The 228,698-nt window shown below is 63.3% G+C and carries 217 protein-coding genes, 1 tRNA gene, 2 pseudogenes and 1 other annotated feature (2 of these 221 cut by a window edge); of the genes and pseudogenes, 74 read left to right on the top strand and 146 right to left on the bottom strand.

Annotated features, from left to right (window positions below):
• The 4 genes from tilS to cysS all read right to left on the bottom strand — a co-directional run.
• A protein-coding gene (tilS, locus tag K6G35_RS05565) for a tRNA lysidine(34) synthetase TilS (RefSeq protein WP_495676176.1) crosses the window boundary here: on the bottom strand, positions 1-1,405 show its 5' portion. Its footprint begins 95 nt before the window's first position; only the first 1,405 of its 1,500 coding nucleotides appear in the window; its start codon is at positions 1,403-1,405; the stop codon falls past the left edge of the window.
• Entirely contained in the window at positions 1,371-2,342 is a 972-nt protein-coding gene (locus tag K6G35_RS05560) for an acetyl-CoA carboxylase carboxyltransferase subunit alpha (protein ID WP_008644552.1), read from the bottom strand. Before K6G35_RS05560 ends, tilS begins: the two co-directional genes overlap by 35 nt.
• Before the next feature lie 147 nt (positions 2,343-2,489).
• Positions 2,490-3,275: a DNA-3-methyladenine glycosylase family protein gene (locus K6G35_RS05555; protein WP_035881810.1), complete on the bottom strand. Its 786-nt coding sequence runs from the start codon at positions 3,273-3,275 to the stop codon at positions 2,490-2,492.
• Complete coding sequence (cysS, locus tag K6G35_RS05550; RefSeq protein ID WP_024569174.1) at positions 3,272-4,660, bottom strand: cysteine--tRNA ligase; 1,389 nt, start codon at positions 4,658-4,660, stop codon at positions 3,272-3,274. Before cysS ends, K6G35_RS05555 begins: the two co-directional genes overlap by 4 nt.
• 211 nt (positions 4,661-4,871) lie before the next feature.
• Here cysS and K6G35_RS05545 point away from each other — a divergent pair, with 211 nt between their 5' ends.
• The 4 genes from K6G35_RS05545 to K6G35_RS05530 all read left to right on the top strand — a co-directional run bounded on the left by K6G35_RS05545 (position 4,872) and on the right by K6G35_RS05530 (position 7,708).
• Positions 4,872-5,603: a tetratricopeptide repeat protein gene (locus K6G35_RS05545; protein WP_286880218.1), complete on the top strand. Its 732-nt coding sequence runs from the start codon at positions 4,872-4,874 to the stop codon at positions 5,601-5,603.
• A gap of 81 nt (positions 5,604-5,684) precedes the next feature.
• Entirely contained in the window at positions 5,685-6,293 is a 609-nt protein-coding gene (locus tag K6G35_RS05540; RefSeq protein ID WP_186425259.1) for a peptidylprolyl isomerase, read from the top strand.
• Between the two features lie 54 nt (positions 6,294-6,347).
• On the top strand, positions 6,348-6,848 hold the full coding sequence (locus K6G35_RS05535) for a peptidylprolyl isomerase (protein WP_008647781.1): 501 nt from the start codon (positions 6,348-6,350) through the stop codon (positions 6,846-6,848).
• A 68-nt stretch (positions 6,849-6,916) separates the two neighbouring features.
• Entirely contained in the window at positions 6,917-7,708 is a 792-nt protein-coding gene (locus tag K6G35_RS05530; RefSeq protein ID WP_035881806.1) for a UDP-2,3-diacylglucosamine diphosphatase, read from the top strand.
• A 48-nt stretch (positions 7,709-7,756) separates the two neighbouring features.
• Here the strand turns inward: K6G35_RS05530 and cysE are convergent, their stop codons facing one another.
• Both cysE and K6G35_RS05520 read right to left on the bottom strand, forming a co-directional pair.
• On the bottom strand, positions 7,757-8,500 hold the full coding sequence (cysE, locus tag K6G35_RS05525) for a serine O-acetyltransferase (protein ID WP_008647777.1): 744 nt from the start codon (positions 8,498-8,500) through the stop codon (positions 7,757-7,759).
• Between the two features lie 333 nt (positions 8,501-8,833).
• Positions 8,834-9,679 carry an RNA methyltransferase gene (locus K6G35_RS05520; protein ID WP_234706953.1) on the bottom strand — a complete coding sequence of 282 codons (846 nt, stop codon included), beginning with the start codon at positions 9,677-9,679 and terminating at the stop codon, positions 8,834-8,836.
• A gap of 251 nt (positions 9,680-9,930) precedes the next feature.
• Between K6G35_RS05520 and K6G35_RS05515 the strand changes: the two genes are divergently transcribed.
• From K6G35_RS05515 to K6G35_RS05495, 5 genes are all read left to right on the top strand, one after another.
• Positions 9,931-10,752 (top strand): inositol monophosphatase family protein, encoded by an 822-nt coding sequence (locus K6G35_RS05515; protein ID WP_008647768.1) that lies wholly within the window; start codon positions 9,931-9,933, stop codon positions 10,750-10,752.
• Between the two features lie 202 nt (positions 10,753-10,954).
• Positions 10,955-11,134: a type II toxin-antitoxin system HicA family toxin gene (locus K6G35_RS05510; RefSeq protein WP_008647766.1), complete on the top strand. Its 180-nt coding sequence runs from the start codon at positions 10,955-10,957 to the stop codon at positions 11,132-11,134.
• 29 nt (positions 11,135-11,163) lie between these two features.
• The gene (locus tag K6G35_RS05505) at positions 11,164-11,568 is read left to right on the top strand and encodes a type II toxin-antitoxin system HicB family antitoxin (protein ID WP_008647764.1); all 405 of its coding nucleotides are present in this window, start codon (positions 11,164-11,166) and stop codon (positions 11,566-11,568) included.
• A gap of 326 nt (positions 11,569-11,894) precedes the next feature.
• Positions 11,895-14,507, top strand: coding sequence for a DNA mismatch repair protein MutS (gene mutS, locus K6G35_RS05500; protein ID WP_035881901.1), 2,613 nt, complete (start codon positions 11,895-11,897; stop codon positions 14,505-14,507).
• Positions 14,504-15,556 (top strand): hypothetical protein, encoded by a 1,053-nt coding sequence (locus tag K6G35_RS05495; RefSeq protein ID WP_495676175.1) that lies wholly within the window; start codon positions 14,504-14,506, stop codon positions 15,554-15,556. The genes mutS and K6G35_RS05495 overlap by 4 nt, the downstream gene beginning before the upstream one ends.
• Positions 15,557-15,650: 94 nt before the next feature.
• On the opposite strand, the gene K6G35_RS05490 is transcribed toward K6G35_RS05495, so the two are convergent.
• A complete protein-coding gene (locus K6G35_RS05490; RefSeq protein ID WP_008650061.1) occupies positions 15,651-16,184 on the bottom strand; it encodes an FKBP-type peptidyl-prolyl cis-trans isomerase in 534 nt (177 codons plus the stop codon).
• Positions 16,185-16,195: 11 nt separating this feature from the next.
• Here K6G35_RS05490 and K6G35_RS05485 point away from each other — a divergent pair, with 11 nt between their 5' ends.
• A complete protein-coding gene (locus K6G35_RS05485) occupies positions 16,196-17,404 on the top strand; it encodes a cupin domain-containing protein (RefSeq protein ID WP_008650066.1) in 1,209 nt (402 codons plus the stop codon).
• A 197-nt stretch (positions 17,405-17,601) separates the two neighbouring features.
• Entirely contained in the window at positions 17,602-17,841 is a 240-nt protein-coding gene (locus K6G35_RS05480; protein ID WP_080672714.1) for a hypothetical protein, read from the top strand.
• Positions 17,842-17,938: 97 nt separating this feature from the next.
• Here the strand turns inward: K6G35_RS05480 and K6G35_RS05475 are convergent, their stop codons facing one another.
• The 7 genes from K6G35_RS05475 to K6G35_RS05445 form a co-directional block, all read right to left on the bottom strand.
• Positions 17,939-18,727: an MBL fold metallo-hydrolase gene (locus K6G35_RS05475; protein ID WP_008650068.1), complete on the bottom strand. Its 789-nt coding sequence runs from the start codon at positions 18,725-18,727 to the stop codon at positions 17,939-17,941.
• 70 nt (positions 18,728-18,797) lie between these two features.
• Positions 18,798-20,039, bottom strand: coding sequence for an NlpB/DapX family lipoprotein (gene bamC / locus K6G35_RS05470; RefSeq protein WP_008650072.1), 1,242 nt, complete (start codon positions 20,037-20,039; stop codon positions 18,798-18,800).
• A gap of 57 nt (positions 20,040-20,096) precedes the next feature.
• On the bottom strand, positions 20,097-20,981 hold the full coding sequence (dapA, locus tag K6G35_RS05465; RefSeq protein ID WP_008650073.1) for a 4-hydroxy-tetrahydrodipicolinate synthase: 885 nt from the start codon (positions 20,979-20,981) through the stop codon (positions 20,097-20,099).
• A 137-nt stretch (positions 20,982-21,118) separates the two neighbouring features.
• Positions 21,119-21,694, bottom strand: a complete 576-nt coding sequence (locus tag K6G35_RS05460) for a class I SAM-dependent methyltransferase (RefSeq protein ID WP_186425252.1) — start codon at positions 21,692-21,694, stop codon at positions 21,119-21,121.
• 40 nt (positions 21,695-21,734) lie between these two features.
• Positions 21,735-22,400, bottom strand: coding sequence for a site-2 protease family protein (locus tag K6G35_RS05455; protein ID WP_008650076.1), 666 nt, complete (start codon positions 22,398-22,400; stop codon positions 21,735-21,737).
• 48 nt (positions 22,401-22,448) lie between these two features.
• Positions 22,449-23,096: an L-threonylcarbamoyladenylate synthase gene (locus tag K6G35_RS05450; RefSeq protein ID WP_011515853.1), complete on the bottom strand. Its 648-nt coding sequence runs from the start codon at positions 23,094-23,096 to the stop codon at positions 22,449-22,451.
• Positions 23,097-23,117: 21 nt separating this feature from the next.
• Positions 23,118-23,963 (bottom strand): 3',5'-nucleoside bisphosphate phosphatase, encoded by an 846-nt coding sequence (locus K6G35_RS05445; RefSeq protein WP_080709686.1) that lies wholly within the window; start codon positions 23,961-23,963, stop codon positions 23,118-23,120.
• A gap of 121 nt (positions 23,964-24,084) precedes the next feature.
• Between K6G35_RS05445 and K6G35_RS05440 the strand changes: the two genes are divergently transcribed.
• On the top strand, positions 24,085-25,146 hold the full coding sequence (locus K6G35_RS05440; protein WP_035881804.1) for an NAD(P)/FAD-dependent oxidoreductase: 1,062 nt from the start codon (positions 24,085-24,087) through the stop codon (positions 25,144-25,146).
• A gap of 44 nt (positions 25,147-25,190) precedes the next feature.
• Here K6G35_RS05440 and K6G35_RS05435 read toward each other — a convergent pair whose 3' ends face one another.
• Entirely contained in the window at positions 25,191-26,084 is an 894-nt protein-coding gene (locus K6G35_RS05435) for an alpha/beta fold hydrolase (RefSeq protein ID WP_008650084.1), read from the bottom strand.
• Between the two features lie 145 nt (positions 26,085-26,229).
• Here K6G35_RS05435 and K6G35_RS05430 point away from each other — a divergent pair, with 145 nt between their 5' ends.
• Entirely contained in the window at positions 26,230-27,957 is a 1,728-nt protein-coding gene (locus K6G35_RS05430; protein WP_495676174.1) for an acetate--CoA ligase, read from the top strand.
• Here the strand turns inward: K6G35_RS05430 and K6G35_RS05425 are convergent.
• Complete coding sequence (locus tag K6G35_RS05425) at positions 27,954-28,805, bottom strand: ferritin-like domain-containing protein (protein ID WP_008650086.1); 852 nt, start codon at positions 28,803-28,805, stop codon at positions 27,954-27,956. The genes K6G35_RS05430 and K6G35_RS05425 overlap by 4 nt on opposite strands.
• A 125-nt stretch (positions 28,806-28,930) precedes the next feature.
• Between K6G35_RS05425 and K6G35_RS05420 the strand changes: the two genes are divergently transcribed.
• From K6G35_RS05420 to K6G35_RS05410, 3 genes are all read left to right on the top strand, one after another.
• Positions 28,931-29,455: a gamma carbonic anhydrase family protein gene (locus K6G35_RS05420; protein ID WP_008650087.1), complete on the top strand. Its 525-nt coding sequence runs from the start codon at positions 28,931-28,933 to the stop codon at positions 29,453-29,455.
• Positions 29,456-29,504: 49 nt separating this feature from the next.
• Complete coding sequence (hslO, locus tag K6G35_RS05415) at positions 29,505-30,509, top strand: Hsp33 family molecular chaperone HslO (protein WP_008650088.1); 1,005 nt, start codon at positions 29,505-29,507, stop codon at positions 30,507-30,509.
• Between the two features lie 144 nt (positions 30,510-30,653).
• Positions 30,654-31,049, top strand: coding sequence for a hypothetical protein (locus K6G35_RS05410; RefSeq protein WP_008650089.1), 396 nt, complete (start codon positions 30,654-30,656; stop codon positions 31,047-31,049).
• A 98-nt stretch (positions 31,050-31,147) separates the two neighbouring features.
• On the opposite strand, the gene ftsB is transcribed toward K6G35_RS05410, so the two are convergent.
• The 12 genes from ftsB to edd form a co-directional block, all read right to left on the bottom strand.
• On the bottom strand, positions 31,148-31,489 hold the full coding sequence (gene ftsB, locus K6G35_RS05405) for a cell division protein FtsB (RefSeq protein ID WP_008650101.1): 342 nt from the start codon (positions 31,487-31,489) through the stop codon (positions 31,148-31,150).
• A gap of 201 nt (positions 31,490-31,690) precedes the next feature.
• Positions 31,691-32,980 (bottom strand): phosphopyruvate hydratase, encoded by a 1,290-nt coding sequence (eno, locus tag K6G35_RS05400; RefSeq protein ID WP_008650102.1) that lies wholly within the window; start codon positions 32,978-32,980, stop codon positions 31,691-31,693.
• Between the two features lie 64 nt (positions 32,981-33,044).
• Complete coding sequence (locus K6G35_RS05395; protein WP_186425250.1) at positions 33,045-33,335, bottom strand: DUF1330 domain-containing protein; 291 nt, start codon at positions 33,333-33,335, stop codon at positions 33,045-33,047.
• Positions 33,336-33,463: 128 nt separating this feature from the next.
• Positions 33,464-34,333: a 3-deoxy-8-phosphooctulonate synthase gene (kdsA, locus tag K6G35_RS05390; RefSeq protein WP_008650105.1), complete on the bottom strand. Its 870-nt coding sequence runs from the start codon at positions 34,331-34,333 to the stop codon at positions 33,464-33,466.
• 25 nt (positions 34,334-34,358) lie between these two features.
• Positions 34,359-36,008, bottom strand: a complete 1,650-nt coding sequence (gene pyrG, locus K6G35_RS05385) for a CTP synthase (RefSeq protein ID WP_035881799.1) — start codon at positions 36,006-36,008, stop codon at positions 34,359-34,361.
• Positions 36,009-36,183: 175 nt separating this feature from the next.
• Positions 36,184-37,005 carry an alpha/beta hydrolase gene (locus tag K6G35_RS05380; protein WP_008650108.1) on the bottom strand — a complete coding sequence of 274 codons (822 nt, stop codon included), beginning with the start codon at positions 37,003-37,005 and terminating at the stop codon, positions 36,184-36,186.
• 47 nt (positions 37,006-37,052) lie between these two features.
• Complete coding sequence (locus K6G35_RS05375) at positions 37,053-37,859, bottom strand: proteasome-type protease (RefSeq protein ID WP_062794212.1); 807 nt, start codon at positions 37,857-37,859, stop codon at positions 37,053-37,055.
• A gap of 126 nt (positions 37,860-37,985) precedes the next feature.
• A complete protein-coding gene (locus tag K6G35_RS05370; protein WP_187192280.1) occupies positions 37,986-38,843 on the bottom strand; it encodes a transglutaminase family protein in 858 nt (285 codons plus the stop codon).
• An 84-nt stretch (positions 38,844-38,927) separates the two neighbouring features.
• Complete coding sequence (locus K6G35_RS05365) at positions 38,928-39,881, bottom strand: alpha-E domain-containing protein (RefSeq protein ID WP_008650125.1); 954 nt, start codon at positions 39,879-39,881, stop codon at positions 38,928-38,930.
• Between the two features lie 131 nt (positions 39,882-40,012).
• The gene (locus K6G35_RS05360) at positions 40,013-41,488 is read right to left on the bottom strand and encodes a circularly permuted type 2 ATP-grasp protein (RefSeq protein ID WP_008650127.1); all 1,476 of its coding nucleotides are present in this window, start codon (positions 41,486-41,488) and stop codon (positions 40,013-40,015) included.
• Between the two features lie 225 nt (positions 41,489-41,713).
• Complete coding sequence (locus K6G35_RS05355) at positions 41,714-42,229, bottom strand: gluconokinase (protein WP_035881898.1); 516 nt, start codon at positions 42,227-42,229, stop codon at positions 41,714-41,716.
• Between the two features lie 171 nt (positions 42,230-42,400).
• Positions 42,401-44,290 (bottom strand): phosphogluconate dehydratase, encoded by a 1,890-nt coding sequence (edd, locus tag K6G35_RS05350; protein WP_495676173.1) that lies wholly within the window; start codon positions 44,288-44,290, stop codon positions 42,401-42,403.
• 301 nt (positions 44,291-44,591) lie between these two features.
• Between edd and K6G35_RS05345 the strand changes: the two genes are divergently transcribed.
• Positions 44,592-45,608, top strand: a complete 1,017-nt coding sequence (locus tag K6G35_RS05345; protein WP_495676172.1) for a MurR/RpiR family transcriptional regulator — start codon at positions 44,592-44,594, stop codon at positions 45,606-45,608.
• Here K6G35_RS05345 and K6G35_RS05340 read toward each other — a convergent pair.
• The 4 genes from K6G35_RS05340 to K6G35_RS05325 form a co-directional block, all read right to left on the bottom strand.
• Complete coding sequence (locus K6G35_RS05340) at positions 45,575-48,118, bottom strand: DNA internalization-related competence protein ComEC/Rec2 (protein ID WP_040011213.1); 2,544 nt, start codon at positions 48,116-48,118, stop codon at positions 45,575-45,577. The genes K6G35_RS05345 and K6G35_RS05340 overlap by 34 nt on opposite strands.
• A gap of 130 nt (positions 48,119-48,248) precedes the next feature.
• On the bottom strand, positions 48,249-49,076 hold the full coding sequence (locus tag K6G35_RS05335; RefSeq protein ID WP_035881795.1) for a TatD family hydrolase: 828 nt from the start codon (positions 49,074-49,076) through the stop codon (positions 48,249-48,251).
• A 51-nt stretch (positions 49,077-49,127) separates the two neighbouring features.
• Entirely contained in the window at positions 49,128-49,877 is a 750-nt protein-coding gene (locus tag K6G35_RS05330) for an ABC transporter ATP-binding protein (protein WP_017514052.1), read from the bottom strand.
• Complete coding sequence (locus K6G35_RS05325; protein WP_035881794.1) at positions 49,870-51,120, bottom strand: lipoprotein-releasing ABC transporter permease subunit; 1,251 nt, start codon at positions 51,118-51,120, stop codon at positions 49,870-49,872. The genes K6G35_RS05330 and K6G35_RS05325 overlap by 8 nt, the downstream gene beginning before the upstream one ends.
• A gap of 103 nt (positions 51,121-51,223) precedes the next feature.
• Between K6G35_RS05325 and K6G35_RS05320 the strand changes: the two genes are divergently transcribed.
• Entirely contained in the window at positions 51,224-52,342 is a 1,119-nt protein-coding gene (locus K6G35_RS05320) for a hypothetical protein (protein ID WP_495676171.1), read from the top strand.
• 46 nt (positions 52,343-52,388) lie between these two features.
• On the top strand, positions 52,389-54,089 hold the full coding sequence (gene recJ, locus K6G35_RS05315; protein ID WP_008649268.1) for a single-stranded-DNA-specific exonuclease RecJ: 1,701 nt from the start codon (positions 52,389-52,391) through the stop codon (positions 54,087-54,089).
• A gap of 74 nt (positions 54,090-54,163) precedes the next feature.
• Here recJ and K6G35_RS05310 read toward each other — a convergent pair whose 3' ends face one another.
• Entirely contained in the window at positions 54,164-54,883 is a 720-nt protein-coding gene (locus K6G35_RS05310) for a peptidoglycan DD-metalloendopeptidase family protein (protein WP_495676170.1), read from the bottom strand.
• Positions 54,884-55,087: 204 nt separating this feature from the next.
• Here K6G35_RS05310 and prfB point away from each other — a divergent pair.
• The 5 genes from prfB (at position 55,088) to K6G35_RS05285 (ending at position 60,833) form a co-directional block, all read left to right on the top strand.
• Positions 55,088-56,192 (top strand): peptide chain release factor 2 gene (prfB, locus tag K6G35_RS05305; RefSeq protein ID WP_104669723.1). Its coding sequence is split into 2 segments (ribosomal slippage): positions 55,088-55,168 and positions 55,170-56,192, totalling 1,104 coding nucleotides; the frame shifts between segments, so codons are not numbered across the junction.
• Positions 56,193-56,327: 135 nt separating this feature from the next.
• Complete coding sequence (locus K6G35_RS05300; protein ID WP_035881790.1) at positions 56,328-57,098, top strand: SDR family oxidoreductase; 771 nt, start codon at positions 56,328-56,330, stop codon at positions 57,096-57,098.
• A gap of 59 nt (positions 57,099-57,157) precedes the next feature.
• A complete protein-coding gene (gene lysS / locus K6G35_RS05295; protein ID WP_011515826.1) occupies positions 57,158-58,705 on the top strand; it encodes a lysine--tRNA ligase in 1,548 nt (515 codons plus the stop codon).
• Between the two features lie 277 nt (positions 58,706-58,982).
• Positions 58,983-59,699, top strand: a complete 717-nt coding sequence (locus tag K6G35_RS05290) for a glycine zipper 2TM domain-containing protein (RefSeq protein ID WP_495676169.1) — start codon at positions 58,983-58,985, stop codon at positions 59,697-59,699.
• Positions 59,700-59,861: 162 nt separating this feature from the next.
• On the top strand, positions 59,862-60,833 hold the full coding sequence (locus K6G35_RS05285; protein WP_234818973.1) for a hypothetical protein: 972 nt from the start codon (positions 59,862-59,864) through the stop codon (positions 60,831-60,833).
• 61 nt (positions 60,834-60,894) lie between these two features.
• On the opposite strand, the gene iscX is transcribed toward K6G35_RS05285, so the two are convergent.
• The 13 genes from iscX to uvrB form a co-directional block, all read right to left on the bottom strand.
• Positions 60,895-61,089 (bottom strand): Fe-S cluster assembly protein IscX, encoded by a 195-nt coding sequence (gene iscX / locus K6G35_RS05280; protein ID WP_008649279.1) that lies wholly within the window; start codon positions 61,087-61,089, stop codon positions 60,895-60,897.
• A gap of 22 nt (positions 61,090-61,111) precedes the next feature.
• Positions 61,112-61,450 (bottom strand): ISC system 2Fe-2S type ferredoxin, encoded by a 339-nt coding sequence (gene fdx, locus K6G35_RS05275; RefSeq protein ID WP_008649280.1) that lies wholly within the window; start codon positions 61,448-61,450, stop codon positions 61,112-61,114.
• A 41-nt stretch (positions 61,451-61,491) separates the two neighbouring features.
• Complete coding sequence (gene hscA / locus K6G35_RS05270) at positions 61,492-63,357, bottom strand: Fe-S protein assembly chaperone HscA (RefSeq protein WP_008649285.1); 1,866 nt, start codon at positions 63,355-63,357, stop codon at positions 61,492-61,494.
• 9 nt (positions 63,358-63,366) lie between these two features.
• The gene (gene hscB / locus K6G35_RS05265; RefSeq protein WP_008649287.1) at positions 63,367-63,885 is read right to left on the bottom strand and encodes a Fe-S protein assembly co-chaperone HscB; all 519 of its coding nucleotides are present in this window, start codon (positions 63,883-63,885) and stop codon (positions 63,367-63,369) included.
• A gap of 64 nt (positions 63,886-63,949) precedes the next feature.
• On the bottom strand, positions 63,950-64,270 hold the full coding sequence (iscA, locus tag K6G35_RS05260; RefSeq protein WP_008649296.1) for an iron-sulfur cluster assembly protein IscA: 321 nt from the start codon (positions 64,268-64,270) through the stop codon (positions 63,950-63,952).
• 71 nt (positions 64,271-64,341) lie between these two features.
• Positions 64,342-64,743 (bottom strand): Fe-S cluster assembly scaffold IscU, encoded by a 402-nt coding sequence (gene iscU, locus K6G35_RS05255; protein WP_008649297.1) that lies wholly within the window; start codon positions 64,741-64,743, stop codon positions 64,342-64,344.
• A gap of 56 nt (positions 64,744-64,799) precedes the next feature.
• A complete protein-coding gene (locus K6G35_RS05250) occupies positions 64,800-66,020 on the bottom strand; it encodes an IscS subfamily cysteine desulfurase (RefSeq protein ID WP_008649298.1) in 1,221 nt (406 codons plus the stop codon).
• Between the two features lie 75 nt (positions 66,021-66,095).
• The gene (gene iscR, locus K6G35_RS05245; RefSeq protein WP_024569151.1) at positions 66,096-66,650 is read right to left on the bottom strand and encodes a Fe-S cluster assembly transcriptional regulator IscR; all 555 of its coding nucleotides are present in this window, start codon (positions 66,648-66,650) and stop codon (positions 66,096-66,098) included.
• 97 nt (positions 66,651-66,747) lie between these two features.
• A complete protein-coding gene (locus K6G35_RS05240; protein ID WP_035881781.1) occupies positions 66,748-68,844 on the bottom strand; it encodes a site-specific recombinase in 2,097 nt (698 codons plus the stop codon).
• On the bottom strand, positions 68,844-69,323 hold the full coding sequence (locus K6G35_RS05235) for a low molecular weight protein-tyrosine-phosphatase (RefSeq protein WP_008649301.1): 480 nt from the start codon (positions 69,321-69,323) through the stop codon (positions 68,844-68,846). Before K6G35_RS05235 ends, K6G35_RS05240 begins: the two co-directional genes overlap by 1 nt.
• 49 nt (positions 69,324-69,372) lie before the next feature.
• A complete protein-coding gene (locus K6G35_RS05230) occupies positions 69,373-69,612 on the bottom strand; it encodes a hypothetical protein (RefSeq protein WP_008649302.1) in 240 nt (79 codons plus the stop codon).
• A 50-nt stretch (positions 69,613-69,662) separates the two neighbouring features.
• On the bottom strand, positions 69,663-69,884 hold the full coding sequence (locus tag K6G35_RS05225; protein ID WP_008649303.1) for a hypothetical protein: 222 nt from the start codon (positions 69,882-69,884) through the stop codon (positions 69,663-69,665).
• A 94-nt stretch (positions 69,885-69,978) separates the two neighbouring features.
• Positions 69,979-72,072 (bottom strand): excinuclease ABC subunit UvrB, encoded by a 2,094-nt coding sequence (gene uvrB, locus K6G35_RS05220; RefSeq protein WP_008649304.1) that lies wholly within the window; start codon positions 72,070-72,072, stop codon positions 69,979-69,981.
• A gap of 197 nt (positions 72,073-72,269) precedes the next feature.
• Between uvrB and K6G35_RS05215 the strand changes: the two genes are divergently transcribed.
• The gene (locus K6G35_RS05215; protein WP_008649306.1) at positions 72,270-73,466 is read left to right on the top strand and encodes an amino acid aminotransferase; all 1,197 of its coding nucleotides are present in this window, start codon (positions 72,270-72,272) and stop codon (positions 73,464-73,466) included.
• A gap of 252 nt (positions 73,467-73,718) precedes the next feature.
• The gene (locus tag K6G35_RS05210; protein WP_008649308.1) at positions 73,719-74,963 is read left to right on the top strand and encodes a polyhydroxyalkanoate depolymerase; all 1,245 of its coding nucleotides are present in this window, start codon (positions 73,719-73,721) and stop codon (positions 74,961-74,963) included.
• A 78-nt stretch (positions 74,964-75,041) separates the two neighbouring features.
• Here K6G35_RS05210 and K6G35_RS05205 read toward each other — a convergent pair whose 3' ends face one another.
• Complete coding sequence (locus tag K6G35_RS05205) at positions 75,042-75,674, bottom strand: TetR/AcrR family transcriptional regulator (RefSeq protein ID WP_008649310.1); 633 nt, start codon at positions 75,672-75,674, stop codon at positions 75,042-75,044.
• A gap of 194 nt (positions 75,675-75,868) precedes the next feature.
• On the opposite strand from K6G35_RS05205, the gene rsxB reads away from it, so the two are divergent.
• Positions 75,869-76,708: an electron transport complex subunit RsxB gene (gene rsxB / locus K6G35_RS05200; RefSeq protein WP_495676168.1), complete on the top strand. Its 840-nt coding sequence runs from the start codon at positions 75,869-75,871 to the stop codon at positions 76,706-76,708.
• Positions 76,705-77,349 (top strand): endonuclease III, encoded by a 645-nt coding sequence (nth, locus tag K6G35_RS05195; protein WP_017515297.1) that lies wholly within the window; start codon positions 76,705-76,707, stop codon positions 77,347-77,349. The genes rsxB and nth overlap by 4 nt, the downstream gene beginning before the upstream one ends.
• 19 nt (positions 77,350-77,368) lie before the next feature.
• Here nth and K6G35_RS05190 read toward each other — a convergent pair whose 3' ends face one another.
• Positions 77,369-77,998 carry a TetR/AcrR family transcriptional regulator gene (locus K6G35_RS05190; RefSeq protein ID WP_495676167.1) on the bottom strand — a complete coding sequence of 210 codons (630 nt, stop codon included), beginning with the start codon at positions 77,996-77,998 and terminating at the stop codon, positions 77,369-77,371.
• Positions 77,999-78,072: 74 nt separating this feature from the next.
• On the opposite strand from K6G35_RS05190, the gene K6G35_RS05185 reads away from it, so the two are divergent.
• The 3 genes from K6G35_RS05185 to K6G35_RS05175 are packed head-to-tail and all read left to right on the top strand — an operon-like array spanning position 78,073 to position 81,310.
• Positions 78,073-79,590, top strand: coding sequence for a flavin-containing monooxygenase (locus K6G35_RS05185; RefSeq protein ID WP_495676166.1), 1,518 nt, complete (start codon positions 78,073-78,075; stop codon positions 79,588-79,590).
• Complete coding sequence (locus K6G35_RS05180; protein WP_495676165.1) at positions 79,587-80,555, top strand: alpha/beta fold hydrolase; 969 nt, start codon at positions 79,587-79,589, stop codon at positions 80,553-80,555. Before K6G35_RS05185 ends, K6G35_RS05180 begins: the two co-directional genes overlap by 4 nt.
• Before the next feature lie 29 nt (positions 80,556-80,584).
• Positions 80,585-81,310 (top strand): Coq4 family protein, encoded by a 726-nt coding sequence (locus tag K6G35_RS05175; RefSeq protein WP_008649320.1) that lies wholly within the window; start codon positions 80,585-80,587, stop codon positions 81,308-81,310.
• A gap of 81 nt (positions 81,311-81,391) precedes the next feature.
• On the opposite strand, the gene K6G35_RS05170 is transcribed toward K6G35_RS05175, so the two are convergent.
• Positions 81,392-81,979 (bottom strand): malonic semialdehyde reductase, encoded by a 588-nt coding sequence (locus tag K6G35_RS05170; RefSeq protein WP_008649321.1) that lies wholly within the window; start codon positions 81,977-81,979, stop codon positions 81,392-81,394.
• An 87-nt stretch (positions 81,980-82,066) separates the two neighbouring features.
• A complete protein-coding gene (locus tag K6G35_RS05165) occupies positions 82,067-83,005 on the bottom strand; it encodes a DMT family transporter (RefSeq protein ID WP_495676164.1) in 939 nt (312 codons plus the stop codon).
• A gap of 150 nt (positions 83,006-83,155) precedes the next feature.
• Here K6G35_RS05165 and K6G35_RS05160 point away from each other — a divergent pair, with 150 nt between their 5' ends.
• On the top strand, positions 83,156-83,587 hold the full coding sequence (locus K6G35_RS05160) for a DUF1841 family protein (protein ID WP_008649323.1): 432 nt from the start codon (positions 83,156-83,158) through the stop codon (positions 83,585-83,587).
• A gap of 156 nt (positions 83,588-83,743) precedes the next feature.
• Positions 83,744-85,045 carry a phospholipase A gene (locus K6G35_RS05155; RefSeq protein WP_495676163.1) on the top strand — a complete coding sequence of 434 codons (1,302 nt, stop codon included), beginning with the start codon at positions 83,744-83,746 and terminating at the stop codon, positions 85,043-85,045.
• Here K6G35_RS05155 and K6G35_RS05150 read toward each other — a convergent pair.
• Both K6G35_RS05150 and grpE read right to left on the bottom strand, forming a co-directional pair.
• Complete coding sequence (locus K6G35_RS05150; protein ID WP_008649325.1) at positions 85,034-85,438, bottom strand: thioredoxin family protein; 405 nt, start codon at positions 85,436-85,438, stop codon at positions 85,034-85,036. The genes K6G35_RS05155 and K6G35_RS05150 overlap by 12 nt on opposite strands.
• Positions 85,439-85,516: 78 nt before the next feature.
• Positions 85,517-86,059, bottom strand: coding sequence for a nucleotide exchange factor GrpE (gene grpE / locus K6G35_RS05145; RefSeq protein WP_008649326.1), 543 nt, complete (start codon positions 86,057-86,059; stop codon positions 85,517-85,519).
• Between the two features lie 284 nt (positions 86,060-86,343).
• Between grpE and K6G35_RS05140 the strand changes: the two genes are divergently transcribed.
• Positions 86,344-86,499: a hypothetical protein gene (locus K6G35_RS05140; RefSeq protein WP_008649327.1), complete on the top strand. Its 156-nt coding sequence runs from the start codon at positions 86,344-86,346 to the stop codon at positions 86,497-86,499.
• Between the two features lie 52 nt (positions 86,500-86,551).
• Here the strand turns inward: K6G35_RS05140 and K6G35_RS05135 are convergent, their stop codons facing one another.
• The 3 genes from K6G35_RS05135 to hrcA all read right to left on the bottom strand — a co-directional run bounded on the left by K6G35_RS05135 (position 86,552) and on the right by hrcA (position 89,259).
• Positions 86,552-86,947, bottom strand: a complete 396-nt coding sequence (locus K6G35_RS05135) for an RNA-binding S4 domain-containing protein (RefSeq protein WP_008649328.1) — start codon at positions 86,945-86,947, stop codon at positions 86,552-86,554.
• A 39-nt stretch (positions 86,948-86,986) separates the two neighbouring features.
• Positions 86,987-88,102, bottom strand: coding sequence for a ferrochelatase (gene hemH / locus K6G35_RS05130; protein WP_008649329.1), 1,116 nt, complete (start codon positions 88,100-88,102; stop codon positions 86,987-86,989).
• Between the two features lie 110 nt (positions 88,103-88,212).
• Positions 88,213-89,259 carry a heat-inducible transcriptional repressor HrcA gene (gene hrcA, locus K6G35_RS05125; RefSeq protein WP_008649330.1) on the bottom strand — a complete coding sequence of 349 codons (1,047 nt, stop codon included), beginning with the start codon at positions 89,257-89,259 and terminating at the stop codon, positions 88,213-88,215.
• Between the two features lie 100 nt (positions 89,260-89,359).
• Here hrcA and K6G35_RS05120 point away from each other — a divergent pair, with 100 nt between their 5' ends.
• The 4 genes from K6G35_RS05120 to mprA all read left to right on the top strand — a co-directional run bounded on the left by K6G35_RS05120 (position 89,360) and on the right by mprA (position 94,347).
• Complete coding sequence (locus K6G35_RS05120; RefSeq protein WP_008649331.1) at positions 89,360-90,277, top strand: NAD kinase; 918 nt, start codon at positions 89,360-89,362, stop codon at positions 90,275-90,277.
• A gap of 98 nt (positions 90,278-90,375) precedes the next feature.
• The gene (gene recN / locus K6G35_RS05115) at positions 90,376-92,145 is read left to right on the top strand and encodes a DNA repair protein RecN (RefSeq protein ID WP_286879983.1); all 1,770 of its coding nucleotides are present in this window, start codon (positions 90,376-90,378) and stop codon (positions 92,143-92,145) included.
• A 36-nt stretch (positions 92,146-92,181) separates the two neighbouring features.
• Positions 92,182-92,607, top strand: coding sequence for a hypothetical protein (locus K6G35_RS05110; RefSeq protein WP_008649333.1), 426 nt, complete (start codon positions 92,182-92,184; stop codon positions 92,605-92,607).
• Positions 92,608-92,706: 99 nt separating this feature from the next.
• Positions 92,707-94,347, top strand: coding sequence for an MprA protease, GlyGly-CTERM protein-sorting domain-containing form (gene mprA / locus K6G35_RS05105; protein WP_035881769.1), 1,641 nt, complete (start codon positions 92,707-92,709; stop codon positions 94,345-94,347).
• A 145-nt stretch (positions 94,348-94,492) separates the two neighbouring features.
• Here mprA and rrtA read toward each other — a convergent pair whose 3' ends face one another.
• Both rrtA and glnE read right to left on the bottom strand, forming a co-directional pair.
• A complete protein-coding gene (rrtA, locus tag K6G35_RS05100; RefSeq protein WP_051705333.1) occupies positions 94,493-95,068 on the bottom strand; it encodes a rhombosortase in 576 nt (191 codons plus the stop codon).
• A 25-nt stretch (positions 95,069-95,093) separates the two neighbouring features.
• Positions 95,094-97,949 (bottom strand): bifunctional [glutamate--ammonia ligase]-adenylyl-L-tyrosine phosphorylase/[glutamate--ammonia-ligase] adenylyltransferase, encoded by a 2,856-nt coding sequence (gene glnE / locus K6G35_RS05095; protein WP_035881895.1) that lies wholly within the window; start codon positions 97,947-97,949, stop codon positions 95,094-95,096.
• Between the two features lie 330 nt (positions 97,950-98,279).
• On the opposite strand from glnE, the gene K6G35_RS05090 reads away from it, so the two are divergent.
• The 3 genes from K6G35_RS05090 (at position 98,280) to tldD (ending at position 104,853) form a co-directional block, all read left to right on the top strand.
• Positions 98,280-102,476, top strand: a complete 4,197-nt coding sequence (locus K6G35_RS05090; RefSeq protein ID WP_495676162.1) for a YhdP family protein — start codon at positions 98,280-98,282, stop codon at positions 102,474-102,476.
• A gap of 28 nt (positions 102,477-102,504) precedes the next feature.
• The gene (locus K6G35_RS05085) at positions 102,505-103,326 is read left to right on the top strand and encodes a carbon-nitrogen hydrolase family protein (RefSeq protein WP_008641747.1); all 822 of its coding nucleotides are present in this window, start codon (positions 102,505-102,507) and stop codon (positions 103,324-103,326) included.
• A gap of 66 nt (positions 103,327-103,392) precedes the next feature.
• Complete coding sequence (gene tldD, locus K6G35_RS05080) at positions 103,393-104,853, top strand: metalloprotease TldD (RefSeq protein ID WP_008641746.1); 1,461 nt, start codon at positions 103,393-103,395, stop codon at positions 104,851-104,853.
• A gap of 52 nt (positions 104,854-104,905) precedes the next feature.
• Here the strand turns inward: tldD and K6G35_RS05075 are convergent, their stop codons facing one another.
• On the bottom strand, positions 104,906-105,961 hold the full coding sequence (locus tag K6G35_RS05075) for a class I SAM-dependent methyltransferase (protein WP_495676161.1): 1,056 nt from the start codon (positions 105,959-105,961) through the stop codon (positions 104,906-104,908).
• Between the two features lie 455 nt (positions 105,962-106,416).
• Here K6G35_RS05075 and aroG point away from each other — a divergent pair, with 455 nt between their 5' ends.
• Positions 106,417-107,496, top strand: coding sequence for a 3-deoxy-7-phosphoheptulonate synthase AroG (gene aroG, locus K6G35_RS05070; RefSeq protein ID WP_008641744.1), 1,080 nt, complete (start codon positions 106,417-106,419; stop codon positions 107,494-107,496).
• A gap of 93 nt (positions 107,497-107,589) precedes the next feature.
• On the opposite strand, the gene K6G35_RS05065 is transcribed toward aroG, so the two are convergent.
• Positions 107,590-107,988 (bottom strand): c-type cytochrome, encoded by a 399-nt coding sequence (locus K6G35_RS05065; RefSeq protein ID WP_008641743.1) that lies wholly within the window; start codon positions 107,986-107,988, stop codon positions 107,590-107,592.
• Positions 107,989-108,001: 13 nt separating this feature from the next.
• Positions 108,002-108,346, bottom strand: a complete 345-nt coding sequence (locus tag K6G35_RS05060) for a c-type cytochrome (RefSeq protein ID WP_008641741.1) — start codon at positions 108,344-108,346, stop codon at positions 108,002-108,004.
• A 441-nt stretch (positions 108,347-108,787) separates the two neighbouring features.
• Here K6G35_RS05060 and K6G35_RS05055 point away from each other — a divergent pair, with 441 nt between their 5' ends.
• Genes K6G35_RS05055 through K6G35_RS05045 form a run of 3 tightly spaced genes read left to right on the top strand, consistent with a single transcriptional unit; the run spans position 108,788 to position 111,462 of the window.
• Positions 108,788-109,666, top strand: a complete 879-nt coding sequence (locus K6G35_RS05055; protein ID WP_008641739.1) for an AAA family ATPase — start codon at positions 108,788-108,790, stop codon at positions 109,664-109,666.
• 10 nt (positions 109,667-109,676) lie between these two features.
• Positions 109,677-110,270 (top strand): GNAT family N-acetyltransferase, encoded by a 594-nt coding sequence (locus tag K6G35_RS05050; protein ID WP_008641736.1) that lies wholly within the window; start codon positions 109,677-109,679, stop codon positions 110,268-110,270.
• A 16-nt stretch (positions 110,271-110,286) separates the two neighbouring features.
• Complete coding sequence (locus K6G35_RS05045) at positions 110,287-111,462, top strand: vWA domain-containing protein (RefSeq protein ID WP_286879970.1); 1,176 nt, start codon at positions 110,287-110,289, stop codon at positions 111,460-111,462.
• Positions 111,463-111,556: 94 nt separating this feature from the next.
• On the opposite strand, the gene K6G35_RS05040 is transcribed toward K6G35_RS05045, so the two are convergent.
• Positions 111,557-112,459 (bottom strand): LysR family transcriptional regulator, encoded by a 903-nt coding sequence (locus K6G35_RS05040; protein ID WP_008641724.1) that lies wholly within the window; start codon positions 112,457-112,459, stop codon positions 111,557-111,559.
• Between the two features lie 148 nt (positions 112,460-112,607).
• On the opposite strand from K6G35_RS05040, the gene K6G35_RS05035 reads away from it, so the two are divergent.
• The 3 genes from K6G35_RS05035 to K6G35_RS05025 all read left to right on the top strand — a co-directional run bounded on the left by K6G35_RS05035 (position 112,608) and on the right by K6G35_RS05025 (position 115,533).
• A complete protein-coding gene (locus tag K6G35_RS05035) occupies positions 112,608-113,594 on the top strand; it encodes a Bug family tripartite tricarboxylate transporter substrate binding protein (protein WP_008641723.1) in 987 nt (328 codons plus the stop codon).
• A gap of 20 nt (positions 113,595-113,614) precedes the next feature.
• The gene (locus K6G35_RS05030) at positions 113,615-114,487 is read left to right on the top strand and encodes an N-formylglutamate amidohydrolase (RefSeq protein WP_008641721.1); all 873 of its coding nucleotides are present in this window, start codon (positions 113,615-113,617) and stop codon (positions 114,485-114,487) included.
• Positions 114,488-114,738: 251 nt separating this feature from the next.
• The gene (locus tag K6G35_RS05025) at positions 114,739-115,533 is read left to right on the top strand and encodes a BspC domain-containing protein (RefSeq protein WP_495676160.1); all 795 of its coding nucleotides are present in this window, start codon (positions 114,739-114,741) and stop codon (positions 115,531-115,533) included.
• Positions 115,534-115,628: 95 nt separating this feature from the next.
• On the opposite strand, the gene K6G35_RS05020 is transcribed toward K6G35_RS05025, so the two are convergent.
• Complete coding sequence (locus K6G35_RS05020; RefSeq protein WP_035881752.1) at positions 115,629-116,771, bottom strand: M14 family metallopeptidase; 1,143 nt, start codon at positions 116,769-116,771, stop codon at positions 115,629-115,631.
• An 18-nt stretch (positions 116,772-116,789) separates the two neighbouring features.
• Entirely contained in the window at positions 116,790-117,575 is a 786-nt protein-coding gene (gene yaaA / locus K6G35_RS05015) for a peroxide stress protein YaaA (RefSeq protein WP_008643440.1), read from the bottom strand.
• Between the two features lie 40 nt (positions 117,576-117,615).
• On the opposite strand from yaaA, the gene K6G35_RS05010 reads away from it, so the two are divergent.
• On the top strand, positions 117,616-118,155 hold the full coding sequence (locus tag K6G35_RS05010) for a putative toxin-antitoxin system toxin component, PIN family (RefSeq protein ID WP_008643439.1): 540 nt from the start codon (positions 117,616-117,618) through the stop codon (positions 118,153-118,155).
• A gap of 48 nt (positions 118,156-118,203) precedes the next feature.
• Complete coding sequence (locus tag K6G35_RS05005; protein WP_008643437.1) at positions 118,204-119,373, top strand: pyridoxal phosphate-dependent aminotransferase; 1,170 nt, start codon at positions 118,204-118,206, stop codon at positions 119,371-119,373.
• Positions 119,374-119,433: 60 nt separating this feature from the next.
• Here the strand turns inward: K6G35_RS05005 and K6G35_RS05000 are convergent, their stop codons facing one another.
• Positions 119,434-120,075, bottom strand: coding sequence for a glutathione S-transferase (locus K6G35_RS05000; protein WP_008643435.1), 642 nt, complete (start codon positions 120,073-120,075; stop codon positions 119,434-119,436).
• Between the two features lie 176 nt (positions 120,076-120,251).
• Between K6G35_RS05000 and K6G35_RS04995 the strand changes: the two genes are divergently transcribed.
• The 4 genes from K6G35_RS04995 to K6G35_RS04980 all read left to right on the top strand — a co-directional run bounded on the left by K6G35_RS04995 (position 120,252) and on the right by K6G35_RS04980 (position 125,034).
• On the top strand, positions 120,252-121,775 hold the full coding sequence (locus K6G35_RS04995; protein ID WP_008643434.1) for a 3-hydroxyacyl-CoA dehydrogenase: 1,524 nt from the start codon (positions 120,252-120,254) through the stop codon (positions 121,773-121,775).
• 66 nt (positions 121,776-121,841) lie between these two features.
• A complete protein-coding gene (locus K6G35_RS04990; RefSeq protein ID WP_008643432.1) occupies positions 121,842-122,621 on the top strand; it encodes an oxepin-CoA hydrolase, alternative type in 780 nt (259 codons plus the stop codon).
• A gap of 42 nt (positions 122,622-122,663) precedes the next feature.
• Positions 122,664-123,740, top strand: a complete 1,077-nt coding sequence (locus K6G35_RS04985) for a phosphotransferase (protein WP_008643430.1) — start codon at positions 122,664-122,666, stop codon at positions 123,738-123,740.
• 292 nt (positions 123,741-124,032) lie between these two features.
• Positions 124,033-125,034, top strand: a complete 1,002-nt coding sequence (locus K6G35_RS04980; protein WP_008643428.1) for a Bug family tripartite tricarboxylate transporter substrate binding protein — start codon at positions 124,033-124,035, stop codon at positions 125,032-125,034.
• 143 nt (positions 125,035-125,177) lie between these two features.
• Here K6G35_RS04980 and ggt read toward each other — a convergent pair whose 3' ends face one another.
• Both ggt and K6G35_RS04970 read right to left on the bottom strand, forming a co-directional pair.
• Positions 125,178-127,145: a gamma-glutamyltransferase gene (gene ggt, locus K6G35_RS04975; RefSeq protein ID WP_495676159.1), complete on the bottom strand. Its 1,968-nt coding sequence runs from the start codon at positions 127,143-127,145 to the stop codon at positions 125,178-125,180.
• An 89-nt stretch (positions 127,146-127,234) separates the two neighbouring features.
• Entirely contained in the window at positions 127,235-128,176 is a 942-nt protein-coding gene (locus K6G35_RS04970) for a LysR family transcriptional regulator (RefSeq protein ID WP_008643425.1), read from the bottom strand.
• Positions 128,177-128,425: 249 nt separating this feature from the next.
• On the opposite strand from K6G35_RS04970, the gene K6G35_RS04965 reads away from it, so the two are divergent.
• Together K6G35_RS04965 and K6G35_RS04960 are read left to right on the top strand one after the other, a co-directional pair.
• The gene (locus K6G35_RS04965) at positions 128,426-129,688 is read left to right on the top strand and encodes an acyl-CoA dehydrogenase family protein (protein ID WP_017515677.1); all 1,263 of its coding nucleotides are present in this window, start codon (positions 128,426-128,428) and stop codon (positions 129,686-129,688) included.
• Between the two features lie 165 nt (positions 129,689-129,853).
• Positions 129,854-130,546 carry a glutathione binding-like protein gene (locus K6G35_RS04960; RefSeq protein WP_495676158.1) on the top strand — a complete coding sequence of 231 codons (693 nt, stop codon included), beginning with the start codon at positions 129,854-129,856 and terminating at the stop codon, positions 130,544-130,546.
• 8 nt (positions 130,547-130,554) lie between these two features.
• Here the strand turns inward: K6G35_RS04960 and K6G35_RS04955 are convergent, their stop codons facing one another.
• Positions 130,555-131,232: a hypothetical protein gene (locus tag K6G35_RS04955; protein ID WP_495676157.1), complete on the bottom strand. Its 678-nt coding sequence runs from the start codon at positions 131,230-131,232 to the stop codon at positions 130,555-130,557.
• Between the two features lie 270 nt (positions 131,233-131,502).
• On the opposite strand from K6G35_RS04955, the gene K6G35_RS04950 reads away from it, so the two are divergent.
• Positions 131,503-131,898: a helix-turn-helix domain-containing protein gene (locus K6G35_RS04950; RefSeq protein WP_008643418.1), complete on the top strand. Its 396-nt coding sequence runs from the start codon at positions 131,503-131,505 to the stop codon at positions 131,896-131,898.
• 75 nt (positions 131,899-131,973) lie between these two features.
• On the opposite strand, the gene ureG is transcribed toward K6G35_RS04950, so the two are convergent.
• The 45 genes from ureG to K6G35_RS04725 form a co-directional block, all read right to left on the bottom strand.
• Positions 131,974-132,597 (bottom strand): urease accessory protein UreG, encoded by a 624-nt coding sequence (gene ureG / locus K6G35_RS04945; protein ID WP_035881742.1) that lies wholly within the window; start codon positions 132,595-132,597, stop codon positions 131,974-131,976.
• Between the two features lie 9 nt (positions 132,598-132,606).
• Positions 132,607-133,299, bottom strand: coding sequence for an urease accessory protein UreF (locus K6G35_RS04940; RefSeq protein WP_495676156.1), 693 nt, complete (start codon positions 133,297-133,299; stop codon positions 132,607-132,609).
• 33 nt (positions 133,300-133,332) lie between these two features.
• On the bottom strand, positions 133,333-133,965 hold the full coding sequence (gene ureE, locus K6G35_RS04935; RefSeq protein WP_495676155.1) for an urease accessory protein UreE: 633 nt from the start codon (positions 133,963-133,965) through the stop codon (positions 133,333-133,335).
• A gap of 3 nt (positions 133,966-133,968) precedes the next feature.
• The gene (gene ureC, locus K6G35_RS04930) at positions 133,969-135,687 is read right to left on the bottom strand and encodes an urease subunit alpha (protein WP_008643414.1); all 1,719 of its coding nucleotides are present in this window, start codon (positions 135,685-135,687) and stop codon (positions 133,969-133,971) included.
• Entirely contained in the window at positions 135,687-135,992 is a 306-nt protein-coding gene (locus K6G35_RS04925) for an urease subunit beta (RefSeq protein WP_495676154.1), read from the bottom strand. Before K6G35_RS04925 ends, ureC begins: the two co-directional genes overlap by 1 nt.
• Before the next feature lie 24 nt (positions 135,993-136,016).
• Complete coding sequence (locus tag K6G35_RS04920) at positions 136,017-136,652, bottom strand: HupE/UreJ family protein (protein ID WP_495676153.1); 636 nt, start codon at positions 136,650-136,652, stop codon at positions 136,017-136,019.
• Positions 136,653-136,696: 44 nt separating this feature from the next.
• Positions 136,697-136,999: an urease subunit gamma gene (locus K6G35_RS04915; RefSeq protein ID WP_011515766.1), complete on the bottom strand. Its 303-nt coding sequence runs from the start codon at positions 136,997-136,999 to the stop codon at positions 136,697-136,699.
• A 34-nt stretch (positions 137,000-137,033) separates the two neighbouring features.
• A complete protein-coding gene (locus K6G35_RS04910; protein WP_040010917.1) occupies positions 137,034-137,915 on the bottom strand; it encodes an urease accessory protein UreD in 882 nt (293 codons plus the stop codon).
• 108 nt (positions 137,916-138,023) lie between these two features.
• Complete coding sequence (gene urtE, locus K6G35_RS04905) at positions 138,024-138,716, bottom strand: urea ABC transporter ATP-binding subunit UrtE (RefSeq protein ID WP_008643406.1); 693 nt, start codon at positions 138,714-138,716, stop codon at positions 138,024-138,026.
• Positions 138,717-138,718: 2 nt separating this feature from the next.
• On the bottom strand, positions 138,719-139,567 hold the full coding sequence (gene urtD / locus K6G35_RS04900) for an urea ABC transporter ATP-binding protein UrtD (protein ID WP_495676152.1): 849 nt from the start codon (positions 139,565-139,567) through the stop codon (positions 138,719-138,721).
• A complete protein-coding gene (gene urtC / locus K6G35_RS04895) occupies positions 139,564-140,775 on the bottom strand; it encodes an urea ABC transporter permease subunit UrtC (protein ID WP_495676151.1) in 1,212 nt (403 codons plus the stop codon). Before urtC ends, urtD begins: the two co-directional genes overlap by 4 nt.
• A gap of 1 nt (position 140,776) precedes the next feature.
• Positions 140,777-142,414 (bottom strand): urea ABC transporter permease subunit UrtB, encoded by a 1,638-nt coding sequence (urtB, locus tag K6G35_RS04890; RefSeq protein ID WP_495676150.1) that lies wholly within the window; start codon positions 142,412-142,414, stop codon positions 140,777-140,779.
• A 100-nt stretch (positions 142,415-142,514) separates the two neighbouring features.
• Positions 142,515-143,774, bottom strand: a complete 1,260-nt coding sequence (urtA, locus tag K6G35_RS04885) for an urea ABC transporter substrate-binding protein (protein WP_008643399.1) — start codon at positions 143,772-143,774, stop codon at positions 142,515-142,517.
• 317 nt (positions 143,775-144,091) lie between these two features.
• Positions 144,092-144,442 carry a cytochrome o ubiquinol oxidase subunit IV gene (gene cyoD, locus K6G35_RS04880; RefSeq protein WP_008643397.1) on the bottom strand — a complete coding sequence of 117 codons (351 nt, stop codon included), beginning with the start codon at positions 144,440-144,442 and terminating at the stop codon, positions 144,092-144,094.
• Positions 144,443-145,087: a cytochrome o ubiquinol oxidase subunit III gene (gene cyoC, locus K6G35_RS04875; protein WP_008643394.1), complete on the bottom strand. Its 645-nt coding sequence runs from the start codon at positions 145,085-145,087 to the stop codon at positions 144,443-144,445.
• A 5-nt stretch (positions 145,088-145,092) separates the two neighbouring features.
• The gene (cyoB, locus tag K6G35_RS04870) at positions 145,093-147,066 is read right to left on the bottom strand and encodes a cytochrome o ubiquinol oxidase subunit I (protein WP_008643392.1); all 1,974 of its coding nucleotides are present in this window, start codon (positions 147,064-147,066) and stop codon (positions 145,093-145,095) included.
• Positions 147,067-147,074: 8 nt separating this feature from the next.
• Positions 147,075-148,043, bottom strand: coding sequence for a ubiquinol oxidase subunit II (cyoA, locus tag K6G35_RS04865; RefSeq protein ID WP_011515759.1), 969 nt, complete (start codon positions 148,041-148,043; stop codon positions 147,075-147,077).
• 602 nt (positions 148,044-148,645) lie between these two features.
• Entirely contained in the window at positions 148,646-149,119 is a 474-nt protein-coding gene (locus K6G35_RS04860) for a MaoC family dehydratase (RefSeq protein ID WP_011515758.1), read from the bottom strand.
• A gap of 85 nt (positions 149,120-149,204) precedes the next feature.
• A complete protein-coding gene (locus K6G35_RS04855; protein ID WP_008643386.1) occupies positions 149,205-149,654 on the bottom strand; it encodes a MaoC family dehydratase in 450 nt (149 codons plus the stop codon).
• A gap of 64 nt (positions 149,655-149,718) precedes the next feature.
• Complete coding sequence (locus tag K6G35_RS04850; protein ID WP_011515756.1) at positions 149,719-150,837, bottom strand: acyl-CoA dehydrogenase family protein; 1,119 nt, start codon at positions 150,835-150,837, stop codon at positions 149,719-149,721.
• Positions 150,838-150,850: 13 nt separating this feature from the next.
• Positions 150,851-152,053 (bottom strand): acyl-CoA dehydrogenase family protein, encoded by a 1,203-nt coding sequence (locus K6G35_RS04845; protein ID WP_186426412.1) that lies wholly within the window; start codon positions 152,051-152,053, stop codon positions 150,851-150,853.
• Positions 152,054-152,144: 91 nt separating this feature from the next.
• On the bottom strand, positions 152,145-152,612 hold the full coding sequence (locus K6G35_RS04840) for a DUF1178 family protein (RefSeq protein ID WP_008643370.1): 468 nt from the start codon (positions 152,610-152,612) through the stop codon (positions 152,145-152,147).
• A 206-nt stretch (positions 152,613-152,818) separates the two neighbouring features.
• A complete protein-coding gene (locus tag K6G35_RS04835; protein WP_035881727.1) occupies positions 152,819-153,454 on the bottom strand; it encodes an NUDIX domain-containing protein in 636 nt (211 codons plus the stop codon).
• A gap of 49 nt (positions 153,455-153,503) precedes the next feature.
• Entirely contained in the window at positions 153,504-153,812 is a 309-nt protein-coding gene (locus tag K6G35_RS04830; protein ID WP_008643366.1) for a DUF2818 family protein, read from the bottom strand.
• A 21-nt stretch (positions 153,813-153,833) separates the two neighbouring features.
• Positions 153,834-155,309 carry an NADH-quinone oxidoreductase subunit NuoN gene (nuoN, locus tag K6G35_RS04825; protein WP_008643364.1) on the bottom strand — a complete coding sequence of 492 codons (1,476 nt, stop codon included), beginning with the start codon at positions 155,307-155,309 and terminating at the stop codon, positions 153,834-153,836.
• A 19-nt stretch (positions 155,310-155,328) separates the two neighbouring features.
• Positions 155,329-156,795, bottom strand: a complete 1,467-nt coding sequence (locus K6G35_RS04820; protein WP_008643361.1) for an NADH-quinone oxidoreductase subunit M — start codon at positions 156,793-156,795, stop codon at positions 155,329-155,331.
• Positions 156,796-156,823: 28 nt separating this feature from the next.
• Positions 156,824-158,902 carry an NADH-quinone oxidoreductase subunit L gene (gene nuoL / locus K6G35_RS04815; RefSeq protein WP_495676149.1) on the bottom strand — a complete coding sequence of 693 codons (2,079 nt, stop codon included), beginning with the start codon at positions 158,900-158,902 and terminating at the stop codon, positions 156,824-156,826.
• A gap of 61 nt (positions 158,903-158,963) precedes the next feature.
• Entirely contained in the window at positions 158,964-159,269 is a 306-nt protein-coding gene (nuoK, locus tag K6G35_RS04810; protein ID WP_008643358.1) for an NADH-quinone oxidoreductase subunit NuoK, read from the bottom strand.
• 17 nt (positions 159,270-159,286) lie between these two features.
• Positions 159,287-159,928: an NADH-quinone oxidoreductase subunit J gene (locus tag K6G35_RS04805; RefSeq protein ID WP_008643357.1), complete on the bottom strand. Its 642-nt coding sequence runs from the start codon at positions 159,926-159,928 to the stop codon at positions 159,287-159,289.
• Positions 159,929-160,091: 163 nt separating this feature from the next.
• The gene (nuoI, locus tag K6G35_RS04800; protein WP_008643353.1) at positions 160,092-160,583 is read right to left on the bottom strand and encodes an NADH-quinone oxidoreductase subunit NuoI; all 492 of its coding nucleotides are present in this window, start codon (positions 160,581-160,583) and stop codon (positions 160,092-160,094) included.
• A 71-nt stretch (positions 160,584-160,654) separates the two neighbouring features.
• Positions 160,655-161,719 carry an NADH-quinone oxidoreductase subunit NuoH gene (gene nuoH, locus K6G35_RS04795; protein WP_495676148.1) on the bottom strand — a complete coding sequence of 355 codons (1,065 nt, stop codon included), beginning with the start codon at positions 161,717-161,719 and terminating at the stop codon, positions 160,655-160,657.
• An 18-nt stretch (positions 161,720-161,737) separates the two neighbouring features.
• Positions 161,738-164,110, bottom strand: coding sequence for an NADH-quinone oxidoreductase subunit NuoG (gene nuoG / locus K6G35_RS04790; RefSeq protein WP_008643349.1), 2,373 nt, complete (start codon positions 164,108-164,110; stop codon positions 161,738-161,740).
• Between the two features lie 13 nt (positions 164,111-164,123).
• Positions 164,124-165,419 carry an NADH-quinone oxidoreductase subunit NuoF gene (gene nuoF, locus K6G35_RS04785; RefSeq protein ID WP_008643347.1) on the bottom strand — a complete coding sequence of 432 codons (1,296 nt, stop codon included), beginning with the start codon at positions 165,417-165,419 and terminating at the stop codon, positions 164,124-164,126.
• 1 nt (position 165,420) lies between these two features.
• Positions 165,421-165,921, bottom strand: coding sequence for an NADH-quinone oxidoreductase subunit NuoE (gene nuoE, locus K6G35_RS04780; protein WP_008643345.1), 501 nt, complete (start codon positions 165,919-165,921; stop codon positions 165,421-165,423).
• A 211-nt stretch (positions 165,922-166,132) separates the two neighbouring features.
• A complete protein-coding gene (locus tag K6G35_RS04775; protein ID WP_008643344.1) occupies positions 166,133-167,386 on the bottom strand; it encodes an NADH-quinone oxidoreductase subunit D in 1,254 nt (417 codons plus the stop codon).
• 9 nt (positions 167,387-167,395) lie between these two features.
• Positions 167,396-167,995 (bottom strand): NADH-quinone oxidoreductase subunit C, encoded by a 600-nt coding sequence (locus K6G35_RS04770; protein WP_008643343.1) that lies wholly within the window; start codon positions 167,993-167,995, stop codon positions 167,396-167,398.
• A 1-nt stretch (position 167,996) separates the two neighbouring features.
• Positions 167,997-168,479: a NuoB/complex I 20 kDa subunit family protein gene (locus K6G35_RS04765; RefSeq protein WP_008643342.1), complete on the bottom strand. Its 483-nt coding sequence runs from the start codon at positions 168,477-168,479 to the stop codon at positions 167,997-167,999.
• Between the two features lie 6 nt (positions 168,480-168,485).
• Positions 168,486-168,845 carry an NADH-quinone oxidoreductase subunit A gene (locus K6G35_RS04760; protein ID WP_008643341.1) on the bottom strand — a complete coding sequence of 120 codons (360 nt, stop codon included), beginning with the start codon at positions 168,843-168,845 and terminating at the stop codon, positions 168,486-168,488.
• Between the two features lie 167 nt (positions 168,846-169,012).
• Positions 169,013-169,097: transfer RNA gene (locus K6G35_RS04755), tRNA-Leu, on the bottom strand.
• Between the two features lie 197 nt (positions 169,098-169,294).
• Positions 169,295-169,663, bottom strand: coding sequence for a preprotein translocase subunit SecG (gene secG, locus K6G35_RS04750; protein ID WP_008643340.1), 369 nt, complete (start codon positions 169,661-169,663; stop codon positions 169,295-169,297).
• Positions 169,664-169,713: 50 nt separating this feature from the next.
• Positions 169,714-170,418: a triose-phosphate isomerase gene (tpiA, locus tag K6G35_RS04745; RefSeq protein WP_052018064.1), complete on the bottom strand. Its 705-nt coding sequence runs from the start codon at positions 170,416-170,418 to the stop codon at positions 169,714-169,716.
• A 159-nt stretch (positions 170,419-170,577) separates the two neighbouring features.
• Positions 170,578-171,582, bottom strand: coding sequence for an NAD(P)H-quinone oxidoreductase (locus K6G35_RS04740; protein WP_008643338.1), 1,005 nt, complete (start codon positions 171,580-171,582; stop codon positions 170,578-170,580).
• 168 nt (positions 171,583-171,750) lie between these two features.
• Complete coding sequence (gene pnp / locus K6G35_RS04735; RefSeq protein ID WP_011515744.1) at positions 171,751-173,928, bottom strand: polyribonucleotide nucleotidyltransferase; 2,178 nt, start codon at positions 173,926-173,928, stop codon at positions 171,751-171,753.
• A gap of 465 nt (positions 173,929-174,393) precedes the next feature.
• Positions 174,394-174,663: a 30S ribosomal protein S15 gene (gene rpsO / locus K6G35_RS04730; protein WP_017516000.1), complete on the bottom strand. Its 270-nt coding sequence runs from the start codon at positions 174,661-174,663 to the stop codon at positions 174,394-174,396.
• Between the two features lie 165 nt (positions 174,664-174,828).
• On the bottom strand, positions 174,829-176,106 hold the full coding sequence (locus K6G35_RS04725; RefSeq protein WP_495676147.1) for a branched-chain amino acid ABC transporter substrate-binding protein: 1,278 nt from the start codon (positions 176,104-176,106) through the stop codon (positions 174,829-174,831).
• Positions 176,107-176,319: 213 nt separating this feature from the next.
• On the opposite strand from K6G35_RS04725, the gene K6G35_RS04720 reads away from it, so the two are divergent.
• On the top strand, positions 176,320-176,853 hold the full coding sequence (locus K6G35_RS04720; RefSeq protein WP_008643334.1) for a hypothetical protein: 534 nt from the start codon (positions 176,320-176,322) through the stop codon (positions 176,851-176,853).
• Positions 176,854-176,949: 96 nt separating this feature from the next.
• On the opposite strand, the gene K6G35_RS04715 is transcribed toward K6G35_RS04720, so the two are convergent.
• From K6G35_RS04715 to K6G35_RS04685, 7 genes are all read right to left on the bottom strand, one after another.
• Positions 176,950-178,491, bottom strand: a complete 1,542-nt coding sequence (locus K6G35_RS04715) for a 2-isopropylmalate synthase (protein WP_008643333.1) — start codon at positions 178,489-178,491, stop codon at positions 176,950-176,952.
• Positions 178,492-178,800: 309 nt separating this feature from the next.
• Entirely contained in the window at positions 178,801-179,301 is a 501-nt protein-coding gene (lysM, locus tag K6G35_RS04710; RefSeq protein WP_008643332.1) for a peptidoglycan-binding protein LysM, read from the bottom strand.
• Between the two features lie 88 nt (positions 179,302-179,389).
• Positions 179,390-180,283 carry a CDP-diacylglycerol--serine O-phosphatidyltransferase gene (gene pssA / locus K6G35_RS04705; protein ID WP_008643331.1) on the bottom strand — a complete coding sequence of 298 codons (894 nt, stop codon included), beginning with the start codon at positions 180,281-180,283 and terminating at the stop codon, positions 179,390-179,392.
• 25 nt (positions 180,284-180,308) lie between these two features.
• On the bottom strand, positions 180,309-180,962 hold the full coding sequence (locus tag K6G35_RS04700) for a phosphatidylserine decarboxylase (protein WP_008643330.1): 654 nt from the start codon (positions 180,960-180,962) through the stop codon (positions 180,309-180,311).
• A gap of 212 nt (positions 180,963-181,174) precedes the next feature.
• Positions 181,175-182,191 carry a ketol-acid reductoisomerase gene (gene ilvC / locus K6G35_RS04695; protein ID WP_008643329.1) on the bottom strand — a complete coding sequence of 339 codons (1,017 nt, stop codon included), beginning with the start codon at positions 182,189-182,191 and terminating at the stop codon, positions 181,175-181,177.
• 137 nt (positions 182,192-182,328) lie between these two features.
• On the bottom strand, positions 182,329-182,820 hold the full coding sequence (ilvN, locus tag K6G35_RS04690) for an acetolactate synthase small subunit (RefSeq protein ID WP_008643328.1): 492 nt from the start codon (positions 182,818-182,820) through the stop codon (positions 182,329-182,331).
• Complete coding sequence (locus K6G35_RS04685; protein ID WP_008643327.1) at positions 182,820-184,583, bottom strand: acetolactate synthase 3 catalytic subunit; 1,764 nt, start codon at positions 184,581-184,583, stop codon at positions 182,820-182,822. Before K6G35_RS04685 ends, ilvN begins: the two co-directional genes overlap by 1 nt.
• 378 nt (positions 184,584-184,961) lie before the next feature.
• On the opposite strand from K6G35_RS04685, the gene K6G35_RS04680 reads away from it, so the two are divergent.
• The 8 genes from K6G35_RS04680 (at position 184,962) to K6G35_RS04645 (ending at position 191,205) form a co-directional block, all read left to right on the top strand.
• Positions 184,962-185,528: an RNA polymerase sigma factor gene (locus K6G35_RS04680; protein WP_008643326.1), complete on the top strand. Its 567-nt coding sequence runs from the start codon at positions 184,962-184,964 to the stop codon at positions 185,526-185,528.
• Positions 185,525-185,962, top strand: coding sequence for a DUF3619 family protein (locus tag K6G35_RS04675; RefSeq protein ID WP_495676146.1), 438 nt, complete (start codon positions 185,525-185,527; stop codon positions 185,960-185,962). The genes K6G35_RS04680 and K6G35_RS04675 overlap by 4 nt, the downstream gene beginning before the upstream one ends.
• 3 nt (positions 185,963-185,965) lie before the next feature.
• Complete coding sequence (locus K6G35_RS04670; protein ID WP_495676145.1) at positions 185,966-186,772, top strand: DUF3106 domain-containing protein; 807 nt, start codon at positions 185,966-185,968, stop codon at positions 186,770-186,772.
• A gap of 95 nt (positions 186,773-186,867) precedes the next feature.
• Complete coding sequence (locus K6G35_RS04665) at positions 186,868-187,413, top strand: RDD family protein (protein ID WP_035881718.1); 546 nt, start codon at positions 186,868-186,870, stop codon at positions 187,411-187,413.
• Positions 187,410-188,444, top strand: coding sequence for an esterase/lipase family protein (locus K6G35_RS04660; RefSeq protein WP_495676144.1), 1,035 nt, complete (start codon positions 187,410-187,412; stop codon positions 188,442-188,444). Before K6G35_RS04665 ends, K6G35_RS04660 begins: the two co-directional genes overlap by 4 nt.
• Before the next feature lie 27 nt (positions 188,445-188,471).
• Positions 188,472-189,563, top strand: coding sequence for a UDP-2,3-diacylglucosamine diphosphatase (locus tag K6G35_RS04655; RefSeq protein WP_495676143.1), 1,092 nt, complete (start codon positions 188,472-188,474; stop codon positions 189,561-189,563).
• Between the two features lie 99 nt (positions 189,564-189,662).
• Positions 189,663-190,781, top strand: a complete 1,119-nt coding sequence (locus K6G35_RS04650; protein WP_008649794.1) for a glycosyltransferase family 4 protein — start codon at positions 189,663-189,665, stop codon at positions 190,779-190,781.
• Positions 190,708-191,205 (top strand): diacylglycerol kinase, encoded by a 498-nt coding sequence (locus tag K6G35_RS04645; RefSeq protein ID WP_495676142.1) that lies wholly within the window; start codon positions 190,708-190,710, stop codon positions 191,203-191,205. Before K6G35_RS04650 ends, K6G35_RS04645 begins: the two co-directional genes overlap by 74 nt.
• 51 nt (positions 191,206-191,256) lie before the next feature.
• Here the strand turns inward: K6G35_RS04645 and K6G35_RS04640 are convergent, their stop codons facing one another.
• The 9 genes from K6G35_RS04640 to K6G35_RS04600 form a co-directional block, all read right to left on the bottom strand.
• Positions 191,257-191,841 (bottom strand): LOG family protein, encoded by a 585-nt coding sequence (locus K6G35_RS04640; RefSeq protein ID WP_495676141.1) that lies wholly within the window; start codon positions 191,839-191,841, stop codon positions 191,257-191,259.
• Positions 191,838-192,548 carry a TetR/AcrR family transcriptional regulator gene (locus tag K6G35_RS04635; protein WP_008649790.1) on the bottom strand — a complete coding sequence of 237 codons (711 nt, stop codon included), beginning with the start codon at positions 192,546-192,548 and terminating at the stop codon, positions 191,838-191,840. Before K6G35_RS04635 ends, K6G35_RS04640 begins: the two co-directional genes overlap by 4 nt.
• 101 nt (positions 192,549-192,649) lie before the next feature.
• Positions 192,650-193,252, bottom strand: coding sequence for a DUF924 family protein (locus K6G35_RS04630; protein WP_286879862.1), 603 nt, complete (start codon positions 193,250-193,252; stop codon positions 192,650-192,652).
• Positions 193,253-193,358: 106 nt separating this feature from the next.
• Positions 193,359-193,715 carry a TetR family transcriptional regulator gene (locus tag K6G35_RS04625; protein ID WP_152564854.1) on the bottom strand — a complete coding sequence of 119 codons (357 nt, stop codon included), beginning with the start codon at positions 193,713-193,715 and terminating at the stop codon, positions 193,359-193,361.
• Between the two features lie 50 nt (positions 193,716-193,765).
• Positions 193,766-195,754, bottom strand: coding sequence for an integrase (locus K6G35_RS04620; protein WP_234706948.1), 1,989 nt, complete (start codon positions 195,752-195,754; stop codon positions 193,766-193,768).
• A gap of 3 nt (positions 195,755-195,757) precedes the next feature.
• Complete coding sequence (locus K6G35_RS04615) at positions 195,758-197,566, bottom strand: site-specific integrase (protein WP_495676140.1); 1,809 nt, start codon at positions 197,564-197,566, stop codon at positions 195,758-195,760.
• 8 nt (positions 197,567-197,574) lie between these two features.
• Entirely contained in the window at positions 197,575-198,696 is a 1,122-nt protein-coding gene (locus K6G35_RS04610) for a tyrosine-type recombinase/integrase (protein WP_234706947.1), read from the bottom strand.
• 280 nt (positions 198,697-198,976) lie between these two features.
• A complete protein-coding gene (locus K6G35_RS04605; protein WP_152564850.1) occupies positions 198,977-199,246 on the bottom strand; it encodes a hypothetical protein in 270 nt (89 codons plus the stop codon).
• 1,316 nt (positions 199,247-200,562) lie between these two features.
• Positions 200,563-201,788 (bottom strand): IS3 family transposase gene (locus tag K6G35_RS04600; RefSeq protein ID WP_152564849.1). Its coding sequence is split into 2 segments (ribosomal slippage): positions 200,563-201,500 and positions 201,500-201,788, totalling 1,227 coding nucleotides; the frame shifts between segments, so codons are not numbered across the junction.
• Positions 201,394-201,510: a sequence feature (AL1L pseudoknot), on the bottom strand. (Overlaps the previous gene by 117 nt.)
• Positions 201,789-202,225: 437 nt before the next feature.
• On the opposite strand from K6G35_RS04600, the gene K6G35_RS04595 reads away from it, so the two are divergent.
• The 3 genes from K6G35_RS04595 (at position 202,226) to K6G35_RS04585 (ending at position 206,721) form a co-directional block, all read left to right on the top strand.
• Positions 202,226-202,513 carry an H-NS family nucleoid-associated regulatory protein gene (locus tag K6G35_RS04595; RefSeq protein ID WP_080709674.1) on the top strand — a complete coding sequence of 96 codons (288 nt, stop codon included), beginning with the start codon at positions 202,226-202,228 and terminating at the stop codon, positions 202,511-202,513.
• Positions 202,514-202,939: 426 nt separating this feature from the next.
• A complete protein-coding gene (locus K6G35_RS04590; protein WP_035881680.1) occupies positions 202,940-203,737 on the top strand; it encodes a Hachiman antiphage defense system protein HamA in 798 nt (265 codons plus the stop codon).
• A 5-nt stretch (positions 203,738-203,742) separates the two neighbouring features.
• On the top strand, positions 203,743-206,721 hold the full coding sequence (locus tag K6G35_RS04585) for a DEAD/DEAH box helicase (protein WP_495676139.1): 2,979 nt from the start codon (positions 203,743-203,745) through the stop codon (positions 206,719-206,721).
• 104 nt (positions 206,722-206,825) lie between these two features.
• Here K6G35_RS04585 and K6G35_RS04580 read toward each other — a convergent pair whose 3' ends face one another.
• The 10 genes and pseudogenes from K6G35_RS04580 to K6G35_RS04535 all read right to left on the bottom strand — a co-directional run bounded on the left by K6G35_RS04580 (position 206,826) and on the right by K6G35_RS04535 (position 217,610).
• Entirely contained in the window at positions 206,826-207,683 is an 858-nt protein-coding gene (locus K6G35_RS04580) for a hypothetical protein (RefSeq protein ID WP_035881706.1), read from the bottom strand.
• A gap of 666 nt (positions 207,684-208,349) precedes the next feature.
• Positions 208,350-209,066 (bottom strand): annotated as a pseudogene (locus tag K6G35_RS04575) (transposase); the annotation flags it as partial.
• Positions 209,029-209,769 (bottom strand): hypothetical protein, encoded by a 741-nt coding sequence (locus tag K6G35_RS04570; RefSeq protein WP_152564848.1) that lies wholly within the window; start codon positions 209,767-209,769, stop codon positions 209,029-209,031. The gene K6G35_RS04570 and the pseudogene K6G35_RS04575, both read right to left, overlap by 38 nt.
• 523 nt (positions 209,770-210,292) lie before the next feature.
• Positions 210,293-210,901: an HXXEE domain-containing protein gene (locus K6G35_RS04565; RefSeq protein ID WP_160172184.1), complete on the bottom strand. Its 609-nt coding sequence runs from the start codon at positions 210,899-210,901 to the stop codon at positions 210,293-210,295.
• 113 nt (positions 210,902-211,014) lie between these two features.
• Entirely contained in the window at positions 211,015-212,553 is a 1,539-nt protein-coding gene (locus tag K6G35_RS04560; protein WP_035881676.1) for an efflux transporter outer membrane subunit, read from the bottom strand.
• Positions 212,554-212,574: 21 nt separating this feature from the next.
• Positions 212,575-213,687, bottom strand: a complete 1,113-nt coding sequence (locus K6G35_RS04555) for an ABC transporter permease (protein ID WP_035881675.1) — start codon at positions 213,685-213,687, stop codon at positions 212,575-212,577.
• A 4-nt stretch (positions 213,688-213,691) separates the two neighbouring features.
• Entirely contained in the window at positions 213,692-214,825 is a 1,134-nt protein-coding gene (locus tag K6G35_RS04550) for an ABC transporter permease (protein WP_035881673.1), read from the bottom strand.
• A complete protein-coding gene (locus K6G35_RS04545) occupies positions 214,822-215,691 on the bottom strand; it encodes an ABC transporter ATP-binding protein (RefSeq protein WP_411431787.1) in 870 nt (289 codons plus the stop codon). The genes K6G35_RS04550 and K6G35_RS04545 overlap by 4 nt, the downstream gene beginning before the upstream one ends.
• 468 nt (positions 215,692-216,159) lie before the next feature.
• A pseudogene (locus tag K6G35_RS04540) lies at positions 216,160-216,519 on the bottom strand (ATP-binding cassette domain-containing protein); the annotation flags it as partial.
• Between the two features lie 95 nt (positions 216,520-216,614).
• Entirely contained in the window at positions 216,615-217,610 is a 996-nt protein-coding gene (locus K6G35_RS04535; protein WP_035881671.1) for an HlyD family secretion protein, read from the bottom strand.
• Between the two features lie 106 nt (positions 217,611-217,716).
• Between K6G35_RS04535 and K6G35_RS04530 the strand changes: the two genes are divergently transcribed.
• Positions 217,717-218,391 carry a TetR/AcrR family transcriptional regulator gene (locus K6G35_RS04530; protein WP_035881670.1) on the top strand — a complete coding sequence of 225 codons (675 nt, stop codon included), beginning with the start codon at positions 217,717-217,719 and terminating at the stop codon, positions 218,389-218,391.
• A gap of 371 nt (positions 218,392-218,762) precedes the next feature.
• On the opposite strand, the gene K6G35_RS04525 is transcribed toward K6G35_RS04530, so the two are convergent.
• Entirely contained in the window at positions 218,763-219,683 is a 921-nt protein-coding gene (locus K6G35_RS04525) for a LysR family transcriptional regulator (RefSeq protein ID WP_035881669.1), read from the bottom strand.
• Positions 219,684-219,824: 141 nt separating this feature from the next.
• On the opposite strand from K6G35_RS04525, the gene K6G35_RS04520 reads away from it, so the two are divergent.
• The 3 genes from K6G35_RS04520 (at position 219,825) to K6G35_RS04510 (ending at position 222,726) form a co-directional block, all read left to right on the top strand.
• Positions 219,825-220,562: an SDR family oxidoreductase gene (locus K6G35_RS04520; protein ID WP_495676332.1), complete on the top strand. Its 738-nt coding sequence runs from the start codon at positions 219,825-219,827 to the stop codon at positions 220,560-220,562.
• A gap of 71 nt (positions 220,563-220,633) precedes the next feature.
• The gene (locus tag K6G35_RS04515; RefSeq protein ID WP_035881667.1) at positions 220,634-221,638 is read left to right on the top strand and encodes a zinc-dependent alcohol dehydrogenase family protein; all 1,005 of its coding nucleotides are present in this window, start codon (positions 220,634-220,636) and stop codon (positions 221,636-221,638) included.
• A gap of 74 nt (positions 221,639-221,712) precedes the next feature.
• The gene (locus tag K6G35_RS04510) at positions 221,713-222,726 is read left to right on the top strand and encodes a zinc-dependent alcohol dehydrogenase family protein (protein ID WP_234706945.1); all 1,014 of its coding nucleotides are present in this window, start codon (positions 221,713-221,715) and stop codon (positions 222,724-222,726) included.
• 599 nt (positions 222,727-223,325) lie between these two features.
• Here K6G35_RS04510 and K6G35_RS04505 read toward each other — a convergent pair.
• From K6G35_RS04505 to K6G35_RS04485, 5 genes are all read right to left on the bottom strand, one after another.
• On the bottom strand, positions 223,326-223,592 hold the full coding sequence (locus K6G35_RS04505) for a hypothetical protein (protein ID WP_035881666.1): 267 nt from the start codon (positions 223,590-223,592) through the stop codon (positions 223,326-223,328).
• A gap of 115 nt (positions 223,593-223,707) precedes the next feature.
• On the bottom strand, positions 223,708-223,833 hold the full coding sequence (locus K6G35_RS04500; RefSeq protein ID WP_495676138.1) for a hypothetical protein: 126 nt from the start codon (positions 223,831-223,833) through the stop codon (positions 223,708-223,710).
• 737 nt (positions 223,834-224,570) lie between these two features.
• Positions 224,571-225,047, bottom strand: coding sequence for a hypothetical protein (locus K6G35_RS04495; RefSeq protein ID WP_495676137.1), 477 nt, complete (start codon positions 225,045-225,047; stop codon positions 224,571-224,573).
• Between the two features lie 67 nt (positions 225,048-225,114).
• Entirely contained in the window at positions 225,115-225,441 is a 327-nt protein-coding gene (locus K6G35_RS04490) for a hypothetical protein (protein WP_035881662.1), read from the bottom strand.
• Between the two features lie 63 nt (positions 225,442-225,504).
• Positions 225,505-225,963, bottom strand: a complete 459-nt coding sequence (locus tag K6G35_RS04485) for a hypothetical protein (RefSeq protein WP_324608883.1) — start codon at positions 225,961-225,963, stop codon at positions 225,505-225,507.
• A 350-nt stretch (positions 225,964-226,313) separates the two neighbouring features.
• Here K6G35_RS04485 and K6G35_RS04480 point away from each other — a divergent pair, with 350 nt between their 5' ends.
• Positions 226,314-226,553 (top strand): helix-turn-helix domain-containing protein, encoded by a 240-nt coding sequence (locus tag K6G35_RS04480; RefSeq protein ID WP_080709673.1) that lies wholly within the window; start codon positions 226,314-226,316, stop codon positions 226,551-226,553.
• Positions 226,554-227,421: 868 nt separating this feature from the next.
• On the opposite strand, the gene K6G35_RS04475 is transcribed toward K6G35_RS04480, so the two are convergent.
• Together K6G35_RS04475 and K6G35_RS04470 are read right to left on the bottom strand one after the other, a co-directional pair.
• Positions 227,422-227,883, bottom strand: coding sequence for a group II truncated hemoglobin (locus tag K6G35_RS04475; protein WP_495676136.1), 462 nt, complete (start codon positions 227,881-227,883; stop codon positions 227,422-227,424).
• Positions 227,884-227,898: 15 nt separating this feature from the next.
• A protein-coding gene (locus tag K6G35_RS04470) for an ABC transporter permease (RefSeq protein ID WP_040011197.1) crosses the window boundary here: on the bottom strand, positions 227,899-228,698 show its 3' portion. The gene runs 1,756 nt beyond the window's last position; only the last 800 of its 2,556 coding nucleotides appear in the window; its start codon lies off the right edge, out of view — the gene reads right to left on this strand; its stop codon occupies positions 227,899-227,901.

Genomic DNA, 228,698 nt, shown 5'->3' with positions numbered 1-228,698 from the left:
CCGCCAGGACCAGCACATCGGCACTCCATAGCAGCGGCAGATGCGCTCGCCGCCATGCGGGAATATCCGCCTCCTGATAGGCCTGTTTCAGCGCTCGCGCCGGGCCGCCCGGACGCAGGACGATGCGCTCGCCCCCCGCCCTGCCAGCCAACCTCAACGGCACGCGCAGCACGGACTCGGGCACGCCAAAGGTGTCATCACGCTCGAAGCGCAGTTCGCCACGCCATGCCGGCACGACAATGCGCGATTCGCCGCGCCACTCGAACGCAAACGGCGCCGGCATTCCAGCGGGCACGGCTGGGCAGGCCAGCAGCCGGTCACGGAAACGTCGTAGCACCAGGCCATCGTGCGCGATGGCCGGCTCGCCACCTTGATGCTGGATGAGTTGGGCCCGCATCGCGGCCAGGCGCGCCGTCGACGGCGGCTGGGTGCCGAGATCGCGCAGCCAGTGGCGAAGCACGGCATCCGCGTGCTCGGATGGCAAGGCGCGCAGGCCCGCGAGATCAAGTTCTGAAATGGTGTCGGCATCGCGCCCCGCGCAGACCAGCGAAGCCAGCGATTGCGCGGCCAGCGCATCGAGCATGCCGGCGGCCTGTGCGAAATGCGTGGCGGCCTGGGCCACGTTCTCATAGAGGGCCGGAAACGCCTGTAATAGTGCAGGCAATTGCGCGCGCAGCGCATTGCGCGCGAAACGCGTGTCCGCGTTCGAAGGATCGTCGATCCAGCGCAACCCCTGCCGCGCGCAGTAATCATCGATCTCGGCGCGTGTCACACCGAGCCATGGGCGCACCAGTTGAATGTCGCCCCGTTCATCGAGCGGGCGTCGCGTGGGCATTCCAGCCATGCCGGCCACACCCGTTCCACGGAACAGCCGCAGCAGCACGGTTTCCACCTGATCGTCACGATGATGCGCGAACAGCAGCAGCCGCGCGCCCTGCTCGCGACACATGCGACCCAGCGCCTCATGGCGAGCGCGCCGCGCCGCAGCCTCTATGCCCTCGCCCGTCGCCGCCTGCACCGTCACGCGCGCGCTGACCAAGGGCACTTGCAGATCACCGCACAGCGCGGCGCAGAATCGGTCCCAGTCATCGGCCTGCGCCTGCAGGCCATGGTGCACGTGCAGCGCCACCAGACGCGCAAGCGGCCACGTGGCGGCCAGGGCTTCTCGCGTGGCATGGAGCAGCGCCACGGAGTCGCGGCCACCTGACAGCGCCACCGCGACGGTCACGGGCTGCCTGTCGGCGGCCAGTTGGCCACCAGTCTCCAACCGCCTCTCGCCAGAAACAACAAAGGCCGCACTGGCCTGTAGAGCCTGTGCGACCTTGTCGGTCAGACGCGCGATCAGTTGCGTCGAATTCCCTGCGCTCACATCACTCCTGGGCGCCGGTTTCCTTGAACTTGCCATAGGCCATCAGTCGCTCGTGACGACGCGCCTGCAGTTCCTTGACGCTCATGCCCTGGAACTGGCGCAGCGATTCGGCCAGTGAGCGCTTGAGCATCGTCGCCATGCCCTTCGCATCGCGATGCGCGCCACCCAGCGGCTCGCTCACGATCTTGTCGATCAGGCCCAGCGCCTTCAGTCGGTGAGCAGTCAGACCCAGTGCCTCGGCAGCTTCAGGCGCCTTCTCGGCAGTCTTCCAGAGAATCGACGCGCAGCCTTCCGGCGAAATCACTGCGTAGGTTGCGAACTGGAGCATCTGCACCACGTCGCCGACGGCGATCGCCAGTGCGCCACCCGAACCGCCTTCGCCGATGATCGTCGCAATCAGGGGCACCTTCAGGCCAGCCATGACATAAAGGTTGTGGCCGATGGCCTCGGACTGGCCACGCTCTTCGGCATCGATGCCCGGGAATGCGCCCGGCGTGTCGACGAACGTGAAGATCGGCAGGCCGAACTTGTCGGCCAGTTCCATCAGGCGCTTGGCCTTGCGGTAACCCTCGGGCTTGGACATGCCGAAGTTGCGCAGCGCGCGTTCCTTCGTGTCACGGCCCTTCTGATGACCGATCACCATGCAAGCCTGGCCGTTGAAGCGCGCCAGACCGCCCACGATCGACAGATCGTCGGCAAACGCACGGTCGCCGTGCAGTTCATGGAAGTCGGTGAAGATCTCGCGCACATAGTCCAGCGTGTACGGACGCTGCGGATGGCGCGCGATCTGTGCCACCTGCCACGGGGTCAGGTTGGCGTAGATGTCCTTGGTCAGCTGCTGGCTCTTGCCGGCCAGCCGGGAAATCTCTTCGGAAATATCGACAGCCGAGTCGTCCTGCACAAAACGCAGTTCTTCGATCTTTGCCTCGAGCTCGGCAATCGGCTGCTCGAAATCCAGGAAGGTGGTTTTCATAAAAACGCGGACCTGTCTGTGAAGGGGCGCATTCTACCGGAAAAAATACCGTTTCCGACCGCCCAGGAAGTTGATTTCTACGCACAAAACGCAGAAATTAACGCCGTTTTTGCTCCAAATTTACCCTACCGCACTCCTGCCGTATTCCTAATACGTCACTGGCAGGGGGTCCAGACTGCGCCACATGTACCACGTCGCCACCGTTCGCCACGGCTCCCAGTTGGCGGCCACCTCGCGTGCCTCACTACGTGTCACCGGTTCGCCGCTGAAGTAGTTGGTGGAGATCGCGTTGATCAGCCCGACATCGTCGAGCGGCAGCACGTTGGGTCGCATCAGATTGAACATCAGGAACATCTCCGCCGTCCAGCGTCCGATGCCGCGGATCTGGGTCAACTCGGCGATCACCGCCTCGTCGTCCATCGCCACCCATTCCTTGACGTGCACGCGCCCCGCCTTGAAGTGGTCGGCCAGATCAATGATGTACTCCGCCTTGCGCTTCGACAACCCGCAGCCAGCCAACTCCTCGGGCCCGGATTTCAGGAACTGCGCCGGTGTCAGACGCGGGCACATGGCGGCGAGCCGCTCCCAGACCGATTGCGCGGCCTTCACCGATATCTGCTGGCCGACGATCGAGCGCGCCAGCGTGACGAACGGATCGCCACGCGACACCAGATGTGCCGGACCATAGGTAGGAATCATCTTGCGCAGGATGCGGTCGCGCTTCATCAGGTCGGCACACGCCTCATCCCAATAAGCGGGCCGCACGGCGTCGACGACGGTTTCGACCGGCAGCGGTACCGCATCCACCTCGGGCAGGTTCGATTTGCGGGGCTTGCCGCCGGCCTTTGGCGCGACCTTGGCGGCGGCCTTCCCCGCCACCGGCTTCGGCTGGGCAGGTGCAACCGCCTTCGGCTTGCGCGCGGCAGCGTTCAAGCACGCCTCCACTCGGTGGCACCACCTGGCTTGTCTTCCAGCACCACGCCGGCTTCGAGCAATTCGGCGCGAATGCGGTCGGCCTCGGCGAAATTGCGTGCGGCCTTGGCGGCACGGCGGGCCGCGATTTGCGCTTCGATCTGCTCGCCGCTCAGGCTGCCGGCGACATGACCACCTTGCAGGAACGTGTGCGGATCGCGCTCAAGCAGACCCAGCGTGCCGCCGAGCGCCTTGAGTTGATGCGCCGCGGCCACGGAACCTGTGCGATTGACCTCGCTGGCCAGGTCGAACAGCACCGACATGGCGATTGGCGTGTTGAAGTCATCGTTCATCGCTTCGGCAAAGCGCTTCGCGTGAGACTCTTCCCAATCCACCGCGCAACCGCCGGGCTGCGTTTCCTTGAGCGCCGTATACAGGCGCGTCAGTGCGTGGCGTGCGTCATCAAGGTGGGCATCGCTATAGTTCAGCGGGCTCCGATAGTGCGCACGCAGGATGAAGAAACGCACCACTTCGGCGTCGTACTCCTTGAGCACGTCACGGATCGTGAAGAAGTTGCCGAGCGATTTCGACATCTTTTCGTCATTCACACGTACGAAACCGTTGTGCATCCACATATTGACGAACGGCCTGCCGGAAGCTCCTTCCGATTGCGCGATCTCGTTCTCGTGGTGCGGGAACTGCAGGTCGGCGCCGCCGCCGTGAATATCGAAATGCTCGCCGAGCAGCGTGCAGCTCATGGCCGAGCATTCGATATGCCAGCCCGGACGGCCGCTGCCCCACTTCGAGTCCCACTTGCTTTCGGGCGGCTCGGTTGCCTTGGCCGACTTCCACAGTACGAAGTCGAGCGGATCCTGCTTGGCATCGTTGGCATTGACACGCTCGCCGGCGCGCAGGTCTTCCAGCGACTTGCCCGACAGCTTGCCGTAGCCCGGGAACTTGCGCACCGAGTAGTTCACGTCGCCGTCCGTCGCCTGGTAGGCCAGGCCTTTGGCTTCGAGTTTCTCGATGATATTGAGCATCTGCGGCACGTATTCGGTCGCGCGCGGCTCATAGTCGGGACGGATCACGCCCAGCGCCGTGGCATCCTCGTGCATGTACTGGATGAAACGCGTGGTGAGCTGACCGATCGTCTCGCCGTTCTCCGCGGCGCGACGAATGATCTTGTCATCGATATCCGTGATGTTCTGGACGTACGTCACGTCGTACCCGGCGGCGCGCAGCCAGCGGTGCACCATATCGAACACCACCATCACCCGCGCATGGCCAACGTGACAGTAGTCGTACACGGTCATGCCGCACACATACATGCGGACCTTGCCGGGTTCGATGGGCACGAAAGGCTGCTTTTCACGCGCGAGCGTGTTGTAGATGTTCAATTGCTGCATGAAGCGGATGTGAGTGGATACGGCGTCGATGACATCGAGCGAGGCTGTCGCGCGCTGACAAGCATGTCGATGGCGCGCGAGCCCCATATCTTACCGGAAGCCATCAACGGCGGCCGGACGCGCTGCCGACAATGTCACGCGAACTTGCGGCCTGTGCTCCACGCCCCGCCGCTTTGTTAGAATGCCGCGGAGTATAACGGACCGCCCTTACATGAGCCTGCCTCTGCCCATCCAGACCATTGCTTCGCCCCGCCGTGGCGGACCCCTTTCCGCGCTGGCAAGCGCGCTGGCGATGGCCGCCGCGCTGAGCGCCGCGCCAGCGTTCGCGCAGAACGGGCCGCTTTCGCTGACGCCGCCACCGGCCGCGCCGACCGGGCCCCAATCGGCGGACCCCGGCATGAAGCCCGCGCAGAAGGCGGCCAATGAGAAGCGCTATGACGACGCCATCGCCGGGTTCGACCGCGTGCTGGCCGACAACCCGCGCAATGCGCAGGCTCGATTCCAGCGTGCATGGGCAATGGCCAAGGCCGGCCGCGAGGACGATGCGATCAAGGCCTTTGCCGAAATGGCGCAGGATTTCCCCGAACTGCCGGAGCCGCACAATAACCTGGCGCTGCTGTACGCGAAACGCGGCGACCTGAAGCGTGCGGAGGCCGAACTGCTGCTGGCCATCGAGGCCCGGCCCGACTACGCGCTCTCCTATAGCAACCTGGGCGATGTCTATCGGGCCCTGGCCGTCCAGGCCTATGGCGACGCAACGCGCCGCAACCCCGGCGACAAGCGCGCGGCCGCGAGCCTGCGCGAACTGCAGCCGGCCGCCGCATCCGCGCCATCCGCCATGCCCGCCCCGGCATCGGGCGCCTCGGCGATCAAGGGCATGGGCAAGGCAAAGCCACCCGTGTCGCCGGTTACCCCGCCCGCCAGCGCGCCCGACGCACGCTGAACTCGCACAGTATTCAACGCCTCATCCGGCGACGTCCAAGTGACGTTGCCGACTGCCAGACCTGCAACCCGGAGTCCAGACATGACCCTTTCCCGCCGCATCGTCCTGACCGGCCTGATGGCCGCCGCCACTGCCCTGTCTCCGCTGGCCGCAATGGCCCAGGGCGCCAGCCCCGCCACCGCCGCGCCGAAGACCGAGCGCGTGCAGTTCGTGACGAGCGCCGGCAAGTTCACTATCGAGTTGTACCCCGATGCCGCCCCGAAGACCGTGGCCAATTTCATGGGCTACGTAAAAAGCGGCTTTTATGCCGGCACGATCTTCCATCGCGTGATCAACGGTTTCATGGTCCAGGGCGGCGGCTTCGACCGGGACATGAAGGAAAAACCAACGCTGGCGCCGATCCCGCTGGAATCGCAGAACGGCCTGAAGAACAAGGCCGGGACCGTCGCCATGGCTCGCACGTCGAACCCGAACTCGGCAGCCGCCCAGTTCTTCGTCAATGTGGTGGATAATCCGAACCTCGACTACCCGCAGCCGGACGGCAATGGATACGCCGTCTTTGGCAAGGTGGTAGAGGGCATGGACACGATCGACAAGATCAAGACCACACCGACCACCGCGTATGGCGCCATGCGCAACGTGCCTGCCGCGCCGATCGTGATCGAGTCGGCCACCGTGGTCACCAAGTGACCCCAGGCAACCCCGAATACAATCGTCATCGCATCATCGAACAGAGGTAACCCCATGAGCAAGGTACAACTCCAAACCACGCAAGGCGCCATCGTCATCGAACTGGACGCCGAGAAGGCCCCGAAGACGGTCGAGAACTTCCTGTCGTACGTGCGCAAGGGCCACTATGACAACACGGTCTTCCACCGCGTCATCAAGAACTTCATGATCCAGGGCGGCGGTTTCGAGCCGGGCATGAAGCAAAAGGATACCGATGCGCCGATCGAGAACGAAGCCGGCAACGGCCTGAAGAACGACCGCTACACGGTTGCCATGGCCCGCACCAACGCGCCGCACTCGGCCACGGCCCAGTTCTTCATCAACGTGGTGGACAACGACTTCCTGAACTTCAGCTCGCCCACGCCGCAAGGCTTCGGCTATGCCGTGTTCGGCAAGGTCGTGGAAGGCACCGACGTGATCGACGCCATCAAGGGCGTGCGCACCGGCAGCTCGGGCTTCCATCAGGACGTGCCGCTCGAGGACGTCGTGATCGAGAAGGCCACGATTGTCGAGTAATCGCGTTTAACGTCGATTCGAACGACAGGCGGCATGCCGCTCGTGGTGAATACAGACATCCGGACCGCATGACCGCTCCCACCCGCACGCCGGTGGCCGCCCCGATCGAGGTGCAGGCGCCGGCGTGGTTCATTTCCGATCTCCACCTGACGGCGGACATGCCGCGCACGCTGGCGGCCTTCCACCGCGTGCTCGCTCGTGCGGCGCAGGATGCGCGCGCGCTGTTCATCCTGGGGGACTTTTTCGAGTTCTGGGTAGGGGACGAGGAAACCGACTCGCCGTTCGCGGCCGAGGTTGCCGCCGCGCTGCGCCGGCTTGCAGATGCCGGCGTGCCGGTCTATCTGATGCACGGCAATCGTGATTTCCTGCTTGGCCGTCGATTCGCGGCCAGGGCGGGCGCGACGCTGCTGCCGGACCCATCGGTGATCGCCTGTGCTGGCCATCGCGTGGCGCTCAGCCACGGTGACATGCTGTGCACGGACGACGAGCGCTACATGCGCTTTCGCCACTGGACACGCAAGGGCTGGGTACAGCGGCTGTTCCTGCTGCTGCCGCTCGGCACGCGGCTGTCGATCGCCCGACGCCTTCGTTCGGACAGCGAGGCCGGGCGCACGCGCCAGGACATCGACGCGGTGCCGGTCACCTATGGCGATGCAGCACCGGACGCCGTCAACGCACTGCTCGCCTCGAGCGGGGCCGGCACGCTGGTGCACGGCCACACGCACCGTCCCGCACGCCACACACACGAAGCCGGCGAGCGCTGGGTGCTGACGGATTGGGACCTCGACGGCCGCCATCCACGGGCCGCCGTGCTCCAGCTCGACGACACCGGCTTCCGCGTGCTGCCGCAGGTCGACTGACGATGCCGGGCTCGCGCCGACCGCCACGCCGACCGGCGTGTGCCTCCACTACTTCATCAGCTTGCGCAGCTCGCTCGCGTCGAAGCGGCCGTTTGGCGTGTTCTCGAGATGCTCGCCGAGCCGGTCGAGCGCGGCCAGCACGGCCTCGATGCGGTCATGTTGCCTGGCCGCGTTGTCGATCAGGCTCTTGAGCGCCAGCGACACGGGATCGTCCGCGTTCGGCGTGATGCCGTAGGCCGAGAACTCCTGCTTCGCGCCCTGCTGCGTGGAAGGCGCATCGGGCATGATGATGCGAGCCGGAATCCCCACCGCCGTCGCACCAGGCGGCACAGGCTTCAGCACCACGGCATTCGACCCAACGCGCGCGCCCGCGCCCACCTCGAAGCCGCCGAGCACCTTGGCGCCTGCGCTCACCACCACGCCGACGCCCAGCGTCGGATGGCGTTTCTGGCCCTTGTACAGCGACGTGCCGCCCAACGTCACACCCTGGTAAATCGTGCAATCGTCGCCAATTTCGGCGGTTTCGCCGATCACCACGCCCATGCCATGATCGATGAACACGCGACGGCCCAGCTTGACCGCCGGGTGGATCTCGATCCCGGTCAGGAAGCGGGACCAGTGCGAGATCCAGCGCCCCAGCCAGTGAAATCCACCCCGCCAGCACGCATTGGCCACGCGGTGAAACATTACGGCGTGCAGCCCGGGATAGCAGGTCAGGACTTCCAGACGGCTGCGCGCGGCGGGGTCGCGCAGCATGATCGTGTCGATATCTTCCTTCAGGCGAGTGAACATCTTCTTCGTGTCGTGTTGCCGCAGCGTGCGCCGTTCATGGAACTGGTCGCCGCCGAGGTCATTGGCCGGTACTGAGCAGTCGGTGTGTGTGGGGGGACGGCTCTGGCGCGAGACAGCGAGTGTAAGAGATTTGCGCGCCTGCCGCCCCGCCCTGACGACGTCAGGGCTTCTTGGAAAGCCGCCTCAGAACGAGTCTGAAACGACGTCCCGGGTCAGCACCAGGCTCAACATCGTTCCGGCAAATGCGCGCACGCACGCCCCACCACCGGGCGACCAGACGCCGCGCCACGGATGAGGCCTTGCATGATGTACGCCGGGAAAATCGCCACGGAACTAGTCTTCCTTGTTGTCGTCGTGCTTTGCATCGCCCGTCAGCAGCATGCGCTTGGCGATGCCACGCAGGATGTTCACTTCCTCGCGCTCCAGGCCGGTCCGCGCGAACAACCGGCGCAGGCGCGGCATCAGCTTGCGCGGATTCGCCGGGTCCAGAAAGCCGATCGCCGCCAGCCCGGCCTGAAGGTGGCCAAACATCGCCTCGATCTGCTCGGTGTTGGCGGGGTCACCAGCATAGCCGATATCGCCAGCGACGTCCGGGAGCCCGCCGGCCGTTTCCTGCGCCTCTAGCAAGGCCAGCCGCATCTCATAGGCGATGAGCTGCACGGCCTGGGCCAGGTTGAGAGAGGCGTAAGCCGGATTGGCAGGGATATGCGTCACGGCCGAACAGCGCAATACCGCGTCGTTCGGCAAGCCGAAGCGCTCATTACCGAATACGAAGGCGACCGTGGTAGCGGGGTCCGCCTCCAGCACCGACCGCGCCTTGGCCACGGCGGCGCGCGGTAACAGCCTCGGCGGCCCGAATTCGCGCTGCCGGGCGGTCATGGCGACGGTAAAGGCCGTACCAGCCAGCGCGGCCTCGATGCTGTCGACGATCGTGGCGCTGGCCAGCACATCATCGGCACCACTGGCCATCGCGACGGCATCGGGATGCGACACGACTCCCTGCTCGCGCGGCGAGACCAGCACCAGGCTCCCCGGCACGTGCCCGAAGCCCATCGTCTTGATCGCCCGCGCGACCGAGCCCACGTTGCCGGGGTGACTGGTTTCCACCAGCACCACACGCACATGCGCGAAAATGTCTGAAAGATCACTTGCGGCGGCGCCGTTCGGGATCGGATCCATCTGAGAGTTCAAGACTTCGGTCATCCGGAGCGTCCCGCCCGTCTCGATCGAGGTTGTCGACTCGTGCGAGAGGCCAGGTTCCTATACAATGCTGCCTTCCAATTGCGGTGCGGCGCCTCACATGGCGACGCACCCCGTTCTTCTACAATTCGTTGTGTTGTCTGGCGGCCCCGGCAGCCCGCGCGATTCGCCCTTGTTTCTGTGGCGTCCCATGTCGCGTCGTGGCGCGGTTGCCCCGCCTGGAGAAATTCATGCATCCGATGCTCAATATCGCCGTCAAGGCGGCCCGCAAGGCGGGGTCCATCATCAATCGCGCGTCGATCGACGTCGACTTGGTGCGCGTTTCGCGCAAACAACACAACGATTTCGTCACTGAAGTCGATCGCGCGGCCGAAGCGGCCATCATCGAGATCATCCGCACCGCCTACCCCGAGCACGCCATTCTAGCGGAAGAGTCCGGTCAGTCCTGGGCCGACGGCGAAGAACAGAGCGAATTCACCTGGGTCATCGACCCGCTGGACGGCACCACGAACTTCATCCACGGCTTTCCGCAATACGCGGTCTCGATCGGCCTGCTGCACAAGGGCGTGCCGTCGCAAGCCGTGGTCTATGACCCGACCCGCGACGAACTGTTCACCGCAAGCAAGGGCGCGGGCGCATTCCTGAACAACCGCCGCATCCGCGTCACGCGCCGCGACAAGCTGGCCGATTGCCTGATCGGCACCGGCTTCCCGTTCCGCGATCTGGAAGGCATGGACGAATACCTGGAAATGTTCGCGCTGATGACGCGTAGCTGCGCCGGTCTGCGCCGTCCGGGTGCCGCCGCCCTGGACTTGGCCTACGTCGCCTGCGGCCGTCTGGATGGTTTCTTCGAGCGCGGCCTCAAGCCGTGGGACATGGCTGCCGGCATGCTGCTGATTACTGAGGCTGGCGGTCTGGTCGGCAACTACGCCGGAGAATCGCGCCAGATGGAACAGGGTGAAGTGCTGGCCGGCAACCCGAAGGCCTTCGCGCAGATGGTTCGCCTGCTGGCCCCCTTCTCGCTCGACAACGCGAAGCCCACCGCAGTCTGATCCTTAGCTAGCCCCCAGGCTGCCTCCAAACAGGCGCCATCGGAGAGATCCGACGGCGCCTGTTTCGTTTTGCGCACTTTCTTTCAGAATCTCGCCCGGGATTTTCCGATTCACCCGCCATAAAGTTACTCGCGACACACAAGTTTACTTGCGCCCCCAACACCGTGTGTAGACTTACACACGGATCACCCAGGGCTCGAAATTGCACTCGTCCACGTTGATCCGATTGCTCGAACAGAAGGGGTGGAAGCTGGTGCGCACGCATGGCAGTCATTTCACCTTCAAACATCCGCAGCACATGCTGATTGGGACCGTGCCCCATCCAAAGAAGGATCTGCCGACAGGCACGGTCCGAAACATTCTGAGGACGGCCGGACTATAAGCGGCGCGCCGTGTACAAAGAGGAACGACATGGACTTTCCCATTGCCATTCACAAGGATGCGAATTCGGTCTACGGTGTGACGGTGCCCGATGTGGCGGGCTGTTACTCCGCCGGCGAATCCATCGAGGAAGCGGTCCGCAATGCACGCGAGGCCATCACGACTCACGTGGTGGCACTGCTCTCCCTTGGCGAGGAGGTTGTTCTGAAAGCGACGCCGATCGGCACGCTGATGGCCCAACCGGAGTACGCAGGCGCGATCTGGGCACTGGCCGACATCGACATGAGCAAGCTCGACGCGCGCCCTGAGCGAATCAATATCAGCCTGCCTCGCTTCGTATTGCACAAGATCGACATGTTCGTGGAACGTCGCCACGAAACCCGGAGCGGGTTCCTCGCGCGCGTCGCGCTGGACGCCATCGCGGGCAGCGTCTGAGTCCAGAACGGAAAATCCCAGCAAAAATGAGAATCCGGCACGAAGCCGAGGTGTGGGGTCGCAGTAAAATGCACCTTTGCGCCGTGCACGGGGTGGGCCTGTAATCCAGACGCCACCAGACCGCCGGCAACCGATACACCGGCGGCCCGGCACCTGCGCCGCTTGCCGCCCGAGAGGAATGCATGTCAGAAGCCCTATCCGTACCTGCCGCTGAAGGCGAGAACACCGTGACCGCGAGTGAATCGCCCGACCTTGCCGCGACTTCCGCCAGGGCCGAGAAAGTCGGCAAACAGGAAAAGCCAGAGAAAGCCGAGAAGCAGTCGCCCATGATGCAGCAGTACCACCGCATCAAGGCCGACCACCCGGACACGCTCCTTTTCTACCGGATGGGTGACTTCTATGAGCTATTCCATGACGACGCCGAGAAGGCCGCGCGATTGCTCGACATCACGCTGACCGCGCGCGGCCAGTCTGGCGGTGTGCCAATCCGCATGGCCGGGATCCCATTCCATTCGGCAGACCAGTATCTGGCGCGCCTGGTAAAGCTTGGCGAATCCGTGGCTATCTGCGAACAGATTGGTGACCCAGCGACCAGCAAGGGCCCGGTCGAGCGCAAAGTGGTGCGCATCGTTACGCCCGGCACGCTGACCGATGCCGCCCTGCTGCCGGACAAGTCCGACACGTTCCTGCTGGCCGTGCACCAGCAGACCACACGCCGCGGCGTCGGCAAGACGGGCCTGGCATGGCTGAACCTGGCCAGTGGCGAACTGCGACTCATGGAGTGCGACGCCGCGCAGTTGTCCCGCGAACTCGAGCGTATCCGCCCCGCGGAGGTGCTGTACACCGACGGCATGGACCTGCCGGCGCTGACATGCGCGCGCACCCGGTTGCCGGAATGGCACTTTGACCAGGAAGCCGGTACTCGCCGCCTGCGCGAACAGATCGGCGTGGCCAGCCTGGAGCCGTTCGGCTGCTCGGGCCTGGGAGCCGCCCTCGGCGCTGCCGGCGCGCTGCTCAACTATGCGGCCACTACGCAAGGCCAGTCTCTGCGGCACGTGCAGGGCGTCACCGTCGAGCGGGAATCCGAATTTGTCGGCCTCGATTCGGCTACACGCCGCAACCTCGAACTGACCGAGACGCTGCGTGGCACCGAATCGCCAACGCTCTTCTCGCTGCTCGACACATGCGCGACGACGATGGGCAGCCGCGCGCTGCGCCACTGGCTGCATCATCCGTTGCGCGACCCGGCCCTGCCGCGAGCGCGTCAGCAGGCCATTGGGGCACTGATCACACAAGGGCCGGACGGCTTGCGTACCGTGCTGCGCAAGCTTGCCGACGTCGAGCGGATCACCGCGCGACTCGCGTTGCTGTCGGCACGTCCGCGCGATCTGTCCTCGCTGCGCGACACCCTGCGTGCCCTGCCCGATGTGCAGGCCGCCACGGTCAGTTCAGAGGATGCGCCGCTGCTGGCGCAGACCCTTGAGGAAATCGACATTCCACAGGACTGCCTGGAACTGCTGATCCGCGCCGTGGCGGATGAACCCTCAACGGTGATTCGCGACGGCGGCGTCATCGCGCGCGGCTACGACGGTGAGCTCGACGAACTGCGCGATATCTCGGAAAACTGCGGTCAATTCCTGATCGACCTCGAAACCCGGGAGCGCGAGCGCACAGGCATCACGAACCTGCGTGTCGAATACAACCGTGTTCATGGCTTCTATATCGAAGTCACCAACGGGCAGGCCGACAAGGTGCCCGACGACTATCGACGCCGGCAGACCCTCAAGAACGCCGAACGCTACATCACACCCGAACTGAAAGCGTTCGAGGACAAGGCGCTCTCGGCGCAGGATCGCGCGCTGGCTCGCGAGAAGCAGCTCTACGACGGTCTGCTGCAGGCCCTGCTGCCGCATATCGGCAGTCTGCGCCGCGTAGCCGGCGCGCTCGCCCGCCTCGACGTGCTTGCCACACTGGCCGAACGGGCGAAAACACTCGACTGGGTCCAGCCGGAGCGCGTCCACGAGAACGTCATCGACATCTCGCAGGGCCGCCATCCCGTCGTGGAAGGTCAACTGGCCGCGGAATCGATCGCGTTCATCGCAAACGACTGTCAGTTGAACGAGGCCCGCAAGCTGCTGCTGATCACCGGCCCGAACATGGGCGGTAAATCGACGTTCATGCGCCAGACCGCATTGATCGTTCTGCTGGCCTGCGTCGGCGCCTGGGTGCCGGCACGCCGTGCCGTGATCGGCCCGGTGGACCGCATCTTCACGCGTATTGGAGCCGCCGACGATCTGGCGGGCGGACGTTCGACCTTCATGGTCGAAATGACCGAGGCCGCAGCCATCCTGCACAACGCCACGCCATCCAGCCTTGTGCTGATGGATGAGATCGGCCGCGGTACTTCGACCTTCGACGGCCTCGCCCTCGCGTGGGCCATCGCGCGTCATCTGCTGTCCCACAACCGCAGCCACACACTGTTTGCCACCCATTATTTCGAGCTGACGCAACTGCCGGTCGAGTTCCCGCAGGCCGCCAACGTGCACCTGTCAGCCGTGGAGCATGGCGATGGCATCGTATTCCTGCACGCGGTGCAGGACGGTCCGGCCAGCCAGAGCTACGGGCTGCAGGTGGCCCAATTGGCGGGTGTTCCGCAACCGGTCATTCGCGCAGCACGCAAGCATCTCGCGTGGCTGGAAGAACAATCGGCGGACGCCACGCCCACGCCGCAGATGGATCTGTTCTCGGCGCAGTCTTCACCGTCCGCGGACGATGAAGATGAAGATCACAAATCGACGAGCCAATCCGCCGTGCCGCCCGCGCAGGCTGCCACGCTGGAAGCGCTGGCCGATCTCGACCCGGACAGCCTCTCGCCGCGAGAAGCGCTCGAGGCGCTGTACCGACTCAAGTCCATCTCGGAGACCGCGCGAACGGTATGACGGCACGCTTCCGGGGTCGAAGCTCGGCGGCCACTTGCCTGGCGGCCATTGCCTGCGCGTTGCTCGCGGTGCCGGCGCTCGCGCACGCTGCGCGGACGGGCAACGTTGCGCCGCCGCCAATGCCGACCGTGCAGATGACCCGGATTGCCCTGATTGCCGACACCCCGCAATGGCCAGCCGCGGAAGCGGACACCACTGCGCTGTTCGACATGATGAACGCGCAGCAGGTAGCGATGATCGTCCATGCTGGCGGCATCAAGGGTGATTCCGAATCCTGTGGTGACACCCTTCTCAACGCGCGGCTGCAGGTGCTCGACGATTCGCCCACACCGCTGCTCTACGTACCGGGCGAGACCGACTGGGCTGAGTGCCAGAAACCCTCAAACGGGAAGTTCGATGCCGTCGAGCGGCTCAACCGATTGCGGGAGCTGTTTTTCCCGCTCGACACCACGCTTGGGCGACGCACGTTGCCAGTGGTGCGTCAGTCGGACCAGGCGCTGTTCCGCAGCTATCGGGAAAACGTGCGGCTCGTCACCGGTGGCGTGATGCTGGTGGGCCTGAACCTGCCCGGCGATAACAACCACTATCGCATCGAGGGCGGGCGCAATGGCGAATTCGAGGATCGGCGCGAAGCCAACCGGCAATGGCTGGCCAGGGCATTCTCGGTTGCCGAGCAGCGCGATCTGCCCGGCATCGTGGTCATCGCGCACGCCGATCCGCTATTCGGGAACGGCTGGGAAAAACGGGGCAAGCCAAGCCTGCTGGACGCGTTCGTGCGCCACGGGGCACGCGACGGCTATCTTGAGTTCAAGCGTCAGCTTCGCGACCTGTCCTCGAAGTTCTCTGGCCAGGTGCTGCTGGTCCATGCAAGCGATAACGGCTTCAGCGTCGACAAGCCTTTACGCGACACGTCAGGGAAGATCGTTGCCAACTTCACGCGAGTCGCACTGCCCATTGGCGCTCCTTCGCGATGGACGGAGCTGACGATCACGCCAGGCACACGTTCGGTATTCCAGGTCCAGCTACAGGATGGGCCCAAGGGCAATTGATGCTCATCAACAAGAGGACAAAATGAAAAAGCCGGCAAATGCCGGCTTTTTCATTTTCGCGATGACCTATCGCGGATCGCTCGTGTTGTGAGACTCAGTGCAGCGTGCGAGGTGCCTCGCCTTCGCCGTCCTCGTCTTCGTCCACCACTTCAATGCCCGAAGCGCCGTGCGCGTGACCGTGCTCGACTTCCTCGCTCGTCGCCTCGCGGACTTCCGACACCTTCAGCCAGAAGCGCAGCGCCATGCCGGCCAGCGGGTGATTACCGTCGAGCACGACCTTGTCCTCGGCGACATCGGTCACCGTGTAGATGATCGAATCTTCGTCGTCACCGTCCTCGGGCACGCCCTCGAACTGCATGCCCACTTCGAGCGGCTCCGGGAAACGATCACGCGGCTCCACCTTCACGAGTTCGGCGTCGTAGTCGCCAAACGCCTCGTCCGGTTCCAACTGCAGCTCGGTCTCGAAGCCGGCGTCGTGGCCGTCCAGCGCTTCCTCGATCTTGGGGAACGTGCCATCATACCCGCCGTGCAAATAGACCATGGGCTCATCCGACTCTTCGATCAGATTGCCCTGCGCGTCCGACAGCTTATACACCACGGACACCACCGTATTCTTAGCGATTTTCAATTCTTGACTCCATGAGCGATTCCGCATTATACGCGCACGCCTTGCCTCCGGAACCTGTCGATCCCGACGCGCCGCTCACCCTGCTCGGCGGCATGACGCCCACAGCCTTCATGCGTGATATCTGGCACCGCAAGCCGCTGCTGATTCGACAGGCCGTGCCGGAAATCGTGCCCCCAGTGTCGCGCGAGGCGCTTTTCGAGCTTGCCGATCGCGACGACGTGGAATCACGTCTGGTGTCGTTCTTTCGCAACCGCTGGAAGCTCGAACACGGACCGTTCTCCGAGGACAACCTGCCCTCGCGCAAGACCGGCAAGTGGTCGTTGCTGGTCCAGGGCGTCAACCTGCACGATCGTGCGGCAGCCGAGCTCATGAGCCAGTTCCGCTTCGTTCCCGATGCCCGGCTCGACGACGTGATGATCAGCTATGCCACCGATGGCGGCGGCGTGGGACCTCACTTCGACTCCTACGATGTGTTCCTGCTGCAAGTATCGGGCCGGCGCCGCTGGCGCATTTCGTCACAGACGAAGCTCGACCTGATCCCCGACCTGCCCCTCAAGATCCTTTCGGATTTCAGCGCCGAGCAGGAATGGGTACTCGAGCCCGGCGACATGCTCTACCTGCCACCTCAGTACGCGCACGATGGCGTGGCCGAAGGCGAATGCATGACGGCCTCGATTGGTTTCCGCGCCCCCGCCTATCGTGAGCTCGCAGGTCATTTCCTGGCCTGGCTTTCGGAGACCGTTGCCGACAACGAAGGCCTCGACGGACGTTACGCCGATGCAGGCGAATCGGCGACCTCGACGCCCGCGCAACTGCCGGCAAACCTGGCACGGGCGGTGGCGGAACGCCTTCAGGCGCTCAAATGGAATGCGGGCATGGTGTCGGAATTCCTTGGTACGCATCTGTCCGAGCCGAAGCCGTCCGTGCAATTCGACGAAATCGAGGAAATTCCGCTGCGTCAGTTCACGAAGCTGGCGCGCGCGCATGGTGTTGTTTTGGCGCCCGCTTCCGTTGCGCTCTATGACCGCACGCACTTCTTCCTGAACGGCGAAGCCTACGAGCCGCCAGCATCGCTGACCAAGTGGCTGCGACGTCTGGCTGACCGTCGTCAGCTCACCGCGAGCGAGGTCGAGGCATGTGTTGCGCTGCCCGACTTGATGGATACCTTCCACGACTGGGCAATGGAAGGATGGCTCCAGATTGCACCGAAACGCGTGTAATAATGCGTAACAAATCAAACCTGCAAATCTTGACTGTACACAAGCAGGGGAAACGCGGATATAATCGCCCGCTGGCTAGTACTGTGGACCACTGCACTGTCGGCACCCGGGAGAGCCACAAATTCGCAGTTCAAGAGCGATAATTACCGGTAATTATTCATCGCCTGTTTTCGTTATTAAAAGTTAAAGGACGAACAATGAAGAAGTCTCTCCTGATCGCATCCCTGCTGGCTGCTGTTGCTCTGGCCGCTTGCGGTAAGAAAGAAGAAGCTGCTGCTCCCGCCGCTGACACGGCTGCTCCGGCTGCTGCTGCTCCGGCTGAAGCTTCGGCTCCGGCTGCTGCTCCGGCTGCTGACGCTTCGGCTCCGGCCGCTGCTCCGGCTGCTGACGCTTCGGCTCCGGCTGCTGACGCTTCGGCTCCGGCTGCCAAGCAATAATCGGATTCGTCCGATAAAAAAGCCGACCTTCGGGTCGGCTTTTTTTATTTCTCGGATTTTTCTCACCCCTCATTCGCGGGGAAGATGAATGCCGAGATTATGGGCGCACCGTCTGCCAGCCCAATCCCTCTTCCTGATCCGCGATCAGGATATCCCCCGGCGATGTGCCAAGCACCGAGGCCAGCGCACCTGCCGCCAGTTCGCACGTATTGTTCTGCTTGCTCAGATGCGCGGCAACCACGCGCGACATCTGCCCATGCATGACCTGAGACAGAATACTCGCGGCAATGTCATTCGCCAGATGCCCAAAATCGCCACCAATGCGCTGCTTGAGCGAATACGGATAGACCGACTTACGCAACATCTCCCGGTCGTGATTGCATTCGAGCACCAGTGAATGCACGCCCGCCAGCCGAGCGGTCACATACGGCGTCTCCATCCCTGCATCGGTCAGCACACCGAGCCGCGCATCGCCATCAGTCAGCACGAACTGCAATGGCTCACGTGCATCATGCGGCACCGTATAGGGATGGATCTGCAAGCCACCGACCGAGAATGAATGATCGGCACAGCACACGCGCACATCCGCCACATCCGCGCCTCGCATATGTGACGTCGCCAGCCACGTGCCGTGGCTCGTGTGGACCGGTAGCTTGTGGCGCGCCGCGAACGCATAGGCCGAGCCGACATGGTCGCCATGCTCGTGTGTGACCAGCACCGCGTCGAGCTGCTCCGGCACGACGCCGAGCCGCTCCAGCCGGCGAGCGGTCTCCTTGATGCCGAAACCGCAATCCAGCAGGACGCGCGTCACGCTCGCACCATCGCCCGCCTCGATCAGCAGCGAGTTGCCCTCGCTGCCGCTGCCCAAAAAAGCAAAGCGCATCATGGATGCGCTCGCTCGGGTTGGCACTCGACGGCTCGCGCCGTCGGTGCCACTTGACTGCCTGGGACGATCATCAGTGAAGCTGTTCGTCGAGCAGGGTCAGGATCTTCTTGCCGATCTCGGAGTTCTCGGGCTGGCCAGCATCGTTCAGGACGGTCACGGTGGTGCCGGTACCGTTGCCCTTCAGCGCCACGCGATACTTCTTCGCGGTCTTGCCATCATTGGGCTTGGTGAAGAGCTTGCCAAAGAATCCGCGATCATCAACGGTGGTCTTCGGATCGACGTAGCGCACGTAGTACAGGCCCTGAGCGCGATCACGATCTTCCACGGTGAAGTTCACACGATCCAGCGACAGACCAACCGAGCGCCAGGCGCGATCGAACGGCTCCGGCAACTGCAGCGCGGGCGAGCCATTCACCTGCGCCAGGAACGACTTGTTGCTAGATGCCGCGGCTGCCGTGGCCGCGCCAGTAGCGGCGGCGGCACCAACGCCTGCTGCAGCAGCCGACGGCTGGGCCGTACCGATACCGGCCGGCGTCGGGTTCTTGGCCATCTTGTCGGCCTGCTCCTTCTGCACGCCCAGGCGTTGCGCCAGACGCGAGAGGAATTCGGCCTCCAGCTCCGGATCAGCCGGACGCGGCGTCCAGACCGTCTGCGACTTGTCCACGCCGGTCAGTTGTTCCTGCGCACCACGGTGGCTGATGAACACCTCGAGCTGGCCGTTCTGCGAACGCTCGACGCGCGTGCGGAACTTGTCGCGCTCCGACGTCGAATACAGGCCATCGAACACCTTGCCGATCGTGTTGCGGATGATGTCCTGCGGAATCTTGGCGCGGTTCTCGGCCCAGTCCGTTTCCATGATGCCGGTCTCAGGAGAGTCCTGCGTCAGCAGGAAGCCGTTCTCCTGCCAGAAGCCACGCAGCGACTCCCAGAGCTTGTCAGGGGGCATGCCGTTGTTGATCACGAGCCAACGCTGGTTGCCGTCGCGCTCCATGCGGATGCCGTCCGTGCTCGGCAGCACGTTGTCGGTCGGCGAGGCTTCGCGGGTCTTGTTGGCCTGGCTGTAGTTCGACAGCGTCGACGTACCGGCGGCATCAGGCACCGTGTAGCGGCGATCGCCCTCGAGCTTGGTCAGGTCCGGCGGGATATCCAGCGATGCGGTCTTCTTGCCCTGGGACTTATAGTCGATCTTGTCGGGCTGCATGGCCTCGTTGATGCTGCTGCAGCCTGCAATCAGCGACAGCGCCAGCACCGGCGCAACCACAGCGACACGGCGGACTTGCGTCGCGCCGCGACGGTTAAGCTTCTGTTTCATTGACACGTAATCCTGGTTTCAAGAGTCGGCACATCGCCGCATGTGGGCCGGTAAGTCTTAGCCAAGCAGGCCGGCGGCGGCGAGCGCGCGGCGCACGGTTTCATGCTGACCTTCGGCCAGCGGGGTCAGCGGCAGGCGGATACCACCTTCCATCTTGCCCATTTGCTGGAGCGCCCATTTCACGGGGATCGGATTGGCCTCCACGAACATTGCGCGATTGAGGTCAATCAGCTCCATATGCAGACGACGTGCCGTCACCACATCGCCCTTGAGCGCGGCAACACACATCTCATGCATCTTGCGCGGCGCCACGTTCGCGGTCACCGAGATATTTCCATGGCCGCCCAGCAGGATCAGCGCCACGGCCGTGGGATCGTCGCCACTGTAGATGGCGAAGCCTTCCGGCGCGCCATTGATCAGTTGCGCGGCACGGTCGATATTACCAGTCGCTTCCTTTACGCCGACGATACCGGGTACCTGCGCCAGGCGCAGGATCGTATCGTTGTTCATGTCCGCCACGGTACGGCCGGGTACGTTGTAGAGCACCACCGGCAGATCCACCGCTTCCGCGATCGTGCGGAAATGGCGGTACATGCCTTCTTGCGTCGGCTTGTTGTAGTAGGGCACGACCTGCAGCGATGCGTTGGCACCCACCTTCTTGGCGAAGGCGGTCAGCTCGATCGCCTCGCTGGTGGAGTTGCCGCCCGTGCCCGCGATGATCGGTACACGGCCCGCGGATTGCTCGACGGCCACGCGAATCAGTTCGCAGTGCTCGTCGACGTTGACGGTCGGCGATTCGCCCGTGGTACCCACGATCACGATGCCATCGGTACCTTCTGCCGCGTGCCAGTCAATGAGGGCGCGCAGCGCGGGAAAGTCCAGGCTGCCATCCTCGTGCATCGGGGTGACGATGGCCACGATGCTGCCGGTAATCTGTGTCATAGCTCAGGAATTCGGAAATTCGAACATCCGCGATTGTACCGGAACCGTCAGGCCCTCCGGACACCTACGGAATGAGGGAAAACGTTAGCGGGCGTAACGTGTGAAGGCGCCGCCGCGCTGACACCTGCGCCCACGTTTCAGGTGGGCAATCGGTAACGCGGCGGCGCAGTGCCATCCACGCCACCCGGCGCTTCGCGCACCGCACATATGCGCTGCACGAACGCCGTACGGGGCACTTCAAGCGTGCCATCTTCGTAACCGACCACGCGCAGCGCGTCATGCGCCACTTCAAGCAATTCGCCCGGACGCAGCAAAAAATCTGGGCGGGAAGGCTTGCCCACGGTCTCGTTACCGGCCGCGAACGTCTCATAGATCAGCACGCCACGGGGCGCCAGCACTTCAATCAGGTGCGGCCACAGCGGGCGGTGCAGGTAGTTCGTGACCACCACGGCGTCGAACCGGCCGGCATCGGCCAGCGGCCAGGCGCCCTGCTCCAGGTCCACCGTGCGGCGCTCGATGCCCGACGGCAGCGCCGCGATGGCCTCGGCATCGCGATCCACCGCCAACACGGCAAATCCCTGCGCCGCCAGCCATGCCGAATGGCGTCCGCTGCCGCAGGCAAGGTCGAGCACGCGGCCGCCAGGTCGAATCAGATGCGCCCAACGGGTCAGCCAGGGCGATGGCGCCGCGAGCGGCGGGTGTGTCAGGGTCATGCGTGGGGCAGGCAAGGATTCAGGAATACGAAGACTGGCGTCACTGGAGCAGCCACATGACCGGGCGCAGCATCAACTCGACGATCGACAGCAGCCCGTTCATGACCGGACGCATCCAGATCTTGGTGATCACACCCGCCGCCACCAGCGCGAGAACGACAAAAATGCCATAGGGTTCGATGCGCGCCATGACGCCGGCAAGCCGCTGCGGCAGCAGCGCAGTCAGTACCCGCCCGCCATCGAGTGGTGGAATCGGAAACAGGTTGAACGCCGCCACCACCGTGTTGACCAGTACGCCAGCGCGGGCCATTTCGCTCCAGAACGGCTCCTGGATATGCGCCACCGCCAGACCAATGGCCACCAGCGCCCACGCGAACGCCTGGACGATATTGCTGGCCGGGCCGGCCAGCGCCACCCACATGCCATGCCAGCGCGGATTGCGCAGGCGATCGAACGCCACCGGCACAGGCTTGGCGAAGCCGAAGACGAACTGGCCGGCAGTCAGGAAGTACAGGAGCAGGGGTACCGCCACCGTGCCGATCGGATCAATGTGCCGTACCGGGTTCAGGCTTACCCGGCCAAGCAGGTAGGCGGTGTTATCGCCGAAATGCTTGGCCACATAGCCATGCGCGGCCTCGTGCAGCGTGATGGCGAACAGAACAGGCAGGGCGTAGACCGCGAAGGTCTGAATCAGGGAGGAATCCATGCGGACTATTCTATCGGGCAACCTGCCCACGGAGGCATCGAATGTGTGTCAGGTCGTGGCGAAGTCCGACGCATTCAGGCCGAAGCGCTCCACGTCGCCCCTGCCCGCCCGCACCAGTACCGGCTCGCCGCTGGTCAGATCAATGACCGTGGTCGGCTGAGCCGGCGCCGGACCACCGTCGATCACCAGGTCGAGGCGCTTTTCCAGGCGCGCGCGGATCTCTGCCGGGTCGTTCATCGGCGCATCGTCGCCCGGCAACTGCAGCGTGGCGGAAATCAGCGGCTGACCCAATTCGGCCACCAGCGCCAATGGAATCGGATGCTCGGGCACGCGCACGCCGATGGTCTTGCGCGCCGGGTGCGACAGCCTGCGCGGCACTTCCTTCGTCGCCTCCAGGATGAACACATACGGTCCGGGCGTCGCGCCCTTGATCCAGCGGTACTGGCGGTTGTCCACCCGGGCGAAATTGCCAAGTTCGGACAAATCGCTGCACATCAGCGTCAGGTGATGCTTCTCGTCGATCTCGCGCAGACGGCGCAACTGCTCCACGGCGGCCTTATCGTCGATCTGGCAAGCCAGCGCGTAACTCGAGTCAGTCGGGAGCGCGATCAGGCCGCCCTGGCGCACGATCTGCGCGGCCTGCTTGACCAGTCGCGCCTGCGGATTGTCGGGATGAATCTCGAAGTATTGGGACATGTAGGCTGGCTATGAGGGCGCTTACCAGTCGTACCAGACCGGCGTGACATCGGCCGGCAGCGGGGGCAACGCGCCGAGTTCCACACGGCCCTCGCCGGGCCCGTGGAAATCCGAACCGCGCGACGCCAGCAAGCCATAGTGGCGTGCCACGTTGGCATAGCGGCGGAACTGATCGGGCGTGTGGCTGCCAGTCACCACCTCGACGGCTCGGCCGCCAAGCTGCGTGAACTCGTCGAACAGCGCATCGTGCTGCATATCGGTGTAGTTGTAGCGACCCGGATGCGCCATCACTGGAATACCACCAGCGGTCCGAATCCAGCCTACAGCCTCGGCCAGCGTGGCCCAGCGATGCGGCACGAAACCGGGACGCCCTTCGGAGAGATACTCGGCGAAGACATCGCCAATCGTCGCGCAACGTCCTTCGTCGACCAGCCAGCGCGCGAAGTGCGTACGAGAAATCAGGTCGGGATTGCCGACGTAGCGCAGCGCGCCATCGTAGGCGCCGGAAATGCCGACTTTCGCCAGCGCTTCACCAATATCCTGCGCCCGGCGCGCGCGGCCATCGCGCGTTTTCGCCAGACCATCGATCAGTTCGGGATGAAAGGGGTCGATCTGCAGGCCGACGATGTGGACGGTCTGCCCGGCCCACGTCACCGATATCTCCACACCCGGCACATATTGCATGCCAAGCGCTTCGGCGGCGCGGCGCGCCTCGATCTGTCCGCCTACCTCGTCATGATCCGTCAGCGACCAGAACGCGACGCCACCGGCGTGCGCCCGGGCCGCCACGTCGGACGGCGACAACAGCCCGTCGGACACGGTGGAATGACAATGCAGATCGGCGTTGATGGCGTGAGCATTTTGCATGGCAACCATTCTACTCCCGGCAGGGTTTTTTAGCCCTGCCGGCAAAGGTGGCGTGCCCGGATTGCCGACGACCGCAAGGTATGATGGAACCGTTACGAAACCGATACCTTCCTCGTCCGCCATGTCCACGACACCCACCTCCGCGCCAGAAACCACCCAGACCGATGTGCTGATCGTCGGCGCAGGCCCGGTGGGGCTGTTCGCGGCGTTTCAGGCCGGCGTGCTAGGGCTGAAATGCGAGATCGTGGATGTGCTCGACCGCGCCGGCGGCCAGTGCACGGAGCTGTACCCCGAAAAGCCAATCTACGACATTCCGGCCGTCCCGGGCTGCCTTGCCCAGGACTTGGTCGACCGCCTGCTGGAGCAATGCGCGCCTTTTGCGTTTCCGATGCACTTCAGCCAGCGCGCCGAATCGGTCAGCGACACCACTTGCACAAACGGCCATCCGCGCCTGCTGGTGACCACCGACGCAGGCAAGCGCTTCGACGTGGCTGCGGTGCTGATCTGCGCCGGTGCCGGCGCCTTCGCGCCGCAACGTGTGTCGCTGCCAGAGGCGGCAGCGCTGGAAGACCGTCACGTCCACTACGCCGTGCGCGATCTATCGCGCTTCGCCGGCAAGCGTGTGATCGTGGCCGGCGGCGGCGATTCGGCTCTGGATTGGGCGATGGCGTTGCGCAAGACCGCGGCGCGCGTGACGCTACTGCATCGGCGCGAAGGATTCCGCGCGGCCGACCACACGGTCAATGCGATGCGTGACGCGGTAGCCGCTGGCGAGATGGATTTCGTGGTCGGCATGCTTGGCGGGCTCCAGACCAATGCGGATGGCGCGCTGACCGGCGCGGTGGTCAAGTCGCGCGACGGCGAGCAGACGATCCCCGCCGACGACCTTGTCGCGTTGTATGGTCTGGTGTCCGAGCCGGGCCCGATCGCACAGTGGGACATGGATATGCGCGCGGGCCGTATCGCGGTTGATACCACGACGTATGAAAGCTCCCGCCGGGGCATCTTTGCGGCCGGCGACATCGCGTTCTATCCGAACAAACAGAAACTGATCCTGTCGGGCTTCCACGAGGCCGCGCTGGCGCTGCGCAAGGCCTATCACTACGCATTCCCCGAGAAGTCGCTGGTGCACGTGCATACGAGCAACAACGCGGCGCTCAAGGAGAGGCTCACGCACGGGTGATGTCGCTGCCCCCTTCCACTCGTGGAAGAGGGAGACAGCCGGCCTCAGCTCAGAAAATCCTCGATCAGTTTGGCCACCACCGCCGGCTGGTCGTGATGCAGCATGTGCCCCGCATCGTCGACGGTGGCTTCGCGGAAGTCGGAGAACGCCCGGAAGCGTTCCCTGAACTCCTCGATGGTCTGCTTGTGCGCGATGTGCTTGAGCGTGGCGGAATCGCGTGCCTCCACGTGCAGCACCGGCGCCGTGACCTTGGCCCAGATCGCCATGATTTCGTCGATGCGATACAGCATCGGGTTGGTCATCTTGTGGGCGGCATCGCCAAGAATTTCCCACCTGCCATCGGCATTGCGACGCGACCAGTGCGCGGCGAGGAAGGCGGCCCGGTCATCGGGCAAGCGCGGATTGGTCTTCTGCAGACGCGCCGCGACCGCTGCCTCGCTCTCGTAGGTCTTCAACTCGGGCGGGTCGCGTAGCTCGTCGAGCCAACGCGCCATGCGGCCCGGTGCCTGCTCGGGGCGCGTGCGCGTCATCCCGAACCCCTCCAGGTCCACGACGCGCCGCACACGTTCCGGACGCACGCCGGCGTAGATGCACACCACATTGGCACCCATGCTGTGCCCCACCAGATCCACCTGCCCGTCGGGCTGGTAGTGGTCGATCAGTCCCTCGAGATCGGCAACATAATCAGGAAACCAGTACGACGCGGTACCCGGATAGCGCGTCGGATGATCGGTCTCGCCGAAGCCGCGCCAGTCCATGGCGATCACGTGCCAGTCGCGCTGGAACGCATCGACCAGGAACTGGAAGGAAGCGGCCACGTCCATCCAGCCATGCAGCATGAACAGCTTGGGCGCGCCAGGATCTCCCCATTGGCGCACGTGCGTGCGGAGCCCCCGCAGCGTGATAAATTCGGAACGCGAGGTTTCCGTGATGGTCATTGTTTCTGTCTCCGTGTCCGGGTCTTCTGGCACGCGCGGCTCAAACCCACGCGGCAGCCCGAATAAAAATAGAACGATCGTTCGCTTGCCGGATTATAGCCATTTCGCGAGATCCGGGCGCGGCCGACAACCTGGAGACAACCGGATGACCGCCTTGCCGGCCACGCGGCGCGACGACTATCGCGCACTGCACGATTCCTTTCACTGGGACGTGCCCGAGATATTCAACCTGGCCGAAGTCTGCTGCGGCCGCTGGGCACGCGACCCGGCCACGATGCACCGCATCGCGGTCTACACGGAGCACGAGGACGGCCGACGCGCGTCGCACACCTACGCGCATATCCAGGCCGAGGCAAACCGTCTTTCGCGCGCGCTGCGCGAACTCGGCGTGCAGCGTGGCGACCGCGTGGCCATCGTCATGCCCCAGCGCATCGAGACCGTGATCGCCGGCATGGCTGTCTACCAGCTCGGCGCGGTAGCCATGCCACTGTCGATGCTGTTCGGCCCCGAGGCCCTGTCCTACCGTATCGACCACAGCGAGACCTGCGTGGCCATCGCCGACGAGACCTCGATCGACAACATGCTCGCCGCCCGCCCCGACTGCCCGACGCTGCGGACAGTCATTGGCGTGGGCGACGCCACCGGCCGCGGCGATCTGGACTGGGACACGCTGCTGGCCGCGCAGATCCCCGAGTTCACCGCCGAGCAGACCAAGGCCGAGGAAGCCGCGGTGCTGATCTACACCAGCGGCACCACTGGCCCTCCGAAGGGCGCGGTCATCCCGCATCGCGCGCTGATCGGCAATCTGACCGGCTTCGTGTGTTCGCAGAACTGGTATCCACAGGACGACGACGTGTTCTGGAGCCCGGCGGACTGGGCCTGGACAGGTGGCTTGTGGGATGCACTGATGCCGGCGCTCTACTTCGGCCGTCCGATCGTCGGATATCAGGGGCGATTTTCGGCGGAGCGCGCGTTCGAACTGCTCGAACGCTACGGTGTCACCAACACGTTCCTGTTCCCGACCGCGCTCAAGCAGATGATGAAGGCCTGTCCGACCCCATCGGATCACTACCAGCTCAAGCTGCGGGCGATCATGAGCGCCGGCGAGGCCGTCGGCGAAACGGTCTTCACCTGGTGCCGCGACGCGCTTGGCGTGATCATCAACGAGATGTTCGGCCAGACCGAAATCAACTACATCGTCGGCAACTGCACCGCGCAGTACGACGAAAGCCGCCTTGGCTGGCCCGCGCGACCTGGGTCGATGGGACGCCCCTACCCCGGCCATCGCGTGGCCGTGATCGACGAGGACGGCCGCCCCTGCCCGCCGGGCGAGGATGGCGAAGTCGCAGTCTGCGCGACCGATATCCACGGCCATCCCGATCCGGTGTTCTTCCTGGGCTACTGGAAGAACGAAGCGGCCACCGCGGCCAAGTATTCGGAATATGACGGCCTGCGCTGGTGTCGCACCGGTGACCTCGCGCGAATCGACGCGGATGGCTACCTCTGGTACCAGGGCCGCGCGGACGACGTGTTCAAGTCATCGGGCTACCGCATCGGGCCGAGCGAGATCGAAAACTGCCTGCTCAAGCATCCGGCGGTGTCGAACTGCGCCGTGGTGCCGTCGCCGGACCCCGAGCGTGGGGCGATCGTCAAGGCGTTCATCGTGCTGACGCCGTCGGTGACGCGTTCGTTCGATAACGACGCGGCACTGATCGCCGAGCTTCAGCAGCATGTGCGAGGCCAGCTTGCGCCGTACGAGTACCCGAAAGCGATCGAATTCATCGACCAGTTGCCGATGACCACCACCGGCAAGATCCAGCGCCGCGTGTTGCGGCTGCAGGAACAGGAGCGCGCCGAAAAGCCAGCCGGCTAGCCGGCCGAGGCCTCGAGCCAGGCCAGTTCGTCCTCGTCGAAACCGGCCGCGCGGCGAGCGTCGAGATTGAACGGGCCGCGCAGCTTCGGCGCGCGGTACTGTTCGGCAAGCCGCGCGTAGGTGGAGATCGGGTCCAGCCCTCGCTGGGCGCAGAGCCAGCGGTACCAGTGATTGCCAATGGCCACGTGCCCGACTTCGTCGCGCAGGATGATGTCGATGATCTCCGCGGCCGCGGTATCGCCCACCTCGGCCAGCTTGGCACGCACTGGCGGCGAGGCGTCGAGCCCACGCGCCTCCAACGTGCGTGGCACCAGCGCCATGCGCGCCAGCACATCGCCCGAGGTGCGATCGGTCATCTCCCAGAGCGAGTTATGTGCCGGATAGTCACCATAGGTCGCCCCAAGCGTGGCCAGATGGTCGGCCAGCAGCGTGAAATGGAGTGCCTCCTCGTCAGCCACGCGAAGCCAGTCGCGGTAGTACGCCTCCGGCATCCCGGCAAAACGCCAGACCGCATCGAGCGCCAGATTGATCGCATTGAATTCGATATGGCACAGCGCATGGATCATCACCGCGCGGCCGGCCAGGGTGTGTAGCGAGCGCCTGCGGTCCACCTGCTGCGGGGGCACCAGCTCGGGACGCGCCGGGCGCCCCGGGATCGCCGCCGAGGCATCGGCCACCAAAACTTCATCCACATCCGTTACCGTGCCCCCGTGCGCCAGCAGATCGGCATGGAGCGCACGCGCAGCGGCCGCCTTGGCCCTGGCGTCGGTGATACACAGCACCGCCAGCGCCCGGCGGCGCGTGGCAAGTGGCGAATCGGCGATTTCGGCGGGTGCGATGTCTGGCATAGGCGTAAAATCCGGGAAGCCGTCATTGTAGAGCCTCGCCGGTGCCACGCCGGCCCGCGGGAACCGGCTCTTTTAATCGCGACGGCCACCCCCAATTACTTACATTGCTTCAGGCAGGAGACCCCATGGCGCTTTACCAGCTCGGCGAGATCGCCCCGACCATTCACGACGATGCCTACGTGGCCGCGGAAGCCACCATTATCGGCAATGTGACGCTAAAGGCGCGTGCGAGCGCCTGGCCCGGCGTCGTGATCCGTGGCGACAACGAACCGATCGTGGTGGGCGAGGATACGAACATCCAGGAAGGCTCGGTGCTGCACACCGACCCGGGCCGCCCCCTGACGCTGGGCGACAAGGTCTCGATCGGCCACCAGGCCATGCTGCATGGCTGCACGGTCGGCGAAGGCTCGCTGATCGGTATCCAGGCCGTGGTGCTGAATGGCGCAGTAATCGGCAAGGAATGCCTGGTCGGCGCCGGCGCCGTCGTGACCGAGAACAAGGTGTTTCCTGACCGCTCGCTGATCCTGGGCGCGCCCGCCAAGGTGGTGCGCGAACTGACCGATGCTGACGTGGCCAACCTCTATCGCAATGCGGAGACGTATGCGAAGCGGCAAGCCACTTACAAGACCGATTTGAAGCGTATCGGTTGATACCGATACGCCGGATTGACATTGCTTTACGTGAAAGACTGATAGAACCGTGACCGCTACATCGAATCCCGACACACTCCAGAAATTCCTGTTCGACGCTGCCCCCGTGCGCGGCGAGCTGGTCCGCATGGAGGCCACCTGGCAAGAAGTGCTGAACCGCCATGCCTACCCGGCACCGGTGCGGCGCCTGCTGGGCGAGATGATGGCGGCCGCGGCGCTGCTATCGGCCAACCTCAAGTTCAACGGCGCGCTGGTGATGCAACTGCACGGCGACGGCCCGGTGCGGATGCTCGTGGTGGAGTGCCTGTCCGACCTGTCGATGCGCGCCACGGCCAAGATTGCCGAGGACGCCACGATTACCGACGATGCCACGCTGACGACGCTCGTCAACGCGCATGGTCATGGCCGCTTCGCCATCACGCTCGACCCGCAAGACAAGCTGCCGGGCCAGCAACCGTACCAGGGTATCGTGCCGCTTTCCGACGAGAACGGCCCGCTCGAATCGATGGCCTCAGTGCTCGAACACTACATGCAGGCGTCCGAGCAGCTCGACACCCGCCTGTGGCTTGCCTCGAATGAGCAGGTCGCCGCGGGCATGTTGCTGCAGAAGCTGCCGTCTTATGGCGGCACCATGGAAGCACAGGTTGGCGAAACCGGTTCGCCGCTCTCCGGTGATGTGCAGGCGCAGGACCTGGATACCTGGGATCGCGCGTGCCAGTTGGGCGCCACGCTCAAGCAGGACGAACTGCTGGCCGAGTCGCCTGAGACCCTGCTTCGCCGCCTGTTCTGGGAAGAACTGCAGAATGCCGGCCTGCGCGTCTTCGAGCCAATGACGCCGCATTTCCAGTGCTCGTGCTCGCGCGCCAAGGTCGCCGGCATGTTGCAGTCGCTGGGCCAGGCCGAAATCGAAAGCATCATTGCCGAACGCGGCGACGTTGAAATCCATTGCGACTTCTGCGGCCAGCGCTACGTGTTCGACCCGGTGGATGCCGCGCAGCTCTTCACGGTACCCGTGGCAACGGGCGCAGGCGAAGGCGCGCAGCAGCAGCACTGAGCATCCGTCCGCTCCCCTGCCTCATCAGGGAGAAGGGGAAAAGACCACGGGTATGTCAAAGGTTCCGGATCTGCGCGGAACCACATACCCGCGCTCGCGGGTCCAATGACATTCCCGAACCCCAGTTGCCGGACGGAGGCCGACATGATCAAGACGTATCGTTCCCGCGCACTGTCCGGGCTGGTCATTGCCATGGCTGTGATGATCGCCGGCTGCGCAGCGCCCGTTCCACGCGATATGTACGGCAGCCCTGCCACCGCGCGCCTGGAGCCCGGTTCGACTCCCCCCGCCCCCCTTACTGACGAAGAAAGGCAGCACCTCACGGCGCTGAACCAGCAAGTGCTGCGCGAGCAGGAGCAGGCGATCGCCAGCCAGCAACAGGCCGAAGCCTGGGCGCGGGCGGCTTACGCCTACCCGACTACAAACTGGAATCTGTACTACGGCGGATGGGGCGGCGGCCACTGGGGTGGCGGCGTAGGAATCAGCTCGCCTGGCTGGGGCTGGGGTGGTTACCCGTACGGCTCCCCGTACTGGTGGTAATTCAGAAGAAATCGAAACCGGGCCGCAGGGATACGCAAACGCGACAGACCGAACGGTCAAGGTCGCACCTCGGCATCGGAATAGTCCTAGTAAGCCGGTTAATGTCCGCCGCGTCCCGCGACGGAATTGGGTGGCGGCGGCAGCGGAGGCGTGGCGCTGACCTTCGGAGCCGGCGCCACGAACTGGACGAAGACTTCCCCGTCCTTGACCATGCCCAGCTCATAGCGGGCACGCTCCTCGATGGCACCCGTGCCATCCTGCAAATCCTTCACTTCCCCTTCCAGCTTGGCATTGCGCAGCTTGAGCGCCTGGTTGTGCACGGTCTGCTCATTGACCTGGCGATTCAGATCCCATACGCGTAGCCAGCCGCCCTTGCCCAGCCATAGCGGGTACTGGATTGCGAGCAGCAGCACGAACAACAGCAGGGAAATCAGGCGCATCAGGGCGAAAAGGCGCTAGGAAAAGGATGATTTGGCTATTTCTGCGGGACCAATGATCCACCAAGCCGCCAAAGATTGCAAAACAAAAGACGATACAAAGCGAAACAACGGCGCAACAGGCATCCGGTTGACAAAAAAAAGCGCCGCCCCAGTGCTCTGGGGCGGCGCTTTTTCTGGGACTCAGAACACTAACCGGCGATATCAGCGCAGGTTGTAGAACGTGCTCTTGCCCGGGTACGTGGCGATGTCGCCCAGGTCTTCCTCGATACGCAGCAGCTGGTTGTACTTCGAAATGCGGTCCGAGCGCGACAGCGAACCGGTCTTGATCTGGCCGGCGTTCGTGCCGACGGCGATGTCGGCGATCGTGCTGTCTTCGGTCTCACCCGAACGGTGCGAGATCACGGCGGTGTAGCCGGCGCGCTTGGCCATCTCGATAGCGGCGAACGTCTCGGTCAGCGTGCCGATCTGGTTGATCTTGATGAGGATCGAGTTGCCGATGCCCTTCTCGATGCCTTCCTTCAGGATCTTCGTGTTGGTCACGAACAGGTCGTCACCCACCAGCTGGACGCGCTTGCCCAGCTTGTCGGTCAGCGTCTTCCAGCCTTCCCAGTCACCTTCGGCCATGCCGTCCTCGATCGACACGATCGGGAACTTGTCGCACAGGTTGGCCAGGTAGTCGGCGAACTGGGTCGACGTCAGCTTCAGGCCTTCGCCTTCCAGCGAGTACACGCCTTCGGCTTCGTGGTAGAACTCGCTGGCGGCGCAGTCCAGCGCCAGCAGCACGTCCTCGCCAGCCTTGTAGCCAGCCTTTTCGATGGCCTGCACGACCGTGTTCAGGCACTCCTCGTTCGACGAGAAGTTCGGGGCGAAGCCGCCCTCGTCGCCCACGGCGGTGGACATGCCCTTGTCGGACAGGATCTTCTTCAGCGCGTGGAACACTTCGGCGCCGCAACGCAGGGCTTCACGGAAGCTGGTCTGCGACACGGGCATGATCATGAATTCCTGGATGTCCAGGCTGTTGTTGGCGTGCGCGCCACCGTTGACGATGTTCATCATCGGTACCGGCATCTGCATCGCGCCCGAGCCGCCGAAGTAGCGGTACAGCGGCAGGCCGGCTTCCTCGGCAGCTGCCTTGGCCACGGCCATCGACACGGCCAGCATGGCGTTGGCGCCCAGGCGGCCCTTGTTCTCGGTGCCGTCCAGTTCGATCAGCGTGCGGTCCAGGAAAGCCTGCTCGGAGGCATCCAGGCCCATGATCGCTTCGGAGATCTCGGTGTTGATGTGCTCGACAGCCTTCAACACGCCCTTGCCCAGGTAGCGCGACTTGTCGCCATCACGCAGTTCGATGGCTTCGCGCGAACCGGTCGATGCACCCGACGGCACGGCAGCACGGCCCATCACGCCCGACTCCAGCAGCACGTCGCACTCGACGGTGGGATTGCCGCGCGAGTCGAGAACCTCACGACCGATGATATCTACGATTGCACTCATATTTCCTCTCTGGACTGTTGAATCTGGTGAATCTTATTACCGCGCAGGATGCCCGACGAATATGTCAGATGCCTTCCACGACGATCATGTTCATCTTCGCCGCATGCTCGCGGGACTTGCGCGCCGTCAGGTATTCCTCGCTGGCGTGGAACGCGCGGGCGGCTTCGTAGCTCTGGAACTTCAGGACCACGACGCGCGTGGGGCCCCAATCACCCTCGAGCCGTTCGGTCTGGCCGCCGCGCACCAGCACTTCCGCGCCGTGCGCCTGCATGGCTTTCGTGGAAAGCACCTTGTACTGCTCGTACTGCTGGGGATCTGTCACATCGACGTACGCGATGATATAACCGGCGGCCATGCGCTATCTCCGAATCTTTTGTATTGTCTTTCGATACCGTTTCGTCAGCATTGAAGCCGGAGGTCCGGCAGCGGCACCAGAAACAGCACCGCCCGCGTCAGGCGCGGGCGGCAGTTGCCAAGGCAGGCTCAGGCGCAGGCCGGCCAGCCGAAGTTGTCTTCCAGGAAGCCGGCACGCTTGACCATGCTGTCGAGATCGCGCAGCACAGTCAGCAGTTCCTTCATGCGCGACAGCGGCACGGCGTTGGGGCCGTCCGACATCGCCTTGCTCGGATCGGGGTGGGTCTCCATGAACAGACCCGCCACGCCCGTAGCCACCGCGGCGCGCGAGAGCACCGGCACGAATTCGCGCTGGCCGCCCGAGCTGGTGCCCTGGCCACCCGGCAACTGCACCGAGTGGGTGGCATCGAACACCACGGGGGCGCCCGTCTCGCGCATGATCGCCAGGGAGCGCATGTCGGAGACGAGATTGTTGTAGCCGAAGGAAACGCCACGCTCGCAGGCCATGAAGACGTCATCAGGCAGACCCGCCTCACGGGCAGCGTCACGTGCCTTGTCGATCACGTTCTTCATGTCGTGCGGCGCCAGGAACTGGCCCTTCTTGATGTTCACCGGCTTGCCACTCTGGGCGCAGGCACGGATGAAATCAGTCTGGCGGCACAGGAAGGCCGGTGTCTGCAGCACATCCACCACGGCCGCGACGGGCTTGATCTCGTCGATCTCGTGGATGTCGGTGAGCACCGGCACACCGATCTGACGCTTTACCGTGGCCAGGATCTCAAGACCCTTTTCCATACCGAGGCCGCGGAACGACTTGCCCGACGACCGGTTGGCCTTGTCGAACGACGACTTGTAGATAAACGGAATGCCCAGTTCACCCGTGATCGCCTTCAGCTCGCCGGCCGTATCGAGCGCCATCTGCTCGGACTCGATCACGCACGGGCCAGCGATCAGGAAAAACGGCTTGTCGAGGCCGACGTCGAATCCACACAGTTTCATGGCAGTTTCCTTCCCCACCAGCGCCTCAGGCGCCTTGGCGTTGCGCGGCGAGCGCGGCTTCCACGTAGGCCTTGAACAGCGGGTGGCCATCACGCGGCGTCGAGGTGAATTCCGGGTGGAACTGAACGCCGACGAACCACGGGTGCATCGATTCCGGCAGTTCCATCATCTCCGGCAGGTTCTCGGTCGGCGTGCGCGCCGAAATCACCATGCCAGCCTTTTCCAGCTCCGGCACGTAGTGGTTGTTGACTTCGTAGCGGTGACGATGACGCTCGTTGACTTCGGCGCCATAGATCTGCGAGGCCTTGGTGCCGGTCTTGATAGGTACGCGCTGGGCGCCCAGACGCATCGTGCCGCCGAGGTCGGAGTCCGCCGAACGCTGTTCCACCTTGCCGTCGCGATCGACCCACTCGGTGATCAGCGCGACCACCGGGTGTTCCGTGTCGAGGTTGAATTCGGTCGAATTGGCGTCGCCCATGCTGGCAACGTGACGCGCGAATTCGATCACGGCGAGCTGCATACCCAGGCAGATGCCCAGGTACGGCACCTTGTTCTCGCGGGCATACTGGATCGCGCGGATCTTGCCTTCGGTGCCGCGCTTGCCGAAACCGCCCGGCACCAGGATGGCATCCAACGGCTTCAGCACTTCGAGGTGACCCGACTCGAGCTCTTCCGAATCGATGTACTCGATGTTCACGCGCGTGGCGGTATGCATGCCGGCGTGGCGCAGCGCCTCGATCAGTGACTTGTACGACTCGGTCAGGTCGACGTACTTGCCAACCATGCCGATCGTGATTTCATGCTCGGGGTTTTCCTGCGCGTTGACCAGCTTCTGCCACATCGACAGGTCAGCCGGTTTCGGGTCCAGACGCAGTTCCTCGCAGATCAGGCGGTCGAGGCCCTGCTCGTTGAGCATCTGCGGAATCTTGTAGATGCTGTCGGCATCCCAGACCGAGATCACGGCTTCCTGCGGGATGTTGGCGAACAGCGAAATCTTGGCGCGCTCGTCGTCCGGAATCGGGCGGTCGGCGCGGCACAGCAGCGCGGTCGGCGAAATGCCGATTTCGCGGAGCTTCTGCACCGAGTGCTGGGTCGGCTTGGTCTTGAGCTCGCCGGCGCTGGCGATGAACGGCACCAGTGTCAGGTGCACGAACGCGCAGTGATTGCGGCCCAAGCGCAGGCTCATCTGGCGCGCGGCTTCCAGGAACGGCAGCGACTCGATGTCACCCACCGTGCCGCCGATCTCCACCAGTGCCACGTCGGCCTTGCCGTCGTGCGACGCGGCAGCGCCACGCTCGACGAAAGCCTGGATTTCGTTCGTGATATGGGGAATGACCTGAACGGTCTTGCCGAGGTACTCGCCGCGGCGTTCCTTGCGGATCACCGATTCGTAGATCTGGCCAGTCGTGAAGTTGTTCGACTTCCGCATCTTGGCCGACACGAAGCGCTCGTAGTGACCCAGATCGAGGTCGGTTTCCGCGCCATCTTCGGTCACGAACACCTCGCCATGCTGGAAGGGGCTCATCGTGCCGGGATCGACGTTGATGTAGGGATCGAGCTTGAGGAGGGTGACTTTGAGGCCGCGCGACTCGAGAATAGCCGCGAGCGAAGCAGCAGCGATGCCCTTGCCGAGAGAAGAGACGACGCCACCGGTGACGAAGACGAATTTGGTCATAAACCGAGCTTGCCGGGGAAATCGGGATTATACATGAGAGCCCGATCCCCGCCGACGCCGAATTTGTGAAATCGGGGTGTCGGCCCGGCACGCAAAGGCGGCCTGCGGCGCATACGCCGCACTGCAAGCCGTACCGCAAGCCGAGCCGGCGCCGCGCGCGCCGGCTTCCCGGACTTCAGCGCCCGGACTTGCGCATTTCCTCGATCAGGTCCCGCACCAGACCGGCGGTCTCGAGGGGCCGCTCCATTGGATACAGGTGGCCGCCTTCGATATAGCGCAGCCGGTCGCCCACGAGCTTGCGGGTTGCGCCGAGCCCCGCCTGCCTAACCTCGCGCGAGCGGGTGCCGGCAACGAAGCTGACCGGGATCGGCGCGCCACGCGCCACCTTGCGGCCCAGGCTGGTCGGCAGCGTCCGGTAGATCCAGTATTCGACCTCGCGATCGAAGCGCAGCTTGCGTTCGTTGGCCACACCAGTGGGCTCGGTGCCATGCTCGGCGTAGTCGCGCAGGACCTCGGGATCCCACACTTTGAAATTGCGCTTGGACTGAAAATGACTCCAGACCGCGTCGGTATCGGGCCAATGGGTGCGCCGGTTCTTGGTGACGGCTGCGGGGCCCGGTTTCTCGTCGAGCCCCAGCATCTGGGACGCGCGCACCAGTGACGCCTTCCAGCCGGCGATGATCGGTGAATCCAGCATCACCACGCCCCGCACCCGCTGCGGCCGACGCAGCGCGGCCATCAGCGACAGGAAACCGCCCAGCGAATGGCCAACCAGCCAGACCTTGGGCGCGTCGGCACCGCTCCGCCCCGGGCGATCCAGCTCGCCAAGCAGTTCGTCGACCAGATGCGGCCACTCGCGCGTGACCGGAAACTTGGGATTGTGGCCGTAACGTTCGACGGCGCGGATGTCGAAGGTGTCGTCTAGCGCGCCGAACAGCTTGCGATAGATCGGCACCGGAAAACCGTTGGCGTGGGAAAAGAGCAGGATGTCGCGCATGGCGGCAAGTCGATGGAATGAGTCGGAAAAACCTGGGATGAAAGGGATCAGCTTCGGTCGCGGCGGGCCCGTACCGGCTGGCCCCAGCGATCGGCTTCGTCGCGCGCGAGCGGGAATTCGGCCGGCTGGCTCGCATCCCATTCGGGATTGGCGATTTCGCCGAAAACCTGGCGCAGGCGCTGGCCCCAGGTGTCGCGGATCATGCGGAAGTATGCGTTCTTCTCGTCGATGCTGACGAAGCGCGTCACGCGGAGCGAATCGGCCTCGTAGACCAGCAGGTCGAGCGGCAAACCGACCGAGATATTCGACTTCAGCGTGGAATCCATCGAGACCAGCGCGCACTTGGCCGCCTCGCCCAGCGGCACCGACGGCGTGATGACACGGTCGACGATCGGCTTGCCATATTTGGCCTCGCCAATCTGGAAGTAGCAGTTCTCGGGCGTGGCCTCGATGAAGTTGCCCGCCGCGTAGACATGGAACAGGCGCGTGCGCTCGCCCCGGATCTGCCCGCCGAAAATCAGGTTGACGCTGAATTCGATGCCAGCCTCGCGCAACGCATGGGCATCGCGCTTGTGCACGGCGCGCACCGCCTCGCCGACGATGGTGACCGCCTCGAACATGTCGCGCGCGGTCCACAGCGAGCGCTTCTCGTCGCGCGCCTCGGCCAGGCATTGGCGCACAGACTGGCTGATCGCGAGATTGCCGGAGGTAAGCAGCACCATGACGCGGTCGCCCGGCTCCTCGAATACGGTCATCTTGCGCGCGGTGGAAATGGCATCCACACCGGCGTTGGTACGGGAATCAGACAGGAATACCAGACCGGCATCCAGCCGCATGGCTACACAGTACGTCATGGGTTCGGGTTGACAGAGGCGCGACGGCAACGCCTCATTCTAGCCGCACGGCAGGCGCAACGGCGGTGTATGAATACCGAAGGATTACTCTGCCGCCGCACTTCGAACCAACCTGGCTTCGCCATTTCAGGCCAGCGGCGTGATCTCGATGTCGACTTCCATTGTTTCCCCGGCCCCGCCTTCGAGGATGCCCCGGATTGGTGCGGCCGAGGCATAGTCACGCCCCACGGCAAGGCGGACGTGGCGCCCATTTGTGATGCAGCGATGCGTGACATCGATGCTGCACCAGAGCCCGCGGTCCGCATCCAGGCAGATGTCGGCCCAGGCATGACTGGCTAGCGAGGCTGCGGCCGCATCGTAGAAGTAGCCACTGACATAGCGGGCCGGAATGCCGAACGCGCGACATGCCGCCACCATAACCTGCGCCTGATCCTGGCAGACCCCGCTGCCCAGCCGGAAAGCCTCGACGGCGGACGTGCCGACATCGGTCGTATTGGCCCGATACTGGACCCGGTCGGCGATGCCATCGGCCAATGCCAGCAGGGCCGGCACCTCGTGGCCAGCGGCCAGGTATGGGGCTGCGAACGCCCGCATGTCCGTCGGCGCCTGGGTCAGCGGCGTGCCCGATAGAAAATAGAGCGGCGACACGCGCGACTCACCAGCTTCGGGCAGGTCCTGGAAAGCGCCATGGCCACCCTCCCCGGCCTCGGCGCCCGCCTGGCCCGTTGGGGCTGGATCGATCCTGACCTCGACCTCGCCGGTAGCGACGATCGCAATCGTACGAGCGGGGCCGGCCATGGTGAAGTTGTGGACGATATTACCGAAACCGTCACGCGCTTCGGACAAGTTGCCCGGCGCGGAAAGCGTCCAGTACTGCACGGACTGCAGTGGGCCACTGCGGGGCGCCAGACGCAGCTCATGCACGCTGCGACGCACCGGCTCGGTGTAGCGGTAGATGGTCTTATGATGGATCTTGTATTTCACGGGTATATCTCGCGCCACATGCATGCCGGCCCCAGTCGGGGATGCCGCACACCCGGCGCATGACGCCGGGCGCTCCTGCAACGGTCAGGCAGCTAGCAGCGGCACGAGGAAATCCCGGCTGATGCCATTGCCGAGGTCGCCGATGCGCTCCAGGAAGCTGGTCAGGTAGGCATGCAGGCCGACGGCGAAAATGTCGTCGATGCGCGCGTACTTTAGGTCTGCGTGAAGTTTACCAGCCTGCCTTTCGGTCTCCGCCGACTGCTGGTTCGACACCAGCGCCAGAATCGCGACCACTTCGTCCATGCTGGAAACCAGCGAACGCGGCATGTCGGGCCGCAGGACCAGCAGTTCCGCCACGCGCTGCGGCGTGATCACGGCACGGTAGATCTTGCGATAGACCTCGAAGCCGGAGACCGACCGCAACACGGCCGCCCAATGATAGAAATCGTTCTGCTCGCGGTTCGGATCGCTGTCGTCGCGGCCCGAGGCCTGGAACTTGACGTCGAGAATCCGCGCGGTGTTGTCGGCCCGCTCCAGGAAGGTGCCAAGCCGCATAAAGTGGAACGCATCGTCCTTGAGCATGGTGCCGAACTGGACGCCACGGGCCAGATGCGAGCGGAACTTTACCCACTCGAAGAAGCGCGACGGATCTTCGTGCAGCTCGCCATCGGCGATCATGCGCTGGACGTCGAGCCAGGTGGTGTTGATGGTCTCCCAGACCTCGGTCGTCAGCGATCCACGCACCGCGCGCGCATTCTCGCGGGCCGCGCGCAGGCAGCTCATGATCGACGAGACATTGGTCATGTCGCGCACCATGAAGTCAATCACGTCGTCACGGTGCAGCAGGCCGTACTTGTGGTCGTAGGCCTGGGTCAATTCGGAGATATCGAGCATCGCCCACCAACCCTGCTCGGCCACTTCGGCCGATTGCGGCAGCAGCGAAGTCTGGTAGTTGACGTCGAGCATGCGCGCGGTATTCTCCGCGCGTTCGGTATAGCGGGCCATCCAGAACAGGTGGTCGGCGGTACGGCTCAGCATGGTGAAATCTCCCGGCAAACAGCGCCTATGGACTTAGAAGCCGTTGCAGATTGAAGCGAAGCGGTTCTGGCCAGGGTGAAGCGGTACGGCAAGGCCGCGCAACCACGCCAGAATCATTCTGAAACGGTTTCCTAGCGTTCCAGCACCCAGGTGTCCTTGGTGCCGCCGCCCTGGGACGAATTGACCACGAGCGAGCCTTCTCTCAACGCCACCCGCGTCAGCCCACCCGGCACCATGCGCACCTCCTTGCCCGACAGCACGAACGGACGAAGGTCGATATGGCGCGGCGCGATGCCCGCATCGACATAGGTCGGGCAAGTCGACAACGCCAGCGTCGGCTGCGCGATGTACTGCTCGGGGCGCGATTTCACGACCTCCCGGAACTGGTCGATCTCCGCGCGCGTCGCGGCCGGCCCCACGAGCATGCCGTAGCCGCCGGCGCCATGCGTTTCCTTGACCACAAGATCCTGCATATGGTCGAGCACGTACTGCAGGTCGTCCGGACGCCGGCACATGTAGGTCGGCACGTTCGACAGGATGGGTTCCTCGCCGAGATAGAAGCGGATCATGTCGGGCACGTACGGGTAGATCGACTTGTCGTCGGCCACGCCCGTTCCGATCGCATTGCTGATCGTCACGTTGCCGGCACGGTAGACCGAGAGCAGCCCGGCCGCACCCAGCGCGGAATCGTGGCGAAAAACGAGCGGGTCGAGGAAATCGTCGTCCACGCGCCGGTAGATCACGTCGATACGCTGCGGCCCCTGCGTGGTGCGCATATAGAGGTGGTCGTCCTCGACGAACAGGTCATTGCCTTCCACCAGTTCGACGCCCATCTGCTGGGCCAGGAACGCGTGCTCGAAGTAGGCCGAGTTATACATGCCCGGCGTGAGCACGACGACGGTCGGATCGGCGATATTCTGCGGCGACACGCTGCGCAGCATGTCCAGCAGCAGATCGGGATAGTGCGCCACCGGGGCCACGCGGTTACGGGCGAACAGGTCGGGGAACAGCCGCATCATCATCTTGCGGTTTTCGAGCATGTACGACACGCCCGATGGCACCCGCAGGTTGTCTTCGAGAACGTAGAACTCGCCCTCCCCCGCGCGCACGACGTCGATGCCGGCAACGTGCGCATAGATGTCACGAGGCACGTCGATGCCCAGCATCTCGGGGCGGTACTGCGCATTGTTGTAGATCTGGTCCGGCGGAATCACGCCGGCACGGATGATGTCCTGCCCGTGGTAGATGTCGTGGATGAAGCGGTTTAGCGCCGCGACGCGTTGCCGCAGGCCGCGCTCGAGCGTGGCCCACTCGCTGGCCGGGAAAATGCGCGGAATCACGTCGAACGGAATGGTCCGCTCGGTTCCGCTGTTGGACTCATCCTTGTCGCCGTAGACGGCAAAGGTGATACCCACACGCCGGAAGATCAGATCCGCTTCCGCGCGCTTGTTGCTCATCGTCGCCGCAGACTGCCGCCCCAGCCATTCGGCAAAGTTCCGGTAGTGGGGCCTGACCGCCCCCGACGGCAGCGCCCGCCCGGCCTCGATGGCCTCGGTTGCTCCGTCCTCTCGCCCTTCCAGCATCTCGTCGAAAAACCGCGCCGCCATGATGGCCGCTCCTTCGTGAAATTGGGCGCCTTGCCGCGGTTGTCCTCCGGTGGTTGTCTCCCGGTTACTGCCTGATACCAACCGCCGCCGCCCGTTTATCGATGCCTTGTCGAGTCGACTCCTTCAGCATATCCGTACCGGCTGAACCCGCAAGGGGTTGCACACAAGTGACACGCGCCGGCACACAGAAACGATTTAGCAAGATGCTTGCCAGCCACAGGTGATTCAGGGCGCCTTCCCGGAACAGGAGGCCGATGCCGGCGGGCACTTTTCCAGAATGTCCTCGACCAGTGCCTCGGGGGTGCGGCGAATATCGAGCACGAGCGCGTCGCAAGGCTCCTCCAGGGTCTCGAACTGGCTCTGGAGCAGCGCGGGATTGAAGAAATGGTCCGTGCGCGCGGACAGGCGGCTGCCGATGGTCGAGGCGTCGCCTTTCATGAACACGAAGGTCACGCCGCCGTCCGACGGCAGCAGGCGGTCCCGATAGACCTGGCGCAGCGCCGAACATGTGAATACGTGGGTGCGGCCCTCGGCGCGGGCGGTGTCGATGGCGGCCCGCATTGCGTCCAGCCAGGGCCAGCGGTCGTCATCGGTCAATGGGATGCCGGCGTGCATCTTGGCCTTGTTGGCGTCGCTGTGAAAGCTGTCCGCGTCGTGGAAGCCGCAATGAAGCCGGTCCGCCAGCATCTGGCCGACCGTGCTCTTGCCGCTGCCGGAAACGCCCATCAGGATATAGATCATGTCTGCTCCATCGATCATGTGTCGGATGGTGTTGCCATCCTTGTCGGTAGCCTTCGGCCACGTCGATGTGGCGCGAAGGTGCTTCCGGGGTGCAGCGCGTGCTGCCGGGCACCCCGGAAGAATACGCAAGAGAAACGGAATGATTGGCGCGAGCGCCGCCTGACGGCCCGCCTATTGTGCGACGGCGGACGCCGTTTGGACAGCGGGCGCCAGCGCATCGGCTTCGGACAGGTCCAGCGCGCTGCCCCCCTCCTCGGCGGTCCGCGCATGGCGGCGGAACAGGCCGAACAGGCCCCGGCCCATGCTGAAACGGGCGAATTCGTCGGCTGGCGCCGCTGCCGGCACTCGCCCGGCAAAGTTAGCCTGGGTGGCAGCATCGCCCACCAGATCGAGTGTGCCCGCCAATGCGTCCACGCGAATGACATCGCCGTCGCGCACCCGAGCCAGCGGCCCGCCTGCCAGCGCCTCCGGCCCGACATGGATTACGGCGGGCACCTTGCCCGACGCACCCGACATGCGGCCATCGGTTACCAGCGCGACCTTGCGTCCGGCATCCTGCAACGCGCCAAGCGCGGGGGTAAGCCGGTGCAACTCGGGCATGCCATTGGCATTCGGGCCCTGGAAGCGCACCACGGCCACCACGTCACGATCAAGCTCGCCCGCCTCGAAGGCGGCCTGCAGCGCTTCCTGCGAATCGAAAACTCGCGCCGGCGCCTCCACCACCCGGTGCTCGTCGGCCACGGCCGAGACCTTGATCACCCCGCGCCCCAGGTTGCCCGCCATCAGCCGCAGCCCCCCCTCGGGCGAGAACGGCGCCGACGCTGGCGCCAGCACCGACTCATCCCCGCTCGTGGCCGGGCCAGCCCGCCAGCGCAGCACGCCATCGGTCATGACCGGCTCCTCGGTGTAGCGCTTCAGGCCGGGGCCCGCCACGGTCTGCACGTCCTCGTGCAGCAGACCGGCGTCGAGCAGTTGGGCAATCACATAGGCCACGCCGCCCGCTGCGTGAAAATGGTTCACATCGGCCGAGCCATTCGGATACACACGCGCCAGCAATGGCGTGATGGCTGACAGGCCGTTGAAATCGTTCCAGTCGATCAGGATGCCGGCGGCACGTGCCATCGCCACCAGGTGAATCGTGTGGTTGGTCGAGCCACCAGTGGCCAGCAGGCCAACCATCGCGTTGACGATCGCCCGTTCATCGACAATCTTCGCCAGCGGGGTATAGGCGTCACCGCGAGCGATCAGCGCCAGCGCCCGCTGGGCTGCCGCGGCGGTCAGCGGGTCACGCAGGCCGCTGTCCGGGTGCACGAACGCCGAGCCGGGCATGTGCAGGCCCATGATCTCCATCAGGAACTGGTTGCTATTGGCGGTGCCATAGAAGGTGCAGGTACCCGCGCCGTGATAGGCGGCGCATTCGGCCTCCAGCAACGCATCGCGCCCGACCTGCCCGGTGGCATACAGCTGGCGCACACGCGCCTTTTCCTTGTTCGACAGGCCCGTTGCCATCGGCCCGGCCGGGACGAACACGATCGGCAAATGGCCAAACTGCAGCGCCCCCATCAGCAAACCCGGCACGATCTTGTCGCACACGCCCAGCATTAGCGCCGCGTCGAATGTGTTGTGCGACAGCGCGACAGCCGTGCCCATCGCGATCGCATCGCGGGAGAACAGCGACAACTCCATGCCGGCGTTGCCCTGGGTAATCCCGTCACACATGGCCGGCACGCCACCCGCCACCTGCGCCACGCCACCCACGGCGCGCGCGGCCTCGCGAATCACGGCCGGGTAACGCTCATAGGGCTGGTGGGCGGACAGCATGTCGTTGTAGGCGGTCACGATGCCGAGATTCGGGGCATGCTCGACCCGCAGCTTGAGCTTGTCGTCCGAAGGCAGTGCGGCGTAGCCGTGGGCAAGGTTCGCGCAGGACATGCCGCGCAAGGGCCCGAGTTCCTGCTGGGCGCGCTCGCACCTGGCCAGATAGGCTGCCCGGCTGGCGCGACTGCGGTCGACGATACGTTGCGTGACGGCCAGTACCTCGGCATGAACGGGTTGGGACATGTTGGAGTTCTTCCTGGTGGGGAAGCCGAGGCATTCATCTGACGCCACGGCATGTAGAATTTCTACATTATATCCATGGGACTCACGCTACCGGAAGACAGGAGTCTCAGGTCAAGCGGCAGTTTTATGGGAAATCCGGGTAAATCCCGAGCACAACACCCCGCGCAAACCCTTCCGAGAAACCTCTCTATTTGTGTAGAATCTCTACATTACCGAGGCCGCACTGAAGCCAGCCCAAGGGCACCGGCACAACCGGCGCCCCACCCCAATACCCTTACGCACGATCCCGCACTCCTTCACCATGCGCGACAGAATCCTTGCCGTCTACGACTCGCTACGCCCGTCCGAACGCCGCTTGGCTGACTACGTGGCCCGACACGGTGCGAGCGTCATCCGGCTGACCATGCCGGAACTGGCAGACCGGGCCGGTGTCTCGCAGCCGACGATCGCGCGCTTCTGCGCCGCGCTTGGCTACGACGGCTTCAAGGAGTTCAAGCTTCAGTTCGCACAGAATGTGGGGGGTGGCACGCCCTTCGTTCACCAGGACGTGGAAGCCGACGATCGGCCCGCCGATATCGCCGGCAAGGTGTTCGATCGCACCATCGCCACGCTGATGTCCGTGCGCAACGCGCTGTCCGCCGACCAGATCGAGCACGGTATCCGGCTACTGGCCGGGGCGCGCCGCATCGAGTTTTATGGCTGCGGCAACTCGGGCATCGTTGCGCTCGATATCCAGCACAAGTTCTTCCGCCTGGGCATTCCCACCACGGCCTATTCGGACCCGCACGTGTTCAGCATGTCCGCAGCGCTGCTGCGCCCGGGCGATGTCGCCGTGCTGGTGTCCAACAGCGGCCGCACATGGGACATGCTCACCGCCGCCACGCTGGCGCGCAGCAGCGGCGCTAGCGTGCTGGCGCTGACCCATAGCGGATCACCGCTCGCCCGCCTTGCGGACGTCTGCGTCTTCTCCGACGTCGAAGAGGACAGCGAGGTCTATACGCCCATGACTTCGCGCATCTGCCATCTCGTGCTCGGCGACGTGCTGGCCGCAGGCGTGGCACTGGATCGCGCCGACTCGGTCGCCGCAGGCCTGCAGCGAGCCAAGGCACATCTGCGCGAGCGCCGGATTGCGGGGGCCGATCCGACGCCGCTAGGCAAGACTCCGGCATCGACCTCGGCCACGACCGCATCCGAGGCGACATCACAAGCATCCAAACCGAGCCGTGCAGCGCGTCGTCCGACAAAGTCTGACAGCCCTGCCAGCAAGACGACCAAGCCCGCCGCTCACCGTGGCGCGGGCGGCGCGTCCCGCCAATAACGGCGCTGTTGCTGGCGGAACGACGTCACCACGTAGTCGCCGCCGCCAGTAACGATCGACACCGCGCCGGTTTCATCGGTGCGATACCGCGCCGCCCCTGCACGCGCGTACCGCTGCCAGACATCTTCACGCGGATGCCTGTGCCGGTTTGCGAAACCGAGCTGAAACACCGCCACTTCGGGCCCTACAGCCCGCAGGAATGCCGCATGCGAAGACGTGCCACTGCCGTGATGCGGCACCAGCAGGAAATCCGCGCGCAATCGCTCACCTAGTTCGCTATCGATCAGCCGCCGCTCCTCCGATACACCAATATCGCCGGTCAGCAGCACGCTGCGCTGCGCCGTTGCCACGCGGAGCACGCAACTCCGGGCGTTGGCCGACAGGCGCCGCTGCGCCAGATCCTCTTCCGTCGGGTGCAGGACCTCGAACTCCACACCATCCCAACGCCACGCAACGCCAGCCAGACACGGCTGCCACGCGCGCCCCTCCGGCAAGCGTGGCAGTGGCTTGTTCCCAGGCCCTTCGGCGGTCAGCCCCCGCGCTACCGGCACGGCCTGCAGCACAGCTTCAACGCCGCCCGCGTGGTCGTCGTGCTCATGGCTGACCATCAGCATGTCCAGATGCCGCACCCCGGTCGCGCGGAGATAGGGCACGATCACCTGACCACCTGCGCTGGCACCCGACACATACGAAGGCCCTGTGTCGTAGAGCAGCGCGTGGCGGCGCGTTTCCACGAGCACGGCTTCACCCTGCCCGACGTCGAGCGCCGTCACGCGCATTTCCCCTTCCTCCACCGGCTCGCGCCCGGCCGAGAGCATCGGCGCCATCAGCAGCGCGCCCAACCAGCGCGGCACGATCCGCACTCGCCTGGCGCCTTTCGCATCGGACGGACGGGGGATGAGCAGGACGTAGACACCAGCCAATGCCAGCCCGGTCGCCACCGTCCCCGGATGCGCGGCCTCCCATACCGCCCACGCAGGCGCGGCCAGCCACGCGAGCCCCCCGACCAACCACTCCAGCGCTTTGTGGGCAATCCACAGCAACGGCGCAGCCCAGTCAGGCGGCAACACCGCGCCAGCCAGCGCCAGCGGCGTAACAAGCAGACTGACCACCGGAATCGCCACGGCATTGGCGAACACGGATACCACCGATACCTGCCCGAACAGCAGAAGCGTCAACGGTACGAGCCCAATAGTCACCGACCATTGCGTGCGCGCCGCCTCGGCAACCACGCCCCCAATCCGGCTCATCCAGCGGCTCACCCAGCTTCTCGGATCCGCCTGCCGTTCCTCCACCGTCTCCCCATCCCCACTGCCGTCGCCCCGCGCGCCCAGGAAGATCACCGCCACCGCGCCAAATGACAGCCAGAAGCCCGGTGACATCACCGCCCATGGATCGATGGCCACCGAGATCCCCGCCGCCCAGGCGAGCACTACCGTCGGCGGTGGTGTCCGCCCGCTCCACAGCGCCACGGCAGCGACCATCAGCATCGATACCGTGCGCAGTGCCGGAATCTGCATGCCCGCAATCAGCCCGTAGCCGAGCGCCGCCTGCACCGCTACCACCATCGCCACCTTCTGCGCGGGCCAGATCAGCGGCAGCGGCCGCCGGAGCCAGCGCCCGATGCCGAACGAATGGCGCCAAAGCAGGCCCGCCAGCGCCGCAGCCACCCCCGATATCATCGTGATGTGCAGCCCGGAGATGCTGACCAGATGGGAGATGCCGGTACGTCGGAACACATCCCAGTCCGCCTGCCCAATGCCCCGCTGATCACCGATCACCAGCGCGACGAGCACTGCCCGGTATTGCGCATCGGACGGCAACGCCGCCCACAAGCGGTCACGCAATCCGGCCCGCCACTGCGTGATCCGGATCGACAACGGCATCGCGACATCACGATCCAGCAACTGACCGTGGCGTACATAGCCCGTCGCCCCGATGCCTTCGGCAAGTAGCCAGTAGCCATAGTCGAAACCATGCGGATTCGCGAGACCGCGCGGCCTGCGCAGACGGACCGTCAACCGATGGCGCTGGCCGGGCTGCAGCACCTCCGGCGGATCTCGCCACGTCAGCAATACCCTGTGCGGTAATGGCGCTATTGACAGTGGCGCCACCCCTTCGTGGCGATCTCCCATCGCCACGCCACCCGACGCCCCGCTCTCCACCGTGAACAGGAACCGCGTGCCGTGCGGGGCCGCGTCCGGCAATCCGCTGACAACACCATCGATGATCTGGTCACGCCCTGCCAGCGACGGGTCCAGCCACGCGCCGAGCCGCACGTCCGCCCGCCACGCCGACCAACCCAGCCCCACGAGTGCCGCGATCGACAAGCTCACCAACCATCGAACCCAGATTACCCATCGCGCCCCACGCCCACGCAACCCCCAGACCCCAAGCTGTCCAACCAGCGCAAAACACCCACAACCGACCCAATCCCATGGCCCCGGCAATGCTGCCTGCTGCTGCAACCACCAGCAGCCCACCACGAACGCGAGCAGCACTGCACGCATAGCAAGGCACGCCCCCGCATCTGATTGCTGAAGGGCTTATTTGTACTGCGATTGACAGCTGGGAAACGTGACCGAGCGATACGTCGGTGTGTCAGAAGGTTAAATCTGCGCGCGGAGCGCTGAGGGCCGCCTAGCGAGGGGCCATGACATCCGCGAACGCCGCCAGTCTTGGCAGCGCGGCCACGGAATTGCGCCACATGGTATCGGCGAGCTCTCGTTCCGAGACGCCGCGCAGCTCGGCCATGACGCGCGCCACGCCCACCACTTCCGCAGGCGTATTACGGGCCTTGTGCTGCTCGCCGAACTGATCGTCGGAAAGCCAGGCGGGCGCGATATCGGGCGCGTCCGTTTCCAGCACGATCGACTCGATCGGCAATTCGGCGGCCAGGCGGCGGATCTGCCGCGCTCGGGAAAACGTCACGTTGCCGCCGAATCCGAGCTTCATGCCGTGGGTCACGTAGTGGTGCGCCTGATCGTGACTGCCGTTGAACGCATGGGCGATACCCTGCCGCACGCCCGCGCGACGCAGCTGCGCCAGGATCTGGTCCTGCGACTTGCGCACGTGCAGCAGCACGGGCAGGTCGAAGTCGCGCGCGATCTTCAACTGCTCCGCGTACAGCCAGGTTTGATGGGCGGCGTCGAGCCCAGGCACGAAGAAGTCGAGCCCGATTTCGCCAATGGCAACGAGGCGCGGATCGTCGATCGACGCCGTCACCTGGCGGCGCAGTTCATCGAGATCGGCCTGCCCGGCGGCCCGCGAGTACAGCGGGTGGATGCCGAGCGCATAGACGCAGCGTGGGTCGGCATGCGCCAGCCCACGCACCACGTCGAAGTTCGCCACTGCGACGGCCGGCAACACAATGCCGGTCACACCGGCTGCCGCAGCCGCATCCGTGACATCAGCCCGGTCGGCATCGAACTCGCTGGCGTCGAGGTGGCAGTGCGTATCGATCCACATGGCGGGGGCTGAGTGAAAGCGAAGGGAAGACTGTGGGTTGGCTACCGGCGCTCAACGCTCTTGATGCAGATGACCGTCGCGCAGCCGCAGCACGCGGTCGCAACGGCCAGCCAGATCAAGGTCGTGGGTGACGATCACGAAGCTCGTGCCCAGCGTGCGTGACAGTTCCAGCATCAGGTCGTACACGCCGCCTGCCGTGTGGTCGTCGAGGTTGCCGGTCGGCTCATCGGCCAGTACGCAGGCCGGCTTTCCGACCAGCGCGCGGGCAATTGCCACGCGCTGGCGCTCGCCGCCCGAGAGTTCGCCGGGGCGGTGTTTCGAGCGGCCGCCGAGCCCCACGCGCTCAAGCACGGCCTGCGCCTCGGCACGCGCGGCGGGCTCGCTCAGGCCGCGGATGCGCATTGGCATCGCCACGTTGTCGAGCGCGGTGAACTCCGGCAGCAGATGGTGAAACTGATAGACGAAGCCCAGCGAGCGGTTGCGCACGATATTGCGTTCCTTCTCGCGTAGCGCCGTGAACGGCTTGCCCAGCAGCGCCACGCGGCCGGCGTCGGGGTTGTCGAGCCCGCCCAGCACGTGCAGCAGTGTCGATTTGCCCGAACCGGAAGCACCGACGATGGCCACCTTCTCGCCAGCGTCGACGCGCACATCCACGCCGCGCAGGACTTCGACGTCCAGGCCGCCCTGTTTGAAACGCTTGGTCAGGCCCTCGCCCAGCAGGACCGGCGTGCCGGTTGGCGTGCCAGCGCCGTGGGTGCCGGCCTGGAATGAGGCTTCGGGGAGCAGCGTCGTATCACTCATAGCGCAGCGCCTCCGCCGGGTTCACGCGCGAGGCGCGCCAGCTCGGGTAGATCGTTGCCAGCGAGGCCAGCACGAAGGAAATGATACCGATGGTAGCGATGTCGTTCACGCGAGGATCCGAAGGCAATTCGCTGATGAAATAGATGTCCTTGGGCAGGAACTGCACATGGAGGATCCGCTCGATGAAAGGCACGATCACGTCGATATTTGTGGCGATCAGTGTGCCGCCCAATACGCCAAGCAAGGTGCCGATGAAGCCGATGGCCACGCCCTGAACGATGAAGATCTTCATGATCGAGCGCGGCTGGGCGCCCATCGTGCGCAGGATCGCGATGTCGGCCTGCTTGTCAGTCACGGTCATGACCAGCGTGGACACCAGGTTGAATGCGGCCACGGCGATAATCAGCGTCAGGATGATGAACATCATGCGCTTTTCGGTCTGCACGGCGGCGAACCAGTTGCGGTTCTGCTTCGACCAGTCGCGCAGGTAGAGGTCGCCACTCATGGTGCCCGCCAGTTCCTGGGCCACCTGCGGCGCGCGCTGCATGTCCTGCAGCTTCAGGCGCACGCCCGTGGGTCCGTTCTGGCGGAACAGCGTTTCCGCATCAACGATGTCGATCAACGCCAGCGCGCTGTCGAACTCGTAGTGACCCGACGAGAACACGCCGACCACGGTGAACTGCTTGAGACGCGGCAGCATTCCGGCCGGCGTGATCGTGCCTTGCGGCACCACCAGCATCACCTTGTCGCCCACGCGCACGCCCAGCGCATTGGCCAGTTCGCTGCCGAGTGCGATGCCGAAGCCGCCCGGCGCCAGCGCGTTCATGCTGCCGGCGCGGAACTGGTTGGCGATATCCGACACCTTGGGCTCTTCGGCGGGGTCCACGCCGCGCAGCAGCACGCCGCGCACTGCGTCCTCCCGCGTCATCATGGCCTGGGCCGCCACGTACGGCGCGGCGCCCACCACTTCCTTGTTGCGCAGGGCCTCGGCGGCCGTCTTCTGCCAGTCCGTCAGCGGCGCGGCGCCGATGACTTCGATGTGCGACAGCACCGACAGCATCCGATCGCGCACTTCCTTCTGGAAGCCGTTCATGACCGAGAGCACGACGATCAGGGCGGCCACGCCAAGCGCGATGCCCATCATCGAAATCATCGAAATGAATGAAATGAACGTATTGCGGCTGGCGCGCTTGCTCGCGCGGGTGTAGCGCCAGCCGATCTGCCATTCGTAAGGAAAGTTCAAGAGGAGTCCTGTTATTCGAGGAAAAGCGCCGACGGCAGTTTATCGGTTATCCGGTAACGGGAAACTGGCGCCGGCCAGCCGGGAGTTTACAATCTCGCCAACCATGATGACGCACCTGACCCTGATTGTGCCTTTTTCCGTCCCGCCCGGTGCCGGCGACGACGCCTCAGACGATGTCGTGCCCGGTGCGCTGTTGCGGCAGTTGGAGTTGCCGGCGCTCGGAAAGTTGCTGACGCGCGCCACCCCCGGCCCTCGCGAGATGCACGACGATCCCTACCTGCGCACACTGCCGCAGGAGCGCTGGCTGGCCGGACGGGCCGGACTGGATACCACGCGAGTGCCGACTGCGCCCTTCATGCGGCTGGCGGATCACCGCGGCATCGCCCCGCACCCCACGCAAGCAGCCGGGGAAGGCGGCTGGGCCTGCCTGCAGCCGGTCCACATCCATGCCGCGCGCGATCACCTGGTGCTGATGCACCCGGACCAGCTCGACATCCGCCCCGACGAGACAGCCGCCCTGCACGCCGCCATCGCCGGGCTGCTGGACGAGGCAGGCATCACGATCGATACCCCCCACCCAGCCCGCTGGTACATCCCCGATGGCATGTTCGGGGACCTGACCGCGACCACGCCGGTGCGCGCCACGGGCCGCAATATCGATATCTGGATGCAGGCTGGCCCGAAAGCGCGCGACTGGCGCCGCCTGCAGAACGAGATCCAGATGACCTGGCACGGGCACCCGGTGAACGAGGCGCGCGAGGCCGAAGGACGGCTGACCGTCAATTCCGTGTGGCTGCACGGCGGCGGCAGTGCCAACGCGGCGCGCAAGCTGGCTGACACGGTGCTGACCGACGACCCGTTCCTGGCCGGGCTCGGCCTGGCCGGTGGCAGCCGCCTGGGGCCGCAGCCGGCCCGCTTCGCCGACATCGCTGATACCGATGGCTCGGTCATGACGCTGCTCGACAGTGCCACCGAAGCCCATATCGCTGCGGACTGGGGGCTGTGGCTGGAGCGAATGCACACGCTCGACGCCGAATGGTTCGCGCCGGTGCTGGCCGCGCTCGGCGAGGGCCGGATTCAGGCCGTGACGCTGGTGCTCGGCGGCGAAAACCACTTTGCCGAGTTCACCGTCACACGAGCCGACCTGCGCAAATTCTGGCGCGGGCTGGGCTCGCGCGGAGACTGGCGCGCCCTGCTGTCCGACCTGGCCATGGTCTCCTGACCCGGCGGCCTGACATCACATTGACGAATTCGAACGCGAACGCCACATGACCCGGATTGCCATCCGCTCCTTTTCCGACGAACACGCAAAGGCCCTGGCGGCCTCGGGTCTGCATCCGACGCTGGCGCGCATCCTGTCCGCGCGTGGCGTAGCCCAACCCTCCGAACTGGCCACGGACCTGCCCGAACTGGCGCCGCCGGCCAGCATGAAAGGTATCGGCCATGCGGCCGAGTACCTGGCCGACGCGATTGCCGCGAATCGCAAGCTGCTGATCGTGGCTGACTACGACTGCGATGGCGCTACGGCCTGCGCGGTGGGCGTGCGCGGGCTGCGCATGCTGGGCGCGCGCGTGGACTACATCGTGCCGAACCGCTTCGAGTACGGCTACGGGCTGACGCCGGAGATCGTCGAACTGGCAGCCCGGCAACATCCTGACGTGATCGTCACGGTCGACAACGGCATCGCCAGCGTCGACGGTGTGGCAGCCGCCAACGCACGCGGCATCGACGTCGTGGTGACCGACCACCACCTGCCCGGCGAGACACTGCCCGACGCGGCGGTGATCGTGAACCCGAATCAGCCGGGATGCGAGTTCCCGAGCAAGAATCTGGCGGGTGTCGGGGTGATGTTCTACGTGCTGCTGGCCCTGCGCGCTGAACTGCGCCGCCGCGGCGTGTACACCCAGGCCACCCAGCCGCCGCTGCAAACCCTGCTGGATCTCGTGGCGCTTGGCACGGTAGCCGACGTGGTCAAACTGGACACGAACAACCGGATTCTGGTGGCCCAGGGGCTCAAGCGCATGCGCGCAGGACGGATGCATCCCGGCGTGGCGGCACTGTTCCGTGCCGCCGGCCGCGAAGCCGCGCGCGCCAACACGTTCGACCTCGGCTTCGGCCTGGGCCCGCGCCTGAATGCGGCGGGCCGGCTGGCTGATATGTCGCTCGGCATCGAGTGCCTGCTGACCGACGATGCCAATCGCGCCTGGGAAATCGCCCAGGAACTGGATGGCATGAACCGCGAGCGGCGCGATATCGAGGCCGGGATGCAGCAGGAAGCACTTCAAATCCTCGAACAGCCGCTGGCCGGGCTGGACCCGACATCGCGCCACACCGTCAGCGTGTTCCATGACACGTGGCACCAGGGCGTGATCGGCATCGTCGCATCGCGACTCAAGGAAAAATTCCACCGCCCGACCATCACGTTCGCCCCCGGCGACGAGGAGCACATCAAGGGTTCAGGGCGATCGATCCCCGGTTTCCACCTGCGCGACGCGCTGGATCTGGTGTCGAAGCGCCACCCGGGCCTGCTGGTCAAGTTCGGCGGACACGCGATGGCGGCCGGTTTGACCGTGCGCGCCAAGGACTTCGACACCTTTGTAAGCGCGTTTGAGGAAGTTGGCCGCGAATGGCTGACCGATGACCAACTGGCGCGCGTGATCGAGACCGACGGCGATATCGAGGACGCGTGCTTCAGCCCGGAATTCGTCACCCTGCTCGAAGGCCAGGTCTGGGGCCAGGGTTTCCCGGCACCGACGTTCTGCGGCGAGTTCGACGTATTGCGCCAGACCGTGCTCAAGGGCAAGCACCTGAAACTCCAGCTCGGTCGGGGCAGCCAGCGCTTCGATGCCATCTGGTTCAACCATGCCGATGCGCTTGATGGCGCCAGCGCAATGGTGGCTTACCGGCTCGACAACAACACGTTCAACGGAATGACCCGGGTGCAACTGGTCATCGAGCACGCGCAGTAAGGGCAACCGTTTGTTTTCTCCTCTCCCGCCTGCGGGAGAGGGGGGCGAACCGTCTGACAGGCGGCTCCTACCCCCTACCCCCGAGAAGGCAGATAATTCGCCGGATTCAGCGGCCGACCGTTGCCGCGCACCTCGAAATGCAGTTCGGCGGCCTGCGCCATGCTGCCAATCTCCTGGCCTGCGGTAACGCGATCGCCCTCCTTGACCAGCGGCTTGTCCAGGTTGCCGTAGACGGTCAGCCAGTCGTCGTTGTGCTTGACGATGACCAACATGCCGTAGCCACGCAGCGTGCCGACGTGAATCGCCCAGCCCGGCGCGGCCGCGCGGACTTTGCCGCCAGCCGGTACCTCGATGCGCATCCCCTTCTCCGCCGGCGGCGCGAAACGGCCCGAGACACGGCCATCGGCTGGCCATTGCAGGCTGATCGAACTGGCGGGCGGCTTGGCGGACGGCGTGTCCTGGACGGGACGCGCGGGCTTGTCGGACTGCGGCGCCGCCGCCGATGTGGAGGCGCCGCCGGGAGGACGGACGCGAATCAGTTGCCCAACCTCGATCTGGTTGGTGTTCGACATATTGTTCCAGCGTGCCAGTTCGGACACCGAGCGCTTGTTCCGGCGCGCGATCGAATACAGCGTGTCGCCACGCTCGACGCGGTAGAAACCGTCCGGAGCCGGCTCGGTCGGCGTGGTGCCGCAAGCCGCCAGCAGGGCGGACAGGGAAATCGCGGCGAGGCTGCCGAGTGCGCCCAGGGCACGGCGGCGGGTCTGCAGATTGGCGTGGTGCGTTCGATTCATGCGCCGGAATCACTCCTGAAAAATGGCGCCGGGGTGGGCGCGGTTCGGGCGTTATTGTCGCCGAAGCGGCGAGAAGGCTCCGCGAATAGACCGTTCGCTGCGCGAACGGTTCGCATTTTCGTCGCGAGATCTGTCCGCCCTACCCCGGATTTGCCCCGTCAATCCGCTATAATTCCCGGTTTTGAAGCGCAAGAACACTACAACATGGAAGCAGAACGCCTGAACGCCATCTCCGGTGCAATCTCCGATCTCCGTTCCCGGACGGAAGATCTACGGGGGTATCTTTGACTACGATGTCAAAGTAAACCGGCTGGATGAAGTCAACGGGTTGCTCGAAGACCCCGACGTCTGGAACAACCCCAAGCGAGCCCAGGACCTGGGCAAGGAAAAGAAGGCGCTGGAAGGCGTCGTGCAGGTACTCGGCAAGCTGACCGACGACCTCAACGGCACGGACGAGCTATTCGAGCTTGCCCGCGAGGAAGGCGACGACGAGACACTCGAATCCATCGAGGCCGACGTCTCTGGCTTCGAGGCCCTGGTGGCGGACATGGAGTTCCGCCGCATGTTCTCGGGCGAGATGGACCAGGCCAACGCGTTCATCGACATCCAGGCGGGCGCCGGCGGTACCGAGGCCTGCGACTGGGCGTCGATGCTGCTGCGCCAGTACCTGAAGTACTGCGAGCGCAAGGGTTTCAAGGCCGAAGTGCTGGAAGAATCCGAAGGCGACGTGGCCGGCATCAAGAGCGCGACGATCAAGGTCGAGGGCGAATATGCGTTTGGCTACCTGCGCACGGAAACCGGTGTGCATCGCCTGGTGCGGAAGTCGCCGTTCGATTCGTCGGGCGGGCGCCATACGTCGTTCTCGTCGGTCTTCGTCTACCCCGAGGTGGACGATTCGTTCGAGGTGGAGGTCAACCCGGCCGATCTGCGCGTGGATACCTACCGCGCGTCGGGTGCCGGTGGTCAGCACATCAACAAGACCGACTCCGCCGTGCGGATCACGCACATGCCCACCGGCATCGTCGTGCAGTGCCAGAACGACCGTTCGCAGCACCGCAACCGCGCCGAGGCCATGTCCATGCTGAAGTCGCGCCTGTACGAGCATGAAATGCGCAAGCGTCAGGCGGAAGCCGACAAGCTCGAAGCCGGCAAGACGGACGTGGGCTGGGGCCACCAGATCCGCTCGTACGTACTGGACCAGAGCCGTATCAAGGACCTGCGCACCAACGTGGAAATGTCCAACACCCAGAAGGTGCTGGATGGTGACCTCGACCCGTTCATCGAGGCCAGCCTGAAACAGGGGTTGTAATCCAGACGCCTGATACTCAGGTCCTGGCAATTTCTGCCGAAGATTGCAGATAGACGTCGCCGCGCAATGTCCCCAAACAAACTCGGGGCCTGCGCGGTGATTCCAATGCCATCTCACTGAACAAGGTCCACTCACATGACCACCGGAACGCCCCGCTCCACTCATCTCTACATCGTCACCGGCGCCTCGCGCGGCCTGGGGGCCGCCCTGGTTCGCGCGCTGCTGGTACCCGGCAACCGCGTAATCGGCGTGGCGCGCAGCCGCAACCCCGAGCTCGAGGCCGAGGCTACGGCCAGTGGCGTGCGCGTGGCCTGGCATCTGCAGGATCTGTCGCAGCCTGGCCCGTCGGCCGGCTGGCTGGCGAGCGTGCTCGATGCCGTGGAAGAGGCGCCCGCCAGCATCACCCTGATCCTGAACGCCGGGATCGTCGAGCCAATCGGTCCGATCACGCAACTACATGACAGCACACTGGTGCCGCATCTGCAGACCAACTTGGTCACGCCGATGACCATGACCGGTGCGTTCATCGAACATACCGTGCGCTTCGATTGCCCGCGCAAGGTGCTGGCAATCTCGTCGGGCGCCGCGCGCAACCCCGTACCGGGGTGGTCTGCCTACTGCGCCGGCAAGGCTGGCCTGGACATGTTCATCCGCTCGGTGAACACCGAGTATGCGAGCGTGCCCGAGCCGCGCACCTTGCGCGCCGTGGCGCTGGCGCCGGGCGTGGTGGATACCGGAATGCAGGAAACCATCCGCGGCGCGGATTTCGCCCAGGTGCAACGCTTCCGCGACCTCAAGGACAACGAACAGCTCGCCTCGCCTGACGATACCGCCCGGCGCATCGTGGCCTATCTGGCCCGTCCCGATTTCGGCACCACCGAACTCGACGACATCCGCAAATACTGAACCGAAACATTGAACCGAACCCGCGCGACGCTCCGCGCCGCGCGATCGAACCTCACATCATGACCGAACCGACCCGCGCCCAAGCCGCCACGCCCACCACCGAAGGGCTTGCCGTAGATGAGAACAAGATCATCGCCGAGCGGCGCGAGAAACTGCAGGCCCTGCGCCAGCAAGGCGTGGCCTTCCCCAACGATTTCCAGCCGACGCACCAGGCCGGCGCGCTGCACGCGCAGTATGGCGAAACGGACCAGGCCACGCTGGAAGCCAGCCCGGTGGAAGTGTCCATCGCCGGACGCATGATGCTCAAGCGCGTGATGGGCAAGGCCAGCTTCGCCACGGTCCAGGACGGCAGCGGCCAGATCCAGTTCTACATCACGCGCGACAAGGTCGGTGAAGACGTCTATGCCGCGTTCAAGCACTGGGACCTCGGCGACATCATCAGCGCGCGCGGAGAGCTGTTCCGCACGAACAAGGGCGAGTTGTCGGTGCAAGTGCGCGAACTGCGCCTGCTGTCGAAGGCGCTGCGTCCCCTGCCGGACAAGTTCCATGGCCTGGCAGACCAGGAAACCAAATACCGCCAGCGCTATGTGGACCTGATCGTCTCGCCGGAAACGCGCAGCACGTTCCGCGCCCGCACCCAGGCCATCTCGTCGATCCGCCGCCATATGGCCGACGCCGGCTTCATGGAAGTGGAAACGCCGATGCTGCACCCGATTCCGGGCGGCGCGGCAGCCAAGCCGTTCATCACGCACCACAACGCACTGGACATGCAGATGTTCATGCGCATCGCGCCCGAGCTCTATCTGAAGCGCCTGATCGTCGGTGGCTTCGAGCGCGTGTTCGAAATCAACCGCAACTTCCGTAACGAAGGGGTGAGCCCGCGCCACAACCCCGAGTTCACGATGATGGAGTTCTACGCGGCCTACACGGATTACCGTTGGCTGATGGACTTCACCGAGAACCTGATCCGCCAGGCTGCGATTGACGCGCGTGGCAGCGCCACGGTGACGTACCAGGGCCGCGAACTTGATCTGTCCAAGCCGTTCCACCGCCTGACGATCTGCGGGGCGATCCAGAAGTACGCGCCGGAATACACCGACGCGCAACTTGCCGATGCCGACTTCCTGCGCGCCGAGCTCAAGAACAAGTTCAAGATCAACACCAGCGCGCCGCAGTTCCTGAACGCCGGCCTGGGCACGCTGCAACTGGTGCTCTTCGAGGAAACCGCCGAAGCGCAACTCTGGGAACCGACCTATATCGTCGACTACCCGGTCGAGGTATCGCCGCTGGCGCGCGGCTCGGACACGCAGCCGGGCATTACCGAACGCTTCGAACTGTTCATCACGGGCCGCGAGATCGCCAACGGCTTCTCCGAGCTTAACGACCCGGAAGACCAGGCCGAGCGTTTCCGCAAGCAGGTCGAGCAGAAGGATGCGGGCGACGAGGAAGCGATGTACTTCGACGCCGACTACATTCGCGCGCTCGAGTACGGCATGCCTCCGACAGGCGGCTGCGGTATCGGCATCGACCGTCTGGTGATGCTGCTGACCGACAGCCCGAACATCCGCGACGTGATCCTGTTCCCGCACCTGCGCCGCGAGGACTGATTCTCACGGCCGAACCCACCGGCCAGTGAGAATATGACCCTGACCAAGAGCCCCGCCCACGCGGGGCTTTTGCTTTGTTGGGGTGCCCGGCAACTGCACATCGCGTGCCCGATTGTTACAACGTCATTGTCAACGATGATCGAGCACAGATATAAGCCATTGATTGCCAAGCATTTTTTGGACTACAGATACTTACAAAAACGAACGGTAATGCGCTCTGGTATCGGCCAAACTTGAAACTATCCACTGCGCATGCGGTGACCTGGAGAACAAGCAAATGTCTGGTCCGGAAACCCTCCCCTCCTTGCCGACCCAACGCCGCCTGAATCCGCTGATTGGCGCGGCGGCTGTGTCGATCGTCGTTGCCAGCCTCGCGGCCGTGGCAGCGATCACGGGTGTGCTGCCGATCAGCAAGGCCAACCAGGGTGGCACCGAGCCCACCGCGGCACAGTACAACGCGCAACCCGCCACGCAAGCGGAGACGCAAGCAGAGACACAAACGTCTGCGCCCGGCTCGACCACACGCCCGCCGGCCTATGACAGGCAGTACGCCCAAAACGCAATGCCACAAGCGCCTGCCCAGCAACAGCAACAGCAACAGCCACAGCAACAACAGCAGCAACAACCGTCGCAGACCGAGCCGAATACCGCCGCACGGCCCAGCCATACGGCTGGCCACGTAACCGGCGTGCAAGTAGTGGAATCTGAAAAGCCAACCTCCGGTCTTGGCGCGGTGGGTGGTGCGGTAGTGGGTGGCCTGCTGGGCAACCAGATCGGCAGCGGCAATGGCCGCATTCTGGGGACTGTCGCTGGCGCGGCAGCCGGCGGCTTCGGCGGCAACTATGCCGAGAAGAAGCTGAACACGAACAAGTCCTACCGCGTCAGCGTGCAGATGGACGACGGCTCGCGCCGTACGTTCACCTACCAGAACCCTCCGGGTGTGGAAGCTGGACAGCGCGTGCACCTCGAGCGTGGAGTGCTGGTGACGGGCTGACAGCAGCGCGTTCAAGCCAATCAGCAAGACTCTGATCTGGCGCAACCTTGAACCGGGGGCTGGCTTTTTGCCGGCCCTGATTGTTAAGATGGCCCGATTTCTTTGCTGGCCACTGTAATGTTGTTGTCTGAAGTTCTGTCTTTTCTGTCGCGCCGTCTGCGCATGTCAGTCTTGTTGTTGAGCGCCACCGCGTGGATGGCGCCTGTCCATGGACAGGAGGTGCTTGTACTGGGCGGCTTGCAGCGCTCTGACCAGGGTGGTGAATCCAGCTACGGCTACACCTACAGCTACCAGCACAATCTGTCCGAGAACTGGTACGCATCGTTCTCCTATCTGAACGAAGGCCATATCCCCGACCACCATCGCGATGGTCACAGCGTTCAGCTCTGGTGGCGCTATCCATTTGCCGACCGGAATCTCAACGTCGCCGTCGGCATTGGCCCCTATCGCTATTTCGACACCACCAGCCGAAGCTCAGGCAATGGCTCCGACAACGACCACGGCTGGGGCGCATTGGCCAGCTTGTCCGCCACCTGGTATGTCAACGGCGGCCCGTGGATGGTGCAGGCGCGATACAACCGCGCGCAGACGCGGTCGAGCATCAAGACCAATACGCTGCTGCTCGGCGTGGGCTACCAGCTCGATCGTGGCGATCGCGGCGGACCCGTGGTGCCGCCGCCGTCTCGCACGAATAACGTCACGCAGAATGAATTCACCGTGTTCCTGGGCGGGACCATTGTGAACACGTTCAATTCGGAAACGTCGTTCGCCAAGGCGATCGAATACCGGCGCGGCCTGAGCCGCTACCTGTCAGGCACGGTGAGCTATATCAATGAAGGCCAGAACGCCGCATTGCGCCGCAATGGCGTGGCCGCGCAGCTGTGGGTGGAGCGCGCATTCTTCAATGACAAGCTGACGCTGGGCGTTGGCGCCGGGCCCTACTACGCGATCGACCTGAGCAATCACGGCCAGGCCGCACCCGAGACACCGTCGCGGTGGTCGGGGCTGATGACGATGTCGGCCAGTTACCGGATCAACCAGCAATGGTCTGCACGCCTGTCGTGGAACCGGACGGTGACCGGCTATGACCGGGACACGGACATCATCATGGGCGGTATCGGCTACCGCTTCTGACGCGGAAAACAAAAAAGCACGGCATGATCGCCGTGCTTTTTTTCTCAAAGGTCACGCAGGCTTACTGCGCTTCCTCGATCCACGCTGCCTGAATTGCCTCCAGGATCTTCTCGCCCGAACGCTCGGGCAGATCGCTAAAGTCGTCGAGTTCGAGCACCCACTGGCGCAGTTGCGTGAAGCGCACCGTCAGCGGATCGACCTCCGGAAACTTGTCATAGAGCGCGGCGGCGATATCGTAGGTATCAGTCCATTTCATGAGGAAACTCCGGGCGTCAGGCTCAGTGGCCTTCCTTGGCATGGTTGATCGTGTACTTCGGAATCTCGACGGTCAGGTCGTCGTCCGCCACCAGCGCCTGGCACGACAGGCGCGAATTCGGCTCCAGTCCCCATGCCTTGTCGAGCAGGTCTTCTTCCTTTTCCTCGGCGTCTTCGAGCGAATTGAATCCCTCGCGCACGATCACGTGGCAAGTGGTGCAAGCGCACGACTTCTCGCACGCATGTTCGATCTCGATGCCATTGGCAAGCAACGCGTCGCAGACGCTCGTGCCGGTCTTGGCTTCGAAGACAGCCCCTTCGGGACACAACTCGACGTGGGGCAAAACGATGATCTGTGGCATTTCTATCCTGTTGTCTTTCCGCGGCGCGGGCAGCGCCGCCTTCAGCCGATTTCCTGAACCTTCTTGCCGGCCAGCGCGCTCTTGATCGAGCGGTCCATGCGGCGTGCGGCAAACTCGTCGGTGCCTTGCGAGAGGCGTTCGACCGCCGCCTTGATCGCGCGATGGTCCTCGCCCTTGGCGATTTCGCTCACATTGGCAATCAGCGCGTCGACTGCGGCACGCTCGTCGGCGGACAGAAGGTTGCCGTCGGTTTCGAGCGCACGCGTAGTGGCTTCCACCAGACGGGCAGCGTCCACGCGTTCCTCGGCGAGCGCGCGGTTCTTCATGTCGTGCTCGGCTTCCTGGAAGCTCTCCTGCAACATGCGGGCGATATCGTCATCGGCCAGGCCATACGAAGGCTTGACCGTCACAGATGCTTCCACCCCGGAACCGATCTCGCGGGCCGACACCGACAGCAGGCCGTCGGCATCCACCTGGTAGGTCACGCGGATACGCGCCGCGCCGGCCACCATCGGCGGAATGCCACGCAGCTCGAAGCGCGCCAGCGAACGGCAGTCGCTGGCCAGCTCGCGCTCGCCTTGCAGCACGTGAATCGCCATTGCGGTCTGGCCGTCCTTGAACGTGGTGAACTCCTGCGCGCGCGCCACGGGAATCGTGCTGTTGCGCGGGACGATCTTCTCGACCAGCCCACCCATCGTTTCCACCCCCAGCGAGAGCGGGATCACGTCGAGCAGCAGCCAATCCTCACCCGGCGCATGGTTGCCGGCCAGCAGGTTCGCCTGCATGGCTGCGCCCAGCGCCACAACCCGGTCCGGATCGAGGTTGGTCAGCGGCTGCTGGCCAAAGTAGTCGCCCACCGCCTTGCGGATCGCCGGCATTCTCGTGGCGCCACCCACCAGGACCACGCCCTTCACGTCCTCGGGACCGACACCGGCGTCACGCAACGCCTTGCGCACCGGCGTCAGCGTCTTCTGCACCAGGTTGGCGGTGATCTGTATGAAGGTATCGGCATCCAGCGTGAGATGCACGATCTCGCCGCTCGTCAGCACGGCGTCAATCACCGTGCTGTCACTGGACGACAGCGCTTCCTTCGCCGCGCGGGCGCGCACCATCAGCAGACGCGAGTCTTCGGCGGACAGCGGTTGCAGACCGACCTGCTCGACGATCCAGCACAGCAGGCGCTGGTCGAAGTCGTCACCACCGAGCGCCGAATCGCCGCCCGTCGACATCACTTCGAACACACCCTTGGTCAGCTTGAGCACCGAGATATCGAAGGTGCCGCCGCCCAGGTCATAGACGGCGTAGATGCCTTCCGCGGCGTTGTCGAGACCGTAGGCAATCGCGGCGGCGGTCGGCTCATTGAGCAGGCGCAGCACCTCGAGGCCCGCCAGTTGAGCCGCATCCTTGGTGGCCTGACGCTGCGCATCGTCGAAGTACGCCGGCACCGTGATCACGGCACCGACCAGTTCATCACCAAGCGAGTCTTCCGCGCGTTGGCGCAGCGTGGCCAGGATCTCGGCCGAGACTTCCACCGGGCTCTTGATGCCGGCAGCGGTCTTCAACTGGACCATGCCCGGCGCATCGACGAAGTCGTACAGGCTGTGCTCGATATTGGCCACGTCGCGCACGCCACGGCCCATGAAGCGCTTGACCGAAATGATCGTGTTCTTGGGATCGCGCACGGCCTCGTCCTGGGCCTTGTAGCCGATATGCGCATTGCCGTTCGGCAAATAACGCACCACGGACGGCAGCAGCGCGCGGCCGTGCTCGTCGGGCAGGACTTCGGGAATGCTGTTGCGCACGGCGGCCACCAGCGAGTTGGTGGTGCCAAGGTCGATACCCACGGCCAATCGGCGCTGATGGGGCGCCGGCGACATGCCGGGTTCGGAAATCTGGAGCAGTGCCATGGTATTTCTTCAATCCTCGAGACGATCGATCGCCTCGCTCGCGTCGTGTTCGATCTTCTCGATAAACATTAGCTGTCGTGCCGCCTCGCCAGCGGCGCCGTTATCGTCTGCATCAAGCAGCGCGCCGAGCGCCGCGTGGCGTTCGAGCTTTTCCTGACGCAGATCGCGCAGCAGGCGATCCAGTTGATCCACCGCGCGGCTGTCGACCGCATCCTGCAGCGCCTCACGCCATTCCATCTGCTGCATCAGGAATTCGGGTGCCATGGCCGTATTGCTCTCGGCCTGGATATCGACGCCCCGCAGATGCAGAAGATAGATCGCGCGCTTGAGCGGCTGGCGCAGCGTCCGGTATGCCTCGTTGGCATGCGCGGCCCACTGCATGGCCACGCGCCGCTCGGCATCGCCCGCATTGGCGAAACGGTCCGGGTGTGCCTGCGACTGGACCGTGCGATAGGCCGCGTCCAGCGCGGCCTCGTCCACTTCATAACGGGCAGGCAGCCCGAACAGCGCAAAAAAATCGTCTTTCAAGAGCTTCCCCAACAAAAAGGAGCGGCTATGCCGCCCCCTGTTGCATGCCTTGCGGCAAAAGCCGTCAGACCCGGAAGGACTCGCCGCAACCGCACTCGTCCTTGACGTTGGGGTTATTGAACTTGAAGCCTTCGTTCAACCCTTCGCGTGCGAAATCCAGCTCGGTGCCGTCGATGTACGGCAGGCTCTTCGGGTCCACGATCACCTTGATGCCGTGCGTTTCGAACACCTGGTCTTCGGGCAGCACTTCATCGACGTACTCAAGCTTGTACGCCAGACCCGAACAGCCGGTCGTCTTCACGCCCACGCGCAGGCCCACGCCCTTGCCGCGGCGTTCCAGGTATCGGGCGACGTGCTTGGCCGCCTTTTCGGTCATTGAGATCATCTTTGCCTTGCTGTCGAACACCGCGCGCGACCCATTTGCCACGCGCGGCCATGCAAACCGTCTACGCCGGATCAGGCAGCCTTCTGCTCGGCGCCCGGGTGCTTCTTCTTGTAATCATCGACGGCCGCCTTGATGGCGTCCTCGGCGAGGATCGAGCAGTGGATCTTCACCGGCGGCAGGGCCAGTTCCTCGGCGATCTGGGTGTTCTTGATCTCCAGCGCCTGGTCCACGGTCTTGCCCTTGACCCACTCGGTCACCAGCGACGACGAGGCGATCGCCGAGCCACAACCATAGGTCTTGAACTTGGCGTCTTCGATCACGCCAGCCTCGTTCACCTTGATCTGCAGCTTCATCACGTCGCCGCAGGCCGGGGCGCCGACCATGCCGGTACCCACCGCGTCGTCGTTCTTGTCGAACGAACCGACGTTACGCGGATTTTCATAGTGGTCGAGAACCTTGTTGCTGTAAGACATTTTGGCTACCTCTAATCAATCTTTTAATGGGGTTGTTCTTTTTACGTGTGCCGCAATCAGTGCGCGGCCCACTGGATCGAATTCAGGTCGACGCCGTCCTTGAACATTTCCCACAGCGGCGACAGGTCGCGCAGCTTGCCGATCTTGTTCTTGAGCAGTTCGACGGTGTAGTCGATTTCGGCTTCGGTCGTGAAGCGGCCCACGGTGAAACGGATCGAGCTGTGCGCCAGCTCATCATTGCGCCCCAGGGCGCGCAGCACGTACGACGGCTCCAGCGAAGCCGACGTGCAGGCCGAACCCGACGACACGGCCACGTCCTTGATCGCCATGATCAGCGACTCACCCTCGACGAAGTTGAAGCTGACGTTGAGGTTGTGCGGCACGCGGTGTTCCATCGAGCCGTTCAGGTACACCTCTTCCATGCTCGACAGGCCATTCCACAGGCGGTCGCGCAGCATCCGGATACGTTCGTTTTCCGTGGCCATTTCCTCGCGGGCCAGACGGAATGCCTCGCCCATGCCAACGATCTGGTGCGGAGCCAGCGTGCCCGAGCGCATGCCGCGCTCGTGACCGCCGCCGTGCATTTGCGCTTCGATGCGCACGCGCGGCTTGCGGCGGACATACAGCGCTCCGATGCCCTTCGGGCCATAGGTCTTGTGGGCCGAGAACGACATCAGGTCGCACTTCAGCGTGCTCAGGTCGATGGTCACCTTGCCGGTCGCCTGCGCGGCGTCGCAATGGAAGATGATGCCCTTCTCGCGGCAGATCTCACCGATCTGCTCGACGTCCTGGATCACACCAATCTCGTTGTTCACCAGCATCACCGACACCAGGATCGTGTCCGGGCGAATCGCCTGCTTGAACACATCCATGTCGATCAAGCCGTCATCCTTGACGTCGAGGTACGTCACCTCGAAGCCCTGACGCTCCAGTTCACGCGTGGTATCGAGCACGGCCTTGTGCTCGGTCTTCACGGTGATGATGTGCTTGCCCTTGCCCGAGTAGAAATTCGCCGCGCCCTTGATGGCGAGGTTGTCCGACTCGGTCGCGCCCGACGTCCAGACGATTTCGCGCGGATCGGCGCCGACCAGCGCGGCCACCTGCTCGCGCGCCTCTTCCACAGCGCGCTCGGCGTCCCAGCCATACGCGTGGCTACGCGACGCCGGATTACCGAACTGCTCGCGCAGGTACGGAATCATCTTGTCGGCCACGCGCGGGTCCACCGGCGTCGTGGCCGAGTAATCCATGTAGATCGGGAAATGTGGGGTGGTGCTCATCGTTATGACTGCCTTATAGGTACAGCTAATCGCTTAATGTCTACCGATAGTTTACTGCAGCCGCGAAATCCCTGCTCAGGACTGCGCGAGGCTGAAAACCGAATTGACCACGCGGGGGCGTGCCGGCTTTTCCTGCTTGTCCGCCTTGCCACGGGTCACGGCGACCGGCTGCTGCGCGGCGTCTTCGCGCATGTCGTGCAGCACCGCCGGCTGGCGGGCGCGCTGCTGGTCGACCAGATTCTTCAGGGAGACGGAGTCGAGATACTCAACCATCTTCTGGTTCAGCGTGGCCCACAGTTCGTGAGTCATGCAGCGTCCGCTGCCGTCATCCCCGTTACAATTGCCCTTCCCCCCGCACTGCGTCGCATCGAGCGGTTCGTCCACGGCGATGATGATGTCCGCCACCGTGACGTCCTCGGCCTTGCGGGCGAGACTGTACCCGCCGCCCGGACCACGCACGCTCTCCACGATTTCGTGGCGGCGCAGCTTGCCGAACAGCTGTTCCAGGTACGACAGGGAGATCTTCTGACGTTGACTGATGCCTGCCAGGGTGACAGGACCCTGATCCTGGCGCATGGCCAAGTCGATCATGGCGGTTACCGCGAAACGGCCTTTGGTGGTCAGTCTCATGATGCTCGGGGTGGAATACTTGAGGATTTCGGTCGAGTATAAGATTTTCCGACTAAATCAGTCAAGTACCCCTTGCTGCAATGCAGTGTTCCACTCGCTATAACGACGGGCTTCCCTCGGGCGCCGAATCCGGCGCTTTACGCGGCGGAATCAGCAAGGAAAGCGGGTGCCGGAGAATGCGCTGACGCACCGCCCGCACCACTTCCCGCCGATCGACCCGACGCAGGTTGCGCGAGCGCAGGGCCATGTTGAAAGCCAGCGCGAAGCTCACCGCCACGTTCAATACCCCCATCAGCGCGATCCCCGCCACCGCTAGCCACAGGGCGGGCATGCGCAGCGCATCGAGCCCAAGCACGCCAATGGCTGCGCCGATCGAACCCGTTGAAAGCGTCACATGGCGCACTTCCATGTGCGGGCCGAAGAAGCTCAGGATCTCTGGCCCCAGCCCAAGCAGAAAGCCCAGCGACACGTTGGCCGTGATGCCCGAGAGATTGCGTTTCCAGAAATCGGCCAGGCGCATCGCGCCGCGTTGACCGAGTACATAGCGCAAGCGCCGGTTGTAGGCCATGACGTCGTGCACGCGATGCAGCGCGAACCAGTTGTCGGCCCATCCCGCGATCAGGCTCGACAGCCAGAGCAGCACGCCCGTGAAGATCGCATAGAGCGGTGTGGGGCCCAGGATCGAGAACGATTCGATCGTCGCGATCGCCTTCGCGGGCGTCAGCAGGTGGGCGCCGAACGCCTTGCCCGCGCCCCACTCGATCGCCAGCGCCACCGGAAACACCACGGACAGGTTGCCGAAGATCGCGGCCGCATTTGACCGGATCATGGCGATCGTGTCGTCGACGAAAATCTCGCGCCCTTCCGGCCGCCCCGCGCCGTCGAGCCGGTGCGCCAGCGCCGGCCCGGTCATGGCCGGCTGCTTGGTGGCCAGCGTGAAATGCGCGAAATGGATCGCGAGGAAGCTGCCCGCGTAGTTCAGCGAGGCCAGGAAGCCTTCGATGAACTTGTCCAGGTGAAGCCCGTAGATCAGGAACTTCAGGTAGACGGTGAGGACGGTAACCAGACCACCGCCCATCGCGGCGCGCATCAGTTCGGCATACTCCTTGCGATCGCGCGTGATGTAGTGCTCGCCGCTCTCGGCCGAACGCTCGACGACCTTGCGCGCGAGTTGCGCGAACGACGAACTCATCAGATGCCCGACGCTGCGCCGCGCCTGCGTCGATCGGATCAACTCGGCAATCAGGTGCGCGTGCCGCCCATGGTGCGAGGGATCGACCCATGCGGTGAGGAGCAGATCGATGCGTGCCAGGCGAGCCTTCATCCGCTCGATCTGGAACACCACCTCCACGGAGACACCGTTTTCCTCGAGATCCTCGTAGACCTGGCGCGCGGCTGCGTGGCAACCGTCGAGCAGGCCACGGAAATAATTGAGCCGATGGACGAATGCATCATCGTGCGCCAGTCCTTCCTCGCACAATGCCGCGACAGCGCGGTCCAGGCGGAAGAACGGTGTCTCGTCCACACGCCCACGCAGGCGGCTGCGGATCGCCTGACTCAGCCCCGTCGCCTTCACCTGGCTCACCAGAACCTGGATGCTGGCCGTCAGCGTTGCCTCGCGCGCCTTGCGCAGGCGCTTGACGCCATCCCCTTCTTCCGCCCCGCCCTCGGCGCCCACCAGCAACGCCTGGGCAAGCCGCTCGACCAGTTCGTCGTCGAGTGTCTCGACCCAGTCAGCGTCGTTCTCATCGACAAACAACAGCGCGAACAGGCCCGCCATATCGCTGCGATTCGGGGGCGGCGGCAGGAAGCGCGCCTGGAGCCGGTCCGCCATCTCGCTCCAGATCCCAGGGTGGGAGGCCACGCCGGTATCGCAGAACAGCGAGGTCGGATCGTTGTCGCGCACGATCGAGCGGACCGTGCGGGCGAAGCTGTCGGCCCAGTCGGGATGCCGGGCCAGCACCTGCAGCAGGTAACGCAGACGAACATGGACCGGAAAACTGCGGCTGCCGGCCCCGCCCGCCTCCGCGCCGGCATCGAGATTGCCGTCCCGGCGCAGCCAGTAGGCGAGTTCGATCAGCCATTGATTTCGGTCGGCGAGCAGCGCATCGGGGTCGGCCGCGGCCAGGATGGCATCCAGTTGCAGGCTGGCATTGCGTGACTCGCGCCACTTTCGAAACAGGGAACGCAGCATCAGATCAGCCGCTTCCGCAACATCTCGATCACGCCGTCACAGGCATCCTCGATATAGTCCAGCACGCGCTCGAAACCATCGCCCTCGCCGTAGTACGGGTCGGGCACTTCCTCGGCGTTGTGCTGCGTGGCAAAGCTCATCAGCAGGCGTAGCCTGTCGGCGCCAGCATCGGCATGGAGCGCGCGCAGCGCCGAAAGGTTGGCCTGGTCCATCGCCAGCACCAGGTCGAAGCGACTGAAGTCCGCCACGACCACCTGCCGGGCACGCAGTGCGGACAAGTCGTAGCCGCGTCGCAGCGCATGGCGCTGGCTGCGCGCGTCGGGCGCCCTGCCCACGTGATAGTCATGCGTGCCGGCCGAATCGAGTTCGACCAGATCGGCAAGGCCGGCGGCCTCGAGCTTGGCGCGCAGGACACCCTCCGCCGTCGGGGAACGGCAGATATTGCCCATGCAACACATCAGAATGGCGTACTTTTTCATCGGCGCGATTCTACCGCCTGCCGACTGACGCCGAAACGACTTCGCCCGGTCAGAGCTGCTCGGCGATCGCCTTGCCACGCGCGAATCCGGCCGCCTCGGCTTCTTCGGGCGTTCCGTACCGCTCGGAGGGTGGCGCTGTTTCCACCATCGTGCTGGCAGCGCGGATATTCGTGCCCTTGCGGCACACCCGCACCGTGTATTCCCATGCGATCGGTGAACGGGGTTTCACCAGCACCTGAATCTCGTGCGTCTCGAAAACCCTCTTCTTCCACTCACTGCTATAGGCCATTACCTGTCTCCTGCGTCCTGCGCTTCCGGATGCTGCGCGTTGCCGGCCCGTCAGTTCACTTCACCGGCGTCGATCGTACGCATGGCCTCGGCTTCCGCCAGGGCAAGCGCAGCCTCGGGCGAATGCGCCGTGCCGGTTTCCGTCTCGAAAGTCGGGCCGCCGGGCTCGCCGAACGCGTCGGCAATCGTCAATACCCCGGCAAACCCACCGCCCGCGTGCGGGACTGCACGGGCCACTACCGCATAACCACCATATTCGAACTGACTCACCATGGCGTGCTCCTTGTCCGTGATCCGGCGTCTCCGCCCCAACCACTATAGGATGCCGGCGATACGCCGTGGCTCGGGGTGATCCCCGATCGACCTCTTACGCGGACGGCGGCAGGAGATGATCGCCTTCGGCCCCAGCCCCGAACACCTGCGTCCGCAGCTTCGCGAGTTGATCGCGCACCTGGGCCGCCTTTTCGAACTCCAGGTTCTTGGCGTGGTCGAGCATCTGCTTCTCCAGCCGCTTGATCTCCTTGGCCACCTGCTTTTCGCTCATGTCTTCGTACCTGGCCCGCTCGGCGGCGGCCGTCAGTTCGGCCTTGACATCGTCGGCGTTGTAGACCCCGTCGATGATGTCCTTGATGCGCTTGACCACGCCTCGCGGCGTGATGCCGTTGGCTTCGTTGAAGGCCATCTGCTTCTCGCGGCGACGCTCGGTTTCCCGGATCGCCACCTTCATCGAGTCGGTCATGCGGTCGCCATACAGGATGGCCGTGCCATTGACGTTACGCGCGGCCCGCCCGATGGTCTGGATCAGAGAACGCTCGGCGCGCAGGAAACCCTCCTTGTCCGCATCGAGGATCGCCACCAGCGACACCTCGGGGATGTCGAGCCCCTCGCGCAGCAGGTTGATGCCCACGAGCACATCGAACGTGCCAAGCCGCAGGTCGCGAATGATTTCCACGCGTTCGACGGTATCGATGTCCGAATGCAGGTAGCGGACCTTCACGCCATTTTCCGAAAGGAACTCGGTCAGTTGCTCCGCCATGCGCTTGGTCAGCGTCGTCACCAGCACACGTTCGTTGACCTTGACCCGCTGATGGATTTCCCCAAGCAGGTCGTCCACCTGCGTCGTGGCGGGCCGCACCTCGATCACCGGATCGACCAGACCCGTCGGCCGCACCACCTGCTCGACCACCTGCCCCGCGTGCTCCTTCTCGTAGTTCGCCGGAGTGGCTGTCACAAACACCGCCTGGCGCATCTTTCGCTCGTACTCGTCGAACTTGAGCGGCCGGTTGTCCAGCGCCGAGGGCAAGCGGAAGCCGTACTCGACCAGCGTGGTCTTGCGCGCGCGGTCGCCGTTGTACATGCCGTTCAACTGGCCGATCAGCACGTGGGACTCGTCCAGGAACATCAGCGCGTCTGGCGGCAGATAGTCAACCAGCGTCGGCGGTGGCTCGCCCGGCTTCGCGCCCGACAGATGGCGCGAATAGTTCTCGATGCCCTTGCAGAAGCCCAGTTCGGTGAGCATCTCCAGATCGAACCGCGTACGCTGCTCGAGCCGCTGCGCCTCCACGAGGCGGTTCTCCTTGTAGAAGAAATCCAGCCGCTCGCGCAGCTCCACCTTGATGTCCTCGATCGCACGCAGCACCGTTTCACGCGGCGTCACATAGTGGCTCGAGGGATAGACCGTGAAGCGCGGAATCTTCTGGCGCACGCGGCCGGTCAGCGGATCGAAGAACTGCAGCGAATCCACCTCGTCGTCGAACAGTTCGACGCGCACCGCCATCTCGGCGTGCTCGGCCGGGAAGATGTCGAGCGTGTCGCCGCGCACGCGGAACGTGCCGCGCTGGAAGTCAGTCTCGTTGCGCGTGTACTGCATCGCGATCAGGCGGGCGATGACATCGCGCTGGCTGATCTTGTCGCCAGTACGCAGCGTCAGGATCATCTGGTGGTATTCGCTCGGATTGCCGATACCGTAGATCGCCGACACCGTGGCGACGATGATCGTGTCGCGTCGTTCCAGCAGGCTCTTGGTCGCCGACAGCCGCATCTGCTCGATATGCTCGTTGATCGACGAGTCCTTCTCGATGAACAGGTCGCGCTGCGGCACGTAGGCCTCGGGCTGGTAGTAATCGTAGTAGCTGACGAAATACTCGACCGCGTTGCGCGGGAAGAACTCCCGGAACTCGGAATACAGCTGCGCCGCCAGTGTCTTGTTTGGCGCGAAGACAATGGCCGGCCGGCCCATCCGGGCGATCACGTTGGCCATCGTGAAGGTCTTGCCGGAGCCGGTCACGCCCAGCAGCGTCTGGTACGACAGGCCGTCCTCCACGCCCTCCACCAGTTGGCGGATCGCCTCCGGCTGGTCGCCCGCCGGCGAATACGGCTGATAAAGCTGGAATGGAGACCCCGGAAACGTGACGAATTTGTCTTCATCCAGGGCGGGGGCGGCTTCAGCAAGGTTCGTCATAAACGTAGGGAAATACCTGAGGAAAACTGGCGGATACGCTAGAATCTTGGGGTTGCGCGGCTTGGTTCAAGCACAGTCTGCCCGACGCTGCTGTCAGGTTCTGTCAGGAGTGTGTTCCAGGTTCCGCTGCAGCCACTGCGCAGTCGAAGCGATTCTACGCCCTCCGTTTTGTTACACAGCTGACCACGAGATTCCAAATGAGTTTGTTTTCTGCCGTCGAGATGGCCCCGCGCGACCCGATCCTGGGCCTGAATGAAGCGTTCAATGCTGATACCCGCGCCACCAAGGTGAACCTGGGCGTTGGCGTGTACTTCACCGACGAAGGGAAAATTCCGCTGCTGCGCGCCGTGCAGGAGGCCGAAAAGGCCCGCCTGACGACCGCCACGCCGCGTGGCTACCTGCCGATCGAAGGCATCGCCGCCTATGACCAGGCCGTGCAAACCCTGCTGTTCGGCAAGGAATCGGCCCTGATCTCCGAAGGCCGCGTGGTGACGGCTCAGGCACTCGGCGGCACCGGCGCCCTGAAGATCGGCGCCGACTTCCTGAAGCGCCTGTACCCGAACGCATCGGTCGCAATCAGCGATCCGAGCTGGGAAAACCACCGCGCGCTGTTCGAAGCCGCCGGTTTCCCCGTGATCAACTATGCCTACTACGACGCTGCCAGCCACGGCCTGAACTTCGCCGGCATGGTGGAATCGCTGAAGTCGTACCCGGCCAACACGATCGTCGTGCTGCACGCCTGCTGCCACAACCCGACCGGCGTGGATCTGGACGAAGCCCAGTGGAAGCAGGTCGTGGAACTGGTCAAGGAACGTAACCTGATCCCGTTCCTGGACATGGCCTACCAGGGCTTTGCCGAGGGTATCGAGCCGGACGGCGCCGCTGTGCGCCTGTTCGCGGAGTCGGGCCTGCCGTTCTTCGTTTCCAGCTCGTTCTCGAAGAGCTTCTCGCTGTACGGCGAGCGCGTAGGCGCCCTGTCGATCGTGACCACGGGCAAGGAAGAAGCCCAGCGCGTGATGTCGCAGATCAAGCGCGTCATCCGCACGAACTACTCGAACCCGCCGACCCACGGCGGCACCGTGGTGGCCACCGTACTGAACAGCCCGGAACTGCGCGCCATGTGGGAGCAGGAACTGGCCGAAATGCGCGACCGCATCAAGCTGATGCGCCATGCGCTGGTCGACAAGCTGGCCGCCAAGGGCGTGCCGGGCGACTTCTCGTTCGTGAAGGCCCAGCGCGGCATGTTCTCGTACTCGGGCCTGACCTCGGCCCAGGTGGACCGCCTGCGCAACGAACACGGCATCTACGCCGTGAGCACGGGCCGCATCTGCGTGGCAGCGTTGAACAGCCGCAACATCGACGCCGTGGTGAACGCGATCGCCGCCGTCTACTAAACCGGCGACATCGGACGGGCGCCGCACCAAAATGCGGCATCCGGCAGCGAAAGGCGACCTGGAGGCCACTCCGGTCGCCTTTTTCTTTGGGCGCTCGGAAATGTCATCTGGAATATAGGCAAATGCCCTATTGTCTTCCCCACTTGCAGGTACAACGATGAGGTTTATGCTGCAAAGCACGATCGTTCTATTCCGTGCATAATCGGTTGCACGACATCCGTTGGCGACAAGAAAGGCTAGACAGGTACCCCCATGCTTTATCAACTGCATGAATTCCAGCGCACGATGCTGAACCCGCTTACCGCGTGGGCCCAAGCGACTGCAAAGACATTTACGAACCCCCTCAGCCCTCTTTCACTGGTCCCCGGCGCTCCTCGGCTGGCAGCAGGCTACGAATTGCTGTACCGATTGGGAAAAGCCTACGAAAAGCCGGAATTCAACATCAAATCCGTCCGTTCGAATGGCCGCGACATTCCGATCGTCGAACAAACCATCCTGGACAAGCCGTTCTGCAAGCTGGTGCGCTTCAAGCGCTATGCGGACGATCCGGACACCATCAAGCTGCTCAAGGACGAGCCGGTCGTGCTGGTCTGCGCGCCGTTGTCCGGCCACCACTCCACGCTGCTGCGCGATACCGTGCGCACTTTGCTGCAGGACCACAAAGTTTATGTGACCGACTGGGTGGACGCCCGCATGGTGCCGGTGGAGCACGGCGAGTTCCATCTGTCCGACTACATCCGTTACATCCAGGAGTTCATCCGCCACATTGGCGCGGAGAACCTGAATGTGATCTCCGTGTGCCAGCCGACCGTGCCGGTACTTGCCGCGATCTCGCTGATGGCGTCGGCAGGTGAGAAGACCCCGCGCACCATGACGATGATGGGTGGCCCGATCGACGCGCGAAAGAGCGCAACGGCGGTCAACTCGCTCGCCACCAACAAGTCCTACGAGTGGTTCGAGAACAACGTCATCTACACGGTGCCGGCCAACTACCCGGGCCACGGCCGCCGCGTCTATCCGGGCTTCCTGCAGCACGCCGGCTTCGTGGCGATGAACCCGGACCGCCATGTGTCGTCGCACTATGACTACTACCTGAGCCTGGTCCAGGGCGGGTCCGACGACGCCGAGGCGCACGTCAAGTTCTATGACGAGTACAACGCCGTCCTCGATATGGCGGCCGAGTACTACCTCGAGACGATTCGCACGGTGTTCCAGGAATTCCGCCTGGCCAATGGCACGTGGGTTGTCGACGGCGAGCCGGTGCGTCCGCAGGACATCAAGAGCACTGCCCTGCTGACGATCGAAGGCGAGCTCGACGATATTTCGGGCGCCGGCCAGACCGCCGCCGCGCACGACTTGTGCACCGGCATCGCGAAGACCCGCAAGCAACACCTGACCGCCGAGAAATGCGGCCACTACGGGATTTTCTCGGGCCGCCGCTGGCGCGATAGCGTCTACCCGGAACTGCGCGATTTCATCCGCAAGTACCGCGCCTGACCGTCGCGCGTCGCATCAAAGTCAAACGCCCGCGAAGACTCGCGGGCGTTTTTTTATTTGCCGATGCCGGCGCCAGCTTCAGCGCTTCAGATACGACAGCAGCATCTTGGTATGCAGATCGGCAAAGCGCTCGTGCTCCTCCTCCGAGGCCACGTCGCGGCCGATCACGGCACTGATCGTGTAACGATTCGACAGCACGTAATAGCCGAGCGCCGAGATGGTCAGGTAGAACTGCGGCACGTCGATGTCATCGCGGAACAGGCCCTGCTTCTGTCCTCGCTTGATGATGTCGGCCAGCACGTCGACCACCGGGTTGACGAGCTGATGCAATTGCGCGGACTTCTTCAGGTGCCGCGCCTCGTGCAGGTTCTCGCTGTTCACCAGCCGGATGAACTCCGGATGCTGGTAATACCAGTCCCAGACGAAGCGAGCCAGCGTGCGGACGGCGGCAACCGGGTCTTCGTCGGTGATGTGGAGGCGCTCTTCGTCCGCGCGAAACTCCGCATACTGCTTTTCGAGCACCGCAAGGAACAAGCCCTCCTTGCTGCCGTAGTAGTAATAGAGCATCCGCTCGTTGGTCTCGGCGCGGCGCGCGATCTGGTCGACGCGCGCGCCGGCCAGCCCGCCCTTGGCAAACTCTTCCGTGGCCGCAGCCAGAATGCGCCGGCGCGTGCCCTCGGGGTCCCGCTTGGTTCTTGGCTCGTTTGACATGAATTCCTGGTCTGTGAGTTGCGCGGATTATGGCACACAGCAATGTCGCATCGCCCTGTTCCTCCCCGAACGGGTGACGCAGCGCATCATCGCTTTTTCTGGCCCGCGACGAAATCGGGGATAATCCTTGCCGCGCACACGCTCGCCAGAAGCGTGCCAGATTTCAGCCGTCCCTCGATATACGTTTCGCAGTCGTGACTACCACCCCCTCAGCCGCCGCCAGCCTGGCGGATCGCCTTGAAGCCCTGCTGCCACAAACCCAATGCACCAAGTGCGGGTTCGATGGCTGCCGCCCCTACGCCGAAGCCATGGCGCGCGGTGAAGCGGCAAGCAACCGTTGCCCCCCGGGCGGCGCCGAAGGCATCGTGCGGCTGTCAGCGGCGCTCGGCGTCGCGCCACAGCCGCTCGACCCGGAACGCGGCGTGGAGCAACCCCGCGCGGTCGCCCGGATCGAAGAATCGCTCTGTATCGGCTGCACGCTGTGTATCCAGGCCTGCCCAGTCGATGCCATCGTCGGTGCGCCCAAGCAGATGCACACCGTTCTGCCAGACTGGTGCACGGGCTGCGACTTGTGCGTGGCGCCCTGCCCGGTCGACTGCATCGAGATGATTCCGGTCACCGGCGAGCAAACGGGATGGGCTGCGTGGTCACAGGAGCAGGCCGACGCGGCACACGCGCGCTACGCCGCGCGCGGCGTGCGACTGGTGCGGGAGCGCGAGGAAAACGATGCGCGGCTGGCTGCCAAGGCTGCCGCCAAACTCGAGGCGCTGCAGGCCGAGCCCGTCGCCAACACCGCGGAACAGGAAGCCCAGGCACGCAAGAAGGCGATCATCCAGGCGGCCATTGAACGCGCGCGACAGAAGCAGGCTGCGGCCCGGCCGCTCAACACCGAGAACGTTTCGCCGGCCGTCCAGGCGCAGATCGACGCTGCCGAAGCACGGCGGGCAAAGCTTGGCATGACAACGCACGAACCGGCCGGCGAGCAGGGCAATAAACAGGAAAACAAGCAGGACAACAACAACCCTTCGACATGAACTCCGCCAAGTGCCGCGCCATCTTCGAAACCCTGCGTGAGGTCAATCCGACGCCGACCACGGAGCTGGAGTACAGCTCGCCGTTCGAATTGCTGATCGCGGTGCTGCTCTCCGCGCAGGCCACCGATGTCGGCGTCAACAAGGCCACGCGCCTGCTGTTCCCGGTCGCGCATTCGCCGCAGCAGATCCTGGCGCTTGGCGAGGCGGGCCTGATCGACTACATCAAGACGATCGGCCTCTACAAGACCAAGGCCAAGCACGTAATGGAAACGTGCCGCATTCTTGTGGAGAAGTACGACGGCAAGGTGCCGCCGGTGCGCGAGGCGCTGGAATCGCTGCCCGGCGTCGGCCGCAAGACGGCAAACGTGGTGCTGAACGTTGCGTTCGGCCAGCCGACGATCGCCGTGGACACGCACATTTTCCGCGTATCGAACCGTATTGGCCTGGCGCCCGGCAAGAATCCCGATGCAGTGGAGCAGAAGCTGCTGAAGGTCGTGCCGAAAGAATTCCTGCACGATGCGCACCACTGGCTGATCCTGCATGGTCGCTACGTGTGCAAGGCGCGCAAGCCCGAGTGCTGGCACTGCGCGATCGAACCCCTCTGCGAGTTCAAGGAAAAAACGCCCGCGCCGAAGCAGTAGCCGGTTCAGTCGCCGGTCGTCAGGAACGCTGACGATCCTTCAACACCAGCGCCAGTTGCAGCGCCGTCGCCGCAACGGTATCGACATCGGGCGCATAGCCGTGACGGATCCAGTGCAGTGCCACATGAATGATGCCGCCAGCCACACCGGCCAGCAGCATCGGATCCGGCTCCTTGCCTTCCGGCATCAGCACACGCGCCAGCAGCCCGCCGAAATCGCGCAGCGAGAGGCCGAGCGCCTCATCCACCAGTTTGCTGACACCCCGGATCTCCACCAGGAAGACCCGCGCCGAGCGGGGTTCGCACTGCAGCGTGCCGAAGTAGGCACGCAGTATCGCCAATGCGCGATGCTCGCCGTCACCGCCGGCCGCTTCGCCGGCCAGTTCGATCTTCTGCAGCAACAGGTCCGTGACTGTTTGAAACGAAGCCAGCAGCAAGGCCTCGCTGTTGGCGAATGACTCGTAGAAGTACCGCTCGGTAAGACCGGCTGCCTCGCAAACGGCCTTGACTGTCGCGTTCTGGTAGCCGCGCTCGCCATAGACATGTACTGCCGCGGCAATAAGTTGCCCGCGGCGCTGGGCGCGTCGTTCTTCGGCTTCGGCGCCACGGTAGCGGCGCGCGGGAGAGAGCTCGGTAGTCATGGGCGCCATTATGACATTCCCTATTGTCAGATTGCTTCTGACAACCTATGTTGTCAGAAATGCCACTGATCCGGGTTCCCGTCATGACCGCCCCTACTCCTGATGACGCAGTCCTTGATGTTCTGATCGTCGGCGCCGGCCTGTCCGGTATCGGCGCCGCCCGACAATTGCAGGACCGCTGCCCCGGCAAGCGCTACGCCATCCTGGAAGCCCGGCAGGCCATGGGCGGTACCTGGGATCTGTTCCGCTACCCGGGCATCCGCTCCGACTCGGACATGTACACCCTGGGGTACCGCTTCAAGCCCTGGAGAGGCGCCAAGGCAATTGCCGATGGCCCGTCGATCCTGTCGTACATTCGCGAGACCGCCGACGAGGCGGGCATCACAAAGCACATCCGCTACGGGCACAAGGTGGTCAGCGCGGCCTGGGATAGCCGCTCAGCCTGCTGGACGATCGAGGCCGAGCGCACCGCCGATGGCAGCCGGGTCCGCCTGCGCACACATTTCCTTTATGTCTGCGCCGGCTACTACAGCTACGCGGAGGGACACCGGCCAACGTTTCCCGGCGAGGAGAACTTCCGTGGCCGCATGGTGCATCCACAGTTTTGGGACCCGTCGATCGACTATGCCGGCAAACGCGTGGTGGTAATCGGCAGCGGCGCTACGGCCGTCACGCTGGTACCGTCCATGTCACAAGCCGCGGCCCACGTGACGATGCTGCAGCGGTCGCCCACGTATATCGTCACGCGTCCCGGCCAGGATGCGATCGCTCACAAGCTGCGCCGGATGCTGCCCGAAGGGCTGGCCTATGCGGCCACGCGCTGGAAGAACGTGCTGCTGGGGATGTTCTTCTTCCAGCTTGCCCGCCGCAAACCCGAGAAGGTCAAGGCCCGGATGATCGGCATGGCGGCCGAGCAGCTTGCGCCCGGCTATGACGTCGACACCCATTTCACGCCGCGCTACAAGCCGTGGGACCAGCGCGTCTGTCTGGTGCCCGACGGCGACCTGTTCCGCGAGATCCGCGAGGGCCGCGCCTCGATCGTGACCGACACCATCGAGCGTTTCACCGAGGACGGCATCGTGCTGGCCTCGGGCCAGACCCTGCCGGCCGACATCGTGGTGGTGGCCACCGGCCTGAAGCTGAATATGCTGGGCGACATCGTCGTCACCGTGGATGGCGCGCCGCGCCGCCCGGCCGAGGCGATGGCCTACAAGGGCATGATGCTCAGCGACGTACCCAATCTCGTGCTGGCCTTCGGCTACACCAATGCATCGTGGACGCTGAAGGCGGACCTGACCGCCGAGTACGTCTGCCGGCTGCTGCGTTACATGGATCGCCACGGCTACCGCTCCGCCGCGCCGCACGTGGATCCAACCGTGCAGACCATGCCATTTCTGAACTTCTCTTCGGGCTACGTGCAACGCGCCGCCAGTGTGCTGCCCCGGCAGGGCGACCGCCGGCCGTGGCGCGTCTACCAGAACTACTTCATGGATATGATGACCATTCGCCATGGCCGCATCGCGGATGGCGTGCTGCAGTTTGATAGGCAAGGCACCGCGACCTTGCCGCAGGAAGATGCCCTGGCGGAGGTACAGCCGTGAACGTCCTGCTCTCCGTCATCGTCGCCGTCGTTGGGCTGCTGGTACTGATCGGCCTTGCGCTGTTCCTGTTCACGTGGCGCACCACCCGGAAGATCGAAGCCGCCTTGCCGCCGACCGGGCGTTTCATTGACGTCCCTGGCGCGCAGTTGCATGTCGTCGAGCGCGGCACCGGCCCCGCTGTACTGCTGGTGCATGGCCTGTCCGGCCAGCTCGGCAACTTCGACTACGGGATGATCGAACCGCTTGCGCGCGACTTCCGGGTGGTGGCCATCGACCGGCCTGCCGCCGGATACTCGACGCGCGCGCCCGGCGCCGCTGCCGACCTGCCGGCGCAGGCCGACACGCTGGCTGCCCTGATCGACAAGATGGGCCTCGACAAGCCACTGGTGGTCGGCCACTCGCTGGGTGGCGCGATTGCGCTGACCCTGGCGAGTCGCCACCCCGAGCGTGTGGGCGGCCTGGCCCTGATCGCCCCGCTGACGCATCCGCCCGAGCATATCTCGCCCGTGTTCGAGGCAATGACGATCCCGAGCGCATGGAAGAGAAAGCTGCTGGCGTGGACGCTGCTGATCCCGATGTCGATCAGGAATCGCGAGCAGGTCATGGACATTGTCTTCGGCCCCGACCGCGCGCCCGACGACTTCCCCACGCGCGGCGGCGGCCTGCTGGCATTGCGACCGAGTCATTTCCTTGGCGCCTCGGAAGACCTGATCGGCGCAGCCGCGAGCCTGCCTGCCGTGGTGCCGCACTATGGCACGCTGCGGATGCCGATCCACGTCCTTTACGGCCGCGAGGACCGCATCCTCGACTACAAGCTGAACGGCGAGGCATTCGCCGCGAAGGTCCCTGGCGCCAGGCTGACATTGGTAAGCGGAGGGCATATGCTGCCAGTTACCGCGATCGATACCAGCGTGGATTTTGTCCGAAACGCGGCACTGCAACTGCACGAGCCAGTGTCCGCCTGATCCGCCCGCCCGAAAATAGGAGCCCAACGATGGCCGCTTCGACCGGTTTCAACCCTTACAAGCGGGACTTGCCCACCGCCTTCGATGCCATCCGCAAACTGCTGGCGGACGGCCACGACACAGAGCAGGTCTTCCGCATCATGCGGGCGCTCAATGGCCCGAGCATGCCGAAGAACTACAGCCGGCTGCTGAGCACGCCGGAAGGCCGCCGCCTTGCTTACCTGCGCGAAGAACTGGCCGAGCGACTCTGCGATCCCGCATACATCGCCAGCTTTGCCCCGGGAACGGTCGGCGCAGCGTACCGTGGTTTTCTCGAAAAGACCGGCTATAGCGCGGATGGGTTGGCGAAGGTCTCGAACCTGAACCAGGAACCGGTGGTCGAGGACGCGTATATGTGGTTCGGCCGGCGCACACGCGACATCCACGATATCTGGCACGTGCTGACCGGCTACCGTGCCGACGAAAGTCTCGGCGAGGCGGCACTGGTCGCGTTCAGCTATGCGCAGACCGGCGGCAAGGGTTGGGCCTTCATCGCGGTCGCCGCTGCCCTGAAGAGCTGGCGGCTGACCGGCAGCCTCGCGTTCGCGCGCGCAGTGCTCGAAGGCTACCGCCTGGGCAAGCGGGCGAAGTGGCTGCTGGCCGAAGACTACGATGCGCTGCTGAACGAGCCGATCGACGCGGCCCGGGAGCGGCTTGGCATCTCGGAAGCAAAGCAATACCTCGCCTGCAATCCGATGGAGGAATGGTCGGCCTGAGCCCTGAGCCCCTGAGCCGTCCACGCGCCAACAAAAAAGCGACCTCGATGGGTCGCTTTTTTGTTTCGGGTCAGCGGCGCATCAGACGATGCGGCAGGCTTCGTCGAACGTCAGGCGCGGACCACGCGGGAACAGCTTGTCAGCCTCGCCATAGCCCAGATTCACCAGGAAGTTGACCGCCCACTTGCCGTCGGGGAAGAACGTGGCGTTGAGCTTGTCGGCATCGAAACCGGCCATCGGGCCGCAGTCCAGGCCCAGTGCGCGGGCGGCCAGGATGAAGTAGCCACCTTGCAGCGAGCTGTTCATCAGCGCGTCGCGGGCAATCTTCTCGTCGTTGCCGGCATACCACGAGCGCGCATCGGCGTGGGGGAACAGCTTCGGCAGTTGGTCGTGGAAGTTGCGGTCGAACGCGATGATCGCGGTCACCGGCGCCGAGCGGGTCTTGTCGGCATTGCCAGCCGATACGCACTCGACCAGGCGGGCCTTCTCGGCCGCCGACTTCACGAACACGATGCGTGCCGGCGAGCCATTTGCGGCGGTCGGACCGAATTTCATCGCTTCGTAGATCTGCTTCAGCAGCGCATCATCCACATGCTTGTCTTGCCACACGTTGTGGGTGCGGGCTTCAGTGAACAATTGTGCAAGGACTGCCTGATCGACGGATTTCATTGCGCGTTTTCCGGGTTTTGGGATGAAAGAAAGCGCGATTGTACCCAAGCGTCCGCCGTGCGCCCACAAGCGCTTTGACGAACCCGTTCAATTCCGTTCGTCGGAGGTCTTCAGTGGGGGCGTACCGCTGGCCCGGCGTGTCAGCCAGAGCACTCCGGCGAGGATCAACCCGCCCCCGACGGCCTGGGTCCGGCCGATGTGTTCGCCAAGCAACACGGCGGCCAGCACTACGGTCACCACAGGCTCCAGCGTCGACAGCATCGATGCCTTGGAGGCCCCAAGCCGCTGCAGTCCGGCGAAGAACGTCAGGATCGCGAGCACGGTGGATACCAGCGCGATGGCCACCAACGCCAGCCAGCCACCTGCGCTGGCCGGAAACTGCGGCGGCACGCCAGCCCCCGCGCGCAAGAACCCGAGCGTCACATAGACCAGTGCCGCCGCCGTACAGATCACCGTGGTCGTGGCGATGGCATTGACGCCGGCAGTCACGCGCGCACCCACCACGATATAGATCGAATAGATCACCGCCGCGGCCACCCCAAGGGCGATGCCTAGCGAACTGCCCTCGCCTCCCCCCACGGTCAAACCCGCGCCCACCGAGCAGAGCACCAGCGCGATCACCGTGGAAGTGGTCAGGTGCTCCTTCAGGAAGACGGCGGCAAGGATCGTCACGAACAGCGGATAGAGATACAGCAGCAGCGCCACCAGGCTGGCCTGCGCGTAGTTCAACGCCGTGAAAAAACAGTACGACTGGCTGACATAACCGATGCCACCCATCGCCGCCAGCGCCAGCACGCGGCGCCACGGCGGCAGGCTGATCCCCCTGGCACGCATCACAAAGCCCATCGCAATCGCGGCCAGCAGGAAGCGCACGGCCAGCAGGCCATAGACGTCCGCCCCCGCTGCATAGGCAAAGCGCGCGAAGATGGCCATGGCGCCGAAGGCGCTGGCGGAGAGCGCGATCAGCAACACGCCCGCGAGCTTGTCGCGGGCGTGGCCCATGGTGCCGGTGGCGGATGCAGTCATCGGTGGCGAATCTGAAAAATGGCAGTGGCTGAGGTTTGTTCGCGATAGTTTGTCAGCGTACTGAACGACGGCGAACAAACTTCCGCATTCTACTAATGCGCGGGGCGCCGTCGGCAGAGCCGCGACCGCTGCACTACAATAGCGGCCATCATGTTCAATCCCTCAAGAGAAGAAGTCCGCCGGTTCTTCTGCGAAGCCTGGCAGAAGCGCGTCGCGGGCAACGTCCTCACGCCGCTTGAAGCGATCGCGGTCGACTGGATCGACCAGCATCCCGAGTACCAGTCTCTGCTGACCGATACCGAAGCCGCGCTAGCGCGCGACTACACACCGGAAGGCGGCCAGACCAACCCGTTCCTGCACTTGGCGATGCATCTGTCGATCTCCGAACAGGTCTCGATCGACCAGCCGCCCGGCATCCGCGCCGCCTACGAGGCATTGAGCCGCCGGCTCGATTCGCCGCACGAGGCCCAGCACCAGATCATGGAAGCGCTCGGCCAGATGCTCTGGAACGCGCAGCGCAATGGCATGCCGCCGGACGGGCAGGCCTACGTGGACGATATCCGACGCCGGGCCGCCGGCTGATCCGCACCCACCCGGTTTGGCCACGCCCCGTGGCTAACCATTCGTCACATGCCGCACGCGCCACACATGGTACGCTTGCGGGCATCGCAACTCTTGTCGCGTCCACGTCACCGGAGTGCTGTCGATATCCCGCCGGTGCGGCGCTCATTGCTCCCGATGCCACGTTACGTGTCAGGCCGTGTTGCACTTCCACGCACGGCCTTCCGCCTGCTGTTGCCTACGCTGGCCTCGTCGGCCGTCCTGTTCCACGCCACGCCAGCCGATGCCGCGGTATCCGTGTTGCAGCCACCGCGTGTCGTTGATGCCACTCAGCCGCTCACCCTGACCCTGCTGATCACCGGGGATCGGGACACGCGCCGCTATGCCGTGCCCGACACCCTCGAGGTGTCAGCCTCGGGAGACCTTGTGGCGCCGGCACCCATCACGCTCAGGCGTATCGGCAAGGGGCCAACCATCCTGAATCTGCGGCAAGGCGAGCACCAGACCGTCAGCTTCCGTGGGGAATGGCCTGCGACATTGCGTGGAGTGGTCCGCCTGGACATCTCCGGGATCGACGCCGCGCCGGTCCTGATCACGCTGAACCAGGCGCCGGGCGCAAACCCGGCCACCGTTACTGCGCCAGTGGTCGCCGGCACACCGGCCGAACCCAAAGCGGCCGGCGCGCCTGTCAGCGTCGGCCAGGTCACCCCGGTCGTATCGGCCGAGAATGTCCCCGCATCCACTCCGGCGCCAGCCGATCTGCGTGATGCGCAACGGCTTTCCTTCAACGAGCCGATGTACATCATGTTCGGCGCGCACGACGGGGCCAACGCCAAGTTCCAGCTCAGCTTCAAATTCCGGATCTACGAGGGCAAGGACCCGGCGTCGAAGCGCTTCATCGACAACCTCTACTTCGCCTACACGCAGTTCTCGCTATGGGACCTGCACAGCGCCTCGAAGCCGTTCGAGGACACCAACTATCGCCCTAGCCTGTATTACTACCTGTCCGACACGGGCGTGAAGAACAGCGTGATCAGCCGGCTGTCGATCGCTTCGGGCTTCGAGCACGAGTCGAATGGCCGGGCCGGCGCCGATTCACGCAGCATCAACACGCTGTTCCTCAAGCCGACGATGTACTTTGGCGACCAGAACGACTGGCACTGGCGCGTGGCGCCCAAGGTCTATGCGTACCTGGAGAAAAGCGAGAATGAGGACATCGCGCACTATCGCGGCTACATGGACCTGAACCTGGCCTATGGGAAGCCCGATTCGTGGGAATTCGCCGCCACGCTGCGCAAGGGCACGCGGCAGATGTACGGCAGCGTCGACGCGCAGGCCTCGTACCCGCTCTCTCGCCTGATTCCGGGCACGGCTGGCTACCTGATGCTGGGCTACTTCTATGGCTATGGCGAAAGCCTGCTCAACTACAACCAGAAGACGCCCTGGCAGATCCGCCTGGGTTACGCGCTATCCCGCTAGCGGCTTGCCGCTGGCCTTGAGCCGCGCATTGCCCACGGCCGCCGAGAACTGCCCATGGCCGTGCCAGCCCGTGGCGCGGCCGAGCTTCTTACCCTTGTGGAAGAACATGAACACGGGGATACCATGCAGGCCGAAGCGCCGCCCCAGCTCGGGATGGGCATAGACATTGGCATGCAGCCAGTGCAGGTCGAGCGCGCGAATCGGTTCGGGATTGGCCAGGATCGCCTTCTTGGCCATCTCGCAGTTGAAGCAGTCCACACCCCAGAAGAACACGCAGACCAGATCGTCGCCAGCATTGGCGATCGCCGCGTCGATGTTCTCGCCATCGACTTCGGCCATATCGAGCGCCTCGAACGCGCGGTGATCGAGGTGCGGCTCGTTTCCTTCGGACATTTCGATCCCTCCTGAAACGACAACGCCCGGTGCCAATGGCCCGGGCGTTTCGTACTGCCGTATGCCGACGACTCGCGCTCAGCGCGGCGCCGAGACGGTCACCAGCGCCGGGCGCAGCACGCGGTCGGCAATCATGTAGCCGCGTTGCAGCACGTTGACCACGGTGTTCGGTTCCTGCTCGGACGGCACCATCGAGATGGCCTGGTGGCGATGCGGGTCGAACTTCTCGCCCACCGGGTTCACTTCGACAATGCGGCCACGTTCGAACGCGGCGGTCAGTTGGCGCGCGGTCAGTTCCACACCTTCGCGCAGCTTGCCGAGGTCACCGGTACCGTCGGCCAGCGCGGCCTGCAGGCTGTCCATCACGGGCACGAGGTTATCGGCAAAGCTCTCGATGGCGAACTTGTGAGCCTTGGCCACTTCGTCCTGCGAACGGCGGCGGATATTCTCGCCCTCCGCCGTGGCGCGCAGGAACATGTCGTAGTGTTCCTTGGCCTTGGCTTCCAGTTCGGCCACCTGTTGCGTCAGGCGGACCACCTCGTCGGCACCGGCTTCCGGCGTGCGGGCGGCGTCCTCGGCTGCCTGCGTATTGGGGGTTGGCGTCTGGTTCTGTTCTTCCATGTCGATTCGTATCAAAACAAAAGCACGGCCCGCTCTGGCGGCAGGCCATCGGGTGAGTCGGGTGTCAAACCGGCAAGTCTAGCTGCACTTGGTGTCAGTCCCCGATTTTTCAAGTGTGGAGGTTCAGAGACGCGGAAATACGTCGTTACAAAGCCTTGCTCGATGAAATCGAGCCGTCATTGCTTTGCTGCATCGCACACACTAAGATTCACTTAATAAAAAATGTCAAAAATAACGGGAGCAGAGAGGTGGATCATTTTGGTGCATCCTTCGGAAGGTTCGCCATGCACAAGCTGCCAGTCGTTGCCCTTTGCCTGATTGCCGCGCTCTCGGCCATGACGGTCTTCATCTGCCTGTCCGACACGGTTGCCCCGCGCGACACCGAGTATGGCAGCGGCAAGGCCGTATTCAAGCATTACCTCGTCCAGTACGTCCGCTAACCCGCTACATTACGGCCAGCCGGAGTGCCCCGCCCCCGGCTGGCTGCAACCGTCACCCCTTGAAGTCGTCGATTCTGCGCCGGTCGCGCTTCGTCGGTCGCCCGTGCATCTGCGCCGCCGGCTCGTGCTGGAAGCGCCGCCGTTCCGCGTCTGTCTGTCGCCCGGCCTGACTTTCCTCGGTCTCCGCATAGAGCGTCTGGGCGATCGGCGCCGGCCCGCGTGACGCGGCCACGCCCTTGACCACCACTTCCCAGCGCTGCTGATGCGCCTCCAGTATCACGGTGTCGCCCGGCTTGACCTCGCGCGAGTTCTTGCAGGGCTGCCCGTTGACACTCACGCGCCCCCGCTCCACCGCCTCGGCAGCCAGCGAGCGCGTCTTGAAGAAGCGCGCGCACCAGAGCCATTTGTCGATGCGCAGCCGCGCATCGGGTTCGAAATCGACTTGCATGATTACCGTCCGTTACTGCCCGTGACCGCCGTCACAGGCTCAGGCTCCCGCGCCGCGCGCCTGAGCGCGGGAGCGTCTTGCTTCCAGTTCGTGGGGATGTGGAACATTGAGCGGCCACCCCTGCAGATGCTGCAACGCAATATCCGCCAATCCGGCGATCCAGGCCTCGGCATCGTTGAGGCACGGGATGAAATGGAAATCCTGGCCGCCGGCCACGCGGAATTCCGACTGCCCCTCCATCGCGATCTCCTCGAGCGTCTCGATGCAGTCGGCGGGAAAGCCGGGACAGAACACGTCCACGCGCTGCGTCCCGACCTTGCCCAGTTCGGCCAGCGTCGGCGCTGTATAGGGCTGCAACCACTCCGCCTTGCCAAAACGAGACTGAAACGTCACCTGATACTGGCCGGGCTGCAAGCCCAGCGCCTCGCCGAGCAGACGACCGGTCTTCAGACACTCGCAGTGATAGGGATCACCGAGGTCCAGCAACCGGCGCGGAAGGCCGTGGAACGACAGGATCAGCTTGTCACCGCGCGCGAAATCCGGCTTGCCATGCTGGGCCCAATAGCCGCCCACCTGCTTGTGCAGCGCAGAGATATACGCCGGGTGATCGTGGAAATGCTTGATCAGCCGTAACTCGGGCTGGTTGCGCCACGCCGACAGGACACGAAATGCCTCGTCGAAGGCGGTGGCCGTGGTCGTGCCGGAGAACTGCGGATACAGCGGCAGCAACAGGATCTGTTCGGTACCCTGCCGGCGCAGCGCTTCCATGACCGATTCGATCGACGGATTGCCATAGCGCATCGCGCAGGCCACCGTTACGTCGTGACCTTGCTGCTGCATCAACAGTTGCAGCGCATGAGCCTGACGCTCTGTATACACAAGTAGCGGCGACCCGGTCATATGCGCCTCGCGCAGCCAGATCGACTCGTACTTCATGGCCGACGCCCGCGAGCGGAACGGCAGGATCAGCCCGTGCAGGATCGGCAGCCAGGCCAGGCGCGGGATCTCTACCACGCGCGGGTCGGACAGGAACGCCTTCAGGTAGCGCCCCACCGCCTTAGGCGTGGGCGCGTCCGGGGTGCCGAGGTTGATCAGCAGGATCGCGGTGCGCGGCGGCTGGCCGTGCTGGTGTGCCGGTTCAGGCGAAAACGTCATAGGGTTTCCGTTGGGACTGCCGGGGGCGCTGGCGAATCAGGGGCCGGCCGCAAGCCGTTGCAGGCGGCCGACTCAGGACAGACACGTCCACCGTGTCAATAGTTCGTGGCTCAGCTCTGGCTGAGCGCGCTGGACAGGAGCCGCGCGGTGATATCGACGATCGGGATCACCCGTTCGTAGGCCATCCGCGTGGGGCCGATCACGCCCAAGGTGCCAACGATCTGGCCATCCACCCCGTATGGCGCGGTGATCACGGCCATGTCCTCGATCGGCACAAGCTGGCTTTCGCCGCCGATGAAGATCTGCACGCCCTGCGCGTGACTCGACACATCGAGCAGCTGCAGCAGGCTCGTCTTGTGCTCGAACACGTCGAACAGGCGACGCAGCTTGTCCATGCTCGACGACAGGTCTTCCACTTCCAGCAGCTTGCGCTCGCCTGAGATGAACACCTGCTCGTTGTCCTCGGCCATCGCGCTGCTGCCCGCCTCGACCGCCGCCTGCATCAGCGCGGACATGTCGCGGCGCAGGTCCTGCAACTCCACGCGCAGGTGGTCGCGCACGGCGTCGAAACTCATGCCCGCATAGTGCGAGTTGAAGAAATTCGCCGCCTCGATGAGCTGGCCCGGCGTGTACGCCAGGTCGGTCTGGATGATCCGATTCTGCACATCCCCTTCCGGGCTGACGATGATCAGCAGGATGCGCTTGTCAGACAACCGCATGAATTCCACCTGCCGGAACGATTGCGCGCGCCGTGGCGTCATCACCACGCCGGCGAAATGAGAAAGATTCGAAAGCGTATGCGCCGCCGCCGTGATCATCCGCTGCGGCCCGAACTGCTGGCCACCCAGTTGACCCTGGATCTGGCCAGTCAGCTCAGCCAGTTCGGCACTGAACTCCGGCGCGCGCTCCAGCGGGCGCGCCGTCAGCATTGTGTCGACGAACAGCCGGTACCCGCGCGGCGTGGGGATTCGGCCAGCCGAGGTATGTGGGCTGGCGATGAAACCCATCTCCTCGAGGTCCGACATCACGTTGCGGATGGTGGCCGGCGAGAGATCAAGCCCCGAGAACTTCGACAGGGTGCGCGAGCCCACGGGCTGCCCCTCGACGATGTATCGCTCGATCAGGGTCTTGAGAAGCTTTTTTGAACGTTCGTCCATGATGCCCCGATTTTAATCAAACTTTGGCGGTTCAGGCGTCACCTGGAGCGGCGGCGGCCCAGTGCTGACAACGATCATGCCGGTATGGTCTAATCCCGGCATGTCTGCCCCCCACAAGACCGGCGCCGCGCGCCCCCCGTTCAAGACTGTAGCCCTGGTGGGCCGACACTCGACCGCTGGCATCGAAGGTCCGCTGGAAGAGCTCGCATCTTGCATCTCCCGTAACGGACAGGATGTGGTGTTCGAACGCGAAACCGCAATGGCTACCGGGCTGACAGGTTATCCGGTGCTGACCCCCGACGAGATCGGCCGCGAAGCCGATGTGGCGGTGGTGCTGGGCGGCGACGGCACGCTGCTCGGGCTGGCCCGCCAGCTGGCCGGGCACGATGTGCCCGTGATCGGCGTCAACCACGGCCGACTGGGCTTCATGACCGACATCCCGCTCGATGCCATCTCCACGGCACTGCCAGAGATGCTGTCCGGCCGGTACGAGGCCGAAACCCGGATGCTGCTGGAGTCGCGCGTGATCCGCGACGACTCGGTGATTTTCTCCGCGCTGGCGTTCAACGATGTGGTGGTGAACCGCTCGGGGATCTCCGGCATGGTCGAACTGGCGGTCTCGGTCGACGGCTATTTCATGTACAACCAGCGTTCGGACGGCCTGATCGTCTCCACGCCGACCGGCTCCACCGCCTACGCGCTGGCAGCGGGGGGCCCGATCCTGCACCCGACGCTGTCCGGTCTGGTGCTGGTGCCGATCGCGCCGCACGCGCTGTCGAACCGGCCCATCGTGCTGCCGTACGACGCCGAGGTCACGATCGAAGTGGCCAGCGCGCGCGATGTCAGCGTCAACTTCGACATGCAGGCGCTGGCCTCGCTGCTGCCCGGCGACCGCATCGTGGTACGCCGTTCGGCCAAGACCATCAACCTGCTGCACCCGGTGGGGTATAACTACTACGCCACACTGCGCAAGAAGCTGCACTGGCACGAGTATCCGACTGAAGACAACCGGCTCTGATCCACAGGCACCTCAACGTTCCGCCGTTATCCTCGTTACCCGCCCTTACCGCCCTTACCGCCCTTACCGCCCTTACCCGCCACCGCTCACCGCCCACGATGCTGCGCAGCCTATCGATCCGCGACTTCGTCATCGTCGACACGCTCGACCTCGACTTCTCCGCCGGCTTTACCGTCTTCACGGGTGAAACCGGCGCGGGCAAGTCGATCCTCATCGACGCGCTCGCCCTGGTGTTGGGCGAGCGGGCCGACGCAGGCGTGGTCCGCGAAGGCGCGGCACGTGCCAGCATCAGTGCCACCTTCCACACCCACCCAGCGCTGGATGCGTGGCTGGCCGAGCGCGAACTGTCGAGCGACATGGAAGACGACGACGGCGGCACCGTGCTGCTGCGCCGGACTGTCGACGCCAGCGGCCGCAGCAAGGCCTTCATCAATGGCGCCGCGGCAACGCTGGCGCAGTTGCGCGAGGTGGGCGACCAGCTCGTCGATATCCACGGCCAGCACGCGCACCAGTTGCTGCTGCGCCCGGATGCCCAACGCCAGTTGTTCGACGCCCACGCAGGCCTGACCGAACAATCCGCCGCCGTGGCCGAGGCCTGGCGTGTGTGGCGCGCCTGCGTCAAGCAACGCGAGGCGGTGGAGCACCAGTCGCGCGAGATGCAGCTCGAACGGGAGCGGCTCGAATGGCAGGTCGGCGAACTGGACAAGCTCGCGCCGCAGCCAGGTGAATGGGAAGAGATCCAGGGCGAATACAACCGCCTGTCGCACGCGGCGGGCCTGATCGACGGCGGCCGCGCCGCGCTCGACGCACTATCCGAATCGGACGGCGCAGTGACCTCCGTGCTCAACGGCGTGGTGCACCGACTCCAGCAACTGGCCGATGTCGACGCGGGCCTGCGCGACGTGCTGGCCGCGCTCGAGCCGGCGCTGGTGCAGGTCGAGGAAGCCGCGCACTCCCTGAACCGCTATGTCGACCGGCTCGAACTCGATCCGGAACGGCTGCAGGCCGTGGAAGAGCGCATGCAGGCGCTGCACGCCACCGCCCGCAAGTATCGTCTGCCGCCCGAACAGCTATCCGACGAGTTGCTGGCCCGCCGCCAGCAACTTGACGACCTCCAGGCCGCCCAGGACATCAACAAGGTGCTGGCGCGCGAAGCCGCGTCGCGCGCTGCCTACCTGACCCTCGCCCAGCATCTGTCGGGGGCGCGCAAGGTGGCAGCCGAAGCCTTGTCCGCCGCCGTTACCAATGCGATGCAGGGCCTGTCGATGGCCGGCGGCACGTTCGCCGTGGCATTGCATCCGCTAGAGGAAGGCCAGAGCCACGGGCTCGAGCAGATCGAGTTCCTGGTCGCGGGCCACGCCGGCGTGAGCCCCAGGCCGCTCGCCCGCGTGGCATCGGGTGGCGAACTGGCGCGGATCAGCCTGGCGATTTCGGTCATCACAAGCGAGGCGGCGCCCACGCCAACGCTGATCTTCGACGAAGTGGACACGGGTATCGGCGGCGCGGTAGCCGAGGTGGTCGGACGCCGCCTGCAGGAGCTCGGACGCTCGCGACAGGTACTCTGCGTCACGCACCTGCCACAGGTGGCGGCGCAGGCCGGGACCCACCTGCTGGTCAGCAAGGAAACCAGCAAGGATGACAAAAAGGCCGGAGGCGACAATGGCGGCCCGGTGACGCGATCACGCATCCGGACACTTGATACAGATGGTCGCGTCCAGGAAACCGCGCGTATGCTTGGGGGTACCACGGTCACTGCCACGACCATGCAACATGCCGAGGAAATGCTGGCGCAAGGCACCCAGGCGGCCCAGGCGGCCAACTCGCCGCGCGAAAGCAGTGGCAAGCGCCCGCGCCGCGCGGCCGGCTGATTCCGGCACGCCGAACCACACAGGAGTTTCAAACCGATGACCCATGGCAAGTCGCCATCGCTCCACCGCCGCGTCGTCGCGGCCACCTTTGCCGCGCTGGCTGTGACGGCAGTGTCGGGCTGCGCCTCGGAATCGAAGTCATTTGCGCCGCCGCGCGGCAGCATTACGGATGACCGTGCGATCGGGGACATCCTCGTCAAGTTCACGCCGCCGGATGTGACAACCTCGGAAGACGCCGGCAAGCTGCTGGCAGCGATCGAGGGGCCGGTGCGCTATGTGGTCAAACGCCCGATGTCAGGAGGGGTCTGGCTGGTCACCGCGATCACGAAATCCCCCGACATCACCGCCGACCAGGCAGTCGCCACGCTGCAGGCCGCGCCGCGCGTGGAATCGGCAACGCCCGACCGCATGTTGAAGCCGCACCGCTCCATGCCGGGTGGCCGCGACATGCCCCAGCAATAAGTATCAGCATCGCCTAATCTGAGAGCCGAGTACCTCAGCAGTTCGCATCGCCGGTTGCCTCGACAAGCTCTAGCCGACAAAGCCCCTTAAGGAGCGATGATGCCGTACAGGTTGCTGAAGTCCTGGCTCACGTCCGCCGCGCCAGCCGCGCTGGTTGTCATCGGCGCAGCCCTCGCCCACGCTCCTGCCGCCCATGCCGATACCGGCACGGCAGCGCGTACCGCCCCGGTCTACACCGGCAACTACATCGTGCGATGGCGCGACGGCAGCCAGACCGTCGATACCCCCACGGACACCACCCGGATGCGCCAGGTGGCCTCCAGCACGGGGCTCGGCCTGTCCGTCAAGCGTCCGATGTCCGGCGCGATGCAGTTGCTGACGGTAAAGGACAGTCGTGGCGACGATCCCGAAATTGTCGCAAAGCGGCTGCGCAACGACCCACGCATCGCCGACGCCGTGCCGGATCGCTGGCTGCGGTTGCATGACACCATTCCGAACGACCCCGAGTTCGCCACCAACCAGACGTATCTTGGCCCGCCATCGCAGGTAGTTGGCGGCGTCAACCTGCCGAAGGCGTGGGACCGCACGCGCGGCAGTAGCAGCGTCGTGATCGCGGTGGTCGACACCGGGTATCTGCCCCACCCCGATCTGGCCAGCCGGATAATCGCCGGCTACAACTTCGTATCGACGAACGGCGCGACGCGCAGCGGCGACGCCACGGACCCCGGTGACTACGTCCCATCCGGCGTCACCTGCCCGGACGGCTCCGCCGGCCCACAGGCCAGCACCTGGCACGGCACACGCGTGGCCGGCACGCTGGGCGCGTTGACCAACAACGGCCTCGGCATCGCCGGCGTGGACTGGTCGGCACGGATTCAGCCTGTGCGGGTATCGGGACGCTGCGGCGCGCTGCTGTCCGACACCGTCGACGGCATGCGCTGGGCCGGCGGCCTGAGCGTGCCAAATGTACCGGCCAACCCGACCCCGGCGCGGGTGATCAATATCAGCCTGGGTGGCGGCACGTGCTCGACGATTGAACAACAGGCAATCAACGATCTCAATGCAGCGGGCGTGGTGGTGGTGGCTGCCGCCGGCAACTCGGCCGGTGCCGTGGAAGCCCCCGCCGACTGCTCCGGCGTGGTCGCCGTGACCGCGCACGCGAACGATGGCGAGAACGCGAGCTACGCCAACTTCGGGACCCAGGTAACGCTGAGCGCGCCCGGCGGCGGCTGCGGCAACTCGAAGGTCGGCACCATCGCGGGTCAGCCAGTCTGCACGGCGGTGGGCGGCCAGTCATACATCCGGACGCTCTCGAACGATGGCGCGACGACCATCGGCAACTACACGATCGTCAGTTCTCAAGGCACGAGCTTCGCGACACCGATGGTGTCGGGCGTCGTCGCATTGATGTTCGCGGTGAATGGCGCACTGACGCCGGCCCAGGTCACGACTGCCCTGCAGAGTTCGGCACGCCCGCACCCGGCCAACACGTTCTGCACCACCGGCAGCAATGTCGGCAAATGTGGCGCCGGACTGCTGGATGCCGATGCCGCATTGGCGGCGGCGATTAGCGCGCCGGCCGGTTCCTCATCGACATCGACTGGCGGCAGTGGCTCCGGCAGCAGCGGGGGCGGGGGCGGTGGGGGCGGCGCGATGGTGCCGTGGAGCGCTGCCTTGTTGCTGGTGATGGGTGTGATGGGGTTCGCGATACGGAGGCGGGTGGGAGTGAAGCGGGCATAACCGCATAGCAGGCGCCTGCCCTTTGGCCCTGCCCCTTCCCGTTTCCTGCTAGCGGGGTCGGGGCAGAGCACCGCGGGAGTATCAAGATCGAAGGCTGGCGATTTGCGCAGCTCGCCGGCTGGCTGGAAGGGCGATAACCGCTCAACTATCCTTCACGCTTCCCACGCGCCCCCCACCATTCCTGCAGCAACCAGCAGCCCAATCCCGCCACAGCGCCCGCCGCGTGCGCGCCGCGCACCACGCCGAACCCCCACGACGGATCGAACACCACGGCCGCGAGCCACGATTGTTCGAGCCAGACCTTGCCCAGCACGATCACGCACGTCACCACGCCGATCAGGCGCGACCAGCCGGGTGCCTGCAGCAGCCGCAACGCCGTCCATAGCGCAAGCCCGTGTGTAGCCCCGGACAACCCGCCATACCAACCTACCGCCGGCATCGCGAGCAACGCCAACTGGGCGGCCAGTCCGCAGACCACCAGCACCGTCAGCGACTCACGCACCCGCGCCTCGCGCCCGGCGAGCAGCATGAGCCCGGCGGTGGCGGCAACATCGGAGAGATAGTGTCTGGTGTCGAGGTGCACCCACATCGCGGTGACCAGGCGCCACCATTGACCCTCCGTCCGCACGGCATCGCGCAAATAGAGGCCGTGCGCGTGCATCCACGGCACGAACGTGAACAACGCGGCCAGCGCCGCCACACCCGCCACTGCGGCGAGCATGGCCGGCCAGCCCGGCAAGGCGCGCTCAGCCTTCACCAAATACCGCGCGCCACAGGGTGCGCACCTGCGTGGCCTGTTCGCGCACACTCTCCGGTGGCACCCGCGCCTGGTCGAACCCATCGAGCCGCAGCTTGTGCTGGCGCGCGCGGAACAGCCGGTACGCGTCGCCCACGGCCTGCGCGAGACTGGCGTCGATCAGGTTCAGCACGCCCGCCATACGCAGCAGCGCGATGTTGCCGGCATTGCGGGTCAGTTCCGGATGCGCGCCGCTGTGCAGCAGCACCAGATACTGCACGGCGAACTCGATATCGACCATGCCGCCGCGATCATGCTTGAGGTCGAACAGGTCGGTCGGGTTCGGATGCCCCTCCGCCACCTTGGCGCGCATCTCGACGATCTCGCCGCGCAGCGCGGCACCATCGCGCGGCTGGCGCAGGATCTCTTCGCGAAGATCCTCGAAACGGGCGCCGATTTCCGGGGCGCCAGCGCAGAAGCGCGCGCGCGTCAGGGCCTGGTGTTCCCAGACCCATGCGGCGTTGTCACCCTCGCGCAACTGATAGCGTCGGAACGCGTCGAAGCTGGTCACCAGCAACCCGGCCGCGCCGTTTGGCCGCAGACGCGTGTCCACGTCGAACAACATGCCCGCCGCGGTATGGCTGGTCAGCCAGGTGATCAGGCGGCGCGCGTAGGCCGCATAGACGTCGGGCGCACGTTCGTGATCGTCGTCGTAGAGGAAGATCAGGTCCAGATCGGACGCGTACCCCAACTCCTTGCCGCCGAGCCGGCCATAGGCGATTACCGCGAAACGCGGGGTGTCGCAGTGACGCGTCGGCAACTGGCGCCACACGGCCTGAAGCGTGACGTCGAGCATCGCATCCGCCAGATCGGAAAGACGGTCGGCCACCTGCTCGACGGTGAGCATCCCCTGCAGATCCTGCAACAGGATGCGGAACGTTTCGGCATGGTGCTCGCGACGCAGGATATCCATCTGCGCCTCGATCTGGCCGTCCGACGCCTGCAGCCGTTCGCTCAGCCGCGCGCGGAAAGCAGGCCAGTCCGGCGCTCCGGCCAGCGCGTCGGCATCGAGCAGTTCGTCGAGCAGTTGCGGGTGGCGCGTCAGGTAGGTCGCGGCCCAGCGCGATGCGTGCAGCGTCTGCGCGACGCGGTCCATTGCCTGCGGATACTCCGACAGTAGCGACAGATAAGACGCCCGCCGGCTGATCGCATCGAGAAAATCGAGAAAGCGCGCGATCGTGCTGTCCGAATCGTCCTGCTTGGCCGCGAGATCGAGCGCCCGGTTGACGAGCTGGTCGAAGCGCGAGCGGCTGGTTTCGGACAACGCGCGATAACGCATCGACGTGGCGATCGCGCGGAGCCGGTCGTACAGGCCCGTGCAGTCGCTAAAGCCCGCGGCCTGCAGGCGCTGGCATGGTGACGATTCGGGATCGGTCTCCTCGCCGTCACCCGGGGTGTCCTGCGAGGCGCGGGAGCTCTGCTCCTCACGCACCAGCGCGGGCCACAGCGCCTCGCACTCCGGCGTATCGGGACTGGTGAACGTCGCCTCGAACTGCTGCGCCACGGGGTCCATCAGCGCGTTCATCTGCGCGACCAGCGCCTCCCAGTCGCCATAGCCCATCATTTGCGCCACGGCGACGCGCTCTTCGTCCGACGTCGGCAGGTGATGCGTCTGGGCGTCGTCGCGATACTGGAGCCTGTGCTCGAGCTGGCGCAGGAAGCGGTAGGCATCGGCAAGCTGCAGTGCCTGCCCAGCGGGCAACAGGTTGCGTTCCAGCGCCACGTCGAGCACCTCGAGCGTGGGCCGCACCCGCAGCGCGGGGTCCTGCCCACCGCGAATCAACTGGAACACCTGCGCCATGAACTCGATTTCGCGAATGCCGCCACGACCGAGCTTGATATTGAACGAGCGCTGGTTCACACCGTGCCCGGCCAGACCACCGCTGCGCTTGGCCGCTTCGGCGCGAATCTGGGCATGGAGCGATCGGATCGCCGCGATCACGCCGTAGTCGAGGTAACGGCGGAACACGAACGGCGTGGTCAGGCGCGAGAGCATGGACGCGACACGTTCGGCGTGCGGCGTATCGCAGGCCGACACCACACGCCCCTTGATCCAGGCATAGCGCTCCCACTCGCGGCCCTGCACCACCAGGTATTCCTCGAGCATCCCGAAGCTGCAGACGAGCGGCCCCGCGTCGCCATTGGGCCGCAGGCGCATATCGACGCGGAAGACGTAGCCATCAGCCGTGACCTCGGACAGCAACGTGATCAGCCGGCGGCCAAGGCGAATGAAATACTCGTGATTGGACAGGCTGCGCGATCCGCCCTGCGTCTCGCCATCCTCGTCATAGAGGAAGATCAGGTCGATGTCGGACGAGACGTTCAGTTCGCGCCCGCCGAGCTTGCCCATGCCGACGACCACCAGTTCCTGCGCCTCGCCGCTCTGCTCGCCGATGGGGCGTCCGTAGGTCGCGCCGAGGTCCGCGCCGAGCACGCGCAGGCCGAACTGGATCGCCAGCTCCGCCAGGTCCGTCATCGCGCCGGTGATCTCCGCCAACGTGGCCAGACCACGCAGATCGCGCTCGATCAGCACGCACATGACCTCGGCACGCAACCGGCGCAGTGCCTGGCCCGCGGCGGCCTCCGCATCGGCGGACGGCGCGACCAGCGCCTGCAGCCGCGACTCCATCCATGCACGGGACACCGGCGTCGCGGCGGCCTCGCCGACGATTGCCGGCAGGCCCGGGCGTGCCGCGAGCACCCGGCGTGCGTAATGAGAGTACGCAGCCGAGTACAATACGTGGCCTTCGCAATCTGCGGCGGCAAGTCCCTGAGCCGCGATCGTGGCATAGGCCCCCTGGGCCATGTTGCCGATCGGACCGGCCTCGCCGGGCAATGTCACATTCGAAGTGGTTCCTGCGCCATCCGCCATGCGCTGCAGGTCAGTCGAAGCCGGGGCATTGCCCTCGGCGGAACTCGTCGGATCAGGGACAGTCATTCCAGTTACTTTTTGCAATTTCGCAGCAGGCGCCGTGACAACACGCGGCATTCGCGTGCGCACCACTTTGGAGAGCGGCTAGTATTGTCGGATAATCTGCCCATGTCCAGCCGCCCTACCGCTCCACACGACGGTTCCGCATCTCCACGCGCGGGTGGCGAAGACCAAGCCGCGCTTGCCGTTGCTCCCCGGAGTTCGATGCCCACATCTGGCGCTGGCCGCCGGGCGGCGGCGTTCGTCCGCGCCACGCTGCGCGGGCTCTGGCTCGGATTGTGGACCGCCATCCGCCATCCAGTCTGGCCGCGACTCTGGCGGATGATCGTGCGCATCGTGGCGGCGCTGCTCGCACTGGCGATCGTCGCCGTGCTGCTGATCCGCTTCGTGCTCTGGCCGCAGGCCCACACCGCGCGCGAATGGCTCGAACACCAAGGGTCGACCGCGCTCTCCGCGCGCCTCACTATTGGCGAACTCGACACCTATTGGGATGGCTGGCATCCGGCGTTCCGCGCCCGCGACGTACGCGCGGTGGACGCGCAGCAGCGCGTGCTGCTGACCGCCGGGTCGCTCGACGGCAAACTGTCGTGGCAATCGGTGCCGACGATGGCGCTGCAGTTCGTCAGCCTGACGGCCGACCGTACCGATGTGCTGATCCGGCGCACCCCCGAAGGCAAGTTGCTGGTTGCCGGTGTGCCTGTGGAAACACAAAAGACCGGCGCGCAGGACGATCCGTTCCTGCACTGGCTGCTGTCCCAGGGGCGCATCGACCTGGTCAGCGGTAACCTGCGCTGGCTGGACGAGAAGGCCCGGCTGCCTCAGCTCGACGTGGCGGACATCCACTTCACCACCGAGCGCGATGGCGCCCAGCACATTGTGCGGCTCGAGGCGCGCAGCGCCGCGCTGGCGCCGCGACCGCTGGTATTCCAGGCCAACCTGCGCCACGACTACCTGCACGGCACGGGCAACTGGCAGCACTGGACCGGTCAGGCAAGCTGGGCCTTCAACCAGCTCGAATTGCCGGTCGTGCAGCGCTACCTGGCCATCTTCGACAGCGTGCAGGATGGCGTCTTCAGCACCGACGGCACCGTCGACTTCCGTGGCGGACAGGTACAGCGCAGCCAGATGCGGCTGCGTGCATCTGGCGTCGACCTGCATCTGGCTGGGGCGCCGGAGCCACTCAAGCTGGCCAACGCCCAGGCCCTGCTACTGCATAAGAGCGACCGCAACGGCAACCACCAGCTGACCATCGACACCCTGCTCTGGCAGGCCGAGCCGCAGGCGGGCCCGCCGTCCAACGCGGACGCGACGTGGCGCGAAGGGATGCGCAAGGTGACGATCGACTGGAACCGTGACAGCTCCGGTCAGTTACGCAAGTTCGCACTGCGGGCGCCGACTTTCGACCTCAACACGCTGCGCGCGCTGGCCACGTCGATGCCGCTGGACACCGCCGTGCTACGCCAGCTCCGCGCGTTGCAGCCGGCGGGCCATATCGACAATCTCGACGTCGCGTGGTCGCGCGACCGCGCCGGCATGCTGTCACGTACCCCTGGCACCCAGCACTACAACGTGCAGGGCACACTGCGCAACGTTTCCGTGAATGGCCAGCCCGCCGTGCCGGCCGTGGATGCGGACGGCCTCCCGCGCGCCGGCACGCCCGGCTTCAGCCAGCTCTCGGGCAGCTTCAACTTCGACGACAAGCAGGGCGTGGCGAGGGTCGACACTACCGGCGGCGCCCTGATCTTCCCGGGTGTGTTCGAGGATCCACGCCTGCCGTTCGACACGCTGCGCGGCGAAGTGCGCTGGACGCACGAGGGTGACAAGCTTGTGGTCCGTACCGATGGTATCCAGTTCGCCAACGCCGATACCGCCGGCACCGTGCGCGGCACCTGGCGCCAGGGAGGCGACAGCCACGCCGGCGTGGCCGATCTGACAGGCGAACTCGAGCGCGCCCAGGCCAACCGTGTCCCGCGCTACATGCCGCTCACGCTGCCAGCGACCCGTCACTATCTGGCGGGCGCGCTGGTCGGCGGCGAAGCGCACGACGTCAAGTTTCTGGTCAAGGGCGACCTCACCCACTTCCCGTTCCATCCGCCGCTGGCCAAGGCTGGCGACTTCCGCGTGGAAGTGCCGGTGCGCCACGTGAACTACCAGATCGCACCAGACGAAACCGGCCCCAACGGCGCAAGCGGGCAAAAGGCCGGCACGGCATGGCCCGAATTCACGGACATCGAAGGCACGGTGATGTTCGAACGCGGCAGCATGTCGTTCCTGGCGAAGCGCGCGGGCGTGGCGGGTATCCAGGGCGTAACCCTGCGCGACGTGAGCGGGCGTATCGACGACATGGGTGACCACGGTCACCTGCTGGTCGACGGCAGCGCCAGCGGCCCGGTGCAGAGCTTCCTGCGCTTCGTGGCTACCAGCCCGGTCAAGGAGTGGACGGCCAACGTCACCGAGACGTCGCACGCGCCGGGCAATGGCGAGCTCAAGCTCAAACTGGACCTGCCGCTCAATCACGCGGCGGGTTCTAAGGTCAACGGCGAATTCCGCTTCCCCGGCAACGACGTGACCTTGTTCCCGGAACTGCCAACGCTCTACGGCGCCACCGGCGCGGTGGCCTTCGACGAACACGGCTTCCGACTCGACAACGTGCGTGGCCGATTTGTCGGTGGCGAGACTCGCCTCGGCGGCGGCACGCAGCCAGACGGCACCACACGTGTGACAGTCAGCGGCACGGCCACGGCCCAGGGCCTGCGCGAGGCGCTCGGTACGGAAATGTCAGCCCTCGGCAGCCGCATCGACGGGACCACCGCCTATAGCGCCGTGGTCGGCGTTCACGACAAGCATCTGCAGGTGGAGGTGGCATCCAACCTCAACGGACTCGCTCTGGACCTGCCAGCGCCGCTGGCCAAGACCGCCGCGCAGGACATGCCACTGCGCTTCGACCTACGACCGTCGACCGCGCCCGGCCGCGCGGGCCTGGACGAAGTCACCGTGCAACTCGGCAATGCGGCCAGCGCGCGCTATGTGCTACGCCGTGGCGGCGATGCGCTGGAAGTCGTGTCCGGCGGCATCGGCCTTGGGCAACCGGCGCCTCAGCCTGCAAGCGGCATCACGGTGGCGATGACCACGGACCGGCTCAATGTCGATGCCTGGCGCGCCTTGCTCAGCGGCCCGGATAACAAAGGCGGCGACAAACCCGCCGGTGACATAGGACGCTCGTCCCCATTCCTGCCCGATCGCATGACGGTGCGCGCCAAGGTGCTCGATGCGTTCGGCCGCAGTCTCGATGACGTTTCGCTCGATGCCGGCCGGGAGCGCGGCGACGGCGGCTGGAACATGCAGATCAATTCGCGCCAGATCGCCGGCACCGGACAGTGGCGCCGCAACGCGAGCAATCCGTCCGGGATGCTCACCGTGCGGCTCGCGCATCTGGACATCCCCGACGCCACCGATGACGGCCACATGACCGAAGCCATCACGCGCAGCGTCGAGGAAATGCCGGCGCTCGACCTGAGCGTCGACAGGTTCGTCCTGCACGGCCGGGAATTCGGCAAGCTCGAGGTCAAGGCCCATACGAGCCATGACGACAACCAGCCGGTCTGGACGCTCGACAGCCTGACCATCGAACAGCCGGGCGCCAAGCTCACCGGCAATGGCTCCTGGCGCCTGCCAAGGCGCTTGCGTGAAGCGGCGGCTCAGGGCGATGCTTCCTCGACGGAAGGCCGCCGCACGCTGCTGAACTTCAAGCTCGACATCCGCAACGGGGGCGACGTGCTCGAACGCATGGGCCTGCCCCACACGCTGCGCGACGGCAAGGGCACGTTCGAGGGCCGCATCGCCTGGCGCGGCTCGCCGATGTCGATCGACTACCCCACGCTTTCGGGCCGCCTGAATCTGAATATCGAGAACGGCCAGATCCTGAGCGTCGACCCGGGCGCCGCGCGACTGCTCGGCGTGCTGAGCCTGCAAAGCCTGTTGCGTTTCGCCACGCTGGACTTCCGCTCGCTCTCGAGCCGGGGGATGGTATTCGACAGCCTCAACGGCACCGGCACGATCGAAAACGGCGTGGGCAAGATCGAAGAGTTCAAGTTCAAGAGTGGCCAGGCCATGGCCTCGATGTCTGGCACGGCGGACCTGTTGCACGAGACGCAGGACCTGGAAGTGGCCGTGACGCCGCGCATCAACGCCACCACCACGTCAGTGGCCGCCGCGTTCATCAATCCGGTGCTGGGCATCGGCACGCTGGCCGCCCAGTTGATGTTCGCCGACGAGATCTCGAAGGTGTTCACGCAGCATTACCGCGTGTCCGGATCGTGGGCCGACCCCAAGGTCACCAAAGTGGAAGACAATAAGACGCAACCGCCGATCCAGGAGCGTTCCGGCGCCTATCCGCGCTGAAACCCCTGCTCCAGAGAAGGAAGCCAAGATGACTGCCACTGCCCCGATGCGCGTTGCCGCCATCCAGACCGTCACCGGCATCACGCTCGACGACAACCTCGCGCGTGCCGATGCGCTGATCGCGGAGGCCGCGCGCGGCGGCGCCGAACTGGTGCTGCTGCCTGAGTACTTCTGCATGATGGGCCGCCACGAGACCGACAAGATCGCCATCCGCGAACAGGATGGCGACGGTCCGGTGCAGAGCTTCCTGGCCGATGCCGCGCGGCGCCATCGCGTCTGGCTCGTGGGCGGCACACTGCCGATGTGGTGCAACGACGATGCGCGCGTCTACAACACGTCGCTCGCCTTCGATCCGCATGGCCGCCGCGTGGCGCGCTACGACAAGATCCACCTGTTCGGCTTCACCAAGGGCACCGAGAGCTACGACGAATCGCGCACGATCCTGGCCGGCAAGACGCCGGTGGCCTTCGATGCGCCGTGCGGACGGGTGGCGATGTCGGTCTGCTACGACCTGCGCTTTCCGGAGCTCTATCGCGGACTGGCGGGCAAGAATGACGTCAGCCTGATCCTGATGCCGGCGGCTTTCACCTACACCACGGGCCAGGCTCACTGGGAGATCCTGCTGCGCGCCCGCGCGATCGAAAACCAGTGCTATGTGCTGGCCGCGGCACAAGGCGGCAAGCACGAAAATGGCCGCCGCACCTGGGGTCACTCGATGCTGGTGGACCCGTGGGGCGAGTTGATGGGCGTGTTGCCCGAGGGCGAAGGCGTGGTGTCGGGTACGGTCGACCCGGCCCGTCTTGCCGAAGTGCGTCAGAACCTGCCGGCACTGCGTCACCGCGTGCTGTAGGATTGACGGAAATTCACATTGCAGGCCGCCGTGGCAGACCGCCACGGGGTATCGAAAAGGACAATCATGAACGCCGGCGATCTCGGAATCCGCAACCTGGCCACCGCCCAGCAACTGCTGCTGGCGCCGTACGGGCTCGATGAAGCCAAGCTCCAGCGCGTGCTGGCCGACATCTTCACGCACAAGGTCGACTACGCCGACCTGTATTTCCAGCACACCCGCAACGAGGCCTGGAGCCTCGAGGAAGGCATCGTCAAGTCGGGCAGCTTCAGCATCGACCAGGGCGTTGGCGTGCGCGCCGTCTCGGGCGACAAGACCGCCTTCGCATACTCCGACGACATCAGCCTGCCGGCCCTGAGCCAGGCCGCCGCGGCTACCCGCACGATCGGCAAGAGCGGCGGCGGGCGCGTCAAGGTGGCGGGCTCGCTCGCCTCGCACACGGGCCGCAACCTCTATGCGCCGAACGATCCGCTCGACTCGATGACCGCCACCGAGAAAGTGGCGCTGCTCGAGAAGATCGAAAAGCTGGCACGCGCCAAGGATCCGCGCGTGGTGCAGGTCATGGCCGGCCTTGCCGGAGAGTACGACGTGGTGCTGGTGGCGCGCAGCGACGGCGTGATCGCCGCCGACGTGCGTCCGCTGGTGCGCGTGTCCGTGACCGTCATCGCCGAACAGAACGGTCGGCGCGAGATCGGCTCCTCGGGCGGCGGCGGCCGCTATGCCTACGGCTACTTTACCGACGACCTGCTGCGCAAGTACGTGGACGAAGCGGTGTCGTCGGCACTGGTCAACCTGGAGGCGCGTCCCGCCCCGGCTGGCGCGATGACCGTGGTGCTCGGACCGGGCTGGCCCGGCGTGCTGCTGCACGAGGCCGTGGGCCACGGCCTGGAAGGCGACTTCAACCGCAAGGGTTCCTCGGCGTTTGCCGGCCGCATGGGAGAGCGCGTGGCGGCCAAGGGGGTGACCGTGGTCGACGACGGCACCATCGCCAATCGCCGCGGATCGCTGAACCTCGATGACGAAGGCAACCCCACGCAGTGCACCACGCTGATCGAGGACGGCATCCTGCGCGGCTATATCCAGGACACGCTTAACGCGCGCCTGATGAAGATGCCGGTCACCGGCAACGCACGCCGCGAGAGCTACGCCGCGCTGCCGATGCCGCGCATGACCAACACCTACATGCTTAACGGCGACCGCGATCCGCAGGAAATCCTCGCCAGCGTCAAGCGCGGCCTCTATGCCGTGAACTTCGGCGGCGGTCAGGTCGACATCACCAACGGCAAGTTCGTGTTCTCGGCCAGCGAGGCATACATGATCGAGGACGGCAAGATCACGTATCCGGTCAAGGGCGCGACGCTGGTCGGCAACGGCCCCGAGTCGCTCAAGGACGTCACGATGATCGGCAACGACATGCGCCTGGATTCGGGCGTGGGCGTCTGCGGCAAGGAAGGCCAGAGCGTGCCGGTGGGCGTGGGTCAGCCAACGCTGCGGATCGAGAACATGACGGTGGGTGGCACGGCCTGACAGCCGAAGTTCGCCCCTCTCCCGCCTGCGGGAGAGGGGCGCCTGGTCAAAGCTACGGCCTCACCTCGTACACCAGATTGAACGGTGTCTGTGCCGTGCGGCGGAAGCTGCCAAAGCCGCCCTGCTCCGTCACACCACGCATGCGGGCCTCACCGGCCTGTGCTCCCAGGCACATTGCCCCCTCCTGCGACCGCGATCCCGGCGTGCAAATGAATGTCGACGCCGAATAGAACACGCGCCCGATCGGATTGAGGTTGTCCTGCAGCCGGTCATTGGCAAACGGCTCCACAATCATCCAGCACCCGTCGGGCTTGAGCGATTCTCGGATGTGCCGCGCGGCGCCAACCGGGTCGCCCATGTCATGCAGGCAGTCGAAGACCGTCACGAGGTCGTATCCGCTTCCGGGATAATCCTTGGCCGCCGCCACTTCGAACGTCACGCGGTTGCTCACGCCTGCACGTCTGGCAGACTCGATCGCATATCGGATCGACGGCTCGTGGTAGTCGAAGCCGCGAAACGTGGAAGCCGGATAGGCCTGCGCCATGATGATCGTCGAAGCACCGTGCCCGCACCCCACGTCAGCCACCATGGCCCCCGCCTTGAGCCGGGCGTCGAAGCCTTCCAGCGACGGAATCCATTCGCCGACCAGATGTGCCGCGTAGCCGGGGCGGAAGAACCGCTCGGTACCATGGAACAGCGCCGGGTCGTGTTCGTGCCAGCCAAGCCCTCGGCCGTTATGGAAGATGTCGACCATCTTCGGAATCGCGCGGAACTGTGCCACCGCAATCTGGAATGCGCCGGGAATGAACGCCGGACTGCCCTCCTGCGCCAGCGCCAGCGCCTGTTCCTCGTTCAACGAGAAGCTGTCGGTGTCCGCGTCGTATTCGACGTAGCCGCTGGCGGCCTGCGCTGACAGCCACTCGCGCAGGTACCTCGCATCCGTGCGGGTTTTTGCCGCCAGCATATCGGCGGTCATCGGTTTTTCGGCCAGCGCCTTGTACAGCCCAAGCTCGTCGCCCAACACCACCGTCGCCGCGTGCATCACGGCACCGATGTCATGGACGAATTTCTCCATGAAGGCATTCAGCCTTGCCTCATCGACTGGCATGATGGCTACCCTCCCTCCACCTTGTTCTTGTGATTCCACTATAGGAAGCATGGGTACTCTGCAATTGCTTAAATCTATCGATTGGCCGCTTGCCATCTTCCTTGAAAAGCGATATAAAGATGCTTCGTTGTCGCGCGAGCGGCGATTGCACCCCGTGATTTTTCCCACGAGTGCGCAATAAAATGCCTTTTGATCGCGCACCGCAGCATAAATTTCACGCATTGCCGCATAACCGACACAAGCTGACTACAGCCGATCCGATTTCCGCCATGTCCGCCAAGTTTTACTTTTACTTTTTTTGGCATCTCACACCGCTGGCGGATAGAGAGGGATAGCTGCAAGTAGCCCCGAATACTAAAAAAAGCCGCCAGCGACCCTGGCGGCTTTTTTTATCCCCGCCACCGCCGCAACGCAATTCCAGATCAGACTCACGACCTCACAAACCCGGAGCCATCATGCTGAAGAACACCGACGACCTGCGTATTCGAGAACTCAAGGAACTGCTGCCGCCCGCGCACCTGATCCGCGAGTTTGCTTGCTCGGAGGCTGCGTCCGACGTGATCTATGGCGCCCGCCAGGCCATGCATCGCATTCTGCACGGCATGGACGACCGCCTGATCGTCATCATCGGCCCGTGCTCGATCCACGACACGCGCGCGGCCCTGGAATACGCCAAGCTGCTCAAGGTGCAGCGCGACCGCTTCGCGGGTGAGCTCGAGATCGTGATGCGCGTCTACTTCGAAAAGCCGCGCACGACGGTCGGCTGGAAGGGCCTGATCAACGATCCGCACATGGATGGCAGCTTCAAGATCAACGACGGTCTGCGCACCGCCCGCGAACTGCTGCTGAATATCAGCGAAATGGGCGTGCCGACGGGGACGGAATATCTGGACATGATCAGCCCGCAGTACATCGCCGATCTGGTGAGCTGGGGCGCGATCGGCGCGCGCACCACCGAGTCGCAGGTGCACCGCGAACTCGCTTCCGGACTGTCGTGCCCGGTCGGCTTCAAGAACGGCACCGACGGCAACGTGAAGATCGCCGTCGACGCGATCAAGGCCGCCTCGCAGCCCCACCATTTCCTGTCGGTAACCAAGGGCGGCCACTCGGCCATCGTGTCGACCTCGGGTAACGAGGACTGCCACATCATCCTGCGCGGCGGCAAGGCACCGAACTACGACGCGGCCAGCGTGCAGGAAGCCTGCGACGCGATCTCGAAGTCTGGCCTGGCCGCACGTCTGATGATCGATGCCTCGCACGCCAACAGCAGCAAGAAGCACGAGAACCAGATCCCGGTCTGCGAGGACATCGGCAAGCAGATCGCCGGCGGCGAACAGCGCATCGTCGGCGTCATGGTGGAATCGCACCTGGTAGCTGGCCGACAGGACCATGTGCAGGGCACTCCGGTGGAGAACCTGACCTACGGCCAGTCGGTGACCGACGCCTGCATCGCCTGGGATGACTCCGTGGCCGTACTGGAGACGCTGGCCAACGCCGTGAAACAGCGTCGCCTGGTGACCGGCAGCGGCAACTGATCCGCACTGCAGAACGAAAAAGCCGCTCATTCGAGCGGCTTTTTTTTCTTCGATTCCCTTGCGACGAAATCGAAGCGGCTGACGTCTTTCGACTTACTTCTTCAGCACCAGATCGCCCGGCAGCGATTCGATATACGCGGCAATATCCTTCAACTCCTTGCGCGTAAACTCCCGCGGCTTGCCGTCCTTGCCGGTAACCGCCGGGTTGCTCTTGACCTGACCGGCCATGATCGCATTATTGCGGCCCACCAGCGGGTTGCCGCTGATCTGGTAAGACAACAGGGCGTGATAGATGTAATCCTGGTGCTGGCCGGCCAGCTTCGGATAGTCCGGCGAGATCGGCGCGTTCAGATCCTTGCCGTGGCACGCCACACATCCACCCTTTTCCACCAGTGCCTTGCCAGCGGCGATATCTGCCGCCGAAGCGGACATGGCAGCGGCGCCAAGCGCGACAGCACCCAGCGCGAACGAAACAGCTTTCAGCATCTTCATGGTCAGGGGCCTCTTACTTGAGCGGATTGTTCTGCGTGTCGCGCTTCTGCTGCGAGTAGTACGCAGCCACGGCGGCGATGTCCTTGTCGGACAGGCTGTCGGCAATCCCGCGCATGGTCGGATGCTTGCGATCACCCTTCTGATAGCTCTTGAGCGCGTTCTCGATGTACTTGGCACTCTGGCCGCCAAGCATGGGCACCTGATATACCTCGGGGAACGATGCACGGTAGCCAGGAATACCATGGCAGCCAATGCACATTGCGACCTTGTCCTTGGCGGCGTCCACGTTGCCCTTGTCCTGGGCCTGCGCAGCCGTTGCGGCCGCGCCCAACACCACCATCGTGAGGAGCTTTTTCATTGTCTTAGCTGAGTGGGAAGTGTTTAAACCGCGTGTGACTGCCCTGCAGGGCGAAACGGCTTTGGGAACGGGGATCTGAAATCGCGGTAAGTGCTGATGTGCCGCGGGTGCTTCCACACCATTCTGCAACCATCTCGCGCTGTCACCGCCCCCCGGTGAACTGCCATGTCTCAGTGACAGAACTGCCGGGTATGAGGGGGGAGATATTGACCAGGGGCGCGTCAAACCGGCGCATTGTACCGCAGCGTGCACGCGCCAGTCCACAGAACGGCCTTGGGGTGTCCCCCACTGAACGCGAATCCCGATCTGCTCTTATACTGGCCCATTCCGACCGAAATTCCGATTGTTCATGCCGGTTGTTGCCCGACCGGATCATTGGCCCTGAGTCATTGTTTCCGATTGTCTGCCAACCACGCCCCTTGCAATACGATCAGACCGCCCATGTCCACCACCGCCAACGCCAATCCGTCCCAGCAGGTCAAGTTCGAAGGTAGTGCCCAATACGTTGCCACCGACGATCTGAAGCTGGCCGTCAATGCCGCACGCACGCTGCAGCGCCCCCTGCTGATCAAGGGCGAGCCCGGCACGGGCAAGACCATGCTGGCTGAGGAAGTGGCCGCAGCACTGGGTATGCCGCTGTTGCAATGGCACATCAAGTCAACCACCAAGGCCCAGCAGGGCCTGTACGAATACGACGCCGTGTCGCGTCTGCGCGACTCCCAACTGGGCGACAACCGCGTGCACGACATCGCCAACTACATCGTCAAGGGCGTGCTCTGGCAGGCGTTCGAGGCCGACGAGCCCGTGGTGCTGCTGATCGACGAGATCGACAAGGCCGACATCGAATTCCCGAACGACCTGCTGCGCGAACTCGACCGCATGGAGTTCTACGTCTACGAGACGCGCGAACTGATCCAGGCGAAGCATCGCCCGCTGGTGATCATCACCTCGAACAACGAGAAGGAGTTGCCGGACGCCTTCCTGCGCCGCTGCTTCTTCCACTACATCAAGTTCCCGGATGCCGAGACGATGCAACAGATCGTCGACGTCCACTACCCCGGCATCAAGCGCGAGCTGGTAGCGGCCGCGATGGAATCGTTCTACGAGATGCGCAACCTGCCGGGCCTGAAGAAGAAGCCGAGCACGTCGGAGCTGATCGACTGGCTCAAGCTGCTGATGGCCGAGGACATTCCCGCCGAGGCACTGCGCAGCCCGGACCGCAAGGCCGCGATCCCGCCGCTGCACGGCGCGCTGCTCAAGAACGAACAGGACGTGCACCTGTTCGAGCGTCTCGTGTTCATGAACCGCGCCAACCGCTGAGGACAGCACGATGTCGAGGTTCGTTCAACCCGTGACGCTGTCAGGCAGCCACGCCACGCTTGCGCCGCTGTCGATGGACCATGCCGAAGGCCTGCGCGAAGCCGCGGCCGATGGCGAACTCCATCGGCTCTGGTACACCTCGGTGCCCTCGCCCGAAGGCATGGAAGCCGAGATCAAGCGCCGGCTCGACCTGCAGACGCAGGACTCGATGCAACCGTTCACCGTGCTCGATGCTGACGGCCGCCCGGCCGGCATGACCACGTACATGAACATCGACGGCAAGAACCGGCGGGTTGAAATCGGCTCGACATGGTACGCGCGGCGCGTGCAACGCACCGCGCTCAACACCGAGTGCAAGCTGATGCTGCTGCGCCATGCGTTCGAGACGCTCGACTGCATCGCCGTGGAATTCCGTACGCACTGGATGAACCACCAGAGCCGCACCGCCATCGCACGTCTGGGCGCCAAGCAGGACGGCGTGCTCCGCAACCATCAACGCATGCCGGATGGCTCGTTCCGCGATACGGTCGTGTTCTCGATCATCGCCAGCGAATGGCCCACCGTGCGCGCGCACCTGCAGTTCCAGCTCGACCGCCCGCGCTGACCGGGGAGAGTTTCCCATGCTGATCGATTTCTTTTTCTCGCTGCGCCACGCCAAGCTGCCGGTATCGGTCAAGGAGTACCTGACGATGCTGGAAGCCCTGCGCGCGCAGGTTATCGCGCCGTCGATCGACGAGTTCTATTACCTGTCGCGCATGACGCTGGTAAAGGACGAGAAGCACTTCGACAAGTTCGACCAGACCTTCGCTGCATACTTCAAGGGCGTGGAGAGCCTGATCGACTGGAAGAGCGACATTCCGCTCGACTGGTTGCAGAAGACGCTCGAGCGCGAGCTGTCGGCCGAGGAAAAGGCCAAGATCGAGGCCATGGGCGGCCTCGACAAGCTGATGGAACGCCTGAAGCAACTGCTCGAGGAGCAGAAGGAAAAGCACGAGGGCGGCAACAAGTGGATCGGTACGGGCGGCACCTCGCCGTTCGGTCACAGCGGCTACAACCCCGAGGGCATCCGCATCGGCGGCCCGTCCAAGGGCAACCGCACCGCGATCAAGGTGTGGGAGACGCGCGCGTACAAGGATTACGACGACCAGGTCGAACTCGGCACGCGCAACATCAAGGTGGCACTACGCCGCCTGCGCCGTTTCGCGCGCGAGGGCGCCGACACCGAACTCGATCTCGACGATACGATCCACTCCACCGCCGCCAACGCGGGGATGCTCGACATCAAGTTGCGGCCCGAGCGCCACAACAAGGTCAAGGTCCTGATGCTGATGGATGTCGGCGGCTCGATGGACGACCACATCAAGCGCGTGGAGGAACTGTTCTCGGCCACCAAGACCGAGTTCAAGCACCTCGAGTACTACTACTTCCACAACTGTCTCTACGACTACGTGTGGAAGAACAACCGCCGCCGCCATGCGGAGAAGATCGCCACGTGGGATCTCATCCACAAGTACACGCCCGACTACAAGGTGATCTTTGTCGGCGATGCGACGATGAGCCCCTATGAGATCCTGCAGCCGGGCGGCTCGGTCGAGTACAACAATGCCGAGGCCGGCGCCGTGTGGCTCAATCGCATGATCGAGCAGTTCCCGCGCTTCGTGTGGCTGAACCCCGAGCCGGAAGGCCTCTGGCAGTACCGCCAGTCGATCACCGTGATCAACCAGATCATGAAGAACCGCATGTATCCGGTCACGATCGCGGGGCTCGAGGCAGCGATGAAAGTGCTGTCGAAGTAAAAATAGCGGATGCCATGCATCGACGTGGCGCCCGCAGTTAGCGCCCGCAGTTAGCGCCTGGAATGAGCGCCTGGAATGAGCGCTTGCCGGGCCGCTACGCCACCACGTCGACACCCTCCATCAGCCAGGCCCGGAACGTCTGCAGCGCCGGCAGGTGAGCCTTCTGTTCCGGATAGCAGAGGTAATACCCCTTCTTGGCCAGCACGCGCGCGGCATGCGCCACCACCAGCGTGCCGGTGGCAATCTCCTCTTCGATCAGGCAGCGCGGAATCAGAGCGATGCCTAGCCCCGACACCGCCGCCTGCGTCAGCAACGAGAACTGATCGAAACGCGCCCCGCTCCACGCCTGGCGCGTGGACACCCCCAGTTCGGACAGCCAGTCTGGCCACGCCTCTGGCACCGTGGTGTGATGCAGCAGTGGGTAACGCAGCAAATCCTCGGGAGATGCAACCGCGCCCCCAGGCTCCTGCGCGAGCAATCCCGGCCGGCACACCGGCAGCACTTCGCGTCCGGTCATGTAGTCGGCGAGACTCCCCGGCCAGACGCCGTCGCCAAAGCGGATCGCCGCATCGAGATCAGGTTGGGAAAAATCGTAGCCCTGCGCATGGGGAACGAACTCCAGCGTGACTTCGGGATGCCGGGCGAAAAACTGCGGCAGCCGCGGAATCAGCCACTTGGCGCCGAGTGTCGGCATGCTGGCGATATGCAGGATGCCGCCCCGCCCCTTGCGCGCGATCAGTTCCACGCTGGCCGCCTCGATCTCGTTCAGGCTCGGCCGGATGCGCTCCAGATAGCGCTCCCCCGCGCCGGTCAGCATCAGGCGCTGGCGCACGCGCTCGAACAGCTCGACACCCAGGAACGCCTCGAGACTGCGTACCTGCTTGCTGACCGCCCCCTGCGTGACGTGAAGCTCCCGGGCGGCCAGCGTGAAGCTGTTGTGCCGCGCAGCGGCTTCAAATGCCTGCAATTCCGTCAGCGACGGACATAAGCGTCGCATAGGTCACCTCTACTTCAATACCATTTGGAATGATCCGGGGATTTTATTTCGTTTGCGCGCATCTTGCATCGGAAAGCAGAATCACGAGAGCTAAAGAATTCAGCTTTTGCTGAGTTCCGCTCCCTGAATCCCCACCGGAATCCCGACGATGCAACGCCGTCCCCTGCTCAAGATCCTCGCCGCCGCCACCGCCTTCGCGGCCGCCGGCCTGACCCTGCCCGCCCTGGCGCAAGGCACGTACCCGACCAAGCCGATCACGCTCGTCGTGCCGTTCCCGGCTGGCGGCACCACCGACATCGTCGCGCGTATCGTCGCTGACAAGCTCGGCCAGCAACTGGGCCAGGCCGTGGTGGTGGACAACCGCGGCGGCGCCGGCGGCAGCATCGGCACCGGCTACCTGGCCAAGGCCACGCCGGACGGCTACACGCTCGGCATCGCCACGGCATCGACGCACGGCATCAACCCGGCCGTGTATCCGCGCCTGCAATACGACGCCACCAAGGACTTCACGCCGATCACGAACCTGGCCTCCGTGCCGAACGTGATGAGCATCAACCCGAACGTGAAGGCCACCGACATGAAGTCGTTCATCGCGCTGGCCAAATCGGAACCGAACAAGATCGCCTACGGCTCGGCCGGCAATGGCAGCGTGTCGCACATGATGGGCGAGCTGTTCAAGATGAGCAGCAAGACCGAACTGCTGCACGTGCCCTACAAGGGCGTGGGCCCCGCGCTGAACGATGCGCTGGCCGGCCAGGTGCAGGTGCTGTTCGACAACCTGCCGTCGTCGCTGCCGTTCATCGAAGGCGGCAAGCTGCGCGCGCTGGCCGTGGCTGCGCCGAAGCGCGTGGCCGCGCTGCCGAACGTGCCGACCTTCGCCGAACTGGGCCTGCCTGAAGTCAATGACGCCGCATGGTTCGGCCTGATCGCCCCGGCCAAGCTGCCCGCCGACATCCAGGCCAAGCTGAACGCCGCCGCCATCAAGGTGCTGGCCATGCCGGAAGTGCGCGCCAAGCTCGAGAAACTCGGCGCCACGCCGGTGGGCGACACGCCGCAGCACTTCGCGCAGCAGATCGCCACCGAAGTGGCCAAGAACAAGCGCGTGGCCGCTGCCGCCAAGATCTCCCTGGACTAATCACGGACCGGTAACCCAGCATGACCGAAGCAGACCGAAAGACCGCGGAAAGCCCGTACTTCCTGCACATGCCGGAAGGCGAGTGCGGCCCGCTCTTTCTTGATTCCCCCCATAGCTGCACCACGTACCCGGCGGACTTCCGCTTCGCCGGCAACCTGCCCCTGCCGCTGCTGCGGCAGGCGGAAGACACGTTCGTGGACGAGCTCTATGCCGACGCGCCCGCGCGCGGCATCCCGCTGCTCTGCGCGGGCTTTCCGCGCAGCTACCTCGACGCCAACCGCAGCCTCGAGGAAATCGACGAAGCCCTGCTCGACACGCCGTGGCCCGGCGCCAAGCAGGAAACGTCGAAGACGCGCCTCGGCAAGGGCCTGGTCTGGCGCGTGCTGGACACCGGCGAGCCGATCTACGATCGCAAGCTCGGCGTGGCCGAACTGCAGGCGCGCATCGACAACTACTACCTGCCCTACTACGCGCAGTTGCAGCGACTGTCCGACCAGGCCGTCGCCCGCCACGGCCGAGTGTGGCACATCAACTGCCACTCGATGCCGAGCGAGGCCGCGCAATACGCAACCGAGCACCCGGGCCTGCAGCATCCGGACTTCGTGGTGGGTGACCGCGACGGCACGACTTGCGATACCCGCTTCACCGATCGCGTGGAGAGCGTACTCAAGGACATGGGCTACGACGTGTGGCGCAACCATCCCTACAAGGGCGTGGAAATCGTGCGCGTGGTAGGTCAGCCCCAGGCCAACCGCCACAGCCTGCAGCTGGAAGTCAACCGGAAGCTGTACATGGATGAAGTCGGCCTGACGCACAGCGCCGGGTTCGACAAGCTCAAGCGCGACCTCAACGCGCTGATGGACGAACTGCTGCGCTTCGCGCGCACGATCTGACCGACGGATCAAAGGGCTGCCGCAATGGCGCCCTGCCCCGAGGCACGCAGCACGCGTGCCTCGGGGTTCGCCAGAGTTGCGTGACTCGGCAATTCTCTGCTATCGCACACACCCAAATCCACGGGGATCGCGACGGTTGCAAGCAATTAGAATGAAGGGTAACAACATTTAGGAACTTTGCCGCGGGGGATTCCTCTATCATGGCAATCCTTCACTAACCCCTCCTTGCTTCACCGAGCAAAGACGACCCCGTGATCCGACGAATTTCCGAACTGTTCGGCAGCCGGCTGCGTATGCTGTCTGCCGCAGTGGCCGGTGCGATCGCACTCGCCGGTTGCGCCACCGCACCGACGGACGAGACCGCAGCCGTGGCTGGCCAGCCCGGCTCGCCCGCTGCCAGCACCGCCACCCCCGTAGCCCCCGGCCCCGCCTCGGCGACGGCCGCCAAGACCCCGACCACCAACGGCAAGAGCCCGCCCACGACGACGGTCACGCTACCCGACAGGGGCCGCGTGAGCTTGGCCGAATATCGCGCGCAAATGCGCGATCAGTTGATGAAGACGGAGAATGCATCGGCCGACGTGGCCGATTGCGCCGCGCACGCCAGCTGGGTGGTGCCGCGGTCGGCGACTTATGACGCGCTGAAGATCCCCACGGGCGCACTTGCCCAGGATCAGGCCACCGAGGAGCGCTGGGAAAGCCGGTTCTCGTCGGGCAAGCAGTCCGTAGTCGTCAGCTCCGTCGTGACGTTCGCTGCCAGCGCACACCGCCGCTCGGGGGAACCGCAATGGCAACCGGTCAAGGTCCGCTGCGGCTACGACAACGGCATGATGCTGGCGTACGAACTGCTCAACAGCAGCGGCGAGACGATCAGCGAACCAGCCGCGGCACCCGCCGTGGGCACGTCGCACTCGAAGAAGAAAAAAGGCAAGAGCACCGCCAAGGCATCGACGTCGTCGAAGTCCAGCAAGGCAAGCTCGACGTCCAAATCGACATCGTCTTCTAAGAGCACATCGTCCAAGACGACAACCAAGAAGAAGCAGTAAGGCCCTGCGCCGACTGCGACTGAGACGCAGGTCCGGCTCCCTCTCCCGCTTGCGGGAAAGGGAGCGCTTGGCGCTTCAAACCCTGATCACGTCTGTCAGCCCAGATACTCCAGCACCGCCTGCAGCATCGACGTACCAAGCAGGCCGCTCTTCGCACCGTTCCAGCCCAGCACCGGGTCTGGCAGGTCAGCGTTGTCCTTGAACGGCATCTCCAGCGTCAGGGCCAGGCAGCCGAAGGTATGGCCGATGTACTTCGAGGCGAGCTTCAGTGCATCCGCGTTGTACTTGCTTGCAGCGTAGCCGTGCACGTCCTGGAAGTCCGGCGTGGCCCGCTTGAACGCCTCGATGAAGCGCGACTGCTGGTCGCGCTGGGCTGCGGTAAAGCCAGGAAGCATCTCGCTGCCGGCTACGAAGTTGTACGGCAGCGCCTCGTCACCATGAATGTCGAAGAACAAATCGACACCAGTGGCTTCGATCGCCCGGCGCACGTGATACACCTCGGGGCTCGTCTCGAGGCTCGGTTGCATCCATTCGCGATTCAGGTTGGCGCCTGCGGCATTCGTGCGCAGGTTGCCGCGCGCCGAACCATCCGGATTCATGTTCGGCACGATATGGAACACGGCGCGATCGAGCAGCTTGCGCGCCACCGGATCGCCCGCCCACATGCCGGTGCCCGTCAGGCGCTGCAGCACGCCTTCGCAGAACCACTCCGCCATGCTTTCGCCCGGATGCTGGCGCGCGATCATCCAGACCGTCTTCTTGCCCGGCCCTGGCTGACCCAGCGTCACGCAGGTCAGGTCGCGCCCATCGACGGTACTGCCAAGGTGCGACAGCTTCGCCAGCGGCGAACGCTGGCAGGAGGCCAGCAGCGAAAGGTGCCGCTCCTCGGGATACGGTTCGAAATACGCAAACCAGACGCTGTCGTGTTCGGGCTTGAAGTCGACGGTCATGGTGGTGCCGTCGTAGCGCGTCGGCACGCGGAACCAGTGGGCCCGGTCATAGGAGGCCACGACGCTGTAGTCGCGCCAGCCGTCTGGATAGGTGCATTCGCCCGCGTTCAGGAACTGGAGCTTGCAGTCCTGCCTGGCCGCGCCCTGCAGCCGGAAGTGGAACCACTGGCGAAAGTCGGCGTGCGAATCGGCGCGGATACGCAGGCGGATGTCGTCGGCACGATCGAGGGCTTCGACTTCGATCGCGCCCGAATCGAACAGCGTGGAGATATGCAGCGCTGAGGTCATGAAGTAGCTCCTTGGTTCTCAGTCTTCCAGACGGCGGCGGAATACCCAGCGGGCATCGTCGGACGCGGCCTTGTCGAAGGCGTAGCCGTCTTCGTTGAAGCGCTTCAGTTGCGCGGGATCCGTCACGCGATGCGTGACCGCGTAACGGGCCATCGTGCCACGCGCGCGCTTGGCGTGGAACGAGATGATCTTGTAGCGGCCACCCTTCCAGTCCTCGAACACGGGCGTGATCACGCGCGCGGCGAGCACCTTCGGGCGCACTACCTTGAAATATTCTTCGGACGCCAGGTTCACCAGCGTCTGCGAGCCCTCGTGCTTGAGCTCGGCCATGTCCTTGTTGATCAACGCCGTGACGTCGTCGCCCCAGAACGCGTAGAGGTCCTTGCCTGCGGCGTTGTCGAGCCGCGTGCCCATTTCCAGGCGATACGGCTGCATCCAGTCCATCGGCCGGAGCACGCCGTAGAGGCCGGACAGGATGCGGATGTGCTTCTGCGCGAAGGCAAGGTCGTCGGTCGACAGCGTCTTCGCATCGAGACCGTCGTAGACATCGCCATTGAAGGCCAGCACGGCCTGCTTGCTGTTGGCCGTCGTGAACTCGGGCGACCAGTCGGCGTAACGCGTGACATTGAGCACCGCGAGCTTGTCGGAAATATCCATCAGCGACGCCACATCCTGCGGGGCCAGCTTGCGCAGGCGCTCGATCAGCGTGGCCGAGCGGTCGATGAAACGCGGTAGCGTATGGGTCTTGACGCGTGGGGGTGTCTCGTAGTCCAGGGACTTGGCGGGAGACAGGACGATGAGCATGGCAAAATCGCGGGCAGAAACAAAGACCAGATTGTAGCGAATGCACACCACCCACACCGGCCACGATGCCAACTCCAGCACCGGCCCCGATGCCGGCGCCCTCTCCGTCACTTCCGCACCCCGGGTAGTCCTTGACTCCAATATCTGGGTAGACCTGCTGGTCTTCCGCGACCCGCATGTGGAGCCGATCCGGGCCGCGCTGGCAGCCGGCGCCATCGCCCCGGTGATCCGGGCCGACTGCCGGGAGGAGTTGCGCCGGGTGCTGGCCTATCCCCAGTTCACCCGCTTTGCCGTCGATATCGACGCCGCGCTGGCGGAGGTCGACCGCGTCACCACACTAGAACCGGCGCCCACCCAGGAAGACGCTGACGCGATCCGCCTGCCGAAGTGCAAGGACACTGACGACCAGAAGTTCATCGAACTCGCCCATTTCTCGCGCGCGGCGCTGCTGGTGTCCAAGGACAAGGCAGTGCTCAAGCTCCGCAGCCGCCTGCGCCGCTCCAGCGGGGTGGAAGTGCTGCCGCCGCTGGCATTCGGCACCTGGCTGGCGGCATGGGTGCCGCCCGGTGATCGCGGCTAGAATGTCGCTCTGGCTGATTGCCCCGCTTCTACTCTTTCAAGCTCCGTCATGGCTGAATCCAATCTCGCCCCGCTGAATCCGCCCCTGTCGCGCCTGCCCAATGTGGGCACCACGATCTTTACCGTGATGTCGGCGCTGGCGGCCGAAAAGAACGCCGTCAATCTCGGCCAGGGCTTCCCGGATTTCGACTGCGATCCGCGCATCGTCGATGCCGTAACGCACGCAATGCGCACCGGTCACAACCAGTACCCGCCGATGGCTGGTGTGCCACAACTGCGCCAGGCCATCGCCGCCAAGATCGCGAAACTGTACGAACACGCCTACGACTGGAATACCGAGATCACGGTGACCGCGGGCGCCACGCAGGGCCTGCTGACCGCCATCCTCTGCGCCGTGCATCCGGGCGACGAAGTGATCGTGCTGGAACCGTGCTACGACAGCTATCTGCCTGCGATCGAACTGGCCGGCGCGACGGCCGTGCCCGTGACGCTGGAAGCGCCGCTGTTCCGCATCCCGTTCGACAAGCTGGCCGCCGCGATCACGCCGCGCACGCGCATGATCATGATCAACACCCCGCACAACCCGACGGGCACGATCTGGCGCGAAGAGGACATGCAGCAACTGGCCGACCTGCTGGCCGGCACCGACATCCTGCTGCTATCCGACGAGGTCTACGAACACATGGTCTACGATGGCCAGCGGCATGAGTCGGTGGCACGCCATCCCGAACTGGCGCGACGCAGCTTTGTCGTGTCGAGTTTCGGCAAGACCTATCACGTGACGGGCTGGAAGGTCGGCTTCGTGGCCGCCCCGGCCGCGCTGTCGAACGAATTCCGCAAGGTCCACCAGTTCAACGTGTTCACGGTGAACACGCCGGTGCAGTATGGGCTGACGGATTACATGGCCGATCCGGCTCCGTATCTGAACCTCTCCGGGTTCTACCAGGCCAAGCGTGACTACTTCCGTGCCGGTCTGGCCGGCACGCGCTTCAAGCTTCTGCCATCGGACGGCACCTACTTCCAGTGCGTCGACTACTCGGCGATCTCCGATATGAGCGAGGCCGATTTCTCGATGTGGCTCACGCGCGAAATCGGCGTTGCCGCGATTCCGGTCTCGGCGTTCTACTCCACGCCGCGTGAATCGGGTGTCGTGCGCTTCTGTTTCGCGAAGAAGGAAGAGACGCTGAAGCTGGCGCTGGATCGCCTGGCAAAGCTCTGATCCGAATTGGAGGCTTGCCCGCCCCACTCCCACAACGTGGAAGTGGGGTGATTACCCTTCTTACTTGTTCCTGGCGACCATCTGCTCCAGATTTACCTTGCGATCCGCGTTGACCTTCTGCACGGACGGACGTTCGGCCATCGCCTTCAGGTAGTCCTTGGCCGGCAGGCCGGCCAGCAGGTCTTCGCCGTAGATGATCTTCGTGCAAGACGAGATCAGCGGCAGGTGGCAGATGGCGGCGCAATCGGCCAGCGTGAAAGTATCGCCCGCGATGTAGGGCGAGAACTTCGCCAGTTTCGCGAAGCCGGGGATGTACCGGTCGAGCAGCTTGCGCTGGCGCTCCTTGATACTGTCGCTGACCTTGCCGCCAAAGAACGCTTCCGGGTAAAGTTCGCGCGCTGTCAGTTCCAGGTACAACTCCAGAAACGTGATGACCTCGCGTACCTTGGCGGCCTGATAAGGGTCTTTCGGCAACAGCGGCGACCCCGGATAGGCCGCCTCGATATACTCGTCGATCACCTCGGACTCGCACAGCGGGCCCGCATCGGTGATGATGTAGGGAACCTTGCCGAGCGGCGAGGCCTGCAGGTCGGTCTGCCCCAGCCAGGCCAGCACTTCCTCGAATGGCTGGTTCTTCTCCAGCATCGCCAGCTTGACCTTGTTGTAGTAATTGCTGGCCGCAAAGCCGCAGAGCTTCAGCATGTTGTCTCTCTCCGTAGTAGTGTGAGATCGTCGGAGTCGACCCGAAGTCGCCTCATCGTTCCCCGCACTGCCGTTTCTGTCCGATCAGCGCACGCGGCGTGCGCGCCCCGTCTGTCGCGGCGAGTGCAAAAAACGTACGATCGTGCTAATTTAACCACAACTTTTTTGGACGAACGATGAGCAATTCCACCATCCAAACGCTCGGCATCGTCGGCACTGGCGCCATGGGCCGCGGCATCGCCCAGATCGCCGCGCAGGCTGGCCTGACCGTCAACCTGTTCGACACGAATGCCCAGGCCGTGGCGGCAGCACGCCAGTATCTGCAGGATACCTTCACCAAGCTGGCCGAGAAAGGCAAGATGAGCGCCGCCGACGGCGAGGCCGCGCTGGCCCGCGTGAAGGCCTGCGCCGCGCTGGAAGACCTGGCCGCGTGCGACATGGTGCTGGAAGCCATCGTCGAGAGGCTCGATGTCAAGCGTGACCTGGTGGCCAAGCTTGAAGCCGTCGTGCGCGATGATGCCGTGATCGCGTCGAACACTTCGTCGCTGTCGATCACGGCCATCGCCGTGGGCGCGAAGAAGCCCGGTCGCGTGGTCGGCTATCACTTCTTCAATCCGGTGCCGCTGATGAAGGTGGTGGAAGTCGTGGATGGCATCTCGGGCGACCCGGCCGTGGGCGACCGCCTGATGGAACTGTCGCGCCGCATGGGCCATACGCCGGTGCGCTGCAAGGACATGCCCGGCTTCATCGTCAATCACGCTGGCCGCGGCATGAACATCGAAGGGCTCAAGGTTGCACAGGAAGGCGTGGCCGAGTTCGTCGACATCGACAACATCATGCGCGAGCAGGCTGGCTTCCGCATGGGCCCGTTCGAGCTGATGGACCTGACCGGTCTTGACGTATCGCACCCGGTGATGGAGTCGATCTACAACCAGTTCTACCAGGAGCCCCGTTACCGTCCGTCGCCGATCACGTCGCTGCGTTCGGTCGGTGGCCTGCTCGGCCGCAAGACCGGCGCGGGCTTCTACGCCTACCCCAACGGCCAGAAGCAGGTACCGGCCGCCGCGCCGGTGCCGGCTGCGCGCCCTGCCAGCGTGTGGGTGAGCCGCGCCAACGAGCGTGGCCATGCGATGACCGTCAAGCTGCTGACCGCCCTGGGTGTCACGGTCGAGGCTGGCAACCAGCCGCCGGCTGACGCGCTGATCGTGGTGACGCCGCTGGGTCTGGACGCAACCACCGCTGCACTCGAGGAAGGCCTTGACGCCACGCGCGTGGTTGCCATCGACACCCTGATGCCGTTCGAGGCCACCAAGCGCCGCACGCTGATGACCACGCCGGCCACCAGCGCCGCCGCACGCGACGCCGCGCACGGCCTGTTCGCCAGCGACGGCGTGCCGGTGACGGTGATTCGCGATTCGGCCGGATTCGTTGCACAGCGCGTGATCAGCTGCATCGTCAACATCGCCAGCGACATCGCGCAGCAACGCATCGCCACCCCGACCGACATCGACCTGGCCGTGCACCTGGGCCTGGGCTATCCGAAGGGCCCGCTGGCACTCGGCGACACGATCGGCGCCGACCTGATCCTTGAAGTCCTGCGCAACCTGAACCGCCTGACCGGCGACATGCGCTACCGTCCGAGCCCGTGGCTGTGGCGCCGCGCCGGACTTGGCCTGTCGTTGCTGACCGAAGAAGCCTGACCCCACGCAGGCGCCCCGACGAGACACGGGGCGCCTTTTTCATTTCCGCCAGATCAAGAGGCTGCCGTGACCGCCCAACTACTTTCCGAACGCGTCGACTCGACGCTCGTACTGACCATCTCCAACCCCGAAGCGCGTAACGCGCTGCATCCGGACATCTACGCCGCTTCGGCGGAAGCGCTCGAAGTCGCCGCCCGCGACGATTCGATCCGTGCCGTGATCCTGACGGGTGCCGATGGCGTGTTCTGTGCCGGCGGCAATCTGAACCGACTGCTCGGCAACCGTTCGCAACCACCGTCGGTACAGGCAGACAGCATCGAAGTCCTCAACCAGTGGATCGAGTCGTTCCACGCCTTCCCCAAGCCGATCATCGCGGCGGTCGAGGGCCCGGCCGCCGGCGCGGGATTCTCGCTGGTACTGGCGTGCGATTTCGTCGTGGCCGCCAGCGATGCCAAGTTCGTGATGGCCTACGTCAAGGTCGGTCTGACACCTGACGGTGGCGGCTCGTACGAGATCGCGCGTATGCTGCCGCGCCAGCTTGCCAGCGAGATCATGATGGAAGGCAAGCCGGTGGATCCGGCGCGCCTGGCGCACTTCGGCATCGTCAATCGCGTGGCGGCGCCGGGGCAGGCCCTGACTGAAGCGCTGCGCATCGCCGAAAATCTGGCCAAGGAATCGCCCAACGCGGTCAGCGGCATCAAGGCGCTGATCAACCACGCGGGCACCGCGACCCTGACCGAGCACCTGGCCGCCGAACGCGACAGCTTCGTGGCCGCACTGCATCACAAGGACGGTGGAGAAGGCATCAGCGCGTTCCTCGAGAAGCGCAAGCCAAACTACCGCTAAGCCCCCGAGAAGACACAACACATAAGGACACCCGGAGACAGCATGAGCACCAACGTATCGCACTTTGAAGGCACCCGCCCCGTGGCCGACCAGCAGCGTTTCGACGTCGGCGCCCTCGAATCCTGGATGCGGGAGCATGTGGACGGCTTCGCGGGCCCGCTGACCGTGGAGCAGTTCAAGGGCGGCCAGTCAAACCCGACTTTCAAGCTGATCACGCCGGGCCAGACCTACGTCATGCGTGCCAAACCGGGACCGAAGTCGAAACTGCTGCCTTCCGCGCACGCCATCGAGCGCGAGTATCGCGTGATGGCGGCGCTGGCCGGCACCGACGTGCCCGTGGCCCGGATGTTCGCGCTGTGCGAGGACGAAGAGGTGATCGGCCGCGCGTTCTACATCATGGAGTTCGTCGGTGGCCGCGTGCTGTGGGACCAGTCCCTGCCGGACATGACCAAGTCCGAACGTGGTGCGATCTATGACGAAATGAACCGCGTCATCGCCGCGCTGCACACGGTGGACTACAAGGCGATCGGGCTGGCCGACTACGGCAAGCCGGGCAACTACTTCCAGCGTCAGATCGAACGCTGGAGCAAGCAGTACAAGCTGTCGGAAACCGAGTCGATCCCGGCCATGGACCAGTTGATGGCCTGGCTGCCGGACCATATTCCGCAGGAGGATGTGGACCTGACCAGCATCGTCCACGGCGACTACCGCCTGGACAACCTGATGTTCCACCCGACCGAGCCCAAGGTGCTGGCGGTGCTGGACTGGGAACTGTCCACGCTGGGCCATCCGATGGCCGACTTCGGCTACCACTGCATGAGCTGGCATATCCAGCCGGGCCAGTTCCGCGGCATCGCCGGACTCGACTACCAGGCGCTTGGCATCCCTGACGAGGCCACCTATCGCCGCCTGTACGAGCAGCGCACGGGCCGCCAGATCACGGGCGACTGGAATTTCTATCTGGCCTTCAGCATGTTCCGCATCGCCGGCATCCTGCAGGGCATCATGAAGCGCGTGGTCGATGGCACCGCATCGTCGGCACAGGCCACGGACGCCGGCAAGCGCGCCCGCCCGATGGCCGAGATGGGCTGGGCCTACGCGCAGAAGTCGGGCGCCTGATGGCGGCCTGCGCATCGGCCACAGGTGTTCAAGAACATAGGTAACACTTGATCCGATGCGCATCCGGGGCCCCTCTTCCTTCCGTGCAAGAGGGGCCAGCCCGGGAAAAACCAGTGCGTGAAGCAGCGCCGAAGTCATCTGACGACTGAGTACGCAGCCCGTCGCCTAGCCGCTTCGAGGCCGAAAATCCAGCCCATCTCCGTATTTTCCTGATAGACCCTCACCAGAATCCTGTCTACACTTGGCTCTAGTTGTACGACATCTTATGATAAGTGTTGACTGGAGACACAGCATGACCTCTCGCCGCCAATTCCTTGGCCAGGCTTCGGGCCTGGCCGCCCTTGGCACCCTCGGTACCGCTGGTATCCTCGCCCCCGCCTCCGCATGGGCCGACGACAAATGGCCGAGCCGGCCAATCCGGCTGGTGGTGCCCTACCCGGCCGGCGGCTCGTCGGACATCATCGCGCGCCTGATCAGCAAGCAGCTCGGCGAGGCACTGGGCCAGCCGATCGTGGTCGACAACCGTCCGGGCGCCAATGGCAATATCGGCGCGGCGATGGTCGCGCAGGCCGGCACGGACAACCACACGCTGCTGCTGTGCGATGTCGGCGCGCTGGCGATCAGCCCGTCGGTCTACACGAAACTCACCTTCGATCCGAACAAGGACCTCAAGGGCGTAGCCATGCTGGCCTACTCCCCGCACCTTCTGGTCGTCCACCCGTCCGTGCAGGTCAGCAACCTCAAGGAACTGGTTGCCCTGTCGCACAAGCAGACCCTGAACTTCGCGGTCACGGCGATCGGCAGCGCGCCGCACCTGGCTGGCGTGGCCGTGCAGCAGGCCACCGGCGCGGCGTGGCAATACGTGCCCTACAAGGGCGGGTCGCAGGCCATTTCCGATACCGTGGGTGGCACCGCGCAGGTGCTGATGAACGGGATGCTGGCCACCTGGCCGCAGGTGCAGGCCGGCAAACTCAAGCTGCTGGCGGTGTCGAAACGCTCGCGCATGGCCCTGGTCAGCCAGACGCCCACCATCGCCGAGAGCGGCGTGGCGAATTTCGAATCGGGAACGTGGCAAGGCGTGATGGCGCCAGTCGGAATGCCGGATGCCATCGTCTCGCGGATCAATGCCGAGCTGATCCGCATCATCCGCACCCCGGAGATCCGCGCCCAACTGGCCGGGCAAGGCGCCGAAGTCGTGACCATGTCGCCGGCCGAGACCGGCAAGTGGTTCGGGACGGAGGAGAAGCGCTGGGCGCAGGTGGTGAAGGCGGCCGGGGTGAAGCTGGACGCCTGATTACCGCGGAAGGCTTATGCATGAAGAACGGGCGCGATATTCGCGCCCGTTCTTCATTGGCCAGTCATGACAGGAACCTGAAGCGCCAGCGTTGTTCCCCGGCCCCTCACCCGCGCGGGAGAGGGGTGCAATCCGCGACGCACTCAATCGCCCAGCGCCACGCCCTCACGCCGTGGATCAGCGCCGCCAGCCCAGACTGGCCGACCATTCGGGCCCGCCTTGCGCATGATCGCCTGCGTGCCGCTGGTCATCTCGATCTCGGCCACCTGATGGCCCTGATCCTTGAGCGCCTGCACCAGTTGGGGTGTCACCAGCCCGCGCTCGACTTCCGTCGGACCGTTACGGCTACCGAAGTTCGCCATGCTCACGGCCTGCTGCACGTCCATGTTCCAGTCGAGCAGGCCGACCAGCGTCTTCGAGACATACTCGATGATCTGCGAACCGCCCGGAGAGCCAAGCGCCGCCACCAGCCTGCCACTCTTGCGGTCAAACACCAGCGTCGGCGCCATCGACGAGCGCGGCCGCTTGCCAGCCTGCACGCGATTGGCCACAGGCTTGCCGTTCTCGGTCGGGTTGAACGAGAAGTCGGTCAGCTGGTTGTTCAGCATGAAGCCACGCACCATGATGTGCGAGCCGAAGTACGACTCGACCGTCGTGGTCATCGACAACGCGCCACCACGGTCATCCACCGCCGCCACCTGCGACGTGGAAATGCGCGGTGGCGAGCGGTCAGGCGCGAAGGCAACGTTGACCCCGGGCGGCGTGCCCGGTTCGGCCTTGCCCATGCTCTTGTCGCCAATCAGTTCGGCACGCTCGGCCAGGTATTGCGGGTTCACGAGCGCGCTCACGTCTACCGGCACGTAATCGGCATCGGCCACGTAGAGCCCACGGTCCGCGTAGGCCAGACGGTCAGCCTCCGAGATGGCGTGCACCGCCAGCGGATTGGCCTCGAACCCCGCCGGCGTGTTGACCTGGGTCGGCTTGAGCTTTGCCAGCGCATAGCGGGGATCGCGCTTTTCGAGTGCTTCGAGGTTGCCGAGAATCTGCGCGATCGCGATGCCACCCGACGAAGGCGGCGGCATCCCGCAGACCTTCCAGGCCTTGTAGTTCGTGCAGACCGGCGGGCGCTCCTTGGCCTTGTACCCCTTCAGATCGGCCACGGACAGGCTGCCGGGGTTCGCATGGGCGTTGACCTTGGCTGCGATGTCACGCGCGATGGGACCGTTGTAGAACACGTCCGGCCCGTGTCTGGCGATTTCCCTCAATGTCTGCGCGAGTTGCGGATTCCTGACCAGCGTGCCGACCGGCTTCGGCTTGCCCTGATCGTCGAGGAAATACGCCTTCATCTCGGGGGAGTCGATCAGAAACTTGTCCGCGGCGACCTGCGTATAGAGGCGCTGCGAGATCGGAAAGCCCTTGTCGGCCAGTGCGATGGCTGGCTCGAACAGGCGTGCCCAAGGCAAGCGACCATGCTGGCGATGCGCGAGCTCCAGCGCGCGCAACACGCCCGGCACGCCGACCGAACGCCCACCGATCTGCCCTGCCGAGAACTCCATCGGCTTGCCATCGGCACGCATGAACAGGTTCTCGGTGGCGCCAGCGGGTGCCGTTTCGCGGCCGTCGTAGGTCTGCACGCGCTTGCCGTCCCAGTACATGATGAAGGCGCCGCCACCTATCCCGGAAGCCTGTGGCTCGACCAGCGTCAGCACTGCCTGCATCGCCACGGCGGCATCGATGGCCGACCCGCCAGCACGCAGCATCTCGCGACCTGCCTCCGTGGCCAGTGGATTCGCGGCCGCGGCCATATGCTTCTGCGCGTAGGTCGTGGTCATCCCCGGGCGGTAGCCCGAGGCAACTTCGGCGGCGGGCGGCAACCCGGCTGCCGCCACGGCCTCGGTAGACGCCGGCACCGTCCCCGTCTCCGTGGCCGGATCGGTCGATGCGGCGGACGTCCCCGCTTCCTTGTCCACCGTGCCGCAGCCTGATAGCGATGCGGCCAGCAGGGAAACCATCGCCCCGGCCAGCGCACCGCGCCAGTGCCGGTTCGCGGCACGCTGCGAGACAGATTGCGCGGAAGATCCTGTTGAAGTCGCTATGAGTGTGTCAGCCATGCCGTCCCTCCTGTCGAGAAGATCCGGCGATTCTTGGCGATCACACACGCTGGTGAAATCGGCGTTTGTCTGACAGCGTTAACCCGGGGTTACTCGGCAGCCGACGCGACATCCGTCATGCCACTGCCCAGCGATTCCATCACCGTCATCAGCTGCTCGCGCAGCCAGCGGTTCGCGCCGTCGTTCTCGCCGCCCGCGTGCCAGTACAGATGCAGTTCGAGCGACGGCACCTTGAACGGCAGCGACAGCAGGCGGTTGGCATAGGGCTCGTTGGCGATGCGCGCGTATCGCAGCGGCAGCGTGGCCAGCAGATCGGTGCAACTGACCACGCGGCACGCGGCGGCATAGTGCTGGCAACGCAGGCGCACCCGCCGCGTCAGGCCCATGCGATGCAGCGCCTGGTCCTCCAGCCCCGCGCCTCGTCGCCGCGAGGACACGTGTACGTGCTCGGCCGCGAGATAGCGCTCGAGCGTCAGCTCCTTCTTGACCAGCGGATGATCGCGCCGCGCCAGCACCACCATCGGATCGGACATGAACGCGGCGTGATGGATCGCCGGCGATACCGGCAGCAGGATGTCGATCGCGGCGTCCAGCGTGCCGGCCAGCAGTTCGGACTCCATCTCGCGCCGATCGAAGCGAATCGCCGCAATCTCCACGTGCGGCGCCATCGCGGTCACGCGCGCCATCAGCGGCGGCAGCAGCGTGGATTCGAGCGCGTCGCGCATGCCGATGGTGAACCGGCGCGTGGTGTTGGTGGGATCGAAGTGCGGCGTGTCCTGCAGCGTCCGCGCGAAGGACTGCAACGCCCCGCGCACCTCCCCGGCCAACGAGCGGGCCAGCGGCGTCGGCGCCATGCCCTGCCCGCGGCGCTCGAACAGCGGATCGTCGAACAGCGTGCGCAGACGGCCCAGCGCGTGGCTCACGGCCGGCTGCGTCAGGTTCAACTGGCGCGCGGCAGCGGTGATGCTCCCCTCGCTGTAGATGGCGTCGAATACTACGAAGAGATTGAGATCGATCCGGCTGAGCTGCATGGCACCTTCCTGCGCGAATGCTTGACTGGCACGAGACGCACGCCAGATCGCGCAGCAGGCATTGGGGCCAGCCGGCAACCGATCGACACGACGTCAGTTTGTAGTGAATGCATTCTGTCACGGAATGCAGGATATTGATACTGACCAATCCAGAAAATTCATTTTTCTTATTGATCAGGTTCCGCTAGAGTAACCAACGTCGGCACACCGTGCCTGGTACCACACCCAAAAGGTAACCGAGGAGACCTCATGCAATTCGAGTACACGCCCAAGGTCAAGGAAATGCAGGCCAGGCTGCTGGCGTTCTTCGACCAGCACATTTACCCCAACGAGAAGCGCTTCTACGCCGAGATCCAGGCCAATCGCGCGGCCGGCAACGCGTGGATTCCGACCAAAGTGATCGAGGAACTGAAGCCGCTGGCGCGTGAAGCCGGGCTCTGGAACCTGTTCCTGCCGCGTTCGAAGCGCGCGCCGGAAGGCCTGTCGAACCTCGAATACGCGCCGATGTGCGAAATCATGGGCCGTGTGCCCTGGTCGGCCGAGGTGTTCAACTGCGCCGCGCCCGATACCGGCAACATGGAAACGCTCGAGCGCTACGCCTCGGAAGAACTGAAGGACGAGTGGCTGGAGCCCCTGCTGCGCGGCGAGATCCGCTCGGCGTTCCTGATGACCGAGCCGGCCGTGGCTTCGTCGGACGCCACCAACATCGAGTGCCGCATCGAACGCGATGGCGATCACTACGTGATCAACGGCACCAAGTGGTGGTCGTCGGGCGCCGGCGATCCCCGCTGCAAGGTCTACATCGTGATGGGCAAGACCGATCCGAATGCTGGCCGTCATGAGCAGCAGTCGATGGTCGTGGTGCCGGCCGATACCCCGGGCATCACCATCAAGCGTTTCCTGCCGGTGTTCGGCTACGACGACGCGCCGCACGGCCACATGGAAATCGAACTGAAGAATGTGCGCGTGCCCGTCAGCAACATCCTGTTGGGCGAAGGCCGCGGCTTCGAGATCGCCCAGGGTCGCCTCGGCCCGGGCCGTATCCACCACTGCATGCGCAGCATCGGCGTGGCGGAACGCGCGCTGGAACTGATGTGCAAGCGCAGTCTGGAGCGTGTGGCATTCGGCAAGCAGATCGCCCGCCAGGGCGTGACGCAGGAACGCATCGCCGAAGCCCGCTGCGACATCGAGATGGCGCGCCTGCTGACGCTGAAGGCCGCGTACATGATGGACACGGTCGGCAACAAGATTGCCAAGGCCGAGATTGCGATGATCAAGGTGGTGGCGCCGAACGTGGCCCTGCGCGTGATCGACTGGGCCATCCAGGTGCACGGCGCCGCGGGTGTGTCGGGCGACTTCCCGCTGGCCAACTGGTGGGCGCACCAGCGCACGCTGCGTCTGGCCGATGGTCCGGACGAGGTGCACCGCAATGCGATCGCCAAGCTGGAACTGGCCAAGCACATGAAGCTGAACCCGGACAGCATCCAGATGCCGATCACGCGCGGCTCGTGATGCGCTGCTGCTGAAACAGGAAAGCCCGACAGGTCACTGTCGGGCTTTTTTTCTTGCCGGGCTTGACATCGAAGTGCCATCCCACGAACAGATCATCCATGCCCAACAGGGTTATTTCTTTCGTGCTCTAATGCCCCGGCGAATCTTCCATGGAGACAGTTGCAGATGATCGACGCCTACACCTGGCCCACACCGAACGGCCATAAAGTCCACATCATGCTCGAGGAGTGCGGCCTCGAGTACAGGGTCCATCCGATCAACATCGGCGCCGGCGACCAGTTCGGCAAGGACTTTCTCAAGATCAGCCCGAACAACAAGATCCCGGCGATCGTCGACACCGACGGCCCGGACGGCCAGCCGATCTCGCTGTTCGAATCGGGTGCGATCCTGCTGTACCTGGCGGGCAAGACCGGCAAGTTCCTGCCCGAGGACGTGCGCGGCAAGTACGAGGCGCTGCAGTGGCTGATGTTCCAGATGGGCGGTGTCGGCCCAATGCTGGGTCAGGCGCACCACTTCCGCATCTACGCGCCGGAGAAGATCGAATACGCCGTCAATCGCTACACCAACGAGGCCAAGCGCCTCTACGGCGTGATCGACAAGCAGTTGTCGACGCACAAGTATCTGGCAGGCGACACCTACACCGTGGCCGATATCGCGACGTTCCCGTGGCTGCGTAGCTGGCAGAACCAGGGCGTGGAGCTGGACGACTATCCGCACCTGAAGCGCTGGTTCAACGACATCGCGGAACGTCCGGCGGTCAAGCGCGGCGTCGAGGTCCTGGCCAGCGCACGCAAGCCGCTACAGGGCGACAAGGAGCGCGAGGTCCTGTTCGGCGCCACGCAATACCAGCGGCGCTAACGCCAGCGTCAGGCAGCCTGTCGTTCGCCCTGCGGGGCGTGTGCGCCTGACGGTACTGGTACCGGTGCCGGCTGCATGCAGCAGAGCAGCCCGGCACCGGACAGCATCGCATCGATGCAGTAGTCGTCATCAGCCTCCGGCGCGAAGGCCATGCCCGGTTGAAGGTAGGTCGATTGAACGTCGCCGCCGCTCGCCCCGCCCCGCCATTGCAGGTTGAGCACGCCCCGATGGCAGACACCCCAGACCAGCCCGCGCGCGTGAAGATGCTGCGCCCACTCGGCCTCGCCCGCATCGATCGCAATGAATTCGGCGGCGCCGGCATTGCAGTGCCCGGCCTCGCCGGCCTGTGGGATGGCGCGAACCAGCACGCTGTCGACCACGGCCTGTAACTCGACCGCCTGGTGCACTTCGGGGGTATGAATATCACCGCAGGCCAGCACCGCGCGCTCCGCATCGCCATCGAGCACGCGCAGGCCGCCTTGCAGGCAGGCCCACCATTCCGGGTGCCCGGCTACTGTGACCGGATAGCGATCACCGGCATGCAGATGGATGTAATCGCAAGAGTGACCGAGCCCTGCCGTTGTCGGAATGACACATAAGCAGTGACCGAGACCGTTTGTCGTGGCAGTCTTCAGGTGCGGCAGATCGCCGCGCTGGTGAGCATGGAAGAACGTGTAGATCCGCATGGCATTCCCTCTGAACGGAGTCTGGGACGCGAGTGGTCCCTGAATGCGCAACGGCGGTACGATGCGGCTTTCCGCCCGATCGCCAATGCGCTACTGCCCCGTTTCGGCACGGTGTGAAACCGTCCGGTCCATGCGATCGGCGCCGCACCCTTGAGTGGGCGCATCCCTTGAAATGCAGATCTGGCACCGATAGAACGACGAACTATAAGTTGTCGTGATCGACAGGTCAAACCCTTTAGCCTCGGGCGACGTAGCGACCTAATATCCACAATGCACCTTATGACCGGGGATCCACTCAAGCTGTTCGGGCGGCATCTGACCTGGTTGCGCAAGCAGCGCGGCTGGTCTCAGGAAGCGCTGTCGCTCGAAAGCGGACTCGCGCGATCGTACCTCAGCGGAATCGAACGCGGCACGCGCAATGTTGCGCTGTACAACATCTGCACGCTCGCCGACACGCTGGGCGTCGCGCCGAGTGTGATGCTGGATTTCTCCAGTCATTGCGCGGACGCGCCGGTTGAGCCGGCACGCGCGCCATTCAACCCGGAGATATCACCAGCGGTACAGGCCACGCTGCGCTATATGACGGAACTCAGCGACACTGACCGCGATGTGGTGGCCGGCGTGGCAAGAGCGCTCGCGCGAAAACAATTGCGCAAGATCGCCTAGCCAGCAGCGCGAAGGGATGGGGGGGAGCCGCGTAGCTGCACGGCTACACGGCTACACGGCTACACGGCTACACGGCTACACGTCGAGCATGCCCTGCCGCTCGATGAACGCAATCACCTGATCAAGTCCCTGCCCCAACTTCACGCTGCCCATCACGAAGGGCCGCTCGCCGCGCATCTTGCGGGCGTCGCTCTCCATGATCTCCAGTGACGCACCAACATAGGGCGCAAGGTCGGTCTTGTTGATAACCAGCAGATCGGACTTCGTGATGCCCGGCCCGCCCTTGCGCGGGATTTTCTCGCCGCCCGCCACGTCGATCACATAGATCGTCAGGTCGGAAAGCTCCGGGCTGAACGTCGCAGCCAGATTGTCTCCGCCCGATTCGATGAACACCACATCGGCATCGGGAAACTTCGCCAGCATCCGATCGACGGCCTCGAGGTTGATCGAGGCGTCCTCGCGGATCGCGGTGTGGGGACACCCGCCCGTTTCCACACCCATGATCCGTTCGGCCGGCAGCGCGCCCGAGATCGTCAGCAAGCGCTGGTCTTCCTTCGTATAGATGTCGTTGGTGATCGCCACCAGGTCATAGCGGTCACGCATGGCCTTGCACAGCATCTCGAGCAGCGTGGTCTTGCCGGAGCCGACGGGGCCGCCCACGCCAACGCGCAACGGAGGATTTTTCTTGGTACGAGTCATGATCGGATCTCAGGATCGGAACAGCCGGGAGTACTGCGTCTCGTGACGCGCCGACAGTACGCCTAGCATCGGGGAGAACGTGGAAAGCAATGGTGGCACTGCATCGGCGCGGCACACTGCTTCATCGACGGTGCCGAGCACCGCCTGATGCAAACCAAGCAGCATCTGCTGGCCCGCCACCTGACCGAGCGGCACCGCCTTGATGGCGGCCGCCACCTGGTTTTCGGCCCAGTTGAAGAGATACGCGGCCAGGCCTTCACGCGCAGCGATACCTAGCGCCACGCACGCCGAGGTAAACGCCGTGGGCAGGCAGACCGGCCGCATGTCGCGCAGCAGGTCGCGGCACGCATCGTCACCCCAACCCATCTGCGCGATCAGTTTCGCCAGCGACCAGCCCATCTGCTCGGTCTCGAGCCGCAGTTCGGATGTTTCCCGAGTGGCATGAAACCAGTCGTTCCATTGCCGCACGGAGGCGTGGTCCTGCGTCTGCCACGCGCGATGCAGCAGTAGCCAGACAGGCGCCTCGCATTGGGCCTGCACATGCAGGAGGTTGTCGCGAATCCAGCGTTCGGCAGTCGCCGCATCCCGCACCAACTCGCAATCGATGGCCGCCTCCAGTCCCTGCGAATAGCTGAAGCCGCCGATGGGGAGCGCCGGCGAGGCAAGGTGCAGCAGGGAGATGAGCTGGGGGAGCGCGGTCATGGGGATGGCTCTGCTGATGCTGTCAGGCGCAACTCAATGTTTGTGACCGCAATGCTCGTCATGCACGTGACCATGGTCATGGTCATGGTCATGGTCATGGTCATGCGAGTGCGAGTGCGAGTGCGAGTGCGAGTGCGAGTGCGAGTGCCCATGATGCTCGTGGAACACTGCCTGCGCCGCCGCGTAGTCCTCCGCGAACGTCGCATCATGCCCGTGCTTGTGGCCGCCGCCATAGGCGCCAGCCTCGGGCTCGAATGGCAGGTCCGCGCGCTCGGCTTGCACACCCAGTCGGGCCAGCATGTCGGCCAGCACAGCGTCAAACTCCAGCCGTAGGTAATCGCGCCCGACCTCCACTGGCGTGTGGCGATTGCCCAGGTGATAGGCTGCGCGCATCAGCGCCAGCGGGTCGGTCGCGGTGACCTGCAGCACCGACTCCGCTGCGGCCTGCACTTCCACGAAGGTACCGTCTTCTGCCACCAGAAGATCGCCGCCACGCAGCACGGTGCCGCGCGGCAGGAACAACGCAGCCTCGGCGCCGTTGTCGAGGATGGCGCGCAGGCGGCTCTTGCTGCGTTCGCCGAACGGCAGGACGAGCTTCGGCGCGCGGCGCACGAGTACCGGCGCGATGCCGTGCGGAGCGGGCAGGTGTTTGTCGATCTTGATCACGGGTCAGAACAGGAAATAGCGCTGCGCCATCGGCAGCACTGTGGCGGGTTCGCACGTCAGTAGTTGACCATCGGCTACCACCTGGTAAGTCTCCGGATCCACGGTGACGTGCGGCTGCCAGTCATTGTGCACCATGTCGCGTTTGCTGACGGTACGCGTGCCGCGCACTGCGGTGAGCGTCTTGGCCAGCCCGTAGCGCTCGCCGACATTCGCCGCCAGCGCCGCCTGCGAGACGAAGGTGAGCGACGATCTCGGCAGCGCCCCGCCGGCCGAAGCGAACATCGGACGATAGTGCACCGGCTGCGGGGTCGGGATCGAGGCATTCGGATCACCCATCGCCGCCGCCGCGATCATTCCGCCCTTGAGAATCAGGCTCGGCTTCACGCCGAAGAAGGCCGGCTTCCAGAACACCAGGTCCGCCCACTTGCCGACTTCGATCGATCCCACCTCGTGCGCGATACCGTGCGTGAGCGCCGGATTGATCGTGTACTTGGCGATATAGCGCTTGACGCGGAAGTTGTCGTGCCCGCCGCGCGCATCGTGTGGATCGCCGGGCAACTTGCCGCGCTGCGCGGCCATCTTGTGCGCGGTCTGCCACGTGCGAATGATCACCTCGCCCACGCGGCCCATGGCCTGCGAATCGCTCGAGATCATCGAGAACGCGCCCAGGTCATGCAGGATGTCCTCGGCCGCGATGGTCTCGCGACGGATACGCGACTCGGCGAACGCGATGTCCTCCGCAATGGCCGGATCCAGGTGATGGCAGACCATCAGCATGTCCAAGTGCTCGTCCAGCGTGTTCACGGTGTACGGGCGCGTCGGATTGGTCGACGACGGCAGCACATTGGCCTCACCGCAAACCTTGATGATGTCCGGCGCATGGCCGCCACCCGCGCCTTCGGTGTGATACGTGTGGATCGTGCGGCCCTTGAACGCGGCAATCGTCGCCTCGACAAAGCCGCCTTCGTTGAGCGTATCGGTGTGGATCGCCACTTGGGTATCGGTGGCATCGGCCACGGACAGGCAGGTGTCGATCGCCTGCGGCGTGGTGCCCCAGTCCTCGTGCAGCTTCAAACCGATGGCGCCCGCCTCCACCTGCTCGGTCAGCGGCGCCGCCAGGCTGGCGTTGCCCTTGCCGAGAAAGCCGATGTTCATCGGATACGCATCGGCCGCCTGCAGCATCCGCTCCATGTACCACGGGCCCGGCGTCACGGTCGTCGCATAGGTGCCCGTCGCCGGCCCGGTGCCGCCGCCGATCATCGTCGTCACGCCGCTCATCAACGCTTCTTCGATCTGCTGCGGGCAGATGAAGTGGATGTGCGTGTCGATGCCGCCAGCAGTGACGATCATCCCCTCGCCCGCGATGACCTCGGTACCCGGCCCGACGATGATCGTCACCCCCGGCTGGATATCCGGATTACCCGCCTTGCCGATTGCCGCGATGCGCCCGTGCTTCAGCCCGATATCGGCCTTCACGATGCCCCAGTGGTCGATGATCAGTGCGTTGGTGACCACCGTGTCGACGCAGTCCTTCGACATGCGCTGGCTCTGGCCCATGCCATCGCGAATCACCTTGCCGCCGCCGAACTTCACTTCCTCGCCGTAGATCGTGAAATCGCGCTCGACTTCGATCACAAGGTCCGTGTCGGCAAGGCGCAGCCTGTCGCCCGTGGTCGGGCCGAACATCTCGGCATAGGCCTGCCTGGAGATCTTCACGCTCATCAGAGTGCTCCCATGATTCTGCCGTTGAAACCATAGACGATGCGGTCACCGTCCAGCGCCACGAGCTGTACCGTGCGCGACTGCCCCGGCTCGAAGCGCACGGCCGTGCCGGCGGCGATGTCGAGGCGATAGCCGCGCGCGGCCTCGCGGTTGAACGACAACGCGGCGTTGGTTTCGTAGAAATGGAAGTGCGAGCCGACCTGCACCGGCCGGTCGCCAGTGTTGGCCACGGTCACGGTGACCGTGGGACGCCCCGCATTCAGTTCGATCTCGCCGTCGAGCAGCATCAGTTCACCGGGAATCATCGCGAAAGCTCCTGGGGGGGAAGATCAGGCGACCAGCAGGCCGACGCCGTACAGCGCCACCCCAGCGCCAGCCACGCGCGCCAGCCAGCCGGCGTGACGACGAAGGAATGTCCCCGCGCCAATGCCGAGCACGTGCAGCGTCATCGTGGCCACAGCAAAGCCGCCCACATACGCCAGCACCGAGGGCAGCGCCGCAGCAGTGGCCGGCAACTCAGCACCGTGCGCATAGCCGTGAAACAGCGCGAAGCCGCCGACGATCGCCATGCCTGCCCATGCCGACAGACGCGCGCGTGCGGCCACCAGCAGTCCGATCACGAGCAGCGAGACGGCGATCATCGGCTCGACGGCTGGCAGCGTCACGCCAGCCAGTCCGAGCGCGGCCCCCACCAACATCATCGCCACGAACGCGAGCGGCAAGCGCAGCACATCCATCCTGGATGTCTGGCCGAAGGCGCTGCGCGGCGAGCTTGCCAGCGCGCTCCACACGCCCACGGCGGCCATCGCCAGCAGGTGGTCGGCGCCCGTGAACGGGTGGGCCAGGCCGGCCCAGAGGCTGGCACCAACGGTGGCGGCGTCATGGCCGGGATGCGCGAAGGCAGAGACGGAGGCCAGCGGCATCGCTACGCCTGCAGTCAGGCGGGAACGGAGCATGCGGTGCATAGGGTTTTCCTCTTCTTGTGAATGGCTGCGACGGTGACGCGGATTCAGACGATCGGGTGGTGCACGGTGACCAGTTTGGTGCCGTCCGGGAACGTGGCTTCCACCTGGATCTCGGGGATCATTTCGGCCACGCCATCCATCACGTCCTCGCGTGCGAGCACGGTGGTTCCCTCGTGCATCAGTTCGGCCACGGTGCGGCCATCGCGCGCACCTTCCATGATGGCGGCGGTGATCAGCGCCACCGCCTCCGGGTAGTTCAACTTGAGACCGCGCGCGCGACGGCGTTCGGCCAGTAGCGCGGCGGTGAAGATCAGCAGCTTGTCTTTCTCGCGCGGCGTCAGTTCCATGATCGGATTCCTTGTTGTTCGAGGTATTAGGTTCTCAGGTCGACCACAGGCGCAGCGGCCTTGCCGGCACGCCATGCATCGGCTGGCGCAGCACGGTCCACGCGTCGATCATCAGGTGGCGCACCGCTTCCATATCGCTGCCAAGCACACGCAGCAGCAGCATCGACTGCGCCGTGGTCGTGCCATGTCCGGCCAGGCAGGTCACGCCGGCGCGTAGATCGGCACGATATGGCAGACGCTCGGCCAGCGCTTCCGCCAGCTCCTGCGTGGCGCCCGGCCCGATCGCCCAAAGTGTGCCGAGGATATGCAGTCCATCCATGCCTGCCACGGCACCACGCAGCGGTGATGCGCCATCGAAATGCGACTGTTCGATCCACAGCGCGCGGTCCGGGTCACCCACGCGAGTGTCGAGCCATAGCGCGCCGCTGGCCCATCGCTCGCCCGACGCCTGGCGGCCCAGCACCACGGCGTCCCAGCCGATCGCGCTGCCTCCGGGTGCCACCACCACGTCCGTCGTGATCCGGGCACGGGCATCGTCGAACACGATGTTCTCCTGCGGCAGCCAGTCGAGCTTCCCGCCGGCTGCCACCTCGATCCGCACATGCTGCGCTGCATCGCGACCGAGCGACTTGTACCATTTGGTAGCACCCGGCGTGGCCAGCACGGCATGGGCGCCCGATGCCACGGCAATGTCGATGTCGAGACGATCACCGCCCGCCACGCCGGCGGGCGGATGCAGCACCACCCCGTGGCAAATCTCCCCTTCGGGATAAAGCGGCTTCTGCACCCGCAGCGGCCCCTCGTGGCGCCGCTCGACCATGGCGGTCCGGCCGGCGCGCGCGGCAAAGCGCAGGCGCAGGCTGGCGTGCCAGGCCGATGTCATGGCGAGTTGCGATGGAAAATCCGGATGGCGCATCGAAGATGGCAAGACGGTTCAGGCGGGGGCCGGTGCGCCAGATCATAGCGCGTGGCAGCCGTCACAGAAAGGTGCCCGGACGGCCATCAGGGTCGTTCGAATGCACGCTCAAACCGCGATCAGCGCGCGCACGCCGTCCTGCTCCATCGTTGCCCCATCGCCCTTGGCCACGACCTCGCCACGACTCATCACCACGTAGTGGTCGGCCAGGTGCCGCGCGAACTCGTAGTACTGCTCCACCAGCAGCACGGTCATGCCGAACTCGTCCACCAGCAACCGCAAGGCACGGCCAATATCCTGGATGATCGACGGCTGGATGCCCTCGGTCGGCTCGTCGAGAATCAGCAACTGCGGCTCGCTCATCAGCGCCCGGCCGATGGCCAGTTGCTGCTGCTGACCGCCCGACAGGTCGCCGCCACGGCGCTGGCGCATCGTGCGCAGCACGGGAAACAGCTGATAGATGCGATCGGGCACGCCCGATGGCCGCGCCCGGCTGGCGGCGCCGATCAGCAGGTTCTCCTCGACAGTCAGCCGGGGAAAGATCTCGCGGCCCTGCGGCACGTAGGCCAGCCCCGCCGAGACACGTTCGTAAGGCGCCTTCTTTTCCAGCGCCTTGCCGTCCCAGCTGATACTGCCACTGCGCGTGGGCACCACGCCCATCAGACACTTGAGCAGCGTGCTCTTGCCCACCCCATTGCGGCCCAGCAACGTCGTCAGCTTGCCATGCGGCACCTCGAACGAAACGTCGCGCAGGATATGGCTGCCGCCGTAGAACTGATTGATTGCGTTGACCTGCAGCATCGTTATCTTCCCAGGTAGGATTCGATCACGCGTTCGTCGCGCTTCACGGCGTCGAGCGTGCCTTCGGCCAACAGGCTGCCTTCCGCCAGCACGGTCACCGTGCCAGCGTCACCGGCCAGCGCGGCGACGAATTCCATGTCGTGCTCGACCACCATCATCGAGCAGCTACCGCGCAGACTGTTGAGCAGCGCGGCCAGTTGCATGGTTTCCTGGTCGGTCATGCCGGCCACCGGTTCGTCGAGCAGCAGGAGCTGAGGCTGCTGCATCAGCAACATGCCGATCTCGAGCCGCTGCTTCTGGCCGTGCGACAGCAAGCCCGCAGGCCGATAGGCTTCGTCCTCGAGCCCGGTCAGCGCCAGCGTTTCCTCGATGCGACGATGCCCCTCCAGCGTCAGCCGGGCGCGCAGCGATGCCCACCAGCGCTTGTCGGCCTTCATCGCCAGTTCCAGGTTCTCCCAGACCGCGTGCTGCTCGAACACGGTCGGCTTCTGGAACTTGCGGCCAATGCCGGTCTGCGCGATGCGCGGTTCGGTCAGCCGCATCAGGTCGATGGTCTGCCCCAGGAACACACGCCCGGTCACGTTGGCGTTGCGCGGCCCGGTCTTGCCGGTGATGACATCCATCATCGTGGTCTTGCCGGCGCCATTCGGGCCGATCACGCAGCGCAGTTCACCGTGATCGATCGACAACGACAGCTTGTTCAGCGCGCGAAAGCCGTCGAACTGCACGGTCAGGTCCTCGATGTAGAGGATCGGCCCGTGCGTGGTGTCGATGACGCCGGGTTCGACGATCCGGCCCAGCCCGGTGGCGTCCCCGCTTTCCGCCTTGCCTTCACCCAGTACCGAATTCATGCCTTGCTCCCTTGCTGTGCTTGCCGAGGCGCCACCACCGCTTCCGCTTCATCGGCGGCTCCGGTTTCTACCTTCGAGGTGCGACGGTCACGCAAGCGTCGCCAGAGGCCCACCACGCCATCGGGCAGGTACAGCGTCACCAGCACGAACATCGCGCCGAGCAGGAATAGCCAGTACTCCGCGAAATAGGCCGTGAACATCGTCTTCGCGCCGTTGACCAGAAATGCCCCCACTACCGGCCCGATCAACGTGCCGCGCCCGCCGACGGCGACCCACACCGCCATTTCGATCGAGTTCGCGGGTGACATCTCGCTCGGGTTGATGATGCCGACCTGCGGCACGTACAGCGCTCCGGCAATGCCGCAAAGCACAGCCGAGAACGTCCACACGAACAGCTTGTACCCAAGCGGGTTGTAGCCCGAAAACATCACGCGCATCTCCGCGTCGCGCACGGCGGTCACCACCCGGCCGAGCTTGGACGTGACGATGTAGCGGCAGGCCACGAATCCGGCCAGCAGTGCAAGGAACGTCAGCACGAACAGCGCGGCACGCGTCTGCGGCGCGGCCACGGCAAAGCCGGCGATGCGCTTGAAGTCGGTAAAGCCGTTATTGCCACCGAAGCCAGTTTCATTGCGGAAGAACAGCAGCATCGCGGCGTACGTCATGGCCTGCGTGATGATCGACAGGTACACGCCCTTGATGCGGGACCGGAACGCGAAGAAGCCAAACAGCCACGCCAGCACGCCCGGCACCAGTACCACCAGCAGCAATGCGTAGGGAAAGTGCTCGGTGCCATGCCAGAACCACGGCAGCTCCTTCCAGTCCAGAAACACCATGAAGTCGGGCAAATCGCTCTTGTAGACACCTTCACGACCGATCGACCGCATCAGGTACATGCCCATTGCATACCCGCCCAGCGCGAAGAACAGACCATGACCGAGGCTCAGGATGCCGCAATAGCCCCACACCAGATCGAGCGCAATGGCGGCCAGCGCGAAGCACATGATCTTGCCGATCAATGTCAGCGCATAGGCCGACAGATGCAGCGCGTGGCCTTCCGGCACGATCAGCGCGCAGACTGGCACGCCGATCGCCACAACCAGGGTCAGTACCGCCATCGCCATCCACATGCGCGTGGAGAACAGCGGCTGGCGTTCCGGCACGGATAGCGTGAATGACTTGCCGGGTTTCGAAGAAAAACTGCTCATATCAGGCCTCCGCGCTGCGCCCCTTGAGCGCGAAAAGTCCTTGTGGCCGCTTCTGGATGAACAGCACGATCAGCACGAGGACGAAGATCTTGGCCAGCACCGCGCCATAGAACGGCTCGATGAATTTGTTGATGATGCCGAGGCCGAACGCGCCCATGATCGTGCCCGCCAACTGCCCGACGCCACCCAGCACCACCACCATGAACGAGTCGATGATGTAGGCCTGCCCCAGGTCCGGGCCCACGTTACCGATCTGCGAGAGCGCGCAACCGCCGAGCCCGGCGATGCCGGCGCCAAATGCGAACGCGTAGCTGTCCACCTTCCACGTCCGCACGCCCACGCAGGCCGCCATCGTGCGGTTCTGCGTCGTGGCGCGCACGAACAGACCCAGGCGCGTGCGATTCAGCACGGCCCATGCCACCGTCACCACGCCCAGCGCGAACAGGATGATGATGATGCGGTTGTACGGAATCACGAGCCCGGCGAGTGCCTCGATGCCGCCGCTCATCCACGCAGGATTGGCCACTTCCACGTTCTGCGCGCCGAAGATCGTACGCACGGCCTGCATCATCAGCAGGCTGACACCAAACGTGGCCAGCAGCGTCTCCAGCGGGCGACCATAGAGATGGCGCAGCACGATTCGCTCGAGCGCGAAACCAACGGCTCCGGCAGCCAGGAACGACACCGGCACGGCCGCCACGAGGTACCAGTCAAACGCATTGGGCGCGTAGGCACGAAACAGCGTCTGCACCACGTAGGTGGCATAGGCGCCGATCATCAGAAACTCGCCGTGCGCCATGTTGATGACGCCGATCAGCCCGTACGTGATCGCCAGACCCAGCGCCGCCAGCAGCAGCACGCTGCCAAGGCTCAGACCCGCGAACAGGTTGCCGAGCAGTTCGGCGCGGCGCTGTTCGGTACGCAACTGGTCAATGGCCACTTGCGCGGCCACACGCACGCCTTCGTCGGCCTCCTTGTACTTGCCGGTCGCGTCGCGCTCGACCAACGGCATCAGCTTCTGGCGCGATTGCGGATTGCTGTCGTGGCCGAGGATGCGAATCGCCTCGATACGTGCGTCCCGGCCCGCCTCGGCACCTTGCGCGAGAACCGTGTTGGCCCAGATCACGTCGAGCCTCGCCCGCAGTCCGGCATCGGCCTCGGCCTTGCGCGCGGCCTCCACCGCCGCACGCGAAGCGTTCTCCGGTTGATCGAGCAGCGTACTGATGGCCTGCGTGCGCACCGCGATGTCCGGTGACTGCAGTTCCAGGCTGCTCGCGGCACTATCGACGATGGCGCGCAGGCTGTTATTCAGCGTCAGCGATTCGAGCTCGTCCGCCTTCACGGTGACCGGCTTGCCGCTGACCGCGTCGACGGTCTTGTCGCCATCCTGGCGCACCATGCCGACGGAGGGCGCGTACTGCAGCGCGTCATCCTGCAAGGCCTTCAGGATCGGGCCGGCCTGCTCCGCCGGCGCCTGAGTGAGCTTGTTCAGCGCCGCGGTCTTGGCATCGTAGTCATCCTCGGCCAATGGCTTGAGGTCGGCCTGCGTCAGCGGCGTGGCGGCCCACAACGGTGCCGCAGCCAGCAGCAGCGCGGCGAGCATGACACGCAGCCATGTACGGATATTGGGTCGGTGCATTCAGGAGCCTGGTTCGCGCGATGGATCGCATCTTGGGGTTGTTTGCGTTCACCTGTGGTGTGCTCCCACTCCCGTGCACGGGAGTAGGAGCATCAGACCATCAGTTCCCCGCCACCTTGTCCGCCTTGCCTTCATTGCCGGCGATGAACGGGCTCCACGGTTGCGCGCGGACCGGCTTCGGCGTCTTCCACACCACCGAGAACTGGCCGTCGCCCTTGACCTCGCCAATCATCACGGGCTTGTAGAGATGGTGGTTGTCACCCATCGTCAGCGTGAAGCCATCCGGCGCCTTGAAGGTCTGGCCGTACATCGCGGCACGCACCTTGTCCGGATCGGTGCTGCCTGCCTTCTTCACGGCCTGCGCCCACATATGGATGCCCACGTAGGTAGCTTCCATCGGGTCGTTGGTCACGCGCTTGTCGCCGCCCGGCAGGTTGTTGGCCTTGACCCACGCGGCCCACTGCTTCTTGAACGCCTCGTTCTCGGGGTTCTTGACCGACATGAAGTAGTTCCATGCAGCCAGATGGCCCACCAGCGGCTTGGTGTCGATGCCGCGCAGTTCTTCCTCGCCCACCGAGAAGGCCACCACCGGCACGTCCTTGGCCTTCAGGCCGGCGTTGCCGAGTTCCTTGTAGAACGGCACGTTCGAGTCGCCATTGATCGTGGAGATCACAGCCGTCTTGCCACCCTGCGAGAACTTCTTGATGTTGGCGACGATGGTCTGGTAGTCGCTATGACCGAACGGGGTGTAGACCTCTTCGATGTCCTTGTCCTCCACGCCCTTGCTCTTCAGGAACGCGCGCAGGATCTTGTTGGTAGTGCGCGGATAGACGTAGTCGGTACCCAGCAGGAAGAAGCGCTTCGCACCGCCGCCCTCCTTGCTCATCAGGTATTCCACCGCCGGGATCGCCTGCTGGTTGGGTGCCGCGCCCGTGTAGAACACGTTCTTCGACATCTCCTCACCTTCGTACTGCACCGGGTAGAACAGCAGCGCGTTGGTTTCCTCATAGACCGGGAGCACCGACTTGCGCGATACCGACGTCCAGCATCCGAACGTGACCGCTACCTTGTCCTTGGTGATGAGCTGACGCGCCTTCTCCGCGAAGAGCGGCCAGTTGGAAGCGGGGTCCACCACCACGGGCTCGAGCTTGCGGCCCAGCACGCCGCCGCTCTTGTTGATCTCGTCGATCGTCATCAGCGCCACGTCCTTGAGCGACGTTTCGGAGATGGCCATCGTGCCCGATAGCGAATGCAGGATGCCGACCTTGATCGGCTCCTTGGTCTGCGCCATCAGCGGGCTGGTACCGATCATCGCCGCGGCGGCCACCGCCGACAGCTTCAGCATGTCACGTCGTTTCATTGCAGCTCCCAGTTTGTCGTATGTGATTAGGGACTACGCACCCCGGAGAGCACATCTGCAACTAGCGTGCCAAGGGAAACACGCATGACCGGGTCACCATTACGTGACAAATCGACGGGAGGAAGGCCGTGCCGCACCACGCTGGTGCCGCCGACGGGGCCGGAGGGAATTCCGCAAGCGCACCGCGAATGTGCAGCGCCGTTCGGGTGCGGTCCGGCGTGAACCGGTGCAACCGTGGCCGATGCCGGTGCGTTGCGCACCGTGGCCAATAAAAAACGGGGCCCGAAGGCCCCGTTTTCAAACGACCGTATGAACCGTTACTTCATCCACGGCATCATGTTGGCGTTCATGTTGTGCATGATCCAGAGCGAACCGGCCAGCACGATGAACAGGATCAGTACCGTGAACAGGAGCGCCATCACGTTCCAGCGCTGACCGTTCGAACCATCCAGATGCAGGAAGTACTTCAGGTGCACGACGATCTGAACGGCCGCCATGCCCAGGATGATCCACAGCATGGTGCCGCGTTCCATCGTGCCGTCCATGACGATCTTGAACGGAATCACGGTCAGGATCACCGCCAGCACGAAGCCGATCACATACGACTTGACGCTGCTGTGGCCATGCGACGCGCCGTGAGCGGCGGTCGAAGCGTGTTGCTGTGCCATTTACATTGCTCCCATCAGGTAGACCACGGTGAACACACCGATCCAGACCACGTCCAGGAAGTGCCAGAACAGGCTGAGGCAGTTCAGGCGCTTGGCCACGACCGGGGTCAGGCCCTTCTTCGACAGTTGCCACATCAGCACGAGCATCCACAGCATGCCGCTGGCAACGTGCAGACCGTGGGTACCCACGAGCGTGAAGAACGACGACAGGAACGCGCTGCGGCTCGGGCCGGCACCCTCGTGAATCAGGTGCGCGAACTCGTTGATTTCCATGCCCATGAACGCGGCGCCCAGCAGGAACGTCACGCCCAGCCAGAACATCACGCGGCCCTTCTGATGGTTCTGCATCGACACCATGGCAAAGCCGTAGGTGATCGACGAGAACAGCAGGATGGCGGTTTCCACGAGCACGTAGTTGAGCTCGAAGATCTCCTTGCCCGACGGGCCACCCGCCACTTCGCCGCGCAGGACGGCGAAGGCGGCGAACAGGCACGCGAACAAGATGCAGTCGCTCATCAGGTACAGCCAGAAACCGAAGACGGTGTTCTCGCTGGTGTCGTGATGCGCGTGGTCGTGCGCCTCGTCGTGCGAGTGCGCATGCGCAGGGGCTTTCGCCCCGAAGCGGTCAAGAACTTCTGTCGACATAGTTATCAGCCCTGGGCAGCAATGCGCTGCTGGTAGCGCGTTTCGATCTGCTCGACCTCGGAGGCCGGCACGTAGTAATCGATGTGGTCATCGTTGGCGCGGCGGATGAACGCTACGACCATGCCGATCAGGCCCACGGCGGCAAGCCACCAGATGTGCCACGTCAGCGCGAAGCCCAGCGCCAGGCTGAATGCACCCATGTAGAAACCAGCCGCGGTGTTCTTCGGCATGTGAATCTGCTCGAAGCCATCCGTGCGGATCTTCTCGCCACGGGCCTTCATGTCGGCGAACGCGTCCAGGTCACGCACCACCGGGGTGTGCGCGAAGTTGTAGAACGCCGGGGGCGACGAAGTTGCCCATTCCAGCGTGCGGCCACCCCACGGGTCGCCCGTCACGTCTGCCAGCTTCTTGCGGTCGCGGATCGACACGACGATCTGCAGCACCTGGAAGAAGATACCCAGCGCCACGAACACCACGCCCACCACGGCCAGATGCAGCCACGGCGTCCAGGCCGGGTTGTCGGTGTGGTTCAGACGACGGGTCATGCCCATCAGGCCCAGCACGTACAGCGGCATGAAGGCGAAGTAGAAGCCCACCAGCCAGCACCAGAAGGCGCACTTGCCCAGACGCTCGTTCAGCTTGAAGCCGAAGGCCTTCGGCCACCAGTAGGTCACGCCGGCCAGGTAGCCAAACAGCACGCCACCGATGATCACGTTGTGGAAGTGAGCAATCAGGAACAGGCTGTTGTGCAGCACGAAGTCAGCAGCCGGCACGGCCATCAGCACGCCGGTCATGCCACCGATCACGAACGTGATCATGAAGCCCAGCGTCCACAGCACCGGCGACGTGAATTGCACGCGGCCACGGTACATCGTGAACAGCCAGTTGAAGATCTTCACGCCCGTCGGGATCGAGATGATCATCGTCGTGATGCCGAAGAACGCGTTCACGTTGGCGCCGGAGCCCATCGTGAAGAAGTGGTGCAGCCACACGATGAACGACAGCACCATGATCGCGCTGGTGGCATACACCATCCCCTTGTAGCCGAACAGCTTCTTGCCCGAGAACGTCGAGATGATTTCCGAGAAGATACCGAACGCCGGCAGGATCAGGATGTAGACCTCGGGGTGGCCCCAGATCCAGATCAGGTTCACGTACATCATGGCGTTACCGCCGCCATTGTTCGTGAAGAAGTGCATGTCGAAGTAGCGGTCCAGGCCCAGCAGTGCCAGCGACACCGTCAGCACCGGGAAGGCAGCCACGATCAGCACGTTGGTGCACAGGACCGTCCAGGTGAACACCGGCATGCGCATCAGCGTCATGCCCGGGGCGCGCATCTTCAGGATGGTCACCAGGAAGTTCACGCCGGTCAGCAATGTCCCTAGCCCTGATATCTGCAGCGACCAGAGGTAGTAGTCCACCCCCACGCCCGGGCTGTAGTCCAGACCCGACAGCGGCGGATAGGCCAGCCAGCCGGTACGCGCGAATTCGCCAACGCCCAGCGAGACGTTCACGAGCATCGCGCCGGCCACGAACAGCCAGAAGCTCAGCGTGTTCAGGAACGGGAACGCCACGTCGCGTGCGCCGATCTGCAGGGGCACCACGAGGTTCATCAGACCCGTCATCAGCGGCATGGCCACGAAGAAGATCATGATCACGCCGTGGGCCGTGAACACCTGGTCATAGTGCTCGGGCGGCAGGAAGCCGGTGGAGCCGTTGGTGGCAACCGCCAGCTGGGTACGCATCATGACGGCGTCGGCAAAGCCGCGCAGCAGCATGATCAGCGCCACCAGCGAGTACATCACGCCGATGCGCTTGTGATCGACCGAGGTAATCCACTCGGTCCACAGGTAGTCCCACTTCTTGAAGTACGTAATCGCACCGAGCAGCGCCAGCCCGCCAAGGGCCACGCAGCTCAGCGTGATCATGATGATCGGCTCATGAAACGGAATCGCCGACAAACTCAATTTGCCAAACATCATTGCTCCTAGATTTGCGCGCCCAGCGCCGGCTTGGCCGGCGTGGCCATGGACACCCGCTCTTCACCGAGCGTGTTACGCGACGTGCAGACCGGACCGCCATCAAAACCTTCGCGGGCCATTGCATGGCCGTCGCCGCCCATGTACTGATGCAGGATGCCGGTGTACAGACCGTCTTCGACCTTGCCGAAGTACGTCACCGGTTCCGCTTCGCTCGGCTTGGCCAGGACCTTGTAGTCCTCGGACGCGAGCTGCTTTTCGGACGCGCGCACCTTTTCCACCCACTTGTCGAACTCGAAGTTCGACATGGCGATGGCCTTGAACTTCATGCCCGAGAAGCCGCCGCCGCTGTAGTTGGCGGACATGCCGTCAAACGTGCCGGCTTCATTGGCGATGAGGTGCAGCTTGGTCTCCATCCCAGCCATGGCGTAAACCTGGCTACCCAGTTGCGGGATGAAGAACGAATTCATGATCGAATCCGACGTGATCTTGAAGTTCACCGGCGTGTTCACCGGCAGCGCGAGCTGGTTCACCGTCGCGATCTTCAGTTCCGGATAGATGAACAGCCATTTCCAGTTCATCGCCACGGCTTCCACGGTCACCGGCTTGACGTTCGACTCGAGCGGCTTGTACGGGTCGAGATCGTGCGACGACTTCCAGGTGATGATGCCCAGCGCGATGATGATCAGGCAGGGGATCAGCCAAACCACCACTTCGATGCGGGTGGAGTGCGACCAGTTCGGATCGTATTCAGCAGACGTGTTGCTGGCGCGATACTTCCACGCGAACACGAGCGTCAGGATGATGACCGGTACGACGACCAGCAGCATCAGCCAGGTGGCGATCAGGATGATGCCCTTGATGTCGACGCCGACTTGCCCTTTCGGGTTCATCAGCGCGAAGTCGCAGCCGGCCAACAGGAGCAGGCCAAGGCAAGGCAGGTACCGCATCAGGGGCGGCATTTTTGGTTTCTTCATGTCACGACGGTCTGGTTGCGCCACGCCTGTGCACAAGCGTGGCACCGCCTACCTGCTGCACGGGGCAACTGGCTGGCTGGGCTGGGGAAAACCGGAGGACGTGTCCAAAGCTGGCGCTGCGAAATGGGCGATGCAAACGCCTGCGGACCATGCGGCCGGGCAACGCCATGAACGCGGCTTGGACAGCAACTGACGACTGCGTGCGCGCGCCTGAGGGGGCGGGTGCGTGCGCTGAGGTGACCGACTGCCTGAACTGCGTCTGCCCCGGTTCGGAAATGCCACCGGAACGAGCGTTGTGTCACGATGTTCACGCCATATCCACTTGCTTCAACCGCCTCACCAGCGCAGTGAGAACGGTCTCCGAGCGGATATCGCATTACATAAAACATCGTGGGCGGGACTGTACCGCAACGCAACATTACGGGTAAACCCAGACACAACAGAAACACTGTTCTTTTAATCGGACAATTCCTTGACCTGTCGCAACGGGGTAACAGTCATCTCGTGGTTGCTTGTTTTTCCACGATTTCGCTGGACAAATGACAAGGGCCGCGATCTCGCGGCCCTCATTGTCGAGCGACAGTACTGACGAATCGGATACGTCAGGAGTAGCGTCGGCTGATCGATTCCGCCACGCAGACCGGTCGATCCGCGCCTTCCCGCTCGATCGTCACCTCCCAGGTGGACTGCGCACCGACCAGGCCATTCGGCAGCGGGTCCAGCCGCTCGACCTTGAGCAGCTTCACGCGTCCTCGCAGACGGCTGCCCACCGGCACCGGCGATGTGAAACGAACGCGATTCAGACCATAGTTGACGCCCATCTTGACGCCCTCCATGTGGATCGCGTTCTGCATCAGCTGGGGCAGCAGCGAAAGGGTCAGGAAGCCGTGCGCGATCGGCGCGCCGAACGGCGACTCACGCTTGGCGCGCTCGACGTCGATATGGATCCACTGGTGATCGCCCGTGGCCTCGGCAAACAGGTTCACCTGCTGCTGCGTGATTTCGATCCAGTCGCTGACAGCCACTTCCTCGCCCTGCAGCGACTCCAGTTCTTCCAACGATGCGATGGTACGCATGGTGCTTGTCTCCTTGTCGTTCTTTTCTGATTGGGTAGGCCCCCTCTCCCGCGTGCGGCAGAGGGAAGTGAACAAACGGCGTGCGTCAGGCCGGGCGGCGCTTGTACATCCCCATGCCCTTGACCGTGCACACAACCTCGCCCTTCTGGTTGCTGGCCACCCACTGGGTCATCACCACGCCGCGGTCAGGCTTGGAACTCGACGGACGCACGTCCAGAACCCTCAGCACGGCAGTCAGGGTGTCACCGGCATAGACCGGCTTGATCCAGCGGACTTCATCCACGCCGGGCGACCCCATGCTGGTGGAGCGATCCCCCATCGACAGCACCAGCAGACGCATGATGATGCCGCAGGTCATCCAGCCGCTGGAAATCAGCCCACCGTAGATGCTCTGCTCCGCCGCGGCCTTGTCGACGTGAAACGGTTGCGGGTCGTACTGGCGCGCGAAGCTGATGATCTCCTCTTCAGTGACCGTATAGCTCCCGAGCGGGTGTTCGCTGCCGACGACGTAATCCTCGAAATACATCTTGGACATCAAGTCCTCCAATGAAAAAACCGCGCTCGGGGTCACCGGCGCGGTTTGAACACTTACGCAATACTCAGGCAGCTTCCTGGAAGCCAGGCTGGCTGGCGAAGCGGCCCAGATGGTGGTCCACATCGCCGAAGGTCGTATTGATCAGCGTGAGGCGCTTGAACATGTGCGCGGCCGGCAGTTCGTCGGTCACACCCATGCCACCGTGGATCTGCACGGCTTCCTGCCCCACCGAGCGGGCTGCCACGCCGACGCGCGCCTTGGCGGCGGACACGTAGCGGCGGCGCTCCTCGGGGCTGGCCTCGTCGAAGCGCGCCGCGGCCAGCAGCGTGATCGAACGCGACTGCTCCGCATGGATCATCATCTCGACCATACGGTGCTGCAGCGCCTGGAAGCGCGCGATGGCCACGCCGAACTGCTGGCGGGTCTTCGCGTACTCGAGCGTGGCGGCGTTGAGCGTATCCATGACACCGACGGCTTCGGCGCACAGCAGCACGGCGGCGTAGTCGGCGGTGGCCTCGAGCACATCCCAGCCCTTGCCTTCCGTGCCGATCAGCGTGGCCGGTGCATCCTGGAACGTCACGTCGGCCGCATGGAGGTTGTCGATCGTGCGGTAGTCCTTGACGCTGACGCCGGCACCCTTGGTATCGACCAGGAACAGCGAGATGCCGTCACGGTCCGACTGGGCGCCGCTGGTGCGTGCCGACACCACGAGCTTGTCAGCCTGGGCGCCGTGGGTCACCACGACCTTGCGACCGTTGAGCTTGCCGCCCTTGGCCGTCACGGTCACGTTGTTCAGTTCATGGCGTGCCTGCTGCTCATTGAACGCCGTGGCCAGCTTCAGTTCGCCACCAGCCACCTGCTCGAGCAGCGCTTCCTGGCCACCGGCCAGCTTGAGCGCCTGCGCGGCCACCACCGTCGCGAAGTACGGCTCCACCACCAGGCCGCGGCCCAGTTCCTGCTGCACCACCATCATGTCGACAGCCGTACCGGAGAAGCCGCCTTGCGCTTCGGGCACCGGCAGTGCGGTCAGGCCGAGTTCGACCAATCCGCCCCAGGCCTGCTCGCCGTAACCATTCGCGCCCTTGATGTTCTTCTTGCGCGATTCGAAGTCGTAGCTCTTCTCGACAAAACGGCGAATCGCGTCGGCCAGTTGCTTCTGTTCGTCGCTGAGATTGAAGTTCATGTTGCGTGTCTCCTCACAGCCCCAGAATCATCTGGCTGATGATGTTCTTTTGGATTTCGTTCGAACCGCCGTAGATGGAGGTCTTGCGATAGTTGAAGTAGTACGCGGCCAGCGGGGCGGCGTCGTCGTAGCCGGTCACGGCGTGCTCGTGTTCGCACTCCAGGTACGCCGGATCGAACGGCTGGGCGTACGGGCCGACCGCTTCGACCATCAGTTCGGTCAGCATCTGCTGGATCTCGGTGCCCTTGATCTTGAGCATCGATGCCTCGGGGCCGGGGCCCTTGCCAGCGGCTTCGCTCGACACCACGCGCAGCACGGTGATCTCCAGCGCCATCAGTTCGATTTCCAGCGCGGCGACCTTGGCGCCAAATACCGGATCCTCGAGCAGCGGCTTGCCGTTCTTCTGCTGCTGGCGGGCAACGCGCTTCAGGAAGCCCAGTTCGCGCTTGGAGTTACCCACGCGCGCAATTCCGGTACGCTCATGGCCGAGCAGATACTTGGCATAGGTCCAGCCACGGTTTTCCTCGCCGACTCGGTTTTCGACCGGCACCTTGACGTTGTCGAAGAAGACTTCGTTCACTTCATGCTCTTCGTCGAGCATGATGATCGGGCGCACGGTAATGCCCGGCGTCTTCATGTCGATCAGCAGGAACGAAATGCCCTCTTGCTTCTTGGCCTCGGGGTCGGTGCGCACCAGGCAGAAGATCATGTCGGCGTGCTGGCCGAGCGTGGTCCAGGTCTTCTGGCCGTTGACGATGTAGTGCTTGCCATCCGACGTCAACTCGGCACGGGTCTTCAGCGAAGCCAGATCCGAACCCGAACCCGGCTCCGAATAACCCTGGCACCACCAGTCGGTGCAGTCGAGGATACGCGGCAGGTAGTACGACTTCTGCTCTGCGTTGCCGTACTTCATGATCACGGGCGCGACCATCGCCACGCCGAACGGCAGCACGCCAGGCGCGCCGACGCGGGCATTCTCCTCGTCCCAGATGTGGCGTTGCGTGGCGTTCCAGCCCGTGCCACCGAAGTCGACCGGCCAGTGCGGCGCGGACCAGCCCTTGCCGGCCAGGATCTTGTGCCAGCGCACCAGATCGTCGCGGTTGGGGCGGCGGTGGTTGAGTACCTTTTCGCGGATTTCCGCCGGCAGGTTGGCTTCGAGCCAGCTACGCACTTCCTGACGGAAGGCGATGTCGGCCGCCGAGTAATTGAGATCCATGCCCGTCTCCATTGGTGGTGCCGGCGGGCGCCGGCCGTTTGTTTTACCTCGCGCATCACTGCGCGAGGTAAACCGGGCACAGGATGCTTGTTCAGTGGGCCGTCTGCTTCAGCGCATCCGGCACGATGAGCGGAAAGGTCTCGATGCCTTCGTCGGCCAGCGCCTGCACGTCTTCCGGCGTTGCCGAACCGCGGATACCGCGCTCCGGCGCTTCCTCGTAGTGCATGCGCCGCGCTTCCTCGGCGAAACGTTCTCCCACGTCCTCGGTCTGCGCCAGTACCTGCCGGACTGCCTTCAGATAGTGGGCCTGCAGCGCCTGCATCATCTGCTGCGCGTCGGCCTTGCCTTCCTCGGCGTTCCGGACCTGCGTCTGCGCCGGCTTGGCGGTGGCACCCGAAAGATTCAGGCGCGGCGCGCTGGGCAGGCGGGAGACGGCATGGTCACCACAGACCGGGCATTGGACGAGGTCACGCGAAATCTGCGATTGCGCATCTTCCTCCGAGGCAAACCAACCCTCGAAACGATGGTCTTGCGCACAGCGCAGGTCGAGCACCTTCATGATCTTTCCAGCCCGTCGGGCAATATTAGCCGTGAATCGAAATTTTGTGAACGGTCGTGCTAATTTTTTCGCTGACCGTTTTTGCCTGGCAGGATGCGTCCTAAACACAATTACGCCGGAGCAAGGGAAAACCCCATGCGGAGACTGGCACTGGGCCAGCCACAAGCCTGCAAGGCGGCGCAGTAGCTTAGCAGTTATGCGCCGTTTCAGCCGATGCTGCGATTGTCAGGAAACGGAGGCTCGCTTTGCTCGCCCGGCTGCCAGGCGCCAGAGACGATCTTCTCCAGCCAGAGCGCGCCGATAATCGTCTTGACGTCGGTAATACGCCCCTGACGTACCCAATCGATCACCTGGCCCACCGGCGTGATAAAGGTTTCCAGGAACTCGCCATCGTCGAGTTTCGCCTCGCCGGCGGTCAGATCACGCGCCAGGAACAGGTCGATGAACTCGGTCGAGTAGGAGATCACAGGGTGGATCCGCGTCAGGTAGTCCCAGCGACGCGCGGTGTAGCCGGTTTCCTCGAGCAACTCACGTTCGCCACAGCGCTGCGCGCCCTCTTCCGGATCGAGCTTGCCGGCCGGAAATTCGAGCATCACTTCACCGATCGGGTAGCGGAACTGGCGCTCCATCAGCACCGAGCCGTCATCGAACAGCGGGATCATCATGACTGCGCCCGGATGCAGCACGTACTCGCGCCCGGCTTGCTTGCCATTGGGCAGGCGCACGATGTCTTGCTTGAGGGTGAGGAATTTGCCGCGATGGATGGTCGCGGAAGCGACGGCAGTTTCCCTGAGGTGATCGTCACGCTCTTCGGACGATACGGCGGGGGTCTTGTCGATCATGAACGCTCCGGGTGTGGCACGGGCCCCGGGCGCGAGGGTCTGGCCGCAATCAGGCCGTGCGATGTTTGACCAGGTATTGCCAGGTGAAGCCGGGGAAGGCAAACACCAGCATCATGCAGGCGGTGATGGCGTAGAACTGCCAGCCTTGCGGGAAGGCGTTGCCGAGGCTCGCCTCCACCGCGAAGCCAGCAAGGCCAGCCACCACGTACCACATGAAGAGTTCCACCAGGCGCAGCCACAACGGCTTGCGGGCCCACTTCAGGCCCACCGCCGCGAACAGGCGCTGGTTGACGAACGGCAGGTTGGCACACACCAGTGCCAAAAGGATGACAAACCAACCACCTGCCGAGGAACTCATTGCGTCACCTTGCCTGAAAAATCAGGACGCCAGCGTAGCACGGATGGCCTGGAAGCACAGGTCCATCAGGCCAGCCGGGAACAGACCCAGCAGGATCACGGCCAGGCCGTTCAGGCTCAGCACCGAACGCAGGCCCGTCGAAGCTTCCAGCGGCTCTTCGCCAACCGGTGCATCGAAGTACATCAGCTTCACAATGCGCAGGTAGTAGAACGCGCCGATCAGCGAGAACACCACTGCCACCACGGCCAGCCAGCTCATGCCTGCCGACACGACCGCCTGCAGCACCGACAGCTTGGCATAGAAGCCGACGGTCGGCGGAATGCCGGCCATCGAGAACATCATCACCAGCATCAGGAACGCGAACCACGGATGACGGCGCGACATGCCCTTCAGGTCGTCGAGCGTTTCTGCCTCGAAGCCCTTGCGCGTGCGAACCAGGATCAGGCCGAACGTGCCCAGCGTGGTCAGCATGTACGTGATCGAGTAGAACATCGACGAGCTGTAGGCATTCACTGCGCCGTCGGCCTTGTTGGCCACCACGCCCGAAAGCATGCCCAGCAGCACGAAGCCCATGTGGGAGATCGTCGAGTACGCCAGCATCCGCTTCAGATTTGTCTGAACGATAGCCGTCAGGTTACCGATGACCAGCGAAGCAATCGACAGGATCACCAGCATGACCTGCCAGTCGGTCGCCAGCGGCAGCAGGCCCTCCACCAGCAGGCGGATGATCAGCGCGAATGCGGCAACCTTCGGACCAGCAGCGATCAGCAGCGTCACAGCGGTCGGCGAACCCTGGTAGATGTCCGGGATCCACATATGGAACGGTGCGGCACCCAGCTTGAACGCCACACCGGCCACGATGAACACCACACCGAAGGCCAGCATCGTCGTGTTGACGCGGCCCGACTCGACCACGCGGAACACTTCACCCAGGTTCAGCGAACCGGTGGCACCGTACATCATCGACATGCCGTAGAGCAGGAAGCCCGATGCCAGTGCGCCCAGCACGAAGTACTTGATCGCCGATTCGGACGTCACGCGCGACTCGCGGCGCAGGGCAACCAGCGCATACGACGACAGCGACAGCAGTTCCAGACCCAGGTACAGCGTCAGGAAGTTGTTGCCGGTGATCATCACGATCTGACCGCCGAGCGTGAACAGCGCGAGCATGTAGAACTCGCCTGCGAACATGTCCCGTTCGGCCAGGTAGCTACGCGTGTAAATCAGCGTCAGAAGCATACCCAACGAGCAGAACGCGGCCAGCACGTTCGCCATCGGGTCGATCACGACCAGGTTGGCGAACGCGTAGTGCGTTTCGCCGCCTGCCGCGTCGATGCCGAACCACACGGTCAGCACCAGTGTAGTCAGCAGCGACAGCGGGTACGCCACGCTGGTGCGGTTCTTGCCGCGGGCTAGGTCGATCCAGTTGATCGCCGCAATGGCGATCGCCAGGAAAATGATTGGCGCCACGGGGGCCAGGCTAGAGGACGATTGCATGTTGATTTCTCTCCCCCGCTTACAGCTTGGACTGTGCCACGTGGGACAGCAGGTTCACCACCGAGGCGTGCATCACGTCGGTGAAGGGTTTCGGGTACAGACCCATATACAGCGTCATGATCGCCAGCAGACCGAGCATGAAGAATTCACGCTTGTTCAGGTCCACCAGTTCGCGGACGTGCTCGTGCACGATATCGCCGAAGATCACGCGCTTGACCATCCACAGCGAGTAAGCCGCGCCGAAGATCAGGGCCGTGGCGGCCAGCAGACCGATCCAGAAGTTGAACTTGACGGCACCCAGGATCACCATGAATTCGCCCACGAAGCCCGAGGTAGCCGGCAGACCGCAGTTGGCCATCGCGAAGAACACCGACAGCGCCGCGAACTTCGGCATCACGTTCACCACACCGCCGTAATCGGCGATCTGGCGCGAGTGCACGCGGTCATAGAGCACACCGATACACAGGAACATCGCGCCCGACACGAAACCGTGCGAGATCATCTGGATGATGCCGCCCTCGATGCCGATCTCATTGAAGATGAAGAAACCGAGCGTCACGAAACCCATGTGCGCGATCGACGAGTACGCCACCAGCTTCTTCATGTCGGCCTGGACCAGTGCCACGAGGCCGATGTAGATCACGGCGATCAGCGAGATCGTGATGATGAACGGGGCCAGGTAGTGGCTGGCGTCCGGGGCGATCGGCAGCGAGAACCGCAGGAAACCGTAGGCACCCAGCTTCAGCATGATCGCCGCCAGCACCACGGAACCGCCGGTCGGCGCTTCCACGTGGGCGTCCGGCAGCCAGGTGTGCACCGGCCACATCGGCACCTTCACCGCGAAGGCCATGAAGAACGCGAGGAAGATCGCGATCTGCTCGTTCATCGTCAGCTTGGCCTGGTGCCAGGTCAGGATGTCGAACGAGCCCGTCTTGTTGTACAGGTACAGCAGCGCGACCAGCGTCAGCAGCGAGCCGAGCAGCGTGTAGAGGAAGAACTTGAACGCCGCATACACGCGGTTCGGGCCACCCCAGACGCCGATGATGATGTACATCGGGATCAGCGTGGCTTCGAAGAACACGTAGAACAGCAAGCCGTCCAGCGACGAGAAGACACCGACCATCAGGCCCGACAGGATCAGGAACGAGGCCATGTATTCGGCCACGCGTTCGGTGATCACTTCCCAGGCCGAGATCACGACGATCACGGTGATGAATGCGGTCAGCACCACGAACCACATCGAGATGCCATCCACACCCAGGTGGTACTGGATGTTGAAGCGTTCGATCCAGTTCGCCTGCTCGACGAACTGCATCGCAGCGGAAGCGGTGTCGAAGTGGAAGATCAGCGGCAGCGTGACGGCAAAGCTGACGATAGCACCGAACAGCGCCATCCAGCGCACGAAGCATTTGCTTCGGTCGGAGCCGAACATCAATACCACCAGCCCGAAGAAGATAGGCAGCCAGATTGCGAAAGACAGAACCATTTCTATGTTTTCCTTGCTTTGGTGCCTATCACTTGGTGCCTATCACGCCAGTGATCGTCAGCGTCAGGAGCACCAACATGCCGATGATCATTGCGAAAGCGTAATGGTAGATATAACCGGACTGCAGGTAGCGGCTGGCCGCAGCGAACGACGCCACCACGCGGGCCGAACCATTGACGAACAGGCCGTCGATGAAGCTCTGGTCACCACCCTTCCACAGGCCAGTACCCAGCAGGCGCGCGCCGCGAGCGAAAACCGCCTCGTTGATCGCGTCCATGTAGTACTTGTTGTCCAGCAGCTTGTAGAGACCGGAGAAACGTTGCTTGATCGCTGCGGGGATGTCCGGGCGCTTCATGTAGAAGAACCACGACAGCACAACGCCTGCGATGGCCAGCCACAACACCGGTGTCGTCAGCGAGTGAATCGCCATCGGCACCCAGCCATGGAACGCTTCCTTCAGCTCTTCCATCGCATGATGGTTCTCGCCGACGAAGATCACGTCCTTGAAGGCCACGCCATGTTTGAAGAACTCGCCGAACAGCATCGGCTCGATGGCGATGGCGCCAACGATCACCGACGGGATGGCCAGCAGCACCAGCGGCAGCGTCACGACCCACGGGGACTCGTGCGGCTTCTGGCCCGGGGCCAGGCCGTGGTGGTGGTCGTGCGAGACTTCCTCGTCATGGTGGTTGCCATGGTGATCGTCGGCCTTGCCGAAGCGCTCTTCACCGTGGAACACCAGGAAGTACATGCGGAACGAATAGAAGGCAGTCACGAACACACCGGCCAGCACCGCGAAGTACGCGAAGCCCGAGCCAGCGATGTGCGATTCGGCCACGGCCTCGATGATCGAGTCCTTCGAGTAGAAGCCGGCGAAGAACGGCGTGCCGATCAGGGCGAGCGAACCGACCAACGACGTGATCCACGTGATCGGCATGTACTTGCGCAGGCCGCCCATGTTGCGGATGTCCTGGTCATGGTGCATGCCGATGATCACGGAGCCCGCGGCAAGGAACAGCAGTGCCTTGAAGAACGCGTGGGTCATCAGGTGGAACACGGCCACTGAGTAGGCCGAAGCGCCCAGCGCGACGGTCATGTAACCGAGCTGCGACAGCGTGGAGTACGCCACCACGCGCTTGATGTCGTTCTGGATGATGCCCAGGAAGCCCATGAACAATGCGGTGATCGCGCCGATGACCAGCACAAACGACAGCGCGGTGTCCGACAGTTCGAACAGCGGCGACATGCGCGCCACCATGAAGATACCGGCGGTCACCATGGTTGCCGCGTGAATCAGTGCCGAAATCGGGGTCGGGCCTTCCATCGAGTCAGGCAGCCAGACGTGCAGCGGGAACTGCGCCGACTTGCCCATCGCGCCGATGAACAGGCAGATGCAGGCCACGGTGATCATCATCCAGTCAGTACCGGGGAAGATCACGGTTGCCAACTGCTCGCGGGTAGCGAAGACATCCGTGTAGTTCATGCTGCCGCTGTATGCCAGCAGCAGGCCAATACCGAGGATGAAGCCGAAGTCACCCACACGGTTGACCAGGAACGCCTTCAGGTTCGCGAAGATCGCCGTCGGTCGGGTGTACCAGAAACCGATCAGCAGGTACGACACCAGGCCCACCGCTTCCCAGCCGAAGAACAGCTGCAGGAAGTTGTTGCTCATCACCAGCATCAGCATCGAGAAGGTGAAGAGCGAGATGTAGGCGAAGAATCGGTTGTAGCCAGGGTCCCCTTCCATGTAGCCGACGGTGTAGATGTGCACCATCAGCGAGACGAAGGTCACGACCACCATCATCATCGCGGTCAGGGAGTCGACCAGGAAGCCGACCTCCATCTTCAGGCTGCCGATCGTCATCCACTCGTACACGGTGGCGTTGTAGCCCGCGCCGTTGAGCACGTCGAGCAGCACCATCACCGACAGGACGAAAGCGATGGCAACGCCGAGAATCGTTGCCGAATGCGCCACGATCCGGCCGCCGCGCGACTCCGAGGAAAACGTGCCGAAGAACTTGGTACCGAACAGACCGGCTATCGCGGCGCCGGCGAGCGACGCCAGCGGAATCGCCAGCAGCAGGTTGGGGTTGAGCGTGGTTGCCATAGGACGCTTATTGGTGTGCGATCGGGGAGCAGTCTTGGTTCAATGTGGATGCGGTCATGAATTAGCCCTTGAGGGTATCCATGTCGTCCACGTTGATCGTGTCCAGGTTACGGAACAGCACAACCAGGATTGCCAGACCAATTGCCGACTCGGCGGCGGCCACCGTGAGGATGAAGAAAACGAAAACCTGACCAGCCAGGTCGCCCATGTAGTGCGAGAAGGCGACGAAGTTCATGTTCACCGCAAGCAGCAGCAGTTCGAGTGCCATCAGCAGCACGATCACGTTCTTGCGGTTCAGGAAGATGCCAACGATGCTGATCGCAAACAGGATCGCACCGAGGACGAGGAAGTGGGCGAGAGAGAGCACAGCGGTTTCTCCGGGCTTTAGTTCTTGTTGGCGGCTGCCGCGGCATCCGCTTCGGCCCGGCCCTCGGCCGGCAGTTTCACCAGACGCACGCGCTCGTCTCGGCGCACACGGAGCTGGGCGCCAATGTCCTGGGCCTTCACGTCCTTGCGGCGACGCAGCGTCAGCGCAACGGCGGCGATGATGGCCACCAGCAGGATGATGCCGGCCACTTCGAACGCGTAGATGTAGTCCGTGTAGATCAGCTTGCCCAGCGCGGCGGTATTCGAATAGTTCGGATCCTGCGCGCCTGCGGGCAGCACGGCGTTGGTCGTACCGATGAAGTTGCGCACAAGCACAATCGCCATTTCGGCGATGATCAGCGCGCCAATGATCGAGGCCATCGGCACGTAGGTCCAGAAGTCGCGCCGCAGATGCTCGATGTCGATGTCGATCATCATCACGACGAACAGGAACAGCACCATCACGGCGCCGACGTACACGAGCAGGAGCAGGATGGCGAGGAATTCCGCCTTCAGGATCATCCAGATCGCTGCGGCGGTGAAGAACGCCAGGACGAGGAACAGTGCGGAATGCACCGGGTTCTTTGCCGTGATGACTTTCAGTGCGGACAGCACCAGCACCAACGCAAAGACATAGAAGATGGTGGTCGTGAGTTCCATGGTCCCTATCGGATCCTCTTTGGGCCGCTTGCACACAGGCCCCTTTTCGGGGTGGCCACGCGTGCTCGCGGCATCCTTCTGTTGGCCCCTTGCGGGACCGATTCAATTTCGCTTTCGGGAGCCGGCGCCTCAAGCGCCCTGCTCCCGCCCTGCGTCGATACGCTTAACGGTACTTCGCGTCCGCAGCCTTGGCCGCGGCGATCTGCGGCTCGTAGCGGTCGCCCACGGCCAGCAGCATGTCCTTGGTGAAGTACAGATCACCGCGCTTTTCGCCGTGATACTCGAGAATGTGCGTCTCGACGATCGCGTCAACCGGGCAAGCTTCTTCGCAGAAGCCGCAGAAAATGCACTTGGTCAGGTCGATGTCGTAGCGCGTGGTGCGGCGGGTGCCGTCGTTACGCACGTCCGATTCGATCGAGATGGCCAATGCCGGGCACACCGCTTCGCACAGCTTGCAGGCGATGCAACGCTCTTCCCCGTTGGGATAGCGGCGCAGTGCGTGCAGGCCGCGGAAACGCGGCGACATCGGCGTCTTCTCTTCCGGGAACTGGACAGTGATCTTGCGCGCGAAGAGATAGCGGCCGGTCAAAGCCATACCCTTGAAGAGTTCCTTCAGGAGCAGGCTGTTGAAGAAGTCCTTGATGGCGAGCAGCATGACGATTGCTTCCTAAGTATTTCCGCGCGGCGCGCCCTGCCCCTGGCAGTGACGCACCATCGCCTGGCCTCTTAGTGCCAGATGTTCCACGGCGACTTGATCCAGATCGCCACAATGATCAGCCAAGCCACGGTCAGCGGAATGAAGATCTTCCAGCCCAGACGCATGATCTGGTCATAGCGGTAACGCGGGAACGAAGCGCGAATCCAGATGAAAACCGACAGCAGCAGGAATACCTTGATCACCAGCCAGAAGAAGCCCGGGATCGCATTGGTCAGCACGCTCGAGAACGGAGGTGCCCAGCCACCGAGGAACATCAGCGAGGTCATCGTCGAGATGATGATCATGTTGATGTACTCGGCCAGGAAGAACAGCGCGAACGTCATGCCCGAGTATTCGATCATGTGGCCGGCCACGATTTCCGATTCGCCTTCCACCACGTCGAACGGGTGGCGGTTGGTTTCAGCCACGCCCGAGATGAAGTACACGCCGAACATCGGCAGCAGCGGCAGCCAGTTCCACGACAGCAGGTTCAGGCCCATGTTGGCGAAGTAGCCGGTGTTCTGGGCGTTCACGATGTGCGACAGGTTCAGGCTGCCCGACACCATCAGCACGGTCACCAGAGCGAAGCCCATGGCGATTTCGTACGACACCATCTGCGCCGCGGCACGCATCGCACCGATGAACGCATACTTCGAGTTCGAGGCCCAGCCAGCCAGAATCACGCCATAGACGCCCACCGAGCTGATGGCCATCACATACAGCAGACCGGCGTTGATATCGGACATCACCACTTCGGCCTGGAACGGAATCACCGCCCAGACAGCCACCGCGGGCATCAGCACCATCAGCGGAGCCACCAGGTACATGCCCCGGTTGATCTGCGATGGGAACATGACTTCCTTGAGCAGCAGCTTCAGCACGTCGGCGATCGGCTGCAGCAGGCCCAGCGGACCCACGCGGTTCGGGCCGATACGCACGTGCATCCAGCCGATCAGCTTGCGCTCCCACAGAATCAGGTAGGCCACGCACAGCAGCACCGGCACCACGATGAGCACCGCGCGGATGAGGATCCACAGCGGCGTCCAGTACATGCCGAAGATGTCGTGACCTTGCGAGGTAATCCAGTCGATCATGTTGCTTTCTCGCTCTTCTTATGCGGTGGCCGTCGCGGCCGCGTTGTTGCCGGCCGGCAGGTCGATGGCTTTCTCAACGGTGACATTGCCGAACAGCGCACCCAGCGTCACGGCAGCCTCTGTGGCGGCCGGCACGCGCACGGTGTTTGCCGGCAGCGTCGCTTCGAGAGCGGCCGGCAGCACCACGCTGGCACCATCCTGCATCACACGCACCGGATCGCCAGCCTGCACGCCCAGCTTGGCGAACAGATCCGACGACAGCGACACCTGCATCGCACGGCGCGCGGCGGCGGTAAGCTGCAGCGAGTCGGCACGGCGCACGATCGGGTCGGCGTGGTAAATCGGCACATCGGCGATACGCTCGACACCGTTGGCGGCAGCAGCCGTCACGCGGATCGGAGCATCGGTCGAGTTGTTCAGTTGCTCGGCGACCGGGCGAGCCAGCGCGGCATCGCGCACGGCTTCAGCCGTGTCGAAGTCGAAGCCCGGCACTTCCAGCAGGTTGCCCAGCACGCGCAGCACCTTCCAGCCCGGACGCGACTCACCCAGCGCGCGTACCACGCCGTTGAAGCTCTGCGCCTTACCTTCGGCATTGACGAACGTACCTGCGGTTTCGGTGAACGGCGCGACCGGCAGGATCACGTCTGCGTATTGCAGCGCGGCTTCCGAACGGAACGGCGACAGCACCACAACCGTGCCGGCCTGGTTCAGCGCGGCCAGTGCCTTGCGGCCATCGGCGGCGTCGAACTCGGGCTCGGCGTTCAACACGATGTACGCGCGGCGCGGCGCATCGAGCATGGCCTGTGCGTTGGCACCGCCTTGCTGCGGCAGGGCGCCAGCAACATAACCACCGACCGTGTTGGCGGCCTCGGTCAGGAAGCCCAGCGTCGCGCCCGTTTCCGAGGCGATCCACTGCGCCAGAGCGTGCAGCGACGAGAACTGCGGGTGACGGACGGCTTCGTTGCCGAGGAACACCGCACGGCGCTCGCCCGACAGCAGCATATCGGCCACGGCCTTCGCGGCATCGCCACCGTCGAATCCTTCGGTACCGGCCGGAGCGGTCACGCCCTTGGCGGCGGCCACGGCACGGGCCACGCCGGCCAGTGCGGCGGTCCAGCCCGACGGGGCAGCATTGATACGCGCGGCGATCGGCATCAGCAGGTCTTCACCGCCCGCGCCAATCACGGCCACACGTGTACCCTTTTTCACGGCTTGACGCAGACGCGACGCCAGCAGCGGATGATCCTTGCGCAGCGACGAACCGATCACCAGCGCGCGTTGCAGCGTGCTGACGTCGGCCACCGGCATGCCGAGCCACGGCGCGCCCTTTAGTGCGGCCGAGAAATCGGATTGACGCAGACGGAAGTCGACATTGTCGCTGCCCAGGCCACGGACGAGCTTGCCCAGCAGGAACAGCTCCTCCAGCGTGCTGTGCGGGCTGGCCAGCGCAGCAATCTGGTCGACGCCGTGATCGCGCTTGATGCTTGCCAGACCATTGGCTACGTATTCGAGCGCGGTCTGCCAGTCCGTTTCCATCCATTCGCCACCCTGCTTGAGCATCGGGCGGGTCAGACGGTCGGCGCTGTTCAGGCCTTCGTAGGCGAAGCGGTCCTTATCGGAGATCCAGCATTCGTTGATGTCCTCGTTCTCCAGCGGCACCACGCGCATCACGCGCTGGTTCTTGGTCTGGACCACGAGGTTGGCGCCCAGGCCGTCGTGCGGCGACACCGACTTGCGGCGTGCCAGTTCCCACGTACGGGCCGAGTAGCGGAACGGCTTGCTGGTCAGCGCGCCGACCGGGCACAGGTCGATCATGTTGCCGGACAGTTCCGAATCCACGGTCTGGCCGACGAACGTCGTGATTTCCGAGTGCTCGCCGCGGTTCAGCATGCCCAGCTCCATCACGCCGGCCACTTCCTGGCCGAAGCGCACGCAGCGAGTGCAGTGGATGCAGCGGGTCATCTCTTCCATGGAGATCAGCGGGCCCACATTCTTGTGGAACACCACACGCTTCTCTTCCTTGTAGCGCGACTCCGAACCACCGTAGCCCACCGCCAGATCCTGGAGCTGGCATTCGCCGCCCTGATCGCAGATCGGGCAGTCGAGCGGGTGGTTGATCAGCAGGAATTCCATCACCGATTTCTGAGCCTTCACAGCCTTCTCAGAATTGGTGAAAACCTTCATGCCTGGCGTCACCGGGGTGGCGCAGGCGGGCAGCGCCTTGGGCGCTTTTTCCACTTCAACCAGGCACATGCGGCAATTCGCCGCGATGGACAGTTTGCGGTGGTAGCAGAAGTGCGGGATGTACGTGCCCAGCTTCTGGGCCGCTTCCATCACGAGGCTGCCTTCCGCAACCTCTACCTTCTTGCCGTCGATCTCGAGTTCAACCATGTTCTGCCACGCTTCAGGAATAGGCCGGGACCATGCACTGCTTGTGTTCGACGTGATACTCGAACTCCTTCCAGTAGTGCTTGAGCATGCCGCGTACCGGCATCGCCGCTGCATCGCCGAGTGCGCAGATAGTGCGACCCATGATGTTTTCCGCGACGTTGTTGAGCAGGTCCAGATCTTCCTGGCGGCCTTCTCCGTGTTCAATGCGATTCACCATGCGATAGAGCCAGCCTGTGCCTTCACGGCACGGCGTGCACTGGCCGCACGATTCTTCAAAGTAGAAATACGACAGGCGCAGGAGCGAACGCACCATGCAGCGTGTTTCGTCCATCACGATCACGGCGCCCGAGCCCAGCATCGAGCCGGCCTTGGCGATCGAGTCGTAATCCATGTCCGATGCCATCATCAGGTCGCCCGGCACCACCGGGGCGGAGGAACCGCCCGGAATGACCGCCTTGATCTTCTTGCCACCGCGCATGCCGCCTGCGAGTTCCAGCAGCGTTGCGAACGGCGTACCCAGCGGGATCTCGTAGTTGCCCGGACGCTCGACATCGCCCGACACCGAGAAGATCTTGCTGCCGCCGTTGTTCGGCTTGCCCATCTTCAGGTAGTTCTCGGGGCCGACTTCCAGCAGGAACGGCACCGCGGCGAACGTTTCCGTATTGTTGATGGTGGTCGGCTTGCCGTACAGACCGAAGCTGGCCGGGAAAGGCGGCTTGAAGCGCGGTTGGCCTTTCTTGCCTTCCAGCGACTCCAGCAGCGCGGTTTCCTCGCCGCAGATGTATGCGCCGTAACCATGGTGGGCGTGCAACTGGAAGTTGAAGCCCGAACCCAGGATGTTGTCGCCGAGGAAGCCGGCGCGGCGCGCTTCTTCGAGGGCTTCCTCGAAGATCTTGTATTCATTCCAGATTTCGCCGTGGATGTAGTTGTAACCCACGGTGATGCCCATCGCGTACGCGCCGATGGCCATGCCTTCGATCAGCGCGTGCGGGTTGTAGCGAATAATGTCGCGATCCTTGAACGTGCCCGGCTCGCCTTCATCGGTATTGCAGACGAGGTACTTCTGACCCGGGAACGCACGCGGCATGAAGCTCCACTTCAGGCCCGTGGGGAAGCCCGCACCGCCACGGCCGCGCAGACCCGAGGCCTTGACGTCGGCGATCACCTGCTCGGGCGTTACCTTTTCCTCGAGAATGCGTCGGAGCTGCTTGTAGCCACCACGCTTCACGTAGTCTTCGAGGTGCCAGTTCTTGCCGTCCAGGCCAGCCAGGATCAGCGGCTTGATATGACGGTCATGCAGAGAGGTCATGTTACTTGTCCCCCTTGGCGGCGGCTTCGGACTTGAGCTCTTCGACCAGTGCGTCGATCTTCTGCTCGCTCATGAAGCTGCACATGCGGGTGTTGTTGACGATCATCACCGGTGCGTCGCCGCACGCGCCCATGCACTCGCCCTCTTTCAGGGTGAAACAGCCGTCGGCGGTGGTCTCGTTATAGTCGATCCCGAGCTTGCGCTTCAGGTATTCGCCAGCCCGCTCGCCGCCCGACAGCGCGCACGGCAGGTTGGTACAGACGGCGAGCTTGTGCTTGCCCACCGGCTTGGTGTCATACATGTTGTAGAACGTGGCCACCTCTTCCACCCACACGGGCGGCATTTCGAGGTAGCTGGCGACGAACTGCATGACTTCGGGGGAAACCCAGCCCACCTCGCCCTGTGCCACGGCGAGTGCCGCCATCACGGCCGACTGCTTCTGGTCGGCCGGATACTTCGCGATCGCGCGATCGATTTCCTTGAGAGCTTCTGCTGATAGCATGGTCATTGCAGTAATACGGCGAAGCCGCGCGGGGCTCCGCTAGTTTGCAGCCGTCGCTGCCATGTTCTGCCGGCCCGGACGCCCCTTCGCGTCCTTGCCGATCCGTTGCAGGCATTGCCTGCCGCCACCGTTACAGCCGGGGCCGGCCGAACACACCCGGAACGTCGTCCGGGCAACGGCCTGTGACGGGATACTCGTCTTCCGGTATCCCTTAGCGGTCGATCTCGCCGAACACGATGTCCTGTGTACCGATGATCGTGACCGCATCCGCAATCATGTGTCCCTTGGCCATTTCGTCGAGCGCGGCCAGGTGGGCAAAGCCCGGGGCACGGATCTTCAGACGGTACGGCTTGTTCGCGCCATCCGAAATCGCATAGATGCCGAACTCGCCCTTCGGGTGCTCCACCGCGGCGTAGGCTTCGCCTGCCGGCACGTGGATACCTTCGGTGAAGAGCTTGAAGTGGTGAATCAGCTCTTCCATGTTCGACTTCATGTCCACACGCGACGGCGGCGCCACCTTGTGATTCTCGGTGATCACCGGACCCGGGTTGCGACGCAGCCAGTCAATGCACTGCTTGATAATGCGGTTCGACTGGCGCATTTCTTCCACACGCACCAGGTAACGCGAATAGCAGTCGCCCGCCGTACCCACGGGGATGTCGAAGTCCATCTTGTCGTAGACCTCGTACGGCTGCTTCTTGCGCAGATCCCACTCGATGCCCGAGCCACGCAGCATCGGACCGGTGAAACCCATCTGCAGCGCACGCTCCGGTGTGACCACACCAATATCGACCAGACGTTGCTTCCAGATACGGTTATCGGTCAGCAGCGTCTCGTACTCATCGACATAGGTCGGGAAACGGTTCGTGAAGTCCTCGATAAAGTCCAGCAGCGAGCCCGAACGGGCTTCGTTCATGACCTTGATGGCCTTCTCGTTGTGGACTTTCGACGCGCGATATTGCGGCATCGTGTCAGGCAGATCGCGGTAGACGCCGCCCGGACGGTAGTAGGCCGCGTGCATACGCGCGCCCGACACCGCCTCGTACATGTCGAACATGTCCTCACGCTCACGGAACGCGTAGAGGAACACCGCCATCGCACCCACGTCCAGCGCGTGCGAGCCGATCCACATCAGGTGGTTCAGCAGACGGGTGATTTCGTCGAACATTACGCGGATGTACTGGGCGCGAATCGGTACCTCGAGGCCCAGCAGGCGCTCGATCGCCATCACGTACGCGTGTTCGTTGACCATCATCGACACGTAGTCGAGACGATCCATGTAGGGGACGTTTTGAATCCAGGTCTTCTGCTCGGCCAGCTTTTCGGTGGCACGGTGCAGCAGGCCGATATGGGGGTCGGCGCGCTGGATGACTTCGCCGTCCAGTTCAAGCACCAGACGCAGCACGCCGTGCGCTGCAGGGTGTTGGGGGCCGAAGTTGAGGGTGTAGTTCTTGATATCTGCCATGACGCGATCTCAGTGCTGCGTGCCGCCGTAGTTTTCCTCGCGAATCACGCGCGGCGTGACTTCGCGCGGCTCGATCGTCACCGGCTGGTAGATGACCCGCTTCTGTTCCGGGTCGTAGCGCATTTCGACGTAGCCCGAGACTGGGAAATCCTTGCGGAACGGGTGGCCGACGAAACCGTAGTCGGTCAGGATACGGCGCAGATCCGGATGGCCTTCGAACACGATGCCGTAGAAATCGAACGCTTCGCGCTCGAACCAGTTCACCGAGTTCCAGACGTTGATGACCGACGGCAGCACCGGGAAATCATCGTCCGGCGCGAATACGCGCAGACGCAGACGCCAGTTGTGCGTTACCGACAGCAGTTGGGAGACAGCGGCAAAACGCAAGCCATCCCAGGCGCCTTCGGCGTAGTCGGAATAGTCCACGCCGCACAGGTCGAGTAGCTGTTCAAAACGCAACGAGGGATCGTCACGCAGCAGACGCGCGACTTCGAGATAGTCGGCGGCCTTGACGATCAGCGTCAGTTCGCCGGTGGCCTCGATCAGGTTCTGCACGCGCTTGCCGAGGACCTTTTCGAGCGCAGCCTTGAGGGTATCCAGGTTCGCCATATCAGCCCTTGCGCGCGATGGTGTTGGTACGCTTGATCTTGTTCTGGAGCTGGATCACGCCGTAGATCAGCGCTTCCGCCGTCGGCGGGCAGCCCGGAACATAGATGTCGACCGGCACGATGCGGTCGCAGCCACGCACCACCGAATACGAGTAGTGATAGTAGCCGCCGCCGTTGGCGCACGATCCCATCGAGATCACCCAGCGCGGTTCGGCCATCTGGTCGTACACCTTGCGCAGCGCGGGGGCCATCTTGTTGCACAGCGTGCCTGCCACGATCATCACGTCGGACTGACGCGGCGACGGGCGGAAAATCACACCGAAACGGTCCATATCGTAACGCGCGGCGCCGGCGTGCATCATTTCCACTGCACAGCAGGCCAGACCGAACGTCATGGGCCACAGGGAACCCGTACGGGTCCAGTTGATCAGCTTGTCAGCGGTCGTCGTGACAAAGCCTTCGTTGAGAACGCCTTCGATTGCCATTTCACATCACTCCCAATCGAGCGCGCCCTTTTTCCAGATGTAGACGAAGCCCACGATGAATTCCAGCAGAAACACGCCCATGGCGATGAATCCCGGCCAACCGATGTCCTTGAGGGCGACGCCCCACGGAAACAGGAAGGCAGTTTCGAGATCGAACAGGATAAACAGGATGGCGATGAGGTAGTAGCGCACGTCGAACTTCATGCGCGCATCCTCGAACGCTTCGAAGCCGCACTCGTACGGCGACAGCTTCGCTGCGTCAGGCTTGTAGGGACCGAGAATTCGACCGATGGCCATCAGTGCCACACCGAGCACGACGCCAAAGACGATGAAGATGAGGACGGGGAAGTAGGCTTCGAGAGTCAAGATGCGGCCAGCCTTATCTGGAATGTTGTCAACAGCACCAGCTATAGCGGCGTCCTGTTGCCCACCCCAAGCGCCATCCCGTCATAGCTACGGCGCCGCCTTGCGGACTGCCGGAGGACATGCCGACGCATCTTGAGATGCGTAACACGAACTCCGATCAAGTTGTTTGGTGCCGACGGCGAGACTCGAACTCGCACAGCTTTCGCCACTACCCCCTCAAGATAGCGTGTCTACCAATTTCACCACGTCGGCTGGGGGAGAAACAATATTGCCTTGCGCTGGGTTTTTATACCCTCTGGAACGTCTGCCGAGGAGTCTGTCCTTCGGCTTTCGCCCCGTCGCTGGGGAATCGTTTCAAGCCCTGCATTCTAACTAGGATTCCCGATTTGTTCAATGCACAACTGCAAATAAAATCAGGAATCCGTGGACACACTGTTCAATTATTGCAATTACTTCGGCACAGCCGGACCCGCCGGGGCGGAGGCCGATGCTGCAGCTGCGGCAGGTGCGGAAGCAGGTGCCGCAGCGGCCGGCGCCGACTGCTGCGCCGCGCCCATCACGCCCAGGGATGCCGAGGGCTTGTAGTTGCCCAGCAGCGTCAGACCCAGGGTGCAGCAGAAGAACAGTGCCGCCAGAACGGCCGTGGTACGTGACAGGAAGTTCGCCGATCCGGTAGCGCCGAACAGACTGCCAGAGGCACCCGATCCGAACGCCGCACCGACATCGGCACCCTTGCCGTGCTGCAGCAGAACAAGACCGATCACGCCGAGCGCGGACAGGACCTGCACGATTACCAACAAAGTCTTGAAGATTGCCATTTGGTTAAAGTCGTTTCGAACTTGCCTGATCAGACAGTCGCGTCCGGCATTCAGGCGTTGCCGATCGCGAGGAAATCATCCGCTTTCAGGGAGGCGCCACCGATAAGCCCCCCGTCAATATCGGACATGGAAAACAATTCAACCGCATTGTCGGGCTTGACGCTGCCACCATACAGAATGGCCATGCGTGCCGCGACACCGACATCCTTCGCCGCGACCCGTGCACGCAGCGCTGCGTGAACTTCCTGGGCCTGCGCGCTCGTGGCCGTCTTGCCCGTGCCGATCGCCCAGACAGGTTCATAGGCCAGAACAATGCGACCCAGCTGTTCGATAGACAAAGCATCGAGAACAGCCTGCAACTGACGGCCAACCACGGCTTCGGTCTGAGCGGCTTCGCGCTCAGCCAGCGTCTCGCCAACACAGACCACTGGAACAATGTCGAATTCCAACGCGCGCAGTGCCTTGGCAGCCACTACCGCGTCAGTTTCACCATGGTAGGTACGGCGCTCGGAATGGCCGACGAGCGCATAGCCGCAACCAAACTCACCCAGCATCGAGGCAGCCACTTCGCCGGTGAAGGCACCACGGGCCTCGGCCGACACATCCTGGGCACCCCAGGCAACCTGGGAACCGGACAACAGCGTCTGGCACTGGGCAAGATAGGGGAACGGCGCGCAGACCGCCAGCTTCGCACGCGCAGGTGCAGCCTTGATACCCTCAAGCAGCGCCGCGTTGGCGGCCAGGCTGCCATGCATCTTCCAATTGCCGATGACCAGCTTTTGTCTCACAAGGGTCCCCTCTTTAAATCAAACCGGCTATTGTAGCGTGGTCAGGAGGGGCCCGCCAGCATGTGCGGGCAATCGCAGGCAATCCCGGACCGCAAGCGATCACGGGACCACAGCAAGAAGCATGGCTTACCAGGTCAGTACGATCTTGCCGATATGCTCGCTCGACTCCATGAGGCGATGCGCATCGGCGGCCTGTGCTGCGGGAAACACCTTGTGAATCACCGGCTTGATCTTGCCCGATGCCAGCAACGGCCAGACGTTCTGATGCAGCGCCTGCGCGATGGCGCCCTTGAACGAAGCCGGACGCGGGCGCAGCGTGGAACCGGTGACGGTAATGCGTCGACGCAGGATATCGCCAAGGGGGATTTCCGCCTTGCCGCCACCAAGCAGCGCGATGATCACGATGCGGCCGTCATCGGCGATGCACGACAGTTCACGCGCGAGATACGACCCCGCCACCATGTCGAGGATCACGTCGACGCCCTTCCCTTCGGTCAGCGCCTTCACTTCGGCCACGAAGTCCTCGGTCTTGTAGTTGATCGCGCGATCGGCGCCGAGCGCCTCACACGCCTTGCACTTGTCATCGCTGCCGGCCGTCACGAAGACCTTGAAGCCAAGTGCCTTGGCAATCTGGATTGCCGTGGTACCGATGCCGCTCGATCCCCCCTGGATCAGCAGCGTTTCAGCCGCACCACGCGGACCCTTGCCAAGCTGCCCACGATCGAACACGTTGCTCCACACCGTGAAGAATGTCTCGGGTAGCGCAGCCGCTTCGATATCGGTGAGGCCCTCGGGTACGGGCAGGCATTGCTCGATCGGCGCCGTGCACAGTTCGGCGTAACCACCGCCCTGCACCAGCGCACAGACGCGGTCGCCAGCCTTCAGGCCGAAGCGATTGGCGGGATGCGAAAGGTCGCCACCGACGACCACACCCGCGACCTCGAGACCCGGGAGATCCGACGCGCCGGGCGGCACCGGATAGTTGCCGGTGCGCTGGAACACATCGGGACGGTTGATGCCGGCAGCCGCCACACGAATCAGGATTTCACCGGCCTTCGGCTCCGGATCGGGACGCTGCGTTTCCTGCAGAACTTCGGGGGCGCCGTATTCACGGATCTCGATGGCTTTCATGATGACTCCTCATTAATGTCTTGGATTGCATCGCGCGCGATGGCGTTACTGACGCACGTGTCGCGCGCGAACCGGATGGCGAACTGACCGGCAGTGTAAACAAAAAAGCGGCTGGACATCGCCAGCCGCTTTCATGGGTGCTACGCGGTGACCGCGTTCGCCGTCAGCTTACTGCTGCTGATCGGGCGATGCCGGAGCGGCAGGTGCCGCGGCCGGTGCATCGCCTTGCGCGATCGGGCTGATGCTGCCGCCCTCTTCGGCCAGCGCCGCCTTCAGGGACAGACGCAGACGACCCTTTTCGTCGGCCTGGATCAGCTTGACGCGAACCTGTTGGCCTTCCTTGAGCCAGTCCTTGATGTCCTTGACGCGCTCGTTGACGATCTCGGAGATATGCAGCAGACCGTCCTTGCCCGGCAGGATGTTGACGATGGCGCCAAAGTCCAGCAGCTTCAGCACGGTACCGGCGTAGATCTTGCCAACTTCGGCTTCCGCGGTGATGCCTTCGATGCGGCGCTTGGCTTCGGCCATGCCGTCGGTCGACGTCGACGCGATCGTGATCGTGCCGTCTTCCTGGATGTCGATGGTCGTGCCGGTTTCCTTGGTCAGTGCCTGGATCGTCGAGCCGCCCTTGCCGATCACTTCGCGGATCTTGTCCGGATGGATCTTCATCGTGATCATGCGCGGAGCGTGCGCCGACAGTTCGGTGCGAGCGTGACCCATTGCGCCTTGCATCGCGCCGAGGATGTGCATGCGGCCTTCGCGGGCCTGGGCCAGCGCCACCTGCATGATTTCCTTGGTGATGCCCTGGACCTTGATGTCCATCTGCAGCGCGGTGATGCCCGCGTCGGTACCGGCCACCTTGAAGTCCATGTCGCCGAGGTGATCCTCGTCACCGAGGATGTCGGTCAGTACGGCAAACTTGTTGCCCTCCAGGATCAGGCCCATGGCCACGCCGGCCACGTGCGCCTTCACCGGAACGCCAGCATCCATCAGCGCCAGGCAGCCGCCGCAGACCGAAGCCATCGACGACGAACCGTTCGATTCGGTGATTTCCGACACCAGACGGATCGTGTACGCGAACTCGTCGTCCTTCGGCAGCACCGGGATCAGCGCGCGCTTGGCCAAACGGCCGTGACCGATTTCACGACGCTTCGGGCTACCAACGCGACCCGTTTCGCCGGTGGCGAACGGAGGCATGTTGTAGTGGAGCATGAAGCGGTCGCGGTATTCGCCGGCCAGTGCGTCGATGATCTGCTCATCGCTCTTGGTGCCGAGCGTGGCCACCACGAGTGCCTGCGTTTCACCACGGGTGAACAGCGCCGAGCCGTGCGCGCGCGGCAGCACCGACGAACGGATCTCGATCGGGCGCACGGTGCGCGTGTCGCGGCCGTCGATACGCGGCTCGCCAGCCAGGATCTGGCCACGCACGATCTTCGCCTCGAGGTCGAACAGGACGTTGCCCACTTCCACCTTGTCGGCTTCCACGCCGGCCTCGGCCAGTTGGGCCTGCACGGTTGCGTAGATTTCCTTGAGCTTGGTGCTGCGTGCCGACTTCTGACGCAGTTGGTAGGCTTGCTGCAGCAGCGGCAGGCCGATCTCGCTGACCTTGGCGATCAGCGCTTCATTCTTCGGAGCCGGAGCCCAGTCCCACTCGGGCTTGCCGCCTTCGCGCACCAGGTCGTGGATTGCGTTGATCGCGATCTGCATTTGCTCGTGACCGTACACCACGGCGCCGAGCATCACGTCCTCCGACAGTTGGTGGGCTTCCGATTCCACCATCAGCACGGCACGTTCGGTACCGGCGACCACCAGGTCCAGATCCGACGCGGCGATTTGCGCGCGGGTCGGGTTCAGCAGGTACTGGCCGTCCTTGTAGCCGACGCGGGCAGCGCCAACCGGACCGTTGAACGGGATACCCGAAACGGCCAGCGCAGCCGACGAAGCGATCAGCGCGGGGATGTCAGCCGGGATTTCCGGGTTGATCGACAGCACGTGGATCACCACCTGCACGTCGTTGTAGAAGCCTTCCGGGAACAGCGGACGCAGCGGACGGTCGATCAGGCGCGAGGTCAGCGTCTCGTTTTCCGACGGACGGCCTTCACGCTTGAAGAAGCCACCGGGGATCTTGCCAGCAGCGTAGGTCTTCTCGATGTAGTCGACGGTCAGCGGGAAGAAGTCCTGACCCGCCTTCGGGCTCTTGGCTGCCACCACGGTGGCCAGCACCACGGTGTCTTCCACGTCGACGATCACGGCGCCAGATGCCTGGCGTGCGATTTCGCCGGTTTCCATGCGGACCGTGTGCTGGCCCCACTGGAATTCCTTGACGATCTTGTTGAACATGGTCATGAGCGTTCCTTGATTTCATGCTTGCCGGCCGCACACATGCACGATCGGCGACGCCTGCGCTCGCAGCGGCAGGCGAACTGCCGGAGGTAATCCGGTCCGCAGTCCCAGGGAAGTGCTATGCCATTCCATCGCGCCACCGTCCGTGAAGGCACGTGGACGATGCAACCCGCGATGGAATGACACAAAACCCCGTTTCCTTGGTGCCGACTCCAGTGTCAATGCGCAAAAATGCGCGATAAAGAGCGAGGTAACTTACTCCGTCGCGCGACTTGGCGCAACGGCGTCGGGCATCAACGCCCGACTTTCAAGTGAAGCGAACATCACTATCAACCCTGACCCAGCGTATCAATCGCTGAACCAGAAAAGCAAAATGCCTGCCTCAGCAGTGCTGACGCAGGCATTGCGGCCTCACGTGAAATCGTGCGCGTGCAACTTCCGCAGGATTCGTGCTGCCATCCGCAGACCTTACTTACGCAGGCCCAGGGCTTCGATCAGGGCGCGGTAACGATCGGCATCGCTGGCCTTGAGGTAGTCCAGCAGGCGACGACGACGGCTCACCATGCGCAGCAGACCGCGGCGGCTGTGGTGATCCTTCATGTTGGCCTTGAAGTGCGGGGTCAGTTCGTTGATACGGGTCGTCAACAGAGCGACCTGAACTTCGGGGCTACCCGTGTCGTTGGTGCCGCGAGCGAACTTCGCGATGATCTCGGACTTGTTGGTATTGGCAGTTGCCATGATGATTTCCTTTCACTTGCGAACGCTGCAGCGCGGGATGCGCCACCTGCGTCGTGCCTGAATGACTTGAGGCATCTGTCGTCATCCAGCTGGGTGGCTTGAGGACGACAGCCGCGCATTATAGCCGAATTCCCGCCTGCGGCGAAGTCTACGGCGGCGCCCGCCTCAATTGCGCGGCGGGCGCTCCATACGGCACGTGGTCGGCAGCGTGGTCTGGGCGGTCTTGAGCTTCTTTACTGTGCGGAATCCGTAGCCGGAACCTTCGTTATCGAAACGGACATCGCCGCCCTGCTTCGCCATGACCGAGACATAAAGCGGCTGGAGGACCTGGTGGTCGTCCGCCCGCACGGTGGCCTCGTGGAACGCGTTGGTGAAACGCATGTCCTCAAGCGCGTAGCCCACGGCCACGGCGTCGGTAGAACCAGCGCGCTCGATAGCCCGCGCCAGCATCTCTACCATCATCTGCATGCGTAGATGCACATAGTCATCCTTGGGGTCCGGATAGCGTGCCCGGAACGACTGGTAGAACGCATCGGATGCCGCCCCGCCTACGTTAGGGTGCCATTCGGCCACGGCCAGCACCCGGCCCACACCCGCATCACCCATCGCTGCCGGCGCACCGAGCCCATTGCCATAGAACGTGTAGAAGCGCGCATTGAGGCCACCCTCGCGCGCGGCCTTCACCATCAGCGTCAGATCGTTGCCCCAGTTACCGGTGATGACCGCGTCAGCGCCACTCGCCTTGATCTTGGCGATATACGGCGCGAAATCCTTGATCTTGCCGATCGGGTGGAACTCGTCGCCGACAATCTGGATATCCGGACGCTTTGTCGCCAGCATTTCACGCGCCGAACGCGCCACCTGATGGCCGAAGCTGTAGTCCTGGTCGATCAGGTAAACCTTGCGCACCGAACGCTCGCTTCGGATGGCCTCGGTCAACGCCTGCATTCGCATATCCGCGCTGGCGTCGAAACGAAAATGCCAGAAGCTGCAGTTCTCGTTGGTCAGCGAAGGATCAACGGCCGAATAGTTCAGGAACAGCACGCGAGCATCGGGCTGGCGCGCGTTCTGACGGTTGATTGCCCCCACGAGCGCGCTGGCCACGGCCGAACTGTTCCCCTGCAGCACAAACGGAATGCGCTTGTCGACCAGACTGCGGAACTGGATCAGGCTTTCATCGACGTTGCCCTTGCTATCGAACGTCACCAGTTCGAACGGGTGCGGCCCATCAGGCAACTTGACGCCGCCGCTCGCGTTGACACGCTCGATGGCGATACGCAGGTTGCGCACTACAGCCTCGCCTGCGTTGGCGAAGGGACCGGACAGACCGTCGATCATGCCCAGGCGAATTGGCGCGCCAGCCTGCGCCTGCGCGGCTGCCGCCGCGCAAAACAGCGCAGCAGCCATCCAGACGCGCAATCTGTTCCCTCGAATCCAGGCCATCGCCTTCCCCAGTTACCCAGCAAAGCGAGCGATGTTAAGGCAGATGCGCCCGGACCGGCAATCTTCATCGATCGTCGCCAGATGTCATTAGATCCGTGAAGTTTGTTGCGACTAAGCAGACGAATCTGAAAGAAGCAATGCGGCATTCACACGACGCGACTGGTGCGGCTAAACTGCCGCCACTCGCATCCACCATGTGCCAAGCCTGAAGTCATGCCCTCCCGTTACCAGCGTGGCAGCCGCCATCTGCTTTCAATTCTGTGGGCCGTCCTGGCCACCCTCGCGCTGGGCGCCTGCACCGTCCTTGCCCCGGTCGACTCCGGACTCAAGCTCGTCGGCCAGCCGCAGAGCGCCGTGCAGGCCGCATTCGGCAAACCCACCGATGTCTACAAGCTCGATGACGGGACAACCCGCTGGTTCTATTCGAAGCAGCCGCTCGGCGAGTATTCCTACGCGGCCGATTTCGATCGGGATGGCAAGCTGACTAATTTCCGCCAGATGCTGACGACGACCGAGCTGTACAAGGCAAAGGTCAATGTCTGGACCAAGAAGGACGTGCTCGAACACTTCGGCGCGCCGCGCGAGCCGATCGAGTATTACCCGCGCCTGAAGCAGGAGGCCTGGAGCTACCGCTTCCTCCACGAGGACCAGTGGTACTCGATGTTCAACTTCATGTTCGACGATACGGGTGTGCTGCGCCAGACACTGGTGACACCCGACCCCTTGCGCGACCGCCCTGAGCGCTGACGACAAAACGCCCGCCATCGCGGGATACGCGACTGGCGGGCGTTTCATGATGGCGGGGCCTTGTGAGCCCCACCAGCGGCATCGCAGGATTCGGGATCAGATCTGCGGGTTGATCTTCTGCACAGCCTTGTCGTGCAGCTTGTTCAGCGCGGCCAGGTAGGCCTTGGCCGATGCGGCGACGATATCCGGGTCGGTACCCACGCCATTGACGATACGACCCGCCTTCGACAGACGTACCGTGACTTCACCCTGGGCCTGCGTGCCGGCGGTGATCGCATTCACCGAGTACAGCACCAGTTCGGCACCGCTGTTGACCTTGCCTTCGATCGCGTGCAGCGTGGCGTCCACCGGACCATTGCCTTCGGCTTCGCCGGTCTGCTCGCTGCCATCGATGTTGAACACCACGCGGGCATGGGGACGCTCACCCGTTTCCGAACGCTGCGACAGCGAGATGAAGCGATAGTGCTCATTGGCGTGCTCCTGCTCTTCATCGGAGACGATCGCCATGATGTCTTCATCGAAGATCTCGGCCTTCTGGTCGGCGAGCTCCTTGAAACGAGCAAATGCCGCATTGATCTCCGCTTCGCTTTCGAGTTGGACGCCAAGCTCCTGCAGACGCTGCTTGAACGCATTGCGGCCCGAAAGCTTGCCAAGCACGATCTTGTTGGCCGTCCAGCCCACGTCTTCGGCGCGCATGATCTCGTAGGTATCGCGCGCCTTGAGCACGCCGTCCTGGTGAATGCCGGACGCATGGGCAAACGCGTTGGCGCCCACCACGGCCTTGTTCGGCTGCACGACGAAGCCGGTAATCTGCGACACAAGCTTCGAGGCCGGCACGATCTGGGTCGTGTCGATGCCCACATCCATGTTGAAGTAGTCACGGCGCGTCTTCACGGCCATCACCACTTCTTCCAGGCTGGTGTTACCCGCGCGTTCGCCAAGGCCGTTGATCGTGCACTCGATCTGGCGAGCGCCGCCGAGCTTCACGGCAGCCAGGGAGTTCGCCACGGCCATGCCGAGGTCATTGTGGCAATGCACTGACCAGACGGCCTTGTCCGAGTTCGGAATGCGCTCGCGCACCGAGCGGATCAGCTCGGCATAGCCTTCCGGCACGGCATAACCCACGGTGTCGGGCAGGTTGATCGTGGTGGCGCCTTCGGCGATCACGCCTTCGAGCACACGGCACAGGAAGTCCATGTCCGAGCGGCTGCCATCTTCCGGCGAGAACTCGATGTCGTCCGTGAACTGGCGCGCGAAGCGCACGGCCAGACGTGCCTGCTCATAAACCTGGTCCGGTGTCATGCGCAGCTTCTTTTCCATGTGCAGCGCCGAGGTGGCGATGAACGTGTGGATACGGAACGAGTTTGCCGGCTTGAGCGCCTCGGCGGCACGAGCAATGTCCTTGTCGTTGGCACGGGCCAGCGAGCAGATCGTCGAATCCTTGACCACCTGGGCGATCGAGCGGATGGCCTCGAAGTCACCATTGGAGCTTGCCGCAAAACCGGCCTCGATCACGTCGACCTTCAGGCGTTCAAGCTGACGCGCAATGCGAATCTTCTCTTCGCGGGTCATGGACGCGCCGGGCGACTGCTCGCCGTCACGCAAGGTGGTGTCGAAAATGATGAGTTTGTCAGACATTTTGTGGAGCTCCTGGGCTGTACCCTGTTGTGCCGTGCTGTCCCGATCTCAATCTTGCTGCCGGACAATCGCGTCAGAATGCAAAACGCCCCGGCGTGCAACGATGCAGGCCGGGGCGTTCGAAAGAATCCTGGTGATTCCGCGTTAAGGCGATTGGTGACCCTTAGCGCGCGCGCAACCCGACCTGATGGCCTAGTAGGCCACCTAGAATGGTGCGGGCGATTAGGGTCTGGCGCGAAATCATGTCGGCGACTATATCCGGTTTGGCGCGTGTGTGCAACCGCATCATTCCCGATTTCTGCCAGCGACTCACTTCGGCGGAATCCGCAGTTTCTGGCCGGGGTAGATCTTGTCCGGGTTCGACAACATCGGCTTGTTGGCCTCGAAGATCTTGTTGTATTCGGCGCCATTGCCGTAGGCGGCCTGGGAGATCGCCCAGAGCGTGTCGCCCTTCACGACGGTGTGCCATTGCGACTCGTCTGATTCGACGTTGACAGACATCTTGTCCTCGACCGAATCCACGCCTTCCACGTTGCCGCAGCACAGAATGATCTTCTCGCGCGTTGCCTGGTCAGCCGCCACGCCAAAGACGGTGACCTTGCCCTGCGAGCCGTCAACCGTGACTGTCAACCCCGTCGCGGTCAGTCCCATCTGCGCGATATAAGCCTCGATGGCATCGCCAGCCGCGCGGTTGGCGGCATCGACCTTGTCCGTCGACGGATCGGCCACAGCCGCATCCTGGGCCGCCTTGGCCTCTCCCTTGCCGAACAGCTTCTCTCCCGCTTCCTTGATGAAGTCAAACATGCCCATGATGTCCTCCTGAGGGTGGGTGAAACGTACAACGCACAGACTACAGAAAAGCAAAGGCGCCCGAAAGCGCCTTTGTTCCTATGTTGGATCAGTTGCCGCCTGAGCCGTTGCCCGGCGCACGCGACTTGTCGACGCCGCCACGCTGACCGTGCAGCGTTCGCCATGCCCACAGCAGGTAACCTGAAATCGCATAGGCGACGAACAGGCCAAACAGTGCCACGGGTGGATCGGAAGAAACGACCACGAACAGCACGAGTACCAGCACCATCATGCCGAACGGCACGCGATAGCGCACATCCAGCGCCTTACCACTGTAGAACGGCGCGTTGGAGACCATCGACAAGCCGGCATAGAGCGTGATGCCGAATGCGACCCACGGCATCCAGAGTTCCTTGACCGGCAGCTTGTTGTCGATCGCCAGCCAGACAAAGCCCGCCACCAACGCCGCAGCAGCCGGGCTTGGCAGCCCCTGGAAGAAGCGCTTGTCGACCACCCCAATATTGGCATTGAAGCGCGCCAGTCGTAGCGCCGCGCAGGTGCAGTAGACAAACGCGGCAATCCAGCCCCACTTGCCCAGGTCATGCAGGATCCACTCATACATGACCAGAGCCGGCGCCACGCCGAACGACGTCATGTCCGACAGCGAATCGTACTGCTCGCCAAACGCGCTCTGTGTGTTCGTGATGCGGGCCACGCGGCCATCCATGCCATCGAGCACCATCGCCGCGAAGATTGCGATGGCTGCCACGTCGAAGCGCATGTTCATCGCCTGCACGATCGCGAAGAAGCCCGCGAACAAGGCAGCGGTGGTAAAGGCGTTGGGCAGCAGATAAATGCCACGACGGCGCGGACGCACGTACTCCAGATCGTGCTCGTCCGGGTCATACGCATTGTCGTTGCGCAACTGGTTGCGGCGAAACGGACGCAGGTGCGTCACGTTACCGTTGTTGACGCGCTTGTTGCGTCGATTGAAGGCACCCATTCTGTGTCCCCTGTAGCAGGCGCGCTTACGCCCGCACATCCAGATCAGCCAGCACGGTCGCCGACGCCGAGACTTTCTCGCCAATCGTCACGCGCGGACGGGCATCCACGGGCAGGTACACATCCACCCGCGAACCGAAACGGATAAAGCCGTAGCGCTGACCACGCGATAGCATGTCGCCCACGTTGATGTAGCACAGGATACGGCGCGCTACCAGGCCAGCCACCTGCACCAGCGTCACCACCTGGCCATCCGACGCACGGCGGATCACGACGGCATTGCGCTCGTTCTCCACCGATGCCTTGTCGAGATCGGCATTGACGAACTTGCCGGGAAAGTACTCGAGCTTCTCCACCTTGCCATCGAGCGACGAGCGGTTCGAGTGCACGTTGAACACATTCATGAACACGCTGATCTTCAGTGCCTCGCGGCCCGCGTACGGGTCCTGCGTTTTCTCGACCACGACAATGCGGCCATCGGCAGGCGCCAGGATTGCGTTTGGCGCCGATGGAATCGGCCGAGGCGGATCGCGAAAGAACTGAAGCACGAACAGCGTGACGATCCACAGCGGCAGCGCGCCCCAGAAGCCCGCGCTGATATGCACCAGCAGCGAGACAATGAATGCGCCGGCCAGGAATGGCCAGCCTTCACGGGCGATCAGCGGATGAGGATAATTCATGCAGAAGATGTTCGGTGGTTTGCGCGGGCAGGAGGCGCCGCGACTGAAAGATAGGGATAAAGATCAGGCCTGGGCCTGAAAAGCCCGACAAGGATAGCAAAAAGCCGCCCGGCCCCCGCCAAAATGTCTCCTGCAACACAGGATCTGGCGGAAAGCCCGGCGGCTTCCAGGGTGCGCAGGGCGCCACGGCGCCCTGCTTCGCCCGGTACTGCTTAGTTCTTCGACTGGTCAACCAGCTTGTTCTTGGCGATCCACGGCATCATCGCGCGCAGCTTGCCGCCCACTTCCTCGATCTGGTGCTCGGCGGTCAGGCGACGGCGCGAGATCAGCGTCGGGGCGCCAGCCTTGTTCTCGAGCAGGAAGCTCTTGGCGTATTCGCCGGTCTGGATGTCCTTCAGGCACTGCTTCATGGCCTTCTTGGTCTCTTCGGTCACCACGCGCGGGCCGGTGACGTACTCACCATACTCGGCGTTGTTCGAGATCGAGTAGTTCATGTTGGCGATGCCGCCTTCGTAGATCAGGTCGACGATCAGCTTCAGCTCGTGCAGGCACTCGAAGTAGGCCATTTCCGGAGCGTAGCCAGCTTCCACCAGCGTTTCGAAGCCAGCCTTGATCAGCTCGACGGTACCGCCGCACAGCACGGCTTGCTCGCCGAACAGGTCGGTTTCGGTTTCTTCGCGGAAGTTGGTCTCGATGATGCCGGCGCGGCCGCCGCCGTTGGCGGTAGCGTACGACAGAGCGATGTCACGTGCAGCGCCGGACTTGTTCTGATGCACGGCGATCAGGTGCGGCACGCCGCCACCTTGCGCGTACGTCGAACGCACGGTGTGGCCCGGGGCCTTCGGGGCGATCATGATCACGTCCAGGTCGGCACGCGGGATCACGGCGCCGTAGTGCACGTTGAAGCCGTGGGCGAAGGCCAGCGCGGCGCCATCCTTGATGTTGGCATGCACTTCGTTCTTGTACACGTCGGCGATCTGCTCGTCCGGCAGCAGGATCATGACCACGTCGGCGCCCTTCACTGCCTCGGCCACTTCCTTGACCTGCAGGCCGGCGTTCACGGCCTTGTTCCACGACGCGCCGCTCTTGCGCAGACCAACGGTCACGTTCACGCCCGAATCCTTCAGGTTCAGCGCGTGGGCGTGGCCTTGCGAGCCGTAGCCGATGATGGTGACGTTCTTGCCCTTGATGAGGGAGAGGTCGGCGTCCTTGTCGTAAAACACTTTCATGATGGTTCCTTCAATTTCTCAAAATCTGCTTATTGGGTGGCGGCGAAGCGCGCGTTTGCCAATTCTGGACTGAGCGCGCTGCGCTGCTTCGGGATACTGCGTGTCGGCTTTTGGCCGGTAGCTGCCGGGGGCGCCGGTCAGACCTTCAGGATGCGCTCGCCGCGGCCGATTCCCGAACCGCCGGTACGGACGGTTTCCAGGATCGCGGTGCGGTCGATGGCATCGAGGAACGCATCCAGCTTGCCGCCGTTGCCGGTCAGCTCGATGGTGTACGTCTTTTCGGTCACGTCGATGATGCGGCCACGGAAAATGTCGGCGGTGCGCTTCATTTCCTCGCGCTCCTTGCCTACGGCACGCACCTTCACGAGCATCAGCTCGCGCTCGATGTGCGCGCCTTCGGTCAGGTCCACCACTTTGACCACTTCCACCAGACGGTTCAGGTGCTTGGTGATCTGCTCGATCACGTCGTCCGAACCGGTGGTGACGATGGTCATCCGCGACAGCGACGCGTCTTCGGTGGGTGCCACCGTCAGCGTCTCGATGTTGTATCCACGTGCCGAAAACAGGCCCACCACGCGCGACAGCGCGCCGGGTTCATTCTCCAGCAGGACCGAGATGATGTGTCGCATTACAGGTCCTCCGCGCCAAGCAGCATTTCGGAGATACCCTTGCCAGCCTGAACCATCGGCCACACGTTTTCAGTGGGGTCGGTCTGGAAGTCCAGGAACACGGTACGGTCCTTGAGTCGGAAAGCCTCGCGCAATGCGGGTTCCACATCGGAGCTCTTCTCGATGCGCATCCCCACGTGGCCATAGGCTTCGGCGAGTTTGACGAAGTCGGGCAATGCCTGCATGTAGGAATGCGAGTAACGATTGTCGTACTCGATTTCCTGCCACTGGCGCACCATGCCCAGATATCCGTTGTTCAGCGAGCAGATCTTGACCGGGGTGTCGTACTGCAGGCAGGTCGACAGTTCCTGGATACACATCTGGATCGAGCCTTCACCAGTGATGGTGACGACTTCCTTGTCCGGGAATGCCTTCTTGATGCCCATTGCGTACGGCAGGCCCACGCCCATCGTGCCGAGGCCACCGGAATTGATCCAGCGACGCGGCTCGTTGAACTTGTAGAACTGCGCGGCCCACATCTGGTGCTGGCCCACGTCGGAGCAGATGAATGCGTCGCCGTGCGTCAGTTCCCAGATCTTTTCCACCACGTACTGCGGCTTGATGATCTCGGAACTGCGGTCGTACTTGAGGCAGTCCACCGAGCGCCACTTCTCGATCTGTTCCCACCACTTGGCCAGGGCCTCGCGCTTGGGCTTGATATCGCTCGTCTTGATCTGGGAGATCAGTTCCTGCAGCACGTCCTTGACGTTGCCAACGATGGGAATGTCCACCTTGACGCGCTTCGAGATCGACGACGGGTCGATGTCGATGTGGATGATCTTGCGGGCCTGCGCGGTGAAATGGGACGGATTGCCGATCACGCGGTCATCGAATCGGGCGCCGATGGCGATCAGCACGTCGCAGTTCTGCATGGCCATGTTGGCCTCGTACGTGCCGTGCATGCCGAGCATGCCAACGAACTGCTTGCTCGTGCCGGGGAACGCGCCCAGGCCCATCAGCGTATTGGTGACCGGATGGCCGGTAAGCGCAGCCAGCTCGCGCAGCTCTTCGCTTGCGTTGGCCAGTACCACGCCGCCGCCCGAATAGATGTACGGGCGCTCGGCCGATTGCAGCAACGCCACGGCCTTGCGAATCTGACCCGAATGGCCCTTGTTCACCGGGCTGTACGAGCGCATGTCGATCGACTTCGGATACTCGTACTTGCAGCTGTTGCGCGACACGTCCTTCGGGATATCGACCACCACGGGGCCGGGACGGCCGGTGGCGGCAATGAAGAACGCCTTCTTGATCGTGGCAGCAAGGTCACGCACGTCCTTCACGAGGAAGTTGTGCTTGACGATCGGGCGCGTGATGCCAACGGTGTCGCATTCCTGGAACGCATCCTGACCGATCGCGTGGGTCGGCACGTTGCCGGTGATCACCACCATCGGAATCGAATCCAGATAGGCGGTGGCGATGCCGGTCACGGCATTGGTCACGCCCGGACCCGAGGTCACCAGCGCAACGCCCACCTTGCCGGTCGCACGGGCGTACCCGTCAGCGGCATGGACGGCGGCCTGCTCGTGGCGCACCAGGATATGTTCGAATTTGGTTTGCTTGTGGAGCTCGTCGTAGATATAGAGCACTGCGCCGCCGGGATAACCCCAGACGTATTCGACGCCTTCTTCGGCAAGTGCGTTGACGAGGATTTCCGCTCCGATCATTTCGCGAGCGGAGGATGAATTGCTATCGGCGTGGGAAAATTCCGCGCTGGGCATGTTCATTTCAGTCCTTTGCAATTTTCGGCAAAAAATTGTTTGGATGCTCTCTGCCGGGCTTTTGGCTCGGGTTCAAGCGGTGCGCGTCTGCATGAGAAGACCGCCTCATAAGCGGTCCGATGAGACAACCACTGATGTCGTGAACCATCGATGATACTGCAATGCACCACTGCGGTCTATGGGCAATTCACATCAAATCACTGGAATCATGCAGCGGCGGCACAACGGCCGGTGACTGGTTGATTGCGATGATGTCTGCACTTGCATACAGCAGTGGCAGAGTCCATGTGTTTTTTGCTAGCATCGCAGACATTTCAGAGGTGCCGCAGGACTTAGGCGGCACATTCGGCCCGGCCCCCGCGCCCAACTGCTGTATTTGCCTGCATGGCCACCGATCAGGAACTCTCCGACTTTCTCGCCAGCGTGGAACGACGCGCCTTCAAGCAGGCCGTGTTCGCCGTGCGGGACGACGAAGCCGCGCTGGACATCGTGCAGGACGCCATGATCAAGCTGGCGGAGAAATACGGCGACAAATCTGCCGCAGAACTCCCGCCGCTGTTCCAGCGCATCCTCCAGAACACAATCCACGACTGGTTCCGTCGCCAGAAGGTGCGCAACACCTGGGTGACGCTTTTTTCGAACCTGCGCGACGAGCGCGATGGCGACGATAGCGACCTGCTCGACACATTGGAGGCCCAAGCCGGCACCGAGATGGCAGAAAGCAGCGCCGACAAGGTCGAACGCGCGCAGGTCATGCATATCATCGAGCAGGAAATCCAGCGTCTGCCCACGCGTCAACGCGAGGCTTTCCTGATGCGTTACTGGGAGGATATGGATGTAGCCGAAACAGCAGCCGTGATGGGCTGCTCCGAGGGCAGCGTCAAGACGCACTGTTCCCGTGCAACGCATACTCTGGCGCAAGCCTTGCGCGCGCGGGGGGTCCGACTATGAGCAGAAACGAACGAGATATCCAGGAGCGGCGCTTCGCCCACGAGATTCGCCTGGCACTTGATGCCTCGGCGGATGCACTGCCGCCGGACGTTGCCGAACGGCTCGCCGCCGCGCGGCGCATGGCGCTTGCCGCGAAGAAAGCCGAAGTGCGGGCGCATGTGCCGCAACTTGCCCTGCCAGGCGGCCACCACGGCTACGCCTTCGAGGAAGAAGAGGACACGCCACTGCACCGTGCCGGTGCATGGCTGCGCAAGCTCGCGCTCGTCTGGACGCTGGTGGCGCTCGGCGCCGGACTCATCGGCATCTACCACTGGCAGCAGCAGAAGCGCGTCGAGGAACTCGCCGACGTGGATACCGCGATGCTGCTCGACGACCTGCCTCCGACGGCATACGCGGACCAGGGCTTCCACGTGTACCTGAAGCGCGGGCAATAAGACATGGCCCGCGCAAGACACCTCGCCGACGCCTTCCACCGCCGGGTTGCCAGACTATGGGCTGCCGGCCCCGCCGTCGCTGCACTTGTCGCCGCGCTTTGCGGCGGCTTTGCCACATCGGCGGTTCAAGCGCAGAACCCTGCCGCCAGCCAGCCGGCCGCGCCGCGTCCGATCACCAATGCGCATCCGACCTGGCTCGAGCTGCCGCCCGCACACCAGCAGGCGCTCGCCCCACTCCAGCCGATCTGGGAAACACTGCCGGAACTGAATCGGCACAAGTGGGAACGCATCGCCGAGCGCTATCCGAAGCTCAAGCCCGAGGAACAGAAACGCCTGCAGGAGCGGATGGCCGAATGGGTCAAGCTGACCCCGCAGCAACGCCGTCTGGCGCGCGAGAATTACCAGATCACGCGCACGCTGCCGCCCGAGAAGAAGGCAGAGGCATGGGATCGGTACCAGCAGCTTCCGGAAGAACAGAAAAAGAAGCTAGCCGCAGCCGAGAAGGTGCCGCGCCGGCCCGGGACTGTGAGCGCGCTGCCATCGGGCAAGCGCCCACCGGCCGATACCAGCCGACAACTCCGACCTGAGAAAAAGGCTGCCAGCGGCGCGGCAGCCGTAGCCGGCCCGGCATCCGCGGCCCAGGCTACCCCGGCGCTGTCGTCTGCATCGGCTGCGGCAGTCGCCGCAGCTTCCGCACCTGCCGCGCCCGCCGCCACGGCACCCGCGCCGGCGGCCCCGCCCGCGCTTTCGCCTCCCGTAACCGGCGAAGCGGCCACCACCTTCGACACCACCGACACCCCGCGCCAGTAACGGCCAGCCATCTTGCGCTGACCGCCAGACCGCGCCTGAGCCGTCGCGCTCGACGCGTTTGGCATAATGGCTGCTTATCGCTCACGCCTTGCGCCATGCCAGTTGCCACGCCTGCCGTTTCTGCCCAGCCCGCTTCCAATCCGATGCCACGCACACCGCCGCTGCGCCGCCGCCTGCTTTGCATGCTCTATGAAGGCGTATTGCTGTTCGGCGTGCTGATGGCCGCCAGCGCGGTGTACATCGTTGCACGGCCGTTGCTGCAACAGATCGGGCTTGACCGCCCATATGTCGATCAGGCCTGGATGTTCCTAGTCCTGGCCTTCTATTTCTCCTGGTTCTGGCAACGGAGCGGCCAGACCCTGGCCATGCAGACCTGGCGCATCCGGCTCGAAACAATGGCCGGTACCCCTCCCCGGTGGCCGCAAGCCCTGTTTCGCTACGCACTGGCATGGCTGTGGCTGCCTCCGGCCGCGACGGTCGGCCATGCGCTCGGGCTGACCAAGGGCCCGTTCATTGGCGTACTGGCGATTGGCCTGCTGATCTGGATCTCGCTGGCCTGGCTCGACCCGCGCCGGCAGTTTCTACATGACCGCCTGGCCGGCACCCGGCTAGTTGACCTGCGGCCCGCATCGAAACCATGAACCTGACGGCCGCCGCGCTGCGCCGTATCGCTGTCGTCGTGCAGGCGGCGGCAGTCGGCGGGCTCGCGGCGGCACTTGCCGCCGGGGCGGACTGGTCATGGCCTGCGGCGATTCTGGCCAGCATCGCGGGCGCGTTGGTCGCCTTCGGCATCGGCGTCGCGATAGCCTTTCTAGTGACCCAGACCGGGCTCGCCATTCCCGATTCGGCCCGGCCGCAGCGGCCTGACGACATTCCTGCCCCAAGGCCGCTGAGCTGGCGCCACGCGGTGTCGTGCTATCTGGCCGAGTGCCGCGCGGTCCTGCGGATGTTCGACTGGCTGCAGCCATTCCGGTCGCGGCTGACATTCGCGCAGCCAACCGATCCGCTGCCTGATACCCCCACTGTGTTGCTGGTCCACGGCTATGGCTGCAATCACGCGGTCTGGCTCGACCTGGCTCCCGCGCTTGCCGGTGCCGGCTACCGTTGCGAGGGCATCGACCTGACGCCGGTGCTCGGCGATATCGACGACTACGCCGCCGCCCTGCTCGTACGAATGCGCGACCTCCACGCGCGCACCGGCTACCCGCCGCTGCTGGTCTGCCACAGCATGGGCGGGCTGGCAGCCCGCGCGGCACAGGTAATGGCCGATACAGCAGGAGAAACCGTACCTTGCGCCGGCATCGTGACGCTTGGCAGCCCGCATCGCGGCTGCCCGCTGGCCACCTTCGGCGCGGGAACGAACGCCCGTCAGATGCGGTGGGCCAGCCCATGGCTGACGACCCTGGCTGAGGCGGAGAGCCCCGCGATGCGCAGTCGCATGATCTCGGTCTTCAGCTGGCACGACTCGATCGCGGGCCCCGCCCACACGGCCTGGCTCGAGGGCGCGCGCCATATCCCATTGAGCGGGATCGGGCACGTCTCGTTGCTGCGCGATCCACGCGCGGTGCAGGCGACGCTGGATGGCCTCGCGACACTGCGAAAACAACCCGCTTTGACATCGGACTCAGCCCTCCCGTTGCCCCACGGAAACGCCTCGGCAAGGTTCATGTGACATTCATGTTTCCGTCACGGCTCCGTCATGACGCACTGGCTCAATGCAGCCATCGCCGATACCGGGGCCGCCATGATTCAAACAATCCGATTTGCCCGCGGACGTCTGACGAATGTCGCGCTGCGACTGCGCGGCAAGCCTGACGCCACGCTACCGCTGTCAGCCGCGCTCGCGGCATTCATGCCGACACCGGCCGACCTGACTGCCGCCCTTTCCCGCAACACTGGCAATACTGGCAACGCCGGCGACAACAGCGACACCTCTCGCGACACCCTGCGCGTCCCCAACGAACCCAGCTCCACGCCCACGCCGCCCGTGGAGCATCCCACGCACCGCTACCGTGCGATCTGGCTGTCCGACATCCATTTGGGCACGCCGGGTTGCCAGGCCACATACCTGCTCGACTTCCTCAAGCACAACGAATCTGACGTGCTTTATCTCGTCGGCGACATCATCGACGGCTGGCAGCTTCGTCGGGGCTGGTACTGGCCGCGGAGCCACAACGACGTCGTGCAGAAGCTGCTGCGCAAGGCACGCAAGGGCACCGACGTCATCTACGTGCCGGGCAATCATGACGAAGTGGCGCGCCAGTTCGACGGCATGGCATTCGGTGACATCACGGTGCGCGAGGACGCGGTCCACGTGACCGCCACCGGCAAGCGCCTGTGGGTTGTGCATGGCGACCTGTTCGACGGCGTGGTGCAACACGCGAAGTGGCTGGCCTACCTGGGCGATTCGGCGTACACGATGATCCTCGCGCTGAACCGCCACTTCAACCGCGTGCGCGCGCGGCTCGGATTCGACTACTGGTCGATCTCGCAATACCTGAAGCATCAGGTCAAGAACGCGGTGAGCTACATCAATTCGTTCGAGCACGCGATGGTCGACGAAGCCCGCCGGCGCGGCTGCGACGGCGTGGTCTGCGGCCACATCCACAAGGCCGAGATCCGCGATGTCGATGGCCAGCTCTACTGCAACGACGGTGATTGGGTGGAAAGCCTGTCCGCCCTCGTGGAGACCATGGAAGGCGAACTGAAAATCGTCTACTGGACCACGCTGCTCGATCCGCCGATTCCCGCAGGCCGCCGCCGCCGTCGCACGGCCGAATTGGCTGCCTGATCCTTGCCTTACCACCCGCCCCCGGCAGTCGCGCCATTGCATGAATGGCGCGCGATGCCCGCTCGTCACAACAACAACGCACCTGAGCAAGGAGATTCGATGAGAGTCCTGATTGTCACCGACGCCTGGGAACCACAGGTCAACGGCGTGGTGCGCACGCTGAAATCCACCCGCCGCGAGCTCGAAGCCATGGGTCACACCGTGGACCTGATCACGCCGCTCGAATTCCAGACGATCCCCTGCCCGACCTATCCCGAGATCCGGCTGTCGTTGCTGCCCTCGGGCAAGGTGCGCCGGCGCATCGACGCGTTCCGTCCCGACGCGCTCCATATCGCCACCGAAGGGCCACTTGGTCTGGCCGCGCGCCGTTACGCGATGCGGCACGACCTGCCGTTCACCACGGCCTACCACACGCGCTTCCCGGAGTACGTGCAGGCGCGCTTCGGCATTCCGCTGGCGTGGACCTACCGTTTTCTGCGCTGGTTCCATGGCTCCGCGCGCGCGGTGATGGCGCCGACGCCCGTGGTGCTCAAGGATCTGCACGATTACGGCATCACGAACGGCGTGCTGTGGACGCGCGGCGTCGATCTCGATGTCTTCACCGCGCAACGGGCGAACGTCCTGAACACCGCGCATCCGATCTTCCTCTACGTGGGCCGCGTGGCGGTGGAAAAGAACGTCGAGGCATTCCTGCAACTCGACCTGCCGGGTTCAAAGTGGGTGGTGGGCGATGGCCCCGCGCTGGCCGGCCTTAAGGCGCGCTATCCGTCGGCGAACTACCTCGGCGTGCTCAAGCAGCCCGAGTTGGCAAAGGTGTATGCTTCAGCAGATGTCTTCGTGTTTCCGAGCCGCACCGATACGTTCGGACTGGTCCTGCTCGAAGCATTGGCAAGCGGGCTGCCGGTGGCGGCCTACCCTGTCACCGGGCCGATCGACGTGCTCGGCAACAGCCCGGCCGGCGTGATGCACGAAGACCTGAGAGAGGCCTGCCTGGAAGCCCTGCGCATCGACCGCGCAACGGCACGCGGCCACGCGGAGAAGTTCTCGTGGCGCGCCGCATCCGAGCAGTTCCTCACCCATTTGCGTCCGCTGCCAGCAGGCACGGGCGGAACCGACAATTCAGCGCCCCCAGTCGCCCCAGATCATGGCCAAGCCTCATCACACGCTACCGCCCGATCCGTCGCTGCACCGGCCGACGGCCGCTCACATGGCGGCTGAAGTCGAGTCCGAATATTCAATCGCCAGCAATCCACACAAGGGAAATCGGGGGCTGACGCGCGCCTGGCACGCGGCAATCAACTCGGCGTCGGGGTTGCGCTACGCGATTCTGGAAGAAAGCGCGTTCCGTCAGGAACTGACGCTGGTAGTGATCCTCACGCCGTGCGCGTTCGTCATTCCGGCAACGGTCGTCGAACGCGTGATGCTGCTGGGCACGCTGCTGCTGGTGCTGATCGTGGAACTGCTCAACTCGAGCGTGGAAGCCGCGATCGACCGGATCTCGCTGGAACGGCACAGCCTGTCCAAGCGCGCCAAGGACTTCGGCAGCGCGGCGGTGATGCTGGCGTTGATCCTGTGTGGCGGCACGTGGGCCGCCATCGCGGGACCGCACGTGGTGCGGTGGGTGGGGATGCTGTTCAACTGATCAGCCAGATCGGCCAACCGGCCAGTCGGCCAGCATCCCGGGAGCGGAGGGTCAGGCCTTCTCGCGGCCTTCCTGCCACTTGTCGACATGCACGCGCGGCGCCGCCGCCAGGCGGGCGAGCATATCCTCCGGCTCGGTGGACACGTGCAGCATGTCCGCATGAACCTGCTTCAGGAAGCCCTCGCTGACCGCGTGATTCAGGAACCCGAGCATACCGTTGTAGAACCCCGCCACGTTGAGCAGGCCAACAGGCTTGTCGTGGTAGCCAAGCTGCGCCCACGTGAACGTTTCAAACAGCTCTTCGAACGTGCCCACGCCGCCGGGCATGGCGATGAACGCATCGGCGCGGTCCGCCATCATCTGCTTGCGCTCGTGCATGTTGCGCACGATGTGAAGCTCGGTCAGGCCTCGATGACCAACCTCCTTCTGCATCAGCGCATCTGGAATGATGCCGATGGCAGCACCGCCGTGCGCCATGACGCTATCGGCCACGATGCCCATCAGGCCCACATTGCCCCCGCCATAGACCAGGGCCAGACCCCGCTCCGCCATGGCTTGCCCAAGCGCTCGCGCTGCTTCGGCATACTCGGGTCGAAAACCTGGGCTCGACCCGCAATAAACACAAACCGACTTCACTTTCTGTCCTTTTCAAGCTTTGCGGCATCCGCCGCGGCCTTCTGCGCCGCGTACTCGCGCGCGAGCTGGTCGAATGCCTCACGCGCCTTGCCACGCAGGTACGGCGCGAGAATCGAGAAGATGTGATAGCTCGACCCATGCAGATAGCCGCGAATCTGTTCGGGGTCGTTGTACTGGCGCGGGTGCTGCACGAACTGGAACGACAGCCAGTACGTGGCGATCACGACGATGTTGGTGCAGATCGCGTCCACCTGTTCCGGCGTGGCGTCCATGTCGCCATCCTCCTGGAACTGGCGGCAGATCTCGAGCGCGAAGCGCTTCTTCTGATCGACGATGCGCTTGAAGTTGGTCTCCAGCATCCGGTTGCGCGCCAGCAGGTCGTTGATGTCGCGATACAGGAAACGGTAGTTCCACAGAAACTCGGACATGTACTGCAGATAGCCCCAGCTCTCCCCCAATGTGGCCTTGTGGTCTTCCGGCATTTTCAGGCGACGCTCCATCTCCTGCTCGAAGCGCACGAAGATGGAATTGATGATGTCGTCCTTGTTGCGGAAGTGGTAATAGAGATTGCCAGGACTGATTTCCATGGCTTCCGCAATCGTCGTCGTGGTGACGTTGGGCTCGCCGAGTTCATTGAACAGGCGCAGCGAGACGTCGAGAATGCGATCCCGGGTACGACGGGGACCGGCTTGCGGTTTGGCTTCCATGGGCGTTGGAACGACTTTGTATCGGCAGAGTTGCGATTATAAGCATAGCGTCCGAGGCTTCCCCCGGGCGTGCGGCGAGAACCGCACCTGCGCGTCGATGCTCAGAATGACGAGCCTGGCTGTTTCAGATACGCGGCTTCCGCATCCGAATTCACCCGGCCCAGCACGGCGTTGCGGTGCGGGAAGCGGCTGAAGCGCGCGATGACGTCGCGATGCTTCTCGGCCCACTCCACCACATCGACTTCCCCGCCGCTGTCGTCGCGCAGGGCCATCATCTCCCGCACCGCGATGTTCTGCGCATCCAGCGATTCCGCATGCTCGAACGGCAAGTAGCAGAACATGCGGTGCCACCGCGTGCGCAACTGGCGATCCCAACCAAGGTCCAGCATCCGGCGTGCCGCCGCGAGTGCCTTGCCATCGGTGGCGAAGCTGCGTGGATCGCCGCGAAACATATTGCGTGGGAACTGGTCGAGTAGCACGATCCGGGCGCAAGCGCCCTCCGGCGTCACGGACCAGTCGTCCTCGGCGCCGTCATGCGCGGCCTGCCAGCACGACAGGAAGCGCCCGCGGACCGTGGTATCGAAGTTCACGCACTTGGTGAACCATTCGCGCCGCGAAATGTTCCATTCCGGCGCACCCGGCAAGCCAAACCAGAAATCGAGCACGGTCTGCGCGGCCGCCGGCATCCGGTTATCGCTGGACATTGCGCATCCAGCAACTCTGACTACTACTAACTATTAGTTCGTCGCAAATAATTGACTTCATTTATTTTTTTCCTTACTAACACATTTCTACGCATCCACACGCGTACTAACTGCCGGGCAACACTGTTAGTTTGCCATCCAGTTGCGCCCGGAGTTGTACGTTCTCGCCGCGCAAAGTTTCGTTAAGCGATGCCAGCTTCGCAATGTCAGCCTTAGCTTCTTCTAGTTCCACGCGCAACTCGGCATTACGACGCTTAAAGCTTTTCAGTTCGGCAGCTTTGGCATCCCGCTGCTGGCGGGTGCCTCGACCCATTTCCAGACGGATCTTTTCAGCGAGATCGGGATAGACGTTGTGGATGGTGGGCGGCGTCACACCGGCCTCAAGAGCGACTGCAGAAATGCTCATCCTTACCCCCTTTTCCCGGACCCGCATTCTGGCGAGTTCAAGGCTTGCCAGCGTCATCTCGCGATCACGTGGCCTAGGTTCCCGCGGTGGGGTGGTGTCAGCGGATTTCATGACGGGATGCTCTCGCCTTTGTAAGCTTCAGCTAGTTCGGCAGACGGCAGAGCAATGCCGAGATCGCTTAAAACCTGCTCTGAGCGCCGTATCGCCCGATGGGCCTTCTGTGCGACCGCCGGACCGCAATCAATAGCTGCCAGCCGTAGGTTATCGAGGTGAATCATCTGCCAAGTGGTACCGTGGCTGCCGTCGATGACGCTGTGAGAACAACCAGCACAGCGGCCGGGGTCATATACGCCCTGCCCCTTGCAGCCACGGGTGCCACTCAAGCACCAGCCATGGCCCGTGCTCCGCAGGTTGATTACCTCGGCGGTGTGTTGCAACAGGTTCTCCATATTACGAACCGGCGTCACGCGAGTCAGCATCAGTTGCCGTCCGGCGCCCCCGCTAAGCGGAGCATCAGGGCGCATCCAGCCTTCCATCAGTTTGGCGCGAACCGCAATCAATTCACTCTGTAGTTCCCCATACAACGTTTGATCCTGACGAGGATTGGCCGCATAAAGCTGAGTCCACGATAGGGAACTGTGCTTGAGTTGCCATTTGAGAAAAACCAGCCCCATTCTCCCGAGACGAGAGTTCGCGACGTTGTAGGCAAAGGTACGCCGACACTGGTGATTGGCCAAACTCGGCCATTCCATACCAGCACCCGCTGCCTCGGCCAGCGCTTTGAGCTGGACACAGCAGGCGTTCTCGCTCAGTGCATTAACGCGAGAGCCGGTCCCCAGATGATCCGAATACCTGCTATCCAGACCTAAGAAAAGGTGGTCCCGAATCTCATTCACATCATTGAGACGCTGAACTGCCTCCACGAAGGTCATGCCCTCTGGTACGTCTCCCCGGTGCAGTAGGGCTTCCAGCCATCGCGCTTCGTCCGCCAGGCGTTGCTGGTACGGCTCAGCAAAACGCTGCAATAAAATAAGCGCTTGGATCGCCTCAGGAGGAACAAGATAGTCCACCAGGCCTTTTCGAGTCTTGATTTCCTGAGTTTGCACCCAATTGAACGTAATGCCATTGCGGCGCTCGCTTCGCCAACAATTATTCCTGATACCCGTCGCCTCGCTGTTTCGCATCCCTGAGGTGATCTCTATCAGGTACAACACGGAATCACGTATCTTAGTCAGGGCATACGCGTAAGGGGAAAGCTCTCCTGCGTCTCGCTTTCGAAACAGCGCATCAGCCGATTCGAGTCTGGCCTCGCAGTAACTGAATAATTTTCGCTGCGCGGAACGCGGAATAACTGCAGTCTTTGCAGTCCGACCGGCTTTGTCTATCGCTCTGTCGTCATTGCATCCACAGGCGTTATTGAGACCATCATCACCCCATGGATGCTCTATTAGCGGATGAAAAACCTCTTGCGGTGCGCGCCAGATCACGTCTATGAGCACCAATCGACTTCGGATGGAGTGTGGCTTTATTTTTTTCTGCATCTCCGCAATCAAATCCGATAGATGCAGTGCTCGAACTTGACCGAAGTTGAGAATGCCGAGGGACGCAAAGTGGCGCAGCACCATGAACACATCCCTCGCAGTATTTATCACCGTAGTCGCTGACCATGGTTTCCCGTGGGGTCCTCGACGCAATGCGTAATAAGATGCGGCTTTTGCATCATTGATTAGCGCGTCAGGCACATCGGCAGGCCAGTCGATTTTGAGTTCACAGGACGCTTTGTTTTTTGCCTTCGGCTCGGAAGACAAGTCCCAAGTGCTGTCGCCTATGCGACAGACCGGATACTCGTTGTTAAGATCATCCGCTACCGCAGCTACCACGACCACATCCCGCTCTGCCTGCGACAGGCCCGCGAGGCTGTTGGGTTGCCGGGACAAGAGGTCAAACGCCCGCGGACGTCCCCTGATAGGCAGCTTAGCAACAACAGCGGAGGAACGACTACGCCCTTTCCCCTCGGATGCCTCAATAGGGTCGCCGGTCGCTGCCGTGGTGCGTGGAAGCCTGTTTGCGCTCTTGCTCTCTTTCTTGCGGGCCATCAACTAGCTCTCCATCGAGTGACTGGTGGCATCACTGTCGACTATCGATACGCGTCCCCGTTTACTCATAGTCATTTGGTGAGCCCAAAACGGATGCAATGTCTTTGTGTTGCGGCGCGCCTCACTGACGATGCTGGCGGGAAATTGTCTTTCCGTGAAGTTGTCGATGTACGGAATCGCCAGTCGATAGCGGTCACGAAGGTCTTCCAGATCCTCATCATCGGTTCGCTCTGGGCCCAATGTCGCATCCAGGTACTCCAACTCCGCACGTGCGAATTCCTGGAAACTGAACAGCCGCCAAAGCTCGTCGACCGTTCCAACAATGGCGAAGCTCGCGCAAAACAGGCACATTACAAAGCGATCGCAGTGATTGTGCCCATCGTGAGGCGCGTACTGTCCGTTTAAGGTGTCCCGACACCCCGCTATCGGCGTGCGTTTCTGTGCGACGTCCACAGGCTTGATTTCAATAACGCGTGGGGGGCCGCCTTCAGGAGCCTCCGACACTTGACCGCCTGCGCGCATTAGGTTCACGTAGTCTTCGTTCATGAACTCGGCCGCTTCGCGCTGTCGCGCCTCGTTCATGCTCGGATAGTTGCGACCTGCCACCCCTCGGGTGTTGCCCATCAGGTTTGCTGTCCTCTCCAAGTCACCGTCAGTGACACGCAGCGCTCGATCAAAAAAAGACTTGCGCGTGCGACTGAGATTGATGCGCAACCTCCCTCCATTGTCTGCACGCAAATCGTGCCGTACGGCTAATGCGCTAATGGCCTGACATATAGCCGAACGCGTCAACGCGGAGACAGTTCCAACTTCACCATGTTTTTGCGAAGCATACAGCCACACCCGGTTTCGAAGATGCGCGGGGGCTTTCTCCAACAACGCCTCGCTGCTGCTGATCGCTTGCTGCACGACAGCTCCCTCCGCCAACCCGAAGACGATTTCCTCTTCGTCTCCGTCGCCACTTTCCCGAGAAGAGACGGCTCGGCCTGGCTTCGACAACACCCTCTTGTTGCGCGACTTCCTTGTGCGCATACGCATCGTTCCGGGCAATAGACCAGCCAACATATCGCTCCGTTCCAATTCAAGGAGAGGCGCAGCATTGTGTCCCTGTCGATGCGCGACGAGCAACAGCCTTAGCGTCTGGACGTCCTTTGGATTAAGGTTCAGACGCCCGTTATGGATAGCAACAAGATCGGTCTTGATCGCGTTTGCCAAACGCACTTGTTCGGCCTCACTCAGGCTGGTATTCAGGCTGCTGCCGTTGCTCACCGGTAAAGCCCTTCTTCTAAAAAATCGCGTCCATTCTCCTGCGATGTATCCTTGCCTAAACATTGCGCGTATCACGGCCTTAACGCTTTTGTACACGTTCCGCTCCGTTTCTGACTGATGACCAGTTTTCTGCCCGCGCAAGATCAACCAACTGACAAATGCCTCGATGTGCATTGGAGATAGAGCCGCCGGCGTAGAAATTCGCGGAGCTTTTCCTTCCCCGATAAGAAAAGTAAAGAAGACGCTCATAGATCGCGAGTAATTAACGACAGTACTAGGTTCTCGCGAACCGGAGAGCAAGAACACTCGCAAACAGGCCAATGTCGCCCGTACCCAGGCATCAATTCCGCGACCTAGCCAAGCATCAAGGATGATGTTTTTCTCGCCACCAGTGAACCGTGCCTCTTCCCCTAAGAGCTCTACCATATCAATGCGCGCGCTCCCGCCATTTTCGGCGAAAGCCGTAGGAGCCATCTCACTCGCACCGGCATGGAGCTGTTCGCGCCTGACCGCGCTAACTTCATAGTTTTTCTTTTTCCCCACAGAAGCCCTTAAAGCGATGAAGTACTATGGTTGGCCCCATACTCACGGAGGTGCGGCGTTACATCGTACAGATTGTCAAACTCCTCCATCATGGCTAGCGCCTGTGCACCTAGCAGCCTTTCAATCTGTCGTAGGTACACCATTGTCATCTGCACGTTTTCGTGGCCTAGACGATCGCGCACATACATGAGCGGCTCCAGCTCGATCTGCGGGTTCGCCCTGAGCAGCAGCAGAGTATGAATAGCGTAACTGTGACGTAGCATCAGTGGGCTAATTCGAAACCCCACTCTTTTCCCTAAGTCAGACATCACTTTCCATGCCGAGCCTTTGCTATATGCATTCCCGTATTCCGTCAGCAGAAGTGCATCTTGCGGGCGCCCCGCGACAACGTGTCGATTGCGTTCATGCTGCGCGTACACATGCATCTCCTCCATCAGGCTATACGGCACGTGTATGGTTCTTGGCTTTTTGAGCTTGATCTCCATATCGCGCGGGCTAAGCGCGACCTCGATGAGCGTGCCTCGCTTGAGATCGGACCGAGCAGACGGGTCGAAGACATAGGCCCTTGGAAAAGTGCGTGCCTCGCATGACCGCAGGCCAGAGCGCACCATGAGGTCGAAAAGCAATCGGTGCGCCGTGGACCGAATCGCTGACCGAGCGATACGCACCTGCTCGGCTGTGAGGAAAACCGGTTCCTTCTCCCATTCATCAAGCAACACGTCGGGGCTGAGCAGCGTCCGACTACCGCCCGTGAGATGGGTGAAATCGCTCTCAATGCCGTGGACGATGACCTTGGAGTAGCTGACGGGCATTTTCTCCGTCATTCCACGCAGCACGGCCCATTCGTACATGCCGACGACGCGCTCCAAACGACCATTGATGGTTGATGGTTCCAGCTTCAAGTCGCCGGCCTGCCAGTCCCGGTACACGGACACAACACTCTTACCTTCGGATTCAAAAGGCCTGTCCCAAGCTAAATCATTGGCATGAAGGTAGTTCGCGAAATCCCACAGCTCCCGTCCGTAGGTTTCCCAAGTCGTGATGTCTAACTTCTTGCCTTTTTCCAGCAGAAGCCATCGCAGGTAGGCGTGGAAGGGCTGCGCCGGCGTCATGTCGTCGTTCAGAATCAAGGGAAATCCTGGACGCGGACGGGCAGCAAAAATGTAGTCGTCTGTGGAAAAGACGAGCCTCACTTTTCAGCATCCAAAGCCACAGTCGTCTTGAACGCGCCCGGTCCCTGCCGAGGGCTCACGGTCGGACCAACAAACCTGCGTCCGACGCCTGGCAGAACTCATCTCGGTGCTCACTGTGTCGGCAATGGCTGCCTGCAGCCACTCAATGTGAAAACACTGCAAATCAACCCCACTTGAAGAGATTGGTGAAGGACCGCGGATGCATAACATTGAATCCTCAACGACGCCGAATGCGGGGAAGCGTCGGAAGTTGCTGAGAGATGCCTGCCACATGGCCGTATGCGCTGACGTGTTCCAAGCGGAATTTGCGCCAGCCATTTGGGCTCGAGTAAAGAACCAAGGCCTCTTCGTCTGCGCCTGAAGACAAATCGCGCAAGCCCAGCCCCTTTGATTTCAGCCAGGAAACAAACTCGACGAGCTGTCGAGTGAGGCAGCAGATCGAAGACGAGGATGTTTGTGCGGTGCGGCATCGGTAGTCGGCGAACATCGTCACCATGCTCCATCGGCCGAGATCAAACTCTAAGGGGAAGAGACATGCAAAGTGCTTCGTCATCATCGTCGCCCGCAATTAGCTTCATCCGATTCAATGCGACGCTCCCGCCTGTCGCTTGAACAAAAGTAGATCAATTTCCCGCAACTTCAACAGATTTGTTCACGAATCTTGGTGAAGATAAGTGCCCTTCAAACCATTAAAATCGCGCAGAATACCTATAAAATACGATTGTTTATAATTTTATCCTTTAAAATCAAAGAAATAGAATTCATACGATCATCAACAAAACTTCCAGCGAAAATTTCTGCGAAATTTTCGTTCAAATTTTCTGAACATAAGAGTTGACACCAACGAATCGCCCTTCGTGTGTGACGCTTTGCCGGTCAACCTAGGCATAGAGCCATCTTGCTTTTGTCGCCAAGGCCAACGCTGACGAATTCATTTTATGCCGTATGATGCACATCTAGAAGCCGAGGCGCGGCCGCCCGGCGCCCCGGTGTGGGGGCCCCATTGGCACGGAGTACTGCGTTGCGTATGGGGCTGCCCTGTCCCCGCGCCGCCCATACCCGGCGAAAACGCCCTCCGGGCGCTCCGGCTGCAGCACGTGGCGACAGCACAGCAAGGGCCAAGTGAGCACGCCGATGACTCGCTGGACCTGCCCCTCAATCGCCACGCGGAATACGGTCAGGCACCACCACCATTCGCACTGTTTCTGGTCGACCTACCGGGCCGAACAACTTGGCAGCGACGATCGCCTCTGACCCGCGAGGGTCGCCAGACCCACGGCGCAAACGCCAGCCTCCTCGCGACACGCCCCGCGTCTTCACCGCGACCATAACCCCCAAGCGGGGGATTGGCACCGCTTGACCAATCGGGATAATGCCGCATTGGTAACTTGGTCCCCAGACCGCCCATGACAGGCACGCAGGCGTGACGGTGCTGCTTGCTGTCGGCGAATGCTCACCCCACCTGCCTTGGGTGGGTCAGAATTCGGCGCAAATCAACATGCCGGGCTCATCAGTACGTACCGATACTACGCTGATGACGGATTTGGAAGAGCCTACGGTGCGCAGATTGCCGCAAGCGGGACCGGAGATTTACAGACCCCAACATAGATCTGATAGAAACGGCTGAAGCGAGTCCAACACGCATGGCGCAACGCTACCTGTGCGCCGGGTGCGAAGCTTTAGTTCAACTTCGCACTTTGATCGGACCTCCGTCGTCAACGATCAATGGGTGTCCGCTAGTAAACCGAATGGCCCGGTGGGTCGTGAACCGCCCCGGTTTCCGTGGAGGCCCCTTCGCTTGAGTCAGGCCACCATGGCCTGCTGCTCAAGCTGCTGATAGTAGTTGGCCTCGTACTCCGCCGGCGGCACATATCCCAACGGCGCCATCAGACGGTGATTGTTGAACCAGGACACCCATTCGAGCGTGGCGAGTTCCACGGATTCCTTGGTTCGCCAGGGTACGCGACGGTGGATCAACTCCGCCTTGTATAGTCCGTTGATTGTCTCGGCGAGAGCATTGTCGTAGGAGTCGCCCTTGCTGCCCACCGAGGGTTCGATGCCAGCCTCCGCCAAGCGCTCAGTGTAGCGAATGCTGACGTATTGCGAGCCGCGGTCCGAATGACAAACGAGCGCGTCGTCACGCCCAGGCTGCCGAGCGTACAGAGCCCGCTCCAAGGCATCGAGCACGAAATCCGTTCGCATCGAACTGCTCACCCGCCATCCTACGATGCGTCGGGCAAACACGTCGATCACGAAAGCTACGTACAACCAGCCCTGCCATGTCGAGACGTACGTAAAATCCGACACCCAGAGCTGATTCGGCCGCTGCGCGTTGAACTGCCTGTTGACCAGGTCCAGCGGGCACGGTGCTTTGGCATCGCTGACCGTGGTGCGAACCACTTTGCCGCGCACTACGCCGCGCAAGCCGTGGCGCCGCATTAAACGCTCCACGGTACAACGGGCCACGGGGACGTCCTCGCGCTGGAGTTGACGCCAAACCTTGTCGGCGCCGTAGACCTGCATATTGGCTCGCCAAACACGTTCGATGTGGGGCACCAGCGCGGCATCGCGCCTTGCCCGCGCACTCAGCAATGCTGGAGTTCGCTTGCTGGCCGCGTAGCGGCGATAGCCCGACGGGGCGACCTGCAGCACCCTGCAGATCGGCTCGACCCCGAGGGTGCCTCGGTGCTGGTCGATGAAGTCCCTCAAGACTTGAATCGGCGGTCGAGCTCCGCCTGGGCGAAAAACGCGCTGGCCAGCTTGAGAATTTCGTTGGCCTTGCGCAGTTCACGGACCTCGCGCTCCAGATCCTTGATGCGCTGGGCCTCTGCTGTGGTTGTGCCTGCACGCTGACCGGTGTCCCTCTCATGCTGGCGAACCCACGTAAGCAGAGTCTGCGCGGTACAGCCGATCTTTGCGGCAATCGACACCACGGTAGCCCACTGCGATTCGTGCTCGCCGCGATGTTCGAACACCATGCGCACGGCGCGCTCCCGGACTTCCGGGGAAAATTTGACTGACTTCCTCATGGACTCCATTCTCTCAAAGAGTGGAGCCTCCTCGAAACCCGGGGCGGTTCAGACTGCTAAGCCGGGAACTACGGCAGTGATAAGGTTGTGAAGCCAAGCTAGGATTGGGTTTCCGACTTGTTCCCAACGTCTCTGAGAGCGGATTCCCAACCCCTAATCCGCGCCCCCCAATGCCGTCAGCACGCAGCCACGCGACAGTGCACGCAGCTCCTCCTCGCCACGCCCGAAACTCGCACCCGCAGTTACGTGTCCAACGCCAAGCACTATGGCAGCAACCGTTTTCGCAGTGTCTGTCGGGGATGCGCGGGTAATTCCCGAGGGTTAGGTGTAGACCAGGGCCGTATCGCCACCGTTAAAATCGCAGGTGCAACTGGCGTCGTCTTGCCCTGCCAGACGGTGGCCGACCCTTGCTGTCTCCATCTAGCTCTTCCGCGTGCATGCCTCCTACCCCTCCCCAGGATTTCGACACCCAACTGTTGCGCGAGCGTGCAGCGACGATCCTATGGATCAAGACGCAAATGGCCAGATATGGCCTGCATCTGGCCGACCTGCAAAACGCAGGCTGTTTTACTAAAGGAGCGTCCCTCGCCAATGCCCTTGCCCGTCGGATTTGCTTCCGGGACGCTTATGGCCACGCGTGGGACGGGCACGGTGATCTGCCGGACTGGCTGCGCCGCGCCGTGAACGCGGGTCAGTCGATCGAGCATTTTCGTGTAAAGCCATAAGTTGCAGATCGCGCGGCTGTAGGTGCCGGAGGTATGCTGTCTAGCCTGAGAGCCACATCGCTCGCTGCCAATAGCGACGTGCGTCGGCTGTGCCCGATTGGCAGTTGTCGGCAGCCACAAGCGGTCACTCCAGAACTTCTACGAATGACCGCCGCTTTCTCAGCAGCGGACGCCATTCTCCGCGCGCGGCCCGCCTTGACGCTGTCCCTCGCCTCGCCTACCGTCCAGCGATGCCAGCGCGGGAGCGTTCGCCATGCCACCGCGCATGTCAATATCCTTGCAGCAGCGGACGACGCCGACCTGCGCTATTCTCTTCGAGCGCTTCGAATTTCACGTCGACAACAGCGAGGCCATCGTCATTTCCTGTCGCCGGCCAGCACGATGACGGGGACCCACACGTGCCGCGTTTAACCCTAAAGCTCTGCCATGGATGAACTGGGATTTGACTTCAACACTTCCATCGGGTGGTTCCCTCACCAGCAGGAACAGCCTTACGTCCTGGTCAGATTGACCGCAGAGCAAGCCCAGCAACTGGCCGCCGATCTGGCCATTGCCGTTCGACGCTGCTACATCACCGACGCGCTCCTGACCCTGCGATCCAACGAGCTGGGCATTCCACAAGGCGATATCCTGGCCTCTAAGCTGCCGGATCCCGGCGCCACCATGGCCGGCGACTTTGGAGAGCTACTCTGCTACGTCTATCAGTCAACCAAGGAGCTGCCGGGAACGGCCATCGGCGCCAAGAAATGGCGGCTCAAGCAGGATCGGACCAAGCCGGCCCCGCGATCGGACGTGATCCATTTTCTTATGCCGAACCGCCCGCACTCTGGGGCCGAGGACGGCATCCTGTGCGCCGAAGTCAAGCTCAAGTCCACGGCGGGAAAGTCTACACCCATTGCTTCGGCCATCGCGGATTGCGCGAAAGACCGCACCAGCCGCCTTGCCGAGACCCTGGTGTGGCTGCGTGAACGCGCCATGGTGGAAAGCCTCGGCGATGTAGACATTCCGTTGCTCGACCGCTTCATCCACCTCGTTGATCACCCACCCGTGGCCAAACGGTATCGCGCCGTGGCGGTCGTGTGCGAGAGCTTGCTCGACCAGGAACTGCTTGCGGCGCCAGTCGCTGCCAGTGCCGATTTCACCCTGCTGGTGATTGCCGTGCCGAATCTGAAACAGACCTACGAAGCGGTGTTCGCCGCAACGCGTGCAGCCGTCCCGGTTTAAAAGCAATGCGAGCCAACCTTCAGAACTGGATCAACGACGCTGACAGCGTCCGACACCTTCGTTTTTTTTCGATAGCTCAGACACCGATCCACCTCGCGCGTATCACCAATCGCCCGGAGGACTACTACATTTCGCTGGTTGGCGAGCTGTTCCGCAGCATGGAAACTCCTGACACTTCCCGCGACGACTGGGCGCAACTCGGCAACGCGTTCCTGCAGTTCTCCGTCGAGACATCCGACGAGCAATTGAGGCAGCATGGCATCGCCCGGGAGGAGGCGACCCTCTACGCCGCCGCATCGTTCTACTTTGGTGACTATCCCGCATCGGCATGCCTGGCAATGCGGCGGGGTGGCCGCCCGCCGGAGAATCAGAGCCTGCAGGCCGCCTGCTTTGACTTCCTGGCGCGCCCGCCAGTCCTGGAGTCCGCATTTGCCCTCGCCGTGCGCGAATCGCTCCGTATCGGCGACATGCAACGGCTCGCACGCATGACCGAGGCGACCCGGCTTGCCGAGCGAAGGGCTCTGCAGGAGGGGCCGGGCCCGTGGATCGCCGCCAAGCTTCTGCACCGGCTTCTCAACAGCTTTAACCGTTCGCATGTCCGCGCCGTCCTGCCGGACGGCCACCTCGAATTCTGGCACCCTCTGGTCGCCTCTCTGCTTGACCGGCAACCGTCGACCTGGGAGTTTTTTCCATCGCAGATCGACGCCATCCGCGGGGGCCTGCTTGCGTCCATGGATAGCTACTCGCTGCAGATGCCGACTGGCGCTGGCAAGACCACCCTCTGCGAAACCCTGCTCTACTGGCATCTGAAGCGTGCTCCGCAGGACGTCGCGATCCTGCTGGTCCCTTACCGGTCCCTGGCATCGGAATTGCGCGGTACCCTGGTGCGACGATTGAATGCCGTCGGCATCGCGGCGCGCTGCGCTTACGGGGGCACGGTGCCATCGGGCGAGGAAATCCACGCGCTCGCAGACGTGCAGGCCGTCGTTGCCACGCCCGAAGCGCTCTCCGGGCTGCTGGGCGCCGACCCCGATTTTGCAGGCCGTATCGGCCTGGTCATTTGCGACGAAGGCCATCTTCTGGATGGTGGCGAGCGTGGCATTGGGCTGGAGTTGCTACTGGCCCGCCTGAAGGCCCGTCAGGCACGGCAGACGCGATTCGTCTTCATGTCGGCGATCGTGCCCAACATCGAGCAGATCAATGGCTGGCTAGGCGGTACAAACCAGACAGTCGTGCGTAGTAGTTACCGCCCCGCCAGCGCGGAGTTTGCCGTACTCCGACCTGCCGGCGACGGTGTCAGGATGGAGATAAGCCTCGAAATGCATCCGCACGAAGCGCAGGAACGGCGCTTCTCTATCGACGGCTTTCTTGCCCGACGCGACTTCTCGTATCCCAATCCCGAAACCGGGCGCTTGAAGACTCACCCATTTACACCGATCAAGACGCAGGCGATCGCCACGGCGCGCAAAGTGCTGCCCATGGGGGCAACCGCGATCTTCGCCGCCAACAAGCGCGGAGCGCAAGGTGCCATCGGCATTGCCGAAACGCTTGTCGAGCAGTTGCAGATTCCCTTACCCTTGCCCAGGCCCATTGACTTCGCACGCCTCGATACGGTGCAGAAGTCCGTCGCCTATCTCGAACTGGAATATGGCATCGACTGGGTCGGTACGGCGGCGCTCCGGAATGGCGTCGCGCTTCATCATGGCGACATCCCCCAGGAGACGCGTGAGGTGCTGGAAGGCCTGGTTCGCGCTCTGGACGTCAAGCTGGTGATCTGCACCAGCACGCTGGCAGAAGGGGTCAACCTGCCGATCCGTACGCTTGTGCTCTACTCCGTCCAGCGGCGCGGCACAACGGGGCAGGAGGCCATGCTGGCCCGCGACATCAAGAATCTGGTGGGCCGTGCCGGCAGGGCGGGTGCAAATACCAAGGGTCTTGTGATCTGCGCCAACCCGGACCAGTGGCAGTTCGTCGAACCCGTGGCCCGGCAGGGTGCCGGAGAGGCTGTCGAGGGTTCGTTGCGCAAACTCGTCGAAGCCATTACCCGCTTTCTGACCCGCGGCAACCTGCCGCTCACCAACGAGTTCCTCGAGGCCAATCCGCCCATCTACCCCCTGATTGACGGGGTCGATGCCACGCTGATCGAATTGCTCTCCGATGAAATCGGTGAAGCCCAATTCGTCGCGATGGCACAGGATCTGGCAGCACAGACGTTCGCCGCACAGCAACTATCCGCGGCCTCCACGGCGCATCTGCGCACCGTCTTCGCCCTGCGGGCCGGTTGGCTCTTCGCCCTGCGCGGGGAAGGAAAGATCGGCTGGGCACGCACCACCGGCGCCAGGGCCCGCTGGATCGATTCCGTCGAATTGGGCTTGCTGCCGCGCCGGCCCGACTGGAGTGTCGCGGCCGATCCCCTGTCTGATGAGGTGCGACTCCCGCTGTTCGAATGGGCATGGACGCTGCCCGAGCTTCGCCAGGCGGTGAAGCGATCCTTTCGCCTCGATGAAAACGAGGACGTCAACACGGTGAAGGAACGGTTCTTCGAGATTGCGACACTGTGGATGCGCGGATCGCAATATCGCGAGATTGCCGATCGTGTCGGCATGCCGATGGACGACTTGCTTGGCGTTTGCACGCAAGGCATCAGTTTTTCGCTGCAGACGATCGTCGAGCAAGGCGTTAGTCTGTTGGAAAAGAAACTGGAGAGGGACGGTAATGTTCTGGCCGAAGGCGTCCAAACCTTTCCCGAACATTTGCGCTTTGGCGTGCCCAATGCCGCCGCTCGCCTCCTCGCCGCCAGCGGACTGCGGCACCGCCGTGCGTGCATCCAACTGGGCGTTGCGCTGCAGGCGCAGCCCGTCGTCAACCACACGCAAGTCAAAACCGATGCGCTGGCTTCGCTCCGGGCACACGCGGACGCATGGCGTGCACACTTGGGTGAACTCGTCTACCAGAACACGCTGTCGGACCTGTCCTCGCCGTGAGCCACGGCAAGTAGACTTCTATCGTGGTGGAATAGCCGGCCGGTTACTTACACGACGGCCCCCCCGTGGAGCATCGGGGCCGTAGACACTAGGGCATTTGCAACCTATTGCTTTGATCGTTCGATCAGCCGCACGCACGCATGGATGGTAGCCAGGTAGTAGTAGAAGGCCCAGCTCAGCCAAATGGACGCATCGTAGTCTGTCTTTTGCTCCTTGTTATGGTGCCGGATGCCAAAATTGTTCGCGAGATTGAAGAGATCGGCTTCATCCTTGGAATGCAGAACGGCCCTTGCCTCACCCCGCAGGAATTCCAGCACGTCGGCCAGGTCCCGGACCGCATCCCTTCGCTCAGACAAGGCCCTGCGCCGATACTTTAGCTTTGCGCCCTCGACCCTTTCGCGAATGTTACTCGCGTCAGCATGCGGCAGTTCCGCGGCGAGAATCGGTGCGAAGACATCGTCGACCAGCGCGAGAATCTCTCCGCTTGGTGATAGCTCATAGCCACGGCCGTAGTCCCCCAGGATGTCGTTGATCTCGCGCCGAAACATCTCCCGCCCTGCCCGCGCATCGAACGTCTTATAGTGCCAGCCACATTCCGCGTACTGATGATAGTAGCCCTCAACACCCTCCGAGGCGTGGTCGTACAGAAACTCGATAACATCGAAAAGATCGTCTTCGGAGTAGTCGGGAATGTGCTCGCCAACGGGCCATAGCCCGTTACGACGTAACTTCCGAAATACGTACAAGCTTGGGTCAGCGCCGGCTTTTCCCGCGACATCGCCCTGGTCCACGCAACCATACCCAAACCATTCTTGGAAGATCCCGTTCTCTTCCAGACGGACATACGTCGCGAGAAAGAACCGCTTGAATTCGTCGAGCGTAAAGCCCTCGTCGGGCGGGCGCTTGCCTGCTCGTACGGAGTAATAGTGGCGACGTGGTGGCGATGGGTCTCGATTCGACATAGGAGGAGCGATTATCGTCGGCATTCAGCGGCAGGATACCTTACTACTCCGAATCGCTCCCCCAGCAGAGGGAAGGTTGCAGGTTTCCCAACTAGAGGATCCATTTGATTAGATGTCGTATCCGCACATCGGTCACCGGCTGGCTGCGCGGTCGAAGCCCTCGAACCGCAGGGGCTGGTTTGGCCACACCGCACCGTAGCGTGCGGCGCAATCGGGCGGCGTGACCTTCGTCGTCAGCACGCAGCCATGGAGATATCGGCGTTGATGACGCTCTACAAGGCGCTGGCATCGGTGATGAACGAGAACGAACAAGATCAAGCATGCAACGTCAAGACCGAGCCCTGACGCCTGAGGTCGCGATGATATGTCGCGTACTTCCGCAATCGCCTGGTTGTGGGACGAATTCTGCCGGAAGCAATTAGGCGCTGTGCGAGGCCTTCAACGGCCGTTATCAGTCAAGAGCAGCCTATCTCTTGGCGATTTCCAATGACCGAGATGGGTCGAGGCCGTGTGGAAACGTCTCTCGAATCTCACCAATGCGCGCCCTCTCCGGGGCGTAGCCTGCCTGATCGAATTTTCGGCTAATCCGATCGTGGGATGACGTCGAATAGTGCTAATGGCCCTTGAGGGCGATCTTCAGCTCATTTTTTGGCCGTAAATGGGTGCTTACGCACCCACCAGTCGCATCGCCTTCATTGTTTTCGAGAATCCGAGAATTCTGAGCACGCGCTTGAGGTTGTACGCCAGAACATGCAGGCTCATTTCAGTACCTACATTAGGTAGCGTACGCGTCAGGAAGTGCGTGTAGCCCATCCAATGTTTGAAGGTACCGCAGACATGCTCGACAGTTCGCCTGCGAACCGTCATGGCATCAGGAGTCTTGTCGAGCCGGCGCTGGACGGCCTCCAGCACTTCCTCATGCTCCCATCTCGAGATGCGCCGGTACGGACTCGGCGTGCATTGAGATCGCATGGTGCATTGAGGACAGGCACTACTCCAGTAGCGGCGTAGCTGCAGTCCATGTTCTTCTCTGGTGAAGCGGTATATCGCACGTTCACCGGCGGGACATTGATACTCATCGTCCCTGGCAATGTAGATGAAGTCCGCCCGAACGAATCGACCGCCCACCTTCGCGCTGGACCTTGCTGGCTTGGGCAAGATGGCAGCAATGCCCGTATCCTCGCATTCCTTGATCTCCAGCCCACTGTAATAGCCACGATCAGCTATGGCTTTAAGCTTGGTCTTACCCATCGCATCGCGAGCTGCTTGAGCCATGGAGCTAAGCTGCGCCCGGTCGCTGCCGGCATTTGTGACCTCGTGAGCAACGATCAGATGGTGCTTGGCATCAACGGCCATCTGTACGTTGTAGCCGACCATTCCAGATTTCCCAATACAGTTTGCCAGTTTGCTCGTCTGGCTGTTTGTCCTTCCTGTCACGGGTGTAGAGCGCGTAAGCAACTTCACTTGCGTCGGGGGAGAGGGCGTAATGACTCATTCCATCGTATCGCGACAGCTTGCCAGGCATGAACAGGTTGATCTGTGAGTATGCACCGTCGAGATGAACCATGTAGATTGCTTCGGAATGGGCCACCAACATTACACCGCTAGAACTCGCCCAGGTGGCTTCACCATAGTTGGGCGACCCAAGTTTCGGACGCTTGAGGCCGGGGGTGTCATCGAGCAATTCAGGAGGAAGCTTCCATAGGGATTCCGTCCCACCCGTCACGTCGAATACGCCGAATTCCAGCCTCCCGGGTTTTTCGTTCCAGAGCGTGCGCGCCTCAATAACAATCGGCCCATTCTCGGGGAGTGCATCAATAAGGGGTAGGTGGTGCATCGGTATCGGTGGAAATGCCTCAGCGGAAATCCACAACGTCAATAGAGCAATGAAAAATGCCCCACGAATCATTCTCGGCACGGCACTCTGTCGATCATATGAACCGATCACATGGATGGTGCCTAGCCCGATTGACATATCGATATCCCGATTTTTATAGCCGATCCCAGCCAAAAATTCAGGCGAGGCACGATGCCGGCAGAAGCGAATACAGCGGCTCGCTTTGGGAGAGCCGCCAGGTCTCTTCATACTGTCCGTGCAGACATTTCCATTCTGTCACAAGGCAGCCGCCAAATTCATTCCCGAAGCGGTTTGCAGAGTCACCCCACGCTCACCATGCGTCTGTACGATAGCCAACGATAAGCCATGGAAGCCGTGTATCAACTGGCGAGTCAAGTCCAGAACCCGCCGTTCGGCAGAGAAGGGGATAAATGGCTGAGAAGGGTCGGGAATACGCGCTACTGACTGGCTCCTTCCAAACAACTGAATTCCACTGACCGCTTTCCGGCGATGAGTTTGAAGAGCGGGCAGACACAGCCCGACCCAATCCGGTCAGGCAGCGTTCTACAAACCGGTCAGTCCGCCAAATCCAGATTTTGCAAGCTGGAGTGCCACTAAGCGGCCGTCGGCGACGACACGCAATCGGCCAGATTGAGGCGTCGACGGCGGAGGTCCCAAACGTCCTCCTCTCCCCGAACAACGGACAGCCCGAGCTGATATGCCTCCCCTGTCAATCGTGTTCACCGCGGCAGGGAAATCTGCAATTTGCGCGCTATTCACCAAGGATCGACTTTCGTACGTTGCGCAGAAAGTCTAGATAGCTCATTCCGGTTGATCGAACGACGATCTGCTGCGCCATACCTACGCAGAACAGCATATATAGAAACACGAACAACCAGTCGACAGCTCGCATAAGCTTGTTTTTGATCGCGAAGCGAATGGAGTAGACGCCGACCGGGAGCAGAAGACATGTCGCCGTGGCGAGTCCAGGCGTGTATGGTACGTGGCGATCGAACATCCAGATCCCCAGCGTATGCATGACGAATTCGAACACGCCGAGAACCATTGGGACCATGGTCAGGAAGATGCGGCGAGGGAACAGGAGCGGTGGCCCGAACATGAGCAGGACGACCGCCGATAGCACTAGCTCGCCGAAATGCGGATTTACAAGCGTGAAATGGAGCCTCTCTTCAACCATCTCCACAAAACCACCGGGAATGCGAAGCTCTTCGTTGATGTGGAGGGCGACGAAGAAGAACTGTATGCCGACCATGCGTTGGAGGATCGGTATTCCGGACCATCTGGCCAGGACAAAGATGAACGCCGCGAAGCCCAGCGCGCTGACAATATTGATCAGGTTTGACATGAGCAGCTCAGTCATGTACACCCCTCTTTTGAAGCCATAGACTGTGCGCAACCTCATGACTTGCGCGATTCCTCACCAATGTGTGAGACGTACGAAACGTCGAACATTGCAAGCTCATCGTGGCAATGTCAGTTCTCAGCTCCCTGCGACGGCGAGCCTATGGGTGCGTTACCCAAAGCCTTGTTCACTGTCACGAAGCGGGTATTCAGACGCCCTTGGCTAGCTACCAAATCGTGACGTGCCTGCAGATAGCTACGCTGGCTGTCAAGCACAGGCAGGAAGTCGATCGCCCCACCGTCATAGCGGGCCTGCGCCAACTGATAAGCCTGCTGTGTTGCCTCTACCCTGCTTTGAAGTTCCCGCGCCTGATGTTGCTCTGCAGCGTAGCCGCTCAGGGCATCATCGATCTCGTGCCAGGCCAGAAGCACGGTGCGCTGGAAGGCAACAGCAGCCTCCTGCTGCTGAAGTTCGCGCAACTGCACCACGCTCCTGCGTCGGCCTTGATCGAACAGCGGCAGATTCAGGGTGGGTCCTATCGACCAGGTGCGACTGCCCCAGTCGGCAAATTCGCTACTGGAAAAGGATTCGAACCCGAAGCGTGCGCCCAGGCGAATGCTGGGATACAAGTCAGCCTGCGCAACGCCTATGCTCGCCGTCGCGTTATGCAGGCGTGCTTCGGCGGCGCGGATGTCCGGGCGGCGTCGGGCAAGCTCCGAGGGCAGGCCCAACGCCAGATCTGGCAACGCCGCTCTGGCCTCGCCCTTCAGCGGCTGCAATTCGTCGTGCAGCGCGCCGGGCCGTTCCCCTAGCAGCAATGCAATCTGGTTGGCGCTGGCCGACTCCTGCGCCAACAGCGGCGGCAACTGGGCCTTGGCTGCCGCCAGTTCCGCGCGCTGCTGTTCCAGACTCAGGTGATTGATGGCACCGCCCCGCACTTGTGCGTCCAGCAATTGCAATCGATCCGAAAGTACCGAGATGTCCTCACGCAAGAGGCGAATTTGTTTCTGGGTCGTCCGCAGTTCGAAGTAATTGCGCGCCACGTCACTGGCCAGGCTCAGGCGAGCGAGATCCAGCAGCGCAGCATCCCGAGCCACGTCAGCGTCCGAAGCTTCGACCGACCGCCGAATGCGCCCCCAAAGGTCAATCTCCCAGGATAGATCGAAGCCTGCCTGATAGAGCGTAAACGGCTGAGCCAGCAGCGAAACCACTTGGTCGCGAAACGGGCCGCTGGGCAACAGCACGTCAAGCAGGCGCACGCCGGAGCCGTTTTCACTAAGGCGCTGACGGTTGATGCCTCCATTCAGGTCGATTTCCGGGGCCCACTGGGCTTCTACCATCCGACGCTGCGTACGCGCTTGGGCAAAGCGTAACGCAGCAGTCAGCAAGTCAGGGCTCCCCTCGAAAGCGCGCTGTTGAAGGCGATTGAGCACTGGGTCACCGAAGGCGCGCCACCAGTCAGAAGGCAGCGCCTCGGCCGTTGCGGGCACCGAACGCAGGCTGTCATCTGCGCTGCGCCACGCGGTCCAGTCTTCAGGGGCCTGCGGTTCGGCTTTGTTGAAATCCGGCCCGACTGCGCAGCCGCTCAGTGCCAGCGCCAACAGGCTCGCCGCCAGCGTGTGGGGAACAGCATGAAGCGCGGTGCGCGAGGTTGGGCGTTCAAATGGCATGGCAGCAATCCAGTCCAGTAATCAGGCGAGTCGGTGTCTGAACAACCAGGCGGCCAAAGGCAGCGTGATAGCCGCCACCACCAACAATGGAATGAATTCCACTGCGACGTCAGCCAACCCCGCGCCTTCCAGGTAGACACGGCGAACAATGGAGATTCCGAACCGCAACGGGTTGACGTAGGTCGCTGCTTGCAGTATCGCTGGCATGTTCTTCGCCGGAGTCAGCAAGCCTGACAGCAGCATCAGCGGCATGATCAACAGGAACGTGTAAAGCATGGCCTGCTGCATGGTCAGCGACAAGGCGGAGATCGACAGGCCGATGCCCACTGCAGCAAAGTTGAACATGAGCAGCCCCCCATACATCAACCAGACCGATCCGTTCATGGGAATCTGGAACCAGAACCGGATGACCAAAAAGATGATCGTGGACTGGATCAGCCCAATGAAAATCGATGGGAGTGCCTTGCCAATGAGGATCTGCATCGGCGTGAGCGGCGTGACCAGCAACTGATCGAACGTGCCTTGTTCGCGCTCGCGCGCTACCGACAGCGCTGCCAGCAACAGGGTCTGAAGCATGCTCAACGCTGCGATCATCGCGGGCATCAGGTTCCAGCGCGACTCCAGGTTGGGATTGAACCACGCGCGACGCTCCACCGTGACACCTCCGCCGCCTGTCCGCCTTTTGTTGTAGTCGGCCACGATGGAGCCGACATAGCCAGCGGCCGCGCCAGCCGTAGTTGAGTTTCGACCATCCAGTATCACCTGCAAAGGCGCTTGCTGGCCTGTAGCAAGCAGGTTCTCGAAGTCCGACGGGATACTTAGCACCATCAGTGCATCGTTGGCGTCGATGACGTCGGCAATCTGACGCGGCGAGGCCAGCGTGGCGACACGCTGGAACACGCCGGTTCCATCCAACCGCGTCAGCAACTCGGTCGAGGCCGCACCACGACTCTGGTCAAGCAAGGCATACGGGACATGCGTGAGATCGTAGGTGGCCCCATATCCGAAGAGCAGCGATTGCATCAGAGCGGGTGCCAGCAGGATGGCGCGGCTGGCCGGGTCCTTGACGATGGCTAAGAGCTCCTTACGGATAAGGGCAGCAATCTGGGCGAGATAAGCGAAAAAGGCACTCATTTCATCACTCCAGAGTCTTGCGCAGGGTACGGAGCGTGCCGAAAGTCAGGACGACGGCATACAGCAAAAGGATCGTGCAATTGCGCAGGATCTGCGGCCAGTTATCGCCAGCCAGGAAAAGGGTCTTGACCAGACTCATGAAGTGGGTCGCGGGCAAGACTTGGCCGACCGCCTGGATCACGACGGGCACGTTGCGCAGATCGAAAACAAAGCCCGACAACATCATTGCCGGCATGAAACTGGTCAGCAGTGCCATCTGACTGGCTTTGAACTGACTGCGCGCCACACCGGAAATTAGCAATCCCAGTAGCAGGGATACCACCAGATACAGCATGGAGGCGACCAGGATCACCCAGAGCGAGCCGCGAATCGGCACCTCGAACAGGAACCTGGCCGCCAGCAGGCAGGTCACCACGTTGATCGCCCCGATCACCAGATAGGGCACCAGCTTGGCCAGCACAAGTTCCAGCGGCCGCACAGGGGTAACGAACAGCGATTCAAGCGTGCCGCGCTCCCATTCACGTGCAATCAAAAGCGACGTCAGGAAGGCTCCGATTAACGAAAGTACCAGCACGAGCAGGCCTGGCACCAGGTACCAGGTGCTGTTGCCGGCCTCGTTGAACCACATTCGCTGCACCACGGCAACGTTGCCTCCATTGGCCCCCCTGCCGCCGGCGCGGTCCATCTGCCGCTGCGCCCAGGAGCCGATGGCCCCGCCCACGTAGCCTTCGATCGAAGCCGCGGACGTGGAGTCCGCGCCATTGAGCAAAAGCTGTATGCGTGCATTACCCGAGGCGAGCTGGCGCGAAAAATCCGACGGTATTCGCACGATGCCATCCACCTGGCCGGCGCGCATCAAGGCCTCGGCCTGGGCCATGTCATGAACCCAAGTTGGCGCAAGGTAGCGTGAGCCCTGCAGACCAGCCGTGACGTCGCGCGCCGCTGGCGAGCTGTCTTCCAGCACCACGGCGACCGGGGCGTTCTGGACATCGAGTGACAACCCGTAGCCGAACAGCAGGATCAGCATGACCGGTAAAAGTAGCCCAACAGCGAGGTTGCTCTTGTCGCGCAGCATCTGGCGGACTTCCTTGCGCAGCAGGGCGGTAACGCGCCGTCTGAATCCAGGTGTGTCCCTCATGCTTTGGCTCCCGCCGCGGCTTGCTGGCGCTTGACGCGTTCCTGCTCGACGATCGCAATGAAGGCACTGTTCATATCGGCCCCGGCACCCCCACCGGCCTGCGTGCGCACTTGTTGCGGCGTACCGAGCGCCAGCAACTCACCGGCGTCCTGGATGGCGATGCGATCACAGTACTCCGCTTCTTCCATGAAATGCGTGGTGACGATGATCGTGACTCCCGATTGCGCCAGCTTGGTGATGGTGCGCCAGAAGGCGCGGCGCGCAAGCGGATCGATACCGCTGGTGGGTTCGTCGAGGAACAGGATGTCCGGTTCGTGCAGCACGCCCGCCGCCATGGCCAGACGTTGTTTATAGCCGCCAGGCAGGATACCGCTGATGGCCGCCGGGTCGAGATCGAACTGGGCGATCGTGTCGGCGACGCGCCTGCGCAGCGCTTGGCCGCGCAGGCCGTAGGCGCCACCGAAGAACTCCAGGTTCTCGCGCACGGACAAGTTGCCGTAGAGCGCGAATTTCTGCGACACGTAGCCGATCCGTGCGCGGGCTTGGGCGCGGGCGGTGCGCAGGTTGACCCCAGCAACCTGCAGATGACCGCTGGTGGCTGGCAACAGCCCGCAGAGCATGCGGAATGTTGTCGTCTTGCCAGCGCCATTGGGGCCAAGCAGCCCGAATATCTCGCCACGGGCGACATCGAAGGTAGTGCTGGCGACCGCAGTAAAATCACCGAACTTGCGCACGAGGTCGCGCACCACGATCACAGGCGCATGCGGGTTGCCGCGCACGGGCTGAGCGGTCGTCGCAGCTTGCGGCGTTAGAGCTGCCGGATTTCCGTCGCTCGCTTTAGGCGACTGGTGCCGGCGCAGCAGCATCATGAACGCGTCTTCAAGCTCTTCGTCGCGCGGCTGAGTCTGGGCGTCATGCAGCAAGGTATTCAAGCGCGCTTTATCGGCGTCGGGTTGGCGGATAAAACTCACCGCGCCTCCTCTGGGTACCGCGTCGATGATCGAAGCTTCCGCGTCGATGAGCCGCGCCTGGAGGTCGCGCGCCGGCATGCCCGCAGGCGGCGCGGCCGTGTAAGTCAGTCCGCGGGCGCGCTCACGCAATGACGCTGGCGCACCTTGCTCCAGCAAACGCCCCTCATGCATCACGAACACCTGGGCACAGCGTTCCGCCTCATCCATGTAGGCGGTGCTGACAATAACGCTCAGATTCTCGTCATCGACCAGTTGCTGCACGATCTTCCACAGATCGCGGCGCGACAAGGGATCGACTCCGACGCTGGGCTCATCGAGCAGCAGCAGGTCCGGCGACCGCACCAGGGTGCAGGCCAATCCGAGCTTCTGCTTCATGCCGCCGGAGAGCTTTCCGGCCGGTCGCTCGACAAATCGCACCATGTCGGTCATGTCCAGCATGCGCTTGAAGCGCTGGCGACGCACCGCCTCGGGAACGCCATGCAGATCGGCATACAGATCCAGGTTTTCCTGCACGCTCAAGTCCTCGTAGAGGCCGAAGCGCTGCGGCATGTAACTGATGCGATCCTGTACCGCCTGCGGGTGACTTGTTACATCGATATCCAACACGCGCAAGCTGCCGGCATCCGGCTTGACCAGCCCGGCCAGCATGCGCATCAGCGTTGTTTTGCCCGCGCCGTCCGGGCCGACCAGCGCAGTCAGTTCGCCTCGCCGGATAGTCAGAGATAACTCGTTGACGGCGTGTAGCTGCCCTCCCGTTGGCGAGGTGAAGGTCTTACGCACCTGGTGAGCGGCGACGGTCGTGTCAGGGCCGCTCATCGCTACACGCCGGTGGCGAAGCGCACCGTGGCTGGTTGACCGAGGCGCAGTACATTCTCGCCATCTTCGACCAGCACACGCACCTCATAGACGAGACTTGTCCGTAGCTCCTCCGTCTGGACGGACTTGGGCGTGAACTCTGCCACTGACGAGATGTAGCCCACCTTGCCGCTTATCGGCTGGTCGGGATGGCTATCTGTTGTCACACGCGCTGCCATGCCTGGCCTGACCTTTCCCAGATCGGTTTCCGACACGTAGACCCTCACCCACTTGGGCTGCGCCAGGGCCAATGCGAATACTGGGCGCAGCGGCGTCGCCATATCCCCCGGCTCCAGCAGGCGCGAGCGCACCACGGAGTCGGCGGGCGCTTTTAATTCACCTTGCGCGATCTGGTGCTGCAACAAAGCCAACTGCGCTTGCGAGGCCTTGAGCTGTGCTTCGGCGCCGCTCAGGTCTTCTTTGCGCGGCCCCTGTTCAACCAGGCGCAGCGCCTCTTGTTGGTCGACCACCTGGGCCCGGGCGACCTTCAGGCTACTCTGTGCTCGTTCAAGGTCCTGTGAACTGACACCGCGACCCTGCGTATTGGCAGCGATGCCCTGCAGACGCGCGAGATCCTGTTCCACGCGTGCCGCATCGGCCCGCGCCGCGGCAACGCGGCTGCGAGCCTGCGCGACTTCCTCCGGGCGCGATCCGTTGCGCAGCTTCAGCACCGTTTGCTGCTGGACCTCGATCTGCGCCTGCGCCTGTTCCGCCTGGAGCTGCAATGTGCGCGTGTCGAGAACGCCGACAATGCTGCCAGCCTTGACGCTGTCGCCCTCGTTGACGCGCAACTCTGCAATCCTCCCGCTGCCGTCGAAGGCCAGCGAGATCTGCCGGATATCGACATTTCCGTGCAGCACAAGATCCTTGTCGCCCCTTCCCGCGCGTCCCTGCCACCAGAACCAGCCCGCGATGACTAACGCAAGTGCAATCACTATGGCTATGATTGGCTTCTTCATGAGCGGGCTTCCGAGTTAGATTCCAAGGATTTCAAACAGCATAGCAGAGTTAAAATTCAATTTAAACTATACTAGTAAGGTAGACACCCGTCTTGAGAGACATTCGATGAGCAAGGCTCCGCGCGGGACTCGCGCCGATGGCGAAGCGACCCGTGCCCGTATTCTGGAAGCAGCAGGCGAGTTGTTTGCTGCCGCCGGCTACGCCACCACCACCAGCAAGGCGATCGCCGCTCGTGCGGGCGTCGATCAGGCTTCGATTAACTACCACTTTGGCAGCCGCAGCAGGCTATATCAGGCTGTCGTGGCGGAGGGCCATCGGTATTTCGTGAGCGTCGACGACTTGCGGGCGTTGGCCGAGAGCAAGCTCAGTTCGTCGCAAAAGCTTTGGATGCTCCTTGATCTGCTGGTCCAAGGTGCGACGAGCGGGTGTCGGGGCTGGCATCTGAAGGTTCTGGCGCAAGAGCTACTCGCGCCATCGCCGCATCGCCAGACGATCCTCCAGGATGTGGCACTTCCGAAGCTGTCATTCATTAAGGCCATCATCAGCGAAATTGCAGCAATTCCGGAAGATGATCCAGCGCTTATGCGATGCATTCTCAGCGTCCTGGCGCCAAGCGCGATGCTGCTACTGAATTCGGTGGGCGCACCGGGACCGCTGGCGACGGTGCTGACAATGCCAAGAGAGGCGCTAACGCGCCATCTTCATATCTACGCATTGGGAGGCCTGGAAGCGATCCGCCGCGAGCGTGCCCTCTCACACGACGCTCTCGGGCCAAGGTAGTAGCCGAAGGTTCATTGATCCACTTCCGGTGAGAATTAAGGCTGGTCGCCAGCCAGTACGAACAAGAGACGATCACCACGACATTGGAGGCTCAACGAAAAAAACATCGCCCAGCCTCGGTTCCACATGACCGGTTAGGTTCCGCCATGCGCCATTGCTAGCTCGCACCGTCGTCGGCGCCGAAGGGTCGGAGTGAGTCTGCCCGCCCTTCAAACTCATCGCTGGAAATCGGCCAGTGGAAGCCAGTTGCCTGGAAGGGGCCAGTCAGCAGGGCGTACTCCGACCCATCTGGGACGTACGGCGCAATATTTGACATGTCCATTTGACGTCCAGCAGCGGACGTCCGAACGCATCTGCGCCATTCTCCCGCCTCACTCCGGATCAGACGCGGCTGGTTCAGATGTCGGGGTCAGTGCTGCAACGAGGCGATCGTGAACGAGACGTATACGTGCCGGTACAGGCCCTCGCTGCGGGCGGTACACGTAGAGATCCCAGGGATCGGGTTCCAGCGCGGTCAGTACTGCCGCGAGACGGCCGGCGGCAATGTAGGGGCTAGCAAGGAAGGACGGCATCTGGCCAATTGCTAGGCCGGCAAGGACGGCTCGGCATTCGGCCTCGCTGTCGTTGACGATGAAACGCGGTTGGGGCGGGACCCATTGCACGCCGCCTGCGAACAGCCAAGGCCAGGGGCGCCCGGTGCTGGCATCGAGAAATGCCGAGGTGGGCAGCATATCAAGCTGCTCTAGGCTCTCCGGCGCCCCGACTTGTTCAATCAGTGCGGGGGAGGCAACCACGTGAAAGCGCTGGCTCGACACGCGGCGCGCGACAAACCGGTTGTCGCGCATGAAGCCAAAACGCACTCCGATATCGATCTTCTCGTCCACCACATCCGAGTGCTGGTCGCTCAAGTGCAGATCAAAGCGTATCTGCGGGTGATCCAAGGCAATTTCAGTCAGCACCTCGAGCAATCGAAGGCGCCCCAGCGCCACTGGAGCTGTAAGGCGCACCAAGCCGCTTAGCTCTTGCTCGTCCTGCACATCGCGACGGCGAAACAGCGCATCCATCTGTTCTACGCTTGCCCTGGCCTGGCTCGCCAGCGCTTCGCCATAGGTCGTGATGCGCATGCTGCGGGTGTTGCGATGGAACAGCAATTCACCTTGCAAATGTTCCAGATCTTTCACGGCACGCGTCACCGCTTGCGGTGAGATGCCGAGGCGCGCCGCGGCGTCCTTGAAACTGTTGGCCTCGGCGGCGGCAACAAAGATGCGCAGCATTTCGAGTCGGTTAAGCATGTGCCCTCCACGCTACTTGATTCTATTATTCCTATTTTATTGTTTTTAAAATCCAAACACTTCCATTTTTTGTGAACCGTGCCCAGACCATACTGCGATGCAGCAGAAGGCCTCCTCCTTCCGTCACATCAGGAGCAAATCATGAATATCGCAGGCAAAGTCATCGTCATTACCGGCGCCAGTAGCGGTTTGGGCGAAGCGACGGCACGTCATCTGAGCGGCCTGGGCGCATCGGTGGTACTGGGCGCGCGCCGCGCCGACAAGCTGCACGCCATTGCGCAAGACATCATCAAGGCCGGTGGCAAAGCCGAAGTCGTAGAGACTGACGTAACACGCGCCAGCGATGTGAAAGCGCTGATTGACAAGGCGGTGAGCGTATTCGGTCGCGTTGACGTGCTGGTCAATAACGCTGGCTTGATGGCCATCGCACCACTGTCAGAGCTGAAGGTTGACGAGTGGGAACGCATGATCGACATCAACGTCAAGGGGGTGCTGCACGGCATTGCTGCGGCATTGCCCGTCTTCGAGCGGCAGGGCAGCGGCCACTTCATCAACATCGCGTCGGTTGCCGGTATCAAGGTCTTCAGCCCTGGTGGCACCGTGTATAGCGGCACCAAATTTGCCGTGCGCGCGATCTCCGAGGGCTTGCGGCATGAGGTTGGTGGAGCCATTCGCACGACGACCATCGAGCCGGGAGCGATCGATTCTGAACTCAAGCTAGGTAGTTCGCATGAACAAAGTTCAGATTTCGTGAAGGACTTCTACAAGATGGCCATCCCTGCCGCCTCGGTGGCGCGCGCCATTGCCTACGCCATCGAACAGCCGGCCGATGTCGATATCAATGAGATCGTTCTGCGCCCCACGGTGCAGGAATTCTGATCACAGCCGCTTGACCGTCCGGCCTTGCGTCGGACGACTCCCCCTACTGATTGCTATTTGAAGTAAGCCTGATGACTACCACGACCAACATGCGAGCCCTGATCCTAGATAACTACGACGGCTCGCCGTTCCGCGATGCTCGCATCGACCTGGCTCCGCCAAAGCCCGGCCACGTGCAGGTGAAAATCCATGCCAGCGGCGTCAATCCGATCGACTACAAGATCCGGACCGGACAGGCGCCGTACGCAATGCCAGAGCTTCCGGCCGTGCTCGGAACCGATATGGCTGGCGAGATCGTTGCCATTGGACCTAGCGTCAGTGCTTTTGCCGTTGGCGATCACGTCTACGGCCTGACCGGAGGCGTGCGTGGCTTGCAAGGATCGCTGGCCGAGTACGCTAATGTTGACGCCGCCTTGCTAGCGCCTAAGCCGAAGAACCTGTCAATGCGTGAAGCCGCGGCAATTCCTCTAGTGGCGCTGACTGCGTGGGAAGGCCTGGTTGATCGCGCCAATGTCCAACCGGGCCAGAAAGTCCTGGTGCAGGGAGGCTCCGGCGGCGTTGGTCACTTGGCAGTACAGATTGCGAAGGCACTTGGTGCCGAGGTGTTCGCGACGGCATGTACCGAGAAACTGGAAATGGTGCGCGAGTTGGGCGCCACAGCAATCGACTACACGAAGGTCGGTATCGAGCAATACGTGCAGGACTACACCGGCGGCGAGGGTTTCGACATCGTCTACGACACCGTAGGCGGGCCCACGCTGGAAGCATCGCTCGGTGCAACGCGCCACTACGGCCGAATCGTGAGTTGTGCGGCGTTCGGGCCGCACAACCTGGCGATGTCTTCACTGCGTTCGGCTGACATCAGCGGTGTTTTCGTGCTGCATCCGATGCTCAGCGGCGAACGCCGCGCTCATCACGGGGATATTCTGCGTCGCGTCGCCGAATTGATTGAAGCGGGCAAGGTCCGCCCGGTACTCGACGCGCGACACTTCACCCTCGATACCGCAATGGCCGCGCACGACGCTGTCGAGCAGGGCGCGAACGTCAAGGTCGTGATCGACGTTATTGCTTCCTGAGTTCGCAATACAAGCTACAAGCATGGCGTCCTGCTCTTGGCGGACGCCGTTTCAGCTATGGGGAACCATCGAGCATGAGCATGGGAGCCGATTTGAGCAGCGTGCGTGTTGTGCGCTTTCACCAATTGGGCGGGCCTGAAGTCTTGCAGATCGAGACTATGCGCCGCTCAGCACTTGGGTCAACCGACGTACGCGTTGCCGTCAAGGCACTCGCGCTCAATCGTGCGGATGCCATGTTCAGGCGTGGCCAGTACATCGAGACGGCGAAGCTGCCATCGACCCTCGGCTATGAGGCCGCGGGGGTTGTGATCGAGGTCGGCGATGCCGTGACGGACCTGCTAGTGGGCGACGCGGTGTGCGTCGTCCCACAACTAGGGGCTTCTCGTCATGGCAGCTACGCGGATGAGCTGGTCGTGCCACAGCAACATCTGGTGCTCAAGCCGGCAAGGTTGTCATTCGCCGAAGCGGCCGCCGCGTGGATGCAATACCTGACACCCTACGGCGCGTTGGTTGAGATTGCAGACTTGGGCCAAGGAGACACGGTGCTAATTACCGCGGCATCAAGCAGTGTTGGCCTAGGGGCGATACAGATAGCCAAGTTGCTGGGCGCGATACCAATTGCGACTACGCTCACCCGTGACAAAAAATCGGCGGTGATGGCTGCGGGTGCGGCACATGTCATTGCCACGGAAGAAGAATCCCTTCTGGGACGCCTGCAGGCAATCGTGGGGGAAAATGGGCTACGCGCTGCTTTTGATGCTGTCGGCGGCCCGCAATTGGCTGACATCGCCGAAGTCATGAGCCCGATGGGCGTATTGATCGTGCATGGAGCGTTGAGCCCAGAACCTACGCTGTTTCCGCTCAAGACAGCGTTGCGCAAGAGCCTCAGCGTACGTGGCTACGTGTTCAGCGAAGTGGTGGGTGATGCCGAGCGCCTCGCCCGAGCTTGCCGCTTCATTCTCGACGGGCTTGCTTGTGGCGCACTCAATCCGGTGATCGATCGCAGCTTTGCGTTCGACGACATCGTGGCGGCACACCGGTATCTCGAATCCAACCAGCAGATTGGAAAGATCGTCGTGACGCTTTGAGCCATTGCCGCGATCTGAGGCAATTTAATTTAGAGGCGGACAGGGGCACCTCCATTGTCCTATCGTTACCGCGGGCACCGAGCCCCGGGATTGACTGACTCACACGCTCGAAAGCTGCCATTGGCATCCCGGAAGCCGGACGGCGGTTGTTGGCCGGGTTGAGGCAGGACCACCGGCGATTCGCTCGCCTGAAATCGGTCGTTGAGCGAGGACGGACGAGACCTCGGCTACTCAAATTAGACAGCGAGGTCGACCGACCGAAACTGGCCGATTGGATGAGGTCGCCAACGGCCGCTTGTTGGCACGCCAGCTCGCAGAAGCTGAGTTTGGCTGACTGACCGGTTCAGAGAAAGCTGTGTGACCGGAGTGGGTCGGCAACAGCCGTCGCGCCGCCCTCATGGAGCACGTTGCCCAGGAAGTGTTGTGATAGTGGCTGACATCACGACCGGTCTAGAACCATCGGTCGTGGCACATAGCGATGGCGGGATAGGAGAAGTGCGATTGGCATCCACCTGCGTCGCTGCGCGGCCGATGCAACGCGGTCGTTCGCCTAGCCTCAGAGGTAGCGAAAGGGGGCGCTCTTTCCTCATCGCTCAGTGTCAGCGGCGCCGACCCATCACTTCCCGTATCTGCTCAAAAGAGCGAACCCGGCCTTCGAGTGCATCTTTTATGCCTTTCTCGGCATCGGCCAGCATCAGCATACGGCTCCTCTCGCTTCGTTCTGGCTCGGGTTCGTCGCCGAGCGTTGCCGCATCCGCTGGACGAGCAAGTTCAGCATGACGAGGGATATCAAGTTCGATCTCTTCGTGTCCAGGCATCGCCAGCATGTTAGCAATCTTCGGCTCATCGATGGAATATTCGCCCATGCTTTTCCTTTTCAAGGTGTTGACGGGAGTAGTCGCGCCGACGAGCCGCCCTGACGATATCGAGCAGTGACTGTCCAGCGTTTGACGCCGTTGACCTGACACCAGCCTTCCCACACTAGATGCCGCCGCTCGCTGTTTCGCAGCGCATGGCCGACGCGTCAAAGCGAATGATGGTGCTGCTCACCTGACCTGCACCAGTATCGAGATCTATGCCAACCGGATGCGCATCGCCAGCATCCATCTGCAAGACACTCCAGTCACCCAAATGAAACGTCGGCTTGCTTGCCAAAGACTCTGTACCCCACAAGCATGCTTGAGCGAGGGCCGGCTCGGATATCGTCACGATACGGGCCACGGGCCACGGGCCACGGGCCACGTGGCCACGGGCCACGGGCCAGCCAAAAGTTTCATTGAGTTTTATCCCAAATGAAACTTCTCACTTTTCATGACTTCGTGAAACTCCTAGGTTGAGCCTGTGGCAGCATCGCTTGCACAACTTGTCTCTTTTAATCAGCCGGGTCGCTCCAGTTGCCTACGGTAACCCTCGCACTGAAACGCCAACGACTGCGATCGGCCGGCGCGCGACGCGCCGACACTTCGCTTGTCGCGCCGCCAGGCGCTCTTCCGTTAGTGACCTCGAGGCCCACCAGAGATTCCTTCCTGCCTGTCCAGTTCATCGAGTTCCGCGAAAACTCCCTCGGTTTCAACGAAATTTCCTTGCTCGATCTGCGCTTGGCCAAGCAACAGGATTGCCAACAAGACGGACGCCCGCGGGTCGCTCGTGGTCCCCACGGATCGCCAGATTTCCCCGTCAACAGGCGGCGTTTTCATAGCACTCTCCAGCGTCGGCGCAGCGTTAGGTCCATCTTGCCAAGCCCATCGCTGGGCCAGCGCCAATTCTCGCATGTGGCAGCGGTCCTCAGCCCTCACCGTTGGCGATGTTCCGGTTACGGCCTACTCGATTTCCCGCGCAAGACCTCATGCCAGCCGCAGGCAACTGGCGCCGCTAGAAACCGCAGCGCACTCGACGCGGATGCGTGACCCACCATTGCGCTGACGTCCGAGCACGAACTTGCGCTTCAGGTTGGCCATCGGCCGGTGTTGTGCGGATATACAGGGTTCCAGAGAACCTTCCCGACTCACATAAGCATAGTGCGCTGCATCGTCCTCGCACTCGTAAACCCACAATTCGCGCACGGCCTGGCATCCGCGCATCGGCAAGATAGCGTCGACCTTCACTCGATCGAGACTTGGTAACCGTTCGAGTTCTTTCATCAAGATGCCAATAGTGGGTACGAACACGACAGTGGGCGCCTCCTCCTGCGCCCCGCCCGCGTAGTGCAGCAGGAACGGCGTCGTATCAAACGTCGCTACGACCGCCTTCCACGAGGCCACCTGTGCGCCAGTCTCGTCCTCAAGGACATTCAAATGCCATTCGAATTTTGTTACCAGCATCGGGAAACCATTTACTTGGAATTACTAAGGAACCGAGAACGGGTTGTCTGCTGTGGCACGAGGGCCCTCACTCCGGCCTCACGGTCTTGCGATAGTGTGGGGTGACATCGGTCCAGCTCCTGACGTGGTTGACTCGGCACCAGGCTTCCCATACATACCAGGCTTCGCGGGTAGAGAGCCCCTCCGTCTCGTGCAAAACATAGATGCGACCACTTGCCGTCTGACAGCGCATGGTCGAGACATCAATGCGAATGATGGTGCTACTCACCTGGCCGGCGCCGGTATCGAGATCGATGCCAACCAGATGTTCTTCGCCGGCGTCCGTCTGCACAACGCTCCAGCCACCCAGGTGAAACGTTGGCTTACTGGCCACAGAACCGGTACCCCAAAGCATGCTTGACTCTCCTACGGGAAATCGAAGGCCAGACGAAAGGAGCACGTCCAATTCAGCTTTCGTTCAGCGGTGTCCATTCAAGAAGTCCTCCCAATCCCACGCATAGGCGCAGTCCCTCGGAAACGGATCCTCGCGGATCCCCGGCACCGTCGGGTACCGAATGTTTTCAGCGAAGAACGTGCGAGCCGGCTCGGGGATCTCCCGCAGCCGGACATAGGGAATATTGGATTCACTGGACCGGTGGATCGGCACATCTGGCACGGTTGGCCGCTGGGGCAGCGCCTCGTCGACACATACGGCGCGAGCCACCAGATCCCAGATGCTCGCGGACCAGCGGGGGTAATCGCGCACTTCGCCCGTCATCGTGTCTGGCAGAAGTTCGTCTCCAAGCAAGACCCGATAATCGGCGGCCGCGCCGCCACGCGTACGCACAATCTCGCCGACCGCAAGAACACAGCGACCTACAGTGCCGCCGTTCGGCAACAATTCGACAGTAAGGCGCAGCACGGTTATCGACTCCATCTGCGTCGCACGTCATGGCCCGCACTCTGATCACGGCCATACTCTTCCGGCGATCATTCGGTACTGAGCAAGGCCTGCTCGTGCAAAGCTCGCCAAAAATCAAAAGGCTGGGCTGCGTGACCTTGATGCGTTTTAGGTTCCGCTTCCACTCTCAAATCTCAAAGGGCATCCCAGGCGACATCGAGGTTGAGTGGAGTGGTTGAAATTAAGGCCTCGGCAAGCCCGCCCGACACTTCTCAGCGTCACACAGGACAAGTTTAGCGTAAACACTAAATTCTTAGCTAGTAAGTTCTGTACCCCGCACTCGTCTATCGGTAGAAAGAGGTACTCTAAGATCACCTATCGATAGGATGGACCTCCCTCATGCATTCGGGCATGCCGTCCGAATCGCCCGCGAACAAGCCGGCCTCACTCAACAAGAACTAAGTGAGCGATCCGGTGTGCATTCGGTTTCGCTAAGCAAACTTGAGCGAGGTGCAGCAGAGGCTCGTCTGCTGACAATGGAAGCTCTAGCACGTGGATTGTCGCTAACCCTGTCAGAGTTGTTACGACGCGCGGAGGGATTGCAAATGACTCAGCGAGAGTCTTAATGCGCTAGGCAGACCGCACTGCCTGTAGCAAAAGTGTGATCTGTATTCGACGGTCGACCAAACTGGTACTGGCCAGCCCTATTGTCCAAAGCCTCAGAATCGAGTCTGTCCGCAACGGGCGCGGTCGCCAGGTGCCCCGCTTTATCGCTTGCAAACGTTGGAACACGCGTGCGTTCTCGGAAGCAATTGATCACCGCTGCTAGACGTAGCGCGATTGCCGTCGCAGCTTTTTTGTCCGGACGTCTTACCCAATTCCATGCGAATCGCTACGTGCAAACAACGTGCTGGTACCAGGTGACAATCGCGCCGTCGGTAAGAGTTCCCCCACTCAATTTACGGCAGGGAAATATGGGCAAACATTATTGGCTTGTGTGAGCTTTATTGCCTTGTGCAGAGTTTAATGGAACCGTCCACAAGCAGGCTGAGATGGCGATCTCTTGGACTCGATCACTTCATCCGACGACGAATCATGTAATACACACATGCCTCGGTCAGCCTGACTGCTTGCTGGTAGACCCCAGAGAGAGCAACGTGCCGGCGATCTAGGCTGATCGCACGCGTGGGTCTACATGCACGCCGGTGCGCGAATCAGCCCCTCCAGCGACGCCTCAGCCGAAACCAGGAAAAGCGGACAGCGTTCACGCAAATGGTGCATAGGCATTTTGCCGCAGCAGATTGGCGGCAGGGCACCAGAGACATGCACTTCCCGGCCATCCCAAACGTCCAACGTCGCACACATATCTGTGGATAACCCTGTTGATAATGTGTTGATATGTTGTGGGCAATCGTGCGTGTTTCCGAGGAAGTTACCCTCCCTATCTACCAACTAGATAGATACAGACCAAACAACAACACCCCGGCCGGTCAGTCAATCTAACTTCCTTACTAACGATTGTTGGTTGACCATCCAGTCCGCAGTCTGGAACAACGCCTGCATCAGCCGCATCTGCAGATCTTCCGACAGCCCCACGTCCTGCATCGCCAGTGCCATGCAACGCATCCACTGGTCACGTTCGCTGGTGCCGATCTCGAACGGCAGGTGGCGCGCACGCAGGCGGGGATGGCCGAAGCGCTCGATAAAGTAATTCGGCCCGCCCAGCCAACCGCACAGGAACCAGAACAGCTTGTCGCGCGAACCCTCCAGCGAGTGCGGATGCAGCGCGCGCAGGCCGGCGAACTCCGTCTCCAGGTCCATCAGGTCGTAGAAACGATCGACCAGTTCGCGCACGCGCGCCTCGCCGCCGATCAGTTCGTACGCGGTAATCTGTTCCCGCTGCTCCTCGGGCTGGTTGGACTGCCCGTCGGGCGGGTTGGTGGATTCGGTGCTCATGGCGATACAGGGAAATCAGACGTCGCGCAGCGTCGCCAGCGCCGGTTGCCGCAATACCTCGCGCAAACCGAGCCAGCCGCCCGCAAAAGCGCAGATCATGCCAGAAACCACGCCGACCGGTACGATCCAGACGTTGAATCGGTACGGGAAGTCGAACACGTACTGCGACAGGCCCCAACCCACCCCGATCGCGCCGACGCTGGCCAGCAGCCCCGCCAGTCCGCCGACCACGAGGAATTCCGCGTACTGGGTCTGGCGTACCAGCGCCGCCGACGCGCCTAGCGCCTTGAGCAGCCCGGCATCGCGCTTGCGCTCGTCACGCGCACCGGATAGCGCCGCATAGAGCACGGTCACGCCAGCCAGCAGCGTGAAGACGAACAGGAACTCCACGGCGGCAATCACCTGGTCCAGGACCTGCTGGATCTGCCGCAGGATCAAGTCGGTGTTCACGACTGTGATGTTCGGGAATGCAGCGGCAAGCTGATTGCCAAGCGCGGCCTTGGCGGGCGGCAGATGGAACGCGGTGATGTAGGTCTCGGGCAAGCCCTGCATCTTGGCCGTCGGCAGAATCACGAAGAAATTCACGCGCATCGAGCCCCAGTCGAGCTTACGCAGCGACGTAACGGGTGCCTCGACGGTCTGCCCGGCCACATCGAACCGCAACGTGTCGCCAAGCTGGATATGTAGCGTCTTGGCGATGCCCTCTTCCACCGACGCGCCACCTTCGTCCCAGCGGCCCGAGGTGACTTGATTGCCTTCGGGAAGCCGGTCCATGTACGACAGGTTGAACTCGCGCTCCACCAGATTGCGCGCGC

The sequence above is a fragment of the Cupriavidus sp. HY129 genome, assembly GCF_059492215.1.
This window is presented reverse-complemented; position numbering and strand designations above follow the sequence as displayed.

Coding starts and splice junctions, on each gene's coding strand:
- K6G35_RS05520 (WP_234706953.1), bottom strand. CDS start 9,679: ATGGATCCGATCCCGAACGGCGCCGCCGCAAGTGATCTTTCAGACATT.
- K6G35_RS05440 (WP_035881804.1), top strand. CDS start 24,085: ATGTCCACGACACCCACCTCCGCGCCAGAAACCACCCAGACCGATGTG.
- iscU (WP_008649297.1), bottom strand. CDS start 64,743: ATGTCTTACAGCAACAAGGTTCTCGACCACTATGAAAATCCGCGTAAC.
- ureC (WP_008643414.1), bottom strand. CDS start 135,687: ATGAGCGTGAAGATCTCCAGGCAGGCCTATGCCGAGATGTTCGGCCCG.
- nth (WP_017515297.1), top strand. CDS start 76,705: ATGAACTCCGCCAAGTGCCGCGCCATCTTCGAAACCCTGCGTGAGGTC.
- iscA (WP_008649296.1), bottom strand. CDS start 64,270: ATGATCTCAATGACCGAAAAGGCGGCCAAGCACGTCGCCCGATACCTG.
- K6G35_RS05190 (WP_495676167.1), bottom strand. CDS start 77,998: ATGGCGCCCATGACTACCGAGCTCTCTCCCGCGCGCCGCTACCGTGGC.
- K6G35_RS04555 (WP_035881675.1), bottom strand. CDS start 213,687: ATGAGTGCCTTTTTCGCTTATCTCGCCCAGATTGCTGCCCTTATCCGT.
- K6G35_RS05065 (WP_008641743.1), bottom strand. CDS start 107,988: ATGAAGATGCTGAAAGCTGTTTCGTTCGCGCTGGGTGCTGTCGCGCTT.
- K6G35_RS05410 (WP_008650089.1), top strand. CDS start 30,654: ATGATCAAGACGTATCGTTCCCGCGCACTGTCCGGGCTGGTCATTGCC.
- K6G35_RS04840 (WP_008643370.1), bottom strand. CDS start 152,612: ATGAAGGTGCTCGACCTGCGCTGTGCGCAAGACCATCGTTTCGAGGGT.
- K6G35_RS04985 (WP_008643430.1), top strand. CDS start 122,664: ATGAGCACCAACGTATCGCACTTTGAAGGCACCCGCCCCGTGGCCGAC.
- K6G35_RS04620 (WP_234706948.1), bottom strand. CDS start 195,754: ATGGCCCGCAAGAAAGAGAGCAAGAGCGCAAACAGGCTTCCACGCACC.
- K6G35_RS04855 (WP_008643386.1), bottom strand. CDS start 149,654: ATGTCCAAGATGTATTTCGAGGATTACGTCGTCGGCAGCGAACACCCG.
- K6G35_RS05435 (WP_008650084.1), bottom strand. CDS start 26,084: ATGACCATCACGGAAACCTCGCGTTCCGAATTTATCACGCTGCGGGGG.
- rrtA (WP_051705333.1), bottom strand. CDS start 95,068: ATGCTCGCCGCAGTGGCGGGTGTGGCGGCGCTGGCCGCGTTGTTCACG.
- K6G35_RS04775 (WP_008643344.1), bottom strand. CDS start 167,386: ATGGCAGATATCAAGAACTACACCCTCAACTTCGGCCCCCAACACCCT.
- K6G35_RS05345 (WP_495676172.1), top strand. CDS start 44,592: ATGCGCGACAGAATCCTTGCCGTCTACGACTCGCTACGCCCGTCCGAA.
- K6G35_RS05045 (WP_286879970.1), top strand. CDS start 110,287: ATGCTGATCGATTTCTTTTTCTCGCTGCGCCACGCCAAGCTGCCGGTA.
- K6G35_RS05135 (WP_008649328.1), bottom strand. CDS start 86,947: ATGCAAGTCGATTTCGAACCCGATGCGCGGCTGCGCATCGACAAATGG.
- K6G35_RS05155 (WP_495676163.1), top strand. CDS start 83,744: ATGCCACGTTACGTGTCAGGCCGTGTTGCACTTCCACGCACGGCCTTC.
- K6G35_RS05475 (WP_008650068.1), bottom strand. CDS start 18,727: ATGATGCGCTTTGCTTTTTTGGGCAGCGGCAGCGAGGGCAACTCGCTG.
- K6G35_RS04500 (WP_495676138.1), bottom strand. CDS start 223,833: ATGGATGCTGGCGATGCGCATCCGGTTGGCATAGATCTCGATACTGGT.
- aroG (WP_008641744.1), top strand. CDS start 106,417: ATGCTGAAGAACACCGACGACCTGCGTATTCGAGAACTCAAGGAACTG.
- nuoG (WP_008643349.1), bottom strand. CDS start 164,110: ATGGTTGAACTCGAGATCGACGGCAAGAAGGTAGAGGTTGCGGAAGGC.
- rpsO (WP_017516000.1), bottom strand. CDS start 174,663: ATGGCAACTGCCAATACCAACAAGTCCGAGATCATCGCGAAGTTCGCT.
- K6G35_RS04845 (WP_186426412.1), bottom strand. CDS start 152,053: ATGGATCTCAATTACTCGGCGGCCGACATCGCCTTCCGTCAGGAAGTG.
- K6G35_RS05185 (WP_495676166.1), top strand. CDS start 78,073: ATGACCGCCCCTACTCCTGATGACGCAGTCCTTGATGTTCTGATCGTC.
- K6G35_RS05495 (WP_495676175.1), top strand. CDS start 14,504: ATGACGGCACGCTTCCGGGGTCGAAGCTCGGCGGCCACTTGCCTGGCG.
- K6G35_RS04480 (WP_080709673.1), top strand. CDS start 226,314: ATGGACCTCCCTCATGCATTCGGGCATGCCGTCCGAATCGCCCGCGAA.
- ggt (WP_495676159.1), bottom strand. CDS start 127,145: ATGGCTGACACACTCATAGCGACTTCAACAGGATCTTCCGCGCAATCT.
- cysS (WP_024569174.1), bottom strand. CDS start 4,660: ATGCAGCAATTGAACATCTACAACACGCTCGCGCGTGAAAAGCAGCCT.
- K6G35_RS05535 (WP_008647781.1), top strand. CDS start 6,348: ATGAGCAAGGTACAACTCCAAACCACGCAAGGCGCCATCGTCATCGAA.
- nuoN (WP_008643364.1), bottom strand. CDS start 155,309: ATGCAATCGTCCTCTAGCCTGGCCCCCGTGGCGCCAATCATTTTCCTG.
- K6G35_RS04820 (WP_008643361.1), bottom strand. CDS start 156,795: ATGGTTCTGTCTTTCGCAATCTGGCTGCCTATCTTCTTCGGGCTGGTG.
- K6G35_RS04590 (WP_035881680.1), top strand. CDS start 202,940: ATGGATGAACTGGGATTTGACTTCAACACTTCCATCGGGTGGTTCCCT.
- K6G35_RS04765 (WP_008643342.1), bottom strand. CDS start 168,479: ATGGCAATCGAAGGCGTTCTCAACGAAGGCTTTGTCACGACGACCGCT.
- K6G35_RS04485 (WP_324608883.1), bottom strand. CDS start 225,963: ATGGAGTCGATAACCGTGCTGCGCCTTACTGTCGAATTGTTGCCGAAC.
- K6G35_RS05540 (WP_186425259.1), top strand. CDS start 5,685: ATGACCCTTTCCCGCCGCATCGTCCTGACCGGCCTGATGGCCGCCGCC.
- K6G35_RS04850 (WP_011515756.1), bottom strand. CDS start 150,837: ATGAACTTCAATCTCAGCGACGAACAGAAGCAACTGGCCGACGCGATT.
- eno (WP_008650102.1), bottom strand. CDS start 32,980: ATGAGTGCAATCGTAGATATCATCGGTCGTGAGGTTCTCGACTCGCGC.
- K6G35_RS05425 (WP_008650086.1), bottom strand. CDS start 28,805: ATGCCAGACATCGCACCCGCCGAAATCGCCGATTCGCCACTTGCCACG.
- K6G35_RS05020 (WP_035881752.1), bottom strand. CDS start 116,771: ATGACCTCAGCGCTGCATATCTCCACGCTGTTCGATTCGGGCGCGATC.
- yaaA (WP_008643440.1), bottom strand. CDS start 117,575: ATGCTCATCGTCCTGTCTCCCGCCAAGTCCCTGGACTACGAGACACCC.
- K6G35_RS04475 (WP_495676136.1), bottom strand. CDS start 227,883: ATGAGCACCGAATCCACCAACCCGCCCGACGGGCAGTCCAACCAGCCC.
- K6G35_RS05030 (WP_008641721.1), top strand. CDS start 113,615: ATGACCGAAGCAGACCGAAAGACCGCGGAAAGCCCGTACTTCCTGCAC.
- K6G35_RS05060 (WP_008641741.1), bottom strand. CDS start 108,346: ATGAAAAAGCTCCTCACGATGGTGGTGTTGGGCGCGGCCGCAACGGCT.
- nuoE (WP_008643345.1), bottom strand. CDS start 165,921: ATGCTATCAGCAGAAGCTCTCAAGGAAATCGATCGCGCGATCGCGAAG.
- K6G35_RS05240 (WP_035881781.1), bottom strand. CDS start 68,844: ATGCTGCGTTCCCTGTTTCGAAAGTGGCGCGAGTCACGCAATGCCAGC.
- K6G35_RS05235 (WP_008649301.1), bottom strand. CDS start 69,323: ATGAAAAAGTACGCCATTCTGATGTGTTGCATGGGCAATATCTGCCGT.
- K6G35_RS04490 (WP_035881662.1), bottom strand. CDS start 225,441: ATGCTTTGGGGTACCGGTTCTGTGGCCAGTAAGCCAACGTTTCACCTG.
- K6G35_RS04525 (WP_035881669.1), bottom strand. CDS start 219,683: ATGCTTAACCGACTCGAAATGCTGCGCATCTTTGTTGCCGCCGCCGAG.
- K6G35_RS04495 (WP_495676137.1), bottom strand. CDS start 225,047: ATGCTGGTAACAAAATTCGAATGGCATTTGAATGTCCTTGAGGACGAG.
- K6G35_RS04630 (WP_286879862.1), bottom strand. CDS start 193,252: ATGTCCAGCGATAACCGGATGCCGGCGGCCGCGCAGACCGTGCTCGAT.
- K6G35_RS04805 (WP_008643357.1), bottom strand. CDS start 159,928: ATGGAACTCACGACCACCATCTTCTATGTCTTTGCGTTGGTGCTGGTG.
- K6G35_RS05355 (WP_035881898.1), bottom strand. CDS start 42,229: ATGATCTATATCCTGATGGGCGTTTCCGGCAGCGGCAAGAGCACGGTC.
- K6G35_RS04560 (WP_035881676.1), bottom strand. CDS start 212,553: ATGCCATTTGAACGCCCAACCTCGCGCACCGCGCTTCATGCTGTTCCC.
- K6G35_RS04960 (WP_495676158.1), top strand. CDS start 129,854: ATGATCGACGCCTACACCTGGCCCACACCGAACGGCCATAAAGTCCAC.
- K6G35_RS05250 (WP_008649298.1), bottom strand. CDS start 66,020: ATGAGCACCACCCCACATTTCCCGATCTACATGGATTACTCGGCCACG.
- secG (WP_008643340.1), bottom strand. CDS start 169,663: ATGGCAATCTTCAAGACTTTGTTGGTAATCGTGCAGGTCCTGTCCGCG.
- K6G35_RS05320 (WP_495676171.1), top strand. CDS start 51,224: ATGATGACGCACCTGACCCTGATTGTGCCTTTTTCCGTCCCGCCCGGT.
- mprA (WP_035881769.1), top strand. CDS start 92,707: ATGCCGTACAGGTTGCTGAAGTCCTGGCTCACGTCCGCCGCGCCAGCC.
- K6G35_RS05005 (WP_008643437.1), top strand. CDS start 118,204: ATGGCTGAATCCAATCTCGCCCCGCTGAATCCGCCCCTGTCGCGCCTG.
- K6G35_RS05290 (WP_495676169.1), top strand. CDS start 58,983: ATGTCTGGTCCGGAAACCCTCCCCTCCTTGCCGACCCAACGCCGCCTG.
- K6G35_RS05000 (WP_008643435.1), bottom strand. CDS start 120,075: ATGCTGAAGCTCTGCGGCTTTGCGGCCAGCAATTACTACAACAAGGTC.
- cyoC (WP_008643394.1), bottom strand. CDS start 145,087: ATGTCGACAGAAGTTCTTGACCGCTTCGGGGCGAAAGCCCCTGCGCAT.
- K6G35_RS05090 (WP_495676162.1), top strand. CDS start 98,280: ATGCCCACATCTGGCGCTGGCCGCCGGGCGGCGGCGTTCGTCCGCGCC.
- K6G35_RS04510 (WP_234706945.1), top strand. CDS start 221,713: ATGAGCATGGGAGCCGATTTGAGCAGCGTGCGTGTTGTGCGCTTTCAC.
- K6G35_RS05175 (WP_008649320.1), top strand. CDS start 80,585: ATGGCCGCTTCGACCGGTTTCAACCCTTACAAGCGGGACTTGCCCACC.
- K6G35_RS05160 (WP_008649323.1), top strand. CDS start 83,156: ATGTTCAATCCCTCAAGAGAAGAAGTCCGCCGGTTCTTCTGCGAAGCC.
- K6G35_RS05225 (WP_008649303.1), bottom strand. CDS start 69,884: ATGGTGAGTCAGTTCGAATATGGTGGTTATGCGGTAGTGGCCCGTGCA.
- nuoH (WP_495676148.1), bottom strand. CDS start 161,719: ATGATCGACTGGATTACCTCGCAAGGTCACGACATCTTCGGCATGTAC.
- K6G35_RS04505 (WP_035881666.1), bottom strand. CDS start 223,592: ATGGGCGAATATTCCATCGATGAGCCGAAGATTGCTAACATGCTGGCG.
- K6G35_RS04860 (WP_011515758.1), bottom strand. CDS start 149,119: ATGCGTACCATCGCATCGTTGGAAGAACTGGAGTCGCTGCAGGGCGAG.
- K6G35_RS04940 (WP_495676156.1), bottom strand. CDS start 133,299: ATGACCGCGCTCCCCCAGCTCATCTCCCTGCTGCACCTTGCCTCGCCG.
- pnp (WP_011515744.1), bottom strand. CDS start 173,928: ATGACCATGTTCAACAAGATCGTCAAGGAATTCCAGTGGGGCCAGCAC.
- urtD (WP_495676152.1), bottom strand. CDS start 139,567: ATGAATTCGGTACTGGGTGAAGGCAAGGCGGAAAGCGGGGACGCCACC.
- K6G35_RS04635 (WP_008649790.1), bottom strand. CDS start 192,548: ATGGAAGCCAAACCGCAAGCCGGTCCCCGTCGTACCCGGGATCGCATT.
- K6G35_RS05365 (WP_008650125.1), bottom strand. CDS start 39,881: ATGCTGAGCCGTACCGCCGACCACCTGTTCTGGATGGCCCGCTATACC.
- edd (WP_495676173.1), bottom strand. CDS start 44,290: ATGTCCCAACCCGTTCATGCCGAGGTACTGGCCGTCACGCAACGTATC.
- kdsA (WP_008650105.1), bottom strand. CDS start 34,333: ATGAAACTGTGTGGATTCGACGTCGGCCTCGACAAGCCGTTTTTCCTG.
- K6G35_RS05530 (WP_035881806.1), top strand. CDS start 6,917: ATGACCGCTCCCACCCGCACGCCGGTGGCCGCCCCGATCGAGGTGCAG.
- K6G35_RS05545 (WP_286880218.1), top strand. CDS start 4,872: ATGAGCCTGCCTCTGCCCATCCAGACCATTGCTTCGCCCCGCCGTGGC.
- K6G35_RS04915 (WP_011515766.1), bottom strand. CDS start 136,999: ATGGAACTGACGCCGCGCGAGAAAGACAAGCTGCTGATCTTCACCGCC.
- K6G35_RS04665 (WP_035881718.1), top strand. CDS start 186,868: ATGCCAGTTGCCACGCCTGCCGTTTCTGCCCAGCCCGCTTCCAATCCG.
- K6G35_RS05035 (WP_008641723.1), top strand. CDS start 112,608: ATGCAACGCCGTCCCCTGCTCAAGATCCTCGCCGCCGCCACCGCCTTC.
- iscR (WP_024569151.1), bottom strand. CDS start 66,650: ATGAGACTGACCACCAAAGGCCGTTTCGCGGTAACCGCCATGATCGAC.
- K6G35_RS05340 (WP_040011213.1), bottom strand. CDS start 48,118: ATGCGTGCAGTGCTGCTCGCGTTCGTGGTGGGCTGCTGGTGGTTGCAG.
- K6G35_RS05310 (WP_495676170.1), bottom strand. CDS start 54,883: ATGAATCGAACGCACCACGCCAATCTGCAGACCCGCCGCCGTGCCCTG.
- cysE (WP_008647777.1), bottom strand. CDS start 8,500: ATGTTCACTCGCCTGAAGGAAGATATCGACACGATCATGCTGCGCGAC.
- pyrG (WP_035881799.1), bottom strand. CDS start 36,008: ATGACCAAATTCGTCTTCGTCACCGGTGGCGTCGTCTCTTCTCTCGGC.
- K6G35_RS05085 (WP_008641747.1), top strand. CDS start 102,505: ATGACTGCCACTGCCCCGATGCGCGTTGCCGCCATCCAGACCGTCACC.
- K6G35_RS05205 (WP_008649310.1), bottom strand. CDS start 75,674: ATGTCAAACGAGCCAAGAACCAAGCGGGACCCCGAGGGCACGCGCCGG.
- K6G35_RS05110 (WP_008649333.1), top strand. CDS start 92,182: ATGACCCATGGCAAGTCGCCATCGCTCCACCGCCGCGTCGTCGCGGCC.
- K6G35_RS04580 (WP_035881706.1), bottom strand. CDS start 207,683: ATGTCGAATCGAGACCCATCGCCACCACGTCGCCACTATTACTCCGTA.
- bamC (WP_008650072.1), bottom strand. CDS start 20,039: ATGAAACAGAAGCTTAACCGTCGCGGCGCGACGCAAGTCCGCCGTGTC.
- fdx (WP_008649280.1), bottom strand. CDS start 61,450: ATGCCACAGATCATCGTTTTGCCCCACGTCGAGTTGTGTCCCGAAGGG.
- K6G35_RS05010 (WP_008643439.1), top strand. CDS start 117,616: ATGCACACCACCCACACCGGCCACGATGCCAACTCCAGCACCGGCCCC.
- K6G35_RS04530 (WP_035881670.1), top strand. CDS start 217,717: ATGAGCAAGGCTCCGCGCGGGACTCGCGCCGATGGCGAAGCGACCCGT.
- K6G35_RS05120 (WP_008649331.1), top strand. CDS start 89,360: ATGTCTGCCCCCCACAAGACCGGCGCCGCGCGCCCCCCGTTCAAGACT.
- K6G35_RS05300 (WP_035881790.1), top strand. CDS start 56,328: ATGACCACCGGAACGCCCCGCTCCACTCATCTCTACATCGTCACCGGC.
- K6G35_RS05050 (WP_008641736.1), top strand. CDS start 109,677: ATGTCGAGGTTCGTTCAACCCGTGACGCTGTCAGGCAGCCACGCCACG.
- cyoD (WP_008643397.1), bottom strand. CDS start 144,442: ATGGCACAGCAACACGCTTCGACCGCCGCTCACGGCGCGTCGCATGGC.
- K6G35_RS05165 (WP_495676164.1), bottom strand. CDS start 83,005: ATGACTGCATCCGCCACCGGCACCATGGGCCACGCCCGCGACAAGCTC.
- K6G35_RS04720 (WP_008643334.1), top strand. CDS start 176,320: ATGCCCTCCCGTTACCAGCGTGGCAGCCGCCATCTGCTTTCAATTCTG.
- K6G35_RS04675 (WP_495676146.1), top strand. CDS start 185,525: ATGAGCAGAAACGAACGAGATATCCAGGAGCGGCGCTTCGCCCACGAG.
- recN (WP_286879983.1), top strand. CDS start 90,376: ATGCTGCGCAGCCTATCGATCCGCGACTTCGTCATCGTCGACACGCTC.
- K6G35_RS04725 (WP_495676147.1), bottom strand. CDS start 176,106: ATGGCCTGGATTCGAGGGAACAGATTGCGCGTCTGGATGGCTGCTGCG.
- glnE (WP_035881895.1), bottom strand. CDS start 97,949: ATGGCCCAGGGGGCCTATGCCACGATCGCGGCTCAGGGACTTGCCGCC.
- iscX (WP_008649279.1), bottom strand. CDS start 61,089: ATGAAATGGACTGATACCTACGATATCGCCGCCGCGCTCTATGACAAG.
- K6G35_RS05445 (WP_080709686.1), bottom strand. CDS start 23,963: ATGCAAAATGCTCACGCCATCAACGCCGATCTGCATTGTCATTCCACC.
- K6G35_RS04835 (WP_035881727.1), bottom strand. CDS start 153,454: ATGATCGACAAGACCCCCGCCGTATCGTCCGAAGAGCGTGACGATCAC.
- K6G35_RS04585 (WP_495676139.1), top strand. CDS start 203,743: ATGCGAGCCAACCTTCAGAACTGGATCAACGACGCTGACAGCGTCCGA.
- K6G35_RS04925 (WP_495676154.1), bottom strand. CDS start 135,992: ATGATTCCCGGTGAACTGATGCTGCTCGACGGCGAGATCGAACTGAAT.
- K6G35_RS04660 (WP_495676144.1), top strand. CDS start 187,410: ATGAACCTGACGGCCGCCGCGCTGCGCCGTATCGCTGTCGTCGTGCAG.
- urtE (WP_008643406.1), bottom strand. CDS start 138,716: ATGCTGCAGGTCAACGCAATCAATCAGTTCTACGGCGGCAGCCATATC.
- K6G35_RS04595 (WP_080709674.1), top strand. CDS start 202,226: ATGCCTCCTACCCCTCCCCAGGATTTCGACACCCAACTGTTGCGCGAG.
- K6G35_RS05515 (WP_008647768.1), top strand. CDS start 9,931: ATGCATCCGATGCTCAATATCGCCGTCAAGGCGGCCCGCAAGGCGGGG.
- K6G35_RS05455 (WP_008650076.1), bottom strand. CDS start 22,400: ATGGATTCCTCCCTGATTCAGACCTTCGCGGTCTACGCCCTGCCTGTT.
- K6G35_RS04740 (WP_008643338.1), bottom strand. CDS start 171,582: ATGAAAGCCATCGAGATCCGTGAATACGGCGCCCCCGAAGTTCTGCAG.
- recJ (WP_008649268.1), top strand. CDS start 52,389: ATGACCCGGATTGCCATCCGCTCCTTTTCCGACGAACACGCAAAGGCC.
- K6G35_RS05140 (WP_008649327.1), top strand. CDS start 86,344: ATGCACAAGCTGCCAGTCGTTGCCCTTTGCCTGATTGCCGCGCTCTCG.
- K6G35_RS05055 (WP_008641739.1), top strand. CDS start 108,788: ATGTCCACCACCGCCAACGCCAATCCGTCCCAGCAGGTCAAGTTCGAA.
- nuoF (WP_008643347.1), bottom strand. CDS start 165,419: ATGACCTCTCTGCATGACCGTCATATCAAGCCGCTGATCCTGGCTGGC.
- ilvN (WP_008643328.1), bottom strand. CDS start 182,820: ATGCGACACATCATCTCGGTCCTGCTGGAGAATGAACCCGGCGCGCTG.
- dapA (WP_008650073.1), bottom strand. CDS start 20,981: ATGACACAGATTACCGGCAGCATCGTGGCCATCGTCACCCCGATGCAC.
- hemH (WP_008649329.1), bottom strand. CDS start 88,102: ATGACGTTTTCGCCTGAACCGGCACACCAGCACGGCCAGCCGCCGCGC.
- K6G35_RS05420 (WP_008650087.1), top strand. CDS start 28,931: ATGGCGCTTTACCAGCTCGGCGAGATCGCCCCGACCATTCACGACGAT.
- K6G35_RS05210 (WP_008649308.1), top strand. CDS start 73,719: ATGCTTTATCAACTGCATGAATTCCAGCGCACGATGCTGAACCCGCTT.
- K6G35_RS05215 (WP_008649306.1), top strand. CDS start 72,270: ATGAGTTTGTTTTCTGCCGTCGAGATGGCCCCGCGCGACCCGATCCTG.
- K6G35_RS04655 (WP_495676143.1), top strand. CDS start 188,472: ATGACGCACTGGCTCAATGCAGCCATCGCCGATACCGGGGCCGCCATG.
- ftsB (WP_008650101.1), bottom strand. CDS start 31,489: ATGCGCCTGATTTCCCTGCTGTTGTTCGTGCTGCTGCTCGCAATCCAG.
- mutS (WP_035881901.1), top strand. CDS start 11,895: ATGATGCAGCAGTACCACCGCATCAAGGCCGACCACCCGGACACGCTC.
- K6G35_RS04545 (WP_411431787.1), bottom strand. CDS start 215,691: ATGCTGCTGCGCCGGCACCAGTCGCCTAAAGCGAGCGACGGAAATCCG.
- K6G35_RS04920 (WP_495676153.1), bottom strand. CDS start 136,652: ATGCACCGCATGCTCCGTTCCCGCCTGACTGCAGGCGTAGCGATGCCG.
- cyoB (WP_008643392.1), bottom strand. CDS start 147,066: ATGTTTGGCAAATTGAGTTTGTCGGCGATTCCGTTTCATGAGCCGATC.
- K6G35_RS04970 (WP_008643425.1), bottom strand. CDS start 128,176: ATGCAGCTCAGCCGGATCGATCTCAATCTCTTCGTAGTATTCGACGCC.
- hscA (WP_008649285.1), bottom strand. CDS start 63,357: ATGGCACTGCTCCAGATTTCCGAACCCGGCATGTCGCCGGCGCCCCAT.
- K6G35_RS05480 (WP_080672714.1), top strand. CDS start 17,602: ATGAAGAAGTCTCTCCTGATCGCATCCCTGCTGGCTGCTGTTGCTCTG.
- K6G35_RS05560 (WP_008644552.1), bottom strand. CDS start 2,342: ATGAAAACCACCTTCCTGGATTTCGAGCAGCCGATTGCCGAGCTCGAG.
- nuoL (WP_495676149.1), bottom strand. CDS start 158,902: ATGGCAACCACGCTCAACCCCAACCTGCTGCTGGCGATTCCGCTGGCG.
- K6G35_RS04995 (WP_008643434.1), top strand. CDS start 120,252: ATGAGCAATTCCACCATCCAAACGCTCGGCATCGTCGGCACTGGCGCC.
- K6G35_RS04535 (WP_035881671.1), bottom strand. CDS start 217,610: ATGAAGAAGCCAATCATAGCCATAGTGATTGCACTTGCGTTAGTCATC.
- K6G35_RS05075 (WP_495676161.1), bottom strand. CDS start 105,961: ATGCCAGTCGATGAGGCAAGGCTGAATGCCTTCATGGAGAAATTCGTC.
- K6G35_RS05485 (WP_008650066.1), top strand. CDS start 16,196: ATGAGCGATTCCGCATTATACGCGCACGCCTTGCCTCCGGAACCTGTC.
- K6G35_RS05505 (WP_008647764.1), top strand. CDS start 11,164: ATGGACTTTCCCATTGCCATTCACAAGGATGCGAATTCGGTCTACGGT.
- K6G35_RS05380 (WP_008650108.1), bottom strand. CDS start 37,005: ATGCGCGACATCCTGCTCTTTTCCCACGCCAACGGTTTTCCGGTGCCG.
- lysS (WP_011515826.1), top strand. CDS start 57,158: ATGACCGAACCGACCCGCGCCCAAGCCGCCACGCCCACCACCGAAGGG.
- hrcA (WP_008649330.1), bottom strand. CDS start 89,259: ATGGACGAACGTTCAAAAAAGCTTCTCAAGACCCTGATCGAGCGATAC.
- K6G35_RS04700 (WP_008643330.1), bottom strand. CDS start 180,962: ATGAATTATCCTCATCCGCTGATCGCCCGTGAAGGCTGGCCATTCCTG.
- urtA (WP_008643399.1), bottom strand. CDS start 143,774: ATGAAACGACGTGACATGCTGAAGCTGTCGGCGGTGGCCGCCGCGGCG.
- K6G35_RS04650 (WP_008649794.1), top strand. CDS start 189,663: ATGAGAGTCCTGATTGTCACCGACGCCTGGGAACCACAGGTCAACGGC.
- K6G35_RS04955 (WP_495676157.1), bottom strand. CDS start 131,232: ATGCGGATCTACACGTTCTTCCATGCTCACCAGCGCGGCGATCTGCCG.
- K6G35_RS04770 (WP_008643343.1), bottom strand. CDS start 167,995: ATGGCGAACCTGGATACCCTCAAGGCTGCGCTCGAAAAGGTCCTCGGC.
- K6G35_RS04515 (WP_035881667.1), top strand. CDS start 220,634: ATGACTACCACGACCAACATGCGAGCCCTGATCCTAGATAACTACGAC.
- K6G35_RS04685 (WP_008643327.1), bottom strand. CDS start 184,583: ATGAACATGCCCAGCGCGGAATTTTCCCACGCCGATAGCAATTCATCC.
- K6G35_RS04645 (WP_495676142.1), top strand. CDS start 190,708: ATGGCCAAGCCTCATCACACGCTACCGCCCGATCCGTCGCTGCACCGG.
- K6G35_RS04605 (WP_152564850.1), bottom strand. CDS start 199,246: ATGTTCGCCGACTACCGATGCCGCACCGCACAAACATCCTCGTCTTCG.
- K6G35_RS04830 (WP_008643366.1), bottom strand. CDS start 153,812: ATGAGTTCCTCGGCAGGTGGTTGGTTTGTCATCCTTTTGGCACTGGTG.
- K6G35_RS05170 (WP_008649321.1), bottom strand. CDS start 81,979: ATGAAATCCGTCGATCAGGCAGTCCTTGCACAATTGTTCACTGAAGCC.
- uvrB (WP_008649304.1), bottom strand. CDS start 72,072: ATGACGAACCTTGCTGAAGCCGCCCCCGCCCTGGATGAAGACAAATTC.
- K6G35_RS04950 (WP_008643418.1), top strand. CDS start 131,503: ATGCACCTTATGACCGGGGATCCACTCAAGCTGTTCGGGCGGCATCTG.
- K6G35_RS04980 (WP_008643428.1), top strand. CDS start 124,033: ATGACCTCTCGCCGCCAATTCCTTGGCCAGGCTTCGGGCCTGGCCGCC.
- K6G35_RS05230 (WP_008649302.1), bottom strand. CDS start 69,612: ATGGCCTATAGCAGTGAGTGGAAGAAGAGGGTTTTCGAGACGCACGAG.
- cyoA (WP_011515759.1), bottom strand. CDS start 148,043: ATGAAGAAACCAAAAATGCCGCCCCTGATGCGGTACCTGCCTTGCCTT.
- K6G35_RS05450 (WP_011515853.1), bottom strand. CDS start 23,096: ATGTCCCAATACTTCGAGATTCATCCCGACAATCCGCAGGCGCGACTG.
- K6G35_RS05330 (WP_017514052.1), bottom strand. CDS start 49,877: ATGAGTGATACGACGCTGCTCCCCGAAGCCTCATTCCAGGCCGGCACC.
- nuoI (WP_008643353.1), bottom strand. CDS start 160,583: ATGCTGCTCGCCATCAAGGACTTCTTCAACAGCCTGCTCCTGAAGGAA.
- ureG (WP_035881742.1), bottom strand. CDS start 132,597: ATGACTCGTACCAAGAAAAATCCTCCGTTGCGCGTTGGCGTGGGCGGC.
- K6G35_RS04550 (WP_035881673.1), bottom strand. CDS start 214,825: ATGAGGGACACACCTGGATTCAGACGGCGCGTTACCGCCCTGCTGCGC.
- grpE (WP_008649326.1), bottom strand. CDS start 86,059: ATGGAAGAACAGAACCAGACGCCAACCCCCAATACGCAGGCAGCCGAG.
- K6G35_RS05335 (WP_035881795.1), bottom strand. CDS start 49,076: ATGTGGATCGATACGCACTGCCACCTCGACGCCAGCGAGTTCGATGCC.
- tpiA (WP_052018064.1), bottom strand. CDS start 170,418: ATGCATGGCAGCCTGGCCGCCAACGCGGCGCTGCTTGAGGGTATCAAG.
- K6G35_RS05430 (WP_495676174.1), top strand. CDS start 26,230: ATGACCGCCTTGCCGGCCACGCGGCGCGACGACTATCGCGCACTGCAC.
- tldD (WP_008641746.1), top strand. CDS start 103,393: ATGAACGCCGGCGATCTCGGAATCCGCAACCTGGCCACCGCCCAGCAA.
- urtB (WP_495676150.1), bottom strand. CDS start 142,414: ATGCACCGACCCAATATCCGTACATGGCTGCGTGTCATGCTCGCCGCG.
- K6G35_RS05360 (WP_008650127.1), bottom strand. CDS start 41,488: ATGGCGGCGCGGTTTTTCGACGAGATGCTGGAAGGGCGAGAGGACGGA.
- K6G35_RS05285 (WP_234818973.1), top strand. CDS start 59,862: ATGTCAGTCTTGTTGTTGAGCGCCACCGCGTGGATGGCGCCTGTCCAT.
- K6G35_RS04570 (WP_152564848.1), bottom strand. CDS start 209,769: ATGAAGAGACCTGGCGGCTCTCCCAAAGCGAGCCGCTGTATTCGCTTC.
- urtC (WP_495676151.1), bottom strand. CDS start 140,775: ATGAGCAGTTTTTCTTCGAAACCCGGCAAGTCATTCACGCTATCCGTG.
- K6G35_RS04625 (WP_152564854.1), bottom strand. CDS start 193,715: ATGACGCTGGCAAGCCTTGAACTCGCCAGAATGCGGGTCCGGGAAAAG.
- K6G35_RS05460 (WP_186425252.1), bottom strand. CDS start 21,694: ATGACCCTGACACACCCGCCGCTCGCGGCGCCATCGCCCTGGCTGACC.
- K6G35_RS04565 (WP_160172184.1), bottom strand. CDS start 210,901: ATGACTGAGCTGCTCATGTCAAACCTGATCAATATTGTCAGCGCGCTG.
- K6G35_RS05150 (WP_008649325.1), bottom strand. CDS start 85,438: ATGTCCGAAGGAAACGAGCCGCACCTCGATCACCGCGCGTTCGAGGCG.
- lysM (WP_008643332.1), bottom strand. CDS start 179,301: ATGGGCATGTTTGACTTCATCAAGGAAGCGGGAGAGAAGCTGTTCGGC.
- K6G35_RS04910 (WP_040010917.1), bottom strand. CDS start 137,915: ATGCGCCATCCGGATTTTCCATCGCAACTCGCCATGACATCGGCCTGG.
- K6G35_RS04520 (WP_495676332.1), top strand. CDS start 219,825: ATGAATATCGCAGGCAAAGTCATCGTCATTACCGGCGCCAGTAGCGGT.
- K6G35_RS05375 (WP_062794212.1), bottom strand. CDS start 37,859: ATGACGTACTGTGTAGCCATGCGGCTGGATGCCGGTCTGGTATTCCTG.
- K6G35_RS05040 (WP_008641724.1), bottom strand. CDS start 112,459: ATGCGACGCTTATGTCCGTCGCTGACGGAATTGCAGGCATTTGAAGCC.
- pssA (WP_008643331.1), bottom strand. CDS start 180,283: ATGGGTGCCTTCAATCGACGCAACAAGCGCGTCAACAACGGTAACGTG.
- ilvC (WP_008643329.1), bottom strand. CDS start 182,191: ATGAAAGTGTTTTACGACAAGGACGCCGACCTCTCCCTCATCAAGGGC.
- K6G35_RS04715 (WP_008643333.1), bottom strand. CDS start 178,491: ATGTCTGACAAACTCATCATTTTCGACACCACCTTGCGTGACGGCGAG.
- K6G35_RS04965 (WP_017515677.1), top strand. CDS start 128,426: ATGCAATTCGAGTACACGCCCAAGGTCAAGGAAATGCAGGCCAGGCTG.
- K6G35_RS04680 (WP_008643326.1), top strand. CDS start 184,962: ATGGCCACCGATCAGGAACTCTCCGACTTTCTCGCCAGCGTGGAACGA.
- K6G35_RS05395 (WP_186425250.1), bottom strand. CDS start 33,335: ATGGCCGCCGGTTATATCATCGCGTACGTCGATGTGACAGATCCCCAG.
- K6G35_RS04670 (WP_495676145.1), top strand. CDS start 185,966: ATGGCCCGCGCAAGACACCTCGCCGACGCCTTCCACCGCCGGGTTGCC.